The sequence below is a fragment of the Streptomyces sp. HUAS 31 genome (assembly GCF_028198125.1).
Lineage (GTDB): Bacteria > Actinomycetota > Actinomycetes > Streptomycetales > Streptomycetaceae > Streptomyces > Streptomyces chartreusis.
Window position 1 is genome coordinate 7,579,983 of the sequence record NZ_CP116353.1, and the last position, 230,686, is coordinate 7,810,668.

Below are 230,686 nucleotides of genomic sequence, written 5' to 3' on the forward strand. Positions count from 1 at the left end.
TGCAGTCGTTCCACCTCACCCGCTCGAAGTCCTCGAAGGGGTGGTCGGAGAGGGTGTTGAGGCCGTCGCCGAAGGCAGCGCCGCCGCTGGTCGCCGTGCGGTAGGGGTGGGTGTCGTTGGCGTACAGCGAGGCGTGGTAGTTGAAGTCCTCCTGCACGTTGACGATGTCGTACGGGCCGAGCCGCTGCCCGATGAGCGGGGTGTTCGTCTCGGGGTCGCTGTCGCCGAGGCCGAGGGGGAGGCCCGCGATGTTGTACGTCAGCACATCGAAGGACCCGGAAGCGGCGGCCGGCGCGGCTGTCGCGGGGGTGGCGGCGGTGGCGGTGAGGCCGGTGAGGGCCAGCGCGGCCGCCGCGAGCGTACCGATCAGTCTTCTCATGGTGGGGGTGTCTCCGGTCGGTGACGAAGAAGATGAACGTTGAAGTTGAGCGTTGTTCAGGTTCGGTGTCAACAAGGCTGACGTACAAGGGTCGTTGAGGAAACTGTGAGAGGCGGGGCGATCCGCCGTGTCGGCGGCACCCGGCGGTCATGCCTTGCTCGTTCAACGTTCATGTTTCGCCTTGATCCTCCACAGGCGGCGCAACAGCGCCGTAGAAGGCAGCCGCTGGAAGCCGGCGGCATCCCAGGAGGCGTTCATGGGACACGGGCACACCCACGGCCACGGCCATCACCACCACGGACACGACCACGACCACTCGCACGACGCGGCGGCCGCGCTGCCCGCCGCCTTCGACCCCGCCGTGCCCGACGAGGCCCTCACCCCCGAGCAGCAGTCGCGCCGCACCCTGCTGCGCCGGGCGGGACTGCTGGGCGCGGGTCTGGCCGCCGCGAGCGTCGTCGCCCCGGCCGTGGCCGCCGCCGCTCCCGCGTCCGCCGCCTCCTCGGCCCCGGCCTCCGGCGGCCGCCGGTCCAGCGGGTTCCTGTGGCTGTCCGGTGACCACCACATCCACACCCAGTACAGCAGCGACGGCAAGTACCGCGTCGTCGACCAGGTCCGCCAGGGCGCCAAGCACGGCATGGACTGGCTGGTCATCACCGACCACGGCAGCACGACCCACGCCAAGATCGGTGTCGACAAGGTCAACCCGGACATCAGGGCGGCCCGCGCCGCCTACGAGGACACCCTCGTCTTCCAGGGCCTGGAGTGGAACATCCCGGGCGCCGAGCACGGCACCGTCTTCGTGCACCCCGGGAGCAACGAGGTCTCCGTCCTCAAGCAGTTCGAGACGGACTACGACGGCAGCGTCAAGAACGCCTCCGACTCGACGCCCGCCAACGAGGCCCTCGCCGTGGCCGGCCTGAACTTCCTCGCCGAGCAGGTCCAGCGCCGCAAGGTCAAGGACGCGCTGATGCTCGCCAACCACCCGGCGCGGCGCGGTGTCGACTCCCCGCACGAGATACGCAACTGGCGTGACGCGGGCCGTGGCCGCCAGATCGCCATCGGCTTCGAGGGCGCCCCCGGCCACCAGGCCGCCGGCCTGCCCGCACCGATGGGCCCGGGCCGCGCCCGCGGCATCTACGACAACAACCCCAGCGCCAACTCCTTCGCCGGCTACCCGCCGGAGAGCTACCGCACCTGGGGCGGCTTCGACTGGATGACGGCGACCGTCGGCGGCCTGTGGGACAGCCTCCTCGCCGAGGGCAAGCCGTGGTGGATCACCGCCAACTCCGACTCCCACCAGGTCTACGCCGACACCGCGGCGCGCGGCGGCGGCAACTTCGACGCCAACGGACGCTACGACGACCCGGTCTACAACGGCCAGATCGACATCGCCCAGGGCGACTACTGGCCCGGCCAGTACAGCCGTACGCACGTCGGCTCCGACGGCTTCTCCTACGCCGCCGTCATGGACGGCATCCGCGCCGGCCGCATCTGGGTCGACCACGGCCAGCTGCTCGGCGCCCTCGACGTCCGGGTGAGCGGCGGTCACCGCTGGGCCACGCTCGGCGGCGCGCTGCACGTGCGCAAGGGCACCAATGTCACGCTGACGGTCGACGTTGCGATGGCCGGCGGCCCCAACTGGGCGGGCTTCGTGCCCAAGCTGGCCCGCGTCGACGTCATCCAGGGCGATGTCACCGGCCCGGTCGCCGACAAGGACACGTTCACCGCGCCGACGGCGAAGGTGGTCAAGTCCTACGAGGTGAACAAGTCCTCCGGCACGCTCCGTCTCACCTACGACCTCGGCCGGGTCGACCGCCCCGTCTACGTCCGCGTGCGCGGCACCGACGGCAACCGTGGCGCCGTCGGCGCGATGGGCGCGGCCGTGGACCCGGCCGGCCCCGCCATCGACGTCGTCGGTGACGCCGACCCGTGGCGCGACCTGTGGTTCTACTCCAACCCGGTGTGGGTCCTGCCCTCGTGACGCCGTACGTCCTGACCGTGGACTCGGGTGTCAGGGACCTTCGTGCGGCCGACCACCTGCTCCACACGCTGGCGGCCGAACTCGCCCTCCCCGAGGGCGTGTTCGGCTGCACCCATCTGGTGCGGGGAGAGCGTCCGCGGGTGGCGCTCTCCCTCGCCCTGCCGTCCGAGCCGCTCCTGCGTACCGCCCAGGAGCGGCTCACGGCCGGGGGGCACGAGGTGTCACCCGGCGCGCCGGACGAGGTCGGCCGCGCGGTCCTCTACCCGGGCGTCTCGACCCTGACCGGCACCCTGACCGTCGCGGACGTCCTGTCCCGCTCGGCCATCGACCGCGTCACGGTGCTCGGCACCCCGAGCGGCCCCGCCCCCGACACCCCCATGGTGACGAGGGACCACGTCCGCCCGCAGTGGCTGCACGACGAACTCGTCCTGACCGCCATGCCGGCGATCGGCGGCACCCTGGTCCCCTTCGAGGTCCCGGAACCCACGCCCTGCTGCGCCGATCACTGAGGTGCCGTTCGTCGGTCGGCACCGTCCCCCGTAGGGTTGCCGGAGGTTCGATCCATGTCCTAGGTCTCGAATCGACGGGGGGCGGATGACGTACGAGGCAGAGTATGAGAGGGAAGCCGGCGACCCGGGCGTCCCTCCCGCGTCCCTGTCCGACGACCCCGCACGACCCCTGTGGCGGCAACGCGACTTCGGGACCTTCTGGGTCGCGCAGACCCTCTCCTTTCTCGGGGACTCCTTCGCGCTGATCGCGCTGCCGCTGCTGGTGCTCCAGGCGACCGGTTCGATCGCGCGGATGGGGCTGCTCACGGCGGTCGGCGGGGCCGCCTCGGTGGTCGCGGCGGTGTTCGCGGGGGCCGTCGTCGACCGCGTCGACCGGCGCAAGCTGCTCATCGCCTGCGATCTCGTGCGGATGGTGCTGTACGGACTCGTCCCGCTGGTCTGGCTGTTCGGGCCGCAGATCTGGCTGCTCTACGTCGTCCTGCCGCTGTGCGAGGCCGTCGGCATGCTGTTCGCCGTCGGGTACGTCACGGTGGTGCGCGGTCTCGTCGGCACCGAGCGGCTCACCGAGGCCAACGGCCGGCTGAACGCCACCGCCGCCGCGGCCGGGGTGCTCGGCCCGCTGTGCGCCGGTCTGGTCGCCGCCTGGTCCGGCCCGGCCGCGGCCGTCGGCGTGGACGCGGCGAGCTTCGGCGTCTCCGCCGCCTGCCTGGCCTTCGTACGACTGCGCGGGCGGCCCGGGAAGGCCACCGAACGGTCGGGACTGTGGCGGGACCTGCGCACCGGGATCGACTTCCTCCGCGGCCACCCGGTGCTGCGCGCCCTGACGGCCCTGCTGTTCGTCTTCAGTTTCCTCACCCTCGGCCTGAACGACCTGGTCATCTACCACCTCAAGCACGACCTCGGCCACGACGACGGCACGGTCGGCACCGTCATGGCCGTCGGCGCGCTCGGCACGATCACCGGCGCCCTGCTGGTGGCCCGGGTCCGCCGCCGGCTCGGCTTCGGAGCGACCTGGACGGGATCGGTCGCCGTGTGCGGGCTCTCCTTCGCCGGGCTCGGCTGGGCGAAGGACGTCCCCGTCGTCGCCGCCCTCGCCGCGGCCTTCCTGGCCTGCGTCGGCATGGCCGGCACCTGCTCCATGTCGCTGCGCCAGGAGGTCACCCCGGAGCCGCTCCTCGGCCGCGTCACCTCCGCCTTCTGGACCCTCCAGTACGCGGCCGCCCCGATCGGCGCGGCCGTCCTCACCTGGGCCGCGGAGCGGCAGGGCACGACCCCGGTGAGCCTGGTCGCGGGCGCGTGCTGCGTACTGATCGCGGGCGCCGCGCTGTTCACGCCGGTCGGGCGCTCGGGCAGCCGCACCTGACCCGCCGACCCACCGCGCTTCATATCGTCGTAACGGTCACCCCGCAGGGTGGAACTCTGCGGCCCAGTAAGCCGATTCACCAGCCTGCCGTGCCCGGTCACCGGCGCCGCGTCCCGACTCTTGCGCCATGTCCATCATTGATTCCCTGCGGGGAACCTCACGCGCCCTGGCCGCCTCGGTCATGGCGCTGGCGTTCGTCGTCGCGGCACCGCACGGCGCGTTCGCCGCACCCGGTGACCTGGACGCCACGTTCGGCACCGGGGGCCGGGTCACCATCACCGCGTCCAGCTACGCCGAGGGCGAGGACGTGGCGGTCCAGCCCGACGGAAAGATCGTCTCGGTCGGTTGGCTCCAGGACCCCGAGTACCTCGACGCCGAGTTCGTCCTGACGCGGCACAACCCCGACGGCAGCGTCGACACTTCGTTCGGCGGTGGCGACGGCGAGGTGGTGACCGACTTCGAGAACGGCAACGACGTCGCCCAGAGGGTGGCGGTCCAGCCCGACGGGAAGATCGTCGTGGCCGGCCGACACCAGGAGACCGACGACGAGTTCGCGGGCTGCTGCTGGTTCACGGTGGCCCGCTACAACTCCGACGGCAGCGTCGACACGTCGTTCGGCGGTGGCGACGGGTGGGTGAGTCCCGGTCTGGCCGGCGGTGCGGAGGAAGCCGTCGGGGTCGCGGTGCAGCCCGACGGGAGGATCGTCGCCGGAGCCTACGCCGGCGGTTGGTTCGCGGTCCTGAGGTATCTGTCGGACGGGACCCCGGACAGCACCTTCGGCGGCGGTGACGGCCTGACCATGACCGCTTTCTCCGACACGGGCGGCGGCGGTGCGAGCGCGCAGGACATGGTCCTCCAGCCCAACGGGAAGATCGTCATGGCCGGCTCCGCGGGCGAGAGCTTCTTCGACTTCGCCGTGGCCCGCTACAACCCCGACGGCAGCCCGGACACCACCTTCAGCGGCGACGGCAAGGTCACCACCGACCTCGGCGGTTACAACTGGGGCGAGGCCGTGGCCGTCCAGTCGACGGGCAGGATCGTCGTCGGCGGGCAGAGCGCGGACCGCTTCGCGCTCGTGCGCTACAACGTCGACGGCAGCCGCGACACGGCCTTCGGCACCGGCGGAGTCGCCACCACGGACTTCGGCGGCACCGCCGGCGTGAACGACCTCGTCGTCCAGCCCGACGACCGGATCGTCGCGGCCGGCAGCGGGTCGCCCGGCGACTTCCTGCTCGCCCGCTTCAACGCCGACGGCACCCTCGACACCGGCTTCGGCACGGGCGGCCGCGCCACGACCGACTTCGGCGCGGGCGACCGGGCGAACGCCCTCGCCCTCCAGACCGACGGCAGGGCCATCGCATTCGGTGACGACATCAACGGCCGCCGCCTCATGGCCCGTTACCTCGGCGGCGTCGGCACCCCGCCCCCGCCGCCTCCGCCCGCCGGGGTCGACCTGTCGGTCACCAAGACCGGCACCGGCGCGGTCAGCATCGGCGACCGGGCCACGTTCACCGTGACGGTCGTCAACAACAGCACCACCACCTCGGCGACCGGCGTCACCCTCACCGACACGGTCACCGGCCCCGCCGCCACCGTCGTGTCGGCCACCCCGGGCCAGGGCACCTGCACCACCTCCGCCACCGGCGCGACCTGCGCCCTCGGCACCCTCGCGGCAGGCGCCCGCACCACCGTGACGGTCGTCGTCGAACCCAGGGCCACGGGAACCCTCACCGACCGGGCCACCGCGAGCGCGGCGCAGTCCGACCCGGACACCGCCAACAACACGGCCACGGCACCCACCACGGTCAACAACGCCCGCGGCTGCACCCGCATCGGCACCAGCGGCAACGACACGATGACCGGCACCGCCGGCACCGACGTCATGTGCGGTCTCGGCGGCGACGACACGATCAACGCCGGCTCCGGCACCGACACGGTGTACGGAGACTTCGGCAACGACCGCGTCGACGGCGGTCTGAACAACGACGTACTCACCGGCGGCCCGGGCAACGACACCCTGCTCGGCAACTCCGGGAACGACCGGCTCGACACCATCGACAACGTCGCGGCCAACGACACCGCCAACGGCGGTCCGGGCCTGGACACCTGTACGACGGACGCCGGGGACACACGGATCAGCTGTCCGTAGGCACCCGCCCCGTACCGGCCGGCACCCCTGGGATGCCGGCCGGTACGTTATCCGTTCACCCCCGTGTAGTGCCCGAGCGCCCACCGCCACAGCCCGCGGGCCCCCAGATACGCCACCAGCCCCAGCAGCGGCGAGGACGCGGCCAGCCAGTACGGAACGGCCGTGTCGTGGCCGGTGAGGACAGCCGCCGGGAAGTACGCGACGAACGCGAGCGGGAGGGCGAAGGTGAGAAAGCCGCCCACCGCCTTCGGCAGGACGTTCAGCGGGTAGCTGCCGAAGGTGCCGAGGAGTTCCTCCAGCCAGCGGCCCCAGTGGTCGGCGGCGGGGTAGCGCAGGCACGCGGAGGCGACGGCCGTGAACAGGGCCGCCTCCAGCAGCATGCCGCCGACGACCGCGGCGATCAGATACGAGACGCTGCCCGCCGAGAAGTCCAGGGTGCTGCGGCTGAGCGCGCCCGCCATCAGACCGGCCGCGACCGTCAGGTCACCGATCGCGTTGGTGGGGAAGTAGTCGAGCTGGACCTGGCGGTGCACCGGCATCGGGCGCAGGAGATAGATGTCGATCCGCCCCTCCTGGACCTGCCGGCCGATGAAATGCACCCGGCCCAGCAGCAGCACGAACAGACCGTGCGCGAGCATCCGGATCGCCGGGATGAGCAGTACGTCCCCGCTGTCCCAGCCGCCCATCCCGGTGAACCGGGCCAGCAGCACCGTCGCGAACACGATCACCGACATCTGCCAGATCGCGCCGATCGCGATGTTCAGCAGGAACTCCGTGCGGTACTCCATCGCGGCACGGATGTTGAGCAGCGAGATGCGCCGGACGATGCGCAGAGCCTTCAGCGACATCTCAGCCTCCCTGCGAGATCACACGTCGCGCGGCCCGCCGCCACACCCGGCGGGTGACCACCGCCAGCACCAGCACCCAGGCCGCCTGGACCGCCAATTGGGCGCCCGCGTCCGACAGTTCGATCCGGCCGACGTAGATCGACAACGGCACGCTCAGCGTCGCCTGGAAGGGCAGGAAGCCGCTCAGCGTGATGAACCAGTCCGGGAAGAACCACAGCGGCGCGTACACCCCGGACATCAGGTTCTGCGCGAAGATCAGGATCAGCATCGCGGAGTTGTTGCGGATGGTGAAGAAGCAGAGCTGGTCGAGCAGGAGCATGACGTAGTACAGGACCCACTGGCCCAGCAGCATGCTCAGCGCGAACACCCCGGCCACCGCGGCGGACGGCGGCGGCTCGACCACCCCCGCGGCCAGACAGCCGGCATAGCCGAACAGCGCCCACGCCAGGCCGTACAGCTGCTCGCCGAGGGCGCGCAGGGCGTAGTAGCGCTGGGGCGGCAGCGGGCGCAGGTACCAGTAGACGATCGTGCCGAAATGCATGTGCTGGATGACCGTGTCCCTGCCCGCGTACTGGTCCAGCTCCCGCAGCCGGGAGGCGAGCACGGCCAGGACGGCGTACGTCACCGCCTGTTCGCGGGTCAGTCCGGCGGTGGTGCCGGTGTGCGCGTACAGGCCGCGCCACAGCGACGCCACCAGGACCACCTGGACGGTCAGCCGCAGCAGGACGGCCGTCATCCGGGGCGGGGTGTGCAGCTCGCCGAGCGGGGTGACACGTGCCGCCCGCCAGCCGTGCAGGACGGAGGCCATCAGGATCCCTCCGCCGCGGGACCGGCATGCACGTACGCGGCCCGCATCACGTCCTCCAGGTCCGCCTCGTCCAGGGCGAGGTCCGTCACCTCGTATCGCTCGATGACCTGCTTCAGCGCCTGGTGCACGGTCGGCGCGTGAGGGCCGTCGGGACCGAACACCGCCTGCGGGCCCTCGCGGCGCAGCAGCGCGACGCCCGGCAGGCCGCCGACCTCGGTGTGCGGGTCGGCCAGCGTCACCCGCACCTGCCAGGTCGAGCCGAACCTGCGGCGGATCTCGTCGAGGGTGCCGTCCAGGACGAGCCGCCCGTGGTTGATCAGCACGACCCGCTCGGCGAGCCGCTCGACCTCCGTCATGTCGTGGGTGGTGAGCAGGACCGTACGGCCGCGCTCCGCCACCTGGTGCCGCAGGAACTCCCGCACCTGCTCCTTCACCACCACGTCCATGCCGATGGTCGGCTCGTCGAGGAAGACGACCGGCGGGTCGTGCAGCAGCGCCGCGGCCAGGTCGGAGCGCACGCGCTGGCCGAGGGAGAGATGACGGACCCGGGTGTCCCAGAAGGACGACAGGTCCAGCAGGTCGTCGAACTCCGCCAGCCGCGCCGCGTGTTCGGCCTTCGGGACCTCGTAGATGTCCCGCAGGATCGCGAACGACTCGCGCACCGGGAGGTCCCACCACAGCTGGGTGCGCTGCCCGAACACCGCGCCGATGTTGCGGGCGTTGCGCTCGCGTTCCTCGTACGGCACCACGCCCGCGACCCGGGCCTCGCCCGCGCTGGGCGTGAGGATGCCGGTGAGCATCTTGATGGTGGTGGACTTGCCGGCCCCGTTCGGGCCGAGCAGGGCGAGGAGTTCGCCGGGGGCGACGGAGAAGGTGACGTCGCAGACCGCGTGCTTGGCGACCCTCTCCGGGTTGACGAGTGAGCGGAGGGCGCCGCCGAGACCGGGGCGGCGGACGGTGGTGTGGAAGGTCCGGGACAGGCCGCGAACCTCGATGCTGCCACTCAAGGGGCATCAACTCCTATGCGCTGCGCGCAGGGTGCGGCCGGCCGGCGGGGCTGCCGGCCGGCCGCTGAACGGACGTGGGTCACCGGGCGGGTGCGAAGACGAACGAGAACTCCGCCGGCCCGGCCTTCAGGAAGTACTGCGGCAGCGGGCCCGGACCGCAGGACTGCGAGCCGATGCCGTGCTGGCCGTGGTCGAGGTTGACCCACACCGTGTCGCCCGGCACCAGATCGGTGAGATGTCGTGCGGCGTCCAGCTGCTCGCTGGTCCAGGGCCGTGCGCTGAACCAGAACTCCGGCTCGCCCTCGATCCGCAGCCCGCCGAGCTCCGCCCAGCGGACGTCGGACCGGGCGCCGTTCTCCTGCGGGCGGACGTACGGCGTCTGGAGTTCCTCGATGCTCGCCTCCCACCGCAGGAGCTTCGCCGCGGACTTGGTGTCCGGGTACGCCTCGCCGCCGCTGCCGAACCACGTCGCAGACCCGGTGACCGCGGCCGGCAGCCCGAGCCGCACGCCGAGCCGGGGCAGCGGCACCTTCCAGTCGCCCTCGGGCTTGACCGACACGGTCAGCCGCAGCCGTTCGCCGTCGGACGTCCACCGGTACACCGTGCGCAACGCCACGTCGCGGGCGGCGGGCGCCACCCGGGTCCGGACGGTCAGCGAGCCGGACTCCGCCTCCACACCGTCCAGCCGGTGCCGCATCCGGTGCAGGCCGAGCTGCCGCCACAGCACGCCCCACCGGGCGTCGTCCTGCCACGAGGCGCCGTCGTCGTTGTCGGTCGGGGCACGCCACACGTCCAGGCGCGGACCGGTGACGTCCACCCCGCCGACGGACAGCAGGGCACCGGTGGCCGCGTCGAAGGTGCCCGGGCCGAGCACGATCAGGTCGCCGTCGGCCGTGGGCCCGGCACCGGTGGCCGTGGCGAGGGGAGCACGCGGCTCGACCGTCCGCTGCGCCCACGCCACCTCGTGGCCCCGGCCCGCCCAGGAGGTGTCGGCCGCGAGGAGCGCCCGGACCGTCCAGCCGACCTCGGCCCCGTCGCCGTCGGGAGCGGTCGCCGGCAGCTTGACCTCCGCCGACTCACCCGGTGCGAGCGGCGGCACGGCCAGTGTGTGCGCCGCCGTGGACTCCCCGTCCACCTGGTAGGCGAACTCGAACTCCAGGTGCGAGAGGTCGGCGAAGTCGTACGCGTTCGTCACCCGTACGGCACCGTCGGCACCCTCGATCCGCACCGGCTCGATGACCTTCTTGTACTCGACGAGCCCGGGGGAGGGCCGCCGGTCCGGGAAGACCAGCCCGTCGCAGACGAAGTTGCCGTCGTGCAGTTCCTCGCCGAAGTCGCCGCCGTAGGCGAAGCCCAGCTCGGGGTGGCGGACGCCGTGGTCGATCCACTCCCAGATGAAGCCGCCCTGGAGCCGGTCGTGGCGCTCGAAGATCTGCTGGTAGTCCGCGATGCCGCCGGGCCCGTTGCCCATCGCGTGCCCGTACTCGCACTGGATGAAGGGCAGTTCGCGCCGCTTGCCGGTGCCACCGTCCAGGTGCTGCCCGATCCGCTCGACCTCGGCGTGGGAGGCGTACATCCGCGAGTACACGTCGGTGTCGCGGCAGTTCCAGTCGCCCTCGTAGTGCACCAGACGGGAGGCGTCCCGGCCGTGGATCCACTCGGCCATCGCGGTGAGCCCGCGCCCGGTACCGGCCTCGTTGCCCAGCGACCAGAAGACGATCGACGGATGGTTCTTGTCGCGCTCGACCATCCGGGCCGCGCGGTCCAGCAGGGCCGGGGTCCAGCGGTCGTCGTCGACGGGGTTGTCGCGCCAGCCCTGCTCGGTGAAGCCGTGGGTCTCCAGGTCGCACTCGTCGATGACCCACAGGCCGTACTCGTCGCACAGGTCGAGGAAGGCCGGGTGCGGCGGGTAGTGCGAGGTGCGCACCGCGTTGAGGTTGTGCCGCTTCATCAGCAGCACGTCCTCGCGCATGGTCCGAAGGTCCAGGGCGCGGCCCCGCTCGGGGTGCCACTCGTGCCGGTTGACGCCCTTGAACAGGATCGCCCTGCCGTTGACCTTGATCAGGCCGTCCGCCAGGGCGACCGTACGGAAGCCGATGCGCAGCGGCACCCGCTCGCCCGCGGTGACCAGCTCGCCGTCGTACAGCCTCGGCGTCTCCGCCGACCACGGATCGACGGCGACCGTGACCGGCTCACCGGTCGCGACATCGATGTCGAGGGCGGGCACGGACACCCGCCCGTCGACGTCGGAGTCGACGCGCAGGGTGCCCTCGCCCGTGGTGTGGTCGTAGGAGGCGTGCACGAAGAAGTCGCCCGCCGCGCCCACCGGGCGGTGCAGCAGGGTGACGTCACGGAAGATGCCGGGCAGCCACCACTGGTCCTGGTCCTCCAGGTAGGAGCCCGCCGACCACTGGTGCACACGGACGGCGAGCACGTTCCCGGCCGGCTTCAGCAGCGCGCCGACCGTGAACTCGTGGGGCAGGCGGGAGCCCTTGAACTCGCCGAGCTCGGTGCCGTTCAGCCAGACGCGGGCGCAGGACTCGACGCCGTCGAAGCGCAGCACGGCGTCGCCGTCGCCGAGGGCGGGCCAGTCGTCCGGCAGGTCGAAGACCCGCAGGTGGTCGCCCGTCGGGTTCTCCGTGGGGACGTGCGGCGGGTCCACCGGGAAGGGGTAGAGGTGGTTGGTGTAGATCGGCGCACCGAACGCGCCGTCGCCCTGGAGGACCCAGTGGCCGGGGACCGTGACCTCGGCCCAGTCCCCGGCGTCGTAGCCCTCCGCGGCGAAGGAGTCGTCCTCGGCGTCGGCGGTCGCCGACAGCCTGAAGCGCCAGTCCCCGTTCAGGGACAGGGACTTCGCGTCCGAGGCGGCGTACCAGGCGCGGGGCGCCAGGGCCCCGGCGCCGGGAGCGACGTCCTCGACGTAGTCGACGGTTCGGGTAGTGCGGAAAGACATCTGTCTCCTTGCTCAGCCCTTGATGCCGGTCTGTGCTATCCCCTGTACCAGCCAGCGCTGAAGGAAGAGGAACACGAACAACAAGGGCAGGATAGAAATCGCTGTCGCCATGAAGATCTGGTGGAACACGACCGTCTGGCCGGTCGTGTACGACGAGAGCGCGACCTGCACGGTCCACGCACCGGGGTCCTGGCCGATGACCAGCGGCCACAGGAATGAGTTCCAGCCGTTGATGAAGGTGATGGTGGCGATCGCGGCGAAGAAGTTCAGCGAGTTCGGCACCACGACACGCCAGTACGCGCCCCAGTAGCCGAGCCCGTCCACGCGCGCCGCCTCCTCCAGCTCCTTGGGGAACCCCAGGAAGTACTGCCGGAAGAGGAAGCAGGTGAAACCACTGAACAGGCCCGGGACGATGAGACCCCGGTAACTGTCCACCCAGCCGAGTGACGAGACCAGCACGAAACTGGGGACGAACGTCACGGCGGTCGGGACCATGAGGGTGCCCAGCACGACGTAGAACACCTTGTTGGCGTGCCGGTAGGGGATGCGGGCCAGGCCGTAGCCGGCCAGCGAGCACACCAGCAGGACGCCGGCGGTGTGCAGCACGGCGACGACCGTGGAGTTCCACAGCGACCGGGCGAAGGGCACCGAGGAGTCGTCGAACGGGGAGGTGATGTTGCCCCACTGGACGTCCGTGGGGAAGAAGGTCCAGTTCTCCCCGGTGATCTGGGCGTCCGTGGACAGCGCGTTGCGCACCAGGATGTAGAACGGCACCAGGAACAGCAGTGCGGCGACGCCGGTGGCGAGATACAGGCCGGTGCTGCCCATCACGCCACCGCGGCCGGTACGGCGGGCCTTGCCGTCCGGGGCGGGTTTGCGGATGCCGGGCGTGGTGGTGGTCACTTGGACTCGTCCCCCCTTCCGAAGCCCATGAGCCTGCCCTGGAACAGGGTCACGGCACAGATCAGCACGGTCAGGATCACGGCACCCGCGCTGCCGGCGCCGTAGTCCTGGTTCTCGCCCAGGGCCTTCAGATACAGCTCGACCAGCGGCGGGCGGCCCCAGGTCGTCTTGTCCAGCAGGTTGTAGAACTCGTCGAAGGCCTGGTAGGCGGCGACGAGCAGCAGCAGGATCACCGCGGTCGAGGTGGCCCGCAGCTGGGGCAGCGTGATGTACCGGAAGGTCTGCCAGCCCCGCTTGGCTCCGTCGATGGCCGCCGCCTCGTACAGCTCGGCCGGGATGTTCTGGAGCGCCGCGATGAAAAGGATCATGTAGAACCCGGACTGGAGCCACAGCCGGGCCGAGACGATGACCAGCCAGTACCAGGGCGGGTTGGGGTCGGCGAGCCAGGCGATGTTCTCGATGCCGAACCAGCCGAGGACCGTGTTCATCAGACCGAAGCGGACCCCGCTGAAGATGGACATCTTCCAGATCAGCGCCGCGGCGACATAGCTGACCGCGGTCGGCAGGAAGAACACCGACCGGAAGAACGCCCGCATGAACCTGAGCCGGTTCACCAGCAGCGCGAGGCCGAGCGAGAGCGCCCAGGTGGTGGGCACGATGAACGCGGCGAACACGGTGAAGGTGCCGAGCGAGCCGACGAAGTCGTCGTTCGTCAGCATGTGCCGGTAGTTGTCGAGGCCGATGAACTTCTCCGGCGTGACCGTGAACCGCGCCTCGAAGAAGCTGAGGTAGACGCTCCAGCCGATCGGGACGTAGATGAAGATCGCCAGCCCGATGAGGAACGGTCCGGTGAAGAGCCAGAAGTTGAAGGTGCTGTTGCCCCGCAGACCCCGCCGCGACCTGGCCGGGGAGGCCTTGGCCGGGGCGGGGCTCGCGAGGTCGAGCTCGGAGGTCGTCGACATGTCGTGGTCCGTCCGCCGGCCTATCCGAAGAGCTTCTTCAGCTCACGGCCGACGGCCGCGTCCGCCTTGTCGAGGGCGGCCTCGGGGTCGCCGCCCTTACGGACGCAGTTGGCGAAGACGTCCTCCAGCGCGGTGATCATGGCCTGGGTCCAGCCGATGTTGTCGAAGTGGCCGAACTCGTTGAAGAGCTTCACGCCCTCGGCCGGCAGCCCGGACTTCAGCTTGGTGGCCTGTTCGGCTATCGAGGTGCGCGGCGGGATGTGGAAGCCGTACGAGGTCGCCCAGTCCTCCTGGTACTCCTTCTGGTCGATCCACAGCCACTTCACGTACTCCTTGGCCGCGTCGACGTTCTTGCCCTTGGCGTTGACGAACATCGACCAGCCGCCGTTGTAGACCGAGGGCTTGCCGTCGGCGGTGACCTTCGGGAAGGGGAAGACGCCGACGTCGTCGCCGAGGGTCTGCTGGAACTGCGGCATCGCCCACATGCCGCAGAACTGCATCGCGCACAGGCCCTGGTTGAGGGCGGAGGGGTCCCAGTAGTCGGTCGGGGCGCCGAGCAGGAGGTCGCCGCTGGTGAACAGCGAGCGCATCTTCTTCAGACCCTCGACCACACCGTCGGTGTGGTAGGCGATCTGGTTCTTGTCGTCGAGGGTGTCGGCGCCCGCGGACCAGATCATCGGGTTGATGACGGCGTGCAGGTCGTTGCCGAGGTACAGACCCTTGACCTTGCCGGTGGTGAGCTTGGCGGCGGCCTCGATCAGCTCGTCGAGGGTCTCGGGGACCTTCACGCCCGCCTTCTCGAAGAGCGAGGGGCGGTAGAAGAAGAACTGCGGGTCGTCGATCATGCGGACGCCGTACGTCTTCCCGTCGACCGTGTGCGAGGCGATGTCGGCCGGGTTGAAGTCGTCCTTGACCGGTTCGACGATGTCGGTCAGGTCCGCGACCTGCCCGCTCCTGACCATCTGGATCTGTGGGTGGAACTCGAAGAGGTCGGGCGCGTTGTCGGTGAGCAGCGTCGCGAAGAGCTTGTTCTCGAAGTCGGCGGCGGTGATCCACTGGGTGGTCACGTTCGCGTCCTTGTAGGCCTTGGCGTACTTCTTGACGGCCTGCTCGGTGCCGGCCTCGCCGTAGGCGTGGAAGTACTGGGTGAGGCTGACGCCCGAACCGGACCCGCCGCCGCGCCCGTTGTTTCCGCCGCACGCGGCGAGTCCGCCGGCGGCGGCCAGACCCAACGCGGCCCGCAGTGCGGTTCGGCGGCTGAAGTTGCTGTTGCTCGGTGCCGACATGGTGACGTCCTTGTCTCGAGTACGGCTGCGGTGCGGGACGTTAACCTTCGGCTAAGGCTTCGGCAAGGGGTTGGACGAAGTCTGCACGAAGCGTTGTGCAACGTTCGGAATACCGGACGTGAGGGGGTTGCGGACCGCCGCACCGGGGACCCGCAACCCCCTTGGTGGGTACGGTAGTTACCGGCGCAGCCAGACCTGGTTGGCGCCGCCGTTGCAGCTGTAGAGGCCCACCTTGCTGCCGTCGGCCGTCGCCTGCCCGCCGACGTCGAGGCACTTGCCCGAAGCCTCGCTGACGATCTGCCCGTTGGAGTTCAGCAGCCACCGCTGCCCGGCGTCACCGGCGAAGCCGGCCGTCGTCGCGAGCCCCGAACTCCCCGCCGTCAGATAGCCGTCGGGGCCCTTCAGCGCACCCCGGCGGTCGTACGACCACCCCTGCCCGGCCGCGCCCGCGCAGGCGCCGATCACCGCGCCCGAGGCGTCGGCGGTCAGGCACTTGCCCGACTGCTCGCCCTGCCAGGCACCGGTCACGGCCGAGGCGGCGGCGTACGGCTTCTGGTCGAGGACGTACGTCGTGATGGAGCGGGCCGGCAGTGCCGCGGACACCGTGCCGCCCTTCACCGAGGGCCGCGCGACCTTCGCCCAGTTCTCGTCGGCCGACGTACGGACCGCCTCGACCGCCCGCAGCGGCGACCCGCTGTTGAAGTGCAGGTCGAGGTCGGTGCCGGTGGTGTTGTGGTTGTTGACCACGACGACCCACTTGCCGTTCCGGTCGTAGACGGAGGCCTCCACACCGTCCGGCAGGCCCGTGACGTTGTGCATGACCGAGCCCGGCTTCACGAACTTGCTGTACTGGCCGAGCGCGTAGTACCGCTTGGTGAAGTACAGCGTCTGATTGCCGTTCCTCGCGTAGTCCGGGTCGTAGTAGATCAGGCCGTCGTTCCAGCCCTGGTCGTTCCTGGCGAGCGGATCGGAGCCGATCATCTCCGACAGCGCGACCCACCAGTGGAACGCCGAGTCGTGCGCGGTCGCGAAGTCCTTGTAGATGATCCGGGACAGGTTCAGACCGCCGTCGATCGTCGGGTCGTACTCCTGCGCCCAGCCCGTGCCGCCCTTGCCGAAGCAGCAGATCTCCGTCGACCAGGAGGTCCCGCCCACCGACTTCGAAGTCTCGTACACCTTCGCGCGGTTGGCGTCGGAGGGGTTGTCGTACGTGTGGTGGGCCAGCTTGTCGACGTACTGCGCGGTGCCCGGCTCGTTGATCCAGCGCGGCACCTCGTCGTTGAACTTCACGGTGCTGGTCGACTCGTCGGCGATGATGCCGGTCCGCTGCCCCCGCGCCCGCTGCTCGGCGCCGAGCGCCCGCACGATGTCGTCGCGCTGCGGGACGTCGACGAGCATGCCCTCCTGGCCGCAGGAGTCGAAGCTGTTCGTCGGCTCGTTGAAGGGGCTGATGTAGTCGAACCTCACGCCCTGCTTCGCGAAGTGGTCGGTGACGTCGGCGACGTACTTCGCGAAGTCCTGCTCGTTCTCGGCCTTCAGATGGCCGCCGCAGCTCAAGCCGTTGGTCTTCCACTCGGCGGGCGCGCTGTTGACGAAGCCGATCAGATCCTCGACGCCGTACTTCGCGGCGGCGTACAGGAACGTACGGCCGGCCTTGTCCTTGCTCCAGTCGTACGTGCCGTCGGCGCCCCGGAAGTCCTCGGGGGCGCGCGGCGCGTAGGTCACGCCCGTGCCGCCACCGCCGATGTTGTAGCGGTAGGCGCTCAGGTCCAGGCCGTCGGGGGCGAACAGCAGCCTGGCCACCCGGGCCCGGACCTTCGGGTCGAAGTTCTTCAGGTCGTTGACCCACCAGGCGCCGGAGGCACCGATGTTGTCGATGGCCTGCGCTGCGTGCGGGGAGACCTCGGCCGCCGGAGCGGCGGCGGCGCCCGCGGGCGGGGCGGATATCAGAGGGCCCGTGACGGCCAGCGCTGCGGCGGCCGTCAGCAGGACCGATCTGCGGGGGTGGGGGTTGGAGCGGGGGAGAGTCACGTGCATCCCTTCCGTCGTCACGAAGGTGGTGCGGTACGGCTCCTTGCGGGGGTGGTGCGTTTTGCGGCAGTCCTCTGGCCCACGGTCTGCAGGGCTCCTTCGAGCGCGAAGGTCGCCGCGCCCAGGCACACCGGGTCGGTGGGGATGGCGGAGAGGACGATCTCGGTGGCGGCCAGCGGCCGCCTCAGCGCGTGCCGGGCCACGGCCTCGCGCACCTCGTGCAGCAGCGGTTCGCCGAGCGCGGCGGCGACCCAGCTGCTCAGCACGACGACTTCGGGGTTGAACAGGTTCACCAGATCGGCGATCCCGGCGCCCAGATAGCGGGCCGTGTCCCGGACCACCTTCAGTGCCACCGGGTCCTGCGCCGCGACACCGCGGGCCAGCGCGTCGATCGTCGCCGTCTGGTCGTCCGGGTGCAGCAGCGCGCTCTCGGCGGCCAGCTCCCGCAGGTTCACCATGATTCCGGGCGCGCCGACATACGTCTCGACACAGCCGTGGTTGCCGCAGTGGCACAGCCGCCCGTCCAGCACGAGCGTCGTATGACCCCACTCGCCCGCGCTGTTGCTCACGCCCCGGTGCAGCCCGCCGCCGAGCAGGAGGCCCGCGCCCACGCCGGTGCCGAGGTTGACCACCACGGCGTCGCCGCGACCGCGCGCCGCCCCGAACCACAGCTCGGCCACCGCGCTCGCGCGCAGCGGGTTGTCCATGTACAGCGGGTAGGCGATGTGCTCGGCGAGCAGATCGAGCAACGGCACGTCGTGCCAGTCCCAGTTGGGCGCGTACTCGGCGACACCGGTGTCCCGGTCCACCTGCCCCGGCACGCTCACCCCGACGCCGAGCACCCGGGCGCCCTCCACCCCGGCCTGCGCGACCACCGAGCCGACGGCGGCGGCGACATGGCCGACGACCTGCTCGGGGCGGCTCTCGCCGGGGCGCATGTCCTCGTCGGCGCGGGCCAGGACGTTCAGCGCGAGATCGAACAGCTCGACCCGGACGTACGTCTCCGCGATGTCGACGCCGATCAGCGCGCCCCCGGAGGCGTTGACCGCCACGAGCCCGCGGGGACGGCCGCCCGCCGAGTCCTCGAACCCGACCTCCGTGATCATCCTCAGGTCGAGCAGCTCGCCCACGAGCGTGGCGACCGTGGCGAGACTGAGTCCGGTGGCGGCCGCCAGCTCCTGCCTGGAGGTGGGTGACGCGGCGATGATCTGGCGCAGCACCTCGTAGCGGTTCGCCGTGCGGATGTCGCGTGATGTGCGCTTCACCGGGTGCCCCCGTCCCTTCGCTCCGGCCGGGTCGTCGTCGGCACCGGCGCGGCGCAAGGCTATGGTGTGCGGCGGACTTTCGACAAGGGGTTAGGAAAGGGGCTGTAGAAAGTCTTTCCGCTGGAAGCACCAGGTGTGGGGGGACTGGCGGGTATCAATCGCCGTCAGGCGCCGAGGATATCCCGCACGAACGCGTTGGCGAACTTCCCCTCCGGATCCAGCTCCCGCGCCAGCGCCCGGAAGTCGGCCAGCCTCGGATACCGCGCCCGCACGACCTCCGCCGGCAGCGCGAACACCTTGCCCCAGTGCGGCCGGGGCTCGAAGCCGGCCAGCGCCTCCTCCAACCGCCGCACCACCGGCAGCACGGCGGCCGTGTCCTCGACCCATGTGAAGTGCAGGGCCACCGTGTCCCGTCCGTAGGCCGGGCTGAGCCACTGCCCGTCGGCCGCGACCAGGCGCACCTCGCAGGTCTGGAGCACGGGGGAGACCGTCGCCCGGATCGCGTCGATCGCGTGCAGCGCGGCCAGGGCGTGCTCGCGCGGCAGCAGATACTCCGACTGGATCTCCGCCCCGCTGCTCGGTGTGAAGTCCGCCCTGAAGTGCGGCAGTCGCTCGTGCCACGGCCCCGGCACCCCGAACTGCTCCGTGCAGTTGACCGCCGGCATCCCCGGCACCGGGTGCAGCTTCTCGGTGGCGGGCGCGGCCCAGGGGAAGTCCGGCAGCGGCTGGTCGGTGCGCCGCTTGAGCCACACCTGCCGGAAGCCGGGCGCGCCCCAGTCGGTGAACATGCTCACGCTGTACGCCGACGACATCACCGTCTCGAACGCCGCCATGTCCAGCCCGTCCAGCGGCAGTTCGGTGAACAGGTGCTGCTCGACGTCGAAGGACGGCTCCAGGTCCAGGGTCAGCGCCGTGACGACTCCGAGGGCGCCCAGCGAGGTGACTGCACCGCCGAACCGCCGGTCCTCGCGGCCGACGGTCACGACCGACCCGTCCGCCGTGACCAGCTCCACCTCCCGCACCGAGGTGGCCAGCGAGCCGTTGCCGATCCCCGAGCCGTGGGTGCCGGTGGCGACCGAGCCGGCCACCGAGATGTGCGGCAGGGACGCCATGTTGGGCAGCGCGAGGCCGTGCGCGTACACCGTGCGGGCGAGTTCGGCGTAGCGCACGCCGCCGGAGACCCGCACCGTACGGGCCGCCCGGTCGACGTCGATCACCGGAGGCAGATCGGCGATCGACAGCAGCACACCCTCGGGGCCCGGATCGGCGATCTCGTTGAAGGAGTGCCCGCTGCCCAGCACCCGCACCCGGGCGCTCCCCGCCACCAGCGAGCCGATCGCGCCGACCGCGTAGGGCCGGTGCAGCTCCTTGGCGGTGTAGGTGATGTTGCCCGCCCAGTTGGTGATCGTCTCCGTCATGCCCGCCGTCCTCCAGGGTGAGTGCCTGCGCGTTGACCCTCTCATCCGCGGCTGCCTACCGTAGAGACCGTTTTCCACGGCCACCACACCCGCCCCATTCGGCCGTCCCCTCCCACCCCACCTCGCCGAGCCGGAGGCCCGTCCTTGACCGAGCGGCCGCACGCCCTGTTCGCCATGTCCGCCGAGAACGTGCCGCTGGTCTTCCCGCCGGGAGTGCTGGCGCGCCTGCGGGAGTCGCTGGACATCGACCCCGGCCTGGTGGCCGAGGACTTCACCGACCCGCGCATCGCGGACTCCCTCGCCCGCGCCGAGATCCTGGTCACCGGCTGGGGCTGCCCCCGCCTCGAACCGGCCGTCCTCGACGCCGCCCCGAAGCTGCGCGCGGTGTTGCACGCGGCCGGCTCCGTCAAGGGCCTCGCCACTCCCGAGCTGTGGCGGCGGGGCATCTCGGTCAGCTCGGCGGCCCTTGCCAACGCCGTGCCGGTCGCCGAGTACACGCTCGCCGTGATCCTGCTCGCCGGCAAGGACCTCTTCGCCGCCCGCGACCGGCTGCGCACCGAACGCGTCTTCCCCGGCTGGGGCCTGGTCCCCGGCATCGGCAACCACGGCCGCCGGGTCGGCGTCATCGGGGCCTCGCGCATCGGCCGCAGGCTGATCGAGCTGCTGCGCCCCTTCGAGATGGTCCCCGCGCTCAGCGACCCCTACGTCGACACGGCGGGCGCCGCCGCCCTCGGCGTGCCCCTGCTCCCGCTGGACGACCTGCTGCGCACGTCCGACGTCGTCACGATCCACGCCCCCGACACCCCCGAGACCCGCCACCTCATCGGCGCCCGCGAGCTGGCCCTGATGCCCGACGGGGCGGTCCTGGTCAACACCGCGCGCGGCGCCCTGCTCGACCACGAGGCCCTGATCGCCGAACTGCGCACCGGCCGCCTCTCCGCGATCCTCGACGTCACCGACCCCGAGCCCCTGCCCGCCGACTCGCCCCTGTACGACCTGCCGAACGCGGTCGTCACCCCGCACCTCGCCGGCTCCCAGGGCAACGAGGCCGCCCGTCTGGGCCTCGCGGTCACTGAGGAGGCCGAACGGCTGGTCGCGGGCGAGGAGCTCGCGCACCCGGTCGACCCGATGGCGCTCGCGCGGGAGGCGTAGGGCGGGCCCCGGCGATCCGGAGGATGCCTGACACATACACCCAGGAGGGGACCCGATGCGGTCCCGGCTCCGGTGGGGGCATACCGTGAGGAGTCGTACGCCAGAGAGCCTGTGTCATGTCCCCGGCCGGGCGCGCGGCGCTGATCCGACCGGGAACATGACACAGGCTCTGAGCCGGGAGGAGATTACGGATGGGCAGCCGCACCGCACTGGTCGAGGATCTGATGGAGCGATTCCCGCACGTTCCGCGGGAAGCCGTCTTCAAGGAGGACCTGCTCCGGGGCGGCGTCGCGTTCGACCCGTCGGCCCTCAGCGACAACGAGGGCGGCGAGGTCAAGCCGAAGTCGTACTTCATCTTCTCCTTCGACCACGGGACCCTGCCGGAGCTCGGCGAGGCCGCCCTGCGGCGCCCGCCGGAGGAGATCATCCTCACCGGCGGGCCGTACGACCTGCGCCGCACCGTCGTCTCCGTGCGCGTGAACCCGGCCTCGCCCTACCGGGTGGCCGCCGACGAGCACGGCGTGCTCGGCCTCTACCTGGACGGCAAGCGCATCTCGGACGTCGGCGTGCCGCCCATGCCCGAGTACTACCGGCACACCCTCTCCAACGGGAAGTCGGTGATGGAGGTCGCGCCGACCATCCAGTGGGGCTACCTGATCTACCTCACCGTCTTCCGGGTCTGCCAGTACTTCGGCGCCAAGGAGGAGTGCCAGTACTGCGACATCAACCACAACTGGCGCCAGCACAAGGCGGCCGGGCGGCCGTACACGGGTGTGAAGGACGTCGACGAGGTCCTGGAGGCGCTGGAGATCATCAACCGGTACGACACCGCGAAGGCGTCGACCGCGTACACGCTCACGGGCGGCGCCATCACCTCGAAGCTCCAGGGCCGCGACGAGGCCGACTTCTACGGCATGTACGCCAAGGCCATCGAGGAGCACTTCCCGGGCCGCTGGATCGGCAAGGTCGTCGCCCAGGCGCTGCCCAAGGACGACGTCCAGCGCTTCAAGGACTACGGCGTGCAGATCTACCACCCCAACTACGAGGTGTGGGACGAGTACCTGTTCAAGATGTACTGCCCGGGCAAGGAGCGGTACGTCGGCCGGGACGAGTGGCACAAGCGGATCCTGGACTCCGCGGACGTCTTCGGCGCGCGCAACGTGATCCCCAACTTCGTGGCCGGCGTGGAGATGGCCGAGCCCTTCGGCTTCAAGACGGTCGACGAGGCCATCGACTCCACCACCGAGGGCCTGCGCTTCTTCATGTCCAACGGCATCACGCCCCGATTCACCACCTGGTGCCCCGAGCCGACGACCCCGCTCGGCAAGGCCAACCCGCACGGTGCGCCGCTGGAGTACCACATCCGGCTGCTCCAGGCCTATCGCCAGACCATGGAGGACTTCGGTCTGTCCTCGCCCCCCGGGTACGGTCCGCCCGGACCCGGCAACGCGGTGTTCTCGGTGAGTTCGTTCATGGACAGCCTCCCGGCGCAGGAGCCGGCGACGACAGAGACTCCGTCGGCGGTCTAGTCGGGGCGGCGCGGATGCCGGTATAGGTGAGACGGACGGGGCTCGCGTCCGTACCTGTGGCTGGAGTTGCCGGTCCACCACGGTCTGTCATGACATCTGAACACGGCGCTTGTCAGTTGTGTTGAAAACGTGAAAGGGTCATGTCCCGCCGCGAGGGTCCCCCCAACTCCATTGCCAATATGGCGAGTTGACCTCGCATGTGGATGCAGGAGACTCATGCCCGACCTGCCGACCCCTCAGGATGCCACCGAGGCCGCGCTGTTCTCCGAGTGCTGGGACGCCGTGCTGTCGTACGCCGACCTGTGCACGGCCGGGTCCTCGGCGGCCAGGCAACTGGCCGCCGAGGCGTTTTCCGCCGGCATACGTGAGGCCCGCGAGGCCGAGGCCATAACCTTCCGCAGCGCGGGCCGCCGCCCCGCCCGCCTGCCCCGGATCCCCCTCCTGCTGACCGCCGTACGCAACACGGCGGCCGCCTGGGAGGAGAGCGGGCAGGGCCACAAGCTGGACCCCGACCTGCGCCTGTGGCTCAACTCCGACAAGGCCGCCCGCTTCGCCGGACCCCCGCTCCAGCGCCCGCTCGCGCTGCGCGGACTGCGCGACATGCAGGAACCGGACGCGGCACTGCTGTGGCTGGCCGAGGTGGAGGCGCTGCCGCAGGCCGTCGTGGCCCGCCGGCTCGGCCTCGACCCGGCCACCCTCGCCGAGGAACTCACCCAGGTTCGCGGCGTGTTCCGGGACCGCAGCCGGCGCAACCACCTCGACACCCCGATGGACGCGCAGTGCCGCAGCTACGCCCGCCTCCTCGACGCCGTCACCCGCTCCACCGCCGCCGACACCCCCGGCGACCTCTCCCGCCACCTCGCCACCTGCGTCAACTGCGCCGAGGCCGCCGCCTGTCTGCGGCTGCACGGCGGCGGGCTGCCCGGGGCGCTGGCCGGCGGAGTGATCGGCTGGGGCGGCCTCGCCTACCTGGAGCGCCGCCGCCGGGCCGCCGAGGTGCGCCTGGGCGCCGGACGCCCCGAAGCGGCGGACGCGGACGCGGGACCGCCGAACCCCGGCGCGCACAAGGCCCGCGTCGTGCGCAACGGCCTGCTCGTCGCCGCCGTCCTGGTCTCCGCGCTCGCCCTCGCGGTGTCGATGATGCCGGGCGGCACCGGTGACGGCACCGCGGCGGGCGGGGAGACCTCCGACCGCCGGCCGGTCGCCGACCCCGGCTTCTCCCTGCCGGTCACGGCCGCCACCCAGTCGCCCACCGACTCCGCGGAGCCGTCGCGGAGCGCCCCGCACGAGGACTCGCCCGAGCCGAAGAACCCCAAGCCCGAACCCCAGGGCACCCAGTCCTCCACGGCCCGCGAGGACGACCCGGAACCGTCCCCGAGCGCGGCCCCGGCCTGCGAGGTCGTCTACGACCTCGTCAACGAATGGCCCGACGGCTTCCAGGCCACCGTCACCGTCACCACCGAGGAGGCCCTGGACGACTGGCGCGTCGGCTGGTCCTTCCACGACGGCCAGACCGTCGGCCAGATGTGGGACGCGAACTTCGCCCAGAACGGCTCCCGGATCACCGCCGAGGCCGCCGACTACAACCGCACGGTCCCCGCCGGCGGCTCGCTGGCCTTCGGGTTCATCGCCTCCTGGGAGGGCGAGAACTCACCGGCGGCCGACTTCACGCTCAACGGGCACGACTGCGCCTCATAATTCGGTTGACGGGCCTTCCCGGGCCCCGGCTAAAGTGACAGCGGTTCAAGGCGGTGGCCGATCGGCCACCGCAGTCGAGCGGACGTGTACGAGGAGGTGTCGACCAATGGCTGTCTTTGCGACGAGCGCTGACCGCATCCAGACCATCAAGTCCACCTCCGTGGCCGCCGGCTGAACCCAGACTTCACTTCCCTCCGCGCCTGTGCGCGCGGCTGCCGGGGCCATTCATCGTGAAGGGTCACCCGTTGACTTCCACCTCCGTTTTTCCCGCGTTGGCTCCCTACGGCTGGGACTCGGCCTGGGCCGACGCGTTCACCCCGTACGACGCCCAGGGGCTGCTGCCCGGGCGCGTCGTGCGGGTCGACCGCGGGCAGTGCGACGTCGTCACCGCCGACGGCGTCGTACGCGCCGACACGGCGTTCGTCACACCGCACGACCCGATGCGGGTCGTGTGCACGGGCGACTGGGTCGCCGTCGAACCCTCGGGCAATCCGCGTTACGTACGGACGTATCTGCCGCGCCGTACCGCGTTCGTACGCTCCACCTCCTCCAAGCGGTCCGAGGGGCAGATCCTCGCGGCCAACGTCGACCACGCGATCGTCGCCGTGTCGCTGGCCGTCGAACTCGACCTCGGCCGCATCGAGCGCTTCCTCGCCCTGGCGTGGGAGTCCGGCGCGCAGCCGGTCGTGGTCCTCACCAAGGCCGACCTCGTGCCGGACGCGGTGACGCTCGCGTACCTCGTCCAGGACGTGGAGACCACGGCGCCGGGCGTGCCGGTGCTGACCGCCAGCGCCACGCAGGGGGAGGGGCTCGACGTCCTCTCCGCGGTCGTCGGGGGCGGTACGTCCGTGCTGCTCGGGCAGTCCGGCGCGGGCAAGTCGACGCTCGCGAACGCGCTGCTCGGCGAGGACGTCATGGAGGTCCAGGCCGCGCGCGACGTCGACGGCAAGGGCCGCCACACGACCACCACCCGCAACCTCCTCGCCCTGCCCGGCGGCGGAGTGCTCATCGACACGCCGGGGCTGCGCGGCGTCGGGCTTTGGGACGCCGAGGTCGGCGTCGGCCAGGTGTTCTCGGAGATCGAGGAGCTGTCCGCACGCTGCCGCTTCCACGACTGCGCGCACGAGAGCGAACCGGGGTGCGCGGTGCGCGCCGCTGTCGACGCCGGTGAGCTGCCCGTGCGGCGGCTGGAGAGCTACCGGAAGCTGATGCGGGAGAACCAGTGGATCGTGGCCAAGACCGATGCGCGGCTGCGGGCCGAGATCAAGAAGGACTGGAAGCGGAAGGGGGCGGAGGGGCGCGCCGCCATGGCCGCGAAGCGGGGGCGGTGGCAGTAGCGCCTACAGGGGTGCCTCGTCCGTCGGCTTGCGGCTGCCGGTTCGTCGTGGCTGGTCGCGCAGTTCCCCGCGCCTCTCAAGGGCGTGGCAGGGCTGTGTCCGATTTCCGCTAGCAGTGCGTCCTCGTCCGGCGGAGACTGGACAGCGTGATGGACGGAGACAGCAGGTACGAGGCGGTTCGCAGCCGTGATGCGCGGTTCGACGGGGAGTTCTTCTTCGCCGTCGAGACGACCGGCATCTACTGCCGCCCCAGCTGCCCGGCGGTGACGCCGAAGCGGCGCAACGTGCGGTTCTTCGCGACGGCCGCCGCCGCGCAGGGCTCGGGTTTCCGGGCCTGCCGGCGGTGCCGGCCGGACGCCGTGCCGGGGTCGGCCGCGTGGAACGTGCGGGCCGATGTGGTCGGCCGGGCCGTGCGGCTGATCGGCGACGGCATCGTCGACCGGGAGGGCGTCGCCGGACTCGCCTCCCGGCTCGGCTACAGCGCCCGGCAGGTGCAGCGGCAGCTCACCGCCGAGCTCGGCGCGGGCCCGGTCGCACTCGCCCGGGCCCAGCGGGCGCACACCGCGCGGGTCCTGCTCCAGACCACCGAACTGCCGATCACGGAGATCGCCTTCGCGGCCGGATTCGCCTCGGTCCGCCAGTTCAACGACACGATCCGGGCGGTCTACGCCTCGACCCCGAGCGAGGTGCGCGCCGCCGCGCCGCGCGCCGGCCGCTCCGCCGGGCGTACGGCCACACCGTCGGCCGGCATACCCCTGCGGCTCGCCCACCGGGGCCCCTACCAGGCCGGCGCCGTCTTCGACCTGCTGGCCGAGGAGGCCGTACCCGGCATCGAGGAGGTCTCCGGCCCGGCCGGGCACCGCACCTACCGGCGCACGCTGCGGCTGCCGCACGGCACCGCCATCGTCGCGGTGGAGGAGGCGCCGGGCGACGGCGCCGGGCAGGGGCGTGCCGCCCACCCCGGCGGCTGGCTCGACGCCCGGCTCCACCTCACCGACCTCCGCGACCTGACCACCGCCGTACAGCGGCTGCGGCGACTGTTCGACCTGGACTCCGACCCGTACGCCGTCGACGAACGGCTCGGTGCCGACGCCCGGCTCGCTCCGCTGGTCGCCGCCCGGCCGGGACTGCGCTCGCCCGGCGCCGCGGACGCGGACGAACTGGCCGTACGCGCGCTGGTGGGCCCGCGGCGCGCAGAGGAACTGGTGCGCCGGTACGGCAAGGCGCTCGACGCGCCCTGCGGCAGCCTCACCCACCTCTTCCCGGAGGCGGCCGTGCTCGCCGGGGCCGAGCCTGGCGGCCCCCTGGGCGCGCTGACCGCGGCCCTCGCCGACGGTGCCGTACGGCTGGACCCGGGCGCCGACCGCGACGAGGCGCACAGTGCGCTGCTGAGCGTGCCGGGCCTGGACGCCCGGACCGTCGCCGTGATCCGCACCCGGGCCCTGGGCGACCCGGACGTCGGCCCGCCCGGCGCGGACACCCCCGACAGCTGGCGCCCCTGGCGCTCCTACGCCTTGCAACACCTGCGTGCAGCAGGGGACTTGGATCAGTGATGACGACGAACACGAGGACCTCCATGGCCGCCGACGCCACCCCCATCCCGTGGACCGAGCTCGACAGTCCGCTCGGCCCCCTGCTCCTCACCGCCGACCCCGTCACCGGCGCTCTGGCCTCGCTCTCCGTGCCGGGCCAGAAGGGCGGGCGGACCGTCCAGGACGGCCGGCGGCGCGACCCCGCGCTCTTCCGCGCGGCCGAGGAACAGCTCGCCGCCTACCTCGCCGGTGAACTCAAGGAGTTCCAGCTGGAGTTGAGTACACACGGCAGCGAGTTCCGGGAGCGGGTCTGGGCCGCCCTCGACGACGTGCCCTACGGCGCCACCACGACGTACGGCGCGATCGCCACGCGGATCGGCGCTCCCCGCGCCGCCGTGAGGGCCGTCGGCGGTGCGATCGGCGCCAACCCGCTGCTGATCGTCCGCCCCTGTCACCGGGTGATCGGCGCCGACGGCTCCCTGACCGGCTACGCGGGCGGCCTCGACCGCAAGGTGCGGCTGCTGACGCTGGAGGGCTCGCTCCAGTAGTCCACCGGCCCTCACTCGCCCTAGGCGCCCTCCAGCCCCCACCGAGGCGCCTCCCCGTTCGGCCGGACCGGCGCGATCGTCAGGTCCGGCCGGTCGCCCCGCGCCGTGATCAGCGCCGAGTTCCCCTTCGACAGGGCGATGCGGAGCGCCCCGTCACCCGCGTCGGAGTACCGCAGCGGACGACCCCTGCCGTCCCGCACCTCGACCGGTCCAGAGATGCCGTGCCGCACGACGCAGGGCGCGCGCTGCACGAACCGGTTCATCAGCCGAGGAAAGACCCGATGCCTCAGCCCCAGATCACGGCTCCCAGCCAGGCCCCCGCGATCAGCTGGCAGGTGAAAAGCTCCGCCAGCACGCTGGAGCCGCCCGAGCTCATCGCGGTCCGCAGCGCCGACTTCGCCTCGCCGTGGCTGCCCAGACGCAGCCGTTCCTCCAGATAGACACCGGCCATGAAGCCGGGGATCGAGCCGATGACGGGGATCAGGAAAAAACCCAGGAAGGATCCCGCCCCGGCGTACACGGTCATCCGGCGGCCGGCCCAGTTCGGGCGCGACCGGCGGGGCGGGAGCGCCCAGCGGACCACCTGGGACAGGAACAGCGCGACCGTGGCCCCCACCAGCACCCACCACTCGACCGGCTGGGGGTCCTTCACCGTCCACCACATCACGCCGGCCCACACCAGCCACGACCCCGGCACACCGGGCACCAGCACTCCGCAGAGGCCGAGCAGGAGGACCAGACCGACCAGCAGCAGGTCCCAGACTCCCATCTGACCAGAGTGCCGGAGCCCGCGAGAACGCGCAGATCAGCGGTGCCGCACGGGGTACGGTCCGGCGACCGCGCGGCATGTCAGCGGTGCCGTACGGGGTACGCCCCGGTGCCCGCGCCGCATGTCAGCGGTGCCGCAAGGGGTACGGTCCGGTGCCCGCGCCGCATGTCAGCGGTGCCGTACGGGGTACGGTCCGGTGCCCGCGCCGCATGTCAGCGGTGCCGCATGCAGTACACCGCGGCGCAAGGGGGACACCCTCGCGCCCCCGCACGTCAGCCCTGCCGTTCCCGCGACACCCACCCCCGCTCGTACGCGTGCCACCCCAGCTGCAGCCGGGTCGACACCCCGGTCAGCTCCATCAGCCGCTTCACCCGGCGCTGCACGGTCCGCAGCCCCAGGTCCAGCTGCTTGGCCACGCTCGCGTCGGTCAGGCCGGCCAGCAGCAGGGAGAGCACCTCCAGGTCGGTGTCGTCCGGGCCCTCTGGCTGCTGCTCGGCGACGCCGGACGTGCCGAGGCTCACCGGCAGCGCGTCCCGCCACACCGACTCGAACAGCCCGGAGAGCAGCTCCAGCAGCCCGCTCGCGTGCACGACCAGCGCGGCCGGCTCCGCGGTGTGCGAGGTCAGCGGCACCAGCGCCAGCGTCCGGTCGGCGATCACCAGCTTCGTCGGAACCTTGTCCACCACCCGCACCCGCTCCTCGCGGCCCAGCGCGGCGGACAGCTCGGTGACGCCGTGCGGCTGGTCCAGGACCGCCCGCTCCAGGACCACGCGATAGCGCACCCCGCGATCGGCGGCCTGCTCCTCGGCGTCGTTCTCCATACCGGTGACCGCGACGGGGCTGCCGGTGACCAGCGCGCACACCTCGTCGCCCGCGCCGAGCTGGAGCTGGAGGAAGCGCTGCGACACCGCTGCCGCGCCGATCACCACCTCGACCAGGTCGTGCACGGCCGTCTCGGTGGCCCCCGCCCGGTACTCCTCGGCGAGCAGCGCGGCCGCCAGTTCCGCCTTCTCCAGCTCGTGCCGCTGCTGGGTGAGCAGCGCACCCAGCGCCACCCCGGGCGGCGCGGCGACCCAGCGGCCGGGGCGGGCCGAGGACTGGGCGGCGAGCCCGTGCCGCTCCAGGCGGCGCAGGGCTCGTTCGGTGTCGTGCTCGCCGAGCGTCAGCCGTCGGGCGAGATCGGGTACGTCGGCGGCACCCGCGGACACCAGGGCCCGGTACGCCGACTCGTGCGTCTCGTCGAGACCTATCGCTCCCAGCATCGGGCCGCGTTCCTCCCCAGGTCGAACACCGGTGTCCGGTCCGTGGCGGAAAACGGCCACGGCGCAAAACCGCCTCCGCACATCATCGCGGTACCACCGCTCACTCTGCCAAGGTGTCGCCACCGCAGCATCAACCACCGCCCGCAATGCCCGAGTTGGGCCTCATCGGCCTGCGCTTTCGCGCTCGCGGGCAAGCGGCAGCACGGGAAGAGGGCGATCTTGGGGAGAGCGATTTCGCGTACGGCACTGGGCGCGGCCACCGCCGCGATCCTGGCCGTGACGCCGGCCGTACCCACGCACGCGGCCACCACCGGGCCGAGACCGCCGGCCGGCACCGGCGACCGGGCCACCCCCGGCGCCGACGCCGGTACCGTCGTCACACTGGTCACCGGTGACCGCGTCCTCGTCACCCGGGACGGGGCCGTCGCCCTGCCCGGCCCGGACGGCACCACCCCCTTCACCCAGACCCGCCGCGCCGGCGACGACCTGTACGTCTACCCCGAGCGTGCGATCGAGGCCCTGGCCGCCGGCCGGGTCGACGAGGAACTGTTCAACGTCACCGGCCTGGTCCGCCAGGGCTACGACGACACGCACCGCGCGACGCTTCCGCTGATCGCCACCTACGACCGATCCGTCGCCCGGGCCGTGCCGCCCACCCCGCGCGGCGCCGAACGCGGCCCGGTCCTCGACGCGATCGACGGGGTCGCGCTGGAGGCCGACAAGAGGAAGGCCGCCGACGTGTGGGCGGACCTCACCAGCCCCCGCTCCCGCGCGGCCGGAGATCTGAGGAAGCTGTGGCTCGACGCCAAGGTCCGGGCCACGCTGGACCGTTCGACCCGCCAGGTCCACGCCCCCGAGGCGTGGGCCGCCGGCTATGACGGCAAGGGCACGAAGGTCGCCGTCCTGGACACCGGCGTCGACGCCGAACACCCCGACCTCAAGGGCCGGATCACCGCCTCGAAGAACTTCACCGACTCCCCGGACGCCGACGACCACGACGGCCACGGCACCCACACCACCTCCACCGTCGGCGGCACGGGCGCCGCGAGCGACGGCACGAAGAAGGGCGTCGCCCCGGCCGCAGGACTGCTCAACGGCAAGGTCCTGAACGACTACGGCTACGGTGAGACCTCGTGGATCATCGCCGGCATGCAATGGGCCGTGGACCAGGGCGCCGACGTCGTCTCCATGAGCCTCGGCAACCCGGCCCGCACCGACTGCACCGACCCGATGGCCCAGGCCACCGAGGAACTCGCCCGGACGAGCGAGCACACCCTGTTCGTCATCGCGGCGGGCAACACCGGCCCCGGCGACAACACGGTCTCCTCCCCGGGGTGCGCCCCGAGCGTCCTCACCGTCGGCGCCGTCGACCGCGACGACACCACCGCCTCCTTCTCCAGCCGCGGCCCGGCGTACGGCTCGCACACCCTCAAGCCGGAGATCACCGCACCGGGCGTCGGCATCTCCGCCGCGGCGGCCGGCGGGCGCGGCGTGTACGCGTACCGGTCGATGAGCGGTACGTCGATGGCGACCCCGCACGTCGCCGGCGCGGCGGCGATCGTCAAGCAGCGCCACCCCGACTGGACGGCCCGGCAGATCAAGGCGGCCCTGGTCTCCTCCGCCGACACCGGCATCCCCGGCGACGTCCGCGAGACCGGCGGCGGACGCCTCGACGTGCGGGCCGCGATCGGACAGAAGGTGCTCGGCGCACCCGCGCTGCAGGCCGGCACCTACAACTGGCCGCAGGACGCGAGCGACCGCACGACCCTCGCCGTGCCCTACACCAACACCACGGACAGGGCGGTGGAGTTGAAGCTGACGGTGGCCGCCGTCACCGGCAACGACGGCTCCACCGTCCGCTCGGCCCCGGCCCGCCTCGACGCCCGCAGGGTCACCGTCCCGGCGGGGGCGACGGTCGAGGTCCCGCTGCGCATCGACCCGACGGCCCGGCTGGAGCGCGCCCAGTACGGCGACGTCACCGGCCGCGTCCTCGCCACGGCCGACGGCGTCAGGGTCTCCACTCCGTTCGCGCTGTACGTCCAGCCGGAGACCGTCACCCTGCGGGTCAAGCTGCTCGACCGCAACGGCGGGCCCGCCGACGGCGCCTCCTCCGTCGACCTGATCGGCACCGACGACGCGAGCGGCGAGCGACGCTTCAACGAGGGCGCGGCCGACCAGACGTACCGGATCCGCCCCGGCGCCTACTTCCTCTCCAGCTTCGTCACCACGCCGGAGACCGACGGCACGCTTCTGGACTCCCTCACCTACCTCGGGCGTCCTCAGCTGGAGATCCGCGACGACACGACCGTCGTCCTCGACGCCCGGAGGGCCCACCGGCTGACCGTCCGCACGGACCGGCCCACCGAACCGCGCGGCGCCACCCTCGGGTTCGCCCGCAGCTGGGACGACACCTGGCTGCACGCGGGCACCGCGGCCGGCGGGCGCGAACTGCGCGGCTACTACGCCTCCGTCACCGGCCGGGCGACCGACGGTGACTTCGAGTTCGACAGCTTCTGGCGTTCCGCGGCCCCGCAGATCACCGAACTCGCCGTCGAGGGCGGCCCGTCGCTGCACCCGACCACAGCCTCCTACAGCTCCGCCAACCTCGACGGCAGCGGCCGCGCCGCGCTCTTCGACGCCGAGTCCGGTACGGCGGAGGACCTCTCGGGGGCCGCCGGGAAGATCGCGCTCGTCCGGATCCCCGACGGCGGCAGCGCCTACGAGATCGCGACCCGAGCGAAGGCGGCCGGGGCCGTGGCCGTCCTCGTCCACCGGGACGCACCCGGCCGCTGGTACCCGTCGGCCGGCTTCACCGGCGGCCCGCTGCCCGTCCTCGCCGTCCCGGCCGACGAGGCGAAGACCCTGCTCGCGGCTGGTGATGTCACCCTGCGCTGGACGGCCACCGCCAAGAGCCCGTACGTCTACAACCTCGCCTTCCCCGAGAAGGGCCCGATCGGCGGGGACCGTACCTACCGCGTCCGGGACCGGGACCTCGCGGCGACCACAGCGACGTACAACTCCATGGCGGGCGGCGCCACCGACCACGTCGACCTGACCTCCATGACCCGCCCGAACGGGCTGACCGGCTACTTCAGCGGCCTGGAGACGGTCCCCGCGCCCTTCCGGCGCACCGAGTTCCACTCGCCGGGCACGACCGGCTGGGAGCACGAGGTGTCCAGCAGCTTCCCGTGGGGCGAGTTCATGATCGACCCCATGCGCAGCTACACGAAGGGCGAGCGGCGCACCGAGGAGTGGTACGGCGGCGTCCTCGCCCCCACCACCCCGCGCGACGGGACCGGCCGGCCCGCGCTCGCCGCCGAACGGCAGGGCGACCTGATCGGCGTGGCGCCCGGCTTCTGGGGCGACGGCCAACACCAGGGCGTGCAGGGCAGTTTCGGGGACATCGGCAGCATGACACTGAGCCGGAACGGTGAGACGATCGGCGAAAGCCCTTACCCCTTCGGCGTGTTCACCGTCCCCGCCGAGGAGTCCCGCTACGAACTCACCCTGCACACCGCCAAGATCGGCCCCCCGGCCCGGGCGTGGAACCGCTCCACCGCCACCACCACGACCTGGACCTTCCGCTCCGCGCGCGACGAGAAAACCTACTCGCAGGGCATACCGCTGCTGTTCCCGTGGTACGCGCTGCCGGAGGACGGTCTGAAGACCCTCCCCGCCGAGGACGGACAGACCGTCACGCTCTCGGCGACCGGCCACGCGGGCTACGAGCCCGGTGAGTTGACGCGGGCCCGGCTCTCGTACTCGTACGACGAGGGCGGGACCTGGACCGAGGCACGGACGGTGCGCCGGGGCGACGGGACCTGGAGGGCGACGGTGAACCACAGCGGAGCGACAGGGAAGCAGGTCAGTATTCGATCGGTCCTGACCGACGCGCACGGCGCCTCGGTCACCCAGATCGTGACCCGGGCCTACGACGTGCGCTGACGCGCGCGAAGGGGATCGGGGCCCGGGTCACCCGGCAGTCGCCGGGCGGTTCTCCCGTGGGGGGTGGGGCCGCCCGGCGACGTGTTTCCCCCGTTGTTTCGCAAGGTTGTTCAAGACGTCACCCGACGTGCCGTCCGGGTGGGCCCCGCGAGGCCGGAATTTCCGGATGCCCCGTTTTCATCCGGGCCGCGCGGTGGACAATTGAGGGCATGAACCAGCAGGGGGGTAGGCCCACCGGCCGCGAGGACGACTGGTGGAGGCAGCTGTACGGTGACCGCGCCGACGACACGGGCCCGACGACGGCCCGCGACTCACTGGACGACCGCTTCGCCTCGGCCGCCGGGACGGTGAACCAGCGGTCGGCAGCGGGTGCGCCGGTCCCGTCACCACGCGCGGACTCCGATGCCGTGGAGCCCGCGTCGACCTTCCCGGCCGGGCTGCCCAGGCCGCCGGGATTCACCGTGGAGTCACCACCGGCCGATGTGGGGCCGCCGCCCCCGCCGCCCCCGGTCAAGGCTCCGGAGCGGCCGGGCCCGCCCGTCGAGCCCACCCCGCCGCCACGCCCCCTCGACTACGTGGGCGACGGCCCGCCCACCTACGCCGCCGAACCCACCGCACTGCCGCCCGCCGACCCGGACGAACTCGACGACCTGGTCGCCGACACCGTCCTCGACGGCGCCCACTACGGCGCCTGCACCCTGCGCGCCGTCTCCCTGCGCGGCGACTCCGCCCGCTACCGGGGCGAACCCCGCCGCGACTCCCTGCTCACCGCCCGCTTCGGCACCGGCGACCACGCCCTGCTCCTGGTGGCGATGGCCACCGGCGCCCGTGCCACCCCGGGCGCGCACCGCGCCGCCGCCGAGGCCTGCCACTGGATCGGCCGCGCCGTCGGCCGCAGCCACGCCAGACTCTCCGAGGACCTAAGGGGAGCGCGGCGCGGCGACCTGAAGTCCGGGCTGCACCGACTGACCGACCGCAGCCTCGGCAAACTCCGCGCCAGCGCCGCCGAACAGGGCATAGAACCCGAGGAGTACGCGGCGACCCTGCGCTGCCTCCTGCTGCCCGCCGACCCCGAGTGCCGTACGCGCGTCTTCTTCGGCGTCGGCGAGGGCGGACTCTTCCGGCTGCGGAACGGCGAGTGGCAGGACATCGAACCCCGCGTCACCGACGCCACCGGCGAACCCGTCGTCGGCTTCGGCTCGCTGCCCCCCGAGACGCCCGACGGCGACCGGCTCACCATGGACCTCGGCATCACCACACCGCCGAGCCCCTACGACCCGGCCCCCGAGCCGCCCCGTGAACCCTTCCGCTTCCGCGCCTCCGTCGCCCGCCCCGGCGACACCCTCCTGATGTGCACGAGCGGCCTAGCCGACCCCCTGCGCGGCGAACCCGACCTCGCCGCCCACCTGACCGGACGCTGGTCCGCCCTCGAACCGCCCGGCCTCGCGGAGTTCCTCGCCGACGCCCAGGTCCGGGTGAAGGGGTACGCCGACGACCGTACGGCCGCCGCCGTCTGGGAGGCGTGAGGAGCCAGAGCGCTCCTACTCCTCCCAGGGCACCCAGGCGCGGGCCGAGGTGTCGTAGGCGTAGTTCTTCAGACCCTTGTTGCCGGTCGTACGGAACGGCCGGCCGTGGTCGTCGACGCGGACGGTGCCGGTGCGGCCCTGGGACGACCAGTCCAGCTCCAGGTACCAGCTGCAGTCGCAGGCCACCGTCCGCGCGTCGATCAGCAGCACCTCCGGGTCCTCGGCGGACACGCGGTACGGCAGCCGCATCGCGGGGATCGTGACGCCCGAGTCGTTGCCGTCCGCCGGGCGGGCGACGGGGCGGTCCTTGTCCAGGTCGACATCGAAGTAGCGGGGCGTCAGCGCTCCGCCGCAGCCGTTGTCCATGGCGTAGTTGGTGCCCGCCATGGGCGCCGAACGGCCGACGACGCGCACCCGCAGCGCCTCCAGGACCACGGCCGTGGACGACTTGCCCTGCACCGTGATCCTCACCAGGGTCTGCTTGCCGTGCACGGCGCCCATCGTCGCCGCCCAGGTGGCCGCGTCCTGCGGGTTCGGCGGCGGCGGGACCTGCTGCGGCGGCTTGTCGATCACGTAGTCGTGACCGCAGCCGGCCTGCCAGACGTGCGAGTCGGAGCTCCAGGTGAGGGGCACTCCGGTGGAGGGCTGCGGCTTGCCCGCCTTGTTCGACGGCCGGTCGGTGTCGCCGGAGGCCTTCGCCGAGGGCTTCCTCGACCCGCCGGCCGAGGGCGAGGGCGTACTGGGGGAGGTGCTCGGCGACTTGGACGACTTCGGGCGCGGGCTCTGCGGCTCCGTCGTACGGGGCGGATCGGCCGCTTCGACGGAGTCGCTGCCCTTGGTGCGGTCGTCCGGGAGGGCGGACAGGCTGCCGAGCGTGGCGAGGAGCGCGGTCGTCACGGCCGCCGAGACCAGCAGGCGTCGGCTGCGGTACCAAGGGCGCCGCGCGGGCTCGGACGATGCCGGGTCCCGCACCGGTTCGGCCGCCGGCTCGGGTGCCGGGTCCGAGGGGGGAGTGACCGCCGCGCCCTTCGCCTCGGCGGCCGCCGTGCGCGACCTCTGCCGCGCGGCCACCGCCAGGATCCACAACCGGTGCAGTTCGAGGCGCTCCTCCGGCGTCGCCCCGCACAGCGCGGCGAACCGCTCGACGGGGGCGAAGTCGAGGGGGACCGCGTCACCGGCGCAGTAGCGGTGCAGCGTGGAGGTGTTCATGTTCAGGCGGCGGGCCAGCTGACCGTAACTGCGGTCGGTGCGTTCCTTCAGACGTCTGAGTAACGCCGCGAACTCCTGGACGTCGTCGTCGCGTGCTTCCGACACTGTTCTCCCGGGTCCTCCGCGTCCCGGGACGGTATCCCAGGCACTCCATATACCTGCACGTCAGAAGGGCTGGGATGGTTCCACCGTCGCGGATCGGGAGACGGCGCTTGCGGCTGCCCGCTGTGACGGCTGATGCTCTTGGTGTGGCACCGAGCAGGTTCGGGGGGACCAACCGGCCTCGGTGACGATCCACTTCCGCACGTTCACGCAGTCATGCACTCATCTCATCCACGGGGGAACACCCATGCCCAAGCGCACCCGAGCCGGCGTGCTCACCGCACTCGCCGTCGTCGGCCTCACGGCCGGCACCGCACTCTCCGCCGCGCCGGCCGGCGCCGCACCGAAGGCGCCCGCGCCGAAGTTCCTCGCGGCGTCCGAACTGCCGCCGCACTCCACCGGCTGGACCGCCGACAAGGTCAAGGGCGGGATCCCGGAGGAGATGCAGTACTGCTTCGGCGAGTCCCTGCTCGCCTACACCTCCAGCTACCGCACCTTCCGCACCGACCTCGACACCGGCGCCCAGCAGCTCAACGTCGTCGTCGGGAACAGCGCCAAGGCCAAGGCCCTGGCCACCCGCCTCGACAAGGACGTCAAGCGCTGCGTCGCCCGCATGGACGCCGACCCGGAGATCGAGGCCGACCACAAGAGCTACGGCAGCCTGCCGGTCGAGGAGGGCGCCCGCGTCCACGGCTTCGCGACCCGTGCCTCGTGGGGCGCCATGGACATCCACCTGGTCGCCGTCGGCCGGGACGGTGGCACTGTCACCGTCGTGCAGTGGGGGCAGATGGGCGACTTCAAGGACGCGCCGGTGAAGGCCTTCAAGAAGACGACCACCACCGCGGTCGACAAGCTCTACTGACCGACGCGGCAACCGGACCATCGCGACAGCGGGGCCGCCCTCCCGGACGGGGGTCGGGCGGGCGGCCCCGCATCCCTTGCGGGCCGGTTCCGGAGCCGCCGCGGCGGTGCCGCCGGCCTTCCACGGCGGTGAACACCCGCGAATTCCGGCCAGTTTCGCAGGGTGCGGAAAGGTGGCCCGAGACGCCCTGTTGCCCCGCCGCCGGTCGTGTGGGGCCACCACCCCGCCTACGACCCCAGCCGCCCCAGCACTTCGCCGACTACGGCCGGTTCGGCAGGGTCGCATCGACGCACGGGACGATCCCGCGCGGTCGGCCCGCCCGCAGCGGAGTCGGTCCGCTGCCGTGCACGACCGCACGGGCGTGCCCTCTGTCTCCAGCAACCGATGCACGGCCCCGCCTCCGCTCGCCGCGCGCGCTCCTTCGACCGGGAAACCCGGGTGTGGCCGGTGGCCGACCCGGCCCGGTCGTCTCGCGTGGCGGCCTCCGGGCGGCCGACGGGTGACGTTTCGGCTTTCATCCATCGTGCCTGGACCGCCACAACGGTGGCCGAACACCTGGTCGTTCACGATTCGACATGACTGGCGCCAAGTCCCATTGGGAAATGGTCCCCGTGAACGTGTTCGAGCCAGGAGGGGAACCGACATCGGCACGCGGGCGGGGGTCATGAAGAGGCAGGCGCGAGGAGGCGGTCCCGTGATATTCGGGGCCTCCTCGGTGGAGACAGTGGAGGACAGGGCCGCGAGCGCCGGGGATCACGCGCAGCCGCCTCAGCTCAGGCGCAGACTCGGGCGGCGGGACCTACGGGCCGTCCCCGAGGCACGCAGGGCGCTGCGGGAGTGGTTGCGGCACTGGGGGAGGCCGGGACAGCCGGACATAGCCGAACTGCTCACCAGCGAGCTCGTCACCAACGCGCTCGTGCACACCGACCGGGACGCGGTCCTGACCGCGACGGTCGGACCGGGCGGACTTCGGGTGGAGGTGAGGGACTTCGTGACCCGGCTGCCCAGACCACGCGTACCGAACGCCGACGACGGTACGAGCGGCAGGGGCCTGCTCCTGGTCCAGTCCCTCGCGGACGCCTGGGGAGTCCGGACGCACGCGGTCGGGAAGGCGGTGTGGTTCGAACTCGACGCGGGCCCCGCGTAGCGGACGTGCGCGGCGCGTGACCGGTGGCGTGCGACGACGAAGGGGCGCGACCCGTCGCGGGTCGCGCCCCTTCGTCGATGACGTCGATGCGTCGCTGACCAAGGCTCAGCCGAACTGCTGCTCCAGGTCCTTCAGCTTGCGCTCGAGGGAGTCGAGCCGGGGGAGCGCCATGGTGTCGTCCTCCGCGGTGAGGTCGACCTTCACCGGGTCAGAACCGGTGCGTACGGGCTGCAAAGAGGGACGCGTGAGCACGGGCAGCTGTTCTGCCGTGGATATGGCAGGCTCCGCGGACACCTGGGCGGAACCGGACTCCAGGGCCTGCGGCTCCACCGTCCGTCCGTTGCCGCGGCCGATGAAGCCGCGGTGGCCCCGGCTGATGGCCTTGAGCTGGGCGCGATCCATGCGCTCCTTGTCGCGGCGGCGCAGTCGGGCCGCGTCCTTCTGCCGCTTGTCCTCGCGGACCTCGTCGACCGCCTCGTCCAGGCTGCGCACGTTCTCCAGCAGCATCAGGGACCATGCCTTGTAGGTCTCGCGCGGCGCCCGCAGCCAGCGGACGATGCGGATCTGCGGCAGCGGACGCGGCACCAGACCCTGCTCGCGCAGGGCGGCCCGGCGGGTCTGCTTCAGTGCGCGGTCGAACAGCACGGCCGCCGAAAGGGACATGCCGGCGAAGAAGTGCGGGGCGCCGGCGTGGGCGAGGCCCCGAGGCGCGTGCACCCAGTTGAACCAGGCCGCGGCGCCCGCGAACGTCCACACGAGTATCCGGGAGCCGAGGGCGGCGTCACCGTGGCTGGCCTCGCGCACGGCGAGGACGGAGCAGAACATCGCGGCACCGTCCAGACCGAACGGCACCAGGTACTGCCAGCCGTCGGACAGGCCCAGGTTCTGCTCACCGAAGCCGACCAGGCCCTTGAAGGAGAGCGCGGCCGCGACCGCGGCGCAGCAGAAGAGGAGTACATAGGAGGCCGTGCCGTATATGGCCTCCTTGCGCCTGCGACGCTCCTCGCTGCGCTCCCACGAGTCCTCGGTCTTCGCGTGCTCCCCCGACCGCTTGCCGCGCGCCAGTACCGCTACCGCCGCCAGCATGCCCAGGAGCAGTACGGCGCCCGGAAGCAGCCAGTTCAGCGATATGTCGGTCAATCTCATCTGGGGTCCCTTGCATTGGGATAGGGCGTAACGCCCGCCATAGTGGCCCAATCCCGCTGGCCCTCAGGGGGTTTCGGGGCAAGAGGCCGCCAAGGAAGTGCAAGGGGATGCCCAGGGCAGCATTCTGCTCGAACTGCCGCTTGAGGGGCAGGAGTTGAGTTCGAACAAGACTACCCGTGAGGGTGGTGCCACGGAAAGTTCCTGCGCGGAGTGAGGAAATTGTGAAACGCCTGTAACCGTAACGAGTGTCCCACTCGTGGGTGATCTTACGGCACGAAGGGTGACGCGAGGTCTGAGGGGGCCTCAACTCGCGCTCTTCAAAGGGTGTTGGGCGGGCGGACGTACTCGGTGGCCGGAAGTTCAGCCGGCCGCCGCCAGCAGTTTGGTGACCCGGTCCGCGTCGCAGGTGCGCGGGCAGGTGGCGCAGGTGTCCTCGGGGCGCAGCGTGTAGAACATGCAGCAGCTCGCCCGGTCCCTGGTGGGCAGTGACTCGCCGTTCGGGCCGGTCAGTTCACGGAAGGCGGCAGAGCCGACGTACGGCCGCGTCGCGCCCGGCAGGAGCAGTTCCAGCTCGTGGCGTGCCCGGTCCTGCTCGCCGTCGCCGAACAGGTGGGCGACGTACCAGAGGCTCTCGACGATCTCGTCGGTCGCCATGCCCCACAGCGCGCGGCCGCGGCGGCGCATGCGCGGGCCGAAGCCGGCGAGGACGGGTTCGAGGTGCTCGGCGATGGCGGCCCGCACCTCCGCGCGCAGCGCCTCCTCGTCCGGGACGACCTCGGCGCCGGGCAGGGCGGCCGCCGGGTCGCCGGGGAGGCAGGCGAAGGCGGCCGGGCGGGCCGCCAGGCGGCCTATCGCGAGGCCGGGGGCCGTGCGGTCGTACGAGACATGTGTCACCGGGAGGCGGGGGACGCGGCGGAGCAGGAACCACGGGACGGTGATCAGCAGGCAGGCGGGCCAGGCGTAGAGGTGCAGGCCGAAGCTGGCGACGACGTCCGGGCGGGCGGGCTGTCCGTAGTCGCGCACCACCTGTGCGTCGTCCCAGGCCAGGAAGGCGTCGAGGGTGTCGCCGCCGGCGGCGAGGGCGGCCGCGGTGACCCATCCGTTGTGGGCGGGCATCGGCTCGGGGGCGGGCGGCTGGATGATGTCCAGCCCCGGGAAGGCCGTGGTGAGACGGGTGTAGGCGTCTGCGAGGGCCGTAGGGGGCACGGGCATGTGGGCCGCCGATCCATGAGGCTTAAAAGGTAAGCCTTACCTTACCGAAGATCGCTGCGGTTTGAACTGTCGCGTTCTGCGCCTATGGTGCTTGACGGGTGAGTAACAACCCGCCGTAATGACCCCAAGTACCGACACGTCCGGAGGAGGACCCGTGAAGCAGGGCGCGCAGGGCTCCGCGGTGACGGGGAATCCCGATGGGTCGGGTGGCTTGGACGGGGCGGAAGGTGTGGGCGGCGTGGGGGTCGGGGGTCCCGAGGTTCGTGCGGATGTGCCGCGTGTGCCTGTGCAGGGGCGGGGCGTGGAGGAGGAGCGGGGCGGTCGGGTCGACCGGGCTGAGCGCGTTGAGCGGGCTGACAGGGTTGAGCGGGCTGAGCGTGGTGTGGATGGTGGGCCGGGGCGGGGTGGCGCCGGGGCTGTGGCTCGGGGTGAGCACACGCACAGTGAGACGCCTATTCCGCGGCCTCGGGCCTTGGTGCAGCGGGCCTCGGTGCGGGGGCAGATCCTGGACGCGTTGCGTACCGCGCTGGTCACCGGTGAACTGACGCCCGGGGCGGTGTACTCGGCGCCTGCGTTGGGGGAGCGGTTCGGGGTTTCCGCGACGCCGGTGCGGGAGGCAATGCAGCAGCTCGCGTTGGAGGGGGCCGTCGAGGTCGTGCCCAACCGGGGGTTCCGGGTGGTCGAGCGGGGGGCTCGGGAGCTGGCCGAGCTGGCCGAGGTGCGGGCGTTGATCGAGGTGCCGGTGATGTTGCGGCTGGCTCGTACGGTTTCTGTCGAGCGGTGGGCTGAGTTGCGGCCGTTGGCGGAGGCTACGGTGCGGGCGGCTTCTTCCGGGTGCCGGGCCACGTATGCGGAGTCGGACCGGTCGTTCCATCGGGCGGTGCTCGCGTTCTGTGGCAACGAGCAGTTGGTCCAGCTCGCCGATGATCTGCATCGGCGGGCTCAGTGGCCGCTGGTGGGTCCGGTGCGGGTGTCGGGGCGGGGGCATGCCGATCTGCTGGCGGATGCGGCGGAGCACATGGCGCTGTTGGATGCGTTGATCGCGCGGGATCTGGATGTGGTGCGGTCGCTGGTGGGGGAGCACTTCGCCGGGGCGCGCTGACGGGATGCCTGCGGCGGCCTGTTGCTGCTGAGTGGGGGTTCGTGTAGCGCCTGCGGGTGTGTGGTGGGTCGGGGCCGTGCCGGGGGGTCTCCGTCCTCGGTCGGGCGGTTGCTGTGTCTCAGGGCTGTGCTGTTTCTTGACGCCCGCCGCTGCGGGCGGACACCCCCCGGCACGGCCCCTTGCCGCCGTGGGCGTGCGCGCCTCTCGGCTCCGCCTGCCTCTTGCAGCCCGTTCTGCGTCGGGCCGCAACCATTTCCGCTGGTGCGCATCCACCCCTTCAGCCCGTCCGGCGTTTGAGGACGAGGCCGTTCAGGCCGAAGCGGGGTCTGGGGCGGCAGTCCCAGGGGTTGGTCCTTGGGCGGGGGCTACGCCGTTGCCGCGTCCGGGGCCGGTGGGGTCAGTTGGTGGGCCAGCCAGGTGGGGACTCCGCCCAGTAGGCGGAAGAGGCGGGTGGCTTCCTCGCGGAGGCGGGACGCCTCCGGTTCGGACTCCGCGTCGGCCAGGGACGCGAGCGCGGGGGCCGTGCCCACCAGGTAGCCGAGTTCCTCGCGGATGCGCAGGGACTCGGCGAAGCCGTGCCGTGCCTCCGCCAACTCGCCGTCGCGCAGGGCCAGTCCGGCCAGGTGACGCCAGGTGAAGGAGAGCAGGAGGGGGTCGGCGTGCGCTGTGGCGCCGGCGTGGGCTCGGCGGTAGGCGGCTCGTGCGGATTGGGGTGAGCGGGCCAGGTTCTCCGCCAGGAGGCCGCGGCGGAAGTCCAGGAGGGCCCGGCCCGCTGCCCCCGGAGGGATCAGCGCCGCCGCCCGGCCCAGCGCCGCCCGCGCCTCGTCCGCCCGGTCGCGCACTCCGTGCAGTGTCGCCGCGTACGCAAGTTGCCCGCGTTCACAAGCTGCCGCGCCCCGCTCGTCGTCACTGTGGGCGAGCGCCTCGGCCGTGCGGAGCGCGTCCTCGGCCTCCTCCCAGCCCTGCTCGGTGTAGAGGCAGCGCTCCACCAGCAGCGACGCCCGCTGGAGCGAGGCCGACGCCGTCACCGGCCGTAGCAGGGCCGCCGCGTCCGCCCAGCAGGCGCGTGAACGCAGCCGCCATACCGCGGTCTGGAGTGGATCGTCACCGTCGGTCGTTCCGTTACCAGACATGGCGGTATGCGCCACCTGTCCCTCCCCGAGCACGCCATCGAGCTGTTGAGTGGTGGCGGCATCTCAGCACGAATCTGGCGGCCCGGCCAAGAGGGTGGGTGAAGGATTTCACAAAGTCGTGGGACAGTGACGGCACTTGGTGCCATCCGACGGGGTGGCCGGGTGGGGTCAACTCATCCGCAATGCCAAGAAGAAATCGAGCTTGTCCTCCAGCCGGGACAGGTCCCGACTCGTCAACTGCTCGATCCTGCCGACCCGATAGCGCAGTGTGTTGACGTGCAGGTGGAGACGGGTCGCGCAGCGGGTCCAGGAGCCGTCGCAGTCCAGGAAGGCTTCGAGGGTGGGGATCAGCTCGGCCCGGTGGCGGCGGTCGTAGTCGCGGAGGGGGTCGAGGAGGCGCGCGGTGAAGGCCCGGCGGACGTCGTCCGGGACGAAGGGCAGGAGGAGGACGTGGGACGCCAGTTCCTGGTGGCCGGCCGCGCAGACCCTCCCCGGGCGCGCCGCCGCCACCCGGCGGGCGTGGCGGGCCTCCTCCAGGGCGCCCCGCAGGCCCTCCGCAGAGTGCACCGCCGCGCTGACGCCGAGCGTGACCCGGCCGTCGTCGTTCAGGCCCGCCGAGAGCGGGGTGCGGACCGACTCCAGCAGCGCGTCGGCGAGGATGCCGGCCTCCGAGCCGTCGTGCTCCGAGGAGACGGCGGGGAGGGGCACCAGGGCGATGGCCTCGTCACCCGTGTGGGCCACCGCGATGCGGTCGGAGGGCTCCGGGCCGGTGGCCAGCGGGTCCACCAGGATCTCCTCCAGGAGGGACTGGGCGATCGGGCCCGCCTCGATGTCGGCGCCCTCCCACTCGGCCCGCGCGACCACCACCTGCCAGTGCGGGGCTGCCCCGAGGCCGGGCAGCAGAACCGGTGCGGCCACCCGCAGGCGCGCGGCGATCTCGGCCGGCGCCGCGCCCGTCTGGACCAGTTCCAGGACCTCCTGGGCGAGGCGGCGGCGGACCGTGCGGGCCGCGTCGCGGCGGTCCCGTTCGACCGCGATCAGCTGGGTGACGCCCTGGAGGAGGTCGAGCCGCTCCTCCGGCCAGTCGCTCGCGTCCGCCTCCACGGCCAGCAGCCAGTCCGACAGCAGCGTCTCGCGCACGTCCCGCGAGCCCTGGGCGGCGCGGCCGCTGCTGCGGATCGGGAACAGGGAGTACGTCGCGGTACCGAGGGTGATCCGGTGCGGGCCGCGGCGGCCCGTGCGGGCGGCCGTCAGATGCTCCGCCGCCAGCCGGGCGCACAGCTCGGCGGGCAGGGCGGGCCCCCCGACCTCGGAGCCCGCGATGAGCCGGCCCGTCGGCGACAGCACCCAGGCCCGCAGATCCAGGTCCGAGCCGAGGAGGTCCAGGACCACGTCCGGGCCGCCGCCCGCCGGGCCCGACGTCATCATCCGGCGGTGCCGGTCGACGACGGCCGCCAGATCCCCGGCCCGCTCGCCGCTGACCTGCCGTACGACATGCTCGGTGACCGTCGCGAACGCCACCGACTCGTGCACCGCGAAGAGCGGCAGACGGTGCCGGGCGCAGGCCGTCACCAGGTCGTCGGGGATGTCGCCGAGCTCCGCCTCACCGGCGGCCAGGGCGGCCACTCCGGCCTGCACCAGGATGTGCACGAAAGGGTCGGAGTCAGCGGCGTCGCGCCGCCAGGCCAGGCCCGTGAGCACCAGCTCACCGCCGGACAGATAGCGGCTGGGGTCGCGCAGGTCGGTGGTCATCACGCCGCGCACGGTGCGATCCAGCTCGTCCTCGCCGCCGAGCAGCTTGAGGCCCAGCGCGTCGGATTCCAGCAGTGCGCGCAGCCGCATTCTCGTCGCCGCCGTTCTTTGTCTCGAAATCTACGATGAATCTTGAAGGGTCAGTCGGGGCGGCCCGTACGGCGGGCCGATGAGCGGCGCCGGGGGCGGTGCTCGTCGTCTTTCGGACGGTGTCCCAGGTCACAGCGCCGTGGCTGCTGTTTCCGGAGAAAGACGTGGAGGTTACTGGTGACCTCCGTTCATACGAATCTACAAGATGCCTACCCTGGCCAGCCAACTCCTTCATGGTTTCCGTGACTGACCCCGGTGGAGCAGCGCGCTGTGTACTGACGTCAATGCGCGTTAACAGCACATGAACGAGCCGGGCCCGCCGCACCTGATCTGGCTCAAACCGTACGACCCACGAGACGAAGAAGAGAGCCGGTCATGGACTTCCTTCGCCCCGCCAGCTGGGAGGAGGCGCTCGCCGCGAAGGCCGAGCACCCCACCGCTGTGCCGATTGCGGGTGGCACCGATGTGATGGTCGAGATCAACTTCGACCACCGCCGGCCCGAGTACCTGCTCGACCTGAACCGCGTCGGCGACCTCTACGAGTGGGAGGTCGGCGAGGAGAGCGTGCGGCTCGGCGCCTCTGTGCCGTACACGAGGATCATGGAGAGCCTCCGTGCCGAGCTGCCGGGCCTCGCGCTCGCCTCGCACACGGTCGCCTCCCCGCAGATCCGCAACCGCGGCGGCGTCGGCGGCAACCTCGGCACCGCCTCCCCGGCCGGTGACGCCCACCCCGCGCTCCTCGCGGCCGGCGCCGAGGTCGAGGTCGAGTCGGTGCGCGGCAGCCGCCGTATCCCGATCGACGAGTTCTACACGGGCGTGAAGCGCAACGCGCTGGCCGCCGACGAGCTGATCCGGGCCGTGCACATCAAGAAGGCCGACGGGCCGCAGCAGTACTCGAAGGTCGGCACGCGCAACGCGATGGTCATCGCCGTGTGCGCCTTCGGGCTCGCCCTGCACCCCGAGACGCGGACCGTGCGCACCGGCATCGGCTCGGCCGCCCCCACACCCGTGCGGGCCAAGGCCGCCGAGGAGTTCCTGAACGCGGCGCTCGAAGAGGGCGGCTTCTGGGACAACGGCAAGATCATCACCCCGTCGGTCGCCAAGCAGTTCGCCGAGCTGTGCTCCGGCGCCTGCAACCCGATCGACGACGTCCGGGGCACGGCGAGCTACCGCCGGCACGCGGTCGGCGTCATGGCGCGCCGCACGCTGACCTGGACCTGGGAGTCGTATCGCGGCGAGCGCCGCCTCACGGAGGGAGCCGCGTAATGCGTGTCAACTTCACTGTCAACGGACGTCCGCAGGAAGCCGACGACGTGTGGGAGGGCGAGTCCCTGCTGTACGTGCTGCGCGAGCGGATGGGCCTTCCGGGCTCGAAGAACGCCTGTGAGCAGGGCGAGTGCGGGTCCTGCACCGTCCGGCTGGATGGTGTGCCGGTCTGTTCGTGTCTGGTCGCCGCCGGGCAGGTCGAGGGCCGCGAGGTCGTCACCGTAGAGGGGCTCGCCGACTTCGCCAAGCAGCGCGCCGAGCACGGTGGCTGTGCGACCGGTGCCTGCGGTACGTCGCTTCAGGACGCCCAGGGGTGGGCCGCCAAGGGGCAGGACTCGCAGACCGGTGAGGGCACCGAACTCTCCCCGATCCAGCAGGCGTTCATCGACGCCGGCGCCGTCCAGTGCGGCTTCTGCACGCCGGGTCTGCTGGTCGCCGCCGACGAGATGCTGGAGCGCAACCCGAACCCGACCGACGCGGACATCCGCGAGGCGCTGTCGGGCAACCTGTGCCGCTGCACCGGCTACGAGAAGATCATGGACGCGGTCCGCCTCGCGGCCGCCCGGCAGGGAGAGGCGGTCTGACGTGTCCACTCCTAACGGCACTCCCACCAAGATCACCCAGGGTTCCCAGACCAAGGGCGGCATCGGCGAGTCCACGCTCCGCCCGGACGGCACCCTCAAGGTCACCGGCGAGTTCGCGTACTCGTCCGACATGTGGCACGAGGACATGCTCTGGGGGCAGATCCTCCGGTCCACCGTCGCGCACGCCGAGATCGTGTCCATCGACACGAGCGAGGCACTGGCCACGGCGGGCGTCTACGCCGTCATGACCTACGACGACCTGCCGACCGAGGTGAAGAACTACGGCCTGGAGATCCAGGACACCCCGGTCCTCGCCCACGGCAAGGTCCGCCACCACGGCGAGCCGGTCGCCATCGTCGCAGCCGACCACCCGGAGACGGCGCGTCGCGCCGCCGCGAAGATCAAGGTCGAGTACCGCGAGCTGCCCGTCATCACCGACGAGGCCTCCGCGACCGCACCGGACGCGATCCTCGTCCACGAGGGCCGCGACGACCACCACAGCGGCCACGTCCCGCACCCGAACATCGTCCACCGCCAGCCGATCATCCGCGGCGACGCGGCCGGGGCCGCCGGGCGGGCCGACGTGATCGTCAAGGGCGAGTACACCTTCGGCATGCAGGACCAGGCCTTCCTCGGCCCGGAGTCCGGCCTCGCCGTGCCGGACGAGGACGGCGGCGTCCACCTGTACGTCGCCACCCAGTGGCTGCACAGCGACCTGCGCCAGATCGCCCCGGTCCTCGGCCTGCCCGAGAGCAAGGTCCGCATGACGCTGTCCGGCGTCGGCGGAGCCTTCGGCGGCCGCGAGGACCTGTCGATGCAGATCCACGCCTGCCTGCTGGCACTGCGCACCGGCAAGCCCGTCAAGATCGTCTACAACCGGTTCGAGTCCTTCTTCGGGCACGTCCACCGCCACCCGGCCAAGCTGTACTACGAGCACGGGGCCACCAAGGACGGCAAGCTCACGCACGTGAAGTGCCGGATCGTGCTGGACGGCGGGGCGTACGCCTCGGCCTCCCCGGCGGTCGTCGGCAACGCCTCCTCGCTCAGCATCGGCCCGTACGTGGTCGAGGACGTCGACATCGAGGCCATCGCCCTCTACACCAACAACCCGCCCTGCGGCGCCATGCGCGGCTTCGGCGCGGTCCAGGCGTGCTTCGCCTACGAGGCGCAGATGGACAAGCTGGCCGAGAAGCTGGGCATGGACCCGGTGGCGCTGCGGCAGCTCAACGCCATGGAGCAGGGCACGATCATGCCGACGGGCCAGCCCGTCGACTCGCCGGCCCCGGTCGCCGAACTCCTGCGCCGCGTCAAGGCGATGCCGCTGCCGCCGGAGCGCCAGTGGGAGTCCAGCGAGGGCGCGGACGTACGGCAGCTGCCGGGCGGCCTGTCCAACACCACGCACGGCGAGGGCGTCGTACGCGGCGTCGGCTACGCGGTCGGCATCAAGAACGTCGGCTTCTCCGAGGGCTTCGACGACTACTCCACCGCCAAGGTGCGCATGGAGGTCGTCGGCGGCGAGCCGGTGGCCACCGTGCACACCGCGATGGCGGAGGTCGGCCAGGGCGGCGTCACCGTCCACGCGCAGATCGCCCGCACCGAGCTGGGCGTCACCCAGGTGACCATCCACCCGGCGGACACCCAGGTGGGCTCGGCCGGGTCGACCTCGGCCTCCCGGCAGACGTACGTCACCGGCGGCGCCGTGAAGAACTCCTGCGAGCTGGTCCGCGAGAAGGTCCTGGAGATCGGGCGCCGCAAGTTCGGCTCCTACCACCCGGCCTGGGCCACCGCCGAACTCCTGCTGGAGGGCGGCAAGGTCGTCACCGACGGCGGCGAAGTGCTCGTCGATCTGGTGGACCTGCTGGAGGGCGAGGCCGTCGAGGTCGAGGCCGAGTGGCGGCACCGTCCGACCGAGGCCTTCGACCTGCGCACCGGCCAGGGCTTCGGGCACGTCCAGTACTCCTTCGCCGCGCACCGCGCGGTCGTCGAGGTGGACACCGAGCTCGGCCTGGTGAAGGTGATCGAGCTGGCCTGCGCCCAGGACGTCGGCAAGGCGCTCAACCCGCTGTCCGTCATCGGCCAGATCCAGGGCGGCACCACCCAGGGCCTGGGCGTGGCGGTGATGGAGGAGATCATCGTCGACCCGAAGACGGCGAAGGTCAGGAACCCCTCCTTCACCGACTACCTCATCCCCACGATCCTCGACACGCCGACCATCCCCGTCGACGTGCTCGAACTCGCCGACGACCACGCCCCGTACGGGCTCCGTGGCATCGGTGAGGCACCCACCCTGTCCTCGACCCCGGCCGTCCTCGCGGCGATCCGGAGCGCGACCGGGCTGGAGCTCAACCGCACGCCGGTACGGCCGGAACACCTCACCGGCACGTAGCCCTCCGGGCGTTGAACCGGTCAATCCTGTCCTGGGGGGACTTCGTCCCCCCAGGCCCCCCAACTGTTCGTCTCGGGCCGTCCCCCGGGTCGTGCACCTCCCCAAACCCCGCCAATCGCCGAAGGCAATGCGCGGGTGCCCCTTTGAACCTTGGGAGTAGGCCCACATGACCCAGCAGTCTCTGGAGCCGGCGACCACAGCCGAAGACGCGGGAGAAGGCACCCGCGTCCCGGCCGGCAGGTCCTGGCTCGACCGGTACTTCCACATATCCAAGAGAGAATCCACGGTCGCGCGTGAGGTGCGCGGCGGCGTCACGACCTTCATGGCGATGGCGTACATCCTCCTGCTCAACCCGCTGATCCTGTCCGGCAAGGACGCGGCCGGCGACACCCTCGCCCAGAAGGCACTGATCACCGCGACCGCGTTCGCGGCGGCCTTCAGCACGCTGCTGATGGGCTTCTTCGGCAAGGTGCCGCTCGCCCTCGCCGCCGGCCTCTCCGTCTCCGGCGTCCTGGCCTCGCAGGTCGCCCCGCAGATGACCTGGCCGCAGGCCATGGGCATGTGCGTGATGTACGGCGTGATCATCATGCTGCTGGTCGTCACCGGCCTGCGCGAGATGATCATGAACGCGATCCCGCTCGCGCTGAAGCACGCCATCACCATGGGCATCGGCCTGTTCGTCGCGCTGATCGGCTTCTACAAGGCCGGCTTCGTGCACCAGGGCGAGGCCACCCCGGTCACCCTCGGCCCCGCCGGCGAACTGGCCGGCTGGCCCGTCCTGCTCTTCGCGGTCACCCTCCTCGCGATCTTCATGCTGCAGGCGCGCGGCATCCCCGGCGCGATCCTGATCGGCATCGTCGGCGGCACCGTGCTCGCCGTCGTCCTCAACGCCTTCGGCGCCATCGACCCCAAGCAGTGGGCCAGCGGCGCTCCCGAACTGCACGGCAGCGCGGTGTCCATGCCGGACTTCTCGATCTTCGGCAACGTCGAGTTCGGCGGCTGGGGCGAGGTCGGCGCGATGACGGTCGGCATGATCGTCTTCACCCTGGTGCTCGCCGGGTTCTTCGACGCGATGGCCACCATCATCGGCGTCGGCACCGAGGCCAAGCTCGCCGACGACAAGGGCCGGATGCCGGGCCTCTCCAAGGCGCTGTTCATCGACGGCGCCGGCGGCGCCATCGGCGGTGTGTCCGGCGCGTCCGGGCAGACGGTGTTCGTCGAGTCGGCGACCGGCGTCGGCGAGGGTGCCCGTACGGGCCTCTCCTCGGTCGTCACCGGCCTGTTCTTCGCGGCCTGCCTCTTCTTCACCCCGCTCACGGCGATCGTGCCGGGCGAGGTCGCGGCGGCGGCCCTGGTGGTCATCGGCGCCATGATGATGATGAACGCACGGCACGTGGACTGGGCCGACCGGGCCACCGCGATCCCGGTGTTCCTCACCGTCGTGATCATGCCGTTCACCTACTCGATCACTGCGGGTGTCGCGGCCGGTGTCATCTCGTACGTCGCCATCAAGATCGCTCAGGGCAAGGCGCGGGAGATCGGGGCGTTCATGTGGGCCCTGACAGGCATCTTCATCGTCTATTTCGCCCTCAATCCCATTGAGAGCTGGATGGGCGTGCACTAGCCGTGCGCGTGCCGCCCTCCACACGACCGCTTTAAGGAGACCGAGAAATGCTGGACATCGCCGAAGAGCTGCACCGGTGGGTCGAGCAGGGACGCGACTTCGCCGTGGCCACCGTGGTGGCGGTCGGCGGCAGCGCACCCCGCCAGCCCGGCGCCGCGCTCGCGGTGGACGCCGACGGCACGGCGATCGGCTCGGTCTCCGGCGGCTGTGTGGAGGGCGCGGTCTACGAACTGTGCCAACAGGCCCTTCAGGACGGCGAGACGGTCCTGGAGCGCTTCGGCTACAGCGACGAGGACGCCTTCGCCGTCGGCCTGACGTGCGGGGGCATCATCGACATCCTCGTCACCCCGGTACGGGCGCAGGACCCGGCCCGCCCGGTGCTGGCGGCTGCCCTCGCCGCGGCGTCGGCCGGCGAGGCGGCGGCGGTCGCCCGGATCGTGTCAGGACCCTTGGACCTGGTGGGCCGCGCGCTGCTGGTCCGCCCCGACGGCGGCTACGACGGCGGCTTCGGCGGCCATCCCGAACTGGACCGCACGGTCGCCGCGGAGGCGGGCGCGTTCCTGGACGCCGGCCGCACGGGCACCCTGGAGATCGGCGAACAGGGCTCGCGCTGCGGCGCCCCGCTCACGGTCCTGGTCGAGTCCTCCGTCCCCGCACCCCGGATGATCGTCTTCGGCGCGATCGACTTCGCGTCGGCGCTCGTGCGGATCGGCAAGTTCCTGAACTACCACGTGACGGTGTGCGACGCCCGGCCGGTCTTCGCGACCAGGACCCGCTTCCCGGAGGCCGACGAGATCGTCGTGGAGTGGCCGCACAAGTACCTGGAGCGCACCGAGGTGGACGCGCGCAGCGTCCTGTGCGTGCTCACCCACGACGCCAAGTTCGACGTCCCGCTGCTCCAGTTGGCGCTGCGGCTGCCGGTGGCGTACGTGGGCGCGATGGGCTCGCGCCGCACCCACCTGGACCGCAACGAGCGGCTCAGGCAGGTCGGCGTCACCGAACTGGAGCTGGCCCGGCTCCGCTCACCGATCGGCCTGGACCTCGGCGCCCGTACGCCCGAGGAGACGGCCCTGTCGATCGCCTCGGAGATCGTCGCGGGCCGGCGTGGTGGCAGCGGTGTCTCCCTGACCGGCGCGCATACGCCGATCCATCACGACGCGACGTCGACGTCCTCGCCTGCCGGGCGGATCGGGTCCGTGGCCTGAACGGCGCGACCGTCCTCGTCAGCCGACGTGGGCCCGCACCCAGCCCACCGTCGTGCCCCGGTCCCACGGCACCAGCTGCACCAGACTTGTCGCCCACTGCGGCCACCGGCGTCGCGGGTACGGCACAAATGCCACCAACCGGTTGGTGCGGCGAACGGTGCTCACCCACTGTTCCCATTCCCGCCGGCCCGCGCGGCGCGTGGCGGGAGCGTGGCGGCCGATGCTGAGATCGGTGACCAGCAGCACCGGCGTACCGGGGGCGGGTGGAGCATAGGACGGCCAGACTCGGCCGTCGGCGGGACCCGCGCCGCGCGAGGGGCAGTCCTCGAAGTGGAGGACCTCGGTGAGGCCGCGCCCGACGGTGGCGCGGACCTGCCGGACCAGTTCCTGCGCGTCCCGGTGGAAGGGCTGCATGCCAACACCCCAGTCGACCAGCAGTTGCACTCCGAAACGCAGCGTCGGCTCGGGACGCGCCGGCAGCCGGAGCAACGGACGGCCGAGTGAAAGGGCCGCCACCACCGCCGGGATGTCGACCTCACGGCCCGGCGCGCGGCGCGCCGCAGCCGCCTGCGTGACCGCCGCGGCAGACCGAGGTGCCAACAACGGCTGGTGCGGCAGCTTCCGGGCTCCGGCCGACGGATGGCGTGGCAGCGGCTCGGCCGACCACACCACGGGGCGCCTCGGCTCCCGGTAGACAGGCGTCAGCAGTCGAGGCGCCGTGGAGGTCGGCGCGGGTGCCTCGGCGCGCGGTTCGGCTGCGGGAGCGGGGCGCGGCGGTTCGACGGGCGTGCGCCCCGAGTCGTTCGGCCGGGAGCGGGGATCCGCAGGCGCCGGCGTCACATGCCTGCTCCTCGCGGGACCCGGCTCCGAGGGCGGCAGGGCGCGCGTGATCCGCTCGAACCCGAGGAGCCCCGCCACGGCGTCGAACGAGCCGGCCCCCTGCGCGGCCGTCGCCCGCAACAGGTCCCCGATCCACACCTCACTGCTCATCGCGTGCCTCCCCACTGCTGAGGCTTGACAAGGGTGAGCTCCTGCACCGCGTCCCAGCGGGGATCCTCCGGAGTGATGCCCAGTTCGTGGCAGGCACGCAGAGCGTCCAGGAACTCGGCGGTGCTCGGGGGCCGCAGCCCCTTCTCCGACGCCTGCGGTCGCAGCTCGTCCACCTTACGAGTCAGCTGCCCGGCCAGCTCCCGCTCGGCAGCCGTGAACTCGCCGTACTCGTCGAGAAAGTGTGCCTCGGCGATGCTGACGAGTCGGGTGTCTGTGTGCGCCTGCAGAGTGTGCACGATGCAGCGTCGCAGGAACGCCTGCGGCAGTTCTCGCTCCTCGTTCGTGGTGATGACGATGAGCAGTTGGCCCTCTTCGTCGTTCCCGGGAGGCTTCGGCCCGCTGTTCCGGGCAACCCGCCGTCCGGTCTCGGCCACCGTGAACCGGTGCGAACCCAGCGGTACCAGGAGGCTGTTGGGCATGTCCGGGTCGGCCTTGTCGATCTCGTCGATGAGGATCACCGAGCAGTTGCCGGACCGCCCCTCGTTGGCCACGGCCCAGGGATGGAACCCTCCGTCCCTTCCGCGCCGCGCCGCCTGACCCGCCGAGACCGGGTCGAACGCCCACCACAGGGGACCTGGCTGTACATAGCGGGCATCGTCCAGCCTCTCACCCGCCCGCAGCGCCTGTGCGTCGCCCAGCCGGCGAACGTGGTCATACGTCCACAGCAGGTCCTTGCCCTCGGTGCGGGAGGTCACCACCTGCTCGTAGTAGCGCCAGTTGCGCTTGCGGGCCACGTACGCGGCCACCGAGGACTTGCCTGAGCCGGGTTCGCCTCGCAGCAGTAGCGGACGGTTGGCGGCAAGTGCGACGTCGACGGCCAGTTCCAGGTCGTCCTGCATGATGTACACCCGCCCGTCGCGCCGGTCCGGAGCCTCCCGTTCGGGGTCCGGTCGCCGTTGTGGGGCCGTGTCGTTGTCGCTCATGTGCCCTACCTCCGGGCGCCGATGTGACGGTCGGGTAGCTCAGTGAGATCCTCGGTCAACTGGTGCACGCGTATCTCCTCGTCCACGGTCAGAGCGGGTAGCACGGAGAGCTTCCCGACGTGCCCGTTCAGCCCGTCCGCCGCCGTGTCACCGGTCAACAGCACCACGAGCAGCCAGGGAAAGGCTTCATGGAGCCGGCTCACCAGTTCACCGGCGAGCGCCGGACGCAGTCCCTGGACGTCGAGGAAGAGACAGTGCAGATAGTCCTTCGCGTGGGCGCGATACCGCTCGGGTGGCAGCCACCTGGGGTTCCGCGACACCTGGCGTACGGGCTCCACACACAGGGCGAACAACTCGTCAACGGTGTGTTCCCCGGTCGGCAGTGCCCCCACTTCGCGCTGGTTGTACCGCGAGAACTGCAGACACATGGCCCGGTCCACGTACTGAACGGCGATGTCCGCCGCGTGCGCGTTGAGCGCGACGACGTGCTTGGAGGCGAGCACGGGCGAGGGCAGCAGCCGCCGGGCCGCTTCCCCGTCGATCCAGGTGGGGACGAGCTGGACCACCAGTCGACGCAAGGGATTGTCCGCGAGATACGGTGCCAACCTGTCGACGGCGTCCGGGAGCTGATCCCGGGGCACGGGCCCGAGCAGATGATGGGCGACGTACTGACACGCGCCGTGCTGAGTCTCCAACTGGTGCCGGTCGGCGGGGTCGATGCCGATGTCGATCCCGAACTCCAGCAGTGCCCGCGGGTCCTTCACCTGCTTCAGATACTCGGCGATGGCCCTCAGCCAGGCCCGCATTGGATCACTGAGGCCGCTCAGGTCGGGCACGTCGGAGAACTGCGCGGTCACGGCCGCCGTCAGCGAGGCGACGTAGTCCTCGTCGTGCCGCTCCCTCTGCTCGTCGTCAGCCTCGACCCGGACGTAAGGCGTGCGCGCGGCGAGCAGAGGGCGCAAGTCGTCGAACCCCTTGTCCTTCAGCATTCCCGAGTCGACTTCACCGACGAGCACCGGAAGCACGTACAGGGACGGATTGAGGGCCCTGCGCCACATCAGGATGCTTGCCTCTTTGCGTACCCACGCCGAATCGAGAGCCGCCCGGCCGAGCAGCACCAGGGCCGCGTCGCACTCGGCCATCATGCGGAACAGCGCCGGGCACCACTCCTGTCCCTCCCGCAGGGAGTCCCGGTCCACCTCCACCGTGTGCCCGGCGCACCGGAGCGTGCGGGCAACGCTCTTACGGACCTTTTCGGCGAGCGGGTCGTTCCGTGAGCTGTGGCTGATGAAGATCGAGGCCATCGTGCGGGTGCCGCCTCACGCCCCCGCCCACTTGACCATCCAGGCGTCGTTCTGCACCGAGATGACGTCTTCGCAGCGGGCGATGAACCGGTCCTGTTCAACGATGTCAGAGGTGCTCGACGGGCCGGACAGCCGGAGTGCCTCCAGCTCCTGGGCGGTGCGGGAGTACTCGATCTCCTGGTAGGCGTATCGGCCGGCCGCGGCGTGCGCGGTCACGGCTGTGGCGATGGTGGTGACGACGGCGATCCACACGCCGAGCTGTGCGATCCCGAAGCCTCCGGCCAGCGCGCCCTGCAATGTGCCCACGAGTGCGAGGGCAACCTCCAGACGACGGAGCAGAGTGGTGCGGGAGCGCATCACGAGCGACTGCGGCCGGTAGTAGCCCAAGACCTGCTGGACGACACGTTCCCTGACATAGTCGTCGAAGCCGCGGACGGGGGGCAGGGGGCGCGCCAGTGGTTCGACGCCCTGAAGGTGGCGTGCGAGGTCCGAGGCATGGAGTTCGAGTTCGATCAGCCGCCCACGGAGCCTGGTCTCGGCCTCGGAGGGTGCGGTCCGGTAGCGTCCCGCGCCCGCGAGGGACACGTACACCTCCGACTTGAGTGACTCCGACACCGCGCGCAGCCGTGTCCAGTCCGCCAGCGCCTGGCTGCCGCAACGCCCTGTCGCGAACGGTAACCCCGCCGCCGCGAACGCTGCCGCCACCGCGCAGGCACGGCCCAGCCAGGGCACGGGGCCCATCAGCTGCCCCGAGGCCGTGCCCAGTGCGGCCGCGGCGATTCCCAGAGCGAGCAGCAGTGAGCGGGCACGCCGGATTTCACGCTTCTGTGCACTCGCGGCCTGCGACCAGACACTCTGCCGGCGCCACGTGGTGCCCGCTGTTGTGAGGGCCTCCCCCTGTGCTTCCACATGACGATTCTGACCGACCCGGCGGATGGATGCCCAGGGAATCGGCTTGCCAGGGTGGGGAATTGGAGATACTGGGGCGGTGCCGTACGAGGAAGGGGGCGGGGTGGGCGGCTTCAGGTGTAGGGGGGCGCCATGACGTCGCCGATGGGGGAATTCCTGCCGTTTGATGAGGCTTTGCCGTGGCTCAGGCTGATGGTGCGCCTCGAAGGGAGGTCTCTGCCGCCAGGGCCGGTGAGTGCTCGGACGTTGGTGCGCGAAGCGCTCCGCTTCGTGGAAGTGCCCGATCCGGATGTTGGCCAGATCGCAGAGAACCCGGACCGGGCCCTGGTGCGCCCGGAGGAGTGGCCCGGGAGACTCCGGCCACACCCCGCTCGCGTGCTGGTCGAGGTGATGCGTGCCCGTGCACCGGAGTGGGCCGGTGTTCCTGACGGGGGCGAGACGACCCCCCTGGTTCGTCTCCTCATCCAGGCTCTGAGCAGGTTCACCGAGCAGCGGACGACGCTCGGAGAAGTCCGCGAGATGGCCGTCGAGGAGCTGGCGGCGAGGCTTTTCGACTGGGGGCTCCAGGACAATGCGGGCCTTTTGGCCTGGGAAGGCGCGATGTTCGCCCGGGACTACGTCACGGTCTGCATCGCCCAGTGCCTCCTCCAATGGATGCGGCGGTTGACTGAGGTCGGAGCCTCGATCGGCGACGAAGAGCCCCTGGTACCGGCGAGTTGGACAGCTCAGGACGCGGAGTTCGAGGAGACATACCGTGCCTGGCTTCGGCGCCCGATCGAGGGCGGGCATGTGCGGCTTCTTGACCTGCTTGACTCCTATTGGCCCTTGCGTGCCGAGGAGATGGACAGCGGAAGCACCATTCCCGCGCTGGACCTGCTGGATGCGGCGCCCCGCGTGCTGCTCACCGGACGGCCCGGGACCGGCAAGAGCACGGTGCTCCGGCGTCTGGCGGCGGAGAACATACGGGCGGACGGCTCCGGCGGCGGGGCCGACTATGTGCCCTTCCTGCTCTCCGTGCAGGACTTGGAAAGGTGGGCGCAGCGCCTTGGCGAGGCGCGCGTTGCCCATCTCGGGATGATGGCTGCGCAGCCTGACGGATGGGTCGAGCGCGTCCTTCGCTCCGGACGCGGACTGCTGCTCGTGGACGTCGTGGAGCAATTCGTATCGGACTGGTCGATCTTCCAACTCCCATCGCTGTTACGGGACTTGATGGCAGACCTACCGCAAGTCCGGTGTGTTCTCGCTGTCAGAACGGCAGAACTGCCTGAAGGGCGACTCACAGACCTGGAGTTCATCCGGTTCGAACTGCTGCCGATGTCACCCGCCGAAGTGGCCGAGACGGCGAGGCGGTGGTTCCGGGCGTCCGGGCGGGTCGACCCGCAGAGCTCCGGTACTGACGCCCCCGGTCTGCTCGCGGAGCTGAGGCGCCATGACGGCCTCGCTGAGCTGATGCGAACCCCGCTGCTGTGCCACGTCGTCTGCGCCCAGTACTTCGAACGCCGTGATCGCTTTTCCAGCGAACTCCACCACGTCCTCGACGGATTGGTGGATGCAATTGTGGAGCAGCGTTCGACACAGCTCACTGTTCCCCTCGATTCGATCAGACGGTGGCTCGGTGCCATTGCCCTCGGGGCGGTCACCCACGGCAGTGGCCGGCTCGCATACGCCGAGGCGATGGCGGCGGTCAATGAGGAGGCGGGCTCGGGGACAGAGCCGTCGCAACCTCTCGAGGAGATGCTCCACCAGGTGATCCACTGGGCGGGTCTGGTGACCCAGTCCGGTCACGGGGACATCGAGTTCCACCAACCCGTCCTGCGCGACCACCTTGCCGCACGCCTGCTCGGCCAGGACGAGCGCCGCTGGCAGCTGATCGGGCCGCTCGCCGACGCAGGTCGCCACGGCGTGATTCGAGCCGCGATCGCGTACGCCGCTGCCGCGAGCACCAGCCGCTATGTCTTCGTGATCGTCCGCCACGGCGACTCCTTGCCCCACAGCAGCCGGCAGCTGGCGGTCTACGCCCTGGCAGCCCAGGCCGCGAACTCCGTGGACCGCCTGGCCGATGCGCTGGACGCGGGGCTGGCGTCCCGGCTCCGGCGGTATCTGCCGACGCCCGGAGACGTCTCCGCTACGGACGTCACGTACGCCCTCACCGAGGACCCCGGGCTGGTGCCCGACCCGGACGACATCGTCAACGGGCGTGCGGCAGCGGTGCTGCTGATGCCCGCAACCCAGGCGCGCGGCCCCGAGCCCGTCCCACGCCCGGACTCGGCCGGGACACCCCGGGTGGTGCCCCTTCGGCTCCCCGACGGCCTGCGCCCTCTTCCGCTCGGCGCCCAGGACCTGGCCATCGCCCTCAGCGTGGCCACCCGGATCGAACCCGAACTGATCCGTGCCGTCCGGCTTCGCGTCTTTCCCGGAGCCGACGCGGGGGACGAGGCCGACCTGTGGTTCGGCGACTGGATCGGCGGGCGCACCCCCAGCGCCATCTCCCTGCGCGTCGACCTGCTGCCGGTCCTGCGACAGGAACTGCGGCAACGGCTGCTCGCTGCCGAACCGGGCGACCCCCTGCACTCCATCGGCGAGATCGTGGATGAACTGCACGTCGGTATCTCGCCCGCTCTGCGCCTGGAGGAGAAGGTCAACTGGCTCGACGTCACCGAGGGCATCAGTACGACCGAAACGGGCGCCCGGCTGCTGGAGTCCGCGGTACGCGCCCTGGTGACCCAGGACAACCGCCAAGGGCTCGCGGACTGGCTCACCGGGGCCTGGAACCGGCTCCCCGAACGGGTTCGGGCCTCCACCACGGCCTGGCAACTGGTCACCGCCGCCGCAGGCCGGGCACCGGACGCCGGCCTGCGGCCCGTACCCGCGCCCCCTGCGCTGACCCGGGACGACGTTGCGGTGATCGTGGACCTTTTCCGGGACGTACCGCTGCCCCTGGCCCGCGAGGGCGCTTACCTCCACTTCGGTGTCCAGCAGACGGGAGCCGCCGACTCCCGGGTATGGGCGATTCCCGTGCCGGACACTGATCCCAGGGTTGTCGAGGTGGTCGTCGAGGACAGCGACGGGATTCCGGGGGCTCCGCTGACCGTTACCGTTCCGCCCGGCGGTACGAGCACGGTTCCCGTGGGCCTGGGGGCGGTGCTTCTGCGCGGCGCGCGCGGCGATGTGTACCGCCTTGAGGAGGTCCGGTCCGGCTCCGGCACGGCTGCTGCTTCCGAGGAGGACCTCCGGGTCGACCAGGTGGGCCTCGATGACAGCCGTCAGCTCCTGGTGGGCACCGCCAGGCAATGGCTCTCGACCCTGCGCCCCGGCTCGGCATCCCTCTTCCAGGACGCCTACGGACACTGTCTGGGAGCGGAGCCCGCGACCGCGGAAGCCCACCGATGGCGCCGGTACGCCGAGCGCACGGCCCGCGTCCTCCTCGGCTGCGGTCTGGCCGGCGTGCGGATGATCATGGGGCATTCGCTTCCGGTCACAGGGGGTTTCGGGGAGGTGGTGCTGGCCGGGACCTCGCCCGCGACCGGAGCGGACGCCTTCGTGGTGCTGGTGGTTCGCGAGGAGGAGGAACTGGGGCCGTCCGACGGCCCGTTGCTGTGCACCGCGTCTCCGGGTGGCGGCCGGCTCGATCCGGCCGCCGCCGCGGCGGTGACCGCGGCCCGGCTGGAACGAGACTTCCCCGACACGGCCGCCTCCGGGATCCAGACCGCGATCTGGATTGCCTCGGACCATCGGCTGATCCTGGAGTCGCTGCACGAGACGCTGGACCTCATCGGAGCCGACCTGACACGGCGGCCGGTCAGCTTCGGACCGGGACAGGAGGACGCACTCGGGGACTTTCTGCGCCGGCGACTGGCCAGGCAGACCACCGGTGCTCCCGAGGCCGTCGTACTCGCCTCGCCCGTCAAGGCCCGAGCCCGGCCGGCTGATCTGCTGGATGCCGACGGAACCCTCCACCTGCCCGCCTACGCCGACCTAGATCTTCTGGACGAGCAACTGGCGACGATCCGCCGCTGGTTGGACAGTGCCTCGCCCGACCAGTGGGGGCGGGCGAGCATCATGGTGGTGTCCGGCGGGCCCGGAACCGGAAAGAGTACTCTCGCACTCGCCCTCGTCGATGAGTTGCGCGATACCTCGTTGCGGGCCACCTACACGTCGTGCTCGCCGCCCTTCCTCGCAGCGTTGCGCAGCCGTGCCGGTCAAGCGCGTCCCAACGACGAGATCAGCGACTCCGGAATGCTCTATGCCCGCGGCCGGCTTCCGGTGATCATCTGCGACGACGCCCAGCAACTGGGGGCCTGGAGGCCGGGGTCAGAGTTGCTCGAAGGCCGCCCCCATCGGCTGAGCGCACTGGCAGATTACTCCGCGCGGCTGGTCCTCTTTGTCGACGAGTCCCGTGCGCTGCTCCCCGCAGAGCCTGTGCCCTCCCAGGGCAGCATGCGCCGGAGCATGCGGCTGGAGACCCCCCTACGCTTCCGCTTCAGCACCCGGCACGGCGACTGGGTGACGCGATTGCTCGACGGGCGCCCCACCCGACAGGGGCGCCGGTCGGTCTTCCGTGCCGAGGGTGTTCACATCGCGCCCACCGTCGAAGCGCTGGAAGCCTTTCTCGCGCGGCGCTGGATGGAGGGCAAGGAGGTGGTCCTGACCGCGGGCCACTTCGGCGGACTGTCGATCCGGATCGGAGCCTGGCAGCGGCCCTGGCGTCCCGGGGACGGATCAGGGCCTCGCCTCACAGAAGCGGACAGCTGGTGCCATGTGGCCTCCGCGCATGACGTGGACGGCCTTGAGTACGACTGGTGCGGCGTCATCATGGGTCCGGACCTGGTGTGGCGAGGCGACTCCTGGGTGACCGACCCGGGCGCCAACCGCGACCTGCGGGACCTGCGGGAAGGATCCCATTCGAGGGAGCGCGCCGCAGGCGATAAGCTCATCCGCAATGCCTACCGGTGTCTGTTCACCCGTCCCTCCCAAGGGCTGGTCATCTTCTCCGTCGACGCCGAGACCAGCGAGTACCTTGCGACGGTTGCCCAGCCACTGGCCGGCTGAAGTGAGCGGCTAGCGCGAGCGACGCACGGCGGGCTGGTCCGGCCACACGAACGCGTAGCTCGGCTCGCCTCCCCGTGCGACCCGCACGAAGCGCAACAGCTCCCGCACGATTCCCGCGTTGCCCATGGCCCAACCGGTCTGCGGTTCCAGGTCGCTGGGTTCGGCCCGGTGCTCGACGTTGGACCAGCGGGCGCCGTCGGCGTCGCGGACGGCATGGGCGGCGATGTCGGCGACGAGAATCCCGGCGAAGTCCTGCCCGTGGCCCTGCTCGGCGATCCGGTCACAGGCGAGGGCCAGCACACCCGCCGTGCCGCAGCAGCGGCCGTTGTTGTCCCAGAAGCCGGGGCGCAGCCGGCTCGGCAGACCCGAGTGCGTGACGGTGTGCCAGCAGCGGTCCGCGAGGGCCTGCCAGCGGGGATCGCCCGTCAGGTCCCGCAGCAGCCGGAAGACCTGCGCGTCGCCCGCAGGGCCGTGGCACCAGCCGTAGTTGTGGCGCTGGACCAGATCGGGGCGGTGCTGCGGATCGGAGTGCGGGACGAGGAAGCCGTCCGGCCCGTCCTCGTCGCGGGACACGACGTCCGCGGCACCGGCCAGCGCGAGCTCGACCAGATCGGTGCGGCCTGCCGCCCGGCCGACGGCGGCCAGCCCGTACACGATGCCGAGGGTGCCGTGCGAGATGTGGTGCATCCGGCCGGGCGCCCCGGGCCTGTGCTGCCACTGCACGCCGTGCGCGGTCCGCTCGGCGGTGCGTGTGTACGGCTCCACAGCCCGTACGGCGAGATCGTCCGCTCCGACCAGCAGCGCGCCCAGTCCGATGCCCGCGTTGCCGCCCATCAGCTCGTACAGCTCGCCCCAGCGCTCCCCGTCGAAGCCTGCCCGCACCAGCTCCAGTGCCCGGTCGGCGGCGGCCCCGGCGACCGGGTCTCCCAGCTCGTCGTGCACGGCACGCAGCGCGAGCGCCATCCCGGTGCGGCCGAAGTAGAGCGAGTCGCCCTCCCAGCGCTCGACGGACGCCGCCAGCGAGCGCGCCGCGCGCTGGGCCGCGTCCCCGTAGGAGTCTTCGCCGAAGTGCCGCCAGGCTTCCAGGAGGACCGGGACGACTCCGGCGGTGCCGTTGTAGAGCATGGGGTCGATGTCCTCGTCGGAGGGCCTGATGGGCCAGCCGAGTCCACCGGCGTCCCCGGAGTCCCGCGCGACGGAGAGCAGCCACCGCAGACCGTCCACGGCCAGCGCCTCAACCTCGTCCGGGTTCATGCTCGTTGCGTCGGTCTCTGCCATGGGGCTCACTCTTGCACGGCCGTCTGCGGGCCTCACCTGCGCACCGAGCCGTACCGGGGTCATCCGGCCGGACGGCCGTCACGCCTTCCTGAGCAACCGGTTCATCGCGCGCCCGAACACATACCGCGCCGTACGCTCAACCGCCCCGTCCAGAACCCCCGGCACGAACCGCACCCGCACCTCCTCCCGCCACACCACCCGTGCCCGCCCGCCCGGACCTGGGCGCACCTCGATCTCGGCCCAGCCGCGCATCACCCGGCCCCGCTTCTCCAAGCGGCACAGGCCGGGTGTGTCGTCGTCCGACGGGGGCTGCCAGACCGTCACCTCCATCGGGTCGTCGAAGGAGAGGGGGCCGAGGCCGGAGCGGGCGACGAAGCGGGTGCCCTCGTGGGTCGGGGCGGGGGTGGTGATCCGGATGCGGGTCAGGGGGACGACATCGGCGTGGCGGGGCCACTCCGTCAGGCGGCGCCACGCCTCCGTGAGGGGGAGCGGAACCGTGCGTTCGAGGAGGAAGTTCGCCACGGAGCGATCTTACGGAACGGTTCTGTGTAATCAGGGCTGGTCACGGCACTGCCGTCCGGTGGAGCGTGTGGCGTATACGGGGCGTGCAGATGGTCCAGCGGCTCGTCGGCGCACAGACGTACGTGAGATGAACTCGGCTTCGGCCGACCCGCCCACGCCCTAACCTTCCTCCCAAGAGTGGGCAATACGCCCACCTCCAGGGGGAGTTGGTCGTCATGCCACTGAAGACCTACGGCGTACTGATCGGACGGGCCGTCGACACCCGGCGCGAGGAAGGCAGCGACTCGCCGCACTACCAGATCCATGTCACCGACGACGGCGGCAACCACTACCGCGCCGCCGTCAACGTTCTTTCCCAGCAACAGCCTTCCGAGCTGCTGTACTTCGTCAGCGAGGACTTCCGGCACCCGATCACGGCCCGTCTCGCGGGGCTCGCGAGCGGCTGGAACACCCTGCCGCCCGGCCCCGGCGGCCCGAACCTCGACTTCGTGCGCGGCAACCTCTTCGACCCGGCCCTGATGCGGAAGCTGCCCCCGGACCTCGAAGGCCCCGACAACGACCTCGCCGACCTCCTGGACCACTCCGTCCGCCGTGCGGTCGCGGACCAGGAGGCCCGGCTGTATCTGTTCGGCGAGCGCTGGGGGCCCGAGGCCGGGACGAAGGACAAGATCTTCGGCTTCCTGCCCGGCAACGGTGTGCACGACATCCATATGAACCAGGGCAACAGCGGCCGGTTCCGTGACGCCGACGGCGTGTGGCAGGACGGCGGACTGCTCGTGCACTTCCCGGCGCAGGACCGCTGGGTCGCCGTCTTCCTCGCCTTCCAGAGCCAGTCCTGGAAGACGGACGACGTCACCGGCCACACCATCGGGGACGTCGACGGCTCACGCCCGGTGCCCGGCACCCGGCCCGTGCGCATCGTCGCCGCGCTCGTCAACCCGCGCGGCCCCGCCCCCGAGGCGGAGAGCATCACCCTGCTCAACGCCTCGCCCGATGCCGTCGACCTGACCGGGTGGCAGCTCCAGGACCGGCTGGGCCGGCGCTCCGCCGTGCCGCCCGGACCGCTCGCGCCCGGCACCAGTCTTGCCGTGCGCCTCGAAGGCGGCGCCCAACTCGGCAACCACGGTGGCGAGATCAGCCTCCTCGACGCCAGGAAGCTCAAGGTCGACGGCGTCTCGTACACGGCCGAGCAGGCCGCACGGGAGGGCTGGACCGTCGTCTTCTGACGCGGGCCGTCCACCGGGCGCAGGGCGCGACGCGCGCGGCGGCCTCACCCGGTGAGGCGGCTCACCGGTACACCTTTCCCGGCTCGGCCTTCCCCGGCGCGAGCAGCTGCGGGACCGTCACGAACACGAACCCGCGCTCCTTCAGCGCGTCGATGATGCCGGGCACGGCCGGCACGGTCCCGTCGTAGATGTCGTGCAGCAGGATGATGCCGTCGCGGTCCGTCTGGTCGAGGACGCGCTGCTCTATGAGCTCGGAGTCGTCGGTCTTGTAGTCCTTGGCGGTCACGCTCCACAGCACCTCGGACATGCCCAGCTCGCGGCAGATCTCGTGCACCGTGTCATCGGTACGGCCCTGAGGCGGGCGCATCAGCGTCGGGCGCCGTCCGACGATGCGCTCTATCGCCTTGTTGGGGCGCTCTATCTCCTCACGTATCTCGTCGGGTTCCAGCTCCGTGAGCCTCTTGTGGTCCCAGGTGTGGTTGGCCACCTCATGGCCCTCGTCGGCCATCCGCTCGACGAGCTCCGGGTACTTCTCGATGTGCCGCTTGCCCAGGAGGAAGAAGGTCGCCGGGACGTCCTTCTCCTTGAGGATGTCCAGCAGTCGCGCGGAGTGTTCGCTCGGCCCGGCGTCGAAGGTCAGCGCGACGCACTTGGCCTCGCGGCAGTCGACACTGCCGGAGAGGGTCCGGGCGGTGGACGTGGCCTGGGCCCGTGCGGCGCTCGGCGAAGTGGTCTCCAGGCGCACGTACTGGCTGAAGGCCACCAGGGAAGCGGCCACCACCAGAGCGGCGGCGGCACACAACCAGGCCCATGGCTTTTTCATCTTCTTGGTCAGAGAAGGCATATCGCGACTATACATGGCGAGTATACTCGCCATGTATAGTCACTGTTCATAGGCTCTGAACTGGGCGTTCCGCTTCTCTACTGGGCGTAGAACGTGGCGTCGGCCCGGTCCGTGGCCGTGCTCGGCGCCTGGACGTACAGCAGGTATTCGTAGTGCCTGATGTAGCGCCCCGCGTAGTTGTACGACTCGTAGGAGACCCCCGCCGGGTCGGCCTGCCCGGCCCGCTTGTGGAAGGTCGCGTCGGAGGCGAACCGCGCCGTGCCGTCGTTCTTCTCCAGCCACACCTCGAAGTTCTTGTGCCGCAGGTAGTAGCCGGGGAAGTCGGCCGACTCCAGGGAGACCGTGCCGCTGCCGGTCAGGCCGGCGACCACGCGGAACTGCGAGTCGGCGAGCGGGGAGACGCCGGCCTCGACGCGGGCGCGGTACTCCCAGTGCCGGATGAACCGGTCGGCGAAGTTGTACGACGAGAAGCGCTGCGGAGTGACCCCGTCGGCCACCGGGATGCCGAAGTCGGGGGTGCCGTCGGCCTTCCAGTACAGCTTCTGGACGCGGGTGCGGCGGTTGGGGTCGTTCAGCGGGTCGCCGCTGATGTCCTTGTAGCTGCGGTCGTGATAGACGAGGACGTCGCTCCTGCCGTCCTCGGACACGGTGAAGGAGTTGTGGCCCGGACCGTACTGGCTCGTGCCCGCGTTGCTGGTGAACACCGGCGTGGAACTCTTGCTCCAGTTGGCCGCGTTGAGCAGATCGGCGCTCGCGGAGGCGGACAGCAGCCCCAGGCAGTAGTTGCTGTCGGTGGCGCCGGCGGAGTAGCTCATGAAGACCTTGCCGCCGTGCTGGATCACCGCCGGGCCCTCGTTGACCTTGTAGCCGGCCGTCTCCCAGGAGTAGGTGGGCCGCGACAGCATCACCGGAGTGCCCGTGATGGTCCAGGGTTGGCCATCCTCGCGAGATAGACGTCCGTGTTGTTGTTCACGGACGGGTCGCGCTGGGCCCACGCCAGATAGCGCACGCCGCCCACCACGAAGGTCGTGGCGTCCAGCGAGAAGCTCTCCCACTGGGTCTTGATCTGGCCCTTCTCCGCCCAGGTGGCCGTCAGCGGGTTGGATCCGGTGCCCTCCAGGACGTACATCCGGATCGCCCACACGTCATCGCCGGCGCCGGCGGCGAAGTAGACGTACCACTTGCCGTCGATGAAGTGGATCTCCGGCGCCCAGATGTGCGCGCCCATGACACCACTGGAGTGCTTGGTCCAGATGGTCACCTCCTGGGCCGTGGACAGGCCCTGGATGGTGGTCGCCCGGCGCAGCACGATGCGGTCGTACTCAGGGACGGTCGCGGTGAAGTAGTAGTAGCCGTCGGTGTGTCTGAAGATGTGCGGGTCGGCCCGTTTCTCCGCGATCGGGTTGGTGTAGGTCACGGCGGGGGAGTCGGGCACGGCGGCCTGGGCGGGGGGGGGGCGGTGCGACGAGGCAGGCCGCGAGGGCCACCAGCATCGCCATGAGCAGGCGAACGGCGTTGCGTCTCAAGGGGGTTCTCCAGTTCACGTCAGGTCGTGGGGGACGAGGCGCCACATACGGACCATTTCTGTCCGTAATTTCGAACGAAGTTCGTCATTTCGATCGTGGTCGGTCAGAAGATAGAAGTGGGCCATGTCCGCGTCAACGGTTTGGTCGTGCCGCGCATCGGGTTCGTCCCGCCGACAGGGCAAACCCGCGTGCGGGCACGCGGGTTCACGACGGCGGACCTCCTTCGGTCAGGCGACCGCCCTCGCCCGCACCACGTCGGCCGGATCCCAGCCCCGGCGGGGGACGGAGGCCAACAGGAGGCGGGTGTACGGGTCTTCGGGGGCGTCCAGCACCCGGTCCGTCGGGCCCTGCTCCACCACCGTGCCGCGGCGCATGACCACCGTCTCGTCGGTAATGTGCCGGACGACGGCCAGGTCGTGGCTGACGAAGACCAGCGCCACCCCCGTGTCCCGCCGGATCTCGCCGAGGAGGCCGAGGATCTGCGCCTGGATCGACACGTCCAGCGCGGCGACCGCCTCGTCCAGCACGAGGACGCGCGGGTCGACGGCGAGGGCACGGGCGATGGCCAGCCGCTGGCACTGCCCGCCGGACAGCTCGTGCGGGCGCGCCCCCGCCTCCCTCGCGCCCAGCCCCACCTGGTCCAGCAGGGCGGCGATCCGCCGGTCGTCGGCGTCACGGCCGTGCAGCCGCAGGGACGTACGCAGACATTGACGGGCCGTCAGCCGGGGATCGAGGGAGACGTACGGGTCCTGGAACACCATCTGGATCTCACGGGCCCGCGCCAGCCGGTGCGCCGCCCGGCCCCCGCCGAACGCCCTCGGCCGCGCGGCACGGTCCCGGCCGTCCACCGTGACCGTGCCGGCGTCCGGGCGCACCAGACCGACCAGCATCCGGGCGACGGTGCTCTTGCCCGAGCCGGACTCGCCGACCACGCCGAGCGAGCCGCCGCGCGGCACGGTGAAGGAGACCCGGTCGGCGGCGGTCAGACGCTCGCCGCCCGGTAGCCGGTACGTCCTGGTCAGGCCGTCGGCCACCAGAAGGGGCTGCGGCCGGGCTTCGATCGCGGTCATGCGGGGCTCCTCTTGGCCAGGGCGGAGGTGAGCGACAGCTCGTCCGGGAGGTCGGTCAGCCGTAGGCACGCCGCCGTCCCGCCGCCCGGCAACGGCAGCGGCTGAGGGGGCCGGGCGGCGCACTCAGGCTCGGCGTGCGCGCAGCGCGTCTCGAACGGGCAGCCGGTGAACGCGTCGGACAGGGACGGCGGCCGGCCGGGGATCGGCTCCAACGCGCACTCGGTGTCGCCGAGTTCGGGCGAGCAGGCGAGCAGACCCCGTGTGTACGGGTGCCGGGCGTGGGTGAAGAGACGCTCCGCGTCCTGCTGTTCCACCACACGGCCGGCGTACATCACGTACACCCGGTCGCAGAACGCGGCGGCAAGATGCAGGTCGTGGGTGATGAACAGCATCCCCAGGTCACGCTGTTCGCGCAGGGACCGCAGCAGCGCGAGGATCTCCGCCTGCGTCGTGACGTCCAGCGCGCTGGTGGACTCGTCGGCCAGCAGCAGCCGTGGCTCGGCGGCGAGCGCGCCGGCGATCACCACGCGCTGGAGCATGCCCCCGGACATCTCGTGCGGCCGCTGCCCGAACCGCCGCTCCGGGTCGGACAGGCCCACGGCACCGAGGAGTTCGACGGCCTTCGCGCGTGCCGTGCGCCGGTCGACGGCGCCGGTCCGGGTCAGCCGTTCGACCAGGAAGTCACCGACGCGGCGCACCGGGTTGAGGGCGGAGCGCGGGTCCTGGTGGACCATCGCGACCGTGCCCGCCCGGTGTGCGCGCAGCGCGGCCCCGCTCAGGGCGAGGACGTCGTCGCCGTCGACCAGCACCCGGCCGGTGACCGAGGCTTCCTCCGGCAGCAGCCGCAGGACCGCCTTCGCGGTGGTGGACTTGCCCGAGCCGGACTCGCCGACGAGACCGACGGTCTCCCCGGAGCCGACCCGCAGGCTCACCTCCGCGAGCAGCGGCCGGGCCGTGCCGGGCAGGCCCAGGGTGAGGTTCTGGATGTCGAGCAGCATGCGGCTTACCTCCTGGCGCCGAGCCGGTCGGCGGCCCAGACCCCGACCACGTTGAAGGCCACCACGACGGCGGCGATGGCGGTGCCCGGCACCAGCGCGGGCAGCAGGGCGCCCTGGACGATGGCCGCCTGGCCCTCCTGCACCATCAACCCCCAGTCGGAGCTGGGCGGCTGGGAGCCGAACCCCAGATAGCTGAGGGTGGCCAGACTCATCAGCGCCTCGCCGAACAGCACCACGAGGTACCCGACGATCGACCGGGCCAGGTTGGGCACCAGATGCCGTACGCAGATCCGCGAACCGCTCATGCCCTGCACGCGATAGGCGTCGACGTAGGGCTTCGCCCGCTCCGCGAGCGCCACGCTGCGGGTGTACTTGGCGATCGTCGGCGCGAAGGCCAGCCCGAGGCCCAGGACGGACGTGGTGATGCCCGCCCCGAACACCGCGATGATCAGCACGACGAACAGCAGGCCCGGGAAGGCGTACATCACGTCGGTGACCCGGGACACCAGTGTGTCGGTCCAGCCGCCGCGCCAGGCGGCGACCGTGCCCAGCGTGACGCCGAGCAGCGCGGCGATGGCCAGCAGCGCGAGCGGGGCGATCAGGCTGGTGCGGGCGCCGTACAGGACGCGCGAGAGCAGGTCCTGACCGGAGGCGTCGGTGCCGAGCAGATGGTCGCCGCTCGTGCCGACCAGCGACGCCGACAGGTCCACGGCGTCGGGGGCGTACGGCGCGAGCAGAGGCGCGAAACCGGCTGCAAGTACCACCAGGGCGAGGAAGGCGGCCCCGGCGAGGACGAGGACGGGGCGCCGCCGGCCGCGCCCGCGGCGGGCCGGGAGCAGCACATCGGCGGAGACGGCGGTCATGCGGGACTCCTCATGGCCTTCAGGCGTGGGTCGAGCAGCGGGTGCACGAGGTCCACGAGGGTGGTGACGGTGATGTAGCCGGCGACCATCAGCAGCAGCACCGCCTGGGCGACCGGGAAGTCATGGCTGTTGACCGCGCCGACCAGCAGGGAGCCGATGCCGCTGAGCCCGAAGACGGTCTCGATGGCCACCGTGCCGGCCAGCATCCCGGCCGTGACCAGGCCGCACATCGTGACGACCGGGCCCAGCGCGTTGCGCAGGACGTGCCGGCGGATGATCAGACGCTCCGGCAGCCCGGCCGCGCGGGCCACCTCCACGTGGTCGGCGGCACCCGCCTCGACCATCGCCTGCCGGGTGACCCGGGCGATGACGGCGACCGCGCCGAGAGCCATGGCCAGCGCGGGCAGGGTGAGGTGGTGCAGCGTCCCGCCGAACCCCTCGCCGCTGCCCGTCACCGGGAACCAGCCCAGCCGCACCCCGAAGAAGGCGACCAGCGCGATGCCGCCGACGAAGGACGGCACGGACGCGGTGAGGGTGGTGGTCCCGACGACGGCCGAGTCCACCCAGCTGCCGCGCCGGACGGCGGCAAGCACTCCGGCGCCCACTCCCAGCACCACGAACAGGACCGTGGCGTAGCCGACCAGCGCGAGCGTGGTCGGGAAGCGGGACGCCAGCAGGTCGGAGACCTGGTCGCCGTACTGGAAGGAGCGGCCGAGGTCCAGGTGCAGGCAGTCCCACAGCCAGCGGCCGTACTGCACGACCAGCGGCTCGTCGAGGTGGTACTGCTCCCGGACGGCGGCCAGCCGCTCGGGGGTGAGCTTGTCGCGCCCGCCCGCGAGGAACACGGCGGGATCGCCCGGAGCCGCGTACACGGCGGCGAAGATGACGAAGGACGCGGCCAGCAGGGTGGCGAGAAGTCCCGCAAGCCGGCGTCCGATCGAGGCGAACATCGGCGCTCAGCCCTTCTTCGCGCCGAGCTGCGCGGCCCAGGGGTAGTAGAGGTACGCCATCGAGGCGGGCGGACCGGTCAGCTCGTCGTCGAGGACGAGAGCGGTCGGCATCTGGGCGATCGGGATCCACACGGCCGCGTCCGCGAACCGCCGCTGCACGTCGATGGCGAGCTCGGCGCGCTTGGCGTCGTCCAGCGTGCGCAGGCCCTGCTCGACCTTCGCGTCGTACTCCGCGCTCTTGAAGCCGACCCAGTTGTTGGAACTGTCCGACAGGCCGTTGTCGTAGAAGCCGAGCGGGTCGCTCTTGGAGATGTACCAGTCGGCCACCAGCACGTCGATGTCGGCGCGGGCCTCCTTGTCTCCGTAGAACTCGCCGTACTGGGCGGCCGGGACGGTCCTGATCTCGCCCTTCAGCCCGATCTGCGCCAGCGCGGCGCGCACGGCGTTGGCGATGACCATGCGGCCCTGGCTGCTGTCGGTGCCGATGACGATCGGTCCGGCAGGCGCCTTCCTGGCGTTCTTCACCAGCTCCTTGGCCCTGGCGAGGTCCTGTGCGTCCGGCTTCGCCGGGGCGTCGGTGAGCTGCTTCTGGGCGGCGGCGAAGGCGTCCTTCGCATAGCCCCAGGCGCCGGAGCCGACCGGGGTGGCCCACGGTTCGACCAGGCCGCCGTAGCCGGAACTGGCGATGCCGGAGCGGTCGAGGACCAGCGAGAGCGCCTTGCGGACGTCGGGGTCGGCGAGGCCGCCGCGTTCGGTCGGGATGAGCGCGAGGGCGGCGGTGCTGGGGCCGAAGTACTCGTCGAGGCCCTTCTTGCCGCGCAGCGCGGCCGCGGTGCCGATGGAGTCGGCGTAGGTGCCGTCGGCGGCTCCGGTGGCCAGCGCGTTGACCATGGCGCTGTCGTCCGCCCAGCGGAAGACGACCTTGCCGGTGAGCGGCTTCTCGCCCCAGTAGGACTCGGCGCGGGTCAGCGTAATCGAGTCGCCGGACTTCCAGCCGGACAGTTCGTACGGCCCGGAGCAGGCATCGCCCTGGCCAGGTGTGCCGAAGTCCTTGCCGGCCTTCCGCACCTGCTCCCGGTTGTAGACGAGCCCGGCGTCACCGGCCAGTGCCTTGGTGAACAGGGCGTCGGGCTGCTTGAAGGTGATCGTGATCTCGTGGCCGCCGGTCCTGCGCATCGCGGAGACGTTGCCGAACTCGTCGGACTGCTCCATCTCCGGCTGCGCGTGCCGCTTCAGGCTGAAGAGGACGTCGTCCGCCGTCATCGCCGACCCGTCGTGGAAGGTGACGTCGTCGCGCAGGGTGAGGACCAGGTGTCTCGCGTCGGGGCGGGCCGCCTGCCGGACCAGGGACGGGCGTACGGACATGTCGGGCTGGAGCTGGTAGAGGCGCTCGCAGACGTTGCTGAGCACGGTGCGGCCGGCGCTGCCGCCCTGGGTGTCGAGGTCCAGGGAGTCCGGCTCGTCCTCAAGCAGCCAGTTGACGGCGGCGACGGATCCGGTGGCCCGCGCGGTGGTGGGCGTGAGGGTGAGGTCGGCGGCCCCGGGGGCCTTGTTGCCGCCCGCGGAGGCGCCGGTGGTGGCTCCGCTGCACGCGGTGGCAAGGGCCAGCGCGCCGGCGACACCGGCGGCGGCTGTGACGGTCTTGAGCTTCATTGGAGGGCTCCTGAGCGGGGAGGGTGAACGGGAGCGGGGGGGCTTGGAGAAGGACCGGTGACGGGCCGTCAGTTCGGGGCGTGGGGGCCGTCGTAGAGGTTGAAGGGCAGATGCTGGTACTCGCGGTCGCAGGGGGTGCCGGCGGTGACGTGGTAGTCGCCGGCGGTGAGGTCGACGCAGGAGGAGACGAGGGTCTTCCAGTGCCTGACCTCGGGCTTGCGGGGGTCGGAGTGGGTGCACAGCGACTCGGGGAAGCCGAGGTGGTCCGACATCGCGTCCTTGATGAGCTTGCGCGACTCGTCGGTGCCGGCGGAGTCGCGCAGCCGGCGCAGACCCGCCTCGGCGCGGGGTACGCGCACCAGGGAGTCGGCGGCGATCGGGCGGTAGCCGTCGGCCAGGGCGGCGGGGATGCCCGCCTGGTAGTGGTTGCCGTGCACCAGGAGCCCGTCGTCGGGGTAGAGCCAGCCGTGGCCGGCCGGGGTGGTCTCCAGGTCGATGGCGAAGCCCTCGCGGCAGGTGAGGAGGGCGTTGCTGGCGATGTGCGCCCGGGTGCGGCACAGCACGTCGAGTGCGTCGGTGATGGATGCCTGGTCCAGGACGCTGCGGCGCAGCACGGTCTGCGGCAGTCCGACGGCCTCGCCGAACCGACCGCCCAGACCGTTGGCGTTGAGCGCGATCCCGGCGGAGTTGGCGCCCTGGCGGCCGATCTGGCCGGCCTCCACCTGCATGATCAGGGTGGGCGCCGGGGGCTGGACGATCCGCAGCATGACGACGGTGTCGGCCACCCCGGCGCGCCAGTCCCAGTTCTGTCCGGCCCAGACATGGCCGTCGCCGCTGGCCGGTCCGTACGCCGCGAAGGAGGTGCAGCCCTCGGCGGGCTCCTCCTCGCGCATCCGGGCGAAGGAGTCGTCGTAGATGACCTCGCCGCGGGCGTTGAGCGCGAGGACGTCGAGCAGGTCCAGGCCGGCGCCGTCCGCGATGCCCTGCATCTCCTGAAGCAGTTGCGGGGCGTACTCACGGACGGGTTTCAGCCACCGGGCGGCGCGGCCGGTGACCTGGTTCCAGGTCAGCCCGGAGGAGACGGCGAAGGCCTCCGCGTAGTAGCCGAGCGCGATCTCGAGCCGGGGGGCCACGGCCTCGCCGTACTGTCGTCCCCGTTCAAGGGGGGACCCCGAGATCTCGACGACCGGCAGGCTGTGATTCATCACGGGACTCCTCGGGGGACACACCAGTGCTGTAACATCCGTTCCGAGAATTCATCTTCTTGGAACGAGATGCTCAGAGCGTAATGGCCGAAACGCGAGAGTCAATACCTGTAATGAAGAATCCAGAATCTGGTAGCGCGGGTCCCGGGGGCCTCACACGGCTGCGGGCCGCCGTCCGCGACATGTGGGACGAGCTGTCCGCGTCGGAGCGGACCGTGGCGCAGTACCTGGCCAGCGCCCCCGCCGAGCAGATGATGTTCGCCAGCGCGCAGGAGCTGGGCGCCGCCAGCGGCACAAGCAACGCCACCGTCGTACGCGCCCTGCAACGCCTCGGATACGCCGGCCTGCCCGCGCTCAAGCGGGAACTCGCCGCCGACTTCACCTCCGCGCTCGCGCCCGAGGTGCGACTCCAGCAGCGCATCGCGCACGTGGGGCAGGACCTGGAGGGCATCTGGAACGACGTCTTCGACGAGACGCAGGAGCGCATCGAGCAGTGCCGCCGGCTGACCGGCACCGACGCGCTGAAGAGTGCCGTCGAGGCGCTCGCCGAGGCCCGCGAGGTGTTCTGCTACGGCGTCGCCGCCTGCGAACTCGCCGCCCGGCACCTGGCGTTGGCACTCGGCCGGATCGGGCGGCGGGCCCGCTTCGTCGGCGAGACCGGCTTCGCCCTCGCCGACCCTCTGCTCGCGCTGGGCCAGGGCGACGCGGTCGTCGTGTTCCAGCCGGGCCGGCAGCTGGCCGAGCTGCACGTCGTCGTGGAGCGGGCACGCGCCGTCGGCGCCCGGGTCGTCTTCGTCACCGACGAGCTCGGGGAGGTCTTCGAGGACCGCGTCGACGCCGTGCTCACCGCCCCCCACACGCCGACCGGGAACACCAACGAGGCCCTGACCGGCCTGATCCTCGCCGACGCGCTGGTCCTCGCCCTGACCACCCTGGACGAGACCCGCGCGGTGGAGCACTCCCACCAGCTGACGGCGCTGCGCGAACAGCTGCTGGCGCAGAAGGAGCCGCGCACGCGCAGGGCGACCTGAGCCCGTCCCGTCGTATCGCCCGTTACAGCGCTGCCGTGCGGGTGGTCACCGCCCCCGCGGCAGCGGCTGTTCCGTCCAGATCACCTTGCCGTCCGCCGTGTAACGGGTGCCCCAGCGATCGGCGAACTGGGCCACCAGGAACAGGCCCCGGCCGCCCTCGTCGGTGGCGGCCGCGCTGCGCAGGTGCGGGGCGGTGCTGCTGCCGTCGGAGACCTCGCAGATCAGCGTGAGGTCGCGGATCAGACGGACCCGGATCGGGCCGGTGGCGTGACGCAGGGCGTTGGTGACCAGCTCGCTGAGGATCAGCTCGGTCGTGAACGCCTCCTCCTCGAGGCCCCACTCCGTGAGCGTGCGGGCCGCGGCCGCCCGCACCCGGGACACGGCGGAGGCTTCGTCCGGTACGTCCCAGGCGGCCGTGCGGTCGGAGGGCAGCCGCCGGGTCCGGGCGACGACGAGGGCGACATCGTCACGGGGGCGCTCGGGCAGCATGGTCTCCAGGACCGCCTTGCACGTCTCCTCCGGACCCCGGCCCCGCGTCGGAGGCGTCGCTGCGAGCGCGTCGCGCAGCCGCTCCAGGCCCTCGTCGATGTCCCGGCCCTGGTCCTCGACCAGCCCGTCCGTGTACAGCACCAGCCCGCTGCCCTCGGGCAGCCGGACCTCGGTCGCCTCGAAGGGCAGGCTGCCGCCCAGGCCCAGCGGCGCCCCGCCGGGCACGGTCAGGAACTCGACCCGGCCGTCCGGGTGCACCAGCGCCGGTTCGAGGTGGCCGGCGCGGGCGAGGGCGCACAGCCCGGTGGACGGGTCGTACACCGCGTACAGGCAGGTCGCCCCGGTGATCGGCGCCACCTCTTCCTCGCCCTCGCCCTCGTCCTGGTCGATGCGGGTCACCAACTCGTCCAGATGGCCGAGGAGTTCGTCGGGCGGCAGGTCCAGCGTGGAGAAGTTGTGGACCGCGGTGCGCAGCCGGCCCATCGTCGCCGCCGCGTGCAGTCCGTGGCCCACGACGTCGCCCACGACCAGCGCCACCCGCGCGCCCGGCAGCGGGATGACGTCGAACCAGTCCCCGCCGACCCCGCCCTGCGCGGCCTGCGCCGGCAGATAGCGGTAGGCCACGTCGAGGGCGCTCTGCCCGGGCAGGGCCCGCGGCAGCAGACTGCGCTGGAGCGTCACCGACAGGGTGTGCTCGCGGGTGTAGCGGCGGGCGTTGTCGATGCTGACGGCGGCCCGCGCGACCAGCTCCTCGGCGAGCGAGACGTCCTCGCTCTCGAAGGGGTCGGGCCGGTCGGCGCGCCAGAACGTGGCCATGCCCATGATCACGCCACGGGCCCGCAGCGGGACCGTGAGCATCGCGTGCAACCCGTACCCCACGAGCCTGCGGGCGTTCGCGGGATCCTGCTCCTGCCAGCCGGCGAAGGCGGGCAGGTCCGTCTCGAGGACCGACCTGCCCGTGCCGAACCCGAACGCCTGCGGGGTGCCCGGGGCGAAGTGGATCAGCTTGCCGATGGGGTAGAGCGGGCTGTCGTCCCGTACGCCCTGGAACGCCACCCGGCGCATGTCGGCGCGGCCGTCCTTGGGTTCCTCGCCGCGCAGCACCGGATCCGCGAGGTCGACGGAGACGAAGTCGGCGAACCGCGGCACCGCGAAGTCGGTCAGCTCCTGCGAGGTGCGGGTGACGTCGAGGGTGGTGCCGATCTCCAGCCCTGCGTCGTACAGCAGCTTCAGCCGCTCCTGCGCCACGTCCGCCCGGCCGGTCAGGGTGCGCAGCTCGGTGGTGTCCCGCAGCGTCGCCACGCTGCCGGGCGGCCCGCCGTCCCGGTCGGTCGAACGCTGGCTGACCGCCAGCAGCCGGCCCTGCGCCAGATGCACCTCGTCGGTGGCGTCCCGCCCGGAGGCGAACAGTCTGGCCAGGTCGTTGCCGATGCCGAGGGAGACACAGGGCCGTCCCTCCGCGTCCGCGGTCAGCCCGAGCAGCCGGCGCGCCTCGTCGTTCGCCAGCGCCAGCCGGCGCCGGTCGTCCATGATCAGTACGCCTTCCCGCACGGAGTGCAGGACCGCGTCGTGATGCTCGTACATCCGCGTCATCTCTTCGGGACCGAGCCCGTGCGTCTGCTTCAGCAGCCGGCGGCTGACCAGCGCGGTCCCGGCGGTGGCGAGGGCGAGGGCGCCGGCCGCCGAGCCGAGCAGCGTGGGCAGCTGGTGTTCCACGATCCCGCCGACGCTGTCCAGCGTCACCCCGGCGGCGACCAGGGCGATGACCTTGCCGTTGTCGTCGGTCACGGGGACGACGGCCCGCACGGACGGGCCCAGGGTGCCGGTGTACGTCTCCCGTACGGTCCCGCCCGCCGCGGCCGGGGCGATGGTGCCGACGAAGTGCTTGCCGATCCGGTCGGGGTTGGGGTGGGTGTAGCGGATCCCGTCCTTGGTCATGACGACGATGAAGTCCACGTCGGTGGCCTTGCGTGCCGCCTCGGCGCGGGGCTGGAGCACCGCGCTGGGGTCAGGGCTCGACAGGGCCTCTTCGATGCCCGGGGCCTTCGCGAAGGACTGGGCGACGGCGAGGGACCGGTTGCCCGCCTCCCGCTTGGTGTCGGTGCGCACCTGGAGCACCAGAGCCACCACGGCGGCCACCACGAGGAGCACGACGATGGCCGCCTGCAGCACGAAGACCTGCCGGGCCACGGTACGTGCGCTCAACAGCGAGCGCAGGCGGCCGAGGAATCCGGCCATGCATCATTTCTAACACCGTTTCACCAGGCGGGCACGGTGCTTGACGAGGGAAGCCGCGGACCTCGCCGGGAGCCGTCGGCCAAACCGTGTACCCGGGGGTGCCGGCGCCCTACGGCGAGCACGACTCCACGCGCCCGGCGCCCGCCGCCTCGGCGGTGGCCGGCGCTCCTGCCATGGCCGGCATGCGGAGCAGCAGCAGCGCCGCGTCGTCGTGCAGCCGGCCGCCGACGTGGTCCTGGAGCTCGCCGTGCAGCGCGGTGACGGTGTCCACGGGCTCGTCGCAGGTGTGCCGGGCCAGCCCCTCGGCGAGCGGGTAGAACTCGCGGTCGTGGTTGCGGGCCTCGGTGACGCCGTCGGTGTACAGCAGCAGCTGGTCCCCGTCGGTGAAGGGCAGCACGTGCAGCGTGGGCGCCTCGCCCGACAGGTTGCCAAGACCGAGCGGCGGCGCCGGACGGTCCGGCTCCACCGCCACGACCACGGAGTCCCGCACCAGCAGCGGCGGCGCGTGCCCGCAGTTGACGACCTCCAGCTGCCCGTCCCTGGGGTACCCGGCGACCACGGCGGTCACGAAGTCGTCGCTGCCCAGGTTGCGTGCCAGGCTCCGCTCGATCCTCGCGACGACGTCCAGCAGATCGGGCTCGTCATGGGCGGCCTCGCGGAACACGCCGACCACCAGCGCCGCCGTGCTCACGGCCGGCAGCCCTTTGCCGCGGACGTCACCGACGATCAGCCTGACGCCGTACGGCGTCGACACCAGCGCGTACAGATCCCCGCCTATCCGGGCCTCGGCAGCGGCGGCGCTGTAGCGCACGGCCACCTGGAACGGTCCGACGGTCGCCGGAATCGGCTGGAGCAGCGCGTGCTGCGCGGCCTCGGCGACCGAACGCACAGCCGCCAGCACCCGCTCGCGCCGGATGCGCAGCACACTGGTCGCGGCGCACGCCGCGGTGATCACCAGCAGGGAGGCCAGCGCGACCACCAGCTCGCTGGACGCGGCACCGCCCCGGAAACCGAGGGCCACCCCCAGCGCGGCCGACAGCAGCCCCACGCAGAGGACGCCGCGCGGCCCGCCGGTGGTGGCGGCGAGCGCGGGGCCCGTGGCGAGCAGCGGCACCCAGGTGACCCCCGAGCCGCCCGCGAGGTCGACGAGCACGAGACCGCAGACGATCAGTATGGGCAGAACGGGCGCGGCGGCGACCATTCGCCTCGGCCAGTGGTCGGGGCCGTGCTCAGGGGCCTTGATCATCTAGTCCGCTGTCCTCACCTGTGCGCAGGGGCGTACGCCCAATGAAATGTCCGATTTATTCAGGAAACGGGTTGGACCCCGCATCGGACAAGCACCGGGATTTCAGATAGTGAGTGACAGGCCCCTGGTCACCCGGTCCGCGGTCGGGATCAGCCGCGCCGTGACCTCCTCCAGCCGCGAACGGCGGTCGGCCCGCAGCGAGACGCCGAGCGAGCCGAGCGTGTTCCCGCTGTACACCGGCACCGCGACACAGACCGTGCCGAGGGCGTACTCCTCCATGTCCGTGACCGCCGGGGCCAGGGGCGAGGAGGCGAGCCGTCTGAGCAGCTCGGGGCGGTCGGTGATGGTCCGCGGTGTGAGGTCGGCGAGCTGGTGCCGGGACAGGTACTCCTTGCGTGCCTCCTCGTCCAGCTCCCGCAGCACGGCCTTGCCGAGCGCCGTCGCGTGCCCCGCGTCCTCGAACCCCACCCAGAGATCGACGCGGGGCGCGCGGGGACCGTCGACGATCTCGGCCACCCGGATCTCGCCCTCCTCGTAGAAGGTGAGGTAGGCGGCGCTGGACAGCTCGTCCCGCAGCGCGGCCAGCGTGGGCCGGATCCGGCTGAGCAGCGCCTGCGCCCGGCCCGTGGTGTGCAGTGTCTGCAGCCGCTCGCCCAGGATGAACCCGCCGTCGGGGAGCTTGCGCACATAGCCGTCGTGGACCAGCGTCCGCAACAGGTGGTACGCCGTGGCCAGGGGCAGGCCCGTCTCCCGTGCCAGCTGCTTCGCGGGCGCGCCGTTCTCGTGCGCGCTCATCGCCTCCAGCAGCCGGAAGGCACGCTGCACCGAGCCGATGAGCGTGGGGCCGTCACTGACACCCATAGGAACCAGCGTGCGCCGGGCACCCGGCGCGGGCAAGGCGGGGCCGGGCGGGGAGCGCCCACGGCACCGCAGGCGCCCGGCCTCGCGCGCCTACTGCGCCACGGGGCGCCGGGCCGGGCGCGCCTACAGCACCCGGGCGACCAGCAGCGCGACGTCGTCGTGGTCGTCCGGATGGCGCAGGCCGTACAGCAGGAGGTCGCAGGTCTCCTCCAGGGGTCTGCGGGGTTCGTCGAGGAAGCCGAGCAGGACGTTCAGCCGGTCGTCGATGGAGTGGGCCCGGGTCTCGACCAGGCCGTCGGTGTACAGGACCAGCAGATCGCCGGGGCCGAGCTCGACGGTGGTGGTCCGGAACGGGATGCCGCCGACACCGAGCGGGGCACCGGCGGGCAGTTCGAGCAGCTCAGGCCGCCGGCCGGGGCGGGCCAGCGCGGGCGGCATGTGTCCGGCGTTGGCGATGTGGCAGCGCCGGGTGCGCGGGTCGAACACCGCGTACAGGCAGGTGACGATGTAGTGCTCAAGATCGCAGGTGATCTTGTCCAGGTGCCGCAGCACGGCGCCCGGATCCAGATCGAGGTCGGCGTAGGCACAGGTCGCGGTGCGCAGCCGGCCCATGGTCGCGGCGGCGTCGATGCCGTTGCCCATGACGTCGCCGACGACCAGCGTGGTCTTGTCGTCCTCCAGCGGGATGACGTCGTACCAGTCGCCGCCGACCTCGCTGGTGGCCTGGGCGGGCTGGTAGCGGTAGGCGATCTCGAGGCCGGTGTGGTGCGGCGGATGGTCCGGCAGCAGGCTGCGCTGGAGGGTGAGGGCGGTGTTGCGCACGCTCTGGAACCAGCGGGCGTTGTCGATGGCGACGGCGGCCCGGCTGGCCAGCTCGCTCGCGAGCACGACGTCGTCCTCGTCGAACGGCACCGGGTTCCGGGTCCGCTTGAGATCGAGGGCGCCCAGCACCTCGCCGTGCGCGATCAGCGGCACCGCCATGTAGGAGTGCACGCCGGCCCGCGCCAGCAGACTGGTCGCCTCGGGATCCCGGGCGATGCGCCGCAGATCGTCCTCGCCGACGTGCCGCACCAGGACCGGCCGGGCGGTGTGCACGCACAGGGTGACCAGCCGGTCCCCCTCGTAGGCGGCGAGATCACCGGGCGGGTCGGCCGCACGCAGCGCCGCACTCGGGTACGACGACTTCAGCGCGAGCGCCCGGAACAGCTCGGGTCCGTTGTCCGGCTGCCGCATGCGCCGGCACGCGAGCGCCGAGTCCAGGACGTCCACGGCGACCACGTCGGCCAGCTCGGGCGTGGCGATCTCCGCCAGCTCGTTAGCGGTGCGCTCCACCTCCAGCGTGGTGCCGACCCGGGTGGAGGCGTCGGCGATCAGGGCGAGACGCCGGCGGGCCCGGTCGGCCTCGGCGGCGGCCCGGTGCCGCTCGGTGACGTCGACGAAGGAGATGGCCGCGCCCAGGACCCGCCCGCCGGGATCCTCCAGCCGGTAGAAGGACAGCGACCAGGCGTGCTCGTGCTCGGGATCCGCCGGCGGGCGGCCCACGTGGTACTGGTCGAGCAGCGGGGTGCCGGTGGTGAGCACCTGGCGCAGACAGGACACGATCGTGTCGATGTCGGGCAGCGGCAGCGTCTCCATCAGCCGACGCCCCACATGGTCCTCCGCGGGCGTGCCGTCGATCCGCTCCAGCGCCGGGTTGACCAGCAGGAACCGCAACTCGGGGTCCACCAGGGCGATACCGATCGGGGACTGGTTGATCAGCCGCTCGCACAGCGCCAGATCCGTCTCCACGCGCTGGAGCAGCGAGTGGTCGGCCGCGATGCCCAGGGCGTACACGTCCCCGAGATCGTCCAGCAGCCGCATGTTGCGGAACTCCGTCAGCCGGGTGCTGCCGTCCTTGTGCCGCACGGGGAAGGTGCCGGCCCAGCTGCGCCCCGTCTCCAGGACCTCCGTGAACAGCTGCACCACGGCGGGCAGATGGTCGGGGTGGATGAACAGCCGCGCCGCAGGCGTGCCCAGCGCCTCGTCGGCGGTGTAACCGAAGAGCTCCTCCGCCTGCGGGGTCCAGAACACCACGCGCCCCTCGGCGTCCACGACCACCGCGGCCACGCTCAGCACGTCGAGCAGACCGGTCGGCCGGGGCGGCACGGGGGCGTACCCGCCACTGTCGGATTCGAAGGTCTCGGCTGCCATCCCAGCTCCTCCGCCGCGGGCCGGCCACGACCGCCGACCACGGCTCCCCCGGGTACCGCGGTGACGACGACCGGCACCTCCATGCTCTCTCCGCGTGCGCGCCTTGCCCACTCCGGGCCCACCACGACCGTCACGGGACGGGAACGGGTGCCGTGGGCCCGTGCACATCGCGCGGACTAGCAGGAACATGGTCCTGTAGAGGACGGGACCCAGGGACGCTGCGTGAGGACCCATGGACGTACCGCGAGAAAGGCCCGACGCGCCCGCGTCGGCAGGACCGCGCGCCCTCTTCGACGCGTCGACCGACGCGGCGGCGGTGGTGTCCGGGCACGGCGTCGTGCTCGGCTGGACCCGGGCCGCGGAGGAACTGCTCGGCCTGCCCGCGTCGGGGATCGTCGGCTCCTCCGCCGCGCGGCTGCTGGCGATGCCCGGCGACCCGGCGCGGGTGGCCGGTGTCGCCGACCGCTGCCGGGCCGGCATGGGGTGGAGCGGCCACATTCCGCTGCGGCACTCCGACGGCAGCCGCGTCGACGCTGACCTGCGGGTCTCCGCGTCCTTCCGGGTGGGCGCCGACGAGTGTTTCCTGATCTCGGCGCGCGCGCAGCACCAGCAGTGGGCCGTCGGCGACTCCGTCCTCGACGGCTTTCTGACCCGCGCCCCGGTCGGCATGGCCGTGATGGACACCCAGCTGCGCTACATCTGGCTCAACGACACCCTGGAACGCTTCGGCGGCGTGCCCCGTGCGCAGCGGCTCGGCCGCCGCCTCAGCGAACTGCTGCCCGGCCTCCAGGCGGACACCATCGAGGGCCTGATGCGCAAGGTCCTGGAGACCGGAGTGCCGGTCACCGACTACGAGTACGTCGGCTGGAGCTGGGCCGACCCGCGCCGCCAGCACGCCTACTCCACGTCCTTCTTCCCCCTCACCGGTCCCGAGAGCGCGATCACCGGGGTCTGCTACATGGTCTCGGACGTCACCGAACGGTGGAACGCCCGCCAGTTGCTGTCCCTGGTCAACGAGGCCGGCACCCGCATCGGCACCACCCTGGACGTGCTGTGGACGGCCCAGGAACTGGCCGACTTCGCCGTGCCCCGGTTCGCGGACTTCGTCGTCGTGGACCTGCTGGAGCCCGTGCTCAGCAACGAGGGGCACGGAGCATGGCTGACCGACGCGGGCCCGGCGCCCGTGAAACCCGTGATGCGCCGGGCCGGCATGAGCTCCGTGCGCGAGGGCTGCCCGGAGGCCGTGGCGCGGATCGGGGAGCGGGTGGACTTCGTGCCGCCGCCGCACGGCGCGGACCTGCTCATCGGGGGCGATCCGATCCTCATCCCGGTCCTCGACCCGGCCGACGAACTGTGGGTCACCGAACAGCCCGCACGGGCCGCCAGCATGCGCGAGTTCGGCCTGCACTCCCTCATCTCGGTGCCGATGCGGGCCCGCAACACCGCGCTCGGCCTCGCCACGTTCATCCGCTCGCTCAACCCGATCTCGTTCCAGCCCGACGACGTCCTCGTCGCCCAGGAACTGGTGGCGCGGGCGGCGCTGTGCGTCGACAACGCCCGCCGCTACACCCGCGAGCACACCGCGGCGGTCACCCTCCAGCGCAGCCTCCTGCCGCAGGTCCTGACGGGCGGTACGGCACTGGAGGTCGCGTCCTCCTACCTGCCGGCGGACCCGACGGGCGGCGTGGGCGGCGACTGGTTCGACGTGATCCCGCTGTCCGGGGCGCGGGTGGGTCTCGTCGTCGGCGACGTCGTCGGGCACGGCATCACCGCCGCGGCGACCATGGGCCGGCTGCGCACCGCCGTACAGACCCTCGCCGACATGGAGATGCCGCCCGACGAACTGCTGGCCCACCTCGACGACCTGGTGCTGCGGCTCAGCGAGGAGCGGTCCGAGGACGGCACCGGGGCGGACCACCGGGACACGGCCGGCTTCCTCGGCGCGACCTGCCTGTACGCCGTCTACGACCCGGTCACCAGGCGCTGCACGATGGCCCGCGCCGGGCACCCGCCGCCGGTCGTCGTGACGCCCGACGGGCAGGTGTCCTTCCCGGAGCCACCGGCGGGACCCCCGCTGGGACTCGGCGGAATGGGGTTCGAGGCCGGCGAGATCGAACTCGCCGAGGGCAGCCTGTTCGGCCTGTACACCGACGGCCTCGTCGAGGCGGCCGACGACGACATGGAGCGCGGCATGGCCCGGCTGGGCGAGCTGCTGTCCCGCCCGGGGCTGGACCTGGCCACGCTGTGCACGTCCGCGGTGCGCGAGGTCGTGCCCGCGCCGCAGCCCGACGACATCGCCCTGCTCCTGGCACGCACCCACGCCCTGGGCGCCGAGCACGTCGTCTCCTTCGACGTGCCCGTGGACCCGGCCGCCGTCGCCGAGGTCCGGGCCCGCGCGACCCGCCAGGTCGAGGCGTGGGGGTTCGGCGAACTCGCCATGACGACCGAGCTGATCGTCAGCGAACTGGTCACCAACGCCATCCGCTACGCCGAACCGCCCATCCGGCTACGGCTGCTCCGTGACTCCCGGCTGACCTGCGAGGTCGCCGACGGCAGCAGCACCGCCCCGCGACTGCGCCACGCCCGCAGCATGGACGAGGGCGGCCGCGGCCTGTTCCTGGTGGCTCAGCTCGCCCACCGCTGGGGCGCCCGCTACACCGCCGACGGCAAGATCATCTGGGCCGAGCAGGAGCTCCCGCGAACGCACTGAACCCGTCACCCGCGGGCCGCCTTAGGTGACGTCGCCTGACGCCCGCTGCCCGGGGCCGCTTCTACGATCGTTCCTGCACAGACGCTTTCGGCCCGTCGAGAAGCCGAGAGGAGCCGAGTCGAGGGGAGGGCGCTTCCGGCGATGTTCGATCTGCACCGACTGCGCCTGCTGCGTGAACTCAAGCACCGCGGCACCCTCGCGGCCGTCGCCGCCGCCCTCTCGTACGCACCGTCCTCCGTCTCCCAGCAGCTCTCCCAACTGGAGGCCGAGGTGGGCGTCCCGCTGCTGGAACCCGTCGGGCGACGGGTACGGCTGACCGAACAGGCCGAGATCCTCGTCGCCCACACCGAAGCCGTCCTCGAACGCCTGGAGCGCGCGGAGGCGGACATCGCCGCCTCCCTGACCGACCTCACCGGCACCCTGCGCATCGCCTCGTTCCAGACCGCCGCGCTGGCACTGGTCCCCACCGCCCTGGACCTGCTGCGCGAGCGGCACCCGCACCTGCGGGTGCACGTGACCCAGTTGGAGCCGGAGAGGGCCCTGCCGGCCCTTCAGGCCCGCGACTTCGACCTCGTCCTCGCGGAGGAGTACTCCGGCAACCCCAACCCGCGGCCGCCCGAACTCGAACAGGCGGACCTGCTCGACGACCCCCTGCACCTCGCGCTGCCCGCCCACGCCGACCACCCCGACACCGACGGCCCGACCGCGACGCTGCGCTCGCTCGCCGGCCACCCCTGGGTGATGGAACCCGAGGGCACGGCCGCCCGGCACTGGGCCATGACCCTGTGCCGCAACGCCGGGTTCGAACCCGACGTACGGTTCGAGACCACGGACCTCTTCCTCCACCTACGCCTGGTCGAACGAGGGCTCGCCGTGGCCTTCCTCCCCGACCTCGTGTGGAGCGGACAGTCCGTGACAGTGGCTCTACGGCAACTGCCGCGCGGGCAGCGCGCCCGCCGTGTCTTCACCGTCGTACGCAGAGGCAGTGGCCGACACCCCGCGATCCTGGCCTGCCGGGACGCCCTGCACCGGACGATCGGGACGGCCCGCTAGCGCGAGGACCGCACGCCGACACAGGGAAATGCCCGGCCCGAACAGCGAATTGCCGAGGCCGCCAGAGAAATGCCGAGGCCGGACAGCGGAATGCCGAGGCCGGACAGGGGAGTGCCGCGGCCGCCGCCGCCCCCGCCACTCCAGACGGCACCAGACAGGATCAGCTGCTCCTGGTTACCACTGGTCCTTGTCCTGGTGCTTGGTGTGGGTGGGCTTTGACGGGTGGTCAGGCTTGTCCGGATGCGAGGGCTTGTCCGGGTGGGACGGCTTGTCCGGGTGGGCCGGCTTGTCGGGGTGCGCGGGCTTCGAGGGGTAGTCGGGCTTGGCCGGCTTGTCGGGGTGGGCGGGCTTCGACGGGTAGTCGGGCTTGGCCGGCTTCTCGGGGTGCGCGGGCTTTGACGGGTAGTCAGGCTTCGCCGGGTGGGCGGGCTTCGAGGGGTAGTCGGGCTTGGCCGGCTTCTCGGGGTGCGCAGGCTTCGACGGGTACTCAGGTTTCGCGGGCTTGGCCGGGTACTCGGGCTTCGCCGGCTTGGCCGGGTAGGCGGGCTTCTCGGGGTGCGCGGGCTTGGCCGGGTACTCGGGCTTCGCGGGCTTCGCCGGATAAGCGGGCTTGGCGGGGTATTCAGGCTTGGCGGGCTTCTCGGGGTACGCGGGCTTGGCCGGGTATTCGGGCTTGGCGGGCTTTGCCGGGTAGGCGGGCTTGGCGGGGTACTCGGGTTTGGCGGGCTTTGCCGGGTAGGCGGGCTTGGCGGGGTACTCGGGCTTGGCCGGCTTCTCGGGGTAGGCCGGCTTCGCCGGGTACTCGGGCTTGGCGGGCTTTGCCGGATAGGCGGGCTTGGCGGGGTACTCGGGCTTGGCCGGCTTCTCGGGGTAAGCGGGCTTGGCCGGGTATTCAGGCTTGACGGGCTTCGCGGGGTAGACGGGCTTGGCCGGGTACTCGGGCTTGGCCGGCTTCTCGGGGTACACCGGCTTCGCCGGATATTCAGGCTTCACCGGCTTGGCCGGGTAGACAGGCTTCGCCGGGTACTCAGGCTTCGCAGGGTATTCCGGCTTCACCGGGTGAGCCGGGTATTCGGGCTTGACCGGCTTTACGGGGTACTCAGGCTTGACCGGCTTCGCGGGATAGACCGGCTTGGCCGGATGCACAGGCTTGGCGGGGTACTCCGGCTTCACGGGCTTCGCCGGGTACTCGGGCTTGACCGGCTTCTCCGGGTGCACCGGCTTGGCCGGGTACTCGGGCTTGACAGGCTTCTCCGGGTGCACCGGCTTCACCGGATGCATCGGCTTGTCCGGGTGCACGGGCTTGGCCGGGTATTCGGGCTTGACCGGCTTGCCAGGGTGTTCCGGCTTCACCGGATGCATCGGCTTGCCAGGCTGCTCCGGCTTCGCGGGGTGCATCGGCTTGCCCGGCTGCTCCGGCTTCGCCGGGTGTGCCGGCTGCGGAGCGTGCGCCGGGTGGACCGGCTTGCTCGGGTACGGCGGGTGGGGCGTCGCGTGGTCGTCGGCGTAGACGGTGCCCCCGCTCGCCAGGGCGGCTGCGGCGAGCGCGGCGGCCATGGCCGCCGGCATCAGAACAGATCGCCATCCAGGCGATGTCGTCATCTTCCACTCTCCTCGACTTGGTTCAGGGCCTCGTGACGGCTGGTCAGCACCAAGAGCCGGACAGTGGAATGAATAGGAAATCGGGTGATATGAATAACGCTCAAGCGGCGAGAAGCCACCGGATGGTGTAGCGCGCGCCCGCCAGTTGGCCCGGCGTCAGGCGGCGGGACGGACGAGGCCGGACTCGTACGCGAACGTCACGGCCTGGACGCGAGCGCGGGCGCCGATCTTGGTGAGGATATTGCTCACGTGCGTCTTCACGGTGGTGGGCGCGATGGAGAGTCGTTCGGCGATCTCGGCGTTGGACCAACCCGAGGCCACGGCGACCAGGACGTCCCGTTCGCGTCCGGTCAGCGTGTCGAGCCCCGAAGTGCGTGACAGGGGGCGTACGGTGCGCTGTTCACGGACGGCGTCGATGAGCGCGCGCGTCAGGGCGGGCGTGATGACGGCGTCCCCGGCGGCCACGACCCGGACGGCCGAGGCGAGTTCGTCGGGTGCGGCGTCCTCCAGCAGGAAACCGTCCGCGCCGGCGCGCAGGGCGGCGTAGGCGTGCTCCTCGTGGCCGGCGGGTGTGAGTACGAGGACTCGGGGGGTGTGCGGCTCCGTGTCCCCGGTTCCGAGGGGGCGGGGGAGGCGGTCCCGGCGGGTGAGGTGCCGGACGGTCTCCAGGGTGTCCGACGGCCCGGACGGGCGGCCGGCCACCAGGACGACGTCAGGGCGGAGCGCGGTGCTCAGCCGGACGGCCTCGGCCTCGCTCGTCGCCTCGCCGACGACGTGCAGATCCGGCTCGGCACCGAGAAGCATGCGCAGGGCGAGGCGCTGGAGAGACTGGTCGTTGACCACGAGTACGGAGACCATGCCTGTCTTCTTCCTGGTGGAGGCTGGTGGCGGCCTGCCAGCTGAACGAAACGGTTTCGTTTAGCAAGGCTAGCGCGGCTCCCGTAAAGACGCAGTAGGAGATCGGTCACTTCACCAGGGCCGGGCCCGTCACAGCCCGAACAGGCGGGCCCCGTTGTCGTGGCACACACCCCGCAGCCACTCGTCCCCGAGCTCCAGCCGCTCCAGGGCCGCCAGCTGATGGGCGTACGGATAGGGGATGTTGGGGAAGTCGCTGCCGAGCAGGATCCGGTCGCCGAGGCCGGCCAGGCGGGGCAGCGCCCGGCGCGGGAACGGCGCCATGCGCTCGCTGAAGTCGGTGAACGCCATGGTCGTGTCGAGCCGCACCTCGTCGTATCGCTCGGCGAGGTCGAGGAAGTCCTCGTACTCGGGCAGCCCCATGTGCGCGATGACCAGCCGCAGCCGGGGATGCCGGGCGAGCACGCGACCCATCGGTTCGGGCCCGGTGTACTTGCCCGGCATGGGTCCCGAGCCGCAGTGGATCACGACGGGTGTCGCGGCCTCGGCGAGCAGGCCCCAGGTGGCGTCGAGGGCCTCGTCGGCCGGGTCGTACGCGCCCACCTGCACATGAGCCTTGAAGACCCGGGTGCCCGCCTCGATGGCCTCGCGGACGTACGACTCGACCCCCGGCTCCGGGAAGAAGGTCGAGGTGTGCAGGCAGTCGGGGGTGCGGCGGGCGAAGTCGACGGCCCAGCCGTTGAGCCACTCGGCCATCTCCGCCTTGTGCGGGTAGAGCATCGACGTGAAGGCCCGCACGCCCAGGCCCCGGATCACGGCGACCCGTTCCGCCTCCTCGGCGCGGTAGGTGATCGGCCACTCGACCCCGCCGGTCAGCGGGCCGAGCGAGTCGAAGTAGCCCCAGACCTTGTGCAGCACGCGCTCCGGCATGAAGTGGGTGTGCACATCGACGAGCCCCGGCAGCCCGAGCCGCTGCCAGAACCGCCGTACCTCCGCCGCCTCGTCGGCCGTGTCCATGCGGTGCCTCTCAGACTCGGGTCCCGTTCCGTCGTCGATTCTCGCGCGAAGTTTCCGGGTGGGGAGATCCGTCGGCGTTCCGGTGCCGAATCAAGGACATGGGTGGTTCCGGCCACGGTCCGCGTCGTTCGCACCCGGTGACAGTCCGAAACCGGTGTGCGACGCAGGCGGGCCGGTGCCGGGCGGCGATTTCTCGGCACCTTCCCTGGAGCTGACATGGTGGACAAGCCGGTGGAGACGTTGCCCTCCGCTCGGGAGGAATCCACGGCCCTCCTGGGCGGGGGCGGCGAACCCGCCGAGGTCGAGAGAACCCTCGCCGCCGTGCTGGCATCGGTCGTGCGGACCGAGCACGTGCCCGTCGACAGCCACTTCTTCGACGACCTGGGCGCCGACTCGCTGGTGATGGCGCACTTCTGCGCGCGGGTCAGGAAGCGCGGGGATCTGCCGTCGGTGTCGATGAAGGACGTCTACCGGCATCCGACGATCAGGGGTCTCGCGACCGCCCTCACGGACGATCCGCCCGTCGCGCAGGCGGATCCGGCGGCGGAGGACACGGCCCCGCCCCGGACGCCGGTTCGGTCCCCGGCAGGCATGCGGCAGTACGTACTGTGCGGTGCCCTCCAGCTCGTGGCCTTCCTCGGGTACTTCTACGTCATCGCCTTCGGCACGGCCGTGGGCTACGAGTGGATCTCAGCCGGATCGGGTCTGCTCGACACCTACTCGCGCGCGGTCGTGTTGGGCGGTGCGGCCTTTGTGGGCCTGTGCGCGTTTCCCGTGCTCGCGAAATGGACGCTCGTCGGCCGGTGGAAGCCTCGGAACATACCCATCTGGAGCCTGTCGTACGTCCGCTTCTGGATCGTGAAGACGCTGGTCCGGTCGGACCCCCTGGTGCTGTTCAGCGGTTCTCCGCTCTACCTGCTCTACCTCAGGGCACTGGGCGCGAAGGTCGGGCGGGGCGCGGTGGTCCTCTCGCGGCAGGTTCCCGTGTGCACCGACCTGCTCACCATCGGTGACGGCACGGTCGTCCGCAAGGATTCGCTCTTCGCCTGTTACCGGGCCCATGCCTCGGTGATTCAGACCGGCCCCGTCACCCTCGGCAGGAACGTGCTGGTCAGCGAGGCCACGGTGCTTGACATCGACACCTCGATGGGTGACGGGGCGCAGCTCGGGCACGCCTCCTCGCTGCACCGTGGGCAGGCGGTGCCCGACGGCGAGCACTGGCACGGGTCCCCGGCACAGCGGACCGACGTGGACTACCAGGTCGTGGGGTCGGCCCGCTGCGGTGCGGTGCGCAGAGCCGCCCACAGCGTCGTGCAACTGCTGGTCGCGCTGGCCGTGTACGCGCCGCTGGCGGCCGGCGGCCTGGTCGCGATGCTCGTCGAGGTCCCGCAGCTCCGCACGGCCCTGGAACCCGGACCCGCGGTCCTCGGCGACGGGACGTTCTACATCGAGACCCTGGTGATCTCCTTCGTCCTCGTCTTCGGCGCCGTACCCGCCGGCCTCCTCGTCCTGACCGTGGTTCCCAGGCTGCTCGGCCTCACCATCACGCCGGGCCGGACCTACCGGCTGTACGGCTTCCACTTCGAGGCGCACCGGACGATCGCGCTCCTGACCAACTGGAAGTTCCTCAAGCGCCTGTTCGGTGACAGCTCCGCCATCGTCCACTACCTGAAGGGCCTCGGGTACGACCTCTCCCGCGTCGAGCAGACCGGGTCGAACTTCGGCACGGAGATGAAGCACGAGACGCCGTATCTCAGCTCCGTCGGGCGCGGGACGATGATCGCGGACGGCCTGTCGGTCATGAACGCCGACTTCTCCAGCACCGCGTTCCGCGTGTCCCGGGTGTCGATCGGGCCGCGCAACTTCCTCGGGAACCGGATCGCGTACCCGACGCGGGGCAGGACCGGCGACAACTGTCTCCTCGCGACCAAGGTGATGGTGCCGGTCGACGGCGAGATCCGCGAGGGCGTCGGGCTGCTGGGTTCGCCCAGCTTCGAGATACCCCGTTCGGTCCTGCGGGACAGCAGTTTCGACCGGTTCAAGCGCCCTGAGGAGCTGCGGCGCGGTCTGGCCGCCAAGACCAGGCACAACGTCGCCACCATGGCGTGGTACCTGCTGTCGCGGTGGATCTACGTCTTCGCCCTCGCCCTGCTCGTCACAGCCGCCGCGGAGCTGTACGGACCCCTCGGCGTGACGGGGCTGGTGCTGGCCGACCTCCTCGTCCTGCTCGTCACCATCGCGTACTTCGTGCTGGTCGAACGCGTCGTCACGGCGCTCCGCCCCCTGCGGCCGCTGTTCTGCTCGATCTACACCCCGGACTTCTGGCAGCACGAGCGCTACTGGAAGGTGCCGTCGGAGGCGTACCTGAGGATCTTCAACGGCACCCCGTTCAAGAACGTGATCTGGCGGGCGCTCGGAGTGCGGCTGGGCCGCATGGTCTTCGACGACGGCTGCCACCTCACGGAACGTGCCATGGCCGCCATCGGGGACGGCAGCACGCTCAACTCGGGCAGCGTGATCCAGTGCCACTCGCAGGAGGACGGCGCCTTCAAGTCCGACCGGATCACGATCGGCTCCGGCTGCACCCTCGGCGTCGGCGCCTTCGTCCACTACGGCACCACGGTGGGCGACGGCGCGGTGCTCGGCCCCGACTCCTTCCTGATGAAGGGCGAGGTGGTCCCGCGGAACGCGTGGTGGGCCGGCAACCCGGCAAGGCCGATCCCTTCGCACGGTGAGGGCGAGAGGAGGCCGGCCCCATGGCAGTCATGACGACGTCCGAGACGGCCGGGCGGGAGTTCTGGCGGGGCGTGCTCGGCGCCGGTGGCGTCACCACGATCCCGCGATGGACGGCGGACCCGGCGTTCCGCCTCGCCGAGCACGAGACGACGCTCACCGGGGACCTGACGGACGCGCTGAGCCGCCTCGCGGACCTGCTGGCGGTGCCCCTGCGCGCGCTGTTGCTGGCTGCCCACGCCAAGGTGCTCGCCGCCCTGTCCGGCGAGCAGGAGGTCACGACCGGATACGTTCCCGTACCGGCCGGGCGCCCGCTGCCCTGCCGTCTGACCGTCGCCCCCGACTCGTGGCGGTCGCTGGTGCTCCGCACCCACCGGGCCGAATCGGAGCTGCTGCGGCACAAGGACTTCCCCGTGGACGGACTCCGGCAGGAGCTGGGCCTGCCCGGACCGTCGGGCGAGGCCGTGTTCGACCCGCACGGCGCGGGAGGCGAACTCCCCGGGAACGCCGTGCTGCGCGTGGAGTTCCCGCGCGGCGGCGACCGGCGCACGCTGCGGCTGCGGTACCGGACCGACGCGCTGGACCGGGCCGGCGCCGCGAGGATCGCGGGCTACCACCTCACCGCGCTCACGCTGCTCGCCGCCGACCCGGACGCCGCGCACGGCCGGCAGAGCCTGCTCTCCGCAGAGGAGCGCCGCTTCCAGCTCGAAGGGCTCGCGGGACCCTACCGGGAGCTGCCCGACCGCCGCGTCCACGAACTGTTCGAAGAACGCGTCAGGGCACACCCCGACGCCATCGCGGTCGTATGCGGCCGGCGGCGGTGGACGTACCGGGAACTCAACGCGCGGGCCAACCGGTTGGCACGGGCTCTGCCGGCAAGGGGGCTGCGCCGGGAAGGCGTCGTGGCGGTGGTCATGGAGCGCGACCTGGACTGGGCGGCCGCCGTCCTCGCGGTCCTCAAGGCCGGAGGGGTGTACCTGCCCGTCGAGCCGCACTTCCCGGCCGAGCGCATCACGACCATGCTCTCCCGCGCCGGGTGCCGGCTCGTGCTGACCGAACCGGGCAGCACCACCACGCTCGACCGGGCCCTCGACGCGCTGCCGGAGGTCCGGGCGCTCCGCGTCGACGAGGCGTGCACGGAGGGCCACCCGGACACCGACCCCGGCGTCGGAGTCGCACCGGACCAACTCGCGTACATCTACTTCACGTCCGGCTCCACCGGCGAGCCCAAGGGCGCCATGTGCGAGCACGCGGGCATGCTCAACCACCTGCGCGCCAAGATCGACGACCTCGGGATCGGCGAGGGGCGGACCGTCGCCCAGACCGCGCCCCAGTGCTTCGACATCTCGCTGTGGCAACTGACCGCCGCGCTCCTGGTCGGCGGGCGGACCCTGATCGTCGAGCAGGACGCCATCCTGGACGTCCCACGGTTCGTCGACACGATCACCCGCGGCGGGGTCGACGTGCTCCAGGTCGTGCCGTCGTACCTGGACGCCGTCGTGTCCTACCTGGAGCGCCGGCCGCGCGCGCTGCCGGATCTGCGGTGCGTGTCGGTCACCGGCGAGGCGCTGAGGAAGGAGCTCGTACAGCGCTGGTTCGCGGTCGCGCCCGGTATCAGGCTGGTCAACGCCTACGGGCTGACCGAGACGTCGGACGACACCAATCACGAGGTGATGGACCGGGCGCCGGACGGCGAACGGGTCCCGCTCGGCCCGCCCATCGGCAACGTGCACGTCTACGTCGTGGACGAGCACCTGTCACCGGTACCGCTCGGCGCCCCCGGCGCGATCGTCTTCGCCGGCGTCTGCGTCGGCCGCGGCTATGTCAACGACCCCGAGCGCACCCGGCAGTCCTTCATGGCGGATCCGCACCACGCGGGCCTGCGGCTCTACCGGGGCGGCGACTACGGCCGCTGGGCGCCCGGCGGCAAGCTGGAGTTCCTCGGCCGCCAGGACAACCAGGTCAAGATCCGTGGATTCCGGATCGAGACCGGCGAGGTCGAGAGCGCCTTGCTACGAGTACCCGGGGTCCGCGACGGAGCGGTGGTCGCCGTCGAGGGAGGCGGGCAGGGCGGACGTCTGGTGGCCTTCTACCGCGCCGGGGGCCCGCTGGAGGACGGCGTCCTGAGGGACCGGCTCGGCAGGTCGCTGCCCGAATACATGGTCCCCTCGGAGTTCCACCTGCGGCGGAGCCTGCCGGTGACCGCGAACGGCAAGGTCGACCGGAAGGCACTGACCGCGCTCGCCGTACGGCTCGGCGCAGTGGCCCCGGACGCCGGATCCGACGGCACGGCCGGGGAGGACCGCGGCACACCCCGCACGCCGGCCGAGCTGCGGCTGGCGGGCCTGTGGGCCCAGGTGCTCGACGTACCGCAGGACAAGATCCGTCGGCAGGACCACTTCTTCGACCGCGGCGGCACATCGCTGGCGGCGGTGCGGCTCGCGATCGCCCTGGACCGTGCGGTGGACATCAAGGACATCACTCGCCACCCCGTCCTGGCCGACCTGGCCCGCGTCCTCGACGACGGGTCACCGGCCGCCGTGCCCCCGGCATCCGCGGGCACCGCCGGTCCGGCACCACCGACCTCCCCCTGAACCACGACCGAAAGGAGACCGAGATGCCGTCCTCGCTGCCCCTGTCGATGCCCGGCGTCGATCTGGAGCCCGGCAAACCGCCGATCCTCCGGGCCGACTCCACCGGCGACGCGGCGAGTTGGGCCGCCGAGCACCGGGACGCCGTACGCGCCCTCGTCGCCGAGCACGGTTCGGTCCTGGTTCGCGGCCTCGCGCTGGGCGACACCGCCGAGACCGCGGCCGTCGTCCGGCGGCTGGCCTCCGGTCCGATGACCGAGAAGGAGGCCTTCGCGCCCCGGCGAGTCCACTCCGACGGCATCTACTCCTCGTCGAAGTGGCCGCCCCACCAGCCGATGTGCATGCACCATGAGCTCAGCTACGCCCTGGAGTTCCCCGGCCTCATGCTGTTCGCCTGCCTCACCGCGCCCGCCGCCGACGGGGCGACCGCGCTGGCCGACGGGCCGACCGTGCTGGGCGCGCTGCCCACCGACCTCGTCGAACGGTTCCTGAGGGAGGGCTGGCTGCTGACCCGCAGCTACAACGAGGAGATCGGGGCGTCCTTGGCCGACGCCTTCGGCAGCGACGACCGCGACGTCATCGAGAGCTACTGCCGGGCGGCCGCGATCGAGTTCGAGTGGCAACCCGACGGCGGACTGCGCACCCGGCAGCGCCGCAGCGCCGTGGTGCGCCACCCGGTCTCGGGCCGGCGCTGCTGGTTCAACCAGATCGCGTTCCTCAACGAGTGGACGCTGGCCCCGGAGATCCGTGAGTACCTGGTGGACGTGTACGGCGCCGACGGGCTGCCGTTCAACACCCGCTACGGGGACGGCACACCGATCGCCGAGGACACCGTTCAACTGCTCAACGAGGTCTACCGGACCCACACCGTGCGCGAGCCGTGGCAGGACGGCGACCTGATGCTTGTCGACAACGTCCGCACCGCCCACAGCAGGGAGCCGTACGAGGGTCCGCGCGAAGTGCTCGTCGCGATGACGGACGCGGTGCGCCTGGCCGACTGCGCACCGACCGTGGAGGTGATCGCCCGATGACCACCACGCCATCCACCACCTGGGAGCCCGACCGGTCCGGGCCGGTCACCGTGCCACCGTTCGCGGTCGTGTCCGGCGGCCAGGTGCAACAGGCGCTGCGGGGGCGCGAGAAGCAGATCGTGGAGGTGGTCGAGGACACCTACCGGCTGCACAGCGCCGGCGACTCGGTGAACCCCCCGTCCCACTTCCTGCGCTTCCCCGACCGCCCGTCGTCCCGGATCATCGCGCTGCCCGCCTCGATCGGCGGGGAAGCAGGCGTGGACGGCCTGAAGTGGATCTCCAGCTGTCCGCAGAACGTGGCGGCCGGCATCCCGAGGGCCTCGGCGGTGCTCATCCTCAACGACCGCCGCACCGGCTACCCCTTCGCCTGCATGGAGGCGTCGATCATCAGCGCCACCAGGACGGCGGCGTCGGCGGCACTGGCGGCGGACGCGCTCAGCCGCGACCGACGGCGCCCGACGCGCGTCGGCTTCATAGGGACGGGCCTGATCGCCCGCTACATCCACACCTTCCTGGCCGGTACCGGTTGGTCGTTCGACGCCATCGGCATCCACGACGTGTCCGCCGACAGCGCGGCCGGCTTCCGCTGTTACCTGGAGCAGTCCGGCGCCACCGGCTGGATCGCCGTGCACGACAGCGCCGAGGAGCTGATCCGCCGGAGCGACCTGGTCGTCTTCGCCACGGTCGCCGCCCGGCCGCACGTCAGCGAGCCGTCGTGGTTCGCGCACGGTCCGCTCGTGCTGCATGTGTCGCTGCGCGACCTGGCTCCGGAGATCGTGCTGGCCTCGGACAACATCGTCGACGACGTCGAGCACTGTCTGAGGGCGGAGACCTCCGTCCACCTGGCCGAACGGCTCACGGGCAACCGCGACTTCCTGACCGGCACGCTCGCCGACGTGATGGCCGCACGTGTCACACCGTCGGCGGACCGGACCGTGGTGTTCTCGCCCTTCGGCCTCGGAGTGCTCGATCTGGCCGTCGGCAAATACGTCTACGACGAGGTGGCCGGCTCCGGGGAGCTGCACGTCGTCGACGGCTTCTTCCATGAGCTGCGCCGGTACGGATGACACCGTCCGGCCCGGCCGTATTCGATCCGCGGAGGCCATCGTGTCAGTCATATCCGCTCCCTACACCTTCAACGAGGAGGATCTCTACGTCGACCTCCGGCCGATACTCGGGCGCCGGCTCTACCTGAAGTGCGAGGGCTTCAACTTCGCCGGCTCGATCAAACTGAAGCCCGCGACCGAGATGGTCGAGGCCGCCGAACGAGCGGGGGTCCTCACCCCGCGGTCGGTGCTGCTGGAGTCCTCGTCGGGGAACATGGGCGTGGCACTCAGCATGATCGCGGCGAGCAAGGGCTACCGGTTCCTGTGCGTGACGGACTCCCGCTGCAACCTGTCGACCAGGCTGGTGATGAAGGCCCTGGGCGCCCAGGTCCACGTGATCACCGAGCCGAGCGCCGAAGGCGGCTTCCTCCGTGCGCGCATCGACTACGTTCGCGCGCTGTGCGCCCTCGACGAGCGGTACGTGTGGCTGAGCCAGTACACCAACCCCGAGAACTGGCGAGCGCACTACCGCAGGACCGGGCCCGCCATCGCCCGCTCCTTCCCGAAGCTGGACGTGCTGTTCGTCGGCGCCGGCACCACCGGGACGCTGATGGGCTGCGCCCGCTACTTCCGGCACTGGCACCGGCGCGTCCGCATCGTCGCCGTCGACAGCGTCGGCTCCGTGACCTTCGGCGGCGCCCCGGGCCGCCGTATGCTGCCCGGCCTGGGCATGAGCGTCTGCCCTCCGCTGCTCGACGAGTCCTACGTCGACGAGGCCGTGCATGTCGAGGAGGCGGACACCATCCGCGCCTGCCATCACCTGGCACGCCGTGGTTTCCTCTTCGGCGGCTCCACCGGCACCGTCGTCAGCGGCGCGATGCGCTGGCTGGCCGCCCACGACTCGGCCGGACTCACCGCGGTGGCCATCGCCCCGGACCTGGGCGAGCGCTACCTGGAGACCGTCTACCAGGCCAACTGGGTCGAGGCCCTCTACGGCGAGGACGCCCTGCGCCCCGACGGCCCGGCCGCCGACGCCGCGCCACCGGTGCTCGTGTCAGGGCCCCGGGTGCGCCACCCGAGTCGGCGGGACGAGGCCCGGACCGGTGCCATCAGGACCGTGGGCCCGAGCCGGCCCGCACCTGGCCCCTGGTCGGCCGGGTCCGCCCCACTCCGGGATGCGGGCGACGGCCGGGCCTCGGACACTGTGGGGGAGGGCTCATGACTCCCGGCACGGCGCGTCGAGGCACACACAGGCGGGAGACGGTGTGGCGAAGCGGCAGGCCTCCGAGGCCCGGCACATCGGTGCGACCGAGACGGATCGTCTGCTGGTGTCCGTCGCCGCGGGCAGCAAGGACGCCTTCAGCCGCCTCTACGACGTGGCCGCCGGCCCGATCTACGGCATGGCGTGCCGAGTCCTCCGGGACCAGGGACGTGCCGAGGAGGTCGCCCAGGAGGTCATGCTCGAGGTCTGGCAGAGCGCCCCCCGCTACCGGCCCGAGAACGGGCACGCCATGACCTGGATGATGACCATCGCCCACCACCGCGCCGTGGACAGCGTCCGCACCCTGCAACGGTCCGCGGAACGCGAGCGCACCGTCTCCCAGCAGGAAGCGGCTCTCGCGTACGACGACGTGGTGGAGACGGTGGAGTCGATCGGGGAACGCGAACAGGTGCGCTCCTGCTTGAAGGAGCTCTCCGCCGAGCTGCGGCAACCGGTGGTGCTGGCCTACTACCAGGGCCTGACCCAGACCGAGATCGCCGCGGCGCTGTCCCTGCCGCTCGGCACCGTCAAGAGCCGCCTGCGCAGGGCACTGACCCACCTGCGGCACTGCCTGGGAGATCCCCCGTGATCACCGCCGACGCACACGACCTCGCGGGTGCCTTCGCGGTGGACGCCCTCACCCGGGAGGAGCGCGAGGAGTTCCTGCGGCACTCCGCCGACTGCCCCGACTGCGCGCACGAGATCGCACGTCATCAGCGGGCCGCCACCTGGCTCGGACTCGCGGCGGCCCGCACCCCTCCGCCGGAGCTGAAGGACCGTGTCCTCGCCGAGGCGGCCCGGACCCCTCAACTCCCCCCGACGCTCGCGGCTCGGGAGGGTGCGCGCCGCGGCCGGCGGTTCACGCCCCGGATGCTGAATCTCGCGCTGGCCGCCTGTCTGGCCGCGGCCGCCGCGTTCGGCGGTCTGGCGGCCTGGCAGCACCAGGAAGCGCAGCAGACACGTCAGGCGGCCGACAGCAGGACCGCCGACTTCGCCCGGCTCCTGTCGGCCCCCGACACCACTTTCGTCAGGCAGGACGTGCCCTACGGCGGCTCCGGCACCGTCGCGGTGTCACGTCACCTGGACCAGGCCGCCTACTTCTGCGAGGACCTGGCCCCGCTGCCCCCGGGCAGGACCTACCAGTTGTGGTACATCGCCCCCGGGAACCAAGTCCGCTCCGCAGGGCTCCTCACCGCCAGAACCGCACTTCAGGCCGTGTCCCTGCCCCCGCCGGGTGCCGCCGACTCCCTCGCCATCACCGTCGAACCGGGCAAGGGCTCCACCGAACCCAGCGGCAACCCCCTCGCCACCTGGCCCCTGCCCGCCGCCTGACCGTGGGCTCAGAGCCAGTCCTTGCGCTTGAAGATGACGTACAGGCTGGTGCACACGACGGCCATCAGGGCGATCGCGAACGGGTAGCCGAACACCCAGTGCAGCTCCGGCATGTGGTCGAAGTTCATGCCGTAGATCGTGCCGACGAGGGTCGGGGCGAAGAGGATGGCCGCCCAGGACGAGATCCGTTTGATCTCCTCGTTCTGCTCGAACCCCGCCTCCGCGAGCGCCCGCATCTCGGCGTTCTGCTGCTGCGTGACCAGGGTCGCGTTGACCGTGAGGATCTCGGTGAGGGCCTGGCGGAAGCCGTCGACGCGTTCGCTGGTGTGCGTGACGTGATCGGCCACGTCACGCAGATAGCGCTGGAGTTCCTCGTCCGTGCCGTACTTGGAGAAGCCCGCCATCAGGCCGTGCAGCATGCCGACGAGCGGGCGGGTCGCGCGCTGGAACTCGACCATCTCGCGGGAGAGTTCGTAGATACGACGGGAGACCTCGGGGTCACCCCGGAAGACCTCGGTCTCGATCTCGTCGATGTCGATCTGGACGCCCGCCACGACCGGCTCGTAGCCGTCGACGACCGCGTCCAGAATCGCGTAGAGCACCGCCTCCGGGCCCAGTTTGAGCAGCTCGGGCGTCTCCTCCATGCGCCTGCGCACCCCCGACAGATCGGGGGCCGCGCCATGCCGGACCGTGATCACGAAGTCGGGGCCGACGAAGACATGGAGCTCGCCGAAGTCGACCTCCTCCGGCGCGTCGAGATAGCGGGCCGCGCGCAGCACCACGAAGAGCGTCCCGCCGTAGCGCTCCAGTTTGGGCCGCTGATGGGCCTCCATCGCGTCCTCGACGGCCAGCGGATGCAGGTCGAACTCGGCGGCCAGGGACAGCAGCTCGGCCTCCGTGGGCCGGGCCAGGCCGATCCACGCCATGCCGGACGGCTGGTCGCGCAGCTCGCGATAGGTCTCGGCGAGCGTGGCGGGGGAGGACACCCGCACGCCGTCCCGGTACAGCGCCGCCTGCACGACACTGACCACCTCGGACTGCTCCGGAGCACCGGAGGGCGGCTCGGACACCGGCGCGGGGGGCTCCGCGGGCGGCGGGGTGAAACCGCGGCGCCACACGGACTTCATGGGGTTCTTCGAGGCGGGGCGGGGGCGTCGCTCGGACATTGCGGCTCCCTCCCGATCGGGGCGACGGGTGCAGGTGCGTGATCACCGAGCAGGATATACGGGGCGAATGACATGGGCGGGGCGAGCCGATCCGGGACCGGGTGGGAGTTGCGGACAGAAGGTGTCCGCAAGCGTCGCTAGCGTGACCGGTATGACGAAGCGGACCACGGCAGAGCCCGTCCTCAGCACCCGCGCCCTCAACCGCGCCACCCTCGACCGGCAGCTCCTGCTGCGCCGCTCGCCGATGTCCGCCATGGCGGCCGTGGAGCATCTGGTCGGCCTCCAGGCGCAGGAGGTCAAGCCGCCGTACTACGCGCTCGCGGCCCGTCTCGACGGCTTCACGCCCGAGGACCTGTCCGGGCGGCTCGCCGACCGCTCGGCCGTGCGGATGGTCACCATGCGCTCGACGATCCATCTGCACGGCGCCGAGGACGGCCTCACCCTGCGCCCGCTGGTGCAGCCCGCGCGGGACCGCGAGATCAACTACTTCCGCAAGGGCCTCGTCGGCGTCGACCTGGAGCGGCTCGCCGTGCTCTCCCGAGAACTCGTCGAGGCCGAGCCGCGCACCATGAAGCAGCTGCGCGAGGCACTCGGCGCCGAGTGGCCGGACGCCGACCCGCAGTCCCTGGCCGTCGCCGCCCGCTGCAAGCTGCCCCTCGTCCAGGTCACCCCGCGCGGACTGTGGGGCCGCGGCGCGCAGGTCTCCCTCACCACCGTCGAGCACTGGCTGGGGCGCCCTGCCGAGCCGGCCGCCTCGGCCGACGCGACGGTCCTGCGCTATCTGGCCGCCTTCGGACCGGCGTCCGTGAAGGACATGCAGACCTGGTCCGGACTGACCCGGATGCGCCCCGCCTTCGAGCGTCTGCGCCCCGAGCTGCTCGTCTTCCGGGACGAGAACGGCGTCGAACTCTTCGACCTCCCCGACGCCCCCCGCCCCGACGAGGACACCCCGGCGCCGCCCCGCTTCCTGCCGGAGTTCGACAACCTGCTGCTCTCCCACGCCGACCGCACCCGGGTCGTCCCGCCCGCGAACCGCGGCCGCACCTGGCAGGTGAACACCGTCTACTGCCCGTTCCTCGTCGACGGCTTCCTCGCCGGCGTGTGGCGCATCCTCGACGACGCCCTGGTCATCGAGCCGTTCGACGACCTGACCAAGGCGCAGCGCGGCGAGGTGACCGAGGAGGCGGCGCGCACGCTTCAGGTCATGCACCCGCAGGAGTCGTACGACATCCGGTTCGGGACCGTCCTGCCGTAGCCGGGCGGCGGTCCTCAGTCCGCGCGGCCCGTCACCGCCACCGTCACGCCGAGCCCGATCATGGTGAATCCGCCGGCGCCGCCGATCAGCGACAGCCGCCGGTCCGAGCGGGCGAACCAGGTGCGGGTGGCGGACGCGGTCAGGCCCCACGCGGTGTCCGTGACCAGGCCGATCATGATCGGGATCAGGCCCAGCACCAGCATCTGCAAGGGGACCCGGCCCGCGGACTGGTCCACGAACTGGGGGAGTACGGCGGCGAAGAACACGACGCCCTTGGGATTGGTGATGCCGACCAGTGCGCCGTCGAGGACCGTGCGCAGATCACCGCGGGCCGGACGCGTCGAGGCGGGTTCGGCCGCCGACACCCGCAGCTCCCGCCGGTGCCGGAACGCCTGGACGCCCAGGAACACCAGATAGGCCGCGCCCGCCAGTTTGACCGCGAGGTAGATCGCGGCGGAGCGCTCCACGAGCGAGCCGATGCCCACCGCGACCGCGATCACCAGCGCGTACGAGCCGAAGACGTTGCCGATGGCCGTCGCGACCGCGGTGCGGCGGCCGTGGGCGAGCGCCCGGCCGATCACGAACAGCACGCTGGGTCCCGGGATCAGGACCACCAGCAGCGACATCGCCGCGAACGCCAGCAGCCGGTCGGTGGACACCATGACCATCACCTCCGTAAGAACCCGGCCATTCAACCCCGCGGCGGGCGGACATGGATAGGGGGCGGGGGGGGGGGGGGGGGGGGGGGGGGGGGGGGGGGGGGGGGCGCCGGGGGGGGGGGGGGGGGGGGGGGGGGGCGGGCGGGGGGGGGGGGGGCGCCCCCCCCCCCCCCCCCCCCCCCCCCCCCCCCCCCCCGGTCTTTCACCTGAGGTGTGCTCAGGAGACCTTCTGGACGACGTTCCCGATCAGGAACCGACCTGCTCGGTCACCTCGTCCGAGAACGTGGTCAGCCGGGTGTAGACACCCGGGTGACCGGCCTGGGCGCAACCCTCGCCCCAGGAAGTGATCCCTGCCAGGACGCCCCCGATGAGCAGGGGACCGCCGCTGTCGCCCTGGCAGGTGTCGACGCCGCCGGAGGTGTATCCGGCGCAAACCATGTCGGACGCGATGAAGTCCGAACCGTAGGAATTCGCACAGCCGGCGTCGGAGACCGTGGGCACGGTCGCCGTGCGCAGCTGGTTGGAGGAGCTGCCGCCCGAGGAGGTGGTGCCCCAGCCGAGGATGCGGGCCGTGCTGCCCGCGGCGTACACACCGGTGTCCGAGGAGCCGACGTACGAGGCCGGCGTGTACGGCATCGACGTGGACAGGGTCAGCACGGCCACGTCGTTGCCCTGGGTGACGTCCTGGTAGTCCGGGTGGATCCAGATGTCGCTGACCCGCCTGACCGTGCCGTTCGTGCCGTTGAGGTAGGTGCGCCCACCGACCACCCGGACACTGGAGTTGCTCTCGCCGACCATGCAGTGGGCGGCGGTGACGACCTTGGTGGCCGAGACCAGCGTGCCGCCGCAGAACTGGTTCTGCGAGGCGTCGGTGATCTGCATCATGAACGGGTACGCGCTCGTCGTGGTGGTCGAACCGCCCACGATGCGCGAGTCGGCGGCCTCAGCGGTGGGGGCACTGAGCAGGGCCGCCGCGGCGGCGGCGACGGTGGCCGCCACGGCGGCCGTCTTTCTGGCACGGGTGAGCCCGAACATGAGACTCCTCAAGGGGGATTGCCGGTGGGGGGTCGCACGGGTGTGGGGGGTTTCACGAGGGACGCGGGACCGGCCCCCGTGTGCCCGGGCGAGCGGCACACCCATAAGGTAGGTCCCGGACGTTCCCCTTCCCAATGAGGGAACCCCCTAAGGGAGTTGGGCAGGGAAAACCCTCGGTCGTGTACCGCTAAACCTGCGCGGACCGACCTGGACGGGTGAAATTCACGTCGTGCGGCGCCCTGCCGCCAGTCGGACGATGTCGACCCGCGACCGGATCCCGAGCTTGCGGTAGACCCGGGTCAGGGTCGCCTCGACCGTCTTGACGCTGATGAACAGGCGTGCGGCGATCTCCCGGTTCGTCGCGCCCTCCATGACCAGCGCGGCGACCTGACGCTCCATCGAGGCGAGCCCGTCCAGGCCGTCGAGGCCGTCCGGTGCGACGACGGGAGCGGGAGCCGGCTCCACGGCGCCGACCGCGGCCGCCGCCTCCACTCGCCGCAGCCACGGCAGCGCCCGGCAGCGGCGGAACAGCCGCGCCGGTTCGTCGTACGACGTCGGACCCGCGGCACCGGAGCGCAGTTGGGCCAGCGCGAAGGCGGCCCGCGCCTCCTCAAGGCCGTACCCCAGCTTGCCGAGCCGGTCCTGGGCCGACGTCAACTGGGCCACCGCGGCGTCCCGGTCGCCGCGTGCAGCGCGCACCAGCGCCTGAGCGCGGTCCAGGACGGCCAGCACGCTCTCGCGGTCCAGCCGCAGCGCCTGCTCGCGGGTGACGTCGATGACGTCCTGCGCCTCCGCGATCTCGCCGCCGCGCACCAGGGCCTCGGCGAGGTCGCCGTGCCAGCGGCCGCGGGCCGGATCGGTGATGCCGAGCCCCTGCTCCACCTCGCGCACCCGGCGCAGCGAACGCACCGCCGCCTCGGTGTCCCCGGCCACCAGCTGGGCGTGCCCGAGGGCCGCCAGGGCCCGGGAGACGTACATCTGGTCGCCGTCCTCCTCGGCGTGCTCCATCGCCTCCCGCGCCAGCGTCAGCGCCCGCTCCACCTCGCCGCCCGCCGCCTCCGCGAGCGAGGTCAGCACGGCGGAGGCGACCTCGCCGATCCCGGTGTCACGGGCCAGGCGCAGGCTCTCGCGGGCCAGGTCCAGGGCGCGTCCGCAGTGGCCTGAGTGCAGCTCGGTCTCCGCGACCCCGCGCAGGAAGTGCACCTCGCTCTCGACCCAGCCGTGCCGGCGCACCTCCCGCAGCAGCGCGGTGACCGCCGCGCGGGCCTCGGGCAGCTGGTCGCTCATGATCAGCCAGCGGAAGCGGGAGTAGCCGGCCCCGTTGTGATGACAGGCCACCCTCGGGTCCTGGGGTTCCTCAAGGGCGCGCCGGATGGTCGCGGGGGCGTCCGGGTGGCCCATCAGGGTCTCGATCTGCGCCTTGAGGGCGAGCGCCAGGAGCTCGGTGTAGCGGTCACCGGCCCGCGCGGCCAGCTCCGCCGCGTACCCGGCCTCCTCGCGGGCCTCGTCGAAGTCGCCCTCCACGAGCAGGGCGCGCCAGGTCAGTTGGTAGTGGACCAGCGCGAGCAGCTTCGGGTCCTCGCCCGCGTCGGCCAGCGCCTGCGGGAAGATCGAGTCGACCTCCGTCATGGCGTGGCCGGCCGTCTCGATCACGGCGATCCAGGCCCGCACCCGCTCCGCCGGCACGGCCGTGCGGGCCAGCACCTCGCGCGCGATGTCCCGGGCGAGGTCCAGCTCTCCCGCGGTGATCGCGTCCTCGGTGGCGGCGAGCCGCAGGGCGTCCGGGCTCGGTGTGCCGTCCGCCGGGGTGTGCCGGGCGGCGAGCAGGGAGAGCTGCGCGGCCACCGACGGGGCGCCCCGGTCCCGGGCCAGCGCCGCGGCCTCGGCCAGGCGGGCGGCGACCTCCGGGTCGGTGCCGGTGGTCGCGAGGGCCAGGTGCCGGGCGCGTTCGATCGGGTCGGAGGCGGCCGTGGACAGCGCCGCGTGTGCGGCCCGGCGTTCCTGCGCGGGTGCCTCCGCGTACAGCGCGGCGGAGATCATCGGGTGCGCGAACCGGACGGCGGGACCCTCGGGTTCGGTGGCCAGCAGACCGAGTTCGGCGGCCTGCGCGGTCTCGGCCTCGGCGTCGTCCCGGCCGGCCGCGTGCAGCAGGGCGAGGGTCGGGCGGGCGCCGGCGCTCGCGACGAGGAGCGTGCGGCGGGCCTGGTCCGACAGCATCTCCAGCCGGTTCAGCACCAGGGCGCGCAGCGAGGTGGGCACCGGCAGCGGCTCGCCGGGGCGGGGCGGGGTGGCGTTCTCGGCGAGGGCGCGGCCCAGTTCGAGGGCGAACAGGGCGTTGCCGCCGCTGGTGCGGTGGATGTCCCGGACGGTGGAGCGGGGCAGGCCGGTGTAGCCCCGGTTCTCGAGCAGGGTGGACATCTGGGCGCGGGACAGCGGGCCCAGCCGTACGGCGAGGGTGTCCGGCGGGGACGCGCGTAGCTGGCGGTCGTACTCCTCGCCGTCGGTCCGCACCGCGAACAGCATGCGCACCGGGGTGTCGCCGAGGCGACGGGCGGCGAAGCCGAGGAGTTCGGCGCTGGCCGGATCCAGCCACTGGAGGTCGTCGGCGACGACGAGGACGGGGCCGGTGTCGGCGAGTGCGCGGAGCGCGGACAGTACGGCCAGGCGCAGGGCCAGGCCGTCGCGCTGGAGGGTGGACTCGCCGCGACCGGTGAGCGCCGCCTCCAGGGCGGTGAGCTGGGCGGCGGGGAGCCGGTCGGAGACCTCGTCCAGGACGAGGCCGAGGAGGTCGGCCAGGGCCAGGAAGGGAAGGTGGGATTCGGACTCCGTGGGCGAGCAGCGCAACACGGTGCGCGCCGTCGCGCCGCATTCGCCGGCCAATGCCCGCAGGACCGTCGACTTCCCAATTCCGGCAGGGCCGTGAAGCAGCACGCTGCCGCCCCGCGCGAGCTGGTCACGTGCCGCCGTGAACAGCTCCTCCCTGCCGATGACCTGGTCGGGGCGGCATCTGGCAGGCTCCTTGAAGTCCCGTCGCACGGTCACCGCTCCCCTCCGTGTGTCGTGTCCGGGCCAATATTAGGCAATAGGTCTTTGAATTTCGGACCGCCGGCAAGGTGAGCCAAATAACAACCGCGAGGCATGGGGCAATTCAAAGCACGGATGAATGAATGAGGGGTTGTCGCGGTGGTCCGGACCACCGCGACAATGGTCCGGACCACCGCCGCGCCCGCGCCGCTACGGCAGCAGCCCGGCCCTGCGTGCCGCCGCCACCGCCTCACCCCGGGTGTGGGTACCCAGCTTTCGCATGGCCGACCGCAGATAGCCCTTCACGGTCTCCGCGCGCAGCCCCAGCCGCTCGGCGGTGGCCGCGTTCGTGGCGCCGGCCGCCACGCACGTCAGCACGTCCAGTTCGCGCGGGGCCAGCTGCACGCCGTTCGGCGCGGGCGGCTCCGTCAGCAGGCCGCAGGCGTCCAGCAGTTCCGCGCGCAGGGCCGGGTCGCCGATGCGCGGGGCGAGTGCCCGCAGCGCCGCGTGCGCCTCACGGACCTGCTCCCACACCGCGCTGCGGTCGGGCGGCGCCGGCTGCGCCCGGGCCGCCTCCAGCAGCCCGCCGGCCTCCTCGCGCACCACCAGCGCCTGCTCGACGTCCCGCGCCGCGTCCACGGCCGCCGTCAGCGTGCGGTCGCCCAGCGGCTGGGGTGTGCGCAGGGCGCCGTACAGGACACCGCGCACCCGGCGCCGTACGACGACCGGGACCGCCACCACCGAGCACAGCCCCTCCATGGCGACCGCGGCGTCGTACTCATGGGTGATCTGCCGCGAGGAGGAGTAGTCCGTGACGGCGCACGGGCGGCCCAGCGCCACGGCCTTGCCGCCCAGGCCGTTGCCCGAGGTCACCGCGAGTCTGCGCAGCGAGTCGGTGGACGTGCCGTTCAGTTCGCTGATGCGCACCCGTGGGTGCCCCGGCTCCACCAGTCCGCCGAAGGCGACCGGCAGCCCGGTCGAGCGGCGCAGGCGCACCAGCGCACGCCCTATCTCCACCGTTGCGACCGCGTTCACTGCCACGTACTCGCCCTTTCACCGCTGCTTCCCGAGCGCACACCCCCGTTCGGGGGTAGTGAGACCCACGTCACGGATTACACGATGGCAGAGAGCCGCCCGGCAAGGTCCGGTAACTAGGAGGACAGATGACGACGGGGACGGAGCTGTTCCGCAGCGCGCGGGACTTCCTGCTGGCACACCGCGAGGACTACGCCACCGCGTACGAGGGCTTCTCCTGGCCCCGGCCCGGCCGGTTCAACTGGGCGCTGGACTGGTTCGACGTGATCGCGCACGGGAACGACCGCATCGCGCTGCACATCGTCGAGGAGGACGGCACCGAGGTCCGGCTGTCCTTCGCCGAGATGGCCGAGCGCTCGGCCCGCGTCGCGAACTGGCTGCGGGCCCGCGGCGTCCGGCCCGAGGACCGGGTCCTCGTCATGCTCGGCAACCAGGCCGAGCTGTGGGAGACCGCGCTCGCCGCGATGAAGCTGGGCGCCGTCGTCATCCCGGCCACCCCGCTGCTCGGCCCGGCCGACCTGCGCGACCGGGTGGAGCGCGGACGCGTCCGGCATGTGCTGGTGCGGTCCGAGGACACCGGCAAGTTCGACGAGGTGCCCGGCCGCTACACGCGGATCGCCGTCGGCGGGGCGCGCGAGGGCTGGCAGACGTACGAGGACGCCTGCACCGCGCCCGCGGAGTTCACCCCCGACGGGCCCACCGGTGCCGACGACCCGCTGATGCTCTACTTCACCTCCGGCACGACCGCCCGCCCCAAGCTGGTCGAGCACACCCACACGTCGTACCCCATCGGCCACCTGACCACCATGTACTGGATCGGCCTCAAGCCCGGCGACGTGCACCTGAACATCTCCTCGCCCGGCTGGGCCAAGCACGCCTGGTCCAACCTGTTCGCGCCGTGGAACGCGGAGGCGACCGTCTTCATCCACAACTACGCCCGCTTCGACGCGGTCCGGCTGATGGCCGAGATGGACCGGGCGGGCGTCACCACCTTCTGCGCCCCGCCGACGGTCTGGCGCATGCTCATCCAGGCCGACCTCGGCGCGCTGCGCACCCCGCCCCGCGAGGTCGTGGCGGCGGGCGAGCCCCTGAACCCCGAGGTCATCGAGCAGGTCCGGCGAGCCTGGGGGGTGACCATCCGGGACGGCTTCGGGCAGACCGAGACCGCCGTGCAGGTCTCCAACAGCCCCGGCCAGCCGCTGAAGACCGGCTCCATGGGCCGCCCCAGTCCCGGCTTCCGCGTCGAACTCCTCGACCCGGTCTCCGGCGCACCCGGCGCCGACGAGGGCGAGATCGCCCTCGACCTGTCCGAGCGGCCCGTCGGCGTGATGACCGGCTACCACGGCGACCCCGACCGTACGGCGGAGGCGATGGCCGGCGGCTACTACCGCACCGGCGACATCGGCTCCCGGGACGCCGACGGCTACATCACCTACGTCGGCCGGGCCGACGACGTCTTCAAGGCGTCCGACTACAAGATCTCCCCGTTCGAGCTGGAGAGCGCGCTGCTGGAGCACGAGGCGGTGGCCGAGGCGGCCGTCGTGCCCGCGCCGGACGAGGTGCGGCTCGCGGTGCCCAAGGCGTACGTGGTCCTCGCGGAGGGCTGGGAGCCGGGGCCCGACACGGCCAAGGTGCTCTTCGAGCACTCCCGGGAGGTCCTCGCGCCGTACAAGCGGGTGCGCCGCCTGGAGTTCGCGCCGCTGCCCAAGACCGTCTCCGGCAAGATCCGCCGCATCGAGCTGCGCGAGGCCACGGCCGCCGGCTCGGACGCCGAGTACCGCGAGGAGGACTTCCGGTGAGCGCACAGCTGTCGTACACCCACGGGACCAGCGAGACCGTCCTGCTCGGCGACACCATCGGGGCCAACCTGGACCGGGCCGTCGCGGCCTGGCCGGACCGGGAGGCGCTGGTCGACGTGCCGTCCGGGCGGCGCTGGACCTACGCCGAGTTCTCCGCCGACGTGGACGAGCTGGCGTACGCGCTGCTCGCGAGCGGGATCGCCAAGGGCGACCGGGTGGGCATCTGGGCGATCAACTGCCCGGAGTGGGTGCTGGTCCAGTACGCCACCGCCCGCATCGGCGCGATCATGGTGAACATCAACCCGGCCTACCGCACCCACGAGGTCGAGTACGTCCTGAAGCAGGCCGGGATCTCGCTGCTGTTCGCCTCCCTGAGCCACAAGACGAGCGACTACCGGGCGATGGTCGAGCAGGTGCGCGGCAAGTGCCCGCGGCTGCGGGAGACCGTGTACATCGGGGACCCGAGCTGGCAGGCGCTGCTCGGGCGCGGGACGCCCACCGCGTTCGAGGAGCTGTCCTGCGACGACCCCATCAACATCCAGTACACCTCGGGCACGACGGGCTTCCCCAAGGGGGCCACCCTCTCCCACCACAACATCCTCAACAACGGCTACTTCGTGGGGGAGCTGATCGCCTACAGCGAGCAGGACCGGGTGTGCATCCCGGTGCCCTTCTACCACTGCTTCGGCATGGTGATGGGCAATCTCGCCGCCACCTCCCACGGCGCCTGCATGGTCATCCCGGCGCCCTCCTTCGACCCGAAGGCCACGCTGGAGGCGGTCCAGCAGGAGCGCTGCACCTCGCTGTACGGCGTCCCGACCATGTTCATCGCGGAGCTCAACCTCCCCGACTTCGCCTCCTACGACCTCTCGACCCTGCGCACCGGGATCATGGCGGGCTCGCCCTGCCCGGTGGAGGTGATGAAGCGGGTGGTCGCCGAGATGCACATGGCGGAGGTCTCCATCTGCTACGGCATGACCGAGACGTCCCCGGTCTCGCTGCAGACCCGCATGGACGACGACCTGGAGCACCGCACCGGCACGGTCGGCCGGGTCCTGCCGCACATCGAGGTGAAGGTCGTCGACCCCGCGACGGGCGTGACCCGGCCGCGCGGCGCGGCGGGGGAGCTGTGCACCCGGGGGTACAGCGTGATGCTCGGCTACTGGAACGAGCCCGAGAAGACCGCCGAGGCCGTCGACGCCGGGCGCTGGATGCACACCGGGGACCTCGCGACGATGCGGGAGGACGGCTACGTCGAGATCGTCGGCCGCATCAAGGACATGATCATCCGCGGTGGCGAGAACATCTACCCGCGCGAGATCGAGGAGTTCCTCTACGCCCACCCCAAGATCGCGGACGTCCAGGTGGTCGGGGTGCCGCACGAGAGGTACGGCGAGGAGGTCCTGGCGTGCGTCATCCCGCGCGACGCCGCCGACCCGCTGACCCTTGAGGAACTGCGTGCCTTCTGCGAGGGCCGGCTCGCGCACTACAAGATCCCGAGCCGGCTGAGCACCCTCGACGCCTTCCCGATGACGGTGTCCGGGAAGGTGCGCAAGGTGGAGCTGCGCGAGCGTTTCGCGACCGGCTAGTCGCGTCGCATGCACACCCGTGGCCAGCGGTCGAGGCCGAGTTCTGCCTCGTGTGCGCGGATCTTGCGCAGCCCCGGGGTGAGTTCGGTCTCCGCCAGGGTGCGGAAGCCCAGGCGGGCGTAGTACGGGGCGTTCCACGCCACCTCGGTGAAGGTGGTCAGGGTGAGGCCGGCGAGGCCCTCCTCGCGTGCGCGGTCGGCGGCGTACGCGAGGAGGGCCCTGCCCACGCCCCGGCGGGCTGCGTCCGGGTGCACCGAGACCTGCTCGATGTGCAGCGCGCCGTCGACCGGCTCGCAGATCAGGTACGCGACCGGGGGACCGTCGCCGTCGTGGGCGGCCCAGGCCCGGCCCGCCCGGCGGTAGCGCTCCAGGACCTCCAGGGCGGGCGGCTCGTCGTCGGCGACGGCTGCCATGCCGAGGTCGCGGAAGGGGGTGCCCGCGGCGCGTTCGATGTCCTGGAGGACCGGCAGCTCGTCGGGTGTGACGGGGCGGATGCGCATGCGCCGAGTCTCCGTCGCGGGCCGGGTCCTCGGCGAGTGGATTATCCGGGGCCGGTCAGCAGGCGCCCGTGGAGTCCAGCTCGTCGGCGAGGGTGTTGACCGGCTGGGGCGTGCCCGTGAGATCCAGGACGAAGAGCGGGACGCCGAGGCTGTCGGCCCGGGCGCGGGCGTCGGGGGCGTAGCCGGAGAGGGAGAAGTAGACGCAGGCCGCCGACTCCGTCATGGCGGTCAGCCACAGGCACTCCACGTCCCGCAGCGAGGCCGGCCGTACGGTCGGGTCGACCTGGGCGAGCAGACCGTGCGCGGCGATGCCGATGCCGGACGTGGGGCGCTGGTCGGCGCGGCGGATGTCCCGGTAGCCGAGCCAGCGCAGATACACGGCGGCCGCGGTGACCGCGTCACGGGCGGTGCGGATCGTGATGGGATGGAAGGCGCGGCGCGGGGCCGGCGCCCTCGGCGGTTGCGCCTCCTCGTCCTCCGCGCCCGCCCGAGCCACCGGGACCCGCAGCAGCGTGCCGCACGTGCAGCCGAGCTCGGGCCGGGGCCACTCGCCCTCGCGACCGCACGCGGTGCACCGGACGCTGATCCACTCGTCGTCCCAGGCGCGATGGGTGACCGCGGTCGCGGTGCCGGCCGGGTCGAGCGGCGGCACGACAGGGGCACCGCACTCGCAGGGATAGGCAGGTGCCGCGTACAGATGCTCGCGCCGGCAGGCCGGGCAGCGCACCGACACGCTCTCGGACATGGCCCACTCCAGGACGACCTCGCATCGGGACAGCGCACCCATCGTCCTCCAGGCGGCGCCCGGTTGTCCCCCTCTTGACGGTCTTCACCCGCACGCCTACATTGCTTCCAGATAGCAGAAAAGAGTTTCCGCAATGTGGAAAATGAAGGGATTGACCTTCGGAGTCCACGAGCGGGACCGACATCGTCACGGAATTGCTCACCGCGGGGCGCGACGGGAGTGCGAATCCGACAGCCGAAGCAGGAGTACTCAATGGCACGTATGACCGCTGCCCGAGCGGCAGTCGAGATCCTCAAGCGCGAGGGCGTCAGCAACGCGTTCGGCGTGCCGGGCGCGGCGATCAACCCCTTCTACGCGGCGCTCAAGGCCTCCGGCGGCATCAACCACACCCTCGCCCGCCACGTGGAGGGCGCCTCGCACATGGCGGAGGGCTACACCCGCACGCACGCGGGCAACATCGGTGTCTGCATCGGCACCTCGGGCCCGGCCGGCACCGACATGATCACCGGCCTGTACTCCGCGATCGGCGACTCCATCCCGATCCTGTGCATCACCGGCCAGGCTCCGACGGCCGTCATCCACAAAGAGGACTTCCAGGCCGTCGACATCGCCTCGATCGCGGGGCCGGTCACGAAGATGGCGGTGACCGTCCTGGAGGCCGCGCAGGTCCCCGGCGTCTTCCAGCAGGCGTTCCACCTGATGCGCTCCGGCCGCCCCGGCCCGGTCCTCATCGACCTGCCGATCGACGTCCAGCTCACCGAGATCGAGTTCGACCCGGAGACCTACGCGCCGCTCCCGGTCTACAAGCCGGCCGCGACCCGCGCCCAGGTCGAGAAGGCGATCGGGATGCTGAACGCGTCCGAGCGACCGCTGATCGTCGCGGGCGGCGGTGTCATCAACGCCGACGCCGCCGAACTCCTCGTCGAGTTCGCCGAGTTGACCGGCACCCCGGTCGTTCCGACCCTGATGGGCTGGGGCCTGCTGCCGGACGACCACGAGCTGAACGCCGGCATGGTGGGCCTGCAGACCTCGCACCGCTACGGCAACGCGACCTTCCTGGAGTCCGACTTCGTCCTCGGCATCGGCAACCGCTGGGCCAACCGCCACACCGGCAAGCTCGACGTCTACACGGCCGGCCGCAAGTTCGTGCACGTCGACATCGAGCCCACCCAGATCGGCAAGATCTTCGCCCCGGACTACGGCATCGCGTCCGACGCGAAGGCCGCCCTGGAGCTGTTCGTCGAGGTGGCACGGGAGTTGAAGGCGGCCGGCCGGCTGCCGGACCGCTCCGCGTGGGCCGCGTCCGCGCAGGAGAGGAAGGCGACCCTCCAGCGCCGTACGCACTTCGACGACATCCCGATCAAGCCGCAGCGTGTCTACGAGGAGATGAACAAGGCCTTCGGCCCGGAGACCCGGTACGTCTCCACGATCGGCCTCTCGCAGATCGCCGGCGCCCAGATGCTGCACGTCTTCAAGCCGCGGCACTGGATCAACTGCGGCCAGGCGGGTCCGCTCGGCTGGACCGTCCCGGCCGCGCTGGGCGTCGCCAAGGCCGACCCGGAGGCGCAGGTCGTCGCCCTGTCCGGCGACTACGACTTCCAGTTCATGATCGAGGAGCTGGCGGTCGGCGCCCAGCACCGGATCCCGTACGTCCATGTCCTGGTGAACAACTCCTACCTGGGCCTGATCCGGCAGGCGCAGCGGGCGTTCGAGATCGACTTCCAGGTCAACCTGGAGTTCGAGAACATCAACTCGCCCGAGCTGGGCGTCTACGGCGTCGACCACGTCAAGGTCGCCGAGGGCCTCGGCTGCAAGGCGATCCGGGTGACCGACCCGGCCGACCTGGGCGCGGCCCTGGAGCAGGCCAAGAAGCTCGCCCAGGAGTACCAGGTCCCGGTCGTCGTCGAGGCGATCCTGGAGCGCATCACCAACATCTCCATGTCCACGACCAACGACATCAGCAACGTCGTGGAGTTCGAGGAGATCGCGACGGAGCCCGGCCACGCGCCGACGTCGATCAGGACGCTGAAGGTCTGACGCGTCCGCCCGACGCCCGCGCACAGAAGGGGCGGTCCAGCCGAAAGGCTGGGCCGCCCCTTTTCCGTGCTCCCCCGTCGGGGCCCGCCGCCCCCGTGCCGGCGGGCCCCGTGTTGAGGACAATGTGCCCTCCCACGACGGTGGTTGAAGCCGCTTGAACAAGATTCAGAGCTTGATTTGAGGTTTGCGCAGTCCCGCTACGCCTCCTCGTGGTGCTCCGACAGCCCCGGCCAGTCGTCGGGGCCGCCGCCCTGCCAGTCGATGAAGTCGCTCTCCGAGATGTCCGTGACATACAGATCGGCGAGCCGCAGGATCTCGCTCACGTCGTCCACGTGCGTGGCGATGCCCAGTGTCTCGTCGCCCTCGGTGACCCGCCTGGAGCCGTCCAGCGCCGGAGGGTGCACCACGACATGCGGATGCTCCGTTGGATGTGCCATGCCTTCAGCCTCCTGCGGAAGCCGCCCCCGCGCACGCCGGAGAGCGCCGGGTACGGGACCGTCCGTACCCGGCGCTCTCCGGCCGGTGAGGCTTTCTTCGGTTGTGGCCGTCCGACGGTGCGAGGCTGGGCGCGACAGGACGTTCGCGCCGCCGGACGGGGTCTGGGGGCTTTGGACCGCGGCGGCGGCGATGGAACCGGGGCTCCTTCCCTCTGGTCGAAGAAGGAGGCCGGACCTTCACCACCGCACTGGCTCGCACGCCGCCGCGGTCCTGGCGTTGCCCGCGCCGCTCGCCGGTGACCACCCCTCATCCGGGTCGCTCGGCGTCGTGCGCGGGCGGTGCGTCCGACTCATGACCTCCCGTCAGGAGCCGGACGCAGCCTGGGGGTTCAGTCCTCGCGCAGGGCGCGGACAGCCTCCTCCACACGCTTGCCGTACTCGGGGTCGGCGGCGTGGAAGTGGGCCAGGTTCTTCTCGATCACGTCGTCGCGGGAGACCTGGGACAGGCCACCGGCGATGTTCGCGACCAGACGGGACCTCTCCTCGGCGGACATCAGCCGGTACAGCTCGCCCGCCTGGAAGAAGGCGTCGTCCTTGGTGTGCAGCGGGGCCTCGTGGGTGCCGGTCCAGCCGGTCACCGCCAGCGGCGCCGACAGCGGGCGGCCGGTCTCCACCGGGCCGTCGTAGGAGTTCGGCTCGTAGTTCTTCGCCCCGCGGCCCTGGGAGTTGGTCGCCATGAGGCCGTCGCGGCCGTAGTTCTGCGCGGTCGTCGCCCGCGGGGCGTTCACCGCGAGCTGGGTGTGGTTGACGCCCAGGCGGTAGCGGTGGGCGTCCGCGTAGGCGAAGAGGCGGCCCTGGAGCATCTTGTCCGGGGAGGGGCCGATGCCGGGGACGAAGTTGTTCGGGGAGAACGCGGCCTGCTCGACCTCCGCGAAGACGTTGTCCGGGTTGCGGTCGAGGACCAGGCGGCCCACCCGCTGGAGCGGGTAGTCCTTGTGCGGCCAGACCTTGGTCAGGTCGAACGGGTTGAAGCGGTAGTCGGCCGCCTCGGCCGCCGGCATGAGCTGGACGTACAGGGTCCAGGACGGGTGCACGCCCCGCTCGATGGCCTGGAGCAGATCCGTCTGGTGAGAGTTCGGGTCCTTGCCCGCGAGCTCGGCGGCCTGCTCGCTGCTCAGGCAGCGGATGCCCTGGTTGGTCTTGAAGTGGTACTTGACGAAGAACGCCTCGCCGTCGGCGTTCGTCCACTGGTAGGTGTGCGAGCCGTAGCCGTTCATGTGGCGGTACGACGCCGGGATGCCGCGGTCGCCCATCAGCCAGGTCACCTGGTGCGTGGCCTCGGGGGCGTGCGCCCAGAAGTCCCAGACGTTGTCGGGCTCCTGCCTGCCGGTGAACGGGTCGCGCTTCTGCGAGTGGATGAAGTCGGGGAACTTGACCGGGTCCTTGATGAAGAACACCGGGGTGTTGTTCCCGACGAGGTCGTAATTGCCCTCTGCCGTATAGAACTTGAGGGCGAAGCCGCGCGGGTCGCGGACCGCGTCCGCGCCGCCGAGGCTGTCGGCGACCGTCGAGAAGCGCAGGAACACCTCGGTGCGCCTGCCCACCTCGCTCAGGAAGTCGGCGTGGGTGAAGCCGGTGACGTCGTCGGTCACCTCGAAGTGGCCGTACGCGCCGGAGCCCCGGGCGTGCACCACGCGCTCCGGGATGCGCTCGCGGTTGAAGCGGGCGAGCTTCTCCAGGAGGTGCTGGTCCTGGAGGAGCAGCGGGCCGCCGACGCCGGCGGAGGCTGAGTTCTGGTTGTCTGCGACCGGGGCGCCGGACTCCGTGGTGAGAGTCCGAGTCGTGAGCGCGCGCTTCGACATCGGGGACCTTCCGTGCGGGTGTCAGCGGAAAACTGTTTCCGCTTCGTGGAGCCTAGAAGTGGGGTGATCTGGGGTCAACAGTTTGTTGAATCAAATCAACGGTTTGTTGAAGTGGATTCCGGACCGCGGCGCCGCCTGGGCGCGACAGGACAGTTGTCAGCGGCACCGCGGCCCGGAAGTCTGGGGAAGGGCCCGGCTCAGACCTGGGCGCCGGACAGGCGCTCCACGGCGCGCAGCAGGGCCGAGTGGTCCAGGCCGCCGTCGCCCTGGGCGCGCAGGGACGCGACCAGCTGAGCGACCACGGCGCCGACCGGCAGGGCCGCACCGACGTTGCGGGCGGCGTCCGTGACGATGCCCATGTCCTTGTGGTGCAGGTCGATACGGAAGCCCGGCTTGAAGTCCCGGTTCAGGAAGTTGTCCTTCTTCCGGGTCAGCACGGTCGAACCCGCGAGGCCGCCGTTGAGGACGTCCAGGGCCGCCTGGAGGTCCACGCCGGACTTCTCCAGGAAGACCACGGCCTCGGCGCACGCCTGGATGTTCACGGCGACGATCAGCTGGTTGGCCGCCTTCACGGTCTGACCCGAGCCGTGCGGGCCGCACAGCACGATGGTCCTGCCGAGTGCGTCGAAGATCGGCTTCGCCTGGTCGAAGTCGGCCCGCTCGCCACCGACCATGATCGACAGCACGGCCTCGATCGCGCCGGCCTCGCCGCCGGACACGGGGGCGTCCAGCACGCGGATGCCCTTGTCCTTCGCGGCCTTCGCCAGGTCGACCGAGGTCTGCGGGGTGATCGAGGACATGTCGATCAGCAGCGCGCCGGACTTCGCATTCTCGAGGATGCCGTCGGGGCCGTAGGCGATGGCCTCGACCTGCGGGGAGGCCGGGACCATCGTGATGACGACGTCGGCGTCGCGCACGGCCTCGGCGATCGAGGAGGCGGCGCTGCCGCCGGCCGCGGCGAGACGGTCCAGCTTGTCCTGCTCCAGCGTGAAGCCGGTGACCTGGTAACCCGCCTTGATCAGGTTCTCGGACATGGGGGAGCCCATGATGCCGAGGCCTATCCAGGCGATCTTGGGGAGGGTGCTCATGATGGGGTACCTCTCTGAACTGCGGTTGCGCGTCTGAGAATTGGCGCCGGTCAGCGTCATCCAGCCCGTCCGGCGGTTGAGGACGAGGCCCGTTCAGGGCCGAAGCGGGGGCCCGGGAGCGGCAGCCCCCAGGGCGTTCAGCGGGCCGCGCGGTGTTCTGCCGGCAGCCACCCGAAGGCCTCCGCGCTCGGGCGGTCGCCGGGCTTGTACTCCAGGCCCACCCAGCCCTCGTATCCCGCCTTCGTCAGCCGGCCGAGCAGCTCCTCCAGCGGCAGCGTCCCCGTGCCCGGAGCGCCGCGGCCCGGGTTGTCGGCGATCTGGACGTGACCGGTCCTCGCCGCGTACTCCTCGATCACCGCCGGGAGGTCCTCGCCGTTCATGGACAGGTGGTAGAGGTCCATGAGGAAGCGGGCGTTGCCCAGGCCGGTGGCCTCGTTGACCCGGTCGACGACGCCCACTGCGGCCGGTGCGCTCACCAGCGGGTACAGCGGCGACTCGGGCTGGTTCAGGGCCTCGATCAGCAGGATCGCGCCGATCCGGTCGGCGGCCCGGGCCGCGAGGACGAGGTTCTCCAGCGCGAGCGCGTCCTGCTCGGCCGGGTCCACCCCCTCTACGCGGTTGCCGTACAGGGCGTTGAGCGCCGTGCAGCCGAGCGAGGCCGCGAAGTCGGCCGCCACGTCGATGTTGGCGCGGAACTTCTCCGACTCCTCGCCGGGGACCGACAGCGCGCCGCGGTCCGGGCCGGGCAGCCGGCCGGCGTAGAAGTTCAGGCCGGTGAGCCGGACGCCCGCGTCCTCGATCGCCTTCTTCAGGGCGTCGAGCTCGGCGCGCTCGGGGGTGGGGGAGTCGACCCAGGGCCACCACAGCTCGACCGCGGTGAAGCCCGCCGCGGCGGCGGCCGCGGGGCGCTCCAGGAGCGGGAGTTCCGTGAAGAGGATCGACAGGTTGACGTTGAAGCGCTGCTCTGCGAATCCCATGGGGGTCGGCGCTCCCTTCCGTGTCGAGATTCCGTATTGCGGAAGTTCGTTTCTGCTTAATGGAAGATTGCCGTTCGCGGCCGTGCCTTGTCAAGAGGAGAGGCAGGCAAAAGCGCCGACGTCGGGCAGTGAGCGGGGGTGCACAGCGAGCTCTGACCTGCTGTGACTTCTCCCACCCGCCCTTGCCCGGGCGGGGAAGGCTTACCTACGTTCGGTCGCATGTCCTCCCACGGCCCCGCACCCGTCGAGTTCTCCGTCGACCTGAGCGCGCACGAGATGCTCCGGCGGGCCCACGTACTGGACGCCCTCGGCCCCGACTGGGACCCCGTCGCCGCCCTGCGCGGTGAGGAAGAGGCGAACGAGCTGCTGTACTCCGGCCTCGACGCGGACCAGCAGCGTGTCTACGACGAGCTGGTCGCGGCCGGCGTGCTCCCGCCGCGAGGAGGCGGGCATGCTGCCCCGTGACCCGCAGGCGGACATCGGCCGCCGCGCCTGGGTGGCCTGCCCGAACTGCGACGACCGCCGCGGCTGCGGGGACTGCGAGGAGCGGCGCACCTGCTCGCAGCACTGGCGCTATCTGCTCTCCAACACCGGCAGCCTGCTGCACCTCCAGTGCCGGTCGTGCACCCACGTCTTCACCCACGAGACCGGGTTCGGCCGGACGCGCTCCCTCTGGCAGCGCATGACCCGCGCCTGGTGACACCGGCCGGCGCCTCGGCCCGTGCGCGGCGCATGAGCCGCGCCAAGGCGGCACCGGGCGGCGACCCGCCCCGCGCGTTCGGACGACCCCACCGTCTGTCATTCGGATGACCCCACCGTCTGTCACCGCGGACCACGCGCCGGCGTGACCGAGGATCGCGGTCGGCGGCCACCCCCGGCCGCCGGTCGTCCGCCCGGAGGCAGCCGTGCAGATCCTGCTCGTCGCCAGCGCGTTCAACAGCCTCACCCAGCGCGTCCACGCCGAGCTGCGCGACCGCGGCCACAAGGTGGCGGTGGAACTCGCCCTGCCGGACCGCTCCCTCACCGCAGCCGTACGGCACCACGCCCCGCAGCTCGTCGTGGCGCCGATGCTGAGGACGGCCGTCCCCGAGGAGGTGTGGTCGGCCCACACCTGCCTGATCGTCCACCCCGGGCCCCTCGGCGACCGCGGGCCGTCCTCCCTGGACTGGGCGATCCACGAGGGCGCCGAACGCTGGGGCGTCACGGTCCTTCAGGCCGCCGCCGAGATGGACGCGGGCGACGTGTGGGCCTCGGTGCCGTGCCGGGTGCCTCCGGTGGCCAAGAGCGACCTGTACCGGGGCGAGGTCGCCGACGCCGCGGTCACCGCCGTCCTCCTCGCCGTGGAACGCTTCGCCGGGGGCACCCACGTCCCGGCCGCGCAGGACGAGGCGGGACTCGCGGGCGCGCCCGTGCGGGTCCGGCCGTACCTCGACCAGAGCGTCCGGCGGATCGACTGGGCCGTCGACACCACCGAGACCGTCGTACGCAGGCTGCGGGCGGCCGACTCGCAGCCCGGCGTGCTGGACCTGCTGCTCGGCGGCGAGTGGTACCTGCACGGCGGCCACCCCGAGAGCACCCTGCGCGGCCGCCCCGGCGAACTCCTCGCCACCCGCGCCGGAGCGATCTGCCGGGCCACCGCGGACGGTGCCGTGTGGATCCCGGAGCTGCGGCCCCGCCGCCTGCCCGGCCGGCCGCCCACCTTCAAACTCCCCGCCGTGCGGGCCCTGGGGGACCGGCTGCCGCCCCTGCCGGAGCACGCGCCGCCCGTGCTGCCCGACGCGCGCGAACGCACCTGGACGGACATCCGCTACCGGGAGGACGGCGGCGCCGGCTTCCTGACGTTCGCCTTCCCGGGCGGCGCCATGAGCACCGAGCAGTGCCGCCGCCTCCTGCACGCCTACCGCGAGGCGTGCTCCCGCCCCACCTCGGTCCTCGTACTGGGCGGCGAGCGGGACTTCTTCTCCAACGGGATCCACCTGGGCGTCATCGAGGCCGCCGCCGACCCCGCCGCCGAGTCCTGGGCGAACATCAACGCCATCGACGACCTCGTGGAAGCGGTCCTGACCACCACCGACCGGCTCGTGGTCGCGGCCGTCGCGGGCAACGCCGCCGCGGGCGGGGCGATGCTCGCCCTGGCGGCCGACGAGGTGTGGTGCCGCCACGGCACCGTCCTGAACCCGCACTACCGCCTGATGGGCCTGTACGGCTCCGAGTACTGGACCTACACCCTGCCCCGCAGAGTGGGGCCGGCCCTGGCCGAACGGCTCATGGCGGAGGCCCTGCCCGTGAGCGCGGCGAGCGCCCTGCGCCTCGGACTCGCCGACCGGGTGATCGACTGCGGCCCCGGCGACTTCGTCCGGGAGACCGGCACCCTGGCCGCACGCCTCGCGGCACTGCCGGCGACGGCCTCCCGGATCGCCGCGAAGAAGGCAGATCTGGACCGGCGCGAGGCCACGACCCCGCTCGCCGGCTTCCGCGAACGGGAGCTGGCCCGCATGCGCCGGACCTTCGACGACCCCGACGCCCCGTACCACGCCCTGCGCCGCGCGTTCGTCCACAAGCGACGCCCCTCATGCACCCCGCCGCACCTCGCCTCGCCCCCGGTTGCGTGATGCGGCCCCGCCACCAGCGCCGTCCGCGTCACACGAATGGCCCACGGTGTGTTTCACCCCGGCCGAACCGCTGATACCAAGAATCCGATAGACCGAAATGCGGTCCTTCATCCCTTACCTCCCTTGGAGGCGGTCCCATGACTGAGGCGACGTCGGAGACGGTCGGCGCTGCGGACACCACAGGTGCGCCCGCCGACGAGACACCCACGATCCATGTCCTGTGGATCAACGCGGGCCTGAGCTGCGACGGCGACTCGGTCGCGCTGACGGCGGCCATGCAGCCGAGCATCGAGGAGATCGTCCTCGGCGTGCTGCCGGGGCTGCCGAAGATCCAGGTGCACTGGCCGCTCATCGACTTCGAGTGCGGCCCGGTCGGCGGCGCCGACACCTTCATCGAGTGGTTCTTCAAGGGCGAGCGGGGCGAGATCGACCCGTTCGTGCTCGTCGTCGAGGGGTCCGTCCCCAACGAGGCGATCAAACCCGAGGGCTACTGGTGCGGCTTCGGCGACGACCCCGAGACCGGCCAGCCGATCACCACCAGCGAGTGGATCGACCGGCTCGCCCCGAAGGCCCTGGCCGTGGTCGCCATCGGCACCTGCGCCACATACGGCGGCATCCACGCGATGGCCGGCAATCCGACCGGCGCCATGGGTGTCCCGGACTACCTCGGCTGGGACTGGAAGTCCCAGGCCGGCATTCCCATCGTGTGTGTCCCCGGCTGCCCGATCCAGCCCGACAACTTCGCCGAGACGCTGACCTACCTGCTCTACCAGGCGACCGGCGCGGCCCCGATGATCCCGCTGGACGACAAGCTGCGTCCGACCTGGCTGTTCGGGGCCACCGTGCACGAGGGCTGCGACCGGGCCGGCTACTACGAACAGGGCGAGTTCGCGGAGTCGTACGACTCACCGAAGTGCCTGGTCAAGATCGGCTGCTGGGGCCCGGTGGTGAAGTGCAACGTGCCCAAGCGCGGCTGGATGAACGGCATCGGCGGCTGCCCGAACGTCGGCGGCATCTGCATCGCCTGCACCATGCCCGGATTCCCCGACAAGTTCATGCCGTTCATGGACGAACCTCCCGGCGCCAAGCTGTCCGTCTCGGGCAGTTCCGTCTACGGCGCGGTGGTCCGCAAACTGCGGCAGGTCACGGGCAGGACGGTGGACAAGGAGCCCAAGTGGCGCCGTACCGGCGAGAAGATCACCACCGGCTACCGGCCCCCGTGGTGACACCCCGTCACCCCTGATCCGCCCCTGCTTCGTGCACCCCGACACACAACCCGAACCTCCCGCGCAACGAAGGGCACGGCAAACGACGATGGCAGCGAAGACGAAGGCGGCCGGCGACGGCAGCGGCCTGGTGGAGATGTCCTGGGATCCCATCACCCGGATCGTGGGCAGCCTGGGCATCCACACGAAGATCGACTTCAAGCAGAAGCGGGTCGCGGAGTGCTACAGCACCTCGTCCGTCTTCCGCGGCTACAGCGTCTTCATGCGCGGCAAGGACCCCCGCGACGCCCACTTCATCACCAGCCGCATCTGCGGCATCTGCGGCGACAACCACGCCACCTGCTCGGTGTACGCGCAGAACATGGCGTACGGCGTGAAGCCCCCGCACCTCGGTGAGTGGATCATCAACCTCGGCGAGTCCGCGGAGTACATGTTCGACCACAACATCTTCCAGGAGAACCTGGTCGGGGTCGACTACTGCGAGAAGATGGTCCGGGAGACCAACCCCGGCGTCCTCGAACTCGCCGAGCGCACCGAGGCCCCGCACGCCGCCGAGCACGGCTACCGCACCATCGCCGACATCATGCGCTCGCTGAACCCGCTGGAGGGCGAGTTCTACCGCGAGGCCCTCCAGGTAAGCCGCTACACCCGGGAGATGTTCTGCCTGATGGAGGGGCGCCATGTGCACCCCTCCACGCTCTACCCGGGCGGCGTCGGCACGGTCGCCTCCGTACAGCTCTTCACCGACTACATGAGCCGCCTCATGCGGTACGTGGAGTTCATGAAGCGGGTCGTGCCCCTGCACGACGACCTGTTCGACTTCTTCTACGAGGCCCTCCCCGGCTACGAGGAGGTCGGCCGCCGCCGCGTCCTGCTCGGCTGCTGGGGCGCGCTCAACGACCCCGAGTACTGCGACTTCACCTACGCCAACATGACCGACTGGGGCCGGCGGATGTTCGTCACCCCTGGCGTCATCGTCGACGGCAAGCTCGTCACCAACGACCTCACCGAGATCAACCTCGGCATCCGCATCCTGCTCGGCAGTTCCTACTACGAGGACTGGCAGGGCCAGGAGCAGTTCGTCACCCACGACCCGCTCGGCAACCCCGTCGACCCGCGCCACCCGTGGAACCAGCACACCATCCCCGCCCCGCAGAAGCGCGACTTCGACGACAAGTACAGCTGGGTGATGTCCCCGCGCTGGTTCGACGGCAAGGACCACCTCGCCCTCGACACCGGCGGCGGCCCCATCGCCCGCCTGTGGTCCACCGCCCTGTCCGGGCTCGTCGACATCGGGTACGTCAAGGCCACCGGCCACAGCGTGGTCATCAACCTGCCGCGCACGATGACCAAGCCGGAGACCACCTTCGAGTGGAAGATCCCGCAGTGGTCCAACGCCCTGGAGCGCAACCGCGCACGCACCTACTTCCAGGCGTACGCCGCCGCCGTCGCCCTGCACTGCGCCGAGAAGGGCCTCGAGGAGGTCCGCGCCGGACGCACCCAGACCTGGGAGAAGTTCGAGGTGCCGGACCAGGCCATCGGCTGCGGCTTCACCGAGGCCGTCCGCGGTGTCCTCTCCCACCACATGGTGATCCGCGACGGCAAGATCGCCAACTACCACCCGTACCCGCCCACCCCGTGGAACGCCAGCGTCCGTGACAGCTACGGCACCCCGGGCCCGTACGAGGACGCCGTGCAGAACACCCCGATCTTCGAGGAGAACACCCCGGAGAACTTCAAGGGCATCGACATCATGCGCGCGGTCCGCAGCTTCGACCCCTGTCTGCCCTGCGGCGTCCACATGTACGTCGGCGGCGGCAAGACGGTGAAGAGCATGCACGTCCCCACCGGCCTGAGCGGGCTGGGCGGATGAGCGCGACGACGACGGCGCGGCCGGTGAGCGCGGAGGAGACCGGCCGCCGTATCGAGGAGATCCTCGACCGGCTGAGCGCGAGCGGTGAGCCGGCGAACGTCGCCGCTGCCGAGGAACTCGTCCGGTGCCTCATGGACTTCTACGGCAACGGACTGGCCCGCGTCCTGCACCTGCTGTCGGCGGCGCCCGGCGATCCGCTGCCGCGCCTCCTCGGCGACGAACTCGTCGCGAGTCTGCTGGTCCTGCACGACCTGCACCCCGAGGACCGGGACACCCGCATCGGCCACGCCCTGGACAGCGTGCGCCAGCACGACCTGGAGGTGGCCGGCTTCGACGAGCAGACGGGCACCCTGCGGCTGCGGGCGGCCGCGAGCGGCGGCTGCGGCTGTGGCTCCGGCACCGGCGCCCGGGAGGCCGCCGAGGCGGCGCTCGCCTGCTTCGCGCCCGAGGTCACGGTCGTCGAGGTGGAGTCGGCGCCCGCCCTCCTGCAGATCGGGACGAAGACCCGGTGACCGCCGCCACCGTCGGCCTGCGGCGGTTCCTGACCGAGCGTCCGCCGCAGCCCGAGCGATGCGAGCTGTGCGCGGTCGTGGTGCCCGAGGACCACCGCCACCTGGTCGACACCGAACAACGCGCCCTGGTCTGCGCCTGCGGCGCCTGCGCGCTGCTCATGCAGCAACCGGGCGCCGCCGCGGGCCGCTTCCGTGCGGTCCCGGCCCGCTACCTCACCGACCCCGGGCACCGCCTCGACGAGCGCGCGTGGGAGGCGCTGCGGATCCCGGTCGGCGTCGTCTTCTTCTTCCGCAACGCGGCCCTCGACCGGCTGGTCGCCCTCTATCCAAGCCCGGCCGGCGCCACCGAGAGCGAACTCGAACCGGCCGCCTTCGACGAGGTCCTCGGCGGCAGCCGGCTCGCAGCCCTCCTCGAACCCGACGTGGAGGCACTCCTGCTGCGCCGGGACGGCGACATCTTCGAGTGCCACCTCGTCCCGATCGACGTCTGCTACGAACTCGTCGGCCGGATGCGGCTGTTGTGGCAGGGCTTCGACGGCGGCGCGGAGGCGCGGGCCGCGCTGGACGCCTTCTTCGCGGATGTACTGCGCCGTGCCGAAGACGTCGCCTCGGGCAGTCGTTCGTCCGCGGCGCCGTCGTGGCCGGTCGCGCAGTTCCCCGCGCCCCTTGAGGGCGTTGCCGAACCGTCCCCGGACGAGGCGGAGCTGCCGTGACCGAGTTCTCCTTCACCTGCACCGGGGTCCGTGCCGATCGCTACGCCGCCGGTCCCACCCTGGTCTTCCGGCTGCGGGTCACCGCCTCCGGTGATGTCCCCGTGCACGCCATCGCCCTGCGCTGTCAGATCCGCATCGAGCCCGCCCGCCGCGGCTACCAGCCCGCCGAGGCCGACGGGCTCACCGATCTGTTCGGGGAGCGCGCCCGCTGGGGCAGCACCCTTCAGCCGGTGCAGTTCGCGCAGGTCCCGGTGATGGTCTCCGCGTTCACCGGTGAGACCGAGACCGACCTCGTCGTGCCCTGCACCTACGACATGGACATCGCCGCGAGCCGCTACCTGGACGCCCTCACCGACGGCGAGGTCCCGCTGCTGATGCTGTTCTCCGGCACGGCGTTCACCGGCACCGGCGGCTTCCGCGTGGAGCCCGTCCCGTGGGACCGCGAGGCGTCCTTCAGGATGCCGGTCGCCACCTGGCGGGAGATGATCGAGCAGCACTTCCCCGGCTGCGGCTGGATCCGGCTGCCCGACGACACCATGGACGCCCTCCTCGCCTACCGCTCCCGGCACGCGCTGCCCTCCTGGGAGGCGACGCTGAAGGCGCTCCTCGCCGACGCCGCCCCACCGGCGAGCGACCCGCTGCGCACCCTCACCGGCACCACCGGAAGGACCCGGCCGTGACCGCCCCCGCGTTCGCCCCCGAGACCGAGGAGCGCCTCGCCCTCGCCCGGCAGGTGGCCGACGCCGTGCTCTTCGAGGGCTACGTGCTCTACCCGTACCGTGCCTCGGCGGCCAAGAACCGGCTGCGCTGGCAGTTCGGCGTCCTGGTGCCGCCCGCCTGGGGCGCCGAGTGCGAGGAGCACGACTTCCAGCACACCGAGTGCCTGATGGAGCCGAGAGCGGAGGCGAGCCTCGCGGTCGAGGTCCGCTTCCTGCACGCCCGCCGCCGCACCGTGCAACGCGCCCTGCCCGACGGCGGCTTCGAGACCGTACCCGAACTCCACCTCGACGACCGGGTCCTGGTGCCCTGGGACGAAGGAGCCGAGGAACGCGTCGAGCTGGTCGCACCGGTTGCACAACTGAGCGGCGACGGCGTCGAGTTCCCCTTCCGCAAGCCCGCCGTCGAGGACACCGAGCCCGTCCAGGACGCGACGGGCCGGACCGTCGGCCGACTGGTCCGGCGCAGCGCCGAGGTCACCGGCGTGGTGCGGCTCTCCGCGAGCGAACTCGACGGCCCCTACCGGGTGTTGCGGCTCACCGCGGTCGTCGAGAACACCACCCCGTGGACGCCGCCGGAGGGCCACGCCGCCGACCGGGACGCGGCGCTGCCGCACTCCCTCGTGGCCACGCACCTCCTGATGGCCCTGAGCAACGGCTCGTTCCTGTCGATGACCGACCCGCCCGAGTGGGCCAAGGGCGCGGTAGCCGCCTGCCGCAATCTGCACACCTGGCCCGTGCTCGCCGGTGAACCCGGCCGCGCGGACCTCGTGCTGTCCTCGCCGATCATCCTTGAGGACCATCCGGCCATCGCCCCCGAGAGCCTGGGTGCCCTCTACGACGCCACCGAGATCGACGAGATCCTCGCCCTGCGCACCGCCGCCCTCACCGACGCGGAGAAACGCGAGGCCCGCGGCACCGACGCACGGGCCGCCGCCGTCATCGACCTCGCCGACTCCATGCCGGCCGAGGTGCTGGAACGCCTGCACGGCGCGGTCCGCGGCCTGCGTGAGATCACCGGCGAGCCCGACGGCTTCCCCGACGAGTTCGGCGTGACCCGCCCCGACACCCCCTGGTGGGATCCGGCGAGCGACGCGGGCTTCGACCCCGAGCAGGACCGGGTCATGGTCGACGGCCGACCCGTCGGGAAGGGCAGCCGCGTCGAACTGCGCCCAGGACTGCGGCACACCGACGCCCAGGACCTGTTCCTCCAGGGCCGCACCGCCACCGTCGAGGCGGTGCTGCACGACGTCGACGGCGCGGTGCACCTCGCGGTGACCGTCGACGGCGACCCCGGCGCCGACATCCGCCGCGAGCAGGGCCGCTATCTGTACTTCCAGCCGGACGAGGTCGTGATGCCGGAGGATCCCCGATGAAGCGCACCCTCGTGGCCGGCATCGGCAACATCTTCCTCGGCGACGACGGCTTCGGCGTGGAGACCGCACGCCGGCTCACCGAACGGGAACTGCCCTCCCACGTCGAGGTCGTGGACATCGGAGTACGCGGGGTGCACCTCGCCTACCAGCTCCTGGACGGCTACGACACCCTCGTCCTCGTCGACGCCACGGCACGCGGCGAGGCCCCGGGCACGCTGTACGTCATCGAGCACGACGGCCCACCGGGCGCCGGCGACGCGGTCCCCGCGATCGACGGCCACCGCATGACGCCCGACGCCGTGCTCGCGCTGCTGGACACGCTCTGCGCCGGCACCGGCGGAAAGCCGCCGCGGCGCGTCCTGGTCGTCGGCTGCGAACCGGCCTCGACCGAGGAGGGCATGGGGCTCAGCACGCAGGTGTCCGACGCCGTACCCCGGGCCGTGCGTCTGATCGAAGAGTTGCTGGCAGGCGGGATGCCGGTCCCCGTACGGACCACGGCCGCCGAAGCTTCCACAGGAGGAGAGACCTGATGAAGAAGATCCTCGCCGCCGGGGCCGCAGGCGCCGCGCTGGCCGCCGCGGCCGCCGTCGCCACGCAGGTCCTGCCCGACCTCCGGCGCTACCTGCGGATCCGCCGGATGTGAACCCACGCCCACCGGGCGGGTGCCGGGTGCGCCGCCTTGCGTCGAACGGCGTACCCGGCGCCCCGGCCACGGCGTGCCTGGCCCCCGCGCCCCGGGGGCTCGCCTCTAATGAAGGCTGGCCCCTGGAGGACGAGGACCCATGCACGAGATGTCCGTCGCGCTGGCCGTGATCGACCAGGTGGAAACGGCCGCCGCACAGACCCGGGACGTCACCGCGGTGCGCTCGGTGCGGCTGCGCGTGGGCGAACTGGCGGGCGTCGTACCCGACTCCCTCGCCTTCTGCTTCGAACTCGCCTGCGCCGGGACCCTGCTGGAAGGCGCCGAACTCGTCACCGAACCGGTGCCCGGCCGGGCCCGCTGCACGCCCTGCGCGCACGAGTGGGCCGTCGGCATGCCGCCCCGGCTGACCTGCCCCGAGTGCGGTGGCGCCGAGGTCGAGCTGCTCTCCGGCCGGGAGCTCCAGATCGCCGAGGTGCGCTGGGAGGACGGCGATCCGCCGCGCGCGGACGCCCGCGAACCGATCCCCGAGGAGTGCTGAACCATGTGCCGTGTCGTCGACCTGCAGCAGGCCGTGCTCGCGAAGAACGACGCGAGCGCGCACCTGCTGCGCATGCACCTGGAGTCCCGGGGCACCACCGTCGTCAACCTGCTGTCCAGCCCCGGCAGCGGCAAGACCGCGCTGCTGGAACGCGAACTGCTGCTGGCCAGGGAGCGGGCCGTCGCCGTCGCCGCGCTCACCGCCGACCTCGCCACCGAGAACGACGCCGACCGGCTCGCGCGTTCCGGCGTCCCGGTCAAGCAGGTACTCACCGACGGGCTGTGCCATCTGGAGGCGGCGATGCTCGCCGGGCACCTCGACGGATGGCTGCCCGACGGCACCCGGCTGCTGTTCGTGGAGAACGTCGGCAACCTGGTCTGCCCCGCCTCCTACGATCTGGGGGAGACCCTGAGGGTCGTCCTCGCCTCCGTGACCGAGGGTGAGGACAAGCCGCTCAAGTACCCCACCGCCTTCGGTCTTGCCCATCTAGTCGTGGTCACCAAGACCGACATCGCTCAGGCGGTGGAGTTCGACGAGGACGCGTTCCGGGCGAACGTGCAGCGGGTCAATCCGGGCGTGGAGGTGGTCCTGACCTCGGCCCGCCGGGACCGTGGCGTCGGCACGCTGCTCGACCGGGCACTCGCCGCGGCCGAGGGCGCGCCGCTGCACGCGCCGGTCATGGCCCGCCGCCCCGAAGGGGACCACTCCCACTCCCAGACGCACGCTCACTCCCACACGCACGCGGCGGACACCGCGGCCGTGGCTCCGACGCACTCGTGAGCGCCCCGCCGCGGCCGGCCGCCGTCGCCCAGGACCCGCCGCACCGGCGGCGCGTGCTCGTCCGGGGCGTGGTGCAGGGCGTGGGTTTCAGGCCCTACGTCTACGGCCTCGCCACCGAACTCGCCCTGGTCGGACATGTGACCAACACGCCGGAGGGCGTGGTCGCCGAGGTGGAGGGCACTGTCGCGGCCGTGGCCCGCTTCTGCGACCGGCTCGCGGTCCAGGCGCCGCCGCTGGCCCGGGTGGAGTCCGTCGACCACGAGGAACTGCCTGCCGCCGGGGGTGAGGCGTTCACGATCCTCGCCTCCCGCAGCGGCGGTCCGGTCCGCACGCTGGTCTCCCCGGACACCGCCACCTGCGCCGACTGCCTCGCCGAACTGGCGGCCCCGACCGACCGGCGCCACCGCCACCCCTTCGTCAACTGCACCCACTGCGGTCCGCGCTTCACGATCGTCGCGGGCGTCCCGTACGACCGGGCGAACACCACGATGGCCGCCTTCCCGATGTGCCCCGACTGCGCCCGCGAGTACGCCGATCCGACCGACCGCCGCTTCCACGCACAACCGGTGGCCTGCCCGTCCTGCGGGCCCCGGCTGCGGCTGATCGTCCCGGGTGCCGAGCGTGCTGCTGGGTCGGACGGGGGTGCCGAGAGCGCGGCTGGGTCGGAGGGGGGCGCCGAGCGTGCCGCTGGGTCGGACGGGGGTGCCGAGAGCGCCGCTGGGTCGGACTCGGTCACCGTGCGTTCCGCCGCGCCGTACTCGGTCGCCGACCGCACAGCCGGTTCGGACCCGGTCACCGAGCGCGCCTCCGGTTCGGACCCGGTCGCCGAGCGAGCCTCCGGTTCGGACCCGGTCACCGACCGAGCCTCCGGTTCGGACCCGGTCACCGACCGCCCCGCGAGGCCGGACCCGGTCGCCGAAGCCCGTGCCATGCTCGCGCGCGGTGCGATCCTCGCCGTGAAGGGGCTCGGCGGCTATCACCTCGCCTGCGACGCGACGAACGCCGGTGCCGTCTCCCTGCTCCGCCGCCGCAAGGCACGCGGCGACAAGCCCTTCGCCGTGATGGCGAGGGCCGCGAGCGACGTGGCGCACCTCGTCCGGCTGGGGCCCGAGGAGCGGCGGCTGCTCGAAGGCCCCGTCAGGCCGGTCGTCCTGCTGCGCCGCCGCCCGGACCCGGCGTACCCGGAGGGAGCGCCGCGCCCCGCCGAGGCCGTCGCGCCCGGCAGCCCCGACCTCGGGGTGATGCTGCCGTACACGCCGGTGCACCACCTCCTGCTCGGGCTGCCCGACGACCCGGACGGTCCACGGCTGCTCGTCATGACCAGCGGCAACGTGTCGGGCGAGCCGATCGTCACCGACGACGACGAGGCACTGGAGCGGCTCGCGCACCTGGCCGACGGCTGGCTCACGCACGACCGGCCGATCCATGTGCCCTGCGACGACTCCGTGGTCCGCGTCTGCGACGCCGAACCGCTCGTGCTCCGGCGCTCCCGCGGCTACGCCCCCCTGCCGCTCACCCTCCCGCTGCCGGTCCGCCCGGCCCTCGCCACCGGCGGAGACCTCAAGAACGCCTTCTGCCTCGGCGAGGGACGGCAGGCCTGGCTCTCCGCCCATATCGGCGACATGGACGACCTCGCGACACAAGGCGCCTTCGAACGTGCCGTCGAGCAACTGGAGTCCATCACCGGCGTACGGCCGCGGCGCCTGGCCTGCGACCGGCATCCCGGCTACCGCTCCGCCCGCTGGGCCGACCGGAACGCGGCGGGCCGGACCGTCGTACGCGTCCAGCACCACCACGCCCACATCGCCGCCGCCATGGCCGAGCACGGGCTGGACGGCACCCGGCCCGTGATCGGCGTCGCCTTCGACGGCACCGGCCACGGCGACGACGGCGGGGTGTGGGGCGGGGAGTTCCTGCTCGCGGACTACGCCGGCTTCACCCGCTTCGGGCACCTGGCGTACGTCCCCCTGCCCGGCGGCGACACGGCGGTGCGCAGGCCGTACCGGATGGCACTGGCCCAGCTGCGTGCGGCCGGCCTCGACTGGTCCGGCGACCTGCCCTGCACGGCCGCCTGCCCGTCCGACGAACTGCACCTGCTCCAGCGGCAGTTGGAGCGCGACCTGAACTGTGTGCCGACCTCCAGCATGGGGCGGCTCTTCGACGCCGTGTCCTCGCTCGCGGGCGTCTGTCACCGCGCCGGCTACGAGGCGCAGGCCGCGGTCGAGCTGGAGGCCGCCGCGCTGGAGGCACCCGCCGGCGACACCACCGCCTACGCCTTCGCGCTGACCGCCGCCGAGCCGGTCCGGGCCGATCCCGCGCCCGTCATCACGGCGATCGTCCGCGACCTGCGGGAAGGCCACTCGGCGGCGACGGTCGCGGCCCGCTTCCACCGTGGTGTGGCGGGGCTGGTGCACGCCCTGTGCCGTCGGGCGCGGGAGCGGCACGGCCTGGACACGGTGGCCCTGACGGGCGGCGTGTTCGCCAACACGCTGCTGTCCTCGGCCTGCGCGGCCGCCCTGCGCGAGGACGGTTTCACGGTGCTGCGGCACCGCCTGGTGCCACCGGGCGACGGCGGCCTGGCGCTCGGCCAGCTGATGGTGGCCGCCCGCACGACACCCGACGACTGAGCACCCACGACCCACGAAGCGACCACCAAGCGACCCACGAAGCGATCACCGAGCGACCACGAAGCGACCCGCGAACCACAGCGAGGAGAGGCCCATGTGCCTGGCGGTACCCGGCAGAGTGCTGGAGATCGAGGAACGCGACGGCACCCGGATGGCCACCGTCGACTTCGGCGGCGTGGTCAAGGAGGTGTGCCTGGAGTATCTGCCGGACCTTCAGGTCGGCGAGTACGCCATCGTCCACGTCGGCTTCGCCCTCCAGCGGCTGGACGAGGAGTCGGCGAAGCAGACGCTGGAGCTGTTCGCCGAACTCGGCATGCTCCAGGAGGAGTTCGGTGACGCCTGGGAGATGGCGGCGACGGAGGCGGGCGTGGCACCGGTGGAAGAGGTGGGCAACCAGTGAAGTACATCGACGAGTTCCAGGACCCGGAGCTGGCCCGCCGGCTGCTCGACGAGATCCGGGCCACGGTGACCCGGCCGTGGGCCCTGATGGAGGTGTGCGGCGGGCAGACGCACAGCATCATCCGGCACGGTCTCGACCAGCTCCTGCCCGACGAGGTCGAGTTGATCCACGGGCCGGGCTGCCCGGTCTGTGTGACCCCGCTGGAGGTCATCGACAAGGCGCTGGAGATCGCCTCCCGTCCCGAGGTGATCTTCTGCTCCTTCGGCGACATGCTGCGGGTGCCCGGCACCGGCCGTGATCTGTTCCAGGTGCGCGGCGAGGGCGGCGACGTACGCGTGGTGTACTCGCCGCTCGACGCCCTGCGGATCGCGCAGCAGAACCCGGACCGCGAGGTCGTGTTCTTCGGCATCGGCTTCGAGACGACCGCGCCCCCGAACGCCATGACGGTCCATCAGGCCCGTCGGCACGGCGTCAAGAACTTCAGCATGCTGGTGTCCCACGTCCGCGTCCCGCCCGCCATCGAGGCGATCATGTCGTCGCCGAGCTGCCGCGTGCAGGGCTTCCTCGCGGCCGGGCACGTGTGCAGCGTGATGGGCATGGGGGAGTACCCGGAGCTGGCGGAGCGCTTCCGGGTGCCGATCGTGGTGACCGGCTTCGAGCCGCTGGACATCCTCGAAGGCGTACGCCGCACCGTGGCGCAACTGGAGCGCGGCGAGCACACCGTCGACAACGCCTACGCGCGCGCCGTACGGCCCGAGGGCAACCCGGCCGCGCGGGCCATGCTGGAGGACGTCTTCGAGGTCACCGACCGGGCCTGGCGGGGCATCGGGGTGATCCCCGGCAGCGGCTGGCGGCTGTCGCCGAAGTACCGCGACCACGACGCCGAGCACCGCTTCTCGGTCGAGGGGATCCGGACCGAGGAGCCGGCCGAGTGCCGCAGCGGCGAGGTCCTCCAGGGACTGCTCAAGCCGCACGAGTGCGCTGCCTTCGGCACCCTGTGCACGCCCCGCACACCGCTGGGCGCCACGATGGTCTCCAGCGAGGGCGCCTGCGCGGCGTACTACCTGTACCGGCGGCTGGACGTGCCCGCCGCCACGGCCCGGGAGGCGAGCCCCGTTGTCTGACCTCGATCTGACCTCGTGGACCTGCCCGGCCCCGCTGCGCGACCGGCCCCGCGTCGTCATGGGCCACGGCGGCGGCGGTGCCCTCTCCGCCGAGCTGGTCCAGCAGATCTTCGCCCCGGCCTTCGGCGGCGAGGTGCTCGCGCAGATGGGAGACGCCGCAGTCCTCTCCCTCGGCGGGGCCCGGCTGGCCTTCTCCACGGACTCCTATGTCGTACGTCCGCTGTTCTTCCCCGGTGGCAGCATCGGTGACCTGGCGGTCAACGGCACGGTCAACGACCTCGCCATGAGCGGGGCCCGGGCCGCCTACCTCTCCTGCGGGTTCATTCTCGAGGAGGGCGTCGAGCTGGAGACGGTCACCCGGGTCGCGGAGGCGCTGGGCGCCGCCGCGCGCACCGCGGGCGTGGAGGTGGCGACCGGTGACACCAAGGTGGTGGAGGCCGGGCACGGCGACGGGATCTACGTCAACACCGCCGGCATCGGTGTCGTCCCGGCGGGCGTCGACCTGCGTCCGCAGCGGGTCGTCCCCGGCGACGTCGTGATCGTCAGCGGCTCGATCGGCGTCCACGGGGTGGCCGTGATGAGCGTCCGGGAGGGCCTGGAGTTCGGCGTGGAGATCGAGAGCGACTGTGCGGCGCTCGGCGGTCTCGTCGACACCATGCTCGCCGTCACCCCGGATCTGCATGTGCTGCGCGACCCCACCCGGGGCGGTCTCGCGGCCTCCCTCAACGAGATCGCGGCGGCCTCCGGCGCGGGGGTGGTCGTCCGGGAACGCGACGTCCCCGTCCCGCCCGCCGTGGCCAACGCCTGCGCGATCCTCGGGCTGGACCCGATGTACATCGCCAACGAGGGCAAGCTGGTGGCCTTCGTGCCGCGCGAGCACGCCGACGCCGTACTGGACGCGATGCGGGCCCACCCCCTGGGCGCGGACTCCACGATCATCGGCGAGGCCGTCGAGGCCCACCCCGGCATGGTCGTGGCCCGCACCGGGCTGGGCGGCACACGCGTGGTCGACCTGCCGCTGGGGGAGCAACTGCCGAGGATCTGCTGAAGCGAACTCCGGGCGCGAGATCCTCGCCGGGTCGTGATTCCGTCCAGTGAAAGTGTGATTTCGCTGGGCGGAAGCATGCCGTTGCTCATTCCGGCCTGTCAAGGCGGGTCGCGCCGGTGAAGAAGGGGCTGCCCCAACAATCGCGCGCGCGTTAGGTTGAGCGCGTGCGATTGAGAGTGGAGTTCACGACCGAGCCCTTCGATCTCGACGAGGCACCCGCGCACGCGCTGGTCGCCCGCCAGGTCATCGAGGCGGCCGAGCTCGACGCGGTGGACGTCGGCCCGTTCGGCAACACGGCGGAGGGCGGCGGCGACGCCGTGCTCACCGCCGTGGACGCCCTGCTGCGCAGGACCCTGGAGGCCGGCGCCACCCGGATCTCCCTCCAGGTCAACGTGGTCGGGGAGGGCGAGGAGTGACCGGTACCGGGGACGAGACCTTCATCGCGGCCGTCAAGCCGTTGGTCGACGCGATGGGCGGCGAGATACTCCCGCCGGACGAGGCCGGGCCCGAGGACGTCGTGCTGTCCTGGGAGGGCGTGGACGTCGTCGCCGTACGCCTGCCGCAGCTCGCCGACTCCCTCGATCACATCCTGGCCGCCATGGAGCGCCGCAAGGGAAAGCCGCTGGCCGACCTGGACCGCAAGGCCAAGCAGGAGGTCGTACGGATACTGGAGGCCCGCGGCGCCTTCTCCGTGCGGCACGGTGTGGAGACCGTCGCCGGTGCGCTCGGCGTGAGCCGCTTCACGGTCTATAACTACCTGAACCGGGACAAGAACGCCTGACGCGTCCCGCTCGGTATCGGCATCGCGAATTTTCAACAAAGTGTTGACGTCTCGTCGTCGTAGGGCGTTAGCTATCGGCACGCCCGTTCAGCACGAAGGCCCTTCGCGGCCACGGAGGCTCCCGTGACGTCGAATTCCACGCCCCCGGGCCTGGCCCGGTTCAACGCCCTGGAGGAGCACGCGGCCCACGCCGCCCTCCACGAGGCGTGCGCCTCCACGGCATGGGTGCGCCGGCTGCTCGCCGGCCGCCCCTACGCCACCACCGACACCCTCTTCACCGCCAGTGACACCGCCACGGCCGAGCTGACCGCCGAGGACCTCGCGGAGGCCATGGCCGGGCACCCGCCGATCGGCCGCCCCAAGCCGGGCGACCCGACCTCGGCGCGGGAGCAGCGCGGCATGGCCGGCGCCTCCGAGGAGCTCAAGGCGGAGATGCTCGAACTCAACCTGGCCTACCAGGACAGGTTCGGCCATGTCTTCCTGATCTGCGCCACCGGCCGGACCGGGGAGCAGATGCGCGACGCGGTCAAGGAGCGGATCGGCAACTCGCCGGAGCGGGAGCGGGAGATCGTCCGCACCGAGCTGGGCAGGATCAACCGCATCCGGCTCGCCCGCATCGTCGAAGAGGAAGCCTGACCCCATGAGCACCAGCACCACCGCATCCGTGTCCACGCACATCCTGGACACCAGCGTCGGACGCCCCGCCGAGGGTGTCGCCGTCCAGCTCGCGGCCCGCAGCGGCCGGGACGCCGAATGGCAGGCCCTCGGTGGCTCCGCGACCGACGCGGACGGGCGGTGCAAGGACCTCCCGGCGCTGCCGGAGGGCACCACACACGTACGGCTCGACTTCGCCGTCGAGCCGTATTTCGAGAAGAAGCAAGCCGATGCGCAGCAGGACGCCCCCGCGAATCGGGACAGCGGTGCCGTGTTCTTCCCCGAGGTGGCGATCACCTTCGCCGTGAAGCCCGGGGAGCATTACCACGTACCGCTGCTGCTCAACCCGTTCGGCTACTCCGTTTACCGAGGGAGCTAGCAGACATGACACTCAATTCCCGCCCTGCCCGCCCTGTGATCCTGGGACAGAACCAGTACGGCAAGGCCGAGAACCGAGTCGTAAAGATCACGCGGGACGGCGCCACCCACCACATCAAGGACCTGAACGTGTCCGTCGCGCTGAGCGGCGACATGGACGAGGTCCACTACTCCGGCTCCAACGCCAACGTCCTGCCGACCGACACCACCAAGAACACGGTGTTCGCGTTCGCCAAGGAGCACGGCATCGAGTCGGCCGAGCAGTTCGGTATCCACCTGGCCCGGCACTTCGTGACCAGCCAGGAGCCCATCCAGACGGCCCGGATCCGCATCGAGGAGTACGCCTGGGAGCGGATCGAGGCGTCCGACGCCAACTCCCGGTTCATCGGCTCCGACGAGGTCAAGCACTCCTTCGTCCGCAAGGGCCAGGAGACCCGGCTCACGCAGATCACCTACGACGGCGAGAAGTGGGAGGTCGTCTCCGGCCTCAAGGACCTCGTCGTGATGAACTCGACCAACTCCGAGTTCTGGGGCTACGTCAAGGACAAGTACACGACGCTCAAGGAAGCGCACGACCGCATCCTCGCCACCCAGGTCTCCGCCCGCTGGCGGTTCAACTGGACCGACGACGAGCAGCGGATGCCCAACTGGGAGAAGTCCTACGAGCAGACCAGGAAGCACATGCTCCAGGCCTTCGCCGAGACCTACTCCCTCTCGCTCCAGCAGACCCTGTACCAGATGGGCTCGCGGATCATCAACAACCGCAGCGAGATCGACGAGGTCCGCTTCTCCCTCCCGAACAAGCACCACTTCCTGGTGGACCTCGAACCGTTCGGGCTGAAGAACGACAACGAGGTGTACTACGCCGCCGACCGGCCATACGGCCTGATCGAGGCCACCATCCTGCGGGACGGCTGCGAGCCGAAGATCCCGGTGGACCTCACCAACCTGTAGTAACTCCACATATCGGCACCCGCGGCCGGTGGGTCCTCCCCGATCCGGCCGCGGCACTCAAATCCCCCAGGGTCCTGCCGTGCCCCCTCCACAACAGCGCAAAGGACGAATCATGGCAGCAGCCCAGCGCATCGTCATCGAGAACTGTTCGATCGCGACGGTGGACGCGAACGACACCGAGTACGCCACCGGCCACATCGTCGTCGCGGACAACCGCATCGAGTCGCTCGGCGCGGGCAGGGCCCCCGAGGGCCTGGAGAACGTCGTACGCCGCATCGACGCCACCGGCCATCTCGTGACCCCCGGCCTGATCAACACCCACCACCACTTCTACCAGTGGATCACCCGGGGCCTGGCCACCGACCACAACCTCTTCGACTGGCTCGTCGCCCTCTACCCGACCTGGGCGCGCATCGACGAGCCGATGGTCCGCTCGGCCGCGCAGGGCTCCCTGGCCATGATGGCCCGTGGCGGTGTCACCACCGCCATGGACCACCACTACGTCTACCCGCAGGGCTCCGGCGACCTGTCCGGCGCCATCATCGGCGCCGCCCGCGACATGGGCGTCCGCTTCACCCTCGCCCGCGGCTCCATGGACCGCAGCGAGAAGGACGGCGGGCTGCCGCCGGACTTCGCCGTCGAGACCCTCGAAGGCGCGCTGGCCGCGACCGAGGAGACCGTCAGGAAGCACCACGACGCCTCCTTCGACGCGATGACCCAGGTCGCCGTCGCCCCCTGCTCGCCGTTCTCCATCTCCACCGAACTCCTCAGGCAGGGCGCCGAGTTGGCCCGCCGCCTCGGTGTGCGCATGCACACCCACGGCTCGGAGACCGTGGAGGAGGAGAAGTTCTGCCACGAGCTGTTCGGCATGGGCCCGACCGACTACTTCGAGTCCACCGGCTGGCTCGGCGAGGACGTGTGGATGGCGCACTGCGTCCACATGAACGACTCCGACATCGCCGCCTTCGCCCGCACGAAGACCGGCGTCGCCCACTGCCCGTCCTCCAACGCCCGCCTCGCCGCCGGCATCGCCCGCGTCCCCGACATGCTCGCGGCCGGCGTCCCGGTCGGCCTCGGCGTCGACGGCACCGCCTCCAACGAGTCCGGCGAACTCCACACCGAGCTCCGCAACGCCCTGCTCATCAACCGCCTCGGCGCACACCGGGAAGCGGCGCTGAACGCCCGGCAGGCGCTGCGCCTCGGCACCTTCGGCGGCGCCCAGGTCCTCGGCCGGGCCGCCGAGATCGGCTCCCTGGAGCCCGGCAAACTCGCCGACCTGGTGCTGTGGAAGCTGGACACGCTCGCCCACGCCTCCATCGCCGACCCGGTGACCGCACTGGTCTTCGGCGCGGCGGCCCCGGTCACCGCGTCGTTCGTGAACGGCCGGCAGATCGTGGAGAACGGCCGGCTGCTGACCGCCGACGAGGACGCGATCGCGCGCTCGACGCGCGAGCAGGCGCAGCGGCTGGCGGGAATCGCCGGGCAGGCCTGAGCGGCTGAAGATCTCCGGTCGGGAGGGACGGCTCCCGACCGGTGGCCGTGGACCCGAGCGGGGTCCACGGCGACCGTCTCCGGGGCGCGCGCGCCGCGTGCGCCCCGGAACGGTCTCCGTTTCCCCCGGAACGGCCCGTCCCCGGTCCCGCACGACCGCGCACCACCTCCTTGAACCCGCGTCAGAGTCGACGCGTTTAACCGACCGGAGGAGAGCCGCAATGTCCGCCCACCCTGTCGATGAGAAACTCCCGGCGCTGAAAATGGCGACGACCGGCCTTCAGCACGTGGCCGCCATGTACGCGGGAGTCGTCGCCCCACCCCTGATAGTCGGCGCGGCCATAGGCCTGACCGCCGCCGAACTCACCTTCCTCACCGGCGCCTGCCTGTTCACCGCGGGCATCGCGACCTTCCTCCAGACGCTCGGCATCTGGAAGATCGGCGCCCGGCTGCCCTTCGTCAACGGCGTCACCTTCGCGGGCGTCGCCCCCATGACGGCGATCGTCGCCTCCACCGACGACAAGTCCGACGCCCTGCCGGTCATCTTCGGCGCGGTCATCGTCGCCGGCCTCCTGGGGTTCGTCGCCGCCCCCTTCTTCAGCAAGGCGGTGCGCTTCTTCCCACCGGTGGTGACCGGCACGGTCATCACGCTGATCGGCATCTCGCTGCTGCCGGTCGCGTTCGGCTGGGCCCAGGGCCCCAACCCGGCGGCCCACGACTACGGTTCGGCGACGAACCTGGGCCTGGCGGCCGGGACGCTGCTCATCGTGCTGCTCCTGCGCCGCTTCACCCGCGGCTTCGTCAAGCAGATCGCCGTACTCCTCGGTCTGGTCGCCGGCACCCTGATCGCGATCCCGTTCGGCGTCACGGACTTCGGGCCGGTGGCGGACGCGGACGTCGTCGGCTTCCCGACCCCGTTCCACTTCGGTGCCCCGCAGTTCCAGCTCGCCGCGATCATCTCGATGTGCGTGGTGATGGTGGTGTCGATGACCGAATCGACGGCCGACATGCTCGCGCTCGGTGAGATCGTCGACCGCCCGGCCGACGAGAGGACCATCGCCGCGGGCCTGCGCGCCGACACCCTCGGCTCCGCGATCAGCCCGCTGTTCAACGGCTTCATGTGCAGCGCCTTCGCGCAGAACATCGGCCTGGTCGCGATGACGAAGATCCGCAGCCGGTACGTCGTCGCCGTGGGCGGCGGGTTCCTGGTGCTGATGGGCCTGTGCCCGATGGCCGCCTCGCTCATCGCCGTCGTACCGCGCCCGGTGCTGGGCGGCGCGGGCGTGGTCCTCTTCGGGTCGGTCGCCGCGAGCGGCATCCAGACCCTGGTGCGGGCCGGCCTGGACAAGGACAACAACATCCTGATCGTCGCCGTCTCGCTGGCCGTCGGCATCATCCCGATCACGGCGCCGGAGTTCTACCACGCCTTCCCGGAGACGGTCCGGATCGTCCTGGACTCCGGCATCTCGACGGGCTGTGTGGCGGCGGTCGCCCTGAACCTCGTCTTCAACCACCTGGGCGGCAGCCGTGACGCCCAGGACGTCACCCACCCCATGGAGGCGGGAGAGGAGATCACCGGGGCGACCCGGGCCCCTGCCACTCCATGAGGTTGGCGAACATTTCGGCCTGCTCGACGGCGTCGTCCAGCGCATGGTGCGTGTGACGGCGCCGCGACAGCAGTTCACGCGGCATCGTGCCCTTCGCCACCGCCCGCAGGGGCAGGCCCGCCTTCGTGGCGTACAGGGTCTTCATGTCCAGGCAGCCGGAGTGCCCGAACGGGCTCGCTCCGGTGAACCGGATCAGGTACCAGTACAGGAACGTCCAGTCGTACGAGGCCGGATAGCCGCACATCACCGGCTGCGCCCCGGCGCTCACCTCACGCACCCAGTCGCCGAACTCCGTGAGCGCGAGAGCCGGTTCACTGCCCTCGGCCTTGAGCCGCTCCCGGTCCAGCCCGCTCACGGCCAGCGCCTCCGGCACGAACTCCTCACCGATCGGCCGCAGTTCACGGTAGAAGGTGTGCTCCTGCGGGTCGGCCGCCGTGAACCCGTCGCCGTCCTGCACCCCGGCGACCGCCGCGCCGATGCTCAGCATGGAGTAGGGCCCCGGGATGGGGCCGTCCGCCTCGATGTCGACGGAGATGTAAAGGCTCGGTTTGATACGTCGTGCGGCCATGGAGAGGGAGCTTCCCAGGTGACCGGGGCTTCTCGCATCCGAATTCCGCCTAGGCTGCTGCCTTGGTCAACTCACGGTTGACCGGCAGTCAGGGGACTTTGGGGGTTCAGGGGATGGGGGCAGCGGGCCGATGAGCAGTGCGACCGACGTGTTCGAGCCGCTTCGGGGCGACGATCCGCCCGCGGTGGCCGGCTACCGGCTCGCCGCCCGGCTCGGCGCGGGCGGCATGGGACGGGTCTATCTGTCGCACACGCAGGGCGGCAGGCCGGTGGCGATCAAGGTGGTCCGGCCGGAGCTGGCCGACGACCAGGACTTCCGGCGGCGTTTCCGCCGGGAGGTGGAGGCGGCCCGGCGGGTGCGGGGCGCGTACACCGCCGAACTGATCGACGCCGACGCGGAGGGCACACCGCCCTGGCTGGCCACGCTGTACGTGCCAGGTCCCTCCTTGGCGCAAGCGGTGTCCCGGCGCGGACCGCTGCCGGTGCCGGCGGTGCTGTGGCTGATGGCGGGGGTCGCCGAGGCGCTCCAGGCCATTCACGGCGCGGGCATCGTGCACCGGGACCTGAAGCCGTCGAACGTGCTGCTGGCCGCCGACGGGCCACGGGTCATCGACTTCGGCATCTCGCTGGCCGCGGACGCCACCTTCCGCACGGCCACGGGCTCGGCCGTCGGCACACCCCAGTTCATGGCTCCCGAGCAGGCGCTCGCGGGTGACGTCACCGAGGCGACCGACGTCTTCGCACTCGGCCAGACGGCGGCCTTCGCGGCCCTGGGCCGGGCGCTGTACGGGGAGGGCCCCGCGGCCACCGTCCTCTACCGCATCGTCCACGAGCGGCCCGATCTGTCCGCGCTGCCCGAGCAGTTGCGCCCGCTGATCGCGCGCTGCCTGGCCGCCGACGCGGCGGAGCGGGCCACCCTCGCGGAGGTCGTCGAATGGTGCCGGCACCGGCTGGGGAGCGACGCCGACGCGGGCGCGGGACCGGCCGTGTGGCGGGAGGTGACGGGACCGGAGGTGACCGTTCCGTCCCCGGTGCCCGACCTCGCCCGGGTGGGTCCGTCCCCGGTGCCCGACCCGACCCGGGTGCTGCACCCGGCGCCGCTGGTGGTCACGCGACCGCAGCCGCAGCCCGCGGGGCCGGACGAGCGGCGGGCCCGCACACGGCGTACGGCGCTGATCACGGCGTCGGCGGTGGCGGCGGGGGCGCTGCTGACCGGCCTGGTGTGGACGCTCCCGGACGCGCGGGACCGGTTCCGCGACTGGGCGTCCGGCGGGTCGGCCACACCCGGCCCGAACGGGTCCACCCGGTCGTCGGAGTCCTCCGAGGCGTCCGCGCGGGCCTCGCACGAGGGCACCGACGCCAGGACACCGAAGGACGCGAAGCCCTCACCCTCCCCGACGGCGCCCGCCTCGCCCGGACCCATCGCGAACAGCCCTCTGTGGCTGGACGCGAAGAGTTCCCTGAGCTTCACGAAGCCCTTCCAGCGCCGGGACCGCAAGGGAGACATCCGCTTCGACTGCAAGGACGCCGGGTGTTCGCTGGACAGCGAGACCAGCGTCTTCGTCCAGATCTTCGACGACACCGGGGCCGGGGCTTCTCTCGACGAGTGCCGGCTGCTCCTCGCCAGTGCCGACAAGCACCGCTGGCCGCTCGCCGCCGCGGCGAACGGCAGCCAGATCTGCGTCAAGCACTCCTCGGGAGACATCGCGCTGCTCGTGCTCCAGCAGAAGTCGACCGCGCTGTCGGACCTGGCCTTCCTCCAACTGGACATGACGATCTGGCGGAAGGCGGCCTAGGGCCCGCCGTGCCTCAGCGCCCGAGTGCTGCCTGGCAGGGGCGGGCGGCGGGGAGGCGGCCGGTGAAGAAGGAGCGGGGTGGTACGCCCATCAGGGTGCGGAAGTCGGTCGTCATGTGGGACTGGTCGTAGTAGCCCGTCGTCGCCGCGAGTTGGGCCCAGGGCACGTCGTCGGCCTGGGCCAGCACCGCGCGTACGCGGTTGATCCGGGCGTAGTGCTTGGGGGAGAGGCCGACGCCCTCGGCGAAGAGATTGCGCAACTGGCGCTCGCTGACGGCGAGTTCGCGTGCCACGTCCCGCACCGGCCCGGGCACAAGTCCGGTGCGCATCGACAGGGCGTCCGCACCGGCCGTCACCAGCGCGGTGCGGGAGCGGTCCGCGGCGCCGGACAGATCGGGGAACGACCGGGCCAGATGCGGCACGACCTCCTCGGGCTCCAGGTCCCGCAGTTCACGGGCCAGTCGGCGGGCGGGAGCGGCGGCCAGCTCGTCCAGGGGCACGATCCGGCCCACGAGATCGACCGCCTGGACACCGAGCAGGGGGCGGGTGGTGCCGGGCGCCAGCCGCATCTCCAGGCAGGAGGCGAACCGTCTGCCGTGGTGGTACGAGGCGCGGGTGCGCGGGCCGACGACCAGGGTGCTGCGGCGGCCGTTCTCGCCGACCCGGAACACCACCGTCGTCGCGGTGTCCGGGAGTTGTACGTACGGCTCAGCCGACCCGGCTCCCACCGACACGGAACCGATGCCCGTGACCCAGGGGCGCAGCGCCTCCGGCGTGGGCAGGACCTGTCGGGGGAAGGTGTTCGTCACCCCTCCACCGTATGCCCGGCACCCGGCCGTCCGGGCCGGCGAACCGTGCCGGAATTTCCAAGAGTCCGGCGCCGCCCGGGGCCCACCGTGGTGGACATGATCCTTGTTACGGGTGCCACCGGCACCATCGGCAGTGAAGTCGTACGGCAGCTCGCGGCGCGTGGGGAGAAGGTGCGCGCCCTGACCCGGGACCCGGCGGCGGCCCGGGTGCCCTCGGGCGTCGAGGCCGTGCGCGGGCATCCCGGGGACCGGGCCTCGGTCGAGGGGGCGATGGCTGGCGCGGCAGCGGCCTTCCTGGTCGGCGTGTTCGGCCCGGACGACGCCGAGCAGGACCGGGGCATGGTCGAGGCGGCGCGGGCGGCCGGGGTGCGGCGCATCGTGAAGCTCTCCTCGATCGGGACCGGGGATCCGCGGCTTGCCGGGTTCGGTCGCTGGCATCTGCCCGGCGAGGAGGCGGTGCGGGGGAGCGGCCTCAAGTGGACGGTCCTGCGCCCCTCCTCTTTCGCCTCCAACACGCTGGCCTGGGCGGACGCCGTCCGTGAGGGCACCCCGGCGCCCAATCCGATGGGTGAGGGAAAGCAGGGAGTGGTCGACCCACGGGACGTGGCAGAGGTCGCCGTGCGCACGCTGCTCGAACCCGGCCACACCGGGCGTACCTACACCCTCACCGGCCCCGAGACCATCAGCGCGAGCGGCCAGGCCGCGGTACTCGGCGAGATCCTGGGCCGCCCGGTGACACTCCACTCGCCGACCGCCGACCAGCGCCGAGAGCAGTTGCTCGGGGCGGGCCTGGGCGCCGACTACGCGGACAGCCTCATGGCGGGCGCCCGCTTCATCGAGGAAGGCGGCAATGCCGTCGTCACCGACGACGTACCGGAGATTCTGGGGCGGCAGGCGCGGAGTTACCGGGACTGGGCCGAGGACCACAGGACGGCCTTCGGGGCGGCGTGAGCACGGCGAGGGGGCGCCGGACCACTTGGGTCCGACGCCCCCGCCAGGTCGGGCAAGCCCCGCCCGAACGCCCTGAGTGCCGGCCCCCCCGCCCGAACGCCCTCAGTGCCAGCCCCCGCTCGAACGCTCTCAGTCCCTCCGCCCCCGCAGCACGACCGTCGCCACCGTCAGTGCCCCCAGCGCGATCCCCGTCGCCACCCGGAACGCCAGCTGGTACCCCTCGGCCGTGGCGGCCACCGAGCCCGCACCTTCGGCCAGCAGCCCCTCCGTCCGGCTCGCCGCCAGTACCGACAGCACCGCCAGGCCCAGCGAACCGCCCACCACCTGCGTGGTGTTGAAGAGACCGGACGCCAGCCCGGCGTCCTCCTCCCGGGCCCCCGACATCGCCAGCCCGGTCAGTGCCGGCATCGCCGCGGCGAAGCCGGTGGCGAGGAGGAGCAGGGGAGGCAGGACGTCCGTGACGTACGAGCCGTCGACCGGCGCGCGGCTCAGCAGCGCCATGCCCGCGACGATGAGCAGCAGCCCGGCGAGCAGCACCCGGTACGCGCCGAACCGGCCGACGGTACGGGCCGACAGGCCCAGCATCAGCACCCCGATCGCGATCGGCGCCGGCAGGAAGGCCGTGCCGGTGAGCAACTCGCCGTAGCCCAGGACGCGTTGGAGATAGAGCGCGCCGATGAACTGGAAGCCGTACATCGTCGCGATCATCAGGATCTGCACGGCGTTCGCGCCGCTGAGCACCCGGGAGCCGAACAGCCGCAGCCGCAGCAGCGGACGCGCGGCCCGGGCCTGGCGGAGCGTGAACGCGACGAACAGGGTCAGGGCGAGGGCGGCCAGCAGCAGGGTCGGGGCGAGGCCGCGGTCGCCCGCGCCGACGATGACGTACACCGTGAGCATCAGCGCGCCCGTGACCAGCACCGCGCCCGGGTAGTCCGCGCCCCTGCCTAGCCCGGCGCCGCGGTCCGGCTCCAGTGCGCGGATCGCCGCGAGCAATGCCACGATGCCGATCGGCAGGTTGATCAGGAAGATCCAGTGCCAGTTCAGGGCCTCGGTCAGCGCCCCGCCGAGAAAGGTGCCGAGCGCCCCGCCCGCCGCGCCGACCGCGCTGAACACCGCGATGGCGCGAGCCTGTTCACGCGGCTCGGGGAACAGGGCGACCAGCATGCCGAGCACCACCGCCGAGGTCATCGCGCCGCCCACGCCCTGCAAGGCCCGCGCCGCGACCAGCACGCCCTGCCCGGTCGCCACCCCGCACAGCACGGAGGCCGCGGTGAACACGGCCAGGCCCGCCGTGAACATGCGCTTGCGGCCGATCAGATCGCCGAGCCTGCCCACCAGCAACAGCAGCCCGCCGAAGGCGATCAGATAGGCGTTGACGACCCAGGCCAGTCCCGACGCCGAGAAACCGAGGTCGCTCTGGATGGCCGGCATGGCGACCGTGACGATGTTGCCGTCCAGGATCGTCATCAGCGTCCCCGCGCAGAGCACGACGAGGGACGCCCGGCGGGAGTGGGTTCGCTGCGTTCGGCGCGGTGTCCGCGTCCGGGACTCGACGAGGGCCATGACGGCGCTGCCTCCGGGTTCTCCATAGGTGCACGACTTGTAACGGGGTACATCGTGAGTGACCATGGAGGCCGGCGTAAGGAGGCAGTCCGATGTCCCAGAGGAACACCGGTGTGACCGTGCAGGCAGTGAACGCGCAGGCGTGCCCGGTCCGGGAAGTTCTTGACAGGGTCTCCGGGAAATGGAGCGTCCAGATCCTCGTCGCGGCAGCCCACGGGCCCATCCGCTTCACGGAGTTGGAGCGCGGCATCGAGGGCATCAGCCGCCGGATGCTGACTCTCACCCTGCGCAATCTGGAGCGCGACGGCCTCGTCACCCGCACCGTGCATCCGACGGTGCCGCCGAAGGTGGAGTACGAACTGACGCCGGTGGCACGGGAGTTGCACGAGACCCTGCAACGCCTGACCGACTGGGCCGAGCGGAACAGGGTCTACATCGCCGAGTCACGCGCGGCCTACGACGTCGAGCACGACAAGGAGCAGGTGTGACTCAGGTGTGACTACAGCCCGAACATGCTCGGGTCCGACGACAGCTCCTTGAAGACCTCGTCGGGATGGGCCACCAGCTTGCGTTCCTGGAGGTCCAGCAGACCGCCGACCGCGGTGAGTTCGGCGGCCACCGTGCCGTCCGTCTTGCGCACGAGCTGTCGGATGCGGAACGTCTTGCCGCCGGACCACTCGAAGGCGCACGTCACGTCGATCTCGTCACCGGCTATCAGCTCGCGTTTGTAGCGGATCGTCGTCTCCAGGGCGACGGGACCCACGCCCTTGCCGACGAGCCCCGTCTGGGTGATGCCCGCGGCCTGGAGCAGTGACCAGCGGGCGTGCTCGGCGTAGTTGATGTACACGCTCTGGTTGACGTGCCCCTGGGTGTCGGTCTCGTAGCCGCGGACGGTGACCCGGACGGAAAACTGCTCGCTCACTGCTTCCCCTTCTCGCCTTCGGTGCTGAGTGCACCGATCTTGGCACGCACGTCATGCCCGTCGTGGGGACGCCAGCAGATAGCGCGCTCTGCCACGCGGCTCGGTGTGCTCGCCGACCTGCCAGCCCGCCTCTTCCAGTGTGGCCGCGCAGGCCCGCAGCCGCGCGCCGTCGCTCTCGTGCACGGCGACGGCCTCCGGCTGCGGGGTCGCCCGCACCCGGTACCCCTCCTCGGGGTCCGGCCCGGCCGGCGGGTGGCCGGCCGCCTCCAGCGCGAGCGCGGCGGCCTGCACGAGATGCGTGCGCTCCCAGGCGCAGGGCCGGTCCGGGGCCCCGTCCGGATTGGTCATCCGGCGCAGCTCCAGCAGGCCCTGCCAGGCCCCGCGCACCTCGCGCAGCCGGGCCGGGCCCGACTGAGGGGCAGCTTCCTCGCCGCCGATCCGCGCGGCGAACACGCCTCTCGCGCCGGTCGCCTCCGGCTGCGCGGGCGCCGGCTCCTCGGCCTCCCGTATCCGGTGGCCCGCCGGCGTCAGGAAGTGATCGTGCGGCGGCCTCGGGTGCCGGAAGGCCAGGCCGCGCTTCACCAGTGCCGCGAGCTGCGTCTCCGTGCCCCTGAGCCGTCCCGTGTCGGGATCGGCGGCGTCGATGACACGCCGCTGGGCCGCGGTCGGTGGTCGGGTCACGGCGTGCTCCTCCCCGGGGCGCTCGGCCACCGCCCCGTCTGTCGGCGAAGCGGCGACCTCATCTGCTGGGAAGGCTACGGCCCGGGTCTGACATTCCACCCCGAGATCACCGGCCGCCCGTGCTCGGTGCTCAGCCGGCACACCGTCCCCGTGGCCAGCTGGAACAGCGCCCCGTGCGAGGCCGGCAGCCCGAGCCGCCGGGCCGTGAGCACGCGCAGGAAGTGCCCGTGGGCCACCAGCACCACGCAGCCCTCGGTGTTCGTGAACGCGGCGTCCACCTTGGCCAGCATCCGGTCCGCACGCTCCCCGACCTGCTCCGGGGTCTCCCCGGGATGGTCCGGCGGCCCCGGCGCCACACCGTCCCGGAACAGGAACCAGCCGGGCCGTTCGGCCTGGATCTCGACGGTCGTGATGCCCTCGTACCCGCCGTAGTCCCACTCCCGCAGATCGGTGTCGACCCGCGTGCCGTGCAGCCCGATCAGCTCGGCCGTCTCCCGTGCCCGCTGCGCCGGGCTGACGAACGACGCCCCGATCCGGTGCGAGCGGATCAGCGGCACGAGCCGCCGCGCCTCCTCCCGCCCGTGCTCGGTGAGCGGTACGTCGGTCCAGCCGGTGTGCCGTCCGGAGCGGGACCACTCGGTCTCGCCGTGCCGGACGAGAAAGAGATCACTCATGGCCCCAGGCTAAGAGCCCAACGCTCCAACTCCACGAAATCCCGCTCCCGCAGCCCCCTGCGCGCGTCGACCGGGAGCAGCAGCGCGGCGCCGGCGTGGTGCGCCTCCACATGCCGTACGTCGCGGTCGGTGACCATGTCGTCGACCCAGACGAAGGGTCGCCCCGCCGCCCACGCCACCACGTGCCGGGTCTTCCAGTACAGCCCGTCGGGATCCGCGGTGAACATCTCGGGCCACTCGATGACCGGCAGATCACGGGGCAGCCCGATGACGGGCGCGATCATCTCGTTGGCCTGGTGCTGCCAGGTGGTCGCCCACGCCAGCTCGTACGGCAGCGCCAGCAGCCGCGCCCCGTGCTCCGGATGCAGCCGCACACGGAGCCCGCGGCGCTGCCGCAGCGAACCCGGCCGCTGGCGCTGCGACCAGTTCGCCGGGTGCAGCCGGCGCGTGACATAGCCGCGATGGCCCAGGTACAGGGCGCGGAACGGGTTCAGGGGGCCGTCCACGTCGAGCAGCAGAAAGGGGCGGATGCTCATGGAGGGGTCCTACCCACCCCGGGCGGTCATGTCTGCCGGTACCCGCTCAGGAATCGCCCGATCCGCCCGATCGCCGCCTCCAGGTCCTCCGCGTACGGCAGGGTCAGGATGCGGAAGTGGTCGGGCGCCGGCCAGTTGAAGCCGGTGCCCTGGACCACCTGGATCTTCTCGCGCAGCAGCAGGTCCAGGACGAACCTCTCGTCGTCGTGGATCCTGTGCACCTTGGGGTCGATGCGCGGGAAGGCGTACAGCGCGCCCTTCGGCTTCACACAGGACACGCCGGGAATCTCGTTGAGCTTCTCCCAGGCCACATCGCGCTGTTCGCGCAGCCGGCCGCCGGGGGCCGTCAGGTCCCGGATCGACTGGCGGCCGCCGAGCGCCGCCTGGATGGCGTACTGGGCGGGCGCGTTGGCGCACAGCCGCATGGAGGCCAGCATGGTCAGGCCCTCCAGGTAGTCCTTCGCGTGCTGCTTCGGGCCCGTGACCACCAGCCAGCCGGAGCGGAAGCCCGCCACCCGGTACGTCTTGGACAGGCCGCAGAAGGTGAGGACGACGAGGTCGGGGGCGAGGGCGGCGACCGAGTGGTGCACGGCGTCGTCGTACAGGATCTGGTCGTAGATCTCGTCGGCGAAGACCATCAGGCCGTGCCGGCGGGCGAGGTCGAGGATGCCCTCCAGGACCTCCTTGGGATAGACCGCGCCGGTGGGGTTGTTCGGGTTGATGATGACCACGGCCCTGGTGCGGTCCGTGATCTTGGCGGCCATGTCGTCCAGGTCCGGGTACCACTCGGACTGCTCGTCGCACAGGTAGTGCACCGCCTTGCCGCCGGCGAGCGTCGTCACGGCGGTCCACAGCGGGAAGTCCGGGGCGGGGATGAGGATCTCGTCGCCGTCCTCGAGCAGTGCCTGTACGGCCATGGAGACCAGCTCGGACACGCCGTTGCCGAGGAAGACGTCGTCGACGCCGACCGTCAGGCCGAGCGTCTGGTAGCGCTGGGCGACCGCGCGGCGGGCGGAGAGGATGCCGCGGGAGTCGGTGTAGCCGTGCGCCTGGGGGAGCATCCGGATCATGTCCTGGAGGATCTCCTCCGGCGCCTCGAAGCCGAAGAGCGCGGGGTTGCCGGTGTTCAGGCGCAGCACGCTGTGGCCCGCCTCCTCCAGCGCGTTCGCGTGCTCGATGACCGGGCCGCGGATCTCGTAACAGACCTCGCTCAGCTTGCTCGACTGCCGGAACTCCATGCGCGCTCGCCCCTCCGGTTGCGTGTGTTGCTTGGTTTTACCAAGTTCGAGCTTGGAAAGTCCAACAACATGTCTAGACTGCGTCGCATGTCACCTCGCCGAAGCTACGACCAGTACTGTTCCGCCGCCCGGGCACTCGACGCCGTCGGCGACCGCTGGACCCTGCTGATCGTCCGGGAACTGCTGGCCGGCCCGCGGCGCTACACCGACCTGCACGCCGACCTGCCCGGCGTCAGCACCGACGTCCTCGCGTCCCGGCTGAAGGACATGGAGCGGGAGGGCATCGGCACCCGGCGCCGGCTGCCGCCGCCCGGAGCTGCCTACGTCTACGAACTCACCCCGCGCGGGCGTGAGTTGCTGCCCGTGCTTCAGGCGCTCGGGGAGTGGGGCCAGGCCGAGCTCGGCGAGCGGCGGCCCACCGACGCGGTGCGCGCGCACTGGTTCGCGCTGCCGCTGCTGCGGGCGCTGGACGGGGAGGGTCTCGTCGAAGTCCGCCTGGAGGAGGGCGACTTCCATCTGCACGTCGGCGCCGAGGACGGGCCGGTCTACGGCGACGGACCCGCCCCCGGAGAGCCCGACGCGCGGCTGGTCCTGGACTCCGGGACGTGCGAGGCCGTCGCCCGCGGGGAGTTGAGCGTGACCGACGCGGTACGGGGCGGCCGCATCGAGGTGACCGGCGAGGGCACGCTCGCGAAGGCGCTCAGGGAGGCGTGAACGCCCAAGGGGCCCACCGCCTGAGCGGTGAGCCCCTTGTGATGGAGTGTCAGGCGCCCGGCGGCACCCGCGAAGGCCGTCCCGTGCCACGGGTCAGCGCGTAACCGCCGATGCCCGCGAGCGCGGCCAGCACACCGCCGATCGCGGTCCACACCCAGCGGTCCGACCACCAGCCGGATGCCCAGCCGTCGTCGGGCTCGATGCTGGACAGCACCGCCGAGGCCGACGAACTCTCCTCGTCCTCCTGCGACTTCACGGCCACGCCCGGCACGAGCGGCTCCGCCAGCGACCCGTCCACGGCGGCCGAACCGCCGATGTCCTCGGAGTCGATACGGACCTCGGCGCCGACCGGCAGACCCAGGTCGGAGGTGGGCACCTCCACGGTCGTCAGCCGGATGTAGTACGTGCCCGGCAGCGGGTCGTCGGCCCACTGCTCCGACCAGGCCCGCACGGTGCGCAGCACACAGGTCAGCTCGACCGAGGCGCTGTTCGCCGCGGCGGTGCGCGTCTGGGCGCCGTACTGGCACGCCTGACGGCGGCGCAGGCCGTCGTACACGTCGATCTGCCAGGTCTCGGCGGCGTGCGTGTCCGGCAGCTTCACCGTCGCCTTCACGGTGGGGCGCTGTCCGGCGTCGGCCGGGAACGACCAGTACAGGTAGTCGCCGGTGGAGGCGCTGGCCGTGGCCGTCCGCCCCTGCTCGACCTCGGCCGCCGTACGGAAGGAGGTGCCCGCCGTGGTCGGCGCGCCGCCCTCCTCGGAGGCGCTCGGCGACGGCGAGGAGTCGGCCGCCGCGGGACCCGCCGCCAGCCCCAGCGCCAGCAGGGCGCCGCTCAACACTCGTGTGATCCGCATCAGTTGGTCCTCCAGACCGCGAACCGCCAGCGCGACAGCCAGCCCCAGACGACACCGGCGAGGAAGCCGGTGAGGATCAGCGCGCCCAGCAGCCACCAGCCGCGCCCGAGGCCGAAGGAGGCCACGTCGCTCGACGTCGACGGCCCGTCCACGACGTCGACCGTCAGCTCCAGCGGCAGACCGGGCGTGGACTGCACGCCGGAGCCCGCGGAGAAGGACTGGGTGACCTGGAGGCACACGGTCTCGGCGGGCGCGGTGTCGTCGCCGTCGGCCTCCGCCTTCGGGTAGCGCAGACCGGTCGACACGACGTCGGTGCGGCCGTTGCCCGCGGCCTCGCCGCGCACGATCTCCCGGCCGCGCTCGGTCACCGCCCGCAGCAGCACCCCGTAGGAGGGGTTCACCGCCCGGTCGGCCGACACGCTCACCGAGGTGCGCAGCTCCTGGCCGGGCTCGAGGTCCACGCGATACCAGCGCTGCTGCCCGAACTCCTCTCGGTCGGTGTACAGGCCGGACTTCAGCGTCGGCGCCTTCGCGCACTGATCGGCGCCCGTCGTCGCGACCGGCGTCACCACCGGATCCGCCGCCCGGTCCACCAACTGGTTGACCTTGTCGGCGAGTTCGTCGGTGTGCTCGACGGAGGTGAAGGTGCCGCCGGTCGCCTCGGCGATGCAGCTGAGCTGCTGACGCAGCTTGGTGTTGGGGACCAGGCCGAGCGTGTCGATGGTCAGGCCGATGCCCTTGGCCGCGATCTCGCGGGCCACCTCGCACGGGTCGAGCGGGGCGCAGGTGTCCTCGCCGTCGCTGATCAGCACGATGCGCTTGGAGCCCTCGCCGCCGTCCAGGTCGTCGGCGGCCTTCAGCAGCGCGGGGCCGATCGGGGTCCAGCCGGTGGGCGTCAGCGTCGCCACCGCCGTCTTGGCCTCGGTGCGGTCCAGCGGGCCGACCGGGTAGAGCTGCGCGGTGTCCTTGCAGCCCGTCCTGCGGTCGTCGCCCGGGTAGTTGGCGCCGAGGGTGCGGATGCCGAGCTGGACCTCCTCCGGGGTCGCGTCCAGCACCTCGTTGAAGGCCTGCTTGGCCGCGGCCATCCGCGACTGGCCGTCGATGTCCTTCGCCCGCATCGAGCCGCTGACGTCGATCACGAGATCGACCTTCGGGGCGGTGGCGGTGGTTTCGTCGGCGACCGCCCCGGCCGGGAAGGCTATCCCGGCCGTGAGCGCGGCGAGCAGGGCACAGACCCCTGCCGCCAGCCGTTGTGTTCTGATCATCGGCGGATCCTATTGATCTCAGGTGTCCCGCTTCAAAACGAGGTCAGAACACCTCGGTGACCAGCGCATTGGGCAGCAGCGTCCACTGATCCCCCGGCGTCCCGGGCGAAAGCCGCATCACCGTCAGCGCCTTCGTCGGAAGCGGCTCCTCACGCAGCGCCGCCAGGTCCGCGGTGTCCGGCAGTTCGCCCACGACCGTCTCCAGCGCCGTGCGCAACGCCGGGCCCGAGCCCGCCGTGCCCGCGAGCGCCCCCGCCAACAGCGAGCCGAACAACTTGCGGCGCAGGGCCGTCACATCGTCCGTGACGATCCGCCCGGTCAGCTCCGGCACCGGGACACCGTGCCGGGCCAGCCGCGCCGGGCCGACGCGGATGTCGGCGAGGTCGCGGTAGACCAGACGCACCGGCGAGCCGTCCGCCGACAGCACCACGAGCAGGTTCTGCCCGTGCGCCTCCAGCGCCACGCCCAGCTCCAGCAGCCGCAGCCCCACGGTCAGCGCGAGCCGCGTGAACCGCGCCAGCCACACCGGGGACCGGGGCAGTTCCGTGGTCGCCAGCGCGGCCACCGGCACCACCCGCTCACCCGGCCCGGCGTACTCCCGCGGCGACTCGCGCACCACCGCGGCCAGATCGGGGGAGCCGGCCGTGGCCGCGCCCAGCGTGCGCGTGACGTGCAGCAGGCCGTCCATACGGGCCGCGAGCATCTCCGCGAACGACGACAGGGTGGCCGACAGGCCGATGGAGTACTCCGAGATGTCCCGCACCGACGACGTCAGCCGGGCGCTGAGCGCCGTCTTGACGTGCGGCCCTCCCGGCAGCGCGAGCGTGCGCAGGGACATCAGCGGATGCGCGGCGATCCCGTCGTCGTAGGGGTCGCGGGGCCGCTTCAGGACATGCTCGGCCTGCCACGGATGCACCGGGATCAGCAGCCGCTCGCCGTCCCGCAGGTTACGCGGCCACGCTCCCGTCACCAGGCACTCCTCCGCCCGCACCGGCACCGTGCCCAGCGTCACCACCGGCCGGTGCTCCGGCCCGTACGCCAACTGCTCGGCGACCGAGAAACCGGGCCGGGAACGGCAGTTGGGATGGAACGGATGCCCGTCCACCACCCGCTGCTCCCACTCCCACTCCAGCGACGGCCACTCCTTCGGGCGAGCCACCTGCCCGGCCCGCGACAGCGCCAACGACGCGGCACTGTGGCCGAGTTCGGCCGCGAACGACGTCCCGTGCGCCACGGACAGCTCGCTCAGCAGCCGGGCCGGATCGTCGTACGACGTCCCGTCGAGTCGTACGTCGGTGACGTACGCGGCGGTGGCGTACGGGTCGGCATGCGGGCCGTGCAGCCGGCGGCCGTCCGAAAGACGCAGGGTCAGGCCCTCACCGCCCCGCTCGCGGCCGGCCACCCAGGGCAGCGGCTCGTACGCGAGCGCACGCCACAGCCGCGTCAGGACGGCCGACCGGGCTCCGGGGAGTTCGGCCGTGTAGCGCGTTACGAGGTCGGGGCGCACTTCGGCCAGTTCGGCGGCGACCTCGGCCTCTGCGCTGTGAGGACGGTGCACGGGCGGGCTCCTCGGGTACGAGTAGGGCGTCGGGCAGGCGCCGACGACAGACATACTGATCGTCTTCCCACCTGAACGGACCGTAGAGACCGAGTGGATCACGTGCACCTCAACCCTCCGACCGCAGCCGACGTCGCGGACCGCGCCGACGCCCGCGCGCTCGCGCCCCTCCTCAACTGCCTGCTGCGCGAGGTGGCCGAGCCGCTCCTGGAGCCCGGCGCGGACCCGACCGGCCCGGACGGCGAGCGGCGGGTGTACCGCCTTGCCGGCACGGGCCGGCTGCTGCGGGTGCTCGGCGAGCGGCGGCCCGCCGAGCCGGAGGTGCGGGTGGACGGCGCCTGGCGGCGCGTCGGACACACCGAGCTGGTCAAACTCGTGGCGGACGAGCTGCGCCGCCACACCGGTCTGTCCAACCACGAACTGCCCGCCGAGATGATCGACAGCCGGGACGCGGTGGCCGCGCTGCTCACGGCACGCGCGCGTGCCACGCCGCCGGAAGACCCCTACCTGCGCTCCGAGCAGTGCCTCCTGACCGGTCACCCCTACCACCCCGCCCCCAAGGCGCGCGGCGGCGGCCCGGTCACCGGCTGGCTGCCCTACGCCCCCGAGGCGTACGCCCGCTTCCCGCTGACGCTGCTCGGCGTGCGCGAGGACACGGTCGTCGAGGAGGGCGACACCACCGCCCTGGACGCCCTCGGCGAGGCCCCGCCCGGCTACCGCCTGCTTCCGGCGCACCCCTGGCAGCTGGATCTGGCAGGCCGGGAGCTCGCTGCCGCGTTCGCGGACGGACGGCTGCTGCGGCTGGGCACGACCGATTCCGACGCCTGGCCGACGGCCGCGATCCGCACGCTGTACGCGCCCGAGCGCGACCTGTTCCTGAAGTTCAGCCTGGACGTCCGCATCACCAACGACATCCGCCGGCTGTGGCGCCACGACCTGCTGAGACTGCGCCGCACCGACACCGCCGCGGCCACCGCCCTCGCCGCGCAGGACGGCCCCGCCGCCTGGCTCGCCGACCGCGGCTACCGCACCGCGGGCTTCGCCTTCGAGGAACTCGCGGTCCTGGTCCGCGACGGGCTGCGCGAGAGGGTGCTCCCGGGCGCGACGCCGCAGCTCGCCGCCGGACTGGTCGAGGGCTTCGACGGCAGCCCGCTGGCCGGCGCCGAGGATCCGGAGTCCTGGTGGGAGGCGTATCTGGCCCAGGTCGTCCCGCCCGCCCTCGCGGCCTTCGCCGATCATGGCGTCGTACTGGAGGCGCACCTTCAGAACACGCTGGTCGCCGTCGACCGGGCCGGAATGCCGGTCCAGGCCCTCTTCCGGGACGCCGAGGGCGTCAAGCTGCTGCCGGAGGTGTCACGGGAGGCCGGCTGGGAGCGCCTGGTGTACTGCCTGGTCGTCAACCACCTCGTGGAGATCGCCGGGGCCCTCGTCGAACAGCACCCGGCCCTGGACCCCTGGCCCGCGCTCCGGCGCGAGCTGGCCCGCCACGACCTTCCCGAGATCCCGGCGCTCCTGTCGTCCCCGACCCTGCCCGGCAAGACCAACCTGCTCCTGCGCTGGACGGGCGCGGACGGTGCCGCCGCCCGCTATCTGCCCCTGCCGAACCCGCTGGCCGGGTGAGTGCGCAGAGAGGCGGCAGGCGGGCCGCATCGCCCGCCGGTCAGTACCGGATCTCCACGGCACGGCCGTCCGCGTCCAACTCCGGCACCTCCGGGACCCGTTCCGCGACTCCCCGAGCGATCCGGTCCGCCGACCAGGCCGCCGCGGCGGCGTCGAGCACGTCGTCGGCCGGTACCCGGTCCGCCTCGCCGAGCTCGTCCGGCAGTACGACGCCGGCCGCCGCCAGCAGCGCTCGGCGGGTGTTCTGGCCGCGCCAGGTCTTCTTCGCGAACGCCGACGGCACCCCGCCGGCCAGGGCACGGAAGGACAGCTCCGGGTGCACCTCGTGGATCCGCTCGTCGGCCAGCCGGCACGCCCGGGCCTCCAGCAGCTTCGGAGCCAGCGCCCACGCCTGCCGGCTCAGCCGCTGCCCGGTCAGCTCCTGGCACCGGTCACCGGCCGCCACGTACTCCGACTCCAGCCACGCGGACCGCGGCGCCACGAGGAAGACGGTGCTGCGCCGCTCTCCGAGCAGCACCCGCGCCCCGAGATCCGCGGCCCGCCAGCCCCGCTCGACCACCCCCAGCGGCATGTCCACCGCGATCACCGAGACCCCGCCCGCCCGCTCGATCAGCGCCGCCAGCCGGACGTCCACCAGGCTCCCGGCATACCCGCCCTCCGAGACCCTGATCCCGACCCAGCCCTGCTTGCCGCAGGCATCGACACCCAGGACGTCCATCAGCGCTCGTTCTCCCGTGTCGGTCGCGTGCAAGGAAAGGTACCCGGCGGTCGCGGGAAGACCCGGCCGTTCCGCCTGGTTAAGGTTTTCTGGATCGCACCCGGGCGGAGCTGATCTTGGAATGATGGAATGTAAGGCAAACGAGATGCGGGGCCTTGGAAGATGATGAGAGAGGTCACCGCGACCCGCTACGTCGAACCACTGCGGTCCGGCGGCTCCGTGCCCGGTGTCGTCGAGGCCGATGATCTGGGCATCTACGTCGTGAAGTTCACCGGTTCCGCGCAGGGCCGCAAGGCGCTGGTCGCCGAGGTGATCGTCGGGGAGCTGGCGCGGGCCCTTGGGCTGCGGTTCCCCGAGCTGGTCCTGGTGCACTTCGACCCGGCCGTCGCGGACAGCGAGCCGCACCAGGAGGTGCGCGAGCTGCACGCCGCGAGCGCCGGCGTCAATCTCGGCATGGACTTCCTGCCGGGCGCACGGGACTTCACCCCGGAGGTCGCGAAGACGTTCCGCGTGGACCCGCTGGAGGCCGGCCGGATCGTCTGGCTGGACGCGTTGACCGCGAACGTCGACCGTACGGTCCACAGCTCGAACCTGATGATCTGGCCGACGTCCGGCACGGTCCCGCCGCGTCTTTGGCTGATCGACCACGGCGCGGCCCTGATCTTCCACCACCGCTGGGACGGCGCCGACCCCGAGAAGTCCTACGACTTCCGCCACCACGCCCTCGGCCACTACACCCCGGACGTGCGTGCCGCCGACGCGGAGCTGGCCCCCCGGGTGACCGAGGAACTGCTGCGGACGATCGTGGACGAGGTGCCGGACGCCTGGCTGGCCGACGAGCCCGGACACGTGACGCCCGACGCTGCCCGCGAGGCCTACGTGGAGCACCTCCACGCGCGCGTGCGGGCCTCCGCGGCCTGGCTCCCCACCGACTTCCCCACCCGGGAGGAACTCGCCGCCGAGGAGGCCCGCAGGGCGGCGAAGTCTCAGCAAGGGCGGCCGAACTGGCTCAAGCAGGTTCCCGACCTGCACGGCAAGCCGGCCGCGGAACAGGATTGGTCGGTGCACCTGGGATGAGCGGTCGTGTCGAGATCGAGTACTGCACCCAGTGCAGATGGCTGCCGCGCGCGGCCTGGCTGGCGCAGGAACTGCTCACCACCTTCGAGGCGGAGCTGTCCGAACTGGCGCTGAAGCCGGGCAAGGGCGGGATCTTCGTCGTCCGGGTGGACGGCGAGACGGTCTGGGACCGCCGCGAGCAGGGCTTCCCCGAGCCGACGGCGGTCAAGCAGGCCGTACGCGACCGAGTGGCCCCGGGAAAGTCCCTGGGCCACTCGGACAAGGCGTCGCAGGAGTAGGTCAGCCCTTGAGCTGCTCGTACGCGGGCAGCGTCAGGAAGTCCGCGTAGTCCTCGTCGAGGGAGACCTCCAGGAGCAGGTCGTGAGCCTGCTGCCAGTGCCCGGCGGCGAAGGCCTCCTCGCCGATCTCGGCGCGGATGTTCGCCAGTTCCTCGGCGGCGACCTTGCGGGCCAGCTCCGGCGTGGCGTGTTCGCCGTTCTCGAACTCGACGCCCGCGTTGATCCACTGCCAGATCTGGGAGCGCGAGATCTCGGCGGTGGCCGCGTCCTCCATGAGGTTGAAGATGGCGACCGCGCCGAGGCCGCGCAGCCAGGCCTCGATGTAGCGGATGCCGACCTGGACGGCGTTGACCAGACCCGGGTAGGTGGGCCTGGCGTCCAGGGAGTCGATCGCGATGAGGTCGGCCGCCTCGACGTGGACGTCCTCGCGCAGCCGGTCCTTCTGGTTCGGCTTGTCGCCCAGCACCTTGTCGAAGGACTCCATGGCGATCGGGACCAGGTCGGGGTGGGCGACCCAGGAGCCGTCGAAGCCGTCGCCGGCCTCGCGGTCCTTGTCGGCGCGGACCTTCTCGAAGGCCACCTTGTTGACCTCGGCGTCCCGGCGGGACGGGATGAACGCCGCCATGCCGCCGATCGCGTGCGCGCCGCGCTTGTGGCAGGTGCGGACGAGGAGTTCGGTGTACGCCCGCATGAACGGGGCCGTCATCGTGACCGCGTTGCGGTCCGGCAGGACGAACCTGGCGCCGCCGTCACGGAAGTTCTTGACGATGGAGAACAGGTAGTCCCAGCGGCCGGCGTTCAACCCCGAGGCGTGGTCGCGCAGTTCGTAGAGGATCTCCTCCATCTCGTACGCCGCCGTGATCGTCTCGATCAGGACGGTCGCACGGACGGTGCCCTGCGGAATGCCGACGTGGTCCTGCGCGAAGACGAACACGTCGTTCCAGAGGCGGGCCTCCAGGTGCGACTCCGTCTTCGGCAGGTAGAAGTACGGGCCCTTGCCGAGGTCGAGCAGGCGCTGGGCGTTGTGGAAGAAGTACAGGCCGAAGTCGACGAGGGCGCCGGGCACCGGCACGCCGTCGACCTGGAGGTGACGCTCGTTCAGGTGCCAGCCGCGCGGGCGCATGACGACGGTCGCGAGCTCGTCGGCGTCCTTGAGGGCGTACGACTTGCCGGACCGCTCGTCGGTGAAGTCGATGTTCCGGGTGTAGGCGTCGCTCAGGTTGACCTGGCCGAGGACGACGTTCTCCCAGGTGGGCGCGGAGGCGTCCTCGAAGTCGGCGAGCCAGACCCTGGCCCCCGAGTTGAGGGCGTTGATGGTCATCTTGCGGTCGGTGGGGCCGGTGATCTCGACCCGGCGGTCCTGGAGCGCGGGCGGGCACGGGGCCACCCGCCAGGAGTCGTCCGCGCGGATCGCGGCGGTCTCCGGGAGGAAGTCGAGCGTGGAGGTGCGGGCGATCTCGGCGCGGCGCTCGGCGCGACGGGCGAGGAGTTCGTCACGCCGGGGCGTGAACCGGCGGTGCAGCTCGGCCACGAAGGCGAGGGCCGGCTCCGTGAGGACCTCCTCCTGCCGCGGCAGGGGCTCGGCGTCGACGATGGCCAGCGGGGACGGCGCTGGTGCGGACATGAGCTGTCACTTCCTTCAGCGAGCTACGTGGACGAGCTGTCGAGCTTCTGGCACCGGGTGCCAGTCTTCCCGGATACGGCTGGTGGCGCCCGTGGAGCGGTCAGGCGCTTCTGAACAGTGGATACTAGTTTCCTCATGGTGGAAGTTCAATGGTTTGTTGATGTCGAGATTCTCTGAGTCGAGGCAAGGTGGCGCTCGGTGCCACCCCGCTCACTCAAGGTGGCCCAGGTCGGCCTCCGTGTCGATGTCGTACGGCTGTGCCACGTCCCCGCACTCGACGAGCCTGATCGACTCCCGGTGCTCCTTGAGATAGGCGCGTGCCCCCTGATCGCCGGTCGCGGTCGCCGCGATGCCGGCCCAGTGGGCCGCGCCGAACAGGACCGGATGCCCGCGTACCCCGTCGTAGGCGGCCGAGACCAGCGACGTCTCGTCCTCGTACGCGGCGAGCACCCGCGCCACGGCCTGCGGTCCGATACCGGGCTGGTCGACCAGCGATACGAGCGCCGCCCTCGCCCCCGTGCCGGCCAGCGAATCGAGCCCGGCGCGCAGCGAGGACCCCATCCCGTCGGCCCAGTCCGGGTTCTCCACCAGTACGCAGTCACCGAGCTCCGCCTGCTCCCGTACGGCGGCGGCCCGCGCCCCCAGCACCACGTGCACGCGGGTGAGGCCGGCCGTGCGCAGCACCCCGGCGGCATGCTCGACGAGCGGTCGGCCGCGGTGCGGGAGCAGGGCCTTGGGCCGCCCGCCGAGGCGTCGTCCGCCGCCGGCCGCGAGGAGCAGACCGGCGACCGGAGGGGCTTGTTTCTCAGTCATGCGTCCTGCATACCTGACACCCGCGCGAGCGCCCCGACTCCCAACGACTGAATTTCCGTCCGTGTGGTGGCGCTTGGGCAAGGGGTGGCGTTTACTGACCGGCATCCCCGGCGCCCGAGCTACGCCAGGGGTGCTCGGCGGGAATTGCGCGATGGCTGGCGCACAACGGCGTGCGAGGGGGAGCTTTGTTGCGGAGCTTGGGGCAGAGGCCGGTGACGGGCAGCGACGAGGACTCGAGGGTGGCGGAACTGCGGACGGCGGTGTCCCGTCTGCGCCGCGAACTCGCCGCGCATCCCGCGGAGTTCCCGGACCGGGCCATCGCCGAGGACGAACTCGCCGCACTGGCCGCGATGGCGGTCACGGGGGCGCCGGAGACTCCCCGACTGCGCAGGTCCCTGCTGCTGATCGCGGGTGCGATCGGCTCGGTGAGCGCCCTGTCCCCGGGCCTCACCCAAGTGCGCGACGCGGTCGAGATGTTCGGCGAGCCGCGCCGCTGACTCAGGTCTGGTTCTGGGTGGCCAGGGCCTCGGACAGTTCGTGGGCGACCTGCTGGAGCACCGGCACGATCTTGTCCGTCGCAGCCTCGGTGACCCGGCCGGCCGGGCCGGAGATCGAGATCGCCGCCGCGGTGGGGGAGTCGGGGACGGAGACCGCAAGGCAGCGGACCCCGACCTCCTGCTCGTTGTCGTCGACCGCGTAGCCGGTGCGCCGCACGTCCTCCAGCGCCGCGAGGAAGCCGTCCGGTGTGGTGATCGTCTTCTCCGTGGCGGCCGGCATCCCGGTACGGGACAGCAGTGCCCGTACCTCCTCCGGCGGGAAGGAGGCGAGCAGTGCCTTGCCGACGCCGGTGGAGTGCGGCAGTACACGCCTGCCGACCTCGGTGAACATGCGCATCGAGTGCTTGGACGGCACCTGGGCGACGTAGACGATCTCGTCGCCGTCGAGCAGCGCCATGTTCGCCGTCTCGCCGGTCTCCTCGACCAGCCGGGCGAGGTAGGGGCGGGCCCAGGTGCCAAGGAGCCGGGAGGCCGACTCGCCGAGGCGGATCAGGCGGGGGCCGAGGGCGTAGCGGCGGTTGGGCTGCTGGCGGACGTATCCGCAGGCCACGAGCGTGCGCATCAGGCGGTGGATGGTGGGCAGTGGCAGCCCGCTGCTCGCGGACAGCTCGCTCAGGCCCACCTCGCCGCCCGCGTCCGCCATCCGCTCGAGCAGGTCGAAGGCGCGCTCGAGGGACTGGACGCCGCCGCCGTTGGACTTGGCGGTGTCGTTGGTGCTGGCGCTGGACGTCGGCACGGCGCGTTCCTTTCGGGACCGGTGGAAGGGCTGAAGCCTACCCGTCGGTCGGTTGACTCCCTGGTTGTACGTAGCTACGTTCTGCTTGATGGAATTGTAATTCCGCTTTGTGGAAACGTCCAGAGAGTGTCGCACGGGTGCACTGTGGAGAAGTGTGCCCTTGACGGCACCGGAACGGGAGTGAAGACTCCTTCAACAGAACGTTGAATTCCGCTGGGCGGAAGTCAAGGGGCGGCAGAGAGGGGTCCGGGTGTCCGACGCTGAACTGGTGCTGCGCTCGATGCGCGTCATCACCCCGGAGGGGACACGGGCCGCCTCGGTCGCGGTCTCCGACGGCAAGATCACGGCCGTACTCGGCCACGACGCCGAAGTCCCGCCCGGCGCCCGGCTGGTGGACCTCGGCGACGACGTCCTGCTGCCCGGCCTGGTCGACACGCACGTGCACGTCAACGACCCCGGGCGCACCGAGTGGGAGGGCTTCTGGACCGCCACGCGCGCCGCTGCGGCCGGTGGCATCACCACCCTCGTCGACATGCCGCTCAACTCCCTGCCGCCGACCACGACGGTCGACAACCTCCGTACGAAGCAGGAGGTCGCCGCCGACAAGGCGCACATCGACGTCGGCTTCTGGGGCGGCGCCCTGCCCGACAACGTCAAGGACCTGCGCCCGCTGCACGAGGCCGGCGTCTTCGGCTTCAAGGCGTTCCTGTCGCCGTCCGGCGTGGACGAGTTCCCGCATCTCGACCAGGACCGGCTCGCCCGGTCCCTGGCGGAGATCACCTCCTTCGGCGGCCTGCTGATCGTGCACGCCGAGGACCCCCACCACCTCGACGCCGCCCCGCAGCACGGCGGCCCCAAGTACGCCGACTTCCTCGCCTCGCGCCCGCGCGACGCCGAGGACACCGCGATCGCCCAGCTGATCGCGCAGGCGAAGCGGCTCCACGCGCGTGTGCACGTGCTCCACCTCTCCTCCAGCGACGCGCTGCCGCTGATCGCCGAGGCCAAGCGGGACGGCGTACGGATCACCGTAGAGACGTGCCCGCACTACCTCACCCTGAACGCCGAGGAAGTCCCGGACGGCGCCAGCGAGTTCAAGTGCTGCCCGCCGATCCGCGAGTCCGCAAACCAGGACCTGCTGTGGCAGGCGCTGGCCGACGGCACCGTCGACTGCGTGGTGACCGACCACTCGCCCTCCACGGCCGACCTGAAGACCGACGACTTCGCCACCGCCTGGGGCGGCATCTCCGGGCTCCAGCTGAGCCTGGCGGCCGTCTGGACCGAGGCCCGCAGGCGCGGGCACGGCCTGGAGGACGTGGTGCGCTGGATGTCCGCACGGACGGCACAGCTCGTCGGACTGGACCGGAAGGGCGCCATCGAGGCCGGCCGCGACGCCGACTTCGCGGTCCTCGCACCCGACGAGACCTTCACCGTGGACCCGGCCGCCCTCCAGCACCGCAACCGTGTGACCGCGTACGCCGGCAAGACCCTGTACGGCGTCGTGAAGTCCACCTGGCTGCGCGGCGAACGCATCGTCGCGGACGGCGAGTTCACCGACCCGAAGGGGCGACTCCTCACCCGGACCAACTGACTCCCACCCATCGATCTCGAAAGGCAGACCTGATCACCGTGACGGCGATACCCAGCTTCACCGGCGACGCGAACCCCTACGGCGGCGGCGACCCGTACGCGGACTACCGCACCGCCGACTTCCCGTTCACCCAGTACGCCAACCTCGCCGACCGCCGGCTGGGCGCCGGAGTCATCGCCGCCAACGACGAGTTCTTCGCCCAGCGGGAGAACCTGCTGGTGCCCGAGCGGGCCGAGTTCGACCCAGAGCACTTCGGGCACAAGGGCAAGATCATGGACGGCTGGGAGACGAGGCGCCGCCGAGGTGCCTCCTCCGAGCACCCGTGGCCGACGGCCGAGGACCACGACTGGGCGCTGGTGCGCCTCGGCGCGCCCGGCGTGATCCGCGGGATCGTCGTCGACACGGCCCACTTCCGCGGCAACTACCCGCAGGCGGTGTCCGTCGAGGGCGCGTCCGTACCGGGTTCGCCGTCCCCCGAGGAACTGCTCGGCGACGACGTCAAGTGGACGACCCTGGTCCCGCGCACGCCGATCGGCGGTCACGCGGCGAACGGCTTCGCAGTCCTGGCCGAGCAGCGCTTCACCCATCTGCGGGTCAACCAGCACCCCGACGGCGGCATCGCCCGCCTGCGCGTGCACGGCGAGGTCGTGCCCGACCCCGAGTGGCTGTCGGTGCTCGGCACCTTCGACGTGGTCGCCCTGGAGAACGGCGGCCAGGTCGAGAACGCCTCCAACCTGTTCTACTCGCCCGCCACGAACACCATCCAGCCGGGGCGCTCCCGCAAGATGGACGACGGCTGGGAGACCCGCCGGCGCCGCGACCGGGGCAACGACTGGATCAGCTACCGGCTGGTGGCGCAGTCCCTGATCAGGGCCGTCGAGATCGACACGGCGTACCTGAAGGGCAACAGCGCGGGCTGGGCGTCGGTGTCGGTGAAGGACGGCGAGGACGGTGAGTGGACGGAGATCCTGCCCCGCACCCGCCTCCAGCCCGACACCAACCACCGCTTCGTCCTGCCGGCCCCGGCCGTCGGCACGCACGCGCGCGTGGACATCTTCCCGGACGGCGGCATCTCCCGCCTGCGCCTGCACGGCTCCCTGACCGAGCAGGGCACGACGGGGCTTGCGGCACGCCACCAGGAGTTGGGCGGCTGATTCGCCAGGGCGCGCGCGGCGGCGGTACGGCACCGGTGCGCCCGAAGCCCGTGGGGCGCACCGGCCGGACGGTGCCGGTGCGCCCCGCGTCCGTTCACGCCGCGTGGCCCCCGTCCACCGCGAACTCCGTACCCGTGACGTAGTCCGCCGCGGCCAGGTACGCGACCGTCGACGCCACCTCGTCGGCCGTGCCGAAGCGGCCGAGCGCGGTCATGGCCGCCTGGCCGGACGCGAACGGGCCGTCGGCCGGGTTCATGTCCGTGTCGATGGGACCGGGATGGACGATGTTCGCCGTGATCCCGCGCGGGCCCAACTCGCGGGCCAGCGCCTTCGTCAGGCCGATCAGGGCCGACTTGCTGGTCGCGTAGAGCGTGCCGCCGGGACCCGGCACCCGCTGCGTCATGCAGGTGCCGATCGTGATGATGCGGCCCCCGGCGTCCATGCGGGCGGCCGCCGCCCGCGACGTCAGGAAGACGCCCCGGACGTTCACCGCGAGGACCCGGTCCACATCGGTCAGCGACAGGCCCTCCAGCGGGCCCAGCACCCCGATGCCGGCGTTGTTCACCAGCACGTCCAGGCCCCCGAGCGCCTCGGCGGCACGGTCCACAGCGGCCTGCGCCTCGTCCGCGTCACCGGCGTCCGCCCGCAGCGCCACGGCCCGCCGGCCCAGCGCCTCGACGGCCCGTACGACCTCCTCGGCCGCCTCCTTGCCGTGCACGTACGTCACGGCGACGTCCGCGCCCTCCCGCGCCAGCCGCAGGGCCGTTGCCGCGCCGATACCGCGGCTGCCCCCGGTGACCAGGGCGACCTTGCCGTGCAGAGTTCCGTAAGTGGTTGTCATGGGTCCATCCCAGCTCCGCGCGGGCCGCGACGCTGGCGGCGAACGGACACCGAGTCCCGGCGGGGGCGCGGCGCCCGTCGAACGCCGGCCCGTCACCGCGCCGCATGCTCGGGCGGGTTCGGGGCATCCGGATGGCGACCGGCGCATCGGCCGGAGTCGACGAAAGGGGCGGACCTCGTGCTGGCCATCGTTTCCGCAGTCCTGTTCTTCATAGCCTTCCTGATCAACGCCGCGGAGATCTCGACCAACGACACCTTCACCTCCACCAACATCATGCTGCTCGGCCTCATGACGCTGGCCCTCCAACTGGCGGGCGTCGGCAGCGGCTGGTCGGCACGCGGCCGCCGGAGGTGACTACCGCGAGCAGGGCCGGAATAGGGTGCCGCCATGCACCCACCCGCACCCCGTCCGCCGCGCCGGGCCCGTGACATCGGCCTGGGCGTGGGGGGCCTGCCGACGGGCACCCACAACGCGCTCACCGACGTGCCGGGGGTCCGCGTAGGGCACACCACCTTGGTGACCCCACCGCGTGTGCACAGCGGGGTCACCGCGATCGTGCCCGCCGGCGTGGGTCCCGAAAGCCCGTTGCCCGCGGGGGTGTTCGCGGGCAACGGCTACGGCAAGCTGATCGGCGCCACCCAACTGGCCGAACTCGGCGCCCTGGAGACGCCCGTCCTGCTCACCTCCACGCTGTCCGCGTTCCGTGTCGCGGACTCCCTGGTCGGCTGGCTGCTCGAACGTCCCGAGGGAGCGCGCGCCCGGAGCCTGAACCCCGTGGTGGGGGAGTGCAACGACGGGCTGCTGTCCGACATCCGCTCGCGCCCGGTCCGCGATGCCCATGTCCGCGCGGCGCTGGAGACGGCGTCCGAAGGGCCGGTGCCCGAAGGGTGCGTCGGAGCCGGCACCGGCACGGTCGCCCTGGGTTTCAAGGCCGGTATCGGTACCTCCTCGCGAAGGGTGCCGGTGGCGGGGCGGCAGGCGACGCTCGGCGTGCTGGTGCAGGCCAACTTCGGGGGCACGCTGAGGGTGGGCGGGCGGACGGTCACTCCCGCCGATGTCGGCCTGCCGGCCCCTGCCGAGCTGCCGGAGGCCGGCTCCTGCATGGTCGTGTCCGCCACCGACGCCCCGCTGGACGCCCGCCAGCTGACCCGGCTCGCCCGCCGCTCCGTCTTCGCGCTGGCCAGGTCCGGTGGCGCGTACGGTCACGGCAGCGGCGACTACGGCATCGCCTTCGGCACCCGGCCGACGGCCAGTCCGTCAGGGCCCGCCGTCGTGCCCGACGACACGCTCGACCCGCTCTTCACCGCCGTGCTCGACGCGGTGGAGGAGGCCGTCCTCAACGCCCTGCTTATCGCCACCACGACCACGGGCCCCGGTGGCGATACGCGGCACCCGCTGCCGTCGGAAGCGCTGCTCGCCCTGCTTGGGCACACGGCCCACCGATGAGTTGCGGGCGTCGGCGGGGTCTGAGCTCATGACAGCAGACGCCATTCCGGAAAAGAGGCACTCGTCATGGGCAAGCTCGTCTCCACCCTCTTCGTCACCCTCGACGGCGTCTACCAGGCGCCCGGCGGCCGGGAGGAGGACACCCGCGGCGGCTTCGAGCACGGCGGCTGGGTCTTTCCGTACGCCGACGACGACTTCGGGAAGTTCATCACCGGGGTCTTCGAGCGTCCTGCGGCCTTCCTGCTCGGGCGGCGCACGTACGACATCTTCGCCTCGTACTGGCCGAAGGTGACCGACCCCGCCGACCCGGTCGCCGCCAAGCTCAACGCGCTGCCGAAGTACGTCGCCTCCTCCACGCTGACCGACCCCGAGTGGGCCGGTACCACCGTGGTCAGCGGCGACCTCGGCAAGGAGGTCACCGCCCTCAAGGAGCGCACCGACGGCGAACTCCAGGTGCACGGCAGCGGTGCCCTCGTCCGTTCGCTGCTGGCCCTCGGTCTCGTGGACACCCTGCACCTGATGACCTTCCCGGTCGTGCTCGGCTCGGGCCACCGGCTGTTCACGGAGGGCGCCGTGCCGACCGCCTTCAAGCACACCGGCGGCAGCAGTACGGGCAAGGGCGTCGCCATCAACTCCTACGACCTGGCGGGCCGCCCCGAGTACGGCACGTTCGAACTTCCCGAGGATGCGTGAAACACCCCTCGTCGGCGCCGGGGCGCACGTTAACTTCCCGAGAACTCATCGGACTCGAAGGGAAAATCTCCCTTCTTGACATTGACATGCCACTGTCTACGCGCGTCATCATGAAGCCATGAGATTCCCCCCACGAATCACTCGCATCGGCGCCGCAGCCGCCGTCCTGTCCGCCCTCCTCGTCGGTGGCACCGTCACCGCCACTCCGGCCGCAGCGGCCGTGGGCAGCATCTGTTACAGCGCTCTGCCCTCCCAGGCGCACGACACGCTCGACCTCATCGAGCAGGGCGGCCCCTACCCGTACGAGCAGGACGGCACCGTCTTCCAGAACCGGGAAGGCGTCCTGCCGAGCCAGTCGGCCGGGTACTACCACGAGTACACGGTCATCACTCCGGGGTCCCCCACGCGCGGAGCTCGCCGGATCGTCACCGGTGAGGAGAACCAGGAGGACTACTACACGGCCGACCACTACGAGTCGTTCGACCTGGTCGACCACGGCTGCTGAGTCCGCGGGCCACGGCCGACGCCGAGGAACGGCGCGACCGGCCGGGAGTCCGGTCCGGATTCAGCCGGACTTCCGGCTCTCCGCGGCGGCGAACAGCGCGAACGCCAGCACGAGCAGTGTGACGCTCGCGTAGACCTCGTAGCCGTCGAGGAAGCCGACCCGCTGCACGAGGCCCCACTTCCAGTCGGTGAACTCGTGCACCAGACCGGCGACGCCCTGCACCAGGGCGATGAATCCGAGAACCTCCAGCAACTGCTTCATGTCATGACTCTCGCCCCGCGGACCCCCCACGCCAATCGGCCGCGGGGCGAGGCATGACCGACGGAAGTCCACCTTGCGCAGGGACCGCTGCGTCCAAAGTCGGCGATGCCGCGACTTTGGTCGGCGATCGCGCCCGAGGCGGCGCATCGGTGCCCCGCACTGCGTAGATTTGTCGACCGTGAGTGGTGACAAGCAGGAGCACGCCCCGCAGGCGTTCGCGGGGCCGCGCTGGCTGCTGCCGTCCGCCCTGGTGAAGGAACTCGGGCTCGACCCCGGACGCTCCGGGCGACCCCGGCGCACGGCACGCGACTGGGTGGTCGACTTCTGCTGCTTCCTGCTCGCGGTGTTCATCGGGCTGCTGGCCGCGGACACGCTGCGCAGCGAGGACCTGCCGGACGGCTACGCCGCCTTCGACCAGGTGCTGGGCGCCCTCTCGTGCGCCGCGGTGTGGCTGCGGCGCCGCTGGCCCCTCGGGCTCGCCGTCGCGATGATCCCGGTCGGTTTCGTCTCGAACACCGCGGGCGGCGCGAGCGTGGTCGCCCTCTTCACGCTCGCCGTGCACCGGCCCTTCCGGTACGTCGCCTGGGTGGCCCTGGCGCAATTGGCGCTGGTCCCGGTGTTCTTCTGGCTGCGCCCCGACCCCGACGTGCCGTACGTCTGGGCGCTCGTCTTCGGCGTGCTGGTGACGGGGGCGATCGTCGGCTGGGGCATGTTCGTGCGGTCGAAGCGGCAGCTCATGCTGAGCCTGCGCGACCGCGCCCTGCGGGCCGAGACCGAGGCCGTGCTGCGTGCCGAGCAGGCGCAGCGGCTCGCGCGCGAGGCCATCGCCCGGGAGATGCACGACGTCCTCGCGCACCGGCTGACGCTGCTCAGCGTGCACGCGGGCGCCCTGGAGTTCCGGCCCGACGCGCCCCGCGAGGAGATCCAGCGGGCGGCGGGCGTGATCCGGGAGAGCGCCCACGAGGCACTCCAGGACCTGCGGGAGATCATCGGCGTGCTGCGCGCCGGCGAGTCCGACGACGGCGGCCGCCCGCAGCCGACCCTCGCGGCACTGGAGGCGCTGGTCGCCGAGTCCCGCGAGGCCGGCATGAAGGTCACCCTCGTCCAGCGCGTCACCGACCCGGGCGCCGTGCCGTCCTCCGTCGGCCGCACCGCCTACCGCATCGCCCAGGAGGGCCTGACCAACGCCCGCAAGCACGCCCCCGGCACCGAGGTCACGGTGACGGTGACCGGCGCACCGGGCGAGGGACTGTCGGTCGCGGTGCGCAATCCCGCGCCCGAGGGCCGGGTCCCGCACGTTCCCGGCTCGGGACAGGGCCTGATCGGTCTCACCGAGCGGGCCACGCTCGCGGGAGGGCGGCTGGAGCACGGGCCCGCGGCGGACGGGGGCTTCGAGGTGCGGGGCCGGCTGCCGTGGGCGTGACGCCCGCGTCCCCGGGGCGTCCAACGGCCGCTCCGCCGCGCGCCGTTGCCCGCCCGGCGGACCGGCGTCCACGTGCGCGTGAAGCGCCGCGCACCGAACCGGCCGTGACCGCCTGTCGGGCGGTCGCTCCACGCGGTCCGGCACCTGAACCCCGTGCAACCGTGATTACGTAAGGCACATGACTGCGATCAGGCTCCTCCTCGTCGACGACGACCCGTTGGTCAGGGCCGGTCTGTCCTTCATGCTGGGCGGCGCCGACGACATCGAGATCGTCGGCGAGGCGTCCGACGGCTCCGAGGTCGAGTCGCTGGTCGACCGCACCCGGCCTGACGTGGTGCTGATGGACATCCGGATGCCGTCGGTCGACGGCCTCACCGCCACGGAGCGGCTGCGCGGCAGGAAGGACGCCCCGCAGGTGGTGCTGCTGACCACCTTCCACGCCGACGACCAGGTGCTGCGCGCCCTGCGCGCCGGGGCCGCCGGGTTCGTGCTCAAGGACACCCCGCCCGCCGAGATCGTCGCCGCCGTGCGCCGCGTCGCGGCCGGCGACCCGGTCCTCTCGCCCACCGTGACACGGCAGTTGATGGACCACGCCGCCGGATCGGCGGCCGACACCCGCCGCACGCGCGCACGCGCGCGGCTCACCGCCCTCAACGACCGCGAGCGCGAGGTCGCCGTCGCGGTGGGCCGGGGCCTGTCCAACGCCGACATCGCCACCGAACTGTTCATGAGCGTCGCCACCGTCAAGACCCACGTCTCGCGCGTCCTGGCCAAGCTCGACCTCAACAACCGTGTCCAGATCGCCCTGTTGGCGTACGACGCGGGGTTGTTGGAGGAAAAGGAGGACAACGGGCGCTAGGCCGGGATGCCGTGCGTTCTCGGCGCAGACCGCACGGAGTTCCGCAAGGTCTCCACGGAGCCGGTCGCCCCGACGAGCGCACAGAGCGAGTACGACGCCTTCGTGCGCCTCGCCGACCCTCACATCGCCGCGTTCTGGGTCCCGCCCGGCAGTTCGGCGACGGCGACCGGTCTCCGGTCGCGTCTCGACAGTTCGCACGCCTCCGAGATCCGCAGCGCCTGCAAGGCCTCCCGGCCGTCACAGGGGTTGGCCCGCTCGCCGCGCACGACCTCCACGAACGCGTTCAGCTCCGCCTCGTACGCGGGCCCGAACCGCTCCAGGAACCCCGGCCACGGCTTGTCCGCCGCGGGCGGCCCCGTCGGCTCGGTGGACGCCACCGGCGTGCGGTCGTCCAGCCCGACCACGACCGTGTCCAGCTCACCGGCCAGCTCCATGCGCACGTCGTACCCGGCGCCGTTCAGCCGGGTCGCGGTGGCCGTGGCGAGCGTGCCGTCGTCCATGGTGAGCACCACCGCGGCGGTGTCCACGTCGCCCGCCTCACGGAACATCGCGGGTCCGGCGTCGGACCCGGCCGCGTACACGTCGACGACCTCGCGCCCGGTCACCCAGCGCAGCACGTCGAAGTCGTGGATCAGCGTGTCCCGGTACAGCCCGCCCGACAGCGGCAGCCACGCGACCGGCGGCGGCGCCTGGTCGCTGGTCAGCGCCCGCACCGTGTGCAGCCGCCCGAGCCGGCCGGAGCGCACCGCCTCACGGGCGCCCTCGTAGCCCGTGTCGAAGCGCCGCTGGAAGCCCATCTGGAGGATCGTCCCGGCGGTCTCCACCTCCCCGATCGCGTGCAGGGTGCCCGGCAGATCGAGGGCTATCGGCTTCTCGCAGAACACCGGGAGCCCCGCCCGGGCCGCCCGGCCGATCAGTTCGGCATGGGCCGACGTCGCGGTGGTGATCACCACCGCGTCCACGCCCCACCGGAAGATCTCGTCGACCCCGGGCGCCGCTGTCTCGCCCAGCCGGTGAGCCAGCTCCTGGGCACGCGAGACATCCGCGTCCGTGAGGATCAAGGAGCCGACGTCGCGATGACGGCTGAGCGTGTTGGCGTGGATCGTGCCGATGCGGCCCGTACCGATGACCCCGATGCGCATGGAAACAAAGTGCGGGTTCAGTGCGTACGCTGTCAATGCAAATGTCCGGACAATCAAACTACACGACTTCCCGTCAACAACGCGTAGAGCTACAGTCGGCCCGTGCCGAAACCAGAACAGGACCCGACCGTGGAACTCGAGCTCAGCGTGGACCGGAGCAGTCCGGTGCCCTTGTACTTCCAGCTGTCCCAACAGCTCGAAGCCGCGATCGAGCACGGAGCGCTCACGCCCGGCAGCCTGCTGGGCAACGAGATCGAGCTCGCCGCACGCCTCGGCCTGTCCCGTCCCACGGTCCGCCAGGCCATCCAGTCGCTGGTGGACAAGGGCCTGCTGGTGCGCCGCCGGGGCGTCGGAACCCAGGTCGTGCACAGCCAGGTCAAACGTCCGCTGGAGCTCAGCAGTCTCTACGACGACCTGGAGTCGGCCGGCCAGCGCCCCGCGACCAGGGTGATCGTCAACACCGTCGTCCCGGCGTCCGCCGAGGTCGCGGCGGCGCTCGGGGTGGCCGAGGACAGCGACGTGCACCGGATCGAGCGGCTGCGCCTGGCGCACGGCGAGCCGATGGCGTACCTGTGCAACTACCTGCCGCCCGGGCTGCTCGGCCTGGACACCGCGCAGCTGGAGGCCACCGGTCTGTACCGGCTGATGCGCGCCGCCGGCATCACCCTGCACAGCGCCCGTCAGACGATCGGCGCCCGCGCCGCCACCGCCGCCGAGGCCGAACGCCTGGCCGAGGAGGAGGGCGCCCCGCTGCTCACGATGCAGCGCGTGACGTTCGACGACACGGGCCGGGCGGTGGAGTACGGCACGCACACGTACCGCCCGAGCCGCTACTCCTTCGAGTTCCAGCTGCTCGTTCGGTCGTGAACGATAGACCGCTTGGTACGTTGCAATGTCAGGACAATACGACGCGCCTGGAGGGCATCGCCCTGACAGGGGCGCGGGGAACTGCGCGCCCGACCACGACGAACCGGCACCCGGCATGTGACGCGTACCCACCTTTGCCGCCCCGTTCGGCACCCAGCGTGAGCGTGCGGCAGAATCGGCCCTGATGAGCACCTACCGCGACTTCACCGCCCCGATCGGCTCACGGCGGGCCCCCGTCCTGAGGACGGTGGGCCCCAGAGAACGCCGTTCGCACCTGACGGCGCCCAGAGTCCCCACCGTGGGCATCGACATCGGTGGCACCAAGGTGATGGCGGGCGTCGTGGACGCCGACGGCAACATCCTGGAGAAGGTCCGCACGGAGACCCCGGACAAGTCCAAGAGCCCGAAGGTCGTCGAGGACACCATCGTCGAACTGGTCCTGGACCTGTCCGACCGGCACGACGTGCACGCCGTCGGCATCGGCGCGGCCGGCTGGGTCGACGCCGACCGCAACCGCGTCCTGTTCGCGCCCCACCTGTCCTGGCGCAACGAGCCGCTGCGGGACCGCATCGCGGGCCGACTCGCCGTGCCGGTCCTGGTCGACAACGACGCCAACACGGCCGCCTGGGCGGAGTGGCGCTTCGGCGCCGGCCGTGACGAGGACCACCTCGTCATGATCACCCTGGGTACCGGCATCGGCGGCGCGATCCTGGAGGACGGGCAGGTCAAGCGCGGCAAGTACGGAGTCGCCGGCGAGTTCGGCCATATGCAGGTCGTGCCCGGCGGCCACCGCTGCCCGTGCGGCAACCGCGGCTGCTGGGAGCAGTACAGCTCCGGCAACGCGCTGGTGCGCGAGGCGAAGGAGCTGGCCGCCGCCGACTCTCCCGTGGCGTACGGGATCATCGAACACGTCAAGGGCCAGATCGGCGACATCACCGGCCCGATGATCACCGAGCTGGCCCGCGACGGCGACGCGATGTGCATCGAGCTGCTCCAGGACATCGGTCAGTGGCTCGGCGTCGGCATCGCCAACCTCGCGGCCGCCCTGGACCCCTCCTGCTTCGTCATCGGCGGCGGTGTGTCGGCCGCCGACGACCTGCTGATCGGCCCCGCGCGGGACGCCTTCAAGCGCCACCTCACCGGCCGCGGCTACCGCCCCGAGGCCCGCATCACCCGCGCCCAGCTCGGCCCCGAGGCCGGCATGGTCGGCGCCGCCGACCTGGCCCGTCTGGTCGCCCGCCGGTTCCGGCGCGCCAACCGGCGCCGGGTGGAGCGCTACGAGCGCTACGCGCGGTTCGCGGAAGCCCGCCGGACCTCCCAGGGGTCGGCGTGACCGTGTCCGTACCCCGCCAGGCCGACTCGCCGGACGAGCAGTCCGAGCCCGAGGGCCGCCGCCACAGGAACCGCCGCCGGGCGCTCACCCTGCTCATCATCGTGCTGCTCATCGGCGTGCCGGCCGGCTACCTGGTGATCTCCGCCAACCAGAGCCGCGACAGCGGCAAGGACAAGGAGGCCAAGTACTCCGCGACCGGCCTCACCAAGGGCTGGCCGTCGAGGGTGCAGCGCCGCCTCTACCAGATCCCGATCCCGGTGCCGTCGTACAAGGTCGCCTACTACGAGACGAACAACTGGAAGACCAGCCGTCTCTACGTCCAGTTCGAGACCACCAAGGGCAACCTGGACGTCTTCCTCAAGTCCATCGGCGCCGACCGGGACGACCTGGAGGCGGACGAGGTCACCATCAACGCCCGCGACCAGAAGGTCACCGGCTGGCACTTCAAGGACTCCGGGCCCTGGTACGGCCTGGTCCGCAAGCAGAAGAACCCGGCGCCCACCCAGGACATCGTGGTCAACCTGTCCGACCCGGACCACCCGTTCGTGTACGCGGTCTCCCGTACGGTTCCCTGACGACACGGTGATCACCACGTGGCGGTCCCGGGCCCGGACGGGCCGCCGGGGCCGATTGTCAGACCCCGCCCGTAGAGTCGAAGACGGTTGATCGCACTCGAAGGCGGGAGGTGACAGGGCGTATGAACGACATGGCCACGATGGCCGAGAGGGCGGGGCGGGACGTCCCCGTGCGGCTCGCGGCCGTCTTCCTGCCCGCACCCCTTCCGCGCGAGGGGCGGATCGCCTTCTGGGACCCGGAGGGCGGCCCGCTGCCCGCCGAGGACACCGAGCTCACCGTCGTACGACGCCATGGCGCGGGAGTCCGCCGCAGGACCGCCCCCGCGCTCACCCTGCCGCTAGACGACGCCCTGCCGCTGCTCGTGCGGGCGCGGCGGGACCCGGCCGCCCACCCCGCCACCGCCTGCTGGGGCGCCGCCGCCCTGCACGCCCTGCGGCTCACCGCACGCGGCCGGCTGCTGCCCGGCCTGACGCCCACCGGCCACGACGCCTGGCGCGCGGGCCCCCTCGACCCCGACGACATCGCACACCTGCGCGCGGTCGCCGCGGCGCTGCCCCACGAGGGCCACGCAGTCCCCCTGCCCGGCCCCGGCCCGCTGCGGCTGCCCGAACCGGAGGCGCTGATGCGCGCCTTCCTGGACGCGGTCGCCGACACCCTGCCCCGCACCCCGGCCGCGCCGCACGTCTCGGGGAAGCCCTTCGCCGCGCGCCCGGCCCAGCGGCTGCCCGGCGCCCACGACTGGGCGGCCGAGGTCGCCGCCGGCATGGACGCGGGCGTACGGATCTCACTGCGCCTGGACCTGTCGGCGTACGACCTCTTCGACGACCGCGACGACGGCGCACGCCGCGCGGGCGCGGCCGTCGTCCAGGTGCACAGCCTCGCCGACCCCACCCTGGTGGCCGACGCGGCCGCCCTGTGGGCCGGTCGGGCCGACGACGCCTTCGGGCCACGTGCGCGGGTGGACGCGGCGCTGGCGGTGCGCCGCGCGGCCCGGGTGTGGGCCCCGCTCGACCGCCTCGCCGAGCAGGACGTGCCCGACGTGCTGGCCCTCTCCGACGAGGAGTTGGGCGACCTGCTGGGTGTGGCCACCACCCGCCTCGCGGCGGCCGGGGTGGCCGTGCACTGGCCCCGGGACCTGGCGCAGGACCTCAGCGCGGCGGCGATCGTACGGCCCGCGCCGGGCTCGGCGACCGATGGCACCGGGTTCTTCGAGAGCGAGGAACTGCTCCAGTTCCGCTGGCAGTTGGCGATCGGTGGCGACCCGCTCACCGAGGGCGAGATGGACGCCCTCGCCGAGGCGCACCGTCCGGTCGTCCGGCTGCGGGACAGCTGGGTCCTGGTCGACCCGGCCCTCGTCCGCAAGGCACGCAAGCGCGAACTGGGCCTGCTCGACCCGGTCGACGCACTGTCCGTCGCCCTCACCGGCACCGCGGAGGTCGACGGCGAGACGGTCGAGGCGGTGCCGGTCGGCGCACTGGCGGCCCTGCGGGACCGGCTCACCGCGGGCGTACGGCCGGCCGAGGCACCGCCGGGCCTGCACGCCACCCTGCGCGACTACCAACTCCGGGGCCTGGCCTGGCTGGACCTCATGACATCCCTGGGACTCGGCGGCTGCCTGGCCGACGACATGGGCCTCGGCAAGACGATCACGGTGATCGCGCTGCATCTGAAGCGCGCCCGGACCGCCCCGACCCTGGTGGTCTGCCCGGCGTCCCTGCTGGGCAACTGGCAGCGGGAGATCACCCGTTTCGCCCCCGGCGTCCCCGTCCGCCGCTTCCACGGCCCGGACCGCACCCTGGACGACATGGACGGCGGCTTCGTCCTGACCACGTACGGCACCATGCGGTCGACGGCGCCGACGCTGGCCGAGCACACCTGGGGCATGGTCGTCGCCGACGAGGCACAGCACGTGAAGAACCCCTACTCGGCGACCGCGAAGGCGCTGCGCACCATCCCGACGCCCGCGCGCGTGGCGCTGACCGGCACACCGGTGGAGAACAACCTCTCCGAACTCTGGGCCCTGCTCGACTGGACGACACCCGGCCTGCTCGGTCCGCTGAAGTCCTTCCGCGCCAGGCACGCGCGTGCCGTGGAGAACGGTGAGGACGAGGAGGCGGTGACCCGGCTGGCCCGCCTGGTGCGGCCGTTCCTGCTGCGCCGCAAGAAGTCCGACCCGGGGATCGTCCCCGAACTGCCGCCCAAGACGGAGACCGACCACCCCGTCCCGCTCACCCGTGAACAGGCCGCGCTCTACGAGGCCGTGGTGCGTGAGTCGCTGCTCGCCATCGAGACCGCGGAGGGCATCGCGCGCCGGGGGCTGGTCCTGAAACTCCTGACGTCCCTGAAGCAGGTCTGCGACCACCCCGCGCTGTATCTGAAGGAGGAGACCCCGGCACCGGCCGTCGGCCTCGCCGCCCGCTCCGGCAAGCTGGCCCTGCTGGACGAACTGCTCGACACCGTGCTGGCCGAGGACGGTTCGGTGCTGGTCTTCACGCAGTACGTGGGGATGGCCCGCCTGATCGCCGCCCACCTCGCCTCCCGGGCGGTACCGGTGGAACTGCTCCACGGCGGTACGCCCGTCCCGGACCGCGAACGAATGGTGGACCGCTTCCAGGAGGGCGCGACCCCGGTCCTGGTGCTGTCCCTCAAGGCCGCCGGCACCGGCCTCAACCTCACCCGGGCCGGCCATGTCGTCCACTTCGACCGCTGGTGGAACCCGGCGGTCGAGGAACAGGCCACCGACCGTGCCTACCGCATCGGCCAGACCCAGCCCGTCCAGGTCCACCGCCTCATCACCGAGGGCACCGTGGAGGACCGCATCGCCGAGATGCTCGAATCCAAGCGAGCCCTGGCCGACGCGATCCTCGGCTCCGGCGAGTCGGCCCTCACCGAACTGACGGACCACGAGCTGTCCGACCTCGTGTCGCTGAGGAGGGAGTCGTGACGGGGGCGGGGGAGTGGAGGAGTTCGGAGGGCGAGGAGCCGGAGTTGCAGCACGCCCCGTCGGCGGAGGGCGAGGAGTCGGAGGTGCCGCACGCCCCGTGGGCGGAGGGCGAGGAGTCGGAGGTGCCGCACGCCCCGTCGGCGGAGGGCGAAACGAGTCGGCGCGAGGACACAGAGCACCGGCCGGCCGATGCCGCACGCCGTGCGCTGCGGGCCGCCCGGGAGCGGCGGGAGTCCGAGCAAGAGGCCGCTGCGGGGGACGAGTCGACCGCAGGGGAGGACAAGCGGCGGGTGGCTCGGCCGGGGGATGCCGCTCGTGCTGCGGTGCGGTCCACGCGAGAGCCTGACCGGGATCGAGCTCACGGTGTGGGCGGCGTGGGTGCGAGCTCTGCCGATGGCCCGGACGTCGTGGAGGGCGGACGTGACGTTCCGCGGTCCGGGGCACCCCGCGTGTCGAGCGAGGACGCGCGTAGGCCGGGAGCGCATCAGCAGGGCGCGACCCGCCCTGGCGCAGAAGCGGACCGGGTCGAGGCGGACCCGTCGGGCACACCGACCGAGCCCGGCACCGAGTCGCCCGCCCCAGCGTCCGGCCGTCCCGGTCCGCGTCCTGGGGACGCCGCGCGTGAGGCGTTGCGCGCGGCCTTGGAGGAGAGGCGACGGGCCGAGTCGGAGGAAGGGGGCAAGGGAGTTCGGCGCGCCGGCACTTCGCGTCGGTCCGCGTCACCGACCCGTTCCGGAGCCGCGGATCGACCCCGACGGGAGGCGGACGGCGAAGACGCCCGGCAGCGAGGGAGCGAGCCGCCCCGCCGGCCGGGCCGTGCTGCCGACCGTATGCGTGTCCGTGACGTACAGAGCCTGCTTGCCGGTGCCTTCATGATGCCGTCCTCGGACCCGCCCGAGGACGACGAGGATTCGAGCCCGCCCGATCCGGCCGACGACTCGCGACCCAACCCGGCGAGTCCTTCCTCGGCCATGCCCGATCACCTGCGACGCAACCCGGCGAGTCCGTCCTCCGTCGCGCCCGATCACCCCCGGCACCCCGCCGCGCCGCCCACCGACGGCGACCCTTTCCCTGCCCCCGCATCTCCGCCCGAGTCCTCGCCCCCTTCTCCCGCCTCGCCCCCTTCTCCCGCCTCTCCCTCCACCCCTCCGCCATCCCCCCTCCCCGCCAGCCCCAGTCCCCAAGTCCCCCGATCCATGGCCGCCCCCTCCCGCGATGGCGAACTCCGGCGTACCTTCCCGGCTTTCGCGGCGCGCCCCGCGGATGACACCCGGTTCGCCGAGAGTTGGTGGGGCGACGCCTGGGTGACCGCGTTGGAGCAGGGGGCTCTCGATGTCAAGCGGCTCGCGCGGGGACGGGGTTACGCGCAGGAAGGGCATGTCGATGCCATCACCGTGACGCCGGGGCTGGTGCTGGCGTACGTGCGGGGGAGCCGTCCGCGTCCGTACCGCGTGCAGGTGCGGCTGCGGACGCTGGACGACGCCGACTGGACACGGTTCCTGGACGCCGTCGCCGAACGGCCCGGCCACATCGCGGCGTTGCTGGACAAGGAGATGCCGCAGTCCCTCGCCGACTGCGGGGTGCCGCTGCTGCCGGGACCGGGCGACCTGGACCCCCGTTGCAGCTGCCCCGACCGGGGCCACCCCTGCAAACACGCGGCCGCCCTCTGCTACCAGACGGCACGCCTGCTGGACGCCGACCCCTTCGTACTGCTCCTGCTGCGCGGCCGCGGTGAACGGCAGTTGCTCGACGCGCTGTCCCGGCTGAGCGCCGCCCGCGCGGCCCGGGCCGCACAGGAACAGCAGCCCGCGCCCCTCGCGGGCGTACGTGCCACCGAGGCACTGGACCCGGAGCGTCGGCTCCCGCCCCTCCCGGCCCCCTTGCCAGCGCCCCCGCACCCCGAGCAACCGCCCGTCTACCCGGCGGCCCCGGGCGGCCCGGACCCCTTCGCGCTGGATCAGTTGGCGACGGACGCCGCCGCTCGCGCCCACGCCATGCTCGGCACCGGCCGTGACCCGGTCGCCGAACTGACCCTGTGGCAGGACGCGGTACGGCTCGCCGCCGCCCGCCCCGGTTCGGGCCTGACCGCCGCCACCCGCGCCCTGTACGCCTCCCTGGCGGCAGCCACCGACCGCACCCCGGCCGACCTGGCCCGCGCGGTCGCGGCCTGGCGGCAGGGCGGGCTCGAAGGGCTCGCGGTCCTCGAAGAGCCCTGGGACCCGCCGGCCGGCCGCTTCGACCGGGCCCGCCCGCTCCTGCTCGCCGCCGACCTACCGGCCTTCCGGCCCTGGCACAACCGCCTCACCCACCCCCGCGGCCATGTCCAACTCCGCCTCGGCCGCGACGGTCTGTGGTACCCGTACGAGTCGGAACCCGGCCACGACGACTGGTGGCCACGCGGCACCCCCGACCTCGACCCCGTCGGCGCGCTCACCGGTCTCGACCCGGCCGGCGCCCTCGGCGACCTCGGGTTCATGCCGCCGGAAGCTTGACCCGATCATGCCCCGCACCGACGACCGCCGTTTCCCGGGAGCAACTACACTGCCGCGTTGTCGCCAGGCGGCACACAGCAACTGGCCCGAAACGAACGGTGGGAGAGGCCATGGCAACGGGGGGATGGGGTCCCGGACCCGGCTCGGGACAACCGGGCGGCAACGGACCCGGCGGCCAGGGCTGGGGCGCCCCGTACGGACCCGGCCCGGCGCCCAACGGCCCCTACGGGCCGGGCAACGGCGGCAACCCCTACGGCCCGCCCCCGCCGAACCCGAACCCGTATCCCAACCCCCACCCCAATCCGTACCCTTACGGACCGCCGCCCGGCCGTCCCGTACCGGTGGCACGCCGCCGCAGCTGCCTCTGGTACTTCTCGCCGCTCTTCCTCGCGGTCCTGCTCCTGCGCTCCGCGCACCGCGTCGCCACCAAGCTGTTCGTGCACGAGAGCGGCGACCGGATCGTGGACCGCACCGTGGACCGCGTGCAGGTGGCGCGCACGGTGCTCGGCGCGCTGGCCACCATCGGGCTGATCCTCGCCTACGGCGTGGAGAAGGACCGTTGGAACAACGCGGCGGAGACGGGCTTCGCCAACGCGATCGTCACGCCGTTCCTGCTGATCTGCGCCGGGCCGCTGGTCATCCTCGGGTTCATCTACTACGCGCCCCCGCACCTGAGGCCGCACCTGCGCTCACGCCTGCGCGCCCCGCTCAAGGCGGTCGGCTGGTTTCTGCTGTCCCTCGCCGTCGTGGCCGCGATCATCTACTTCGTGGGCAGCAGCGGGGTCATGGAGAGCAAGAACCCGTGGCTGGTGGTGCCGGTCGCGCTCGTCACCATGGCCGCCATCTTCTGGGGCCTGCCGTTCCTGTTCCTGGCGTCGCTGTACTCCGCCCGCAGCGCCTTCAACACCGCCCATGTGCACCCGATGCTGCCGCCCGTGGTCACCGGCATCCTGGTCTGGCTCCTCGCGATCTTCAACCTGATCAGCGAAGGCATGCCCGCGGGTCCGCCGGTGGCCCAGTTCTGCTCGGTGCTGGGCGGCCCGCTGTCGGTGACCGCGGTCTCGGCGTGGGAGATGTGGCGGCTGCGCACCCGGTACGGCGTCACCGTCCGAAGCTGAGCCGAACCTCCGTCCCGTGAAGGCCGTGTGAGAGTTCCTCGCCGATCTGCGGGAGCCAGGTGTGAGGACGTGGGGTCCGTGGGGCCGGTATTCGGATGCGGACGTTAGCGTGGAGCGGTGAGTGAGACGAAGACCCCCGCCCTCCAGTACCGATTCGACGGCCCGGAAGATGCCCCGGTCCTCATCCTGGGCCCCTCGCTCGGTACCACCTGGCACATGTGGGACCGGCAGGTTCCCGAGCTGACCCAGCAGTGGCGTGTCTTCCGGTTCGACCTGCCGGGACACGGCGGCGCGCCCGCCTACCCGGCGGGCTCCGTCGCCGAACTCGCCGAACGACTGCTCGTCACCCTCGACGGCCTCGGCGTGCAGCGCTTCGGCTACGCGGGCTGCGCGCTCGGCGGCGCGCTCGGCATCGAACTCGCCCTGCGCCACCCCGAGCGCATCGCCTCGCTCGCGCTGATCGCCGCCTCGCCCCGCTTCGGCACGGCGGACGAGTTCCGGCAGCGCGGTGTGATCGTGCGCACCAACGGCCTCGACCCCATCGCCCGCACCTCGCCGGACCGTTGGTTCACCAACGGCTTCGCCGCCGCCCAGCCCGCCATCACGGAGTGGGCCGTGCAGATGGTGCGCACCACCGACCCCGGCTGCTACATCGCCGCCTGCGAGGCCCTCGCCTCCTTCGACGTACGGTCGCAGCTCGCGGGCGTCGCCGTGCCCACGCTCGTCCTCGTCGGCTCGGACGACCAGGTCACCGGCCCCGCCGAGGCCCGCACCCTGGTCGCCGGCATACCGGACGCGCGGCTCGCCGTGGTCCCCGGCGCCTCCCACCTCGTCCCGGTCGAGCAGCCCGCCGCCGTCACCGACCTGCTGGTGCGGCACTTCTCCACCGCCTGGCAGCCCGCCTACGACTCCACGACCGGCCAGATGGCCATCGTCGCCGCCCCCGTGAAACCGGTCCTGGCCCCCGTGCCGTCGCAGCCCGCGCCCATCGCCGAGATCGCCCCGGCCGTCGTACCGCAGCAGACGACGACGGGGCGGGCGGATCCGTACGACGCGGGGATCAAGGTCCGTCGTGAGGTGCTCGGCGACGCGCATGTCGACCGGGCGCTGGCGCAGGCCGACGACTTCTCGGGGGACTTCCAGGAGCTCATCACCCGCTACGCGTGGGGCGAGATCTGGGGCAGACCCGGCCTCGACCGGCGCTCCCGCAGCTGTGTCACCCTCACCGCCCTGGTCGCGGGCGGCCACCTGGACGAACTCGCCTTCCACACCCGCGCCGCCCTGCGCAACGGCCTCACCCCGGACGAGATCAAGGAAGTGCTGCTCCAGGCGGCCGTCTACTGCGGCGTACCGGCGGCCAACAGCGCGTTCAAGGTCGCCCAGAAGGTCATCAGGGAGGAGACCACTCCCGAGGAGTGAGCATCGCCGGCGGGTGCGCGCAAGGATGGACCCATGAAGCTCACGAAGAAGTCGCACTCCTGCGTCCGCCTGGAGAAGGACGGACAGACGCTCGTTCTCGACCCCGGCGGGTTCAGCGAGGAGGACGCCGCGGTCGGCGCGGACGCGATCCTCGTCACACACGAGCACCCCGACCACTTCGACGAGGCGCGGCTGCGGGCGGCCATGGAGGCCGACCCGGCCGCGCAGATCTGGACGCTGAAGTCCGTCGCCGAGCAGATCTCGGCGGCGTTCCCGGGCCGCGTGCACACCGTCGGCCACGGCGACACCTTCACCGCCGCCGGCTTCGACGTCCAGGTCCACGGCGAACTGCACGCCGTCATCCACCCGGACATCCCGCGCATCACCAACGTCGGCTACCTCGTCGACGGCGGGCGCCTCTTCCACCCCGGCGACGCCCTCACCGTGCCCGACCACCCGGTCGAGACGCTGATGCTCCCGGTGATGGCGCCCTGGAGCAAGATCGCGGAGGTCATCGACTACGTCCGCGAGGTCAAGCCGCAGCGCGCCTACGACATCCACGACGCCCTCCTGACCGACCTGGCCCGGCCGATCTACGACCGCCAGATCGGCGCCCTGGGCGGCTCGGAGCACCTGCGCCTGACGCCGGGGGACTCCGCGGAGCTGTGACCGGCCCCACCCCGGGCGGGACCGGGTTGTCAGTCCCGCCCGGTAGGTTGTGAGACATGCGCATCGCGACCTGGAACGTGAACTCGATCACCGCACGCCTGCCGAGGCTCCTGGCCTGGCTGGAGAGCAGCGGCACCGACGTGCTGTGTCTCCAGGAGGCCAAGGTCGCCGAGGACGCCTTCCCGTTCGAGCCGCTGCGCGACCTCGGCTACGAGGCGGCGGTCAACGCCACCGGCCGGTGGAACGGCGTGGCGGTGCTCTCCCGCGTCGGCCTCAAGGACGTCGTCAAGGGCCTGCCCGGCGACCCCGGCTACGACGGCGTGCAGGAGCCCAGGGCCATCTCCGCGACCTGCGGCCCGGTCCGCGTCTGGTCGGTGTACGTGCCGAACGGCCGCGAGGTGGACCACCCCCACTACGCCTACAAGCTCCAGTGGTTCGAGGCACTGAAGGCGGCCGTCGCCGGCGACGCGGGCGGCAGCCGCCCGTTCGCGGTGCTGGGCGACTACAACGTGGCGCCTACGGACGACGACGTCTACGACGTGGCCGCCTTCGAGGGCCTCACCCATGTCACCCCCGCCGAGCGCGCCGCCCTGACGGCGCTGCGCGAGTCCGGCCTGTCCGACGTGGTCCCGCGCCCCCTGAAGTACGACCACCCGTACACCTACTGGGACTACCGCCAGCTCGCCTTCCCCAAGAACCGCGGCATGCGCATCGACCTGGTCTACGGCAACGAGCCGTTCGCCAAGGCCGTCAGCGACTCCTACGTGGACCGGGAGGAGCGCAAGGGCAAGGGTGCCTCGGACCACGCACCGGTGGTCGTGGACCTGGACGTCTAGACGCCCCTCGGCAACACCAGCCCGTCCGGCGTTTGAGGACGAGGCCGTTCAGGCCGATACGGGGGGTCCGGGGGCAGCGCCCCCGGCCGGTCACGGCACCAAGGCCCGCAGGTCGATGGAGTCGGCCAACGCGGCGAGCCCCGCATCCCCGGGATGCAGATGGTCCCCGCTGTCGTAGGCGGGAAGCATCCGGGAGGGCTGTGCCGGGTCCCGTACGACCGCGTCGAAGTCGAGTACCCCGTCGTACACCCCGGCGCCGCGGATCCACGCGTTGATCTCGACGCGCTCGGCGTCGGCCGCGGCGGTGCAGCGCGCCTCGCCCGCGCACGGCAGGATCGTCGCCGCCAGCATGTGCAGCCCCCGCGCGTGCCCACGGTCCGCGATCTCGCGCAGCCCGGCGATCACCTGCTCCGCGGTCGTGTCCCAGCGCACATCGTTGATGCCCTCGAACACGACGGCCGTACGCGCCGACGTCTGGGCCAGCACATCGAGGTCGAACCGGTGCAGGGCGCTCACGCCGGCCGTGTCCGTGGAGACGCCGTCCCCGGGATAGCGGTCGGAGACCACACGGTTTCCGGAGATGCCCTGGTTGAGCACCCCATAGCGCGGGACCGCACTCTGGTTCAGCAGCCGGGTGGCCAGCACATTGGGCCACCGCCGGTTCGCATCCGTCGTGGACTTGTCGCCGTCGGTGATCGAGTCACCCAGCAACACCACGGACCCCGGCCCGCCGCCCACGTCGACGCCCGTCAGCAGCGGCCAACTGGTGAGCACGGTCGGATAGGCGGAGGCGCCGAGGTCCGCCGTGTGGTCGCCCGGCCCGCTCACGTACGACCGCTGCTGCGCGAGCCGGTGCACGGGTGCGGCCGGCACGGTCCCCGGCAGATGGAAGCTCACCAGCAGGTTGGTGTCCGCGGGCACGGCGAAGCCGAGCGGATCGCTGTACGCCTGCGCGCCCGCCGGGACCTCCACGCCCGCCGCGCCACCGAACGACACCCGGACCGGCGTCGCCTTCGCCGCCGCGCCCGACTGCTGCACCGCCACCGTGGCGCCACCGATCCGCACCGGCCCCGCGGCGAAGGTGTTGTCGAACCGCAGCCGCACCCGCGGACCGCCCGCCGAGGTGTGCACGACCAGACGCATCGTCCGGTCGGTCCACGGCCCGACGGTCGGATAGCCGCCGGTCGCCGCGGCCCAACTCCCCGTCCAGCCCGGGGCCGGGGACCGCACCGCCACCGCGAACACATGCAGCCCGGTCGCCTGCGGCAGCCTTACGGAGGCGACCGGGCGCCCCGGTACGAGCGGCACGGTCACGACGTACAGCCGTGCCCGTTCGGCGAGTTGGCCGCCCGGTGTGTTGATGTGGGGCAGGGCGACAGCCTTGGTGGCGAGTGGGCCGGTGCGCCAGTCGGGGGCGGTCAGCCGGTACCCGGACCGGGCGCCGTCGGCGTAGACCACCGTCCCCGCCGCGCCCACGTCGATGCCTGCCGTGCCCGCCACCAGGAAGGCGAGCGCGTCGCCGTGGCCGCGCACCCGCACGTCCTGCCCGGCGGCGAGAACGTTGTCGGGCTCGCCCGGCTGCCGGTCGGGCCAGGTCAGCCGGGCGCCCTGCACGGTCAGCGCGCGACCCGGCGTCCACCCGGCGGCGGCCAGGTCCTGTGCGGACAGAGAGGCACCCGACCCGTCGAAGTCGGCTGCGGCGGGCCGGGCGTCGTCACTGACGGCCGTGTTGTCGAAGAGCCGCTCCAGCGCGAGCGGCACGGCTCTGCGCTCGCCGGCCGCATGTGCGGAGAAGCCCGGCACCAGGGCTGCGAAGAGGGCAAGGACGACCGCGGAAATCCACACACATCGGCGCACGGCCGACTCCTCCCGTTCACGACCGCTCAGGACTGCGTATGACTGCGCATGACAAGTTCGGGCAGGACACTCAGAAGAGAAGTTCTTGCGAGATTTTCAGGTGTGAGTCGTTCCGACGAGACGCATGACGCACGGAGAAGTTAGAGAGGCACCCGTGACCCGTCAACGAGCCATGCCACAAGTCGGCGTGAACTCGACCGGAATCGACGGTCCGCGCGCCTGTGGTGCGTTCGGCCGTGCGAATGACACGCTGTGCGTATGAAGATCCCTTTTCTTGGCCATCGGCCCGAGAAGCGCGGGGCCCCCGACCCCGAGGGCATCGCCGAACTGCTCTCCGAGTGCGAGCTGCTGCGTTCCCACGCGTCCCGGGCGGGGATCCAACTCGATGACACCGTGGCCTCGTTGGAGGCCCTCGATCAGCTGCTGCCGCGCTGGCGGGACGACGAGGAGATCCTGCCCTGGCTGGGCAACGACGCCGGGCTGTACCTCGGCACCGTCATCGTGCGTACCGTGCCCGGCGCCGCCTGGGAGATCTGGCCGGACGGTCAGCCGGTCGTCCGGCTCGCGTCCGGCCGGGAGTTCGACGTCGTCGCCTCGGGGCGGGAGTGGGCCGTGAGCGGCGTGCCGGAGCTGTCGCAGCTGTACGCGGAGGTCGCGGAGGCATGAGCCCCGGGCCCCGGGGTGCGGCATAAGTGCCAAGTAAATACGGCTTATGTCCGAAAAGTGCGTGTCGTCCAATAAGTCAGCTCTTGTCCCGCTAGTTTGCGGTCATCGCTGTACTGAACAGGACTGGGGCTGGGCATGGCTGGCGATCCACTGATCGTGCCGCGTGACGTCGACAACCATGTGGGGGACTTGTCGCTTCGTGGTCCGTGAACCCTTCCGGCCCCGCCGGGTCGGACCTCGACTACGATGTTTCGTCCGTCCCCAAGGCCGTGGCGGTGGCCCCGCCCACGACCAGGGACGCTGCTGCCGGGTGGGGATCCCCCCACGGCCCCTGGGGACAGGGGCAGCAGGGGGCAGCAGTCACAGAGCCATACCCGTCCGGCGCCGGCCGGAGATCACTGTTCGCGCAGTGGAATCGACACGTACGACGGGTCGTTCGCCGGCGAGGAGAAGGTCAGCCGCGCGCCGGACGGGTTGTGCTCGATGTAGAGCGGGTCGACCGTGTCGACGACCAGTGCGAGGCGGTGCCCTGCCGGGACGTCGTAGGACGTGGAGTACAACTCCAGGTCGAGACCGAACGGCTGTCCGGGTGTCCGTCCGTGGAAGGTGTACGGCGCGTTGCTGACCAGCTTGCCGAGGCCGAGCGGGCCCACGTCGTACAGATAGGCGACGAGGGTGCCGCTCTCCTTGGTCGGGGTGACGGTGGTGTGCAACTTCGAGGTGCCGCGCACACGTTGGGCCGAGGAGTACTTCTCCGACTGCCATACGGCCGCCCAGCGCCGGGGCAGCAGCGGGATCGCGGCCATCGGGGGCACCTGGGCCACCTGGTCGAGGATGCTGGACAGGAAGACGACGCCGCCGTTGGCTCCCGAGTCGACGTTCGCGCGGATCGTAGTGGTGCCCGCCAGGGAGATCTTCTTGTCCGTCGCGCCGACCGACTTCCAGTCCGGGTAGCCCTCGTAGGTGCCGCCGGACCGGGACTTGAGCTGGACCGGCGACTCGCGGTTGATGCCGTTGTCCTCGCCCTTGAGGTAGTGGTCGAACCAGCGCTCGGTGTCCGTCCACACATCGTTGGGCAGGCCGAACAGCCCGGTGAGCTCGGCGGTGGCGTGGTCGCCGGGGCGGAACTCCAGCCGCTTCGGGCCGGTGAGCTTCTCGTAGAAGTCCGCGTACTGGTTGGGCGGGAAGATCGTGTCGCCCCAGGCGTTGGCCATCATGACCGCGGCGCCGCTGTCGTTGAGTTGGTCCACGTATGTACCGACCGAACGTTTCTTCCCCCAGTTGATGATGTCCTGTTCCTTGGACAGGTTGGAGGCGTAGAAGTCGTCGAAGATCTGCCGGAGTTCGGCGCTCTGGCGGCCGGTGATCAGGCCCGCGCCGTCGAGCAGCGCGGCGGCCTGGACGTGCTGGGTGCGGCCCGAGTAGATGGAGCCGATGAGGTCGGCCCAGCCGCTGAGCGCGGCTACCGCCCGGACCCGTTTGTCGTGCGCGGCGGTCAGCAGGCTGATGCCGGCGCCGTACGAGACGCCCGCCATGCCGATCTGCCGTTTGTCGGCGGGGGTGTTGGCGAGCGCCCAGTCGATGACCTTGGACGCGTCGGCTATGTCGGGCGGCCCGGCCACTTCTATCTCGCCACCGGACTGCCAGAAGCCGCGCACGTTGTAACTGACGACGACATAGCCCGAGTTCGCGAGCTTCTGGGCCTGTGCGAAGTACTCGACCTGGGGCAGGCCCCAGCTCGTGGGCATGACGAGCAGCGGGTAACGCTGCTTGCCGTCGGCACCGGCAGGCGTGACGACGTTCGCCTTGAGGGTGGTGCCGCCGTCGCCGCCGATGTCGACGAAACGCACGCTGTTCGGGGTTGCTTGGGCGGCGGGGGCGAGCCCGAGGGCGCTTCCGGCGACCAGGGTCACGGATACGGCGCCCACGGCGGTCGTACGCAGGGCCTTGCGATGGTGTCCCACGGGTCACTCCTCACTCGTGTCAGTGCAAAGTGACCCGACGGTAACCGTGGCCCCTTACCGCAAGTAACCCGTCGGTAAGTTACGTGCCAGTAACGATATGTGGAATGTGGCGGACCTCAGGAGGCACGGTGGCTATTGCGCGGAGTCGCGGGTGTCGGCAAGGGAGTCTGGGCGGCGCGTGTGACATCGGCGACCAGCTCCACCACGTCCGGGCCGTACGCCTGCGAGTTGACCACCTTCAACAGCAGGGCGAAGGAGCCGTTGCCGTGCTTGCGGGACAACCGCTCGTGGTTGCGGGCGAGGTAACGGGTGAGCGCCTGGTTGGTGATGGCGGTCTGTCCGCAGAACAGGAAGACCGGGCGCGGGCCTTGGCTCTCGCCGACGGTGAGCCGGGCCAGGAGCGCGTACTCCTCCTTGCCGACCTCCAGGCGGTAGCGCTCCGAGCCGATCTGGAACGCCCCCCGGTCCGGGCCGGGTTCGGAGTCCACGTTCACGAGCACCCCCGGCAGGAGCGAGGCGAGGTGCGCCGCCATGCGCCGGTTCGACGCCGGGCCGCCGACGCAGAACTCCGTGCGCTCGCCGAAGCCCTGGCGGGCCGCGTCGTGCGGGATTATCTGGGCGTGGGCGTTGCAGTCCTTTATCAGGGCGGCCAGTTCGAGCAGTGCGAACACGTCGTAACGCATCACCGTCAGCTCCGGCCCGCCGGCCCCGCGGTTGACCACCAGCAAGGACTCGGCGTTGTCGGGCAGCCCGAAGAAGGCCTGCTTGCGGCGCAGCCTGCGCTTCCACAGATAGGTGCGGGCGAGCCAGCCGAGCGTGGCGCTGAGGCCGGCCGCGACCACGCCCAGGACGATGTTGCGTACGTCGTCATTCATGGGCGCGCATGGTAGCGGGCGAACGCAAACCCACGTTCGAGGAAAGGCGGCGAGGGCAGGCTGACGCGGGCATGCCGATCGAATAGGCTGCGCGAACGGTCCCTGACTGGAGGTGCTGATGCGTCGCCCTGTCGCGCGGAAACTGTCGGTCCTGGCGATCTCGGTCGCCGTGGTGTCGGTGGGAGCGGCGGCACCGCCCGGCACCGGCACCCACGCCGTCGAGAAGGTTCCCGTGGCCGTCGGCTACGGCGGAGCCGTCTCCAGCGTCGACGCCGATGCCTCCGCGGCCGGCATCGAGGTCCTGCGCAAGGGCGGCAACGCCGTCGACGCCGCCGTCGCCACCGCCGCCGCGCTCGGCGTCACCGAGCCCTACTCCGCCGGCGTCGGCGGAGGCGGCTACTTCGTCTACTACGACGCCCGGTCCCGCACCGTGCGCACCATCGACGGCCGGGAGACCGCGCCGCTGAGCGCCGGCCCGGATCTGTTCACGGAGAACGGCACCGCGATCCCGTTCGCCGAGGCCGTCAGCAGCGGCCTCAGCGTCGGCACCCCGGGCACGCCCGCCACCTGGCAGAAGGCGCTCGACCAGTGGGGGAGCAAGAGCCTCGGGTCGGTCCTCAAGCCCGCCGAGCGCCTCGCCCGCGACGGCTTCCGGGTCGACGACACCTTCCGCTCGCAGACCGCCGCCAACGAGACCCGGTTCCGCTACTTCCCGGACACCGCGAAGCTGTTCCTGCCGGGCGGCGCGCTGCCGGTCGTCGGCTCCACCTTCAAGAACCCCGACCTCGCCCGCACCTACGCCGAGCTGGCGGACAAGGGTGTCGGCGCGCTCTACCGGGGCGACATCGCCGACGACATCGTCGACACCGTCGACAACCCGCCCGTGGACCCGGCCTCGGGTTGGAACGCCCGCCGCGGCGACCTGACCGCGAAGGACCTGGCCGGCTACCGGGTCAAGTCGCAGGCGCCCTCGAAGACCTCCTACCGCGGTCTCGGCGTCTACTCCATGGCGCCCTCCTCCTCCGGCGGCACCACCGTCGGCGAGGCCCTCAACATCCTGGAGAACACGGACCTGTCGAAGGCGAGCGAGGTCCGCTACCTGCACCGCTACATCGAGGCCAGCCGCATCTCCTTCGCCGACCGCGGGCGCTGGGTCGGCGACCCCGCCTTCGAGGACGTACCGACGAAGGGGCTGCTGTCGCAGCGCTACGCCGACTCGCGGGCGTGCCTGATCAAGGACGACGCCGTGCTGACGAGCCCGGTGGCGCCGGGCGACCCGCGTGACCCGGCGTCCTGCGACGCGCGCGGCACCGCCGCCCCGACCACCTACGAGGGCGACAGCACCACCCACCTCACGGTGGCCGACAAGTGGGGCAACGTCGTCTCGTACACCCTCACCATCGAGCAGACCGGCGGCAGCGGCATCACCGTCCCGGGCCGCGGCTTCCTGCTCAACAACGAGCTGACGGACTTCTCCTTCACCCCGGCGAGCCCGGCCGTGCACGACCCGAACCTGCCGGGCCCCGGCAAGCGCCCGCGCTCGTCCATGTCGCCGACGATCGTCCTCGACCGGCACGACAAGCCCGTCGTGGCGCTCGGTTCGCCCGGCGGGGCCACCATCATCACCACCGTGCTCCAGACCCTGACCGGGTTCCTCGACCGGGGCCTGCCGCTGGTCGACGCGATCGCCGCGCCGCGCGCCAGCCAGCGCAACGCCGCGACCACGGAACTGGAACCGGGCCTCTACGACAGCCCGCTCAGGACTCGACTGGAGGCCATCGGGCACAGCTTCAGGGCCAACCCGGAGATCGGCGCGGCCACCGGCGTGCAGCGGCTGCCGGACGGCAGGTGGCTCGCCGCCGCCGAGAAGGTACGGCGCGGCGGCGGCTCGGCGATGGTGGTGCGGCCGGCGCGGTAGCGCCTCAGAGCTCGGGGGCGGGCGGCAGGTCTTCCGTGCGGAAGTCGAGCTGCCCGTCCGCCACGTCGACCGTGACCCGGCCGCCCTCGCCGATCCGGCCGTCCAGGAGCAGCCGGGACAGCTGGTTGTCGACCTCTTTCTGGATGGTGCGGCGCAGCGGGCGGGCGCCGTACTCCGGCTGGTAGCCGCGCTCGGAGAGCCAGTCGACGGCAGCGCCGGTGAACTCGACCTCGACGCCCTGCGCGTGCAGCAGCCGGCGGGTGCGGTCCAGCAGCAGATTGGTGATCCGCTCCAACTGCTCGGGGGTCAGCCTGCGGAACACGACGATCTCGTCGATGCGGTTGAGGAACTCGGGCCGGAACTGCTGGCGCAGCGGCCGCAGGATCCGCTCGTTGCGCGCCTCCTCGTCGGCCTCCGCGTCGCCCGAACCGAAGCCGATCCCGGCGCCGCCCCGGCCGATCGCCTCCGAGCCGAGGTTGCTCGTCATCACGATGACCGCGTTGGTGAAGTCCACCGTGCGCCCCTGCGAGTCGGTCAGCCGGCCGTCGTCCAGCACCTGGAGCAGGATGTTGAAGACGTCCGGGTGCGCCTTCTCGATCTCGTCGAGCAGCAGCAGCGAGTACGGGTGCCGCCGCACCACCTCGGTGAGCTGACCGGCCTCCTCGTGACCGACGTAGCCGGGCGGGGCGCCGACCAGCCGGCTCACGGTGTGCCGTTCCTGGTACTCGCTCATGTCCAGGCGGACCATGCGCTCCTCGCTGCCGAACAGCGACTCGGCCAGCGCGCGCGCCAGTTCCGTCTTGCCGACGCCGGTCGGGCCGAGGAAGAGGAAGCTGCCGATCGGCCGGTCGGGGCTCGCCAGTCCGGCCCGCGAGCGCAGCACCGCGTCGGACACCACGCGCACCGCCTCGTCCTGTCCGACGACCCGCTCGTGCAGATGGTCCTCCAGGCCCAGCAGCCGGTCCTTCTCCTCCTCGGTGAGGCTGCTCACCGGGATGCCGGTCTGCCGGGAGACCACCTCGGCGATGGCCTCCGCGGTGACCTCCAGGTCCATGCCCTCGTCGATCTCCTCGTCGCCGGAGGCGTCCGCGATGCGCTTCTTCAACTCGACGATACGGTCGCGCAGTTGGGTCGCCTGCTCATAGCTCTCGTCGGCGACGGCCTGGTCCTTGTCCCGGGTCAGCTGCTCGACCTCGCGCTCCATGGCCCGTACGTCCGTGCCCTTGGTCCGCGCGCGCAGCCGTACCCGGGCGCCCGCCTGGTCGATCAGGTCGATGGCCTTGTCGGGGAGCCGGCGGTCGGTGAGATAGCGGTCGGACAGCTCCACGGCGGCCACCAGTGCCTCGTCGCTGTAGCGGACCTGGTGGTGGGCCTCGTAGCGGTCGCGCAGGCCGCGCAGGATCTCGATGGCGTCGGTCGTGGTCGGCTCGGGCACCAGGATCGGCTGGAAGCGGCGGGAGAGCGCCGCGTCCTTCTCGATCCGCCGGTACTCCTCCAGCGTGGTCGCGCCGACCACGTGCAGTTCCCCGCGGGCCAGCGCCGGCTTGAGGATGTTCCCGGCGTCCATGGACCCGCCCTCGCCGCCGCCCCCGGCGCCCACGACGGTGTGCAACTCGTCGATGAAGATGACCAGTCGGTCGGAGTTCGCCCGGATCTCGTCGACGATGTTGGTGAGCCGCTCCTCGAAGTCACCCCGGAAGCGGGTGCCCGCGACCACCCCCGTCAGGTCCAGCGCGACCACCCGGCGGCCACTGAGCACGTCCGGCACGTCGCCGTCGGCGATCCGCTGGGCCAGGCCCTCCACGATCGCGGTCTTGCCCACGCCCGCGTCACCGATCAGCACCGGGTTGTTCTTGCCCCGCCGGGACAGCACCTCGATGGTCTGCTCGATCTCCTCGTCCCGGCCGATCACCGGGTCGATACGGCCCTGGCGGGCGATTTCGGTGAGGTCGCGGCCGTACTTGTCGAGGGTGGGCGTGCCGGTGTCGACGCGGGGCCGCTGGTCGACGCCGGGGCGGGACTGCGTCGCGTCCGGGGCCTCGGGCGGCATGCCGGAGGGCGCGAACCGGGCCGCGTTCAGGATGTGGCCGGCCGCCGAGTCGGGGTTCGCGGCGAGGGCGCTGAGCACGTGCTCCGGGCCGATGTAACCGGCCCCCCGCGCCCTGGCCAGGTCGTGCGCGTCCAGCAGGGCACGCTTGGCGGCCGGCGTCAGGGACAGCGAGGTCGGCGGGGGGCCCTCGCCCGGCGGGTGCTGGGTCGGGCCCGAGCGCTCGTCGATCTCCGTCGCCAGCGAGTCGGGATCCGCGCCCGCCCGGCTGAGCAGACTCCGGGTCGGCTCGGCGGACAGCGCGGCGCGCAGCAGATGCTGGGTGTCCAGGTCCCGGCTGCCGTGCTCGGCGGCGTACTGCGCGGCGCCGCGCACCAGTTCCCGGGCCGGCTGACTGAGCAGCCGCCCGATGTCGATCTGCCGCGGACCGGGGCGCGGTCCGCCGAAGAAGCGGGCGAGGAACTCTCCGAAGGGGTCGTAGTCCTCAGGACCACTGAAGCCGCTGCTCATGGCGTTCCCATCCGGCTTCCCTGCGCGGGCAGGGTCGCCCTCGCTGATCGACATGCCGGAGTCGGGTAACCCGGGCTGAAGCCGGTTACACCTGGCCGCGTTCGTAGAACACCTTCGCACGAACCGTGGCCGGGGGCACCTTCAGCGAAACGGGCGGGCAGCGGGGCCGCCCCGGCCCAGGACCGGCCTCAGCGGGCCGTGAGGACGCGCGGTCCCGCGTCGGTGATCGCCACCGTGTGTTCCGCGTGGGCCGCGCGGGAGCCGTCGTTCGTGCACAGGGTCCAGCCGTCGGGTGCCGCGTGGTAGCCGTCCCGGCCGCTCGCGATGACCATCGGCTCGATGGCCAGCACCATGCCGCGGCGCAGCGGCATGCCCCGCCCCGGGCGGCCCTCGTTCGGCACCCCCGGGTCCTCGTGCATCTTGCGGCCGATGCCGTGGCCGCCGAACCCGTCCGGGACGCCGTATCCGGCCGACCGGCACAGCGAGCCGATGGCGTGGGCGATGTCGCCGATGCGGTTGCCGACCACGGCCGCCCCGATGCCTGCGGCCAGCGCCCGCTCCGTCGTCTCGATCAGCCGTACGTCCTCCGGGCGCGCCCGGCCCACCGTGAAGCTGATCGCCGAGTCGCCGGCCCAGCCGCCCAGTTCGGCGCCGCAGTCGATGGAGACCAGGTCGCCGTCGCGCAGGCGGTAGCCGGTCGGGATGCCGTGCACGATCGCGTCGTTCACCGAGGCGCAGATGACGGCGGGGAAGGGGGTGGGGGCGAACGAGGGACGGTAGCCGAGGAAGGGTGAGGTCGCCCCGGCGTCGCGCAGCACCTCGCGGGCCACCTCGTCCAGCTCCAGCAGGGAGACCCCCACGTCGGCGGCCTTGCGCACGGCCGTCAGGGCCCGGCCGACGACCTGTCCGGTCACGTACATCGCATCGATCGACTTGTCCGTCTTCAGTTCCACCATGCCAATTACTATACCGGTATTTAAATGGGGGCCGCTCGGGGGCGGTATTAGAATGGCGCCATGGTGCGCACCCCTCTCACTCCCGAAGAGCGTGAACGCGGCGAGCGGCTCGGCCGGCTGCTCCGCGAGGCCCGCGGCGGCCGCAGCATGACGGAGGTCGCGGCGAACGCCGGGATCTCCGCCGAGACACTGCGCAAGATCGAGACCGGCCGGGCGCCGACGCCGGCCTTCTTCACGGTGGCCGCGCTGGCCGCGGCCCTCGGACTGTCGATGGACGAACTGGTCGGGCGGTGCGCGCCGGCCGTCGATGCCGCCGCCTGAAAGGTGCGCACGTCACGTTCCGGTAGGTCCGGCGTACTCTGCGTCCAGTCGGAAAACTCCCCGTAGCACATCCGTAACACGGCTGGTGTTGCCTAACGGACCGGAGTGCTCCGGTCTGGCGGGAGTTGAGCAATGTCAGTGGATCAACTCCCGGCTCGGATGCGGGAGTTCGTGAACTACCTGGACGGTCTCACGGCGCGCCTGGACCAGGGCGGCGGCTGGTGCGGGGTGTTCTGGCAGCGTGACCCCGAGGGTATGCGGGCCTGCCTCGACGGCCGCGAGGTGCCGCCCTGGGACGTGGTGGAGTCCCTGCTGCAGGACCTCGCCGCCCAGTACGGCCCCGGCGGCGCCGGCCCCGAGACGGAACGCGCCCGCGCCCTGCACGCGGCTGCCCTCGCCGCCTACGACGCCCGTCCCGGCGGGCGCGACGCCATCGGGGACCGCCTCGACGTCATGCTCCGCGAACAGCGCTACGCCGCCGAACGGCAGGCGGAACTGAGCCGGTTGCTCACCTCCGCCACCAGCCGCGACCAGGCCGAGGCCATCCGGCTCGACCTCGCCTGGGCCCGCGACGACCACGAACGCGCGACCGCCCGATGCGCCGAACTCCGCTTCCGGATGGCCGACTTGGACCGCCGCGCGGCGAGCGCACGGGAGCGGGCGATCCAGCGGGACCGGATGGAGGAGGCGGGCGCCTTCCACGTCGGTGACGGCGGCGGTGGGGGTGACGGGTCCCGGGCCGAGCGGCTCGGCGAGAGGCGCGCAGACAGCGGTCCGGCCGCCGACCCGGCGGAGTGGCACTCGCGAGCGGGAGCCCCCGACGGCCCGGGCCCCGGTCAGGAGCGGCCCGCGGGTCCGTACGCCGCTGAGAACGTGGCCAGGATGCCCGATGAGCCGGACGCGCGGCACACGTCCGCCCCGGACACCGGCCCCGCTCCCGTCCCCAAGCAGCGCAAACGCCGCCGCGGCAGCGCCCGCTTCGCCGGGATGGTCGAGGAGGAGGCCGCCCCCGTCGTCGTACCGCCGACCGCCGAGCCCGTCCTGCCCACGCTGCCCGCCCAACCCGCCGCCACCACCCGACGCACCCCGCGCGGGGCCCGGTTCGCCGGGGCGGACGACGCGGGTGCGGCCGTGACCCCTGAGCCGCAGGTGCAAGCTGCCGGACCGGAGGACCGGCGGGAGGTCGCCGGGAGCGTCCAGGCGCTGGTGCGACTGCGCCGTGAGGGGCGCAGCGGCGAGGCGCACGTACTGCTCGTCGAGGCCGCGCACTGGCCCGCCGTACGCCTGCCGCTGCTCGCCGCCGAGATGCAGCGCGCCGGGCTCGGGGCGGACTGGGCGACCCTGCTGTGGGAGGCCGCCTCGCTGCCGGCCGAGGGGCTCGTGGCCGCCGCCGACGCGCTGACCGCCGCGGGGCGCGCCGAGGACGGGGAGCAGATACTGCGGCAGGGTGTGCTGCGGCCCGCGCCCGAGATAGGGCAGGCCGTACTGGGCCTGACCGGCGCCGGACGCCGCCGCGAGGTCCGCGCGCTCCTCGACGCCTACGTCCGCGTGCGCACCCCGGAGGAGGCCGCCCGCAGCGTCGAGACGGACCCGCGGGCACTCGTACCGCTCCTGCTGGAGGCGGCCCGGGATGTCTCCGAGGAGTGCCGGTGGGACCTCGTCCACGCCCTGCGGGTCGCGGGCTTCACCGCCTGACCCGAGCCCGCATCACCCGGCACACCCCTCCCACCGGCCCCATCCATCACCCACAGGAGGGTGAAACCTGATCGACTCAGCGGGTTAACGACGATGGTCTTGGCAAGGCTGTTCCGGGGGCTTACTTTCGAGCCTCTACGGCCCCCCTCTACGGGCGTAGAGGCTCTGACGTCCCGTCGAAGGAGCAGCTCATGGCCAACGTCGTACGCGCCGCTCTGGTCCAGGCCACCTGGACCGGCGACACCGAGTCCATGGTGGCGAAACACGAGGAGCACGCACGCGAGGCGGCCCGGCAGGGCGCCAGGATCATCGGCTTCCAGGAAGTCTTCAACGCTCCCTACTTCTGCCAGGTCCAGGACCCCGAGCACTACAGCTGGGCCGAGCCGGTCCCCGACGGGCCCACCACGCGCCGTATGCAGGAGCTGGCCCGCGAGACCGGCATGGTGATCGTCGTGCCCGTCTTCGAGGTCGAGCAGGCCGGGTTCTACTACAACACCGCCGCCGTCATCGACTCCGACGGCACCTTCCTCGGCAAGTACCGCAAGCACCACATCCCGCAGGTCAAGGGCTTCTGGGAGAAGTACTACTTCAAGCCCGGAAACATCGGCTGGCCCGTCTTCGAGACGGCAGTCGGCAAGGTCGGTGTCTACATCTGCTACGACCGTCACTTCCCGGAGGGCTGGCGGCAACTCGGTCTCAACGGCGCCCAGTTGGTCTACAACCCGTCCGCCACCTCGCGCGGCCTCTCGGCCTACCTGTGGCAGCTGGAGCAGCCCGCGGCGGCCGTCGCCAACGAGTACTTCGTCGCCGCGATCAACCGGGTGGGACAGGAGCCGTACGGCGACAACGACTTCTACGGGACAAGCTATTTCGTCGATCCGCGTGGGCAGGTTGTCGGAGAGATCGCCAGCGACAAGAGCGAGGAGCTCGTCGTGCGCGATCTCGACTTCGACCTGATCGACGAGGTGCGGCAGCAGTGGGCGTTCTACCGCGACCGCCGCCCCGACGCATACGAAGGGCTGGTGCAGCCGTGACCAAGGACCTCCTGGGACGCCACCGTGCCGTCATGCCGGACTGGCTCGCCCTGTACTACGAGGAGCCGCTGGAGATCACCCACGGCGAGGGCCGCCACGTCTGGGACACCGACGGCAACCGCTACCTCGACTTCTTCGGCGGCATCCTCACCACGATGACCGCGCACGCGCTGCCCGAGGTCACCAAGGCGGTGAGCGAGCAGGCCGGGCGGATCGTCCACTCCTCGACCCTGTACCTGAACCGGCCCATGGTCGAACTCGCCGAGCGCATCGCCCACTTGAGCGGCATCCCGGACGCCCGCGTCTTCTTCACCACCTCCGGCACCGAGGCCAACGACACCGCGCTCCTGCTCGCGACGACGTACAAGCAGAGCAACTCGATCCTCGCGATGCGCAACAGCTACCACGGCCGCTCCTTCAGCGCGGTCGGCATCACCGGCAACCGCGGCTGGTCACCGACCTCGCTGTCGCCGCTCCAGACGCTGTACGTGCACGGCGGCGTCCGGACCCGGGGCCCCTACGCCGACCTCTCCGACGACGACTTCATCGCCGCCTGCGTCGACGACCTCAAGGACCTCCTCGGCCACACCCGCCCGCCGGCCGCGCTGATCGCCGAGCCCGTCCAGGGCGTCGGCGGCTTCACCTCGGGACCGGACGGGCTGTACGCCGCCTTCCGCGAGGTGCTCGCCGAGCGCGGCATCCTGTGGATCGCCGACGAGGTGCAGACCGGCTGGGGCCGCACCGGCGACCACTTCTGGGGCTGGCAGGCGCACGCCCGGTCCGGCCCGCCGGACATGCTGACCTTCGCCAAGGGCATCGGCAACGGCATGTCCATCGGCGGCGTCGTGGCCCGCGCCGAGATCATGAACTGCCTCGACTCCAACAGCATCTCGACCTTCGGCGGCACCCAGATCACCATGGCGGCCGGCCTCGCCAACCTCTCCTACCTGATCGAACACGACCTCCAGGGCAACGCCCGGCGGGTCGGCGGGCTGCTCCTGGAGCGGCTGCGGGCCGTCGCCGCGCAGGTGCCGCACGTCCGGGAGGTGCGCGGCCGCGGCCTGATGCTGGGCATCGAGCTCACCCGGCCCGGCACCGACGAGGCCGACCCCGCCGCCGCGTCCGCCGTACTGGAGGCGGCCCGCGAGGGCGGCCTGCTCATCGGCAAGGGCGGCGGCCACAACACGAGCGCCCTGCGCGTCGCCCCGCCCCTGTCCCTCACCGTCGCGGAGGCCGAGGAGGGCGCCGCGATCCTCGAGAACGCTCTGAGGAGCCTGTAGCACGACCCACCCGAGCAAGGGAACGCCGCCATGACCACCACCTCGGAGCCCACGGAACTCTCCGAACCCGCCCTGTCGGTCCGGCAGGTCCTCACCCTGGAGCGGGTGCTGGCCGGGGAACCCGAGGTGGTGGCCGGCGCCGGTCAGCTGGACCGGCCGGTGCGCTGGGTGCACGTCGCCGAGGCACCGGACGTCGGGGTGATGCTCACCGGCGGCGAGATGGTGCTCACCACCGGCGTGCTGCTCGCCGGGGACGAGGACAAGCAGGCCGAGTACATCCGCTCCCTGCACCGCGCCGAGGCCTCGGCCGTCGTCCTGGGCCTCGGCCGGGCGTTCCCCGCCCCGCCGGAGGTGATGCGCCGGGCGGCCGAGCGGTGCGGGCTGCCCATGGTGGTGCTGCACCGGCCGTTCCCCTTCGCCGAGCTCACCGAAGAGGTCCAGTGCCGGCTCGTGCGGCGCAAGTTCGCCGCCGTCAGTCTCTCGGAGTCCGTTCGGACCGCGCTCACCGCGCTCATCACCTCCGGTGCCCCGTTGCAGAGCCTGCTCGACGAGGTCGCCTCGCACAGCGCCTGCCCCGTCGTCGTCACCAACCTCGCCCACCGCGTCCTCGCCACCGCGGGGGAGCGGTCCGCCGTGGACGACGTGCTGCGCGACTGGGAGCGCATCGCCCGGCAGGCATGGGGGCACCACCCAGGCCGTTCAGGCACTGGGGGAGGCAGCGAGGGCGACGGCTGGATCCGCGCCGAACTCGGCGGGCGCGGCGAGCGCTGGGGACAGATCATGCTGTGCGGGCACCGCGGCGACACCGCCACCGGACGGCTGCTCGCCGACCGCGCCGCCGAGGCCCTCGTCCTGCACCGCATGCTCGGCGGGAACTCCGCGCACACCTGGGAGGAGCAGTCCGCGCAGAGCCTGCTGACCGACCTCGTCAGCGGGGTCGTACCGGCACGGCAGCTGCTGCCGCGGGCGCGGGCGGCCGGGCTGCCCGTCAACCGGCGGACGTTCGTCCCGCTCGTCGTGCGGGACGTCGACCCCGACCAACTCGACCGCGTACTGCGCATGGTGGGGCTGTCCGGGCTCGTCGCCGAGATGGCCGACGGGGCCGTGGCGGTACTGCTGAGCCTCGCCCGGGACCAGGACGCCGTGGTACTGACGGCGAACTTCGCGGCCCGGGTGCACTCCGAGGCCGCCCGCACCGTCGTGGCCGCCGCAGACCCCCGTACCGCCTGGGACGACGTGCCGACGGGGCTGCGAGAGGCCCAGCACGTCGCCGACGCCGCCGACTCCTCGGCCGCCCTCGACCTCCCGGCCGTGGTCCGCCTCAGGGACGTCCATCTGCGCGGTCTGATCCGGCTGTTGCGCGACGATCCGCATGTGCAGTCCTTCGCGGAGCGGGAGTTGGACGGGCTGCTGTGCGCGGCCGACGACGGCATGCTGTCCGTGCTGCGGACGTACCTCGCGACCGGCCGCAACAAGTCCCGCACCGCCCAGCTCCACCATGTCTCACGGCCCGCGCTCTACCGCCGCCTGGAGGCGATACAGACACGGCTCGGCGTCGACCTCGATGACTTCGAACAGGCCGCATCCGTGCACATCGCACTCCTCGCGCACGACGCGCAACAGAGCTGAAACCTGCCACGACCTGGGAAAACGGCGGTGAAACATGGGATCACGACAGGGTGACACCGTGGCACGCCGCGTGCCCGCAGACGTGACACCGTGCAACTCAAACCGCCGCTTCGGACTTCCTAGCCTTCTGGCACACCGAGTGACCGGAGGTCCCGATGAGCCGAGTGATCCGCGCCGCCCTCTTCCAGACCGCCTGGACCGGCGACAAGGAATCGATGATCCAGGTCCACGAGCAGGCGGCCCGCGACGCGGCCGCGCAGGGCGCTCAAGTGCTGTGCTTCCAGGAGCTGTTCTACGGGCCCTACTTCTGCCAGGTCCAGGACAAGGCGTTCTACGAGTACGCCGAGCAGATCCCCGAGGGCCCGACCGTGCGGCGCTTCCAGGCGCTCGCCAAGGAGCTGGGCATCGTCCTCGTGCTGCCGATGTACGAGGAGGAGCAGCCGGGCGTCCTGTACAACACCGCCGCCGTGATCGACGCGGACGGCTCCTACCTCGGCAAGTACCGCAAGACCCACATCCCCCAAGTGCAGGGCTTCTGGGAGAAGTTCTACTTCCGCCCGGGCAACAGCGGCTGGCCGGTCTTCGAGACGGCCGTCGGGAAGATCGGCGTCTACATCTGCTACGACCGTCACTTCCCGGAGGGCTGGCGGGCGCTGGGCCTCGCCGGTGCCGAGATCGTGTTCAACCCCTCGGCCACCTCGCGCGGACTCTCCCGCTACCTGTGGCAGCTGGAGCAGCCGGCGGCTGCCGTCGCCAACGAGTACTTCGTCGGCGCGATCAACCGGGTCGGTGTGGAGGACCTCGGCGACAACGACTTCTACGGCACCACGTACTTCGTGGACCCGGAGGCCCAGTTCGTCGGCGAGGTGGCGAGCGACAAGGAGACCGAACTCGTCGTCCGCGACCTGGACCTGGCCAAGCTCCGCGAGGTCCGCGACCGCTGGCAGTTCTACCGGGACCGCGCCCCGGGGACGTACGGCCCGCTGACGGCACCGTAAAAACGCCGGCGGCGCAGCCGACTCAGGGGCGCGGGGAACTGCGCGACCAGCCACGAACGACCCGCACGCGACCACGAGGGAGAGGACCCATGACCGGCCGAACAGTAATCCGCGGCGGCCTCGTCATCACCGCATCCGACGAGCTGCACGCCGACGTCCTGATCGAGGACGGCCGTATCGCCGCCCTCGCCGCCGCCGGAACGTCCGCCGCCGAGGCCTGGACGGCCGAGCGGACCATCGACGCCACCGGGAAGTACGTCATCCCGGGCGGCGTCGACGTCCACACCCACATGGAGCTGCCGTTCGGCGGCACCTTCGCCTCCGACACCTTCGAGACCGGTACCCGGGCCGCCGCCTGGGGCGGCACGACCACGATCGTCGACTTCGCTGTGCAGAGCGTGGGCCGCTCGCTGCGCGAGGGCCTCGACGCCTGGCACGCCAAGGCCGAGGGCAACTGCTCCATCGACTACGGCTTCCACATGATCGTCTCCGACGTGAACGAGGACACGCTCAAGGAGCTGGACCTGCTGGTCGAGGAGGGCGTGACCAGCTTCAAGCAGTTCATGGCCTACCCGGGGGTCTTCTACTCCGACGACGGCCAGATCCTGCGCGCCATGCAGCGCTCCGCCGAGAACGGCGGACTGATCATGATGCACGCCGAGAACGGCATCGCGATCGACGTGCTGGTGGAGCAGGCGCTGGCCCGGGGCGAGACGGACCCGCGGTATCACGGCGAGGTGCGCAAGGCACTGCTGGAGGCGGAGGCCACCCACCGGGCGATCCGGCTCGCGCAGGTCGCCGGCGCCCCGCTCTACGTCGTGCACGTCTCGGCCATGGAGGCGGTGGCCGAGCTGACCCGGGCCCGCGACGAGGGCCTGAACGTCTTCGGCGAGACCTGCCCGCAGTATCTGTTCCTGTCCACCGACAACCTCGCCGAGCCGGACTTCGAGGGCGCGAAGTACGTCTGCTCGACGCCGCTGCGGCCGCGCGAGCACCAGGTGCAGCTGTGGAAGGGGCTCAGGACGAACGACCTCCAGGTCGTCTCCACCGACCACTGCCCCTTCTGCTTCGTCGGCCAGAAGGACCTCGGACGGGGCGACTTCTCCAAGATCCCCAACGGGATGCCCGGCATCGAGAACCGTATGGACCTGCTCCACCAGGCCGTCGTCGAGGGCCGCATCACACGCCGCCGCTGGATCGAGATCGCCTGCGCGTCCCCGGCCCGCATGTTCGGCATGTACCCGAAGAAGGGCACCATCGCGCCGGGCGCCGACGCCGACGTCGTGATCTACGACCCGCAGGCCACCCAGGTCATGTCCGCCGAGACGCACCACATGAACGTCGACTACTCGGCCTACGAGGGCAGGCGGACCACCGGCCGGGTCGAGACGGTCCTCTCGCGCGGCGAACTCGTCATCACCGAGCGGGAGTACACCGGTCACGCCGGGCACGGTGTCTACACGCCCCGCTCCACCTGTCAGTACCTCAACTAGGAGCGGAGCACATGGACTTCGGACTCGTCCTGCAGACCGACCCGCCCGCCTCGCGGGTCGTCAGCCTGATGAAACGCGCCGAGCGCAGCGGGTTCACCCACGGCTGGACCTTCGACTCGGCCGTGCTGTGGCAGGAGCCGTTCGTCATCTACAGCCAGATCCTGGCCAACACGCAGAAGCTGACCGTCGGGCCCATGGTGACCAACCCGGGCACCCGCACCTGGGAGGTCACCGCCTCCACCTTCGCCACCCTCAACGACATGTTCGGCAACCGCACGGTCTGCGGCATCGGCCGCGGCGACTCGGCCATGCGCGTCGCCGGCCGCAAGCCCAACACTCTGGCCCGGATCAGCGAGGCCATGAAGGTCATCCGGGCGCTCGGCAGCGGCCGGGAGGCCGACCTCGGCGGCGGCACGGTCGTCAGGTTCCCGTGGATCAAGCCCGGCGCCGAACTCCCCGTGTGGATGGCGGCGTACGGTCCGAAGGCGCTGAAGATGACAGGTGAGGAGGCCGACGGGTTCATCCTCCAGCTGGCCGACCTCTATCTGACCGAGTACATGGTCAAGGCCGTGAAGGACGCGGCGGTCGCGGCCGGCCGTGACCCGTCCGAGGTGAAGATCTGCGTGGCCGCCCCGGCGTACGTCACCGAGGACGACTCGCCCGAGAAGCTCGCCCACGCCCGTGAGCAGTGCCGCTGGTTCGGCGGGATGGTCGGCAACCACGTGGCCGACCTGGTGTCCAAGTACGGCGAGCACTCCGCCGCCGTCCCCGACGAACTCACCGACTACATCAAGGCCCGTGAGGGCTACGACTACTCCCACCACGGGCGCGCCGACAACCCGGACACCGCGTTCGTGCCCGACGAGATCGTCGACCGGTTCTGCCTCATCGGCCCGGTCGAGAGGCACATCGAGAAGCTGAACGCCCTGCGCGAGCTGGGCGTCGACCAGTTCGCCGTCTACGACATGCACGACGCGCAGGAAGCGGTGATCGACGCCTACGGCTCGTCGGTCATCCCCGCGGTCAACTCCTGACGCCTCTCCACGAGTTCACGCAACACGACACCGCTCCACCGACCCCCCACCCCTTGTCTCCCTCCCCACCGGTCCCGGCCTCCCCGCCGCCCCGGGGAGGGGAGGGGTGGCGGGGCCCGGGGAGGGGAGGGCCCGCACCCGCGGGACCGCCCCCCTTTCCGTCGCCCCGCCGGCCCCCGCACGGCCTCTCCCGTTCCCGTCCAAGATCGATTGGCCTGCTCATGACCAATACAGTCCCCAAGGGGGCGCCGATATCCCAGTCCGCCGACAGCGGCGGCCGGATCGAGCTCGCCCCGGAGGCGTACCCCGCCGACAGCCCCTTCGCCAACGAGGACCTGCGTCCCGTCCCGGTCGCCGAGCGCAAGTGGACGACGTACAACTTCGCCGCCCTGTGGATCTCGATGGCCCACTGCATCCCCAGCTGGACCCTGGCCTCCGGCCTGGTCGCGCTCGGCATGGACTGGAAGCAGGCCGTCTTCACCATCGCGCTGGCCAACGTCATCGTGCTGCTGCCGATGCTGGCCACCGGGCATGCCGGGCCCAAGTACGGCATCCCCTTCCCGGTACTGGCGCGGGCCTCCTTCGGGCTGCGCGGCGCCAACATCCCGGCGATGATCCGGGCGGCCGTGGCCTGCGGCTGGTTCGGCATCCAGACCTGGATCGGCGGCAGCGGCATCTTCGCGCTCGGTTCCAAGCTCACCGGGGGCCACTGGGAGAACGCCGGCAAGATCGCGGGCAACCCCTGGCCGCTGTGGCTCTGCTTCATCCTGTTCTGGGCCGTGCAGATCGCCATCATCTACCGCGGCATGGACTTCCTGCGGCACTTCGAGAACTGGGCCGCGCCCTTCGTGATCGTCGGCGCGCTGGTCCTGCTGGTCTGGATCGCGGTCAAGGCGGACGGCTTCGGCGCGCTGCTCGACCAGCCCTCGAAGCTCGGCTGGGGCCCCGACTTCTGGCCCGTCTTCTTCCCGTCCCTGATGGGAATGATCGGCTTCTGGGCGACGCTCTCCCTGAACATCCCCGACTTCACCCGCTTCGGCGCCAGCCAGCGGGCGCAGACCTGGGGACAGTCCCTGGGCCTGCCGACGACCATGACGCTCTTCGCGATCCTGGCCGTCCTGGTCACCTCCGGCTCCGAGGTCGTCTACGGCGAGGCCATCTGGGACCCGGTCGCCCTGGCCGCCAAGACCGACAGCGCCTTCGGTCTGCTCTTCGCCCTCGTCGTGGTGCTGATCGCGACCATCTCCGTGAACATCGCGGCGAACGTGGTCTCCCCGGCGTACGACCTGGCGAACCTGGCACCGAAGCTCATCAACTTCCGTACGGGCGCGCTGATCACCGGCGTCGTCGGCATCCTGATCTTCCCGTGGAAGCTGATCTCCACCCCGGAGTTCTACATCTTCACCTGGCTCGGCGTGGTCGGCGGCCTGCTCGGCACGGTCGCGGGCATCCTGATCGCCGACTACTGGATCGTCCGCCGCACGGTCCTGCACCTGGCCGACCTGTACACGCCCGGCGGGCGCTACTGGTACTCCTCGGGCTGGAACTGGCGCGCCATCGCCGCGTTCGTCGTCGGCGGCGTCCTCGCGGTCGGCGGCTCGTACTCGGGTGTGGGTGCGGACGGTTCGAGGACCGGGCCCTTCCCGGCCGACGGACTGATCCCGTTCCTCAAGCCGCTCGCCGACTACGGCTGGGCGGTGGGCCTGGGCACCTCGCTGGTGCTGTACGTGGTGCTGATGGGCGGCCGCAAGGAACGCGCGGACGCCTGAGGAGGCAGCCGGGGAGGACGGTCAGCCCTTCTGGCCGTCCTCCAGGGCGGCGACCGCTTCCTTGGCCGCCTTGATCGCGCCCTTGTTGATGTCGTCGGTGTCGGGCGCCTTCTTCGACTCGAAGTCGCTTCCGCTGTAGGTGACGGAGACCAGCGCGTTGGACGCGCGGACCAGCACCGTGCCCTCGCGGGTCTGCTGCCCGTCGTCGGTGCTGAGGTTCACCACCGAGTAGCCCGCGTCACCGACCCCGGGCACGGTGCCCCCGCCGCTCTTGTCCGCGACGCGCCCCTTGTAGGACTCCTCGGCCGCCTCGTCCGAGGCCGTGATCTCGAAGGACACGTCCAGCCAGCGGTATTCGAAGCCCTTGAGCGCGTTCCACGAGCAGGTGCGGCGCAGCTTGGAGTCGGAGGACGGAATCTCCTTGCCGGCCGTCTTGGCGCCGGGCACGAGGTCCTTTATCGACTTCGAGCCCATGCTGCCGCAGGGTGAGGGGGCGGCGGCGTACGTCTTCGACGCCGCCGCCGTCGCGGGGGCCGAGGGCGAGTCCTCGTCCGTCTTCTGTGTCGCCGTCCGGTCCTCGGCGGCCGGCGTCGTGGCGGGTCCTGACGACAGCGCCCAGCCCGCGGCGGCGAGCACTACGACGGGCGACAGTCGTGCGGTGAGGGCAAGCGGCAAGGGAAGAGAACGCACGGCGCACTTCTCGTGGGGGACGGTGCGGAAGCAGTCCGCACTGCGGACGGGACGCCAGTGTCACATGACTCACTGTGAGGCGGAAGGGCCAACTCGCTCCGTGCCGACGCCATTACGGACCGGTCTCGATTACGTGGTGCCCTGGGCCAATTACAGAGCCTCCTGGGTGATTTGGGCGGAAAATGCGCTTTCGATGCGGTCCACGGCGATGAAGGCGCCGTACGCGACGAGATGCACCAGACAGTGGTCGGAGTGCTCCGGCCGACGCCATGCCGCCACGTCCTCGTCGGTGATCCGGTACGGCGCCAGCGCGGCCAGCAGCGCCAGCCGGGCGCCGGGACGCTCCCGGCGGTCCGGGATCCCGTCCAGGCCGAGCGGCGGATGCGTGCCGTCCCAGTCCTGGAGGGCCGCCTCCACGAGGTCGTGATCCTCGGCGTCGAGCAGGCCCGCGCCGCTCATGGCCGCCCTGAGCAGCGACGCGTACGCGACCCCGACGGGCGTGCCGCGCGCCCAGGCGGGCGCCTCACTGGCGTCGATGTCGTCGAGCAGCGCCAGCGACTGCCCGGGGCGGGCGGTGCGGCGCACGGTCCGGGACAGCGTGCGGCCCGCGATGCTCCGTACCGCCCGGAAGCGCTGGGCGCCCGCCGGGAGCAGGTTCTCGGTCAGCAGGGCCGACGCGATCCGGTTGATGAAGTGGAAGGTGAGCGCGGTGCCGAGATAGGCGGGGGCGTGCTCGCGCGGGAACGGGTACGGCTCCAGGTCGGCGCCGGGCACGCGGGTGTGCCGCCCCCAGTCGAGCAGGCGCGCGTGCTCGACGTCGTGCGGCCTCTCCCCACGGGCCACCCGCTCGGCGAGCGCGTGGTCTCCGGTGGCGTGCAGCAGCACGGTGTGCGCGTCCACGCAGAACGGACACCTGTTGGCGAGCGACACCCCGAGCGCCACCAGCTCCTTGCCGGTCCGGCTGCCCGGACCCGCGATGAGCGACTCGCGCAGCAACGCCCATGCGGGCGCGAGGAGTTCGGGTGCGGACGACAGGACAACGAAGGTCGAGGGCTCGGCGATGCCGAAGTCGAGGGCGATCTGCGCGTACACCTCGGCGACGGTGCCGGCGGCTGATGCGGGCGGCAGGGGTTCGGTGTGACGGAAGGGTGTGGACATGGGAAGAAGCGTGCGCCGCCGGGGCCGTGCGGGTCGTCGTACCGGCGAACGGAGTCCGGGCTGCGCCGGCGGGGCGGGTCGGCTTGCCGCACTACTGCGCCGGGAGTAGTCCAGGAGCCGTCCACAGGGCTGACGTCACTGCCGGTGACGCCGTCTAATGTGCGGGCATGAGCGGGCAACGAATCACACGCGAGCGGTTCGCCGACGCGACCGGCGCGGTCGTGGCCGGCGCGATCACCGTGCTCGCCGCCGTGGCGGACGACCGTGCCGGGCCCGTCGACTGGGCACTGATCGCGGCCGGTTCACTGGCCCTGGCAGCACACCGCACCGCCCCGCGCGCGGTGCTCGCGATCACCACCGCCTGCCTGCTCGCCGACGTCGTCCACGCCGGGCCCGCGAGCAGCCTCGCCCTCCCCGTCGTGGTCGCGGTGCACACCGCCGCCCGGACCGGGCGACGGGGCACGGCCGCCGCGGCGGCCGGCGTCTTCCTCGCCGGATACGTCACGGTCGGCTCCGCGACCTCGGACGTCGTACGCGAGGCACTGCTGCTCGCCGGATGGTTCCTGTGTGCCGTCGTGACCGGCCTCGCCGACCGCAACTGGCAGGCGTACCTGCGTCAGACCGAGCAGCGCGCGCTGGAGGCCGAACGCACCCGCGAGGAAGCGGCGCTGCGCAGAGCGGGCGAGGAACGTCTGCGCATCGCAAGGGAGTTGCACGACTCCCTCACCCACAGCATCTCCATCGTCAAGCTCCAGGCCGGCGTCGCCGTGCACCTCGCCCGCAAGCGCGGCGAGGACGTGCCGCCCGCCCTGCTCGCCATCCAGGAGGCGAGCGGCGAGGCCATGCGTGAACTGCGCGCCACGCTGGAGGTGCTGCGTACCGACGAGGCGACCGGCACGCCCGCACTGCTCGTGGAGCGGGCACGGGCCGCCGGACTCGCGGTCGACCTGACCGTGACCGGTGACGAGCGGCCGCTCGCGGCGACCGTCGACCGGGCCATGTACCGCATCGTCCAGGAGGCGCTCACCAACGCGGCCCGGCACGCGGGACCGGCCAAGGTGAGCGTGCGACTCACCTATGAGGAAGGCGACTTGACGATACGCGTCGAGGACGACGGCACCGCCGACCCGTCCCGTCCCCCCACCGCCGGCATCGGCCTGACAGGTATGCGCGAGCGCGTCACGGCTCTCGGCGGCACACTGGAGGCCGCCCCGCGCGCGGAGGGCGGCTTCGCGGTCCGGGCGCGGCTGCCGCTGGGGGAGGCGGGATGACGGACGACGTGATCAGGGTGGCGCTGGTCGACGACCAGGCGCTGATGCGGGCGGGCTTCCGGGCCCTGCTGGACGCCGAGGACGGCATCGACGTCGTCGGCGAGGCGGGCGACGGCGAACGCGGCCTCGCGCTGATCCGCGCGCAGAAACCCGACATCGCGCTGATCGACGTACAGATGCCGGTGATGACGGGCATCGAGGCGACCCGCCGCATCGCCGCGGACCCCGCCCTGGCCGCCGTGCGCGTGGTGATCCTGACCAACTACGGCCACGACGAGTACGTCTTCGAGGCGCTGCGGGCCGGCGCCAGCGGCTTCCTGCTGAAGGACACCGAACCGGCCGACCTGCTCCAGGCGATCGACGTGGTGGCCCGCGGCGAGGCGCTGCTGTCCCCGGCCGTCACCCGCACCCTCATCGGCGAGTTCGTCTCCCGCCCTCCGGACCGGGCCACGGCACCCGGCCTGGAGGGGCTGACCCGCCGCGAACGCGAGGTGACGGCGCTCGCGGCGCGCGGACTGACCAACGAGGAGATCGCCGCGCACATGGTGATCAGCCCGTTCACGGCCAAGACCCACGTCAGCCGGGCGATGACCAAGCTGGGGGCGCGCGACCGGGCCCAACTCGTGGTGTTCGCCTACGAGTCGGGGCTGGTGGCCCCTCGAGGTTCCGACACCCCGGTGTGCTGATCACGCACGCCCTCGAAGGCCGCGAGGATCCGCTCGGCGGCCAGTGTCGCGGTCAACTCGCCGTCCCTGACCTGCTGTTCGAGGCCCGGCGCGACCTCCCGCACGGACGGGTCCGCATCGAGACGGCCCAGCAGTTCGTCGCGGACCATGGTCCAGGTCCAGTCGACCTGCTGGTCACGCCGCTTGGCGGCGAGCCGGCCGGTGGAGTCGAGCAGCGTACGGTGCTGTTCGAGCCGGTCCCAGACGGTGTCCAGGCCGATCGACTCACGCCCGCTGCAGTGCAGGACGGGCGGCGTCCAGGCGGCGTCCTTGCCGTGCATCAGCCGCAGGGCGCCCGCCAGTTCACGCGCGGCGGCACGCGCGTCGCGCTCGTGCGGGCCGTCCGCCTTGTTGACGGCCAGCACGTCGGCCAGTTCGAGGACGCCCTTCTTGATGCCCTGGAGCTGGTCGCCGGTACGGGCCAGCGTCAGCAGCAGGAAGGAGTCGACCATGTTCGCGACCGCGGTCTCCGACTGGCCGACACCGACCGTCTCCACCAGGATCACGTCGTAGCCGGCCGCCTCCATCACCACGATCGACTCACGGGTGGCCTTGGCGACCCCGCCCAGCGTGCCGGCCGTGGGGGAGGGGCGGATGAAGGCCGCCGGGTCCACCGCCAGCCGCTCCATCCGGGTCTTGTCACCCAGGATCGACCCGCCCGTCCGGCTGGACGACGGGTCCACGGCCAGCACCGCGACCCGGTACCCGAGCCCCGTGAGCATGGTCCCGAACGCGTCGATGAACGTCGACTTCCCGACCCCCGGCACCCCGCTCACGCCGATCCGCCGCGCCCTGCCGCTGTGCGGCAGCAGCTCGGTGAGCAACCGCTGTGCCAGCACCCGGTGCTGCGGCCGGGTGGACTCGACGAGCGTGATGGCGCGCGCGACGATCGCACGCTTCCCGTCGAGCACGCCCTTCACATACGCGTCGAGATCGATCACAGCTCGTGCCCGAGGTCGGCTCCCAGCCGCCGTACGAGGTCGTACGCGGCGTCCGGGATCACCGTCCCGGGCGGGAAGACCGCCGCCGCGCCCATCTCCAGGAGCGTCGGCACGTCCTGCGGCGGGATCACACCGCCGACCACGATCATGATGTCCTCGCGGCCCTCCTCGGCCAGCGCCTCCTTGAGCGCCGGTACGAGGGTGAGGTGACCGGCCGCCAGCGACGACACCCCGACGATGTGCACATCGGCCTCGACGGCCTGGCGGGCCACCTCGGCCGGCGTCTGGAACAGCGGGCCGACATCGACGTCGAAGCCGAGGTCGGCGAACGCGGTGGCGATCACCTTCTGGCCGCGGTCGTGGCCGTCCTGGCCCATCTTGGCGACCAGGATGCGCGGACGGCGCCCCTCGGCCTCCTCGAAGTCGGACACGAGGGTGCGGGTGCGGTCCACGGACGGCGACTCCCCGGCTTCGTTGCGGTACACGCCGGTGATGGTACGGATCTGGCTCGCGTGCCGGCCGTACACCTTCTCCAGGGCGTCCGAGATCTCCCCGACGGTGGCCTTCGCGCGGGCCGCGTTCACCGCCAGCTCCAGCAGGTTGCCCTCGCCGCCGGCGGCCCGGGTGAGAGCGTCCAGCGCGTCCTGGCAGACCTGCTCGTCGCGCTCCGCCCGCAGCCGCCGCAGCTTCTCGATCTGCTGGGCGCGCACGGAGGAGTTGTCGACCTTGAGCACCTCGATCTGCTCGTCGCTGTCGACGCGGTACTTGTTGACGCCGATGACGGGCTGGCGCCCGGAGTCGATCCGGGCCTGGGTGCGGGCCGCGGCCTCCTCGATACGGAGCTTGGGGATGCCGGCGTCGATCGCCTTGGCCATGCCGCCCGCCGCCTCGACCTCCTGGATGTGCTGCCAGGCACGGCGGGCGAGGTCGTACGTCAGCTTCTCGACATACGCGCTGCCGCCCCACGGGTCGATGACCCGGGTCGTGCCCGACTCCTGCTGGATCATCAGCTGCGTGTTGCGGGCGATGCGTGCGGAGAAGTCGGTCGGCAACGCGAGCGCCTCGTCGAGGGCGTTGGTGTGCAGCGACTGGGTGTGGCCCTGCGTCGCCGCCATCGCCTCGACACATGTGCGCGTGACGTTGTTGAACACGTCCTGCGCGGTCAGCGACCAGCCCGAGGTCTGTGAATGGGTGCGCAGGGACAGCGACTTGGAGTTCTGCGGGTCGAACTGCTTCACCAGCTTCGCCCACAGCAGGCGCGCCGCCCGCAGCTTGGCGACCTCCATGAAGAAGTTCATGCCGATCGCCCAGAAGAACGAAAGGCGCGGCGCGAAAGCGTCCACGTCGAGGCCGGCCTCACGGCCCGCGCGGATGTACTCGACGCCGTCCGCGAGCGTGTACGCCAGCTCCAGATCGGCCGTCGCACCGGCCTCCTGGATGTGGTAGCCGGAGATGGAGATCGAGTTGTAGCGCGGCATCCGCTGCGAAGTGAAGGCGAAGATGTCGGAGATGATCCGCATCGACGGCTTCGGCGGATAGATGTAGGTGTTGCGGACCATGAACTCCTTCAGAATGTCGTTCTGAATGGTCCCGGCCAGCTTCTCGGGCGCTACGCCCTGTTCCTCCGCCGCCACGATGTACAGCGCCAGCACCGGCAGCACGGCGCCGTTCATCGTCATCGAAACGGTCATCCTGTCGAGGGGGATCCCGTCGAACAGCTGCCGCATGTCGTAGATCGAGTCGATCGCCACGCCCGCCATGCCGACGTCGCCCGTCACGCGCGGGTGGTCGCTGTCGTAACCCCGGTGCGTGGGCAGGTCGAAGGCGACCGACAGGCCCTTCTGACCGGCGGCCAGGTTGCGGCGGTAGAACGCGTTGGACTCCTCGGCGGTGGAGAAGCCCGCGTACTGGCGGATCGTCCAGGGCTGGTTGACGTACATCGTCGGGTACGGGCCGCGCAGATACGGCGCCATGCCCGGGTACGTGCCGAGGAAGTCCAGGCCCTCCAGGTCACGGCCGGTGTACAGCGGCTTGACCGCGATGCCCTCCGGGGTCTCCCAGAAGGCTCCGTCGGTCCCGGCCGCCTTCCGCCACTCGTCGACGCCGGCGTCGGTCCTCGGCTCCCCGAGCTCGATACCGGAGAAGTCGGGGATTCCCATCAGGACACTCCCATGCGGTCGAGGGTGGCGGACAGCACGGCGACGGCGTCACAGCCCGCGAAGACGTAGGCGTCGACATCGGTGTACTGCCCGGGGCGGCCGGCGAGGAACACCTGCGCCGCGCCCGCCGACCTGAACTCGGCGGCCACGGACTCGGCCTGCTCCTCGTAGAGAGCGTCACTGGAGCACAGGCACACCTCGGTGGCGCCGCTCTCGGCGAAGGTGCCCCCGGTGACGGGCTCGATGCCGCCCGCCTGGAACAGGTTCGAGGCGAAGGTGAGGCGCGCGGTGTGCGCGGCGGCCGGTCCGAGCGCCGCCAGGAAGATCCGCGGCCGGGAGCCGGTCGCGGCCAGATGGGCGTCGGAGCGGGCGCGCAGCGCCTCGTACGCCTCGTCGCGCCGGACCCGGGGCAGGCCGCCGGAGCGGGGCTCGGGTGCGGGCTCGCGCGCCACGAGCTGCTCGGCGAGGTTCGGGAACTCGCTCACGCCGGTGATCGGCTCGCGGCGCCTGGCGAGCTTGCCGGTGCGGGCCTCCCAGGTGGCGGCGAGGTCCTCGCCCAGCTGCCCGGAACGCAGCGCGGCCGCCTGGCCGCCGGCCCGCTCGACGCGCTGGAAGAACTCCCAGCCCGCCTCGGCCAGTTCGTCGGTGAGCCGTTCCACGTACCAGGAGCCGCCCGCCGGGTCGATCACCCGGGCCAGGTGCGACTCCTCGATGAGGATGGTCGAGGTGTTGCGGGCGATACGCCGCGCGAACGCGTCCGGCAGGCCGAGCGCGTGGTCGAAGGGCAGCACCGTCACGGACTCGGCGCCGCCGACACCGGCGGCCAGCGTGGCGACCGTCGTGCGCAGCATGTTCACCCACGGGTCGCGACGCGACATCATCACCGGCGAGGTCACGGCGTGCTGCACCTGCGCGCTCGACGCGCCGCACACCTCGGTCACCCGCGCCCACAGCCGGCGCGCGGCGCGCAGCTTGGCGATCGTCAGGAACTGGTCGGCGGTCGCGGCGTAGCGGAACTCCAGCTGCGCGGCGGCCTGTTCGACCGTCAGCCCGGCCGCGTCGAGCTCCCGCAGATACGCGACGCCGGTCGCCAGCGAAGCGCCCAGTTCCTGGGCCGCCGAGCCGCCGGCCTCGTGGTACGGCAGCGCGTCCACGGTCAGCGTCCGCAACCCCGGGTACTCCTCGGCGCACAGCCGCGCCAGCCCGGCGACGGCGGTGAAGTCGAAGGACCTTCCGGTACGGGCCTCGTGGCCCAGCGGGTCCGCGCCGAGGTTGCCGCGCGCCGCCTCCTTGGCGACGCCCCGCTCCTCGTACAGCCGCAGCAGTTCACGCGCGGCGGGCTCCACCTCGGTGCCCGCGTCGAGGACGACGGGGGCCAGGTCGAGGTAGACGCCGTCCAGGGCGCGGCCGAGTTCCGTCACCGGGATGCCGCCCTCGCCGAGGACCAGCCAGAGCGAGGTGACGCCGTTCTCCAGGTCCGCGAGCACCACGCCGTCCGTGAGCGCCGTGTGCCGCTGCCGGACGTCCCAGCCGCCGGCCGTGTTGCCCTCGGCGCGACCGCCGCGGACGAACGGGGCGAAGCCGGGCAGGCCGGCATCGGGCGCGGCGTCACGCGCGCTGTACAGAGGGCGGGTGCGCAACCCGTCCTCCAGGGCAGTGGACAGAGCGTCTTCCGCGGCCGTGCCCGAGACGTCCTTGCCCGACTTGCGCAGCACACCTGTCACCAGGTGTTGCCACTGCTCATGGGTTGCGTCAGGGAACTCGGCGGCCAGCGAGAGCCCGTCGTCAGGCAGGACCGTCATGCTCGGATGCTAGGTCAGATCGACAAAGGAGCAGCAGTGGCCACGGCTGTGACCTTGCCCTCTCCCACATTGTGACCTGCGTCTCCGCATCTTTTCCGGCCGTCGGGGAAGGGGCGATCCGCGGCTTTCGTCTCAGGTAAAGGTTCGGTCAGAGCAGGGTCCCGCGAGCCCGCCCGCCATTGGTCATGTCCTGGTCGAGGAGTACGGTCAGGGCGATATCGACGACGGCACGACGGAAGCCGGTGGGAATCCGGCACGGTCGCGCCACTGTATGCCGCCCCCTCGAAGGGGCGGTGAGTCAGACCCGCGGCCGTCGTCATGTGCACCACCGAAATGGGACGCGAACTCCCGAAGGAGCCCTGCCATGGCGCAGCATGTCGCCCAGCCGACCGCCAACACCCCCGCTCTCCCCGTCAAACTGCCGATCGGCGCGATCGTCCCCTGGGCGGTCTTCTTCGGCATCCTGATGCTGGTCCTGCTGTACTTCGTCGGCGCCGAGCAGGGCGCCACCTCCGTCGTCTCCGGCGAGGACGTCCACGAGTGGGTGCACGACGCCCGCCACCTGCTCGGTTTCCCCTGCCACTGACGCCGGGGAGCCGCAGAACCCATGAACTCCGCAACCGTGCGAAATCTGCTCGTGCGAGGCATGCTCGCCGGCCTCGGCGCGGGCGTCCTCGCGCTGATCGTGGCCTACGTCCTCGGTGAGCCGAGCGTCGACAAGGCGATCGGCTTCGAGGAAGCCCACGCCGCCGGGCACGAGCACGAGGTCGAACTCGTCTCCCGCAGCCTCCAGTCCACCGCCGGCCTCGCCACCGGTGTCCTGATCTACGGCGTCTCCTTCGGCGGCATCGCCGCTCTCGCCTACTGCTTCGCCCTCGGCCGCGTCGGCCGCTTCTCACCGCGGGCCACCGCGCTGCTGCTGTCCGGCTGCGCGCTGCTCGCCGTCTATGTCGTGCCGTTCCTGAAGTACCCGGCCAACCCGCCCGCCGTCGGCGACCCCGACACCATCGGCAGGCGGACCACCCTGTACTTCCTGATGATGGTGCTCAGCGTCCTGATCGCGGTGGCCGCGACCATCCTCGGCAGGCGACTCGCCCCGAGACTGGGCAACTGGTACGCCACCGTCGTCGCGGTGGCCGCGTTCGCCCTGGTGATCGGCCTGGCGTTCGCGTTCCTGCCGGTCGTCAACGAGGTCCCCGCGGACTTCCCGGCCACCGTGCTGTGGCGGTTCCGGCTGTCCGCGCTGGCCATGCAGGTCACGCTGTGGGCGGGCTTCGGGCTGCTCTTCGGCGAGCTGGCCGAGCGACTGCTGAACCCCCGGCCGGCCGCCGCGGCGCCGGCCTCGGCGGCGGCCGCGACCGGCTGACGGGCATGCGCTCACGCGCAACGGCCTAGTCGGCGTCCGGCGCCAGGGGCCGCCCCAGTCGCAGGTTCCAGCGCCCGCCGCGCCCACTGAGCTCCGTTGCCGTCAGCGGGGCGACGTCGAGACGCCAGAAGGCCGCCTCGGGCATCCCGAGGGCGTGCAGGACAGCCGCGCGAACGACCTCCGGCTCGACCACGGCGACCGTACGGCCGTCCAGGTCCCGCACGTCCGTCAGCCACCGGGCGATCCGGCCGCAGAACTCCCGCACCGACTCGCCCCCGTGCGGAGCGTGGCCCGGGTCCGTGAGCCAGCTGCCCACCGACTCCGGCTCGGCGGCACTCACCTCGTCGAGCGTGCGGCCCCGCCAGCGGCCGACGTCCGGTCCCGCCGACTCCGGGACCGCCGGGCCGTGCAGACCGAGAGCCTCGGCCGTCTCCCGGCAGCGCAGGCTCGGCGAGGTGAGCACCCGGGCGGCCGGGGGCAGGGTGCCGGCGGCCGCGCGTGCCTGTGCCGTGCCGGTGTCGTCGAGCGGGGTCCGGCCGTCGTCGAAGCGGGCCCGGCGCAGGCTCGCGTTCATCGCGGGTGAGATCAAGGTGACGCGGCTGGTCACGCGGTCGCTCCTCGGGCCGGGGTCATGACGTGCTCCTGGCTGCCCGGGGGCCCTCACCGCGAGAACGGTGAGGGCCCCTGGCCGGTCGGCCGGGTCAGGACGGGGACAGCTCGCCCCGTACCGTACGGGCCGCCGCCACCAGGTTCTCCAGCGAGGCCCGGGTCTCCGGCCAGCCGCGGGTCTTCAGGCCGCAGTCGGGGTTGACCCACAGCCGTTCGGCGGGGATCGCCTTCAGACCGGTGCGGAGCAGCTCGGCAGCCTCCGTCACGCTCGGCACCCGCGGGGAGTGGATGTCGTAGACACCCGGCCCGGCCTCGCGCGGATAGCCGTGGGCCGCGAGTTCCCGGGCGACCTGCATGTGCGAGCGGGCGGCCTCCAGGCTGATGACGTCCGCGTCGAGGTCGTCGATGGCCCGGACGATGTCGCCGAACTCGGCGTAGCACATGTGGGTGTGGATCTGGGTGTCCGGCCGGACCCCGCCGGTGGTCAGCCGGAACGCCTCGGTGGCCCAGGCGAGATACCCGGCCCGGTCGGCGGCGCGCAGCGGCAGGGTCTCCCGCAGGGCCGGTTCGTCGACCTGGATGACGCGGGTGCCGCCCGCCTCCAGGTCGCTCACCTCGTCGCGCAGGGCGAGGGCGACCTGGCGGGCCGTCTCGCCGAGCGGCTGGTCGTCGCGGACGAAGGACCAGGCGAGCATGGTGACCGGCCCGGTGAGCATGCCCTTGACCGGGCGGGACGTCAGGGACTGGGCGTACGCCGTCCAGCGCACCGTCATCGGCTCGGGCCGCGAGATGTCACCGGCCAGGATCGGCGGGCGGACGTAACGGGTGCCGTAGGACTGCACCCAGCCGTGCTGCGTGGCGAGGTATCCGGTCAGCCGCTCGGCGAAGTACTGGACCATGTCGTTGCGTTCGGGCTCGCCGTGCACCAGGACGTCGATGCCGGTCTTCTCCTGGAAGGCGACGACCTCCTGGATCTCGGCCCTGACCCGGTCCTCGTAGGCGGCCGTGCCGATCCGGCCGGCCCGCAGGTCCGCGCGCGCGGTGCGCAGTTCGCCGGTCTGCGGGAACGAACCGATCGTGGTCGTCGGCAGCAACGGCAGCCCGAGGTGGGCGCGTTGGGCCGCGGCCCGCTCGGCGTACGACTGCGAGCGGCGGGCGTCCCCGGCGGTGACGGCTGCCGCACGGGACCGCACGGCCGCGTCGCGGGTGATCGGCGAGCTCGCTCGGGAGGCCAGGTCCGCCCGGTTCGCGGCGAGTTCGGCGGTGATCGCGCCGGTGCCCTGGGCGAGGCCCTTGGCGAGGGTGACGACCTCGGCGGTCTTCTGCCGGGCGAAGGCCAGCCAGCGCCGGATCTGCGGCTCGATGTCGCGCTCGGCGGCCGCGTCCAGCGGCACGTGCAGCAGGGAGCAGGAGGCCGCGACGTCGACCCGGTCGGCGAGACCCAGCAGGGTGCCGAGCGTGGCGAGCGACGCCGACAGGTCGTTGACCCAGACGTTGCGGCCGTTGACGACACCGGCGACCAGGCGCTTGCCGGGCAGCCCGCCGGCCGCGGCCAGCGCCTGGAGGTTGCCGCCCGCCGCCTCCGTGAAGTCGAGCGCCAGCCCCTCGACCGGGGCCTTCGCCAGCACGGGCAGCGCCTCGCCGAGCCGGCCGAAGTACGAGGCGAGCAGCAGCTTCGGCCGGTCGGTGCGGGCGCCGAGGTCACGGTAGGCGCGCCCGGCGGCGTTCAGTTCGGCCGGGGTGCGGTCCTGGACCAGCGCGGGCTCGTCCAGCTGGACCCACTCGGCGCCCGCCGCACGCAGGTCGGCCAGGATCCGCGCGTACACCGGCAGCAGCCGGTCCAGCAGGGTGAGCGGCTCGAAGTCCGCGGCGACGCCGGGCGCCGGCTTGGCGAGCAGCAGGTAGGTGACCGGCCCGACGAGGACGGGCCGGGCGGTCAGGCCCAGCGCCAGGGCCTCCTTCAGTTCGGCGACCTGCTTGGCCGAGTCCGCGGTGAAGACGGTGTCCGGGCCCAACTCCGGTACGAGGTAGTGGTAGTTGGTGTCGAACCACTTCGTCATCTCCAGCGGCGCGACGTCCTGCGTGCCGCGGGCCATGGCGAAGTAGCCGTCCAGGGCGTCGGTCTCGACGGCGACGCGATGCCGCTCGGGGATCGCGCCGAGCGCTACGGTGGTGTCCAGGACGTGGTCGTAGTACGAGAAGTCGCCGGTCGGCACCTCGTGGATGCCTGCGTCGGCGAGCCGGCGCCAGTTGGCGCGGCGCAGTTCGGCGGCGGTGGCACGGAGGGCGTCGGCGCTGACGCGGCCCTTCCAGTAGCCCTCGATCGCCTTCTTCAGTTCCCGGTCCGGGCCCTGACGGGGGTAGCCGTACACGGTGGCCCGTGCTGCCGCGGCTGCGGGCTTGGTGGTCACGGAGATCTCCTTCGCGAGATGAATCCCTGAGATCCCGGTGACGGGACGAGAGCGCGAAGGGTGACGGACCGGACGGCGACGGCCGCAGAGCCGTCCGCTCGGTCATGTTCGCCGACCCGCCCTCGAGGTCACCGGGAGTCCGCGCACGAGTGGTTCGTACGCGGGCAGTTGGCAGGTCTTCGGACTCGCGGGCACGTCCTCACCTCGTGAGGACTCCTACTGGCCGTCGCTTCCCAGGCCCGGTACGTCGGGCTCAGTGCTGATGACGGCGGTCGTTCCCGCTCACCGCTGCGGGGCAGTCCCGGATTCCCACCGGGTTCCCTCTTACGACGCATCCCGCCTGGCGGACGGGGCGAACCAGCTGCACCGGTCAGCCTACCCGGCCGTACGTGTGGAACCCCCGCCCGCTCTTGCGGCCCAGCAGCCCCGCCTCGACCATCCGCAGGAGCAGCGGGGGACGGGCGTACAGGGGTTCCTTGAACTCGTCGTAGAGGGACTCGGCGATCGAGGCGACGGTGTCGAGGCCGATCAGGTCCGCGAGCCGGAGCGGGCCCATGGGGTGGGCGCAGCCGAGTTCCATGCCGGTGTCGATGTCGGCGGCGGTGGCGAAGCCGGACTCCGCCATCCGGATCGCCGACAACAGGTACGGGATCAGCAGGGCGTTGACGACGAAGCCGGCCCGGTCCCGGGAGCGGATCACGGTCCTGCCGAGCGTCCGGGCGGCGAACTCCTCGACGGCGGCGGTCGTCGCGGCCGAGGTGTGCAGCGAGGTCACGACCTCCACCAGCGGCAGCACCGGAACGGGGTTGAAGAAGTGCAGGCCCAAGACCCGGTCCGCGCGGCCGGTCGCCATGCCGAGCCGCATGACCGGCAGTGAGGAGGTGTTGGTGGCCAGGACGGCCGCCGGGTCCTCGACGATCTTGTCGAGCGCGGCGAACACCTCGGTCTTGGCGTCCGGGTTCTCCACGACGGCCTCGACCACGAGCTGCCGGTCGGCCAGGTCCTCCAGGCTGCCGGTGAACACCAGACGGTCGAGCACGTCGGCCGCGGCCGGCTCCGTCAGTCTGCCCCGCCGTACCGCGCGGTCCAGCGACGCGGTCACCCGGTCCCGGGCGGCCCGCGCCGCGACCGCGTCCACCTCGCACACCACCGTGTCGAGCCCGGCCCGTGCGCACACCTCGGCGATCCCGGCGCCCATCTGCCCGCCGCCGACCACACCGACGCGCCGGATGCCCCCGCTCATGCCCCGGCCTCCGTCCGGCGCACCAGATGACGGGAATAGGCGTCCGGGGTGAAGAACAGCGGCAACTCGCCCGCCATCGCCGTCCGTTCGAAAAGCGCACGGATCTCGTCGACCGGCGCCCACGGGTACTCGGCGCCCAGAGCCGCGAGCTCGTCGTCGAGCAGTCCCAGCACCGTCTCCCGGTGGACGACCCCGTGCCGCAGCCACTGCCAGATCTGCACCCGGGCGATCTCGGCGGTGGCCGCGTCCGCCATCAGGCCGCCGACGGCGACGGCACCCTGCCCGCGCAGCCAGGCCGCGAAGCAGCGCAGCGCCACGGCGACGTTCGTGCGCACGCCGTCGGCGGTGGGCGGCCCGCTGATCCTGCGCACGGACAGCAGGTCGGAGGGCGTCACCTCCACGTCGTCACGCGTACGGTCGATCTGGTGCGGGCGGTCGCCGAGGACACCGTCGAACACCTCGCGGCAGACGGGGACGAGGCCCGGGTGGGCCACCCACGACCCGTCGAAGCCGTCCTCCGCCTCCCGTTCCTTGTCCAGCCGGACCTTGGCGAGCGCGGCCGGGTACTCGCCGGGCACCTGCGCGGCCATGGCGCCGATGGCATGGGCACCGCGCCGATGGCAGGTGCGCACCAGCAGTTCCGTGTACGCCCGCATGAAGGGGGCGGTCATCGTCACCTTCGCCCGGTCGGGGAGAAGGAAGTCGGTGCGGTGACCGAACGTCTTGATCAGGCTGAACAGGTAGTCCCAGCGGCCCGCGCCGAGCCCCGAGCTGTGCTCGCGCAGCTCGTAGAGGATCTCCTCCATCTCGAACGCGGCGGTCACCGTCTCGATGAGCACGGTGGCACGGACGGTGCCGCGCGGGATGCCGAGCAACTCCTGGGCGAGGACGAACACGTCGTTCCACAGCCGGGCCTCGTACCGGTTCTCCAGCTTCGGCAGACAGAAGTACGGTCCGTGGCCCGCGTCGATCCGGCGCCGGGCGCAGTGGAAGAAGTACAGCCCGAAATCGACGAGGGCAGCGGGCACGGGGCGCCCGTCGTACGCGAGGTGCTCCTCGTCCAGGTGCCAGCCGCGGGGGCGGACCACGAGGGTGGTGTGCCGATCCTCGACGTCGAGCAGGGCGATCTGCCCGTCGATGACGTTGTCCCAGGTCGGGGAGGTGGCGTCCTCGAAGTCGGCCACCCACACCTGGGCACCGGAGTCGAGCGCGTCGGACGCCGTACGGCGATCGGGCGGTCCGGTGATCTCCACGCGCCGGTCGGCCAGCCCCGGGGCGGGCGGTGCGACACGCCAGGTGGGATCGGCGCGGACGGCGGAGGTGACCATGGGGAAGTCGAGCGGGGTGCCCGCGGCGAGCCGGAGGGCCTGGCGCCGGCGCTCCCGCATCAGGTCCTGACGGCGCTCACCGAAGGCGGCGGCGAGGTGGCCCAGGAAATCCAGGGCGGCGGGGGTGAGGATCTCGTCGTGGCGACGGCCCGGAGCGCCGAGCACACGGACGTGATGGGTCAGGGCGGTGGTGGACAACGGTTTCTCCTGACAAAGGGCGGCGAGACGTCCTGTTCTTGGGGGCGCGGGGAACTGCGCGACCAGCCCCCGCACACCCGCAGCCGACGAACCGGCCTAATGGAACTGCTCTTCCTCCGTGGAGCCGGCCAGCGCGGTGGTGGAGGAGGCGGGGTTGACGGCCGTGGACACAAGGTCGAAGTACCCCGTACCGACTTCCCGCTGATGCCTCACGGCCGTGAATCCCTGCGCCTGCGCCGCGAACTCCCGCTCCTGAAGGTCGACGTACGCCGTCATCCCGTGCTCGGCGTAACCCCGCGCGAGGTCGAACATCCCGTGGTTCAGCGAGTGGAACCCGGCCAGCGTGATGAACTGGAACCGGTACCCCATGGCCCCCAGCTCCCGCTGGAACTTGGCGATCCGGTCGTCGTCCAGCGCGGCCTTCCAGTTGAAGGACGGCGAGCAGTTGTAGGCGAGCATCCGATCCGGGTACTCGGCGTGCACGGCCTCCGCGAACTCCCGCGCCTGCGCGAGGTCCGGCGTACCGGTCTCCACCCAGATCAGGTCGGCGTACGGGGCGTAGGCGAGCCCGCGTGCGATGACCGGCGCCATGCCGCCCCGCACCCGGTGGAAGCCCTCGGCCGTGCGCTCGCCGGTCACGAACTCGGCGTCGCGCTCGTCCACGTCGCTGGTGAGCAGGTTCGCGGCGAGGGCGTCGGTGCGGGCGATGACGACGGTCGGCACATCGGCGATGTCGGCTGCGAGCCGGGCCGCGTTGAGGGTGCGGATGTGCTGCGAGGTCGGCACCAGGACCTTGCCGCCGAGGTGGCCGCACTTCTTCTCCGAGGCGAGCTGGTCCTCGTAGTGGATGCCGGCCGCGCCGGCCGCGATCATCGCCTTGGTCAGCTCGAAGGCGTTCAGCGGGCCGCCGAACCCGGCCTCGGCGTCGGCGACGATCGGCGCGAGCCAGTCCGTGCGGTCACCGGCGTCCTCCGAGACGGCGATCTGGTCGGCGCGCAGCAGGGCGTTGTTGATCCGACGGACCACCTGGGGAACGGAGTTGACCGGGTACAGGCTCTGGTCGGGGTAGGTGTGCCCGGACTGATTGGCGTCCGCGGCGACCTGCCAGCCCGACAGATAGATCGCCTGAAGGCCGGCCCTGACCTGCTGCACGGCCTGGCCGCCGGTGAGCGCGCCGAGCGCGTGGACGTAGTCCCGCTCGTGCAGTTGGCGCCACAGCCGCTCGGCACCGCGCCGGGCCAGGGTGTGCTCCTCACGGACGCTGCCGGACAGCCGTACGACGTCCTCGGCGGTGTAGGTGCGCTCGATGCCCTGCCAGCGCGGGTCGTTGGCCCAGCGCCGCGCGAGTGCCTCGGCCGCCTGCGTCCTCGCCTGTGCCATGACTGTCACCGTCTCCTCGGTCTGTTGTGTCTGCCAAGCCCGTACCGATCGCGATATTGGCCGGCACTGTGTGTCGTGAAGGGGGTGCGACTCGCCGTCGCCCGGAGGGCGAAGCAGAGCAATGTTGCTGGCCCCAATGAGTTTCGGCGGGCCGCACGAAGACTCTGGCACTGGCACTGAGTGCCAACAATGGTGGACGTCTGCCAAGTTCTGCGAATCTTCTCGCCGTCGTTCGCCAAGCTTGCGAAGGGTTCATGAGGCGGGCGTTCGCGTACGCTGACCGGGTTGCGTCCCGGACCTGGAGGTGCGCGGTGAGCAAGACGTACGCGGGTGCGCGGCTGCGGCGGCTGCGCGAGGAACGCCGGATGAGCCAGGCGGAACTCGCCCGCGCCCTGGGCATCTCCCCGAGCTATCTGAACCAGATGGAGCACGACTCACGCCCGCTCACCGTGCCCGTGCTGCTCCGGCTCACCGAGACGTTCGGTGTCGACCCGGGCTTCTTCTCCGAGCGCGACACCGCCCGGCTCGTGGCCGACCTGCGCGAGGCGCTCACCGGCGAGATCGCCGCCGCCCGGGTCTCCCCGACCGACCTCGCCGAACTGGCCTCGCGCATGCCCGCGGTCGCGCAGGTCCTGCTCGATCTGGGCCGCCGCAACCAACTGCTGTCCGAGCGGCTCGCGGGGCCCGACGGCCGCGACACCGCCGACGCGGCACCCCGCTCGCCGCACGAGGAGATCCGCGACTTCTTCTACCGCCGCCGGAACTACCTCCACGACACCGACCTCGCGGCCGAGCAGCTCGCCGAGCGGATCGGCATCCGGCCCGGCGAGGTCCTCCGGGCCCTGACCGCCCGCCTGGCCGACGCCCACGGGATCCGCCTCGCCGACACCCACGCCGTCCGAGAGGCCGAGGCCCGGGGGAACCGCCCGCCCACCGGCTCCGGCGACCGGCTCCACCACTACGACGCGTCGACCCGCACCCTCCACCTGTCGACCCGACTGCGCCCCGGCCAGCGGGCCTTCCGCATGGCGACCCAGCTCGCGCTGCTGGAGCACGCCGGCGAACTGGACCGGCACGCCGCCGAGGACTTCCCGGCCGGCTCGCCCGCCCACACCCTGGCCCGCATCGGCGTCGCCAACTACTTCGCCGCCGCACTGGTGTTGCCGTACACCGCCTTCCACGCGGCGGCCGAGGAGGTCCGCTACGACATCGAGCGGCTCACCGACCGCCACGGCCTCGGCTACGAGACCGTCTGCCACCGGCTCAGCACCCTCCAGCGCCCGCGCCTGCGCGGAGTGCCCTTCTCCTTCGTGCGGGTCGACCGGGCCGGCAACATGTCCAAGCGGCAGTCCGCGACCGGGTTCCACTTCTCCCGGGGCGGCGGCACCTGCCCGCTGTGGAACGTCTACGAGGCGTTCGCCGCGCCCGGCCGGATCCATGTACAGGTCGCCGAAATGCCGGACGGGCAAAGGTACTTGTGGGCCGCCCGCGCGGTCACCCGGCACCGCGGCGGCTGGGGCGAGCCCGGCAAGACGTACGCCATCGGCCTCGGCTGCGAGATCCGGCACGCCCACCGCCTCGTCTACTCCGACGGCCTCGACCTCACCAGCCCCTTGGCCGCCACCCCGATCGGCATGGGCTGCCGCGTGTGCGAACGCCTCGACTGCCCGCAGCGGGCCACGCCGCCCCTCGGGCGGACCCTGCGCATCGACGAGAACACCAGCACCTTCGTGCCGTACCCCGTGACCGGGCGCACGAGTTGAGCGGCACGAGGAGTTGATAGCCTCGGCGGGCCAGTCGAGCCACATCCGAGGCCAGGGAATCCGGTGCGAATCCGGAACTGACGCGCAGCGGTGAGGGGGACGGGCGGGGCACGCGCCACTGGGAGACCGGGAAGGCGCCCCGACCGGACGAACCCGAGTCCGAAGACCTGCTGGCACCTCCGCGCCCCCGGGCGGGGAGGACGTCCGTAGGCCAGGCTCCGCGTACGAGCCCCGACACCCGAGGCAGGCCCGTGCTCCCCTCCCGTCCCGCGCCCACCGAACCCCCGGCACCCACCGCCGCGCCCGCGCCCTGCCGTGTCGTCGTCTGCCGGGACTGCTGCTGCGGCACCCCGAAGGTGACCGGGGTCGACCACGCGCAGCAGACCGCGCGCCTCGCCGACAATGTGCCCGTGCGCGTCTCCGACTGCCTCGACGTGTGCGAACACGCCAACGTGATCGTCGTCCAGCCGTCCGCCGCCGCCCGCGCGGCCGGCGCCCGCCCCGTCTGGCTCGGCCTCGTCAACGACCCCGACGCCACCGAGGACATCATCACCTGGGTCCGGGCCGGCGGCCCCGGCGTCGCGCCCTGCCCCGACGTGCTCGACCTCTACACCTTCACACCGCCCCGGCGGGCCGCGGACGCCAAAAGGTTGAAGCCCGAACAGTGAGTGCCTGAAGATCGGAAGGACCGATCCGCGCGACAGCGAGGTGAGAGACCCGATGTTCACCACCCGTCCCACCCTTCAGGGCACCTTCGGCATGGTGTCCTCCACGCACTGGCTCGCCTCGCAGTCCGCGATGGCCGTGCTGGAGCGCGGGGGCAACGCGTACGACGCCGCCGTGGCGGGCGCGTTCGTGCTGCACGTGGTCGAGCCGCACCTGAACGGCCCGGCCGGCGAGGTGCCGATCCTTCTCGCCCCGGCGGGCGGCGAGGTACGGGTGCTGTGCGGGCAGGGGCCGGCGCCGGCCGGGGCCACCGTCGCGCACTACCGGGAACTCGGACTGGAGCTGGTGCCGGGGACCGGGCCGCTGGCCGCCGCCGTGCCCGGCGCCTTCGACGCCTGGATGCTGCTGCTGCGGGACCACGGGACCCAGCCGCTCGCGGAGGTGCTGCGGTACGCCGTCGAGTACGCCGAGCACGGGCACGCGCCCGTGGAGCGGGTCGGCGAGACCGTGGAGACCGTGCGGGAGCTGTTCGAGACGGAGTGGACCTCGTCGGCCGAGGTGTATCTGCCGGGCGGCCGGGCGCCCCGCCCCGGGGAGCCGTTCCGCAACCCCGCCCTCGCCGCCACCTGGAAGCGTCTGCTCGACGAGGTCGCGGACGCCGGCGACCGCATCGCCCAGATCGAGGCCGCGCGCGCGGTGTGGCGCTCCGGCTTCATCGCCGAGGCCCTCGTACGGCAGGCCGGCCGCCCGACCATGGACACCAGCGGTGAGCGGCACTCCGGCACGCTCACGGCCGCCGACCTCGCCGGCTGGTCCGCGACCTACGAGGCGCCGGCGACGTACGACTGGAACGGCTGGACCGTGTGCAAGGCCGGCCCCTGGAGCCAGGGCCCCGTCCTCCTCCAGCAGCTCGCGCTGCTCCCGCCCGAGCTGCCGCGGTACGGGTCCGCCGACTACGTCCACCTGCTGATCGAGGGCTGCAAGCTGGCCATGGCCGACCGGGAGGCCTGGTACGGCGACGCGGCCGAGGTGCCGCTGACCGACCTGCTGTCGGACGAGTACAACGCCGCCCGGCGGGAGCTGATCGGTGAGAAGGCCTCGCACGAGCTGCGGCCCGGCAGCCCCGGCGGGCGTGACCCGCGACTGTGCGCCCACGCGCGCGTGGCGGCCGCCGCCCGGCCCGGCTCGGTCGCGCCGGGCGCCGGGGAGCCGACCGTCGCCAAGAGCCCCACGTCCCCGGTGCCGGGCGAGCCCGATGTCGCCGCCGACGGCGGGACCCGGGGAGACACCTGCCACATCGACGTCGTCGACCGCTGGGGCAACATGATCGCGGCGACCCCCAGCGGCGGCTGGCTCCAGTCCAACCCGGTCGTGCCCGAGCTGGGCTTCCCGCTCGGCACCCGGCTCCAGATGACCTGGCTGGAGGAGGGCCTGCCGAACTCCCTGACGCCCGGCCGGCGGCCCCGCACCACCCTCACGCCCTCGATCGCCCTGCGCGACGGCGTGCCCGTCATGGCCTTCGGCACGCCCGGCGGGGACCAGCAGGACCAGTGGCAGCTGCACTTCCTCCTCGCGGTCGCCCTGCGCGGCCAGGTCCGCGGCGGTCTCGACCTCCAGGGCGCGATCGACGCCCCGAACTGGCACAACGACAGCTTCCCCGGCTCCTTCTTCCCGCGCGGGATGCGGCCCGGGAGCGTGACCGTGGAGTCCCGGACGGACGCCGCGGTGGTGGAGGAGCTGCGGCAACGCGGTCATGACGTGACCGTCGGTGACGCCTGGTCGGAGGGCCGGCTGTGCGCGGTGGCACGGGACCCGCAGACCGGCGTCCTGTCGGCCGCGGCGAATCCGCGCGGGATGCAGGGATACGCGGTCGGACGCTGAGGAGAACACCGGTCTCAGGCTTCTGACCTGCTGATATCGGCCCCTCATGTTCACGTCGATGCCATCTGCCGGTCACCCGGCGGGCAGGGATTGTCAGAGGGTCGTGTTCTTATTGACGCGTGATCGAATACAACGAAACCATCGAAGAGTTTCTCGCACAGCACTCGGCCGACGTGGAGGAGGCGGTCCGCAAGGCGGCCGCGGCCGAGATCATGCCCCGCTTCCGGCAGCTGGCCGAGCACGAGATCGACCAGAAGAGCGGACCGCACGACCTGGTCACCGACGCCGACCGGCTCGCCGAGCGGTACCTCACCGGAGCCCTGAGCTCGCTCCTGCCCGGCTCGGTCGTGGTAGGCGAGGAGGCCGTGCACGCCGACCCGGCGTCGTACGAGGCGATACGCGGCGACGCGCCGGTCTGGATCATCGACCCCGTCGACGGCACCCGCCAGTTCGTGAACGGCGACACCGGCTTCTGCACGTTGGTCGCGCTCGCCCGGCACGGCGTCCTGCTCGCCTCCTGGACCTACGCCCCGGCCCGCGACCAACTCGCCACGGCGGTGCGGGGCCAGGGCGCCCACCTCGACGGCGTACGGCTGTGGTCCGGCGCGCCGGAACCCGGCCGGGACCTCGAAATCGCCACGTCCCACCCGGACTACACGACCGATGACCAAAAGCGCGGTCTGCTCGGTCTGTGGACCGACGGCGTCGCGCCGCGCTCCTGCGGATCGGCGGGCCTGGAGTATCTGGCCGTCGCACGGGGCGAGTTGGACGGAGTCGCGTTCAGCTGGGAGGCCGCCTGGGACCACGCCGCGGGCATCCTGCTGGTCGAGGAGGCGGGCGGCGCCCACCCGACCCGCACGGGCGAGCCGTTCCGGATCACCGGCGGCAACGCACTGCCCTTCACGGCGGCGCGGGACGCCGGGACGGCCCGCCGGGTGGCGGGGCTGCTGGCCGGCGGGGCGTGACGACCGACCGGGACCGCGCCGGCCCCTAGGGGCGCGGGGCTCTGCCGATGTGCGGCTCCGCCGCGTGAGCGCGACAAGCCCCCACCGACCCGCGGTCGCGATCAGACCGGCAGACCCGAGCTCTTGGGCGACGCGTCAGTCCCCCGGCATATCCTGATCCTTCAAGGCCGTCGGCTGACGAAGGAGTCCGAAGGTGCCGTCGATGCTCGATGCGGTCGTGGTGGGTGCGGGGCCGAACGGACTGACCGCTGCCGTGGAGCTGGCCCGCCGGGGCTTCTCCGTGGCCGTGTTCGAGGCACGCGACACCGTCGGCGGGGGCGCCCGTACGGAGGAGCTGACCCTCCCCGGCTTCCGCCACGACCCGTGCTCCGCCGCGCACCCCCTCGGCATCAACTCACCCGTGTTCCGGACCATGCCCCTGGACCGCTACGGCCTGGAGTGGCTGCACCCCGGCCTGCCGATGGCGCACCCCTTCACCGACGGCACCGCCGCCGTGCTGTCCCGGTCCGTCGCCGAGACCGCCGCCTCGTTCGGCCCGCGCGACGCGGGACCGTACCGCAGGCTCGTCGAACCGTTCCTGCCCAAGTGGGACACCCTGGCCCGCGACTTCATGTCCCTGCCGCTGACGGCGCTGCCCCGCGACCCGGTCACCCTCGCCCGGTTCGGCCTGGTCGGGCTGCCGCCGTCCACCTGGCTGATGCGGCGCTTCAAGGACGAGCAGGCCAAGACCCTCTTCGCCGGTCTCGTCGCGCACGTCATGGCCCCTCTCGGCGGCTTCGCCACCGGCGCCATCGGCCTGGTCTTCGCCCTCGCCGCGCACGCCCGCGGCTGGCCCCTGGCCCGCGGCGGCTCCCAGTCCATCTCCGACGCGCTCACCGCGTACCTGGAGGACCTCGGCGGCAGCGTCCACACCGACTACGAGGTCAAGCGGCTCGACGACCTGCCGCCAGCGCGCGCGTACGTCTTCGACACCTCGCCCACCGCCCTGGCCCGCATCGCCGGCCTCGGCAACTACTACGAGGGCTATCGCTACGGCCCCGGCGTCTTCAAGATCGACTACGCGCTGGACGGCCCGGTGCCGTGGACCGCGCCCGAAGCGCGCCGCGCCGGCACCGTGCAGATCGGCGGGAACAGCGCGGAGATCGACGCCGCACTGCGCGCCGCGTCCCGGCAGGGCCGGGCACCCGACAAGCCGTTCATGATCACCGTGCAGCCCGGTGTCGTCGACCCCTCCCGCGCCCCCGAGGGCAAGCAGGTCTTCTGGGCGTACGGACACGTCCCGAACGGCTGGACAGGCGACCTCACGGACGCCATCGAGCGCCAACTGGAGCGCTTCGCCCCGGGGTTCCGCGACCGTGTCCTCGCCCGCGCGACGGCCGGCCCCGCCGAACTCGCCGTCCGCAACGCCAACTACGTCGGCGGCGACATCGGCTCCGGCGCCGCGTCCGGACTCCAGCTCCTGCTGCGGCCCAAGCTTTCGCTGTTCCCGTACAGCACCCCGCACCCGGCGGTCTTCATCTGCTCGTCGGCGACGCCGCCCGGACCGGGCGTGCACGGCATGTCGGGGCACAACGCGGCCAAGGCGGTGTGGCGGCGGCTGCGGCAGGAGCCCTGACGCCGCTCAAACGACCTACTTTTACCGGTAGTTGAGGCCACAGGGTAAGGAAAACCTGTGTCTTCTTTGTCACTCCGCTTACCGGGGGGTAGGTAGCTGAATGCTCAACGGCCGCGAGTAGGGTGCGGCCATGAAAGATCGGAAAGCGGTTGCCCGCTGTCGATCCCGGTCTGCCGTGCGCCTCGCCGACCTCGCCCTGCTCGTCAGAGCGCCGGCCGCGCTGAGTGTCCCCGGTGACGTGATCGCGGGAGCGGTCGCCGCCGGACGGCCGCTGAGTGCCCGTACCTTCGGAGTGATCGGTTCCTCCGTCTGTCTGTACTGGGCCGGCATGGCCCTCAACGACTACGCCGACGCGGCCGTCGACGGCGTCGAACGCCCCGATCGGCCGGTGCCGTCCGGGCGCGTCCCGCGCCGCGCCGCTCTCGCCGTGGCCGGCGGGCTGACCGCGGCGGGGCTGGGTCTCGCGGCGGTCGCGGGTGGCCGCCGCAGCGTCTGTGCCGCGCTTCCGCTGGCCGGGCTGGTCTGGGCGTACGACCTGAAGCTGAAGTCCACGGCGGCGGGTGGCTTCGCGATGGCGGGGGCTCGGGTGCTGGATGTTCTGGCCGGGGCGGTCGTGCCGGGGGTCGGTGCGCAGCCGGCAGGTGTCGCGCTCCGCCGTGCCGCCGTGCCCGCCGCGTTGGTCGGTGCGCACACGGGCACGCTGATGGCTCTCAGCCGGCACGAGATCGGCGGTGCGCCGGTCCGGGTTCCGGCGGCGACCCTGGCCGTGTCGGCGGTGACGGCGCTTGCCGCGGCCGTTCCTGTCGCACGGTCCGACTCCGGGAGTGCCGCGCAGGGGCGTCCGTCGTCTGCGG

The 230,686-nt window shown here is 71.9% G+C and carries 189 protein-coding genes, 1 pseudogene and 2 riboswitches (2 of these 192 only partly in view); of the genes and pseudogenes, 106 read left to right on the forward strand and 84 right to left on the reverse strand.

What is annotated here, in order from left to right:
- On the reverse strand, positions 1-379 hold the 5' end (the start) of the coding sequence (locus PGH47_RS33635) for a jacalin-like lectin (protein WP_271666514.1). The gene continues 950 nt to the left of window position 1, outside the view; 379 of the gene's 1,329 nt are visible here — the first part of the coding sequence; the start codon lies at positions 377-379; its stop codon lies beyond the left edge, outside the window.
- Positions 380-635: 256 nt separating this feature from the next.
- Between PGH47_RS33635 and PGH47_RS33640 the strand changes: the two genes are divergently transcribed.
- From PGH47_RS33640 to PGH47_RS33655, 4 genes are all read left to right on the forward strand, one after another.
- Entirely contained in the window at positions 636-2,363 is a 1,728-nt protein-coding gene (locus tag PGH47_RS33640; RefSeq protein WP_271666515.1) for a PHP domain-containing protein, read from the forward strand.
- Entirely contained in the window at positions 2,360-2,872 is a 513-nt protein-coding gene (locus PGH47_RS33645) for a hypothetical protein (protein ID WP_271666516.1), read from the forward strand. Before PGH47_RS33640 ends, PGH47_RS33645 begins: the two co-directional genes overlap by 4 nt.
- An 85-nt stretch (positions 2,873-2,957) precedes the next feature.
- Entirely contained in the window at positions 2,958-4,235 is a 1,278-nt protein-coding gene (locus PGH47_RS33650; RefSeq protein WP_271666517.1) for an MFS transporter, read from the forward strand.
- Positions 4,236-4,362: 127 nt separating this feature from the next.
- The gene (locus tag PGH47_RS33655) at positions 4,363-6,384 is read left to right on the forward strand and encodes a calcium-binding protein (RefSeq protein WP_271666518.1); all 2,022 of its coding nucleotides are present in this window, start codon (positions 4,363-4,365) and stop codon (positions 6,382-6,384) included.
- A gap of 47 nt (positions 6,385-6,431) precedes the next feature.
- Here PGH47_RS33655 and PGH47_RS33660 read toward each other — a convergent pair whose 3' ends face one another.
- The 10 genes from PGH47_RS33660 to PGH47_RS33705 all read right to left on the reverse strand — a co-directional run bounded on the left by PGH47_RS33660 (position 6,432) and on the right by PGH47_RS33705 (position 19,865).
- Positions 6,432-7,232: an ABC transporter permease gene (locus tag PGH47_RS33660; RefSeq protein ID WP_271666519.1), complete on the reverse strand. Its 801-nt coding sequence runs from the start codon at positions 7,230-7,232 to the stop codon at positions 6,432-6,434.
- A gap of 1 nt (position 7,233) precedes the next feature.
- A complete protein-coding gene (locus tag PGH47_RS33665) occupies positions 7,234-8,040 on the reverse strand; it encodes an ABC-2 family transporter protein (protein WP_271666520.1) in 807 nt (268 codons plus the stop codon).
- Complete coding sequence (locus tag PGH47_RS33670; protein WP_271666521.1) at positions 8,040-9,047, reverse strand: ABC transporter ATP-binding protein; 1,008 nt, start codon at positions 9,045-9,047, stop codon at positions 8,040-8,042. The genes PGH47_RS33665 and PGH47_RS33670 overlap by 1 nt, the downstream gene beginning before the upstream one ends.
- A gap of 79 nt (positions 9,048-9,126) precedes the next feature.
- Positions 9,127-12,000 (reverse strand): glycoside hydrolase family 2 TIM barrel-domain containing protein, encoded by a 2,874-nt coding sequence (locus PGH47_RS33675; RefSeq protein WP_271666522.1) that lies wholly within the window; start codon positions 11,998-12,000, stop codon positions 9,127-9,129.
- 12 nt (positions 12,001-12,012) lie between these two features.
- Positions 12,013-12,903, reverse strand: coding sequence for a carbohydrate ABC transporter permease (locus PGH47_RS33680; RefSeq protein ID WP_376054125.1), 891 nt, complete (start codon positions 12,901-12,903; stop codon positions 12,013-12,015).
- Positions 12,900-13,865 carry a carbohydrate ABC transporter permease gene (locus tag PGH47_RS33685; RefSeq protein ID WP_125525485.1) on the reverse strand — a complete coding sequence of 322 codons (966 nt, stop codon included), beginning with the start codon at positions 13,863-13,865 and terminating at the stop codon, positions 12,900-12,902. Before PGH47_RS33685 ends, PGH47_RS33680 begins: the two co-directional genes overlap by 4 nt.
- 20 nt (positions 13,866-13,885) lie before the next feature.
- The gene (locus PGH47_RS33690; RefSeq protein ID WP_271666523.1) at positions 13,886-15,151 is read right to left on the reverse strand and encodes an ABC transporter substrate-binding protein; all 1,266 of its coding nucleotides are present in this window, start codon (positions 15,149-15,151) and stop codon (positions 13,886-13,888) included.
- 177 nt (positions 15,152-15,328) lie between these two features.
- A complete protein-coding gene (locus PGH47_RS33695) occupies positions 15,329-17,188 on the reverse strand; it encodes a glycoside hydrolase (protein WP_271666524.1) in 1,860 nt (619 codons plus the stop codon).
- Between the two features lie 11 nt (positions 17,189-17,199).
- Complete coding sequence (locus PGH47_RS33700; RefSeq protein WP_107908366.1) at positions 17,200-18,447, reverse strand: ROK family transcriptional regulator; 1,248 nt, start codon at positions 18,445-18,447, stop codon at positions 17,200-17,202.
- Positions 18,448-18,611: 164 nt separating this feature from the next.
- On the reverse strand, positions 18,612-19,865 hold the full coding sequence (locus PGH47_RS33705; protein WP_271666525.1) for a D-arabinono-1,4-lactone oxidase: 1,254 nt from the start codon (positions 19,863-19,865) through the stop codon (positions 18,612-18,614).
- 144 nt (positions 19,866-20,009) lie between these two features.
- On the opposite strand from PGH47_RS33705, the gene PGH47_RS33710 reads away from it, so the two are divergent.
- From PGH47_RS33710 to PGH47_RS33735, 6 genes are all read left to right on the forward strand, one after another.
- Positions 20,010-21,017, forward strand: a complete 1,008-nt coding sequence (locus tag PGH47_RS33710) for a hydroxyacid dehydrogenase (RefSeq protein ID WP_271666526.1) — start codon at positions 20,010-20,012, stop codon at positions 21,015-21,017.
- Between the two features lie 191 nt (positions 21,018-21,208).
- The gene (locus tag PGH47_RS33715) at positions 21,209-22,546 is read left to right on the forward strand and encodes a radical SAM protein (RefSeq protein WP_271666527.1); all 1,338 of its coding nucleotides are present in this window, start codon (positions 21,209-21,211) and stop codon (positions 22,544-22,546) included.
- Between the two features lie 216 nt (positions 22,547-22,762).
- Positions 22,763-24,244 carry a cellulose-binding domain-containing protein gene (locus PGH47_RS33720; RefSeq protein WP_271666528.1) on the forward strand — a complete coding sequence of 494 codons (1,482 nt, stop codon included), beginning with the start codon at positions 22,763-22,765 and terminating at the stop codon, positions 24,242-24,244.
- A gap of 245 nt (positions 24,245-24,489) precedes the next feature.
- The gene (gene rsgA / locus PGH47_RS33725) at positions 24,490-25,581 is read left to right on the forward strand and encodes a ribosome small subunit-dependent GTPase A (RefSeq protein WP_271666529.1); all 1,092 of its coding nucleotides are present in this window, start codon (positions 24,490-24,492) and stop codon (positions 25,579-25,581) included.
- A 149-nt stretch (positions 25,582-25,730) separates the two neighbouring features.
- The gene (locus tag PGH47_RS33730; protein WP_271668214.1) at positions 25,731-27,134 is read left to right on the forward strand and encodes a DNA-3-methyladenine glycosylase 2 family protein; all 1,404 of its coding nucleotides are present in this window, start codon (positions 25,731-25,733) and stop codon (positions 27,132-27,134) included.
- A complete protein-coding gene (locus PGH47_RS33735; protein ID WP_376054143.1) occupies positions 27,134-27,661 on the forward strand; it encodes a methylated-DNA--[protein]-cysteine S-methyltransferase in 528 nt (175 codons plus the stop codon). Before PGH47_RS33730 ends, PGH47_RS33735 begins: the two co-directional genes overlap by 1 nt.
- Before the next feature lie 20 nt (positions 27,662-27,681).
- On the opposite strand, the gene PGH47_RS33740 is transcribed toward PGH47_RS33735, so the two are convergent.
- The 3 genes from PGH47_RS33740 to PGH47_RS33750 all read right to left on the reverse strand — a co-directional run bounded on the left by PGH47_RS33740 (position 27,682) and on the right by PGH47_RS33750 (position 29,692).
- Positions 27,682-27,924: a hypothetical protein gene (locus PGH47_RS33740; protein ID WP_271666530.1), complete on the reverse strand. Its 243-nt coding sequence runs from the start codon at positions 27,922-27,924 to the stop codon at positions 27,682-27,684.
- Positions 27,925-27,947: 23 nt separating this feature from the next.
- A complete protein-coding gene (locus PGH47_RS33745) occupies positions 27,948-28,430 on the reverse strand; it encodes a DUF456 domain-containing protein (RefSeq protein ID WP_126903209.1) in 483 nt (160 codons plus the stop codon).
- 272 nt (positions 28,431-28,702) lie between these two features.
- A complete protein-coding gene (locus PGH47_RS33750; protein WP_271666531.1) occupies positions 28,703-29,692 on the reverse strand; it encodes a helix-turn-helix transcriptional regulator in 990 nt (329 codons plus the stop codon).
- 219 nt (positions 29,693-29,911) lie between these two features.
- Between PGH47_RS33750 and PGH47_RS33755 the strand changes: the two genes are divergently transcribed.
- Together PGH47_RS33755 and PGH47_RS33760 are read left to right on the forward strand one after the other, a co-directional pair.
- Positions 29,912-33,637 (forward strand): S8 family peptidase, encoded by a 3,726-nt coding sequence (locus tag PGH47_RS33755; protein WP_271666532.1) that lies wholly within the window; start codon positions 29,912-29,914, stop codon positions 33,635-33,637.
- A gap of 209 nt (positions 33,638-33,846) precedes the next feature.
- Positions 33,847-35,163 carry a PP2C family serine/threonine-protein phosphatase gene (locus PGH47_RS33760; RefSeq protein WP_271666533.1) on the forward strand — a complete coding sequence of 439 codons (1,317 nt, stop codon included), beginning with the start codon at positions 33,847-33,849 and terminating at the stop codon, positions 35,161-35,163.
- 15 nt (positions 35,164-35,178) lie between these two features.
- On the opposite strand, the gene PGH47_RS33765 is transcribed toward PGH47_RS33760, so the two are convergent.
- Positions 35,179-36,477 (reverse strand): helix-turn-helix domain-containing protein, encoded by a 1,299-nt coding sequence (locus PGH47_RS33765; RefSeq protein WP_271666534.1) that lies wholly within the window; start codon positions 36,475-36,477, stop codon positions 35,179-35,181.
- A gap of 244 nt (positions 36,478-36,721) precedes the next feature.
- Here PGH47_RS33765 and PGH47_RS33770 point away from each other — a divergent pair, with 244 nt between their 5' ends.
- Both PGH47_RS33770 and PGH47_RS33775 read left to right on the forward strand, forming a co-directional pair.
- Entirely contained in the window at positions 36,722-37,336 is a 615-nt protein-coding gene (locus tag PGH47_RS33770) for a hypothetical protein (protein WP_271666535.1), read from the forward strand.
- A 724-nt stretch (positions 37,337-38,060) separates the two neighbouring features.
- On the forward strand, positions 38,061-38,483 hold the full coding sequence (locus PGH47_RS33775; RefSeq protein WP_333938222.1) for an ATP-binding protein: 423 nt from the start codon (positions 38,061-38,063) through the stop codon (positions 38,481-38,483).
- Positions 38,484-38,588: 105 nt separating this feature from the next.
- Here the strand turns inward: PGH47_RS33775 and PGH47_RS33780 are convergent, their stop codons facing one another.
- Together PGH47_RS33780 and PGH47_RS33785 are read right to left on the reverse strand one after the other, a co-directional pair.
- Entirely contained in the window at positions 38,589-39,629 is a 1,041-nt protein-coding gene (locus PGH47_RS33780) for a DUF2637 domain-containing protein (protein ID WP_126903203.1), read from the reverse strand.
- Between the two features lie 360 nt (positions 39,630-39,989).
- Positions 39,990-40,841 (reverse strand): (2Fe-2S)-binding protein, encoded by an 852-nt coding sequence (locus PGH47_RS33785; protein WP_271666537.1) that lies wholly within the window; start codon positions 40,839-40,841, stop codon positions 39,990-39,992.
- 154 nt (positions 40,842-40,995) lie between these two features.
- On the opposite strand from PGH47_RS33785, the gene PGH47_RS33790 reads away from it, so the two are divergent.
- The gene (locus PGH47_RS33790) at positions 40,996-41,943 is read left to right on the forward strand and encodes a GntR family transcriptional regulator (protein ID WP_271666538.1); all 948 of its coding nucleotides are present in this window, start codon (positions 40,996-40,998) and stop codon (positions 41,941-41,943) included.
- A gap of 365 nt (positions 41,944-42,308) precedes the next feature.
- Here PGH47_RS33790 and PGH47_RS33795 read toward each other — a convergent pair whose 3' ends face one another.
- Positions 42,309-43,091, reverse strand: a complete 783-nt coding sequence (locus tag PGH47_RS33795) for a hypothetical protein (protein ID WP_107907817.1) — start codon at positions 43,089-43,091, stop codon at positions 42,309-42,311.
- 153 nt (positions 43,092-43,244) lie between these two features.
- Positions 43,245-44,918 (reverse strand): PucR family transcriptional regulator, encoded by a 1,674-nt coding sequence (locus tag PGH47_RS33800; protein ID WP_271666539.1) that lies wholly within the window; start codon positions 44,916-44,918, stop codon positions 43,245-43,247.
- A gap of 375 nt (positions 44,919-45,293) precedes the next feature.
- Here PGH47_RS33800 and PGH47_RS33805 point away from each other — a divergent pair, with 375 nt between their 5' ends.
- From PGH47_RS33805 to PGH47_RS33825, 5 genes are all read left to right on the forward strand, one after another.
- Positions 45,294-46,184, forward strand: a complete 891-nt coding sequence (locus tag PGH47_RS33805) for an FAD binding domain-containing protein (protein WP_107907819.1) — start codon at positions 45,294-45,296, stop codon at positions 46,182-46,184.
- Positions 46,184-46,768, forward strand: a complete 585-nt coding sequence (locus tag PGH47_RS33810; protein ID WP_126900794.1) for a (2Fe-2S)-binding protein — start codon at positions 46,184-46,186, stop codon at positions 46,766-46,768. The genes PGH47_RS33805 and PGH47_RS33810 overlap by 1 nt, the downstream gene beginning before the upstream one ends.
- A gap of 1 nt (position 46,769) precedes the next feature.
- On the forward strand, positions 46,770-49,154 hold the full coding sequence (locus tag PGH47_RS33815; RefSeq protein ID WP_271666540.1) for a xanthine dehydrogenase family protein molybdopterin-binding subunit: 2,385 nt from the start codon (positions 46,770-46,772) through the stop codon (positions 49,152-49,154).
- Positions 49,155-49,320: 166 nt separating this feature from the next.
- On the forward strand, positions 49,321-50,778 hold the full coding sequence (locus PGH47_RS33820) for an NCS2 family permease (RefSeq protein ID WP_030952619.1): 1,458 nt from the start codon (positions 49,321-49,323) through the stop codon (positions 50,776-50,778).
- 47 nt (positions 50,779-50,825) lie between these two features.
- Positions 50,826-51,983, forward strand: a complete 1,158-nt coding sequence (locus PGH47_RS33825) for an XdhC family protein (protein ID WP_271666541.1) — start codon at positions 50,826-50,828, stop codon at positions 51,981-51,983.
- A gap of 18 nt (positions 51,984-52,001) precedes the next feature.
- On the opposite strand, the gene PGH47_RS33830 is transcribed toward PGH47_RS33825, so the two are convergent.
- From PGH47_RS33830 to PGH47_RS33845, 4 genes are read right to left on the reverse strand one after another with little or no spacing between them, the layout of a single operon-like run.
- Entirely contained in the window at positions 52,002-52,973 is a 972-nt protein-coding gene (locus PGH47_RS33830) for a hypothetical protein (RefSeq protein ID WP_271666542.1), read from the reverse strand.
- Positions 52,970-53,956 (reverse strand): AAA family ATPase, encoded by a 987-nt coding sequence (locus PGH47_RS33835; RefSeq protein WP_271666543.1) that lies wholly within the window; start codon positions 53,954-53,956, stop codon positions 52,970-52,972. The genes PGH47_RS33830 and PGH47_RS33835 overlap by 4 nt, the downstream gene beginning before the upstream one ends.
- A 5-nt stretch (positions 53,957-53,961) precedes the next feature.
- The gene (locus tag PGH47_RS33840; RefSeq protein WP_271666544.1) at positions 53,962-55,260 is read right to left on the reverse strand and encodes a toll/interleukin-1 receptor domain-containing protein; all 1,299 of its coding nucleotides are present in this window, start codon (positions 55,258-55,260) and stop codon (positions 53,962-53,964) included.
- 15 nt (positions 55,261-55,275) lie between these two features.
- The gene (locus tag PGH47_RS33845; RefSeq protein WP_271666545.1) at positions 55,276-56,169 is read right to left on the reverse strand and encodes a DUF4231 domain-containing protein; all 894 of its coding nucleotides are present in this window, start codon (positions 56,167-56,169) and stop codon (positions 55,276-55,278) included.
- 132 nt (positions 56,170-56,301) lie between these two features.
- Between PGH47_RS33845 and PGH47_RS33850 the strand changes: the two genes are divergently transcribed.
- On the forward strand, positions 56,302-61,218 hold the full coding sequence (locus tag PGH47_RS33850; RefSeq protein WP_271666546.1) for a DNA/RNA helicase domain-containing protein: 4,917 nt from the start codon (positions 56,302-56,304) through the stop codon (positions 61,216-61,218).
- 9 nt (positions 61,219-61,227) lie between these two features.
- On the opposite strand, the gene PGH47_RS33855 is transcribed toward PGH47_RS33850, so the two are convergent.
- Positions 61,228-62,496 (reverse strand): lanthionine synthetase LanC family protein, encoded by a 1,269-nt coding sequence (locus PGH47_RS33855; protein ID WP_271666547.1) that lies wholly within the window; start codon positions 62,494-62,496, stop codon positions 61,228-61,230.
- Between the two features lie 78 nt (positions 62,497-62,574).
- Complete coding sequence (locus PGH47_RS33860; RefSeq protein ID WP_271666548.1) at positions 62,575-63,018, reverse strand: SRPBCC family protein; 444 nt, start codon at positions 63,016-63,018, stop codon at positions 62,575-62,577.
- Positions 63,019-63,233: 215 nt separating this feature from the next.
- On the opposite strand from PGH47_RS33860, the gene PGH47_RS33865 reads away from it, so the two are divergent.
- The gene (locus PGH47_RS33865) at positions 63,234-64,244 is read left to right on the forward strand and encodes a DUF2278 family protein (RefSeq protein WP_271666549.1); all 1,011 of its coding nucleotides are present in this window, start codon (positions 63,234-63,236) and stop codon (positions 64,242-64,244) included.
- A gap of 61 nt (positions 64,245-64,305) precedes the next feature.
- Here PGH47_RS33865 and PGH47_RS33870 read toward each other — a convergent pair whose 3' ends face one another.
- The 8 genes and pseudogenes from PGH47_RS33870 to PGH47_RS33905 form a co-directional block, all read right to left on the reverse strand.
- A complete protein-coding gene (locus PGH47_RS33870) occupies positions 64,306-65,088 on the reverse strand; it encodes a polysaccharide deacetylase family protein (protein ID WP_271666550.1) in 783 nt (260 codons plus the stop codon).
- A gap of 77 nt (positions 65,089-65,165) precedes the next feature.
- A pseudogene (locus PGH47_RS33875) lies at positions 65,166-66,587 on the reverse strand (family 43 glycosylhydrolase).
- Positions 66,588-66,841: 254 nt separating this feature from the next.
- Positions 66,842-67,684, reverse strand: coding sequence for an ABC transporter ATP-binding protein (locus tag PGH47_RS33880; RefSeq protein ID WP_271666551.1), 843 nt, complete (start codon positions 67,682-67,684; stop codon positions 66,842-66,844).
- Complete coding sequence (locus PGH47_RS33885; protein WP_271666552.1) at positions 67,681-68,682, reverse strand: ABC transporter ATP-binding protein; 1,002 nt, start codon at positions 68,680-68,682, stop codon at positions 67,681-67,683. The genes PGH47_RS33880 and PGH47_RS33885 overlap by 4 nt, the downstream gene beginning before the upstream one ends.
- Positions 68,683-68,687: 5 nt before the next feature.
- Positions 68,688-69,545, reverse strand: coding sequence for an ABC transporter permease (locus PGH47_RS33890; protein ID WP_271666553.1), 858 nt, complete (start codon positions 69,543-69,545; stop codon positions 68,688-68,690).
- Entirely contained in the window at positions 69,542-70,495 is a 954-nt protein-coding gene (locus PGH47_RS33895; protein WP_269640965.1) for an ABC transporter permease, read from the reverse strand. Before PGH47_RS33895 ends, PGH47_RS33890 begins: the two co-directional genes overlap by 4 nt.
- 6 nt (positions 70,496-70,501) lie before the next feature.
- Positions 70,502-72,148 (reverse strand): ABC transporter substrate-binding protein, encoded by a 1,647-nt coding sequence (locus PGH47_RS33900; RefSeq protein ID WP_271666554.1) that lies wholly within the window; start codon positions 72,146-72,148, stop codon positions 70,502-70,504.
- A gap of 68 nt (positions 72,149-72,216) precedes the next feature.
- On the reverse strand, positions 72,217-73,353 hold the full coding sequence (locus PGH47_RS33905; protein ID WP_271666555.1) for a C45 family autoproteolytic acyltransferase/hydolase: 1,137 nt from the start codon (positions 73,351-73,353) through the stop codon (positions 72,217-72,219).
- A gap of 113 nt (positions 73,354-73,466) precedes the next feature.
- On the opposite strand from PGH47_RS33905, the gene PGH47_RS33910 reads away from it, so the two are divergent.
- Complete coding sequence (locus tag PGH47_RS33910) at positions 73,467-74,384, forward strand: MurR/RpiR family transcriptional regulator (RefSeq protein ID WP_093747760.1); 918 nt, start codon at positions 73,467-73,469, stop codon at positions 74,382-74,384.
- Between the two features lie 45 nt (positions 74,385-74,429).
- Here the strand turns inward: PGH47_RS33910 and PGH47_RS33915 are convergent, their stop codons facing one another.
- From PGH47_RS33915 to PGH47_RS33930, 4 genes are all read right to left on the reverse strand, one after another.
- Positions 74,430-77,111: a SpoIIE family protein phosphatase/ATP-binding protein gene (locus tag PGH47_RS33915; RefSeq protein WP_271666556.1), complete on the reverse strand. Its 2,682-nt coding sequence runs from the start codon at positions 77,109-77,111 to the stop codon at positions 74,430-74,432.
- 109 nt (positions 77,112-77,220) lie between these two features.
- Positions 77,221-78,357, reverse strand: coding sequence for a PP2C family protein-serine/threonine phosphatase (locus tag PGH47_RS33920; protein ID WP_443048591.1), 1,137 nt, complete (start codon positions 78,355-78,357; stop codon positions 77,221-77,223).
- Positions 78,358-78,459: 102 nt separating this feature from the next.
- Positions 78,460-79,218, reverse strand: a complete 759-nt coding sequence (locus PGH47_RS33925) for an IclR family transcriptional regulator (protein ID WP_271666557.1) — start codon at positions 79,216-79,218, stop codon at positions 78,460-78,462.
- Positions 79,219-79,341: 123 nt separating this feature from the next.
- On the reverse strand, positions 79,342-81,408 hold the full coding sequence (locus tag PGH47_RS33930) for a SpoIIE family protein phosphatase (RefSeq protein WP_271666558.1): 2,067 nt from the start codon (positions 81,406-81,408) through the stop codon (positions 79,342-79,344).
- A 232-nt stretch (positions 81,409-81,640) separates the two neighbouring features.
- On the opposite strand from PGH47_RS33930, the gene PGH47_RS33935 reads away from it, so the two are divergent.
- On the forward strand, positions 81,641-84,118 hold the full coding sequence (locus tag PGH47_RS33935; protein WP_271666559.1) for a SpoIIE family protein phosphatase: 2,478 nt from the start codon (positions 81,641-81,643) through the stop codon (positions 84,116-84,118).
- Between the two features lie 141 nt (positions 84,119-84,259).
- Positions 84,260-85,171 (forward strand): LysR family transcriptional regulator, encoded by a 912-nt coding sequence (locus tag PGH47_RS33940; protein WP_271666560.1) that lies wholly within the window; start codon positions 84,260-84,262, stop codon positions 85,169-85,171.
- Positions 85,172-85,345: 174 nt separating this feature from the next.
- On the opposite strand, the gene PGH47_RS33945 is transcribed toward PGH47_RS33940, so the two are convergent.
- The 3 genes from PGH47_RS33945 to PGH47_RS33955 all read right to left on the reverse strand — a co-directional run bounded on the left by PGH47_RS33945 (position 85,346) and on the right by PGH47_RS33955 (position 88,645).
- Complete coding sequence (locus tag PGH47_RS33945; RefSeq protein WP_271666561.1) at positions 85,346-86,773, reverse strand: hypothetical protein; 1,428 nt, start codon at positions 86,771-86,773, stop codon at positions 85,346-85,348.
- Positions 86,774-86,929: 156 nt separating this feature from the next.
- On the reverse strand, positions 86,930-87,631 hold the full coding sequence (locus PGH47_RS33950) for a LuxR C-terminal-related transcriptional regulator (RefSeq protein WP_271666562.1): 702 nt from the start codon (positions 87,629-87,631) through the stop codon (positions 86,930-86,932).
- Positions 87,632-87,760: 129 nt separating this feature from the next.
- Entirely contained in the window at positions 87,761-88,645 is an 885-nt protein-coding gene (locus tag PGH47_RS33955; RefSeq protein WP_271666563.1) for an amidohydrolase family protein, read from the reverse strand.
- A 216-nt stretch (positions 88,646-88,861) separates the two neighbouring features.
- Here PGH47_RS33955 and PGH47_RS33960 point away from each other — a divergent pair, with 216 nt between their 5' ends.
- The 7 genes from PGH47_RS33960 to PGH47_RS33990 are packed head-to-tail and all read left to right on the forward strand — an operon-like array spanning position 88,862 to position 98,639.
- Complete coding sequence (locus tag PGH47_RS33960; RefSeq protein WP_271666564.1) at positions 88,862-91,414, forward strand: Pls/PosA family non-ribosomal peptide synthetase; 2,553 nt, start codon at positions 88,862-88,864, stop codon at positions 91,412-91,414.
- Positions 91,411-93,972, forward strand: coding sequence for a non-ribosomal peptide synthetase (locus tag PGH47_RS33965; protein WP_271668217.1), 2,562 nt, complete (start codon positions 91,411-91,413; stop codon positions 93,970-93,972). The genes PGH47_RS33960 and PGH47_RS33965 overlap by 4 nt, the downstream gene beginning before the upstream one ends.
- Before the next feature lie 23 nt (positions 93,973-93,995).
- A complete protein-coding gene (locus PGH47_RS33970) occupies positions 93,996-95,000 on the forward strand; it encodes a TauD/TfdA family dioxygenase (protein WP_271666565.1) in 1,005 nt (334 codons plus the stop codon).
- Positions 94,997-96,067: a 2,3-diaminopropionate biosynthesis protein SbnB gene (gene sbnB, locus PGH47_RS33975; RefSeq protein ID WP_271666566.1), complete on the forward strand. Its 1,071-nt coding sequence runs from the start codon at positions 94,997-94,999 to the stop codon at positions 96,065-96,067. The genes PGH47_RS33970 and sbnB overlap by 4 nt, the downstream gene beginning before the upstream one ends.
- 40 nt (positions 96,068-96,107) lie before the next feature.
- On the forward strand, positions 96,108-97,268 hold the full coding sequence (gene sbnA / locus PGH47_RS33980; RefSeq protein WP_271666567.1) for a 2,3-diaminopropionate biosynthesis protein SbnA: 1,161 nt from the start codon (positions 96,108-96,110) through the stop codon (positions 97,266-97,268).
- A 43-nt stretch (positions 97,269-97,311) separates the two neighbouring features.
- Positions 97,312-97,896, forward strand: coding sequence for an ECF RNA polymerase sigma factor SigK (gene sigK, locus PGH47_RS33985; protein WP_271666568.1), 585 nt, complete (start codon positions 97,312-97,314; stop codon positions 97,894-97,896).
- On the forward strand, positions 97,893-98,639 hold the full coding sequence (locus PGH47_RS33990; RefSeq protein ID WP_271666569.1) for an anti-sigma factor: 747 nt from the start codon (positions 97,893-97,895) through the stop codon (positions 98,637-98,639). The genes sigK and PGH47_RS33990 overlap by 4 nt, the downstream gene beginning before the upstream one ends.
- Positions 98,640-98,647: 8 nt before the next feature.
- Here the strand turns inward: PGH47_RS33990 and PGH47_RS33995 are convergent, their stop codons facing one another.
- The gene (locus PGH47_RS33995) at positions 98,648-99,805 is read right to left on the reverse strand and encodes a magnesium and cobalt transport protein CorA (protein ID WP_271666570.1); all 1,158 of its coding nucleotides are present in this window, start codon (positions 99,803-99,805) and stop codon (positions 98,648-98,650) included.
- 151 nt (positions 99,806-99,956) lie between these two features.
- On the opposite strand from PGH47_RS33995, the gene PGH47_RS34000 reads away from it, so the two are divergent.
- Positions 99,957-101,060: a winged helix DNA-binding domain-containing protein gene (locus PGH47_RS34000; protein WP_271666571.1), complete on the forward strand. Its 1,104-nt coding sequence runs from the start codon at positions 99,957-99,959 to the stop codon at positions 101,058-101,060.
- Between the two features lie 14 nt (positions 101,061-101,074).
- Here the strand turns inward: PGH47_RS34000 and PGH47_RS34005 are convergent, their stop codons facing one another.
- From PGH47_RS34005 to PGH47_RS34020, 4 genes are all read right to left on the reverse strand, one after another.
- Complete coding sequence (locus PGH47_RS34005; RefSeq protein ID WP_271666572.1) at positions 101,075-101,722, reverse strand: LysE family translocator; 648 nt, start codon at positions 101,720-101,722, stop codon at positions 101,075-101,077.
- Positions 101,723-101,965: 243 nt separating this feature from the next.
- On the reverse strand, positions 101,966-102,754 hold the full coding sequence (locus PGH47_RS34010; protein WP_271666573.1) for a S1 family peptidase: 789 nt from the start codon (positions 102,752-102,754) through the stop codon (positions 101,966-101,968).
- Positions 102,755-102,976: 222 nt separating this feature from the next.
- On the reverse strand, positions 102,977-105,796 hold the full coding sequence (locus PGH47_RS34015; RefSeq protein WP_271666574.1) for a helix-turn-helix transcriptional regulator: 2,820 nt from the start codon (positions 105,794-105,796) through the stop codon (positions 102,977-102,979).
- 192 nt (positions 105,797-105,988) lie between these two features.
- Entirely contained in the window at positions 105,989-106,819 is an 831-nt protein-coding gene (locus tag PGH47_RS34020; protein WP_271666575.1) for a helix-turn-helix transcriptional regulator, read from the reverse strand.
- A 122-nt stretch (positions 106,820-106,941) separates the two neighbouring features.
- Between PGH47_RS34020 and PGH47_RS34025 the strand changes: the two genes are divergently transcribed.
- Positions 106,942-108,612: an AMP-binding protein gene (locus tag PGH47_RS34025; RefSeq protein ID WP_271666576.1), complete on the forward strand. Its 1,671-nt coding sequence runs from the start codon at positions 106,942-106,944 to the stop codon at positions 108,610-108,612.
- Positions 108,609-110,201, forward strand: coding sequence for an AMP-binding protein (locus tag PGH47_RS34030; protein WP_271666577.1), 1,593 nt, complete (start codon positions 108,609-108,611; stop codon positions 110,199-110,201). Before PGH47_RS34025 ends, PGH47_RS34030 begins: the two co-directional genes overlap by 4 nt.
- Here the strand turns inward: PGH47_RS34030 and PGH47_RS34035 are convergent.
- Positions 110,198-110,701, reverse strand: a complete 504-nt coding sequence (locus tag PGH47_RS34035) for a GNAT family N-acetyltransferase (protein WP_271666578.1) — start codon at positions 110,699-110,701, stop codon at positions 110,198-110,200. The two genes, PGH47_RS34030 and PGH47_RS34035, sit on opposite strands and share 4 nt — an antisense overlap.
- A 55-nt stretch (positions 110,702-110,756) precedes the next feature.
- On the reverse strand, positions 110,757-111,488 hold the full coding sequence (locus PGH47_RS34040; RefSeq protein WP_271666579.1) for a hypothetical protein: 732 nt from the start codon (positions 111,486-111,488) through the stop codon (positions 110,757-110,759).
- Positions 111,489-111,698: 210 nt separating this feature from the next.
- Between PGH47_RS34040 and gcl the strand changes: the two genes are divergently transcribed.
- The gene (gcl, locus tag PGH47_RS34045; protein ID WP_271666580.1) at positions 111,699-113,483 is read left to right on the forward strand and encodes a glyoxylate carboligase; all 1,785 of its coding nucleotides are present in this window, start codon (positions 111,699-111,701) and stop codon (positions 113,481-113,483) included.
- A gap of 197 nt (positions 113,484-113,680) precedes the next feature.
- Here gcl and PGH47_RS34050 read toward each other — a convergent pair whose 3' ends face one another.
- The 4 genes from PGH47_RS34050 to PGH47_RS34065 all read right to left on the reverse strand — a co-directional run bounded on the left by PGH47_RS34050 (position 113,681) and on the right by PGH47_RS34065 (position 117,847).
- The gene (locus PGH47_RS34050; protein WP_030955598.1) at positions 113,681-113,920 is read right to left on the reverse strand and encodes a hypothetical protein; all 240 of its coding nucleotides are present in this window, start codon (positions 113,918-113,920) and stop codon (positions 113,681-113,683) included.
- Between the two features lie 389 nt (positions 113,921-114,309).
- A complete protein-coding gene (locus PGH47_RS34055) occupies positions 114,310-115,782 on the reverse strand; it encodes a catalase (protein WP_271666581.1) in 1,473 nt (490 codons plus the stop codon).
- A 197-nt stretch (positions 115,783-115,979) separates the two neighbouring features.
- The gene (locus PGH47_RS34060; RefSeq protein WP_271666582.1) at positions 115,980-116,870 is read right to left on the reverse strand and encodes a 2-hydroxy-3-oxopropionate reductase; all 891 of its coding nucleotides are present in this window, start codon (positions 116,868-116,870) and stop codon (positions 115,980-115,982) included.
- Positions 116,871-117,007: 137 nt separating this feature from the next.
- Positions 117,008-117,847, reverse strand: coding sequence for a TIM barrel protein (locus PGH47_RS34065; RefSeq protein WP_271666583.1), 840 nt, complete (start codon positions 117,845-117,847; stop codon positions 117,008-117,010).
- Between the two features lie 219 nt (positions 117,848-118,066).
- On the opposite strand from PGH47_RS34065, the gene PGH47_RS34070 reads away from it, so the two are divergent.
- From PGH47_RS34070 to PGH47_RS34180, 24 genes are all read left to right on the forward strand, one after another.
- Positions 118,067-118,312: a DUF6400 family protein gene (locus PGH47_RS34070; protein ID WP_125528959.1), complete on the forward strand. Its 246-nt coding sequence runs from the start codon at positions 118,067-118,069 to the stop codon at positions 118,310-118,312.
- Complete coding sequence (locus PGH47_RS34075) at positions 118,299-118,547, forward strand: hypothetical protein (RefSeq protein ID WP_271666584.1); 249 nt, start codon at positions 118,299-118,301, stop codon at positions 118,545-118,547. The genes PGH47_RS34070 and PGH47_RS34075 overlap by 14 nt, the downstream gene beginning before the upstream one ends.
- Positions 118,548-118,752: 205 nt before the next feature.
- The gene (locus tag PGH47_RS34080; RefSeq protein WP_271666585.1) at positions 118,753-120,459 is read left to right on the forward strand and encodes an enoyl-CoA hydratase-related protein; all 1,707 of its coding nucleotides are present in this window, start codon (positions 118,753-118,755) and stop codon (positions 120,457-120,459) included.
- Positions 120,460-120,596: 137 nt separating this feature from the next.
- The gene (locus PGH47_RS34085) at positions 120,597-121,685 is read left to right on the forward strand and encodes a hydrogenase expression protein HypE (RefSeq protein WP_271666586.1); all 1,089 of its coding nucleotides are present in this window, start codon (positions 120,597-120,599) and stop codon (positions 121,683-121,685) included.
- 88 nt (positions 121,686-121,773) lie between these two features.
- Entirely contained in the window at positions 121,774-123,558 is a 1,785-nt protein-coding gene (locus PGH47_RS34090; RefSeq protein WP_271666587.1) for a nickel-dependent hydrogenase large subunit, read from the forward strand.
- Positions 123,555-124,070 (forward strand): hypothetical protein, encoded by a 516-nt coding sequence (locus PGH47_RS34095; RefSeq protein WP_271666588.1) that lies wholly within the window; start codon positions 123,555-123,557, stop codon positions 124,068-124,070. Before PGH47_RS34090 ends, PGH47_RS34095 begins: the two co-directional genes overlap by 4 nt.
- On the forward strand, positions 124,067-124,783 hold the full coding sequence (locus PGH47_RS34100; RefSeq protein ID WP_271666589.1) for a DUF5947 family protein: 717 nt from the start codon (positions 124,067-124,069) through the stop codon (positions 124,781-124,783). Before PGH47_RS34095 ends, PGH47_RS34100 begins: the two co-directional genes overlap by 4 nt.
- The gene (locus PGH47_RS34105) at positions 124,780-125,463 is read left to right on the forward strand and encodes a DUF6084 family protein (protein ID WP_271666590.1); all 684 of its coding nucleotides are present in this window, start codon (positions 124,780-124,782) and stop codon (positions 125,461-125,463) included. The genes PGH47_RS34100 and PGH47_RS34105 overlap by 4 nt, the downstream gene beginning before the upstream one ends.
- Positions 125,460-126,875 (forward strand): hypothetical protein, encoded by a 1,416-nt coding sequence (locus PGH47_RS34110; RefSeq protein WP_271666591.1) that lies wholly within the window; start codon positions 125,460-125,462, stop codon positions 126,873-126,875. Before PGH47_RS34105 ends, PGH47_RS34110 begins: the two co-directional genes overlap by 4 nt.
- Entirely contained in the window at positions 126,872-127,405 is a 534-nt protein-coding gene (locus tag PGH47_RS34115; protein WP_271666592.1) for a hydrogenase maturation protease, read from the forward strand. The genes PGH47_RS34110 and PGH47_RS34115 overlap by 4 nt, the downstream gene beginning before the upstream one ends.
- Positions 127,405-127,518, forward strand: a complete 114-nt coding sequence (locus PGH47_RS43300) for a DUF6893 family small protein (protein WP_373309792.1) — start codon at positions 127,405-127,407, stop codon at positions 127,516-127,518. Before PGH47_RS34115 ends, PGH47_RS43300 begins: the two co-directional genes overlap by 1 nt.
- Positions 127,519-127,657: 139 nt before the next feature.
- Positions 127,658-128,056, forward strand: a complete 399-nt coding sequence (gene hypA, locus PGH47_RS34120; protein WP_125527942.1) for a hydrogenase maturation nickel metallochaperone HypA — start codon at positions 127,658-127,660, stop codon at positions 128,054-128,056.
- Between the two features lie 3 nt (positions 128,057-128,059).
- Positions 128,060-128,836 carry a hydrogenase nickel incorporation protein HypB gene (hypB, locus tag PGH47_RS34125; protein WP_271666593.1) on the forward strand — a complete coding sequence of 259 codons (777 nt, stop codon included), beginning with the start codon at positions 128,060-128,062 and terminating at the stop codon, positions 128,834-128,836.
- Positions 128,833-131,463, forward strand: a complete 2,631-nt coding sequence (hypF, locus tag PGH47_RS34130) for a carbamoyltransferase HypF (RefSeq protein WP_271666594.1) — start codon at positions 128,833-128,835, stop codon at positions 131,461-131,463. The genes hypB and hypF overlap by 4 nt, the downstream gene beginning before the upstream one ends.
- A gap of 94 nt (positions 131,464-131,557) precedes the next feature.
- Positions 131,558-131,863: a HypC/HybG/HupF family hydrogenase formation chaperone gene (locus PGH47_RS34135; protein ID WP_214330626.1), complete on the forward strand. Its 306-nt coding sequence runs from the start codon at positions 131,558-131,560 to the stop codon at positions 131,861-131,863.
- Positions 131,860-132,987 carry a hydrogenase formation protein HypD gene (gene hypD / locus PGH47_RS34140; RefSeq protein WP_271666595.1) on the forward strand — a complete coding sequence of 376 codons (1,128 nt, stop codon included), beginning with the start codon at positions 131,860-131,862 and terminating at the stop codon, positions 132,985-132,987. The genes PGH47_RS34135 and hypD overlap by 4 nt, the downstream gene beginning before the upstream one ends.
- The gene (gene hypE, locus PGH47_RS34145) at positions 132,980-134,035 is read left to right on the forward strand and encodes a hydrogenase expression/formation protein HypE (protein ID WP_271666596.1); all 1,056 of its coding nucleotides are present in this window, start codon (positions 132,980-132,982) and stop codon (positions 134,033-134,035) included. The genes hypD and hypE overlap by 8 nt, the downstream gene beginning before the upstream one ends.
- Before the next feature lie 164 nt (positions 134,036-134,199).
- Positions 134,200-134,451, forward strand: a complete 252-nt coding sequence (locus PGH47_RS34150) for a hypothetical protein (RefSeq protein ID WP_271666597.1) — start codon at positions 134,200-134,202, stop codon at positions 134,449-134,451.
- Entirely contained in the window at positions 134,448-134,816 is a 369-nt protein-coding gene (locus tag PGH47_RS34155) for a helix-turn-helix domain-containing protein (RefSeq protein WP_271666598.1), read from the forward strand. Before PGH47_RS34150 ends, PGH47_RS34155 begins: the two co-directional genes overlap by 4 nt.
- Positions 134,817-134,939: 123 nt before the next feature.
- Complete coding sequence (gene uraD, locus PGH47_RS34160; RefSeq protein ID WP_271666599.1) at positions 134,940-135,452, forward strand: 2-oxo-4-hydroxy-4-carboxy-5-ureidoimidazoline decarboxylase; 513 nt, start codon at positions 134,940-134,942, stop codon at positions 135,450-135,452.
- Between the two features lie 4 nt (positions 135,453-135,456).
- Complete coding sequence (uraH, locus tag PGH47_RS34165) at positions 135,457-135,849, forward strand: hydroxyisourate hydrolase (RefSeq protein WP_271666600.1); 393 nt, start codon at positions 135,457-135,459, stop codon at positions 135,847-135,849.
- Positions 135,850-135,854: 5 nt separating this feature from the next.
- Complete coding sequence (pucL, locus tag PGH47_RS34170) at positions 135,855-136,802, forward strand: factor-independent urate hydroxylase (protein ID WP_271666601.1); 948 nt, start codon at positions 135,855-135,857, stop codon at positions 136,800-136,802.
- 112 nt (positions 136,803-136,914) lie between these two features.
- On the forward strand, positions 136,915-138,294 hold the full coding sequence (locus PGH47_RS34175; protein WP_271666602.1) for an 8-oxoguanine deaminase: 1,380 nt from the start codon (positions 136,915-136,917) through the stop codon (positions 138,292-138,294).
- Between the two features lie 220 nt (positions 138,295-138,514).
- Positions 138,515-139,900, forward strand: coding sequence for a nucleobase:cation symporter-2 family protein (locus tag PGH47_RS34180; protein WP_271666603.1), 1,386 nt, complete (start codon positions 138,515-138,517; stop codon positions 139,898-139,900).
- Here the strand turns inward: PGH47_RS34180 and PGH47_RS34185 are convergent.
- Complete coding sequence (locus PGH47_RS34185; RefSeq protein ID WP_271666604.1) at positions 139,866-140,468, reverse strand: 3'-5' exonuclease; 603 nt, start codon at positions 140,466-140,468, stop codon at positions 139,866-139,868. The genes PGH47_RS34180 and PGH47_RS34185 overlap by 35 nt on opposite strands.
- Positions 140,469-140,598: 130 nt before the next feature.
- On the opposite strand from PGH47_RS34185, the gene PGH47_RS34190 reads away from it, so the two are divergent.
- Positions 140,599-142,263, forward strand: a complete 1,665-nt coding sequence (locus PGH47_RS34190; RefSeq protein WP_271666605.1) for a serine/threonine-protein kinase — start codon at positions 140,599-140,601, stop codon at positions 142,261-142,263.
- Positions 142,264-142,276: 13 nt separating this feature from the next.
- Here the strand turns inward: PGH47_RS34190 and PGH47_RS34195 are convergent, their stop codons facing one another.
- On the reverse strand, positions 142,277-143,071 hold the full coding sequence (locus PGH47_RS34195) for an AraC family transcriptional regulator (RefSeq protein ID WP_271666606.1): 795 nt from the start codon (positions 143,069-143,071) through the stop codon (positions 142,277-142,279).
- Between the two features lie 96 nt (positions 143,072-143,167).
- Between PGH47_RS34195 and PGH47_RS34200 the strand changes: the two genes are divergently transcribed.
- The gene (locus tag PGH47_RS34200) at positions 143,168-144,022 is read left to right on the forward strand and encodes an NAD(P)H-binding protein (RefSeq protein ID WP_443048592.1); all 855 of its coding nucleotides are present in this window, start codon (positions 143,168-143,170) and stop codon (positions 144,020-144,022) included.
- 129 nt (positions 144,023-144,151) lie between these two features.
- Here PGH47_RS34200 and PGH47_RS34205 read toward each other — a convergent pair whose 3' ends face one another.
- Positions 144,152-145,585, reverse strand: coding sequence for an MFS transporter (locus tag PGH47_RS34205; protein WP_271666608.1), 1,434 nt, complete (start codon positions 145,583-145,585; stop codon positions 144,152-144,154).
- A 92-nt stretch (positions 145,586-145,677) separates the two neighbouring features.
- Between PGH47_RS34205 and PGH47_RS34210 the strand changes: the two genes are divergently transcribed.
- Positions 145,678-146,073 carry a winged helix-turn-helix transcriptional regulator gene (locus PGH47_RS34210; protein WP_107907884.1) on the forward strand — a complete coding sequence of 132 codons (396 nt, stop codon included), beginning with the start codon at positions 145,678-145,680 and terminating at the stop codon, positions 146,071-146,073.
- 11 nt (positions 146,074-146,084) lie between these two features.
- Here PGH47_RS34210 and PGH47_RS34215 read toward each other — a convergent pair whose 3' ends face one another.
- The 5 genes from PGH47_RS34215 to PGH47_RS34235 form a co-directional block, all read right to left on the reverse strand.
- On the reverse strand, positions 146,085-146,507 hold the full coding sequence (locus PGH47_RS34215; protein ID WP_271666609.1) for an acyl-CoA thioesterase: 423 nt from the start codon (positions 146,505-146,507) through the stop codon (positions 146,085-146,087).
- A 51-nt stretch (positions 146,508-146,558) separates the two neighbouring features.
- Entirely contained in the window at positions 146,559-147,188 is a 630-nt protein-coding gene (locus tag PGH47_RS34220) for a hypothetical protein (RefSeq protein WP_271666610.1), read from the reverse strand.
- A 74-nt stretch (positions 147,189-147,262) separates the two neighbouring features.
- Positions 147,263-147,862, reverse strand: a complete 600-nt coding sequence (locus tag PGH47_RS34225) for a histidine phosphatase family protein (RefSeq protein ID WP_271666611.1) — start codon at positions 147,860-147,862, stop codon at positions 147,263-147,265.
- Complete coding sequence (locus tag PGH47_RS34230; protein WP_271666612.1) at positions 147,859-148,398, reverse strand: HAD domain-containing protein; 540 nt, start codon at positions 148,396-148,398, stop codon at positions 147,859-147,861. Before PGH47_RS34230 ends, PGH47_RS34225 begins: the two co-directional genes overlap by 4 nt.
- Positions 148,399-148,424: 26 nt before the next feature.
- Entirely contained in the window at positions 148,425-149,636 is a 1,212-nt protein-coding gene (locus PGH47_RS34235) for a pyridoxal phosphate-dependent aminotransferase (protein WP_271666613.1), read from the reverse strand.
- Between the two features lie 87 nt (positions 149,637-149,723).
- Here PGH47_RS34235 and PGH47_RS34240 point away from each other — a divergent pair, with 87 nt between their 5' ends.
- Entirely contained in the window at positions 149,724-150,350 is a 627-nt protein-coding gene (locus PGH47_RS34240) for a winged helix-turn-helix transcriptional regulator (protein WP_271666614.1), read from the forward strand.
- A 49-nt stretch (positions 150,351-150,399) separates the two neighbouring features.
- On the opposite strand, the gene PGH47_RS34245 is transcribed toward PGH47_RS34240, so the two are convergent.
- The 3 genes from PGH47_RS34245 to PGH47_RS34255 are packed head-to-tail and all read right to left on the reverse strand — an operon-like array spanning position 150,400 to position 154,026.
- Entirely contained in the window at positions 150,400-151,203 is an 804-nt protein-coding gene (locus tag PGH47_RS34245) for a hypothetical protein (RefSeq protein WP_271666615.1), read from the reverse strand.
- Positions 151,203-152,468, reverse strand: a complete 1,266-nt coding sequence (locus PGH47_RS34250) for a VWA domain-containing protein (protein ID WP_271666616.1) — start codon at positions 152,466-152,468, stop codon at positions 151,203-151,205. The genes PGH47_RS34245 and PGH47_RS34250 overlap by 1 nt, the downstream gene beginning before the upstream one ends.
- A 43-nt stretch (positions 152,469-152,511) precedes the next feature.
- Positions 152,512-154,026 (reverse strand): IucA/IucC family protein, encoded by a 1,515-nt coding sequence (locus PGH47_RS34255; RefSeq protein ID WP_271666617.1) that lies wholly within the window; start codon positions 154,024-154,026, stop codon positions 152,512-152,514.
- Positions 154,027-154,119: 93 nt separating this feature from the next.
- Here PGH47_RS34255 and PGH47_RS34260 point away from each other — a divergent pair, with 93 nt between their 5' ends.
- Positions 154,120-155,646 (forward strand): IucA/IucC family protein, encoded by a 1,527-nt coding sequence (locus tag PGH47_RS34260; RefSeq protein ID WP_271666618.1) that lies wholly within the window; start codon positions 154,120-154,122, stop codon positions 155,644-155,646.
- Positions 155,647-155,686: 40 nt separating this feature from the next.
- On the opposite strand, the gene PGH47_RS34265 is transcribed toward PGH47_RS34260, so the two are convergent.
- Positions 155,687-156,364, reverse strand: a complete 678-nt coding sequence (locus PGH47_RS34265) for a DUF429 domain-containing protein (protein ID WP_271666619.1) — start codon at positions 156,362-156,364, stop codon at positions 155,687-155,689.
- Between the two features lie 162 nt (positions 156,365-156,526).
- On the opposite strand from PGH47_RS34265, the gene PGH47_RS34270 reads away from it, so the two are divergent.
- Both PGH47_RS34270 and PGH47_RS34275 read left to right on the forward strand, forming a co-directional pair.
- On the forward strand, positions 156,527-157,441 hold the full coding sequence (locus PGH47_RS34270) for a HipA family kinase (protein ID WP_271666620.1): 915 nt from the start codon (positions 156,527-156,529) through the stop codon (positions 157,439-157,441).
- Positions 157,438-157,719 carry a SelT/SelW/SelH family protein gene (locus PGH47_RS34275; protein WP_126901106.1) on the forward strand — a complete coding sequence of 94 codons (282 nt, stop codon included), beginning with the start codon at positions 157,438-157,440 and terminating at the stop codon, positions 157,717-157,719. The genes PGH47_RS34270 and PGH47_RS34275 overlap by 4 nt, the downstream gene beginning before the upstream one ends.
- Before the next feature lies 1 nt (position 157,720).
- Here PGH47_RS34275 and aceB (PGH47_RS34280) read toward each other — a convergent pair whose 3' ends face one another.
- Complete coding sequence (aceB, locus tag PGH47_RS34280; RefSeq protein WP_271666621.1) at positions 157,721-159,343, reverse strand: malate synthase A; 1,623 nt, start codon at positions 159,341-159,343, stop codon at positions 157,721-157,723.
- Positions 159,344-159,553: 210 nt separating this feature from the next.
- Complete coding sequence (locus PGH47_RS34285) at positions 159,554-160,156, reverse strand: nucleotidyltransferase family protein (protein ID WP_271666622.1); 603 nt, start codon at positions 160,154-160,156, stop codon at positions 159,554-159,556.
- Positions 160,157-160,368: 212 nt separating this feature from the next.
- Here PGH47_RS34285 and PGH47_RS34290 point away from each other — a divergent pair, with 212 nt between their 5' ends.
- Positions 160,369-160,653 (forward strand): DUF5955 family protein, encoded by a 285-nt coding sequence (locus PGH47_RS34290; protein WP_030954509.1) that lies wholly within the window; start codon positions 160,369-160,371, stop codon positions 160,651-160,653.
- A gap of 1 nt (position 160,654) precedes the next feature.
- Here the strand turns inward: PGH47_RS34290 and PGH47_RS34295 are convergent, their stop codons facing one another.
- On the reverse strand, positions 160,655-161,449 hold the full coding sequence (locus PGH47_RS34295) for an IclR family transcriptional regulator (protein WP_271666623.1): 795 nt from the start codon (positions 161,447-161,449) through the stop codon (positions 160,655-160,657).
- A 250-nt stretch (positions 161,450-161,699) separates the two neighbouring features.
- On the opposite strand from PGH47_RS34295, the gene allB reads away from it, so the two are divergent.
- Together allB and alc are read left to right on the forward strand one after the other, a co-directional pair.
- A complete protein-coding gene (gene allB, locus PGH47_RS34300; RefSeq protein ID WP_271666624.1) occupies positions 161,700-163,037 on the forward strand; it encodes an allantoinase AllB in 1,338 nt (445 codons plus the stop codon).
- Positions 163,038-163,075: 38 nt separating this feature from the next.
- The gene (alc, locus tag PGH47_RS34305) at positions 163,076-164,191 is read left to right on the forward strand and encodes an allantoicase (RefSeq protein ID WP_271666625.1); all 1,116 of its coding nucleotides are present in this window, start codon (positions 163,076-163,078) and stop codon (positions 164,189-164,191) included.
- Between the two features lie 94 nt (positions 164,192-164,285).
- Here the strand turns inward: alc and PGH47_RS34310 are convergent, their stop codons facing one another.
- Positions 164,286-165,032 carry a 3-oxoacyl-ACP reductase family protein gene (locus tag PGH47_RS34310; RefSeq protein ID WP_271666626.1) on the reverse strand — a complete coding sequence of 249 codons (747 nt, stop codon included), beginning with the start codon at positions 165,030-165,032 and terminating at the stop codon, positions 164,286-164,288.
- 177 nt (positions 165,033-165,209) lie between these two features.
- Between PGH47_RS34310 and PGH47_RS34315 the strand changes: the two genes are divergently transcribed.
- From PGH47_RS34315 to PGH47_RS34330, 4 genes are all read left to right on the forward strand, one after another.
- Positions 165,210-165,386, forward strand: a complete 177-nt coding sequence (locus PGH47_RS34315; protein ID WP_271666627.1) for a hypothetical protein — start codon at positions 165,210-165,212, stop codon at positions 165,384-165,386.
- A gap of 33 nt (positions 165,387-165,419) precedes the next feature.
- Positions 165,420-166,478 (forward strand): P1 family peptidase, encoded by a 1,059-nt coding sequence (locus PGH47_RS34320; RefSeq protein WP_271666628.1) that lies wholly within the window; start codon positions 165,420-165,422, stop codon positions 166,476-166,478.
- A gap of 66 nt (positions 166,479-166,544) precedes the next feature.
- Complete coding sequence (locus PGH47_RS34325; RefSeq protein WP_271666629.1) at positions 166,545-167,171, forward strand: dihydrofolate reductase family protein; 627 nt, start codon at positions 166,545-166,547, stop codon at positions 167,169-167,171.
- Positions 167,172-167,289: 118 nt separating this feature from the next.
- Entirely contained in the window at positions 167,290-167,676 is a 387-nt protein-coding gene (locus tag PGH47_RS34330; RefSeq protein ID WP_271666630.1) for a ribonuclease domain-containing protein, read from the forward strand.
- A 60-nt stretch (positions 167,677-167,736) separates the two neighbouring features.
- Here PGH47_RS34330 and PGH47_RS34335 read toward each other — a convergent pair whose 3' ends face one another.
- Positions 167,737-167,937, reverse strand: a complete 201-nt coding sequence (locus PGH47_RS34335) for a hypothetical protein (protein ID WP_271666631.1) — start codon at positions 167,935-167,937, stop codon at positions 167,737-167,739.
- A 178-nt stretch (positions 167,938-168,115) separates the two neighbouring features.
- On the opposite strand from PGH47_RS34335, the gene PGH47_RS34340 reads away from it, so the two are divergent.
- Entirely contained in the window at positions 168,116-169,360 is a 1,245-nt protein-coding gene (locus PGH47_RS34340; protein WP_271666632.1) for a sensor histidine kinase, read from the forward strand.
- A 178-nt stretch (positions 169,361-169,538) separates the two neighbouring features.
- A complete protein-coding gene (locus PGH47_RS34345) occupies positions 169,539-170,219 on the forward strand; it encodes a response regulator transcription factor (protein WP_271666633.1) in 681 nt (226 codons plus the stop codon).
- 119 nt (positions 170,220-170,338) lie between these two features.
- Here the strand turns inward: PGH47_RS34345 and PGH47_RS34350 are convergent, their stop codons facing one another.
- Positions 170,339-171,361: a Gfo/Idh/MocA family protein gene (locus PGH47_RS34350; RefSeq protein WP_271666634.1), complete on the reverse strand. Its 1,023-nt coding sequence runs from the start codon at positions 171,359-171,361 to the stop codon at positions 170,339-170,341.
- Positions 171,362-171,490: 129 nt separating this feature from the next.
- Between PGH47_RS34350 and PGH47_RS34355 the strand changes: the two genes are divergently transcribed.
- The 9 genes from PGH47_RS34355 (at position 171,491) to PGH47_RS34395 (ending at position 183,615) form a co-directional block, all read left to right on the forward strand.
- Positions 171,491-172,228, forward strand: a complete 738-nt coding sequence (locus tag PGH47_RS34355) for a GntR family transcriptional regulator (protein ID WP_107907907.1) — start codon at positions 171,491-171,493, stop codon at positions 172,226-172,228.
- A gap of 184 nt (positions 172,229-172,412) precedes the next feature.
- Positions 172,413-173,561, forward strand: coding sequence for an ROK family glucokinase (locus tag PGH47_RS34360; RefSeq protein WP_030957628.1), 1,149 nt, complete (start codon positions 172,413-172,415; stop codon positions 173,559-173,561).
- A complete protein-coding gene (locus PGH47_RS34365; protein ID WP_271666635.1) occupies positions 173,558-174,136 on the forward strand; it encodes a sugar kinase in 579 nt (192 codons plus the stop codon). The genes PGH47_RS34360 and PGH47_RS34365 overlap by 4 nt, the downstream gene beginning before the upstream one ends.
- Positions 174,137-174,258: 122 nt before the next feature.
- Positions 174,259-177,081, forward strand: coding sequence for a DEAD/DEAH box helicase (locus PGH47_RS34370; protein WP_271666636.1), 2,823 nt, complete (start codon positions 174,259-174,261; stop codon positions 177,079-177,081).
- Between the two features lie 290 nt (positions 177,082-177,371).
- Complete coding sequence (locus tag PGH47_RS34375; RefSeq protein ID WP_443048625.1) at positions 177,372-179,573, forward strand: SWIM zinc finger family protein; 2,202 nt, start codon at positions 177,372-177,374, stop codon at positions 179,571-179,573.
- Between the two features lie 110 nt (positions 179,574-179,683).
- The gene (locus PGH47_RS34380) at positions 179,684-180,691 is read left to right on the forward strand and encodes a hypothetical protein (protein WP_271666637.1); all 1,008 of its coding nucleotides are present in this window, start codon (positions 179,684-179,686) and stop codon (positions 180,689-180,691) included.
- A gap of 117 nt (positions 180,692-180,808) precedes the next feature.
- Positions 180,809-182,110, forward strand: a complete 1,302-nt coding sequence (pcaDC, locus tag PGH47_RS34385; protein WP_271666638.1) for a bifunctional 3-oxoadipate enol-lactonase/4-carboxymuconolactone decarboxylase PcaDC — start codon at positions 180,809-180,811, stop codon at positions 182,108-182,110.
- 33 nt (positions 182,111-182,143) lie between these two features.
- On the forward strand, positions 182,144-182,779 hold the full coding sequence (locus PGH47_RS34390) for an MBL fold metallo-hydrolase (RefSeq protein WP_271666639.1): 636 nt from the start codon (positions 182,144-182,146) through the stop codon (positions 182,777-182,779).
- Between the two features lie 56 nt (positions 182,780-182,835).
- Positions 182,836-183,615, forward strand: coding sequence for an exodeoxyribonuclease III (locus tag PGH47_RS34395; RefSeq protein WP_271666640.1), 780 nt, complete (start codon positions 182,836-182,838; stop codon positions 183,613-183,615).
- A gap of 90 nt (positions 183,616-183,705) precedes the next feature.
- Here PGH47_RS34395 and PGH47_RS34400 read toward each other — a convergent pair whose 3' ends face one another.
- Entirely contained in the window at positions 183,706-185,472 is a 1,767-nt protein-coding gene (locus PGH47_RS34400; protein ID WP_271666641.1) for an SGNH/GDSL hydrolase family protein, read from the reverse strand.
- 258 nt (positions 185,473-185,730) lie between these two features.
- Here PGH47_RS34400 and PGH47_RS34405 point away from each other — a divergent pair, with 258 nt between their 5' ends.
- Positions 185,731-186,138: a DUF6278 family protein gene (locus PGH47_RS34405; RefSeq protein WP_107907914.1), complete on the forward strand. Its 408-nt coding sequence runs from the start codon at positions 185,731-185,733 to the stop codon at positions 186,136-186,138.
- Between the two features lie 395 nt (positions 186,139-186,533).
- Here PGH47_RS34405 and PGH47_RS34410 read toward each other — a convergent pair whose 3' ends face one another.
- A complete protein-coding gene (locus tag PGH47_RS34410) occupies positions 186,534-188,102 on the reverse strand; it encodes a CocE/NonD family hydrolase (RefSeq protein ID WP_271666642.1) in 1,569 nt (522 codons plus the stop codon).
- 116 nt (positions 188,103-188,218) lie between these two features.
- A complete protein-coding gene (locus tag PGH47_RS34415) occupies positions 188,219-188,977 on the reverse strand; it encodes a hypothetical protein (RefSeq protein WP_271666643.1) in 759 nt (252 codons plus the stop codon).
- Between the two features lie 118 nt (positions 188,978-189,095).
- On the opposite strand from PGH47_RS34415, the gene ggt reads away from it, so the two are divergent.
- On the forward strand, positions 189,096-190,895 hold the full coding sequence (ggt, locus tag PGH47_RS34420) for a gamma-glutamyltransferase (protein WP_271666644.1): 1,800 nt from the start codon (positions 189,096-189,098) through the stop codon (positions 190,893-190,895).
- 4 nt (positions 190,896-190,899) lie between these two features.
- On the opposite strand, the gene PGH47_RS34425 is transcribed toward ggt, so the two are convergent.
- Positions 190,900-193,452, reverse strand: coding sequence for an ATP-dependent Clp protease ATP-binding subunit (locus PGH47_RS34425; protein ID WP_271666645.1), 2,553 nt, complete (start codon positions 193,450-193,452; stop codon positions 190,900-190,902).
- 188 nt (positions 193,453-193,640) lie between these two features.
- Positions 193,641-194,408, reverse strand: coding sequence for a type I methionyl aminopeptidase (map, locus tag PGH47_RS34430; protein ID WP_271666646.1), 768 nt, complete (start codon positions 194,406-194,408; stop codon positions 193,641-193,643).
- 60 nt (positions 194,409-194,468) lie between these two features.
- Here map and PGH47_RS34435 point away from each other — a divergent pair, with 60 nt between their 5' ends.
- From PGH47_RS34435 to PGH47_RS34475, 9 genes are all read left to right on the forward strand, one after another.
- Positions 194,469-194,729, forward strand: coding sequence for a helix-turn-helix domain-containing protein (locus PGH47_RS34435; protein ID WP_271666647.1), 261 nt, complete (start codon positions 194,469-194,471; stop codon positions 194,727-194,729).
- Positions 194,730-194,861: 132 nt separating this feature from the next.
- Positions 194,862-196,424: a hypothetical protein gene (locus PGH47_RS34440; RefSeq protein ID WP_271666648.1), complete on the forward strand. Its 1,563-nt coding sequence runs from the start codon at positions 194,862-194,864 to the stop codon at positions 196,422-196,424.
- A gap of 191 nt (positions 196,425-196,615) precedes the next feature.
- Positions 196,616-197,458: a nitrilase-related carbon-nitrogen hydrolase gene (locus PGH47_RS34445; protein WP_107907925.1), complete on the forward strand. Its 843-nt coding sequence runs from the start codon at positions 196,616-196,618 to the stop codon at positions 197,456-197,458.
- Positions 197,455-198,738 carry an aspartate aminotransferase family protein gene (locus PGH47_RS34450; protein WP_271666649.1) on the forward strand — a complete coding sequence of 428 codons (1,284 nt, stop codon included), beginning with the start codon at positions 197,455-197,457 and terminating at the stop codon, positions 198,736-198,738. The genes PGH47_RS34445 and PGH47_RS34450 overlap by 4 nt, the downstream gene beginning before the upstream one ends.
- 30 nt (positions 198,739-198,768) lie before the next feature.
- Positions 198,769-200,367: a PucR family transcriptional regulator gene (locus PGH47_RS34455; RefSeq protein WP_271666650.1), complete on the forward strand. Its 1,599-nt coding sequence runs from the start codon at positions 198,769-198,771 to the stop codon at positions 200,365-200,367.
- Positions 200,368-200,522: 155 nt separating this feature from the next.
- Complete coding sequence (locus PGH47_RS34460; protein ID WP_107907928.1) at positions 200,523-201,365, forward strand: nitrilase-related carbon-nitrogen hydrolase; 843 nt, start codon at positions 200,523-200,525, stop codon at positions 201,363-201,365.
- An 89-nt stretch (positions 201,366-201,454) separates the two neighbouring features.
- Positions 201,455-202,858 carry a dihydropyrimidinase gene (hydA, locus tag PGH47_RS34465; RefSeq protein ID WP_271666651.1) on the forward strand — a complete coding sequence of 468 codons (1,404 nt, stop codon included), beginning with the start codon at positions 201,455-201,457 and terminating at the stop codon, positions 202,856-202,858.
- An 11-nt stretch (positions 202,859-202,869) separates the two neighbouring features.
- Positions 202,870-203,892, forward strand: a complete 1,023-nt coding sequence (locus tag PGH47_RS34470; RefSeq protein ID WP_271666652.1) for a TIGR03842 family LLM class F420-dependent oxidoreductase — start codon at positions 202,870-202,872, stop codon at positions 203,890-203,892.
- A gap of 221 nt (positions 203,893-204,113) precedes the next feature.
- Positions 204,114-205,661, forward strand: a complete 1,548-nt coding sequence (locus PGH47_RS34475; RefSeq protein WP_271666653.1) for an NCS1 family nucleobase:cation symporter-1 — start codon at positions 204,114-204,116, stop codon at positions 205,659-205,661.
- 21 nt (positions 205,662-205,682) lie between these two features.
- On the opposite strand, the gene PGH47_RS34480 is transcribed toward PGH47_RS34475, so the two are convergent.
- Complete coding sequence (locus PGH47_RS34480) at positions 205,683-206,351, reverse strand: hypothetical protein (RefSeq protein ID WP_271666654.1); 669 nt, start codon at positions 206,349-206,351, stop codon at positions 205,683-205,685.
- A 150-nt stretch (positions 206,352-206,501) separates the two neighbouring features.
- The gene (locus tag PGH47_RS34485) at positions 206,502-207,509 is read right to left on the reverse strand and encodes a carboxymuconolactone decarboxylase family protein (RefSeq protein WP_271666655.1); all 1,008 of its coding nucleotides are present in this window, start codon (positions 207,507-207,509) and stop codon (positions 206,502-206,504) included.
- A gap of 167 nt (positions 207,510-207,676) precedes the next feature.
- On the opposite strand from PGH47_RS34485, the gene PGH47_RS34490 reads away from it, so the two are divergent.
- Together PGH47_RS34490 and PGH47_RS34495 are read left to right on the forward strand one after the other, a co-directional pair.
- Complete coding sequence (locus PGH47_RS34490; protein WP_271666656.1) at positions 207,677-208,780, forward strand: sensor histidine kinase; 1,104 nt, start codon at positions 207,677-207,679, stop codon at positions 208,778-208,780.
- The gene (locus PGH47_RS34495) at positions 208,777-209,466 is read left to right on the forward strand and encodes a response regulator (RefSeq protein WP_271666657.1); all 690 of its coding nucleotides are present in this window, start codon (positions 208,777-208,779) and stop codon (positions 209,464-209,466) included. The genes PGH47_RS34490 and PGH47_RS34495 overlap by 4 nt, the downstream gene beginning before the upstream one ends.
- Here the strand turns inward: PGH47_RS34495 and meaB are convergent.
- Genes meaB through PGH47_RS34510 form a run of 3 tightly spaced genes read right to left on the reverse strand, consistent with a single transcriptional unit; the run spans position 209,415 to position 214,407 of the window.
- The gene (meaB, locus tag PGH47_RS34500; RefSeq protein ID WP_271666658.1) at positions 209,415-210,446 is read right to left on the reverse strand and encodes a methylmalonyl Co-A mutase-associated GTPase MeaB; all 1,032 of its coding nucleotides are present in this window, start codon (positions 210,444-210,446) and stop codon (positions 209,415-209,417) included. The two genes, PGH47_RS34495 and meaB, sit on opposite strands and share 52 nt — an antisense overlap.
- The gene (gene scpA / locus PGH47_RS34505) at positions 210,443-212,605 is read right to left on the reverse strand and encodes a methylmalonyl-CoA mutase (protein ID WP_271666659.1); all 2,163 of its coding nucleotides are present in this window, start codon (positions 212,603-212,605) and stop codon (positions 210,443-210,445) included. Before scpA ends, meaB begins: the two co-directional genes overlap by 4 nt.
- Complete coding sequence (locus tag PGH47_RS34510; RefSeq protein ID WP_271666660.1) at positions 212,605-214,407, reverse strand: methylmalonyl-CoA mutase subunit beta; 1,803 nt, start codon at positions 214,405-214,407, stop codon at positions 212,605-212,607. Before PGH47_RS34510 ends, scpA begins: the two co-directional genes overlap by 1 nt.
- Before the next feature lie 364 nt (positions 214,408-214,771).
- On the opposite strand from PGH47_RS34510, the gene PGH47_RS34515 reads away from it, so the two are divergent.
- Together PGH47_RS34515 and PGH47_RS34520 are read left to right on the forward strand one after the other, a co-directional pair.
- Positions 214,772-214,993, forward strand: a complete 222-nt coding sequence (locus tag PGH47_RS34515) for a CbtB domain-containing protein (protein WP_271666661.1) — start codon at positions 214,772-214,774, stop codon at positions 214,991-214,993.
- A gap of 21 nt (positions 214,994-215,014) precedes the next feature.
- Complete coding sequence (locus PGH47_RS34520) at positions 215,015-215,773, forward strand: CbtA family protein (RefSeq protein WP_271666662.1); 759 nt, start codon at positions 215,015-215,017, stop codon at positions 215,771-215,773.
- Positions 215,774-215,798: 25 nt separating this feature from the next.
- On the opposite strand, the gene PGH47_RS34525 is transcribed toward PGH47_RS34520, so the two are convergent.
- The 5 genes from PGH47_RS34525 to aceA all read right to left on the reverse strand — a co-directional run bounded on the left by PGH47_RS34525 (position 215,799) and on the right by aceA (position 222,942).
- Positions 215,799-216,380 (reverse strand): histidine phosphatase family protein, encoded by a 582-nt coding sequence (locus PGH47_RS34525; RefSeq protein WP_271666663.1) that lies wholly within the window; start codon positions 216,378-216,380, stop codon positions 215,799-215,801.
- A gap of 94 nt (positions 216,381-216,474) precedes the next feature.
- Positions 216,475-218,793, reverse strand: a complete 2,319-nt coding sequence (gene metE, locus PGH47_RS34530) for a 5-methyltetrahydropteroyltriglutamate--homocysteine S-methyltransferase (protein WP_271666664.1) — start codon at positions 218,791-218,793, stop codon at positions 216,475-216,477.
- 153 nt (positions 218,794-218,946) lie between these two features.
- Positions 218,947-219,170, reverse strand: a riboswitch (cobalamin riboswitch).
- Positions 219,164-220,036 (reverse strand): 3-hydroxybutyryl-CoA dehydrogenase, encoded by an 873-nt coding sequence (locus tag PGH47_RS34535; protein WP_271666665.1) that lies wholly within the window; start codon positions 220,034-220,036, stop codon positions 219,164-219,166. It overlaps the preceding riboswitch by 7 nt.
- The gene (gene aceB / locus PGH47_RS34540; RefSeq protein WP_271666666.1) at positions 220,033-221,562 is read right to left on the reverse strand and encodes a malate synthase A; all 1,530 of its coding nucleotides are present in this window, start codon (positions 221,560-221,562) and stop codon (positions 220,033-220,035) included. Before aceB (PGH47_RS34540) ends, PGH47_RS34535 begins: the two co-directional genes overlap by 4 nt.
- Positions 221,563-221,658: 96 nt before the next feature.
- Positions 221,659-222,942 (reverse strand): isocitrate lyase, encoded by a 1,284-nt coding sequence (aceA, locus tag PGH47_RS34545; protein ID WP_271666667.1) that lies wholly within the window; start codon positions 222,940-222,942, stop codon positions 221,659-221,661.
- Positions 222,943-223,253: 311 nt separating this feature from the next.
- On the opposite strand from aceA, the gene PGH47_RS34550 reads away from it, so the two are divergent.
- The 6 genes from PGH47_RS34550 to PGH47_RS34575 form a co-directional block, all read left to right on the forward strand.
- Complete coding sequence (locus PGH47_RS34550; protein ID WP_271666668.1) at positions 223,254-224,705, forward strand: short-chain fatty acyl-CoA regulator family protein; 1,452 nt, start codon at positions 223,254-223,256, stop codon at positions 224,703-224,705.
- Between the two features lie 14 nt (positions 224,706-224,719).
- Positions 224,720-224,894: riboswitch (cobalamin riboswitch) on the forward strand.
- Positions 224,895-224,956: 62 nt separating this feature from the next.
- Entirely contained in the window at positions 224,957-225,373 is a 417-nt protein-coding gene (locus PGH47_RS34555; RefSeq protein WP_271666669.1) for a (2Fe-2S) ferredoxin domain-containing protein, read from the forward strand.
- 52 nt (positions 225,374-225,425) lie between these two features.
- Positions 225,426-227,252 carry a gamma-glutamyltransferase family protein gene (locus tag PGH47_RS34560; protein ID WP_271666670.1) on the forward strand — a complete coding sequence of 609 codons (1,827 nt, stop codon included), beginning with the start codon at positions 225,426-225,428 and terminating at the stop codon, positions 227,250-227,252.
- A 119-nt stretch (positions 227,253-227,371) separates the two neighbouring features.
- A complete protein-coding gene (locus PGH47_RS34565; RefSeq protein ID WP_271666671.1) occupies positions 227,372-228,217 on the forward strand; it encodes an inositol monophosphatase family protein in 846 nt (281 codons plus the stop codon).
- 202 nt (positions 228,218-228,419) lie between these two features.
- On the forward strand, positions 228,420-229,832 hold the full coding sequence (locus PGH47_RS34570) for a phytoene desaturase family protein (RefSeq protein ID WP_271668219.1): 1,413 nt from the start codon (positions 228,420-228,422) through the stop codon (positions 229,830-229,832).
- A 175-nt stretch (positions 229,833-230,007) separates the two neighbouring features.
- Positions 230,008-230,686, forward strand: partial view of an SCO3242 family prenyltransferase gene (locus PGH47_RS34575; RefSeq protein WP_271666672.1) — the 5' portion only. 437 nt of this gene lie beyond the right edge of the window; only the first 679 of its 1,116 coding nucleotides appear in the window; its start codon is at positions 230,008-230,010; its stop codon lies off the right edge, out of view.

Coding starts and splice junctions, on each gene's coding strand:
- PGH47_RS33640 (WP_271666515.1), top strand. CDS start 636: ATGGGACACGGGCACACCCACGGCCACGGCCATCACCACCACGGACAC.
- PGH47_RS33650 (WP_271666517.1), top strand. CDS start 2,958: ATGACGTACGAGGCAGAGTATGAGAGGGAAGCCGGCGACCCGGGCGTC.
- PGH47_RS33655 (WP_271666518.1), top strand. CDS start 4,363: ATGTCCATCATTGATTCCCTGCGGGGAACCTCACGCGCCCTGGCCGCC.
- PGH47_RS33660 (WP_271666519.1), bottom strand. CDS start 7,232: ATGTCGCTGAAGGCTCTGCGCATCGTCCGGCGCATCTCGCTGCTCAAC.
- PGH47_RS33665 (WP_271666520.1), bottom strand. CDS start 8,040: ATGGCCTCCGTCCTGCACGGCTGGCGGGCGGCACGTGTCACCCCGCTC.
- PGH47_RS33675 (WP_271666522.1), bottom strand. CDS start 12,000: ATGTCTTTCCGCACTACCCGAACCGTCGACTACGTCGAGGACGTCGCT.
- PGH47_RS33685 (WP_125525485.1), bottom strand. CDS start 13,865: ATGTCGACGACCTCCGAGCTCGACCTCGCGAGCCCCGCCCCGGCCAAG.
- PGH47_RS33690 (WP_271666523.1), bottom strand. CDS start 15,151: ATGTCGGCACCGAGCAACAGCAACTTCAGCCGCCGAACCGCACTGCGG.
- PGH47_RS33695 (WP_271666524.1), bottom strand. CDS start 17,188: ATGCACGTGACTCTCCCCCGCTCCAACCCCCACCCCCGCAGATCGGTC.
- PGH47_RS33705 (WP_271666525.1), bottom strand. CDS start 19,865: ATGACGGAGACGATCACCAACTGGGCGGGCAACATCACCTACACCGCC.
- PGH47_RS33715 (WP_271666527.1), top strand. CDS start 21,209: ATGGGCAGCCGCACCGCACTGGTCGAGGATCTGATGGAGCGATTCCCG.
- PGH47_RS33720 (WP_271666528.1), top strand. CDS start 22,763: ATGCCCGACCTGCCGACCCCTCAGGATGCCACCGAGGCCGCGCTGTTC.
- PGH47_RS33730 (WP_271668214.1), top strand. CDS start 25,731: ATGGACGGAGACAGCAGGTACGAGGCGGTTCGCAGCCGTGATGCGCGG.
- PGH47_RS33735 (WP_376054143.1), top strand. CDS start 27,134: ATGACGACGAACACGAGGACCTCCATGGCCGCCGACGCCACCCCCATC.
- PGH47_RS33740 (WP_271666530.1), bottom strand. CDS start 27,924: ATGAACCGGTTCGTGCAGCGCGCGCCCTGCGTCGTGCGGCACGGCATC.
- PGH47_RS33745 (WP_126903209.1), bottom strand. CDS start 28,430: ATGGGAGTCTGGGACCTGCTGCTGGTCGGTCTGGTCCTCCTGCTCGGC.
- PGH47_RS33750 (WP_271666531.1), bottom strand. CDS start 29,692: ATGCTGGGAGCGATAGGTCTCGACGAGACGCACGAGTCGGCGTACCGG.
- PGH47_RS33760 (WP_271666533.1), top strand. CDS start 33,847: ATGAACCAGCAGGGGGGTAGGCCCACCGGCCGCGAGGACGACTGGTGG.
- PGH47_RS33770 (WP_271666535.1), top strand. CDS start 36,722: ATGCCCAAGCGCACCCGAGCCGGCGTGCTCACCGCACTCGCCGTCGTC.
- PGH47_RS33780 (WP_126903203.1), bottom strand. CDS start 39,629: ATGAGATTGACCGACATATCGCTGAACTGGCTGCTTCCGGGCGCCGTA.
- PGH47_RS33785 (WP_271666537.1), bottom strand. CDS start 40,841: ATGCCCGTGCCCCCTACGGCCCTCGCAGACGCCTACACCCGTCTCACC.
- PGH47_RS33800 (WP_271666539.1), bottom strand. CDS start 44,918: ATGCGGCTGCGCGCACTGCTGGAATCCGACGCGCTGGGCCTCAAGCTG.
- PGH47_RS33805 (WP_107907819.1), top strand. CDS start 45,294: ATGGACTTCCTTCGCCCCGCCAGCTGGGAGGAGGCGCTCGCCGCGAAG.
- PGH47_RS33810 (WP_126900794.1), top strand. CDS start 46,184: ATGCGTGTCAACTTCACTGTCAACGGACGTCCGCAGGAAGCCGACGAC.
- PGH47_RS33820 (WP_030952619.1), top strand. CDS start 49,321: ATGACCCAGCAGTCTCTGGAGCCGGCGACCACAGCCGAAGACGCGGGA.
- PGH47_RS33825 (WP_271666541.1), top strand. CDS start 50,826: ATGCTGGACATCGCCGAAGAGCTGCACCGGTGGGTCGAGCAGGGACGC.
- PGH47_RS33830 (WP_271666542.1), bottom strand. CDS start 52,973: ATGAGCAGTGAGGTGTGGATCGGGGACCTGTTGCGGGCGACGGCCGCG.
- PGH47_RS33835 (WP_271666543.1), bottom strand. CDS start 53,956: ATGAGCGACAACGACACGGCCCCACAACGGCGACCGGACCCCGAACGG.
- PGH47_RS33840 (WP_271666544.1), bottom strand. CDS start 55,260: ATGGCCTCGATCTTCATCAGCCACAGCTCACGGAACGACCCGCTCGCC.
- PGH47_RS33850 (WP_271666546.1), top strand. CDS start 56,302: ATGACGTCGCCGATGGGGGAATTCCTGCCGTTTGATGAGGCTTTGCCG.
- PGH47_RS33855 (WP_271666547.1), bottom strand. CDS start 62,496: ATGGCAGAGACCGACGCAACGAGCATGAACCCGGACGAGGTTGAGGCG.
- PGH47_RS33865 (WP_271666549.1), top strand. CDS start 63,234: ATGCCACTGAAGACCTACGGCGTACTGATCGGACGGGCCGTCGACACC.
- PGH47_RS33870 (WP_271666550.1), bottom strand. CDS start 65,088: ATGCCTTCTCTGACCAAGAAGATGAAAAAGCCATGGGCCTGGTTGTGT.
- PGH47_RS33880 (WP_271666551.1), bottom strand. CDS start 67,684: ATGACCGCGATCGAAGCCCGGCCGCAGCCCCTTCTGGTGGCCGACGGC.
- PGH47_RS33885 (WP_271666552.1), bottom strand. CDS start 68,682: ATGCTGCTCGACATCCAGAACCTCACCCTGGGCCTGCCCGGCACGGCC.
- PGH47_RS33890 (WP_271666553.1), bottom strand. CDS start 69,545: ATGACCGCCGTCTCCGCCGATGTGCTGCTCCCGGCCCGCCGCGGGCGC.
- PGH47_RS33895 (WP_269640965.1), bottom strand. CDS start 70,495: ATGTTCGCCTCGATCGGACGCCGGCTTGCGGGACTTCTCGCCACCCTG.
- PGH47_RS33900 (WP_271666554.1), bottom strand. CDS start 72,148: ATGAAGCTCAAGACCGTCACAGCCGCCGCCGGTGTCGCCGGCGCGCTG.
- PGH47_RS33905 (WP_271666555.1), bottom strand. CDS start 73,353: ATGAATCACAGCCTGCCGGTCGTCGAGATCTCGGGGTCCCCCCTTGAA.
- PGH47_RS33910 (WP_093747760.1), top strand. CDS start 73,467: ATGAAGAATCCAGAATCTGGTAGCGCGGGTCCCGGGGGCCTCACACGG.
- PGH47_RS33915 (WP_271666556.1), bottom strand. CDS start 77,111: ATGGCCGGATTCCTCGGCCGCCTGCGCTCGCTGTTGAGCGCACGTACC.
- PGH47_RS33920 (WP_443048591.1), bottom strand. CDS start 78,357: ATGATCAAGGCCCCTGAGCACGGCCCCGACCACTGGCCGAGGCGAATG.
- PGH47_RS33925 (WP_271666557.1), bottom strand. CDS start 79,218: ATGGGTGTCAGTGACGGCCCCACGCTCATCGGCTCGGTGCAGCGTGCC.
- PGH47_RS33930 (WP_271666558.1), bottom strand. CDS start 81,408: ATGGCAGCCGAGACCTTCGAATCCGACAGTGGCGGGTACGCCCCCGTG.
- PGH47_RS33935 (WP_271666559.1), top strand. CDS start 81,641: ATGGACGTACCGCGAGAAAGGCCCGACGCGCCCGCGTCGGCAGGACCG.
- PGH47_RS33940 (WP_271666560.1), top strand. CDS start 84,260: ATGTTCGATCTGCACCGACTGCGCCTGCTGCGTGAACTCAAGCACCGC.
- PGH47_RS33945 (WP_271666561.1), bottom strand. CDS start 86,773: ATGACGACATCGCCTGGATGGCGATCTGTTCTGATGCCGGCGGCCATG.
- PGH47_RS33950 (WP_271666562.1), bottom strand. CDS start 87,631: ATGGTCTCCGTACTCGTGGTCAACGACCAGTCTCTCCAGCGCCTCGCC.
- PGH47_RS33955 (WP_271666563.1), bottom strand. CDS start 88,645: ATGGACACGGCCGACGAGGCGGCGGAGGTACGGCGGTTCTGGCAGCGG.
- PGH47_RS33960 (WP_271666564.1), top strand. CDS start 88,862: ATGGTGGACAAGCCGGTGGAGACGTTGCCCTCCGCTCGGGAGGAATCC.
- PGH47_RS33965 (WP_271668217.1), top strand. CDS start 91,411: ATGACGACGTCCGAGACGGCCGGGCGGGAGTTCTGGCGGGGCGTGCTC.
- PGH47_RS33970 (WP_271666565.1), top strand. CDS start 93,996: ATGCCGTCCTCGCTGCCCCTGTCGATGCCCGGCGTCGATCTGGAGCCC.
- sbnB (WP_271666566.1), top strand. CDS start 94,997: ATGACCACCACGCCATCCACCACCTGGGAGCCCGACCGGTCCGGGCCG.
- PGH47_RS33995 (WP_271666570.1), bottom strand. CDS start 99,805: ATGTCCGAGCGACGCCCCCGCCCCGCCTCGAAGAACCCCATGAAGTCC.
- PGH47_RS34000 (WP_271666571.1), top strand. CDS start 99,957: ATGACGAAGCGGACCACGGCAGAGCCCGTCCTCAGCACCCGCGCCCTC.
- PGH47_RS34005 (WP_271666572.1), bottom strand. CDS start 101,722: ATGGTGTCCACCGACCGGCTGCTGGCGTTCGCGGCGATGTCGCTGCTG.
- PGH47_RS34010 (WP_271666573.1), bottom strand. CDS start 102,754: ATGTTCGGGCTCACCCGTGCCAGAAAGACGGCCGCCGTGGCGGCCACC.
- PGH47_RS34025 (WP_271666576.1), top strand. CDS start 106,942: ATGACGACGGGGACGGAGCTGTTCCGCAGCGCGCGGGACTTCCTGCTG.
- PGH47_RS34035 (WP_271666578.1), bottom strand. CDS start 110,701: ATGCGCATCCGCCCCGTCACACCCGACGAGCTGCCGGTCCTCCAGGAC.
- PGH47_RS34040 (WP_271666579.1), bottom strand. CDS start 111,488: ATGGGTGCGCTGTCCCGATGCGAGGTCGTCCTGGAGTGGGCCATGTCC.
- gcl (WP_271666580.1), top strand. CDS start 111,699: ATGGCACGTATGACCGCTGCCCGAGCGGCAGTCGAGATCCTCAAGCGC.
- PGH47_RS34050 (WP_030955598.1), bottom strand. CDS start 113,920: ATGGCACATCCAACGGAGCATCCGCATGTCGTGGTGCACCCTCCGGCG.
- PGH47_RS34055 (WP_271666581.1), bottom strand. CDS start 115,782: ATGTCGAAGCGCGCGCTCACGACTCGGACTCTCACCACGGAGTCCGGC.
- PGH47_RS34060 (WP_271666582.1), bottom strand. CDS start 116,870: ATGAGCACCCTCCCCAAGATCGCCTGGATAGGCCTCGGCATCATGGGC.
- PGH47_RS34065 (WP_271666583.1), bottom strand. CDS start 117,847: ATGGGATTCGCAGAGCAGCGCTTCAACGTCAACCTGTCGATCCTCTTC.
- PGH47_RS34070 (WP_125528959.1), top strand. CDS start 118,067: ATGTCCTCCCACGGCCCCGCACCCGTCGAGTTCTCCGTCGACCTGAGC.
- PGH47_RS34075 (WP_271666584.1), top strand. CDS start 118,299: ATGCTGCCCCGTGACCCGCAGGCGGACATCGGCCGCCGCGCCTGGGTG.
- PGH47_RS34085 (WP_271666586.1), top strand. CDS start 120,597: ATGACTGAGGCGACGTCGGAGACGGTCGGCGCTGCGGACACCACAGGT.
- PGH47_RS34090 (WP_271666587.1), top strand. CDS start 121,774: ATGGCAGCGAAGACGAAGGCGGCCGGCGACGGCAGCGGCCTGGTGGAG.
- PGH47_RS34095 (WP_271666588.1), top strand. CDS start 123,555: ATGAGCGCGACGACGACGGCGCGGCCGGTGAGCGCGGAGGAGACCGGC.
- PGH47_RS34115 (WP_271666592.1), top strand. CDS start 126,872: ATGAAGCGCACCCTCGTGGCCGGCATCGGCAACATCTTCCTCGGCGAC.
- PGH47_RS43300 (WP_373309792.1), top strand. CDS start 127,405: ATGAAGAAGATCCTCGCCGCCGGGGCCGCAGGCGCCGCGCTGGCCGCC.
- hypA (WP_125527942.1), top strand. CDS start 127,658: ATGCACGAGATGTCCGTCGCGCTGGCCGTGATCGACCAGGTGGAAACG.
- hypB (WP_271666593.1), top strand. CDS start 128,060: ATGTGCCGTGTCGTCGACCTGCAGCAGGCCGTGCTCGCGAAGAACGAC.
- PGH47_RS34135 (WP_214330626.1), top strand. CDS start 131,558: ATGTGCCTGGCGGTACCCGGCAGAGTGCTGGAGATCGAGGAACGCGAC.
- uraH (WP_271666600.1), top strand. CDS start 135,457: ATGAGCACCAGCACCACCGCATCCGTGTCCACGCACATCCTGGACACC.
- pucL (WP_271666601.1), top strand. CDS start 135,855: ATGACACTCAATTCCCGCCCTGCCCGCCCTGTGATCCTGGGACAGAAC.
- PGH47_RS34175 (WP_271666602.1), top strand. CDS start 136,915: ATGGCAGCAGCCCAGCGCATCGTCATCGAGAACTGTTCGATCGCGACG.
- PGH47_RS34180 (WP_271666603.1), top strand. CDS start 138,515: ATGTCCGCCCACCCTGTCGATGAGAAACTCCCGGCGCTGAAAATGGCG.
- PGH47_RS34185 (WP_271666604.1), bottom strand. CDS start 140,468: ATGGCCGCACGACGTATCAAACCGAGCCTTTACATCTCCGTCGACATC.
- PGH47_RS34190 (WP_271666605.1), top strand. CDS start 140,599: ATGAGCAGTGCGACCGACGTGTTCGAGCCGCTTCGGGGCGACGATCCG.
- PGH47_RS34200 (WP_443048592.1), top strand. CDS start 143,168: ATGATCCTTGTTACGGGTGCCACCGGCACCATCGGCAGTGAAGTCGTA.
- PGH47_RS34205 (WP_271666608.1), bottom strand. CDS start 145,585: ATGGCCCTCGTCGAGTCCCGGACGCGGACACCGCGCCGAACGCAGCGA.
- PGH47_RS34210 (WP_107907884.1), top strand. CDS start 145,678: ATGTCCCAGAGGAACACCGGTGTGACCGTGCAGGCAGTGAACGCGCAG.
- PGH47_RS34225 (WP_271666611.1), bottom strand. CDS start 147,862: ATGAGTGATCTCTTTCTCGTCCGGCACGGCGAGACCGAGTGGTCCCGC.
- PGH47_RS34230 (WP_271666612.1), bottom strand. CDS start 148,398: ATGAGCATCCGCCCCTTTCTGCTGCTCGACGTGGACGGCCCCCTGAAC.
- PGH47_RS34235 (WP_271666613.1), bottom strand. CDS start 149,636: ATGGAGTTCCGGCAGTCGAGCAAGCTGAGCGAGGTCTGTTACGAGATC.
- PGH47_RS34240 (WP_271666614.1), top strand. CDS start 149,724: ATGTCACCTCGCCGAAGCTACGACCAGTACTGTTCCGCCGCCCGGGCA.
- PGH47_RS34245 (WP_271666615.1), bottom strand. CDS start 151,203: ATGCGGATCACACGAGTGTTGAGCGGCGCCCTGCTGGCGCTGGGGCTG.
- PGH47_RS34250 (WP_271666616.1), bottom strand. CDS start 152,468: ATGATCAGAACACAACGGCTGGCGGCAGGGGTCTGTGCCCTGCTCGCC.
- PGH47_RS34265 (WP_271666619.1), bottom strand. CDS start 156,364: ATGGACGTCCTGGGTGTCGATGCCTGCGGCAAGCAGGGCTGGGTCGGG.
- PGH47_RS34270 (WP_271666620.1), top strand. CDS start 156,527: ATGATGAGAGAGGTCACCGCGACCCGCTACGTCGAACCACTGCGGTCC.
- PGH47_RS34275 (WP_126901106.1), top strand. CDS start 157,438: ATGAGCGGTCGTGTCGAGATCGAGTACTGCACCCAGTGCAGATGGCTG.
- aceB (WP_271666621.1), bottom strand. CDS start 159,343: ATGTCCGCACCAGCGCCGTCCCCGCTGGCCATCGTCGACGCCGAGCCC.
- PGH47_RS34285 (WP_271666622.1), bottom strand. CDS start 160,156: ATGACTGAGAAACAAGCCCCTCCGGTCGCCGGTCTGCTCCTCGCGGCC.
- PGH47_RS34310 (WP_271666626.1), bottom strand. CDS start 165,032: ATGACAACCACTTACGGAACTCTGCACGGCAAGGTCGCCCTGGTCACC.
- PGH47_RS34320 (WP_271666628.1), top strand. CDS start 165,420: ATGCACCCACCCGCACCCCGTCCGCCGCGCCGGGCCCGTGACATCGGC.
- PGH47_RS34325 (WP_271666629.1), top strand. CDS start 166,545: ATGGGCAAGCTCGTCTCCACCCTCTTCGTCACCCTCGACGGCGTCTAC.
- PGH47_RS34330 (WP_271666630.1), top strand. CDS start 167,290: ATGAGATTCCCCCCACGAATCACTCGCATCGGCGCCGCAGCCGCCGTC.
- PGH47_RS34335 (WP_271666631.1), bottom strand. CDS start 167,937: ATGAAGCAGTTGCTGGAGGTTCTCGGATTCATCGCCCTGGTGCAGGGC.
- PGH47_RS34345 (WP_271666633.1), top strand. CDS start 169,539: ATGACTGCGATCAGGCTCCTCCTCGTCGACGACGACCCGTTGGTCAGG.
- PGH47_RS34350 (WP_271666634.1), bottom strand. CDS start 171,361: ATGCGCATCGGGGTCATCGGTACGGGCCGCATCGGCACGATCCACGCC.
- PGH47_RS34360 (WP_030957628.1), top strand. CDS start 172,413: ATGAGCACCTACCGCGACTTCACCGCCCCGATCGGCTCACGGCGGGCC.
- PGH47_RS34370 (WP_271666636.1), top strand. CDS start 174,259: ATGAACGACATGGCCACGATGGCCGAGAGGGCGGGGCGGGACGTCCCC.
- PGH47_RS34380 (WP_271666637.1), top strand. CDS start 179,684: ATGGCAACGGGGGGATGGGGTCCCGGACCCGGCTCGGGACAACCGGGC.
- PGH47_RS34390 (WP_271666639.1), top strand. CDS start 182,144: ATGAAGCTCACGAAGAAGTCGCACTCCTGCGTCCGCCTGGAGAAGGAC.
- PGH47_RS34395 (WP_271666640.1), top strand. CDS start 182,836: ATGCGCATCGCGACCTGGAACGTGAACTCGATCACCGCACGCCTGCCG.
- PGH47_RS34405 (WP_107907914.1), top strand. CDS start 185,731: ATGAAGATCCCTTTTCTTGGCCATCGGCCCGAGAAGCGCGGGGCCCCC.
- PGH47_RS34415 (WP_271666643.1), bottom strand. CDS start 188,977: ATGAATGACGACGTACGCAACATCGTCCTGGGCGTGGTCGCGGCCGGC.
- ggt (WP_271666644.1), top strand. CDS start 189,096: ATGCGTCGCCCTGTCGCGCGGAAACTGTCGGTCCTGGCGATCTCGGTC.
- PGH47_RS34425 (WP_271666645.1), bottom strand. CDS start 193,452: ATGAGCAGCGGCTTCAGTGGTCCTGAGGACTACGACCCCTTCGGAGAG.
- map (WP_271666646.1), bottom strand. CDS start 194,408: ATGGTGGAACTGAAGACGGACAAGTCGATCGATGCGATGTACGTGACC.
- PGH47_RS34435 (WP_271666647.1), top strand. CDS start 194,469: ATGGTGCGCACCCCTCTCACTCCCGAAGAGCGTGAACGCGGCGAGCGG.
- PGH47_RS34440 (WP_271666648.1), top strand. CDS start 194,862: ATGTCAGTGGATCAACTCCCGGCTCGGATGCGGGAGTTCGTGAACTAC.
- PGH47_RS34445 (WP_107907925.1), top strand. CDS start 196,616: ATGGCCAACGTCGTACGCGCCGCTCTGGTCCAGGCCACCTGGACCGGC.
- PGH47_RS34455 (WP_271666650.1), top strand. CDS start 198,769: ATGACCACCACCTCGGAGCCCACGGAACTCTCCGAACCCGCCCTGTCG.
- PGH47_RS34460 (WP_107907928.1), top strand. CDS start 200,523: ATGAGCCGAGTGATCCGCGCCGCCCTCTTCCAGACCGCCTGGACCGGC.
- hydA (WP_271666651.1), top strand. CDS start 201,455: ATGACCGGCCGAACAGTAATCCGCGGCGGCCTCGTCATCACCGCATCC.
- PGH47_RS34470 (WP_271666652.1), top strand. CDS start 202,870: ATGGACTTCGGACTCGTCCTGCAGACCGACCCGCCCGCCTCGCGGGTC.
- PGH47_RS34475 (WP_271666653.1), top strand. CDS start 204,114: ATGACCAATACAGTCCCCAAGGGGGCGCCGATATCCCAGTCCGCCGAC.
- PGH47_RS34485 (WP_271666655.1), bottom strand. CDS start 207,509: ATGTCCACACCCTTCCGTCACACCGAACCCCTGCCGCCCGCATCAGCC.
- PGH47_RS34490 (WP_271666656.1), top strand. CDS start 207,677: ATGAGCGGGCAACGAATCACACGCGAGCGGTTCGCCGACGCGACCGGC.
- PGH47_RS34495 (WP_271666657.1), top strand. CDS start 208,777: ATGACGGACGACGTGATCAGGGTGGCGCTGGTCGACGACCAGGCGCTG.
- scpA (WP_271666659.1), bottom strand. CDS start 212,605: ATGGGAATCCCCGACTTCTCCGGTATCGAGCTCGGGGAGCCGAGGACC.
- PGH47_RS34510 (WP_271666660.1), bottom strand. CDS start 214,407: ATGACGGTCCTGCCTGACGACGGGCTCTCGCTGGCCGCCGAGTTCCCT.
- PGH47_RS34515 (WP_271666661.1), top strand. CDS start 214,772: ATGGCGCAGCATGTCGCCCAGCCGACCGCCAACACCCCCGCTCTCCCC.
- PGH47_RS34520 (WP_271666662.1), top strand. CDS start 215,015: ATGAACTCCGCAACCGTGCGAAATCTGCTCGTGCGAGGCATGCTCGCC.
- PGH47_RS34535 (WP_271666665.1), bottom strand. CDS start 220,036: ATGAGCGGGGGCATCCGGCGCGTCGGTGTGGTCGGCGGCGGGCAGATG.
- aceA (WP_271666667.1), bottom strand. CDS start 222,942: ATGGCACAGGCGAGGACGCAGGCGGCCGAGGCACTCGCGCGGCGCTGG.
- PGH47_RS34560 (WP_271666670.1), top strand. CDS start 225,426: ATGTTCACCACCCGTCCCACCCTTCAGGGCACCTTCGGCATGGTGTCC.
- PGH47_RS34570 (WP_271668219.1), top strand. CDS start 228,420: ATGCTCGATGCGGTCGTGGTGGGTGCGGGGCCGAACGGACTGACCGCT.